Below are 230686 nucleotides of genomic sequence, written 5' to 3' on the forward strand. Positions count from 1 at the left end.
TGCTGTTCGGGTATTTTGCCGGGCCACTTCAATTTTATCGGCAGGTACATCGGCAGCTAAAAATTCCCGTTCAAACTGTTCACGTCGGGGTCTTGCTTTAATGATCGTGGCTGGAAGGTAAACAGTATCAACCACCATCAACTGAATAATACTGAAAGAATTTCCTTCGATGTTTGATGGTATCACCACTTCTTTTGGTTTGAAACCGACATAGGTGAAATCGATAATATCGCCTTTCAATACCACAATGCTGAATACACCTTGCTCGTTGGTGAACGTACCACGGTTCTGGTTACGCAGTTTCACGGTAACTCCGGGGAGGCCACGAAGGCTGTCGGCCGTCATCACCACACCATATAACTGAACAATGGAATCTTTAAAGGACTCGAACTGAGCTTTTACAGCAATAGGGGCAAGCAAACCAAGCAGCAGCGAAAGGAGTAGAAATTTCTTCATCTGCATCAAAAATAAGTGGAAAACATGATTTGCCTCACCAATCGGAAGCAATCTATGGTTAATTTTGCAGCCGGATCAGCTTTTTTAACAAATACTACAAACATGACAAAGGAACAAGTGCTGCAGGCATTGAGTAACGTACAGGAACCAGACTTGGGTAAAGACCTCGTTACGCTGAATATGATTAAAGACATTGAAATTGATGGTAATAAAGTCTCTTTTACGATCGTATTGACCACACCTGCCTGTCCCATGAAGGATATGATGGGACGTGCCGCCACCAATGCTATTGAATTACTGGTGAATAAAGATGCTGTGGTGATCGTGAATTTTACATCGAATACCAGCAGCAACAGGAAAGATCCAAGATCAGTACTGCCGAATGTAAAAAATATTATTGCAGTTGTGAGTGGTAAAGGCGGAGTGGGCAAAAGCACAGTTAGTGCTAACCTCGCTATTGCATTGGCACAAAGCGGTGCAAAAGTTGGTTTGATGGATGCTGATATTTACGGACCAAGTGTTCCGATGATGTTTGGTGTAAGAGGTGAACGTCCGAAAATGACAGAAGTGAATGGTAAAGGCATGATCGTTCCAATGGAGAAGTATGGTATCAAATTCATGAGCATTGGTTTATTGGTGAATGAAAAGGATGCGATTGTTTGGCGTGGACCAATGGCCAGCAGCGCTATTCGCCAGTTTGTAACAGATGTGTTGTGGGAAGAATTGGATTACCTTGTAATTGATATGCCGCCGGGTACTGGTGATATTCATTTAACGTTGGTGCAAACAGTTCCTGTTACAGGTGCAATTGTTGTAACAACTCCACAGGATATTGCATTAGCCGATGCGAAGAAAGCAGTGGCGATGTTTGGACAGGCGCAAATAAAAGTGCCGATCATTGGCTTGGTGGAGAATATGGCTTATTTCACACCGGCAGAGTTACCAAACAACAAGTATTACATTTTTGGAAAAGATGGTGGTAAACGTTTGGCCGATGAATTTGAATTGACATTCCTCGGACAAATTCCGTTGGTGCAAAGTATACGTGAAGGTGGAGATTATGGTAAGCCCATCATGGCAGGTGATGATGAAGTAACAAAAAAAGCATTTGAAGAATTTACAGATGCAGCTGTGCGGAGTATTTCTATGCGTAATGCAGAAATACCTGCAACCCAAACGCTTGAAATTGTCTCTTAAGAGTATACTGTTTTGATTTTTGTGATGGCGGGCCGAAGGCCCGCCATCTTTTTTGGCACGATAATTTTAGGGGCTGTAGTGCTAATCATTATTCATCATTTGCAAAAAATCAATTGTATGGAAATTATTGCAACATTATTGATTGGTGCCATTGCAGGATGGCTCGGCAGTCAATTATTCAAAGGAAGAGGCCTCGGTTTACTGGGTAATATTGTGGTGGGTATTCTTGGAAGTTTTGTTGGTTATTAGTTGCTCGGTAAAGTGGGTGTGAGTTTTGGTGCCGGGTGGATAGGTGCCATTTTAACCGGTGCACTTGGTGCCATTATTATTTTAGCAATTACGAATGCGTTGTTCAGAAGCAGCACATAAGTTGGCTGCATTTGTGTTAACGGCGGGCTGAAAGTCCGCCGTTAATTTTTATGTAACCTGGGTGTTTATAGTCTTCTTGTTTTTACAGAACCTTACCTTTGGCGCATGTATAACTTCAGTCATTTTAAAGAACCTGATGAACAGGTTGTTGTTGAATTTATGAAACAGCATCCTTTTGCGATGCTTATAGGTAATGCCGACGGACGTTCGGTTGCAACACAGTTGCCATTGATGATTGAAGAACGGGAAAGTAAATTGTTTTTACTTGGACATGTTACAAGGAAACAGGACCATCATCTTGTGTTTGAAAAAAATACAGAAGCGTTAGTGATCTTTACGGGAGCACATGCATACGTAAGTGCAACCTGGTACGAAAATCAGCAGAATGTAAGTACATGGAATTATAGCAGTGTACATGCACGTGGGCAACTTCGTTTTTTAGACGAAAATGGATTGGCTGATGCGTTGCGGAAACTGTCGCTGCACTACGAGCATAACAATGTGCACTCTGCTACAATATTTGATAACTTACCTGAAGAATATACTGCACGTTTAATGAAAGCCATTGCTGGGTTTGAAATTGAAGTGACATCATTGGAACATGTATTTAAACTGAGCCAGAACAGGGATGAGAAAAGTTATCATAACATCATTGACCATTTGAAGGCAGAAGGTAGCGAAGCTGCTGAAGTGGCGAAGGTGATGGAAGAGCGAAAAGATAAAGTGTTTCCGTCATGAAAAATTATTGCTGTTATACACTGATCATACTTTTAATAAGTTGCTCCAATATGAAAACTGTTACTGGCCCATCTGCAGATGATATGGGTTTTGATAAACAAGGCCATCGTGGCTGTAGGGGTTTAATGCCGGAGAATACAATTCCTGCAATGCTGCATGCATTGGATTTAAATGTAACAACACTCGAGCTTGATGTAGTGATCACAAAAGATAAACAGGTGATTGTTTCGCATGAGCCTTTTTTTAATCATGATATTACAACAAAGCCAAACGGGGAAGCAGTCTCTTTAGCAGAAGAAAGAGGGTTGAACATTTTTCAGATGATGTATGCGCAGGTGAAGACGTATGATGTGGGATTGAAATCTCACCCTAGGTTTCCGCAGCAGAAAAAAATCGCTGCTGTAAAACCTTTGTTGTGTGATCTGTTTGATAGTGTGGCAGTTTATATGCAATCGCACAGTCGTCCGCAACCTTATTTCAACATCGAAACAAAATGTTTACCCATTGGTGATGGTCTTTATCATCCCAAGCCCGATGAATTTGTTGAGTTGTTGATGACAGTGATCAAAGAAAAGAAACTGGAAGAGCGTGTGATCATCCAGTCATTCGATTTTCGCACATTGCAATACCTGCATCAACATTATCCCGCAATGAAAACAGCTATGCTCATTGAAGATGATGATAAACGTGGAATAGAAAAGCAAATTGAAGCATTAGGCTTTCAGCCAACGATATACAGTCCACATTATTCCTTGGTGAATGCTGAGTTGATCAGTTATTGCCATTCAAAAAAGATCAAAGTAATTCCGTGGACAGTAAATACAAAAGAAGAAATTGAACAATTGAAGAAAATGGGTGTTGATGGCATCATCAGCGATTACCCGAATTTATTTTAAACTCCGTTACAGTAGCTATAATTATGCAGTTTCAACCAACGCTTGCGTTTGCTCAACAACTCGACCAGCAGGATCCGTTAAGATCATTCCGTCAGCAATTTATTATTCCATCAGCCAATGAAACGGAGAAAGTTTATTTTCTGGGCAATTCACTTGGCTTGCAACCAAAGCGAACAAAAGATAAACTCCAAACCATTCTTGATGATTGGGGAAAGCTGGGTGTTGAATCATTCTTTCATGCAGAACAACCCTGGATGGATTATCACGACAGGTTGGTTGGTCCGTTAAGCAAGATCGTTGGTTGTTTACCACATGAAGTAACGGTGATGAACAACCTCAGCGTGAACCTGCATTTAATGCTGGTGAGTTTTTATCGTCCGCAAGGCAAACGAATTAAGATTCTTTGCGAAGCAAAAGCATTTCCCAGCGATCAATACATGATGGAAACACATGTAAGGCATCATGGGTTCGATCCTACAGATGCGATCATTGAAGTAAAACCAAGAGAAGGCGAACATACCATTCGTAATGAAGACCTGTTGCAGATTATTGTTCAACACAGAGAAGAATTGGCATTGGTATTATTCGGCGGCATCAATTATTACAGCGGACAGTTATTCGATATGCAAACCATTACGCAACTGGCAAAACAAGCCGGTGCCAAAGTTGGTTTCGACCTGGCGCATGCTGCCGGGAATATTGAACTGAACCTGCACGACTGGAATGTTGATTTTGCCTGCTGGTGTAATTACAAATATTTAAACTCCGGTCCCGGTGCCGTGGCAGCTGCCTATGTGCATGAGCGTTATCATACTGACCCGTCGATACAACGTTTTGCAGGTTGGTGGGGTTATGAAAAAGCCACCCGTTTTCAAATGGAAAAGGGATTCAAACCGGTTCAATCGGCCGAAGGTTGGCAATTGGGGACACCAGCTTTGTTGTTGTATGCATCACAACTGGCTGCATTGGAAATTGTGGAAGAGGCTGGCTGGGAAAATATCAACCGCAAACGAAAATTACTCACTGAATATTTGTGGTATATCCTCGATGAAGTAAATGCCTCGCAGAAAGAACCCATCATTGAATTTATTACTCCACGTAACGAAAGCGAACATGGTTGCCAGGTAAGCATGAACATGCTGCAACGGGGCAAAGAAATTTACAATGCGTTGATGGAGCAGGATTTTTTTGTTGATTGGCGGGAGCCATCAGTGATCCGTTTAGCGCCTGTGCCTTTGTATAATACATTTGAAGAAGTGTGGAAATTCGGTGAAGCGATGAGGAATATCTTAGAGGTTTAAAATTACGCAAGATTCATACCCCGTACTTCTTACATCATACATCTTTCTATATCTTCGCCGCATGACGAGGCAGCAACTTATTGAGCAGATCAATCAAAAGCAATCATACCTGTGTGTTGGCTTAGATACTGATCTTACCAAGATCCCAAAACATTTACAATCGCATCCCGATGCGATGTTTGAATTCAATAAAGCCATCATTGATGCTACGTTGCCGCATTGTGTGAGTTACAAGATCAACACTGCGTTTTATGAGGCCATGGGTGTGAAGGGATGGGAGGTGATGGAACGCACTGTAAATTATATTCCCGACACACATTTTAAAATTGCAGATGCCAAGCGTGGCGATATCGGCAATACATCTACACAATATGCACGTGCTTTTTTTGAAGCCATGAATTTTGATGCAGTTACTGTTGCGCCATACATGGGTGAAGACAGTGTGCGTCCCTTTTTGGAATACGAAGGAAAGTGGGCGATCGTTCTTGGACTGACTTCAAACAAAGGCGCCAATGATTTTGAATTGAAACAACTCCTCAGTGAAAATGGCGAAACACATCTCCGTGCTGAGTTTTTATATGAACGTGTATTACGCACTGTTGCTAAATGGGGTACGCCAGATAATTTAATGTTTGTAGTTGGTGCAACACAACCTGAAGAATTTGTCAACATCCGCAGCATTATTCCCGATCATTTTTTATTGGTGCCGGGTGTTGGTGCACAGGGTGGAAGTTTAAAAGATATTTCAGAAAAAGCCATGAACAATGATTGTGGGTTATTGGTAAATGCAAGCCGTGCAGTTATCTACGCTTCCGGTAAAGAAGATTTTGCAACAGAAGCAAAGGCAATTGCAGAGCAATATCAATTTGAAATGAAGAGTTATTTAAAGTAAGCTACTTAAGTTTTAAAGTTGGTGAATATGGCTTCAGCGTTTTGGACACTAGATGATGGAAGAGTGATTGCGAGAAGATGGACCGGGATGGCTGGCATGTTGGAACTGATAACTTGCGAGCTGAAAAATATTGAAGGCGCAGACGACTTTTATAAATATCTTGACGTATTTGTATATCGAGAAGAAAATGGAGACTACCCCAATGGATACGGAGGATTCATTCGAAAAGATGAGAGTATATTGTTCAACCTGGATTTGAGAACGTTTGCTCCTCAAAATCGTTTGTTTTTTTGGCAAGCAGCTCAAGGTGCTTTAGTAAAACTGAAAGTAAAGACTGGGGATAAGAATGAAGGTATTGAATCGCTCTTTATTCTTTTGTTAGATATGCATAAGCGATTTAAAAAAGGAGAGGACCCAATGTTATTGACTGACGTTAAAAGTATTCAACCTGAGCCATTAGAAAAATTAGGGCCTGGATGGTGAGACAATGTATAACCAGCGTAAATGAAATTTCTCTTCTTATTTTTTATCATTTAATTTCCTTTATCATCAGATCCGTCACCTTCTCAGCCCATCTTGCATAGTCTTTTGCTGATGGATGCAATCCATCTTCAGCAACCAATGATTTATCTGTTGCGGCTTCTCTTGTAAACGGAGTGATATTGATGTAATGAACATTATATTTCTTTGCTATCTTTTCATTGATGGCATTAAATGCATCGATCTCGTTAGCAATTTCAGCTCTATTTCGGTCTTTGGCAAATGGAGTTACACCCCAATCAGGAATACTCAAAACAATTACATGATTCGCTTTGTCAGCAGCATAGCCAAGTGCCTGTTGCAATAGTTCTTCAAACTGCTGTGCATATTCTTCTTTACTCCGGCCACGGTATTGATTGTTTACACCAATGAGTAGTGTTACAAAGTCAAACGGCACAGCTAAACGCACACGGCTTAACTGTTCCTGTAGCTCATCCGTTGTCCAGCCTGTTTTAGCAATGATTGCCGGTTCATCGATATTTATTTTTTCTTTACTTAAAAGTGAAACAACCTGGTGCGGAAAGTTTTTTTCTGAAGGAACACTTTCTCCGATAGTATAAGAATCGCCAAGGGCGAGATAAGTATATTTTTTTTGGGATGTGTTTGCTGGCATCTTACTGATGTTACATGAAATGTTTAAAATGAAAATAAGAATGATCGGGTAAAGGAATTGCATAATGCTTATTGATGTTTTATAGAAGTGCAAATTGAAAAAACGCTTTATGCATGTTGCTGTGAGTTTAATTTTCAGGAATGCCCGTTTTAAAACTACCACTTCCCATCGTCCACCATGGACGAATATCGTAGGTTAGTCGGCCTGCAATAATTGCAGGATCTGTTTTTACCAACAACTCGATCTCTTCTTTTGTTTTACAACCCGGTGCGTACGCATCAAAAATAAAAAGCCCAACCCAGTCTCCACCATCGCCAAAAGGTCCTGCAACTTTCAGTTTTCCTTCTTTATGCAGTCTCGCCATATTTGCCATATGGCCTTCCTGAATTTTTGCAGCAGTTGCAGAATCCTGCGAACGGTTAGTGCCTTTCAGCAACATCACAAACCAATATGGCTGAATTTTTTCTTTCGGTTTCTCGGCTTCCTGTTGGGCATAAACAGTGCATGTCGTAACCAGTAAAATGAAAAGAAGAAATTGTTTCATACATAAATCGTTTGATAGGCGAAAAAGTACAACTTTTTTGTGTGGATGCGCACACGTACATTTGTTATCTTTTAAAACGAACGTCTTTGCTATGTCAGTGAAACAAGACCTTTTTCAAAGCCCCGATTATTTTTTAGTAGATGAATTGTTAACCGAAGAACATAAGTTGATTCGTGATGCAGTTCGCAGCTACGTGAAGAAAGAAATTTCTCCAATCATTGAAGACTATGCACAGAAAGCAGAGTTTCCTCAACAGATCGTAAAACAAATGGGCGACTTAGGTTGCTTTGGTCCAACAGTACCCGTTGAATATGGCGGAGGCGGTTTGGATTATATCAGTTATGGATTGATGATGCAGGAATTGGAACGTGGCGATAGTGGAGTGCGTTCAACTGCAAGTGTGCAAGGGAGTTTAGTGATGTATCCAATCTATGCTTATGGTAACGAAGAGCAACGCAACAAATATTTACCCAAGCTTGCAAGTGGTGAATGGTTGGGTTGTTTTGGTTTAACAGAACCAAATCATGGTAGTGATCCCAGCAGTATGTTGACAAACATAAAAGATGCAGGTGATCATGTGATATTGAACGGTGCAAAAATGTGGATTAGCAATGCACCTTATTCACAGGTGGCTGTTGTTTGGGCAAAGGATGAAGAAGGAATTGTGCGTGGTGTAATTGTGGAAAGAGGAATGGAAGGTTTTTCTACGCCAACAACACATGGTAAGTGGAGTTTGCGTGCAAGCGCAACGGGTGAATTGGTTTTTGATAATGTAAAAGTGCCCAAAGAAAATATTTTGCCAAACGTAAAAGGATTGAAAGGTCCGTTGGGTTGTTTAACCAAAGCTCGTTACGGAATAGCATGGGGTGTGTTAGGTGCTGCAATGGATTGTTACGATACTGCTTTGCGTTACAGTAAAGAGCGTATTCAGTTCGACAGGCCTATCGCAGGATTTCAGTTGCAACAAAAAAAGTTGGCAGAAATGATCACCGAAATAACCAAAGCACAATTATTAAACTGGCGTCTTGGTGTATTGATGAGTGAAGGAAGAGCTACACCGCAACAGGTGAGCATGGCTAAGCGTAACAGTTGTGAAATTGCAACAAATATTTGCAGAGATGCAAGGCAGATGCTTGGGGGAATGGGTATAACAGGTGAATATTCTGTTATGCGTCACATGATGAACCTTGAAAGTGTGATCACTTATGAAGGCACACACGACATTCATTTACTCATCACAGGTATGGATGTTACGGGTATTAATGCGTTTAAATAAATATTATTTATTTTAAAAGGAAAGGATATCCCCAAAGGATATCCTTTTTTTATGTTTAACTTTCTATCGAAAATAATTTAAAACTGATTCTCAATAACAAATGGGAAAATTCTGTTTGTTTTTGATGCAACTATTTTTTTGTGGCATTCATCTTGCAATACACCCGGCGGAATTTCTCTTTTCTGTCTTCTATGTAGACTAACTGTAATTCACCCCGAATTCTAACCAAAAAAAATTGTATCTGTATGGTAACAGTAATTATTCCGGTATTGAATGAAGCTGAAACAGTTGAGAGCGTGATCAGGTTTGCCTTCAAAAATGCATATGTAAATGAAGTAATTGTGGTAGACGATAAGTCGTTTGATGATACGGTGAGCAGATCACTTGCAGCAGGCGCCAAAGTTATTACAAGTACAAAACTGGGCAAAGGTGCATCCATGAAAGAGGGCATGCTTTGTGCAACAAATGATATCCTCATTTTTCTTGATGGCGACATTGATCCATATCCGCCAAATACTATTTGTAATCTTGTTGATCCGATCATTAACGACACACATGATTTTGTAAAAGCAACCTTTGAGCGTAATGCAGGTCGTGTAACGGAACTTGTTGCAAAACCATTGCTCAACATTTTGTTTCCTGATCTCTCAGAATTTGACCAGCCTTTAAGTGGTATGATTGCAGGCCGTAAACAATTTTTTGAGAAGATCGATTTTTATGATGATTATGGAGTTGATATCGGTATACTCATCGATATGTATTTGCAGAAAGCACGAATTACAGAGGTGAACATTGGTTACCTCGATAATAAAAGTAAACCATGGCAGGCGTTGGGGAAGATGAGTAAAGAAGTGTCGAGAGCAATTATTCAAAAAGCCATGCAGGAAAATAAACCGAAAATAAATCTGGAGGAGTTACAATCTTATTCTGAGATAAGAGACCAGATGGATTTTGCCATTCGTGAAAGCTTAATGGGGCTAGATAAGATTGCCATTTTTGATATGGATAATACCGTTTTACGTGGACGTTTTATTGATACATGTGCCAAACTATACGGTTTTGAAAAAGAATTGCTAGATATACGCACCAGCGGAAGTGATGCAACAAGTGTTACAAAGAATGTAGCCAGGTTGTTGAAGGGATTAAATCTGTCGCAGATACTTGCAGTAGTTGAAAGCATTCCGGTTGTGAACAATACCCAACAAGTTGTGAAAGAATTGAAAAGAAGAGGTTATGTTGTTGGAATCATCAGCGATAGTTATGATGTGGTGGCCAATCACGTTAAAACAAAAATAGGAGCTGATTTTTCATTGGCTAATGAACTGGAGTTTTCAAAAAGTGTGGCAACTGGCGAAGTGAAACTGCCATCTTTCTTTTTTAATACACAACATTCACTTTGCAAACACACTATTTGTAAAACAAATGCAGTGCAGCATATTCTCAAGCATTACAATATAGATATCAACAATGCTATTGCAGTTGGTGATGGTGAAAATGATCTTTGCATGATCAAACATGTAGGAGTTGGAATTTCTTTCTGCTCATCAAACGAATTATTAAATTACCTTGCCGACAGGCAGATTACTGTTCCCTCATTTGATGAACTGCTTGAATTTGCCTGATCACTATGACTATAAGGTCGGTTGTAAAAAATATTAATCAATACAGGGTAGCACACATCAGCGACAGGAATTTTCTTTTGGTCGCAAGTGTTATAGTGGGTGTAGCAGTGGGGTTGGTTGCAGTGGCGTTGAAGAAATCAGTACATGCTGTTCAATATCTTTTACGTGAAGGATTCAAAGGCAACGACTGGCCATATCTATATTATCTTCTCCCGCTCATTGGTATTCTCGTCACTGTTTTTTTTGTGCAGAAGATCAGGAAGGGAAAAATAGGCAATGGCATCAGTAATATTATTCAATCGATCTCTAAACGGCACGGGAATATTTCACCAGATAACATGTACAGCCATATGGTGAGCAGTGCTGTTACCGTTGGCTTTGGTGGGTCAGTAGGTTTGGAAGCGCCGATCGTTATTACTGGTTCAGCTGTTGGTTCAAACATTGCACGTATTTTTTTATTGAGTCATAAAGAGCGTGTTGTATTACTTGCGTGTGGTGCAGCAGCCGGTATAGCTGCAGTGTTTAATACGCCGGTTGCAGGCGTGCTGTTTGCAATGGAAGTATTACTGGCTGAATTTTCTATTCCCACTTTCATTCCGGTATTGATCGCTTCTGCAAGTGGTGCAGTAGTATCCCGTTTACTTTACCAGGAGCATTTATTTTATTTACTTACGAAGGAATGGAGAACCGATGCAATTCCATTTTATCTTTTGCTTGGAGGTTTGTGCGGATTGGTATCAGTTTATTTCATGCGTGTTTATTTCTGGACCGAAAAGAAATTTGCATCGGCAACGAGGATCTTGCCAAAAGCAATTGGAGGAGGTTTATTGTTGGGTTTGTTGATCTTTTTATTCCCGGTTTTATATGGAGAAGGTTATTCAACCATTGCTGCATTGTTTAAAAGTGATACATCTAAATTAATAAGTAATACATTTTACGAAGAATGGGCAAGTAATCCTTATGTGTTACTGTTGATTGTTACAGGTATTGTATTGTTCAAGGTCATTGCGTCGGCAGTTACCATTCATGCGGGAGGTAATGGTGGCATTTTTGCTCCAACATTATTTACCGGTGCTGTCACGGGTTTTGCATTTGCTCATTTCTTCAATACAACAGGCTGGAAGGAGTTGCTCACTGTGAATTTTGTGGCGGCAGGCATGGCTGGTATTCTTAGTGGTGTAGTGCATGCGCCACTCACTGCTATATTTTTAATTGCAGAAGTGACGGGTGGTTACACACTGTTTGTTCCGTTGATGATCGTTGCAGCAGTAAGTTATTTTATTACCCGTGCGTTTGAACCGTATTCCATTTACACAGAGAAACTGGCGCAGAAAGGATTTAAAGTGGATGATAAAGAACTTGTGCTGTTGAATAATATTAAACCGGAAGCGATTGTGGAACGTAACTGTATTGCTTTGCGTTCGAGTGATCTTTTTCGTAAACTATCCGATGCGTTTTTAGTGACCGATCAAACAGTATTTCCGGTGCTCAATGATGAAAGGAAGCTCATCGGCCTTGTTTATATTGATGATGTGAAATCATTATTATTGAAAGAGGATATGTTGGATAAAAAACAGATCGCTGAAGTGATGGTAAAACCACAGTACACTATTTCTGTGAAAGATGATATTCAAAAGATCATGCGATTGTTTGATATCTCCGGCTTATGGTATATGCCGGTAATAAATACTGATGGGAGTTTTACTGGCTTTGCTGATAAACGTAAATTGCTGGCGCTCCTTCGTGAAACTCTCACCTCCCATCAATTGATGGAGCAATTATAAAAATAACCGCAATTTCTCTTCATCAAATTCAGTAAGTGAACGTAACTTAATATCCGCCGCATTCCATTTTGGGTGATCATGATCTTGCAGCGCAGGCACAATCACACATTTCATACGTGCAGCCTTTGCGGCGATCATCCCATTGAACGAATCTTCAAATGCAATACATTCCATTCCTGCCACACCTAGTTCAGCGGCGCAGTTGAGATACACTTCAGGATGTGGTTTACCGAATGGCAATTTTTCTGCCGATGTTATTGCATCGAAACTGTTTTGCAGGTCAAGTTTTTTCAGCACCACTTCAACTAAAGAAATGGGAGAGGATGTTGCAAGTCCAACCTTCAGCGAATGTGCTTTCATGAAAGGGATAATCTGATCAACTCCTGCAAAGGCAATTCCTTTTTCGTCTATTTTGGAAATGGCTTTACTGATGATGGTATCTATTGCAGTTGCAGAATGCTCCATCGAAATATCAAAATAATGGAACCAATGCTGGATCCATTCTTCCGTACGTAAACCTGTAGATGAATGATATTGTTCAAGTGTAAGTTCTTTGCCAAAGTCTGCAAGGGTTTCGCTGCCGGCTTCCTGCCATAAAGGCTCACTGTCAATGAGTAAACCATCCATATCGAAAATAACCGCCTTCAATTTCATGTGATTTCTTGCTAATGCGCCGCTCGGCGGCTGTTTTTATTTGCCACATAATTTGCCCAAATAATCCACTTTGACTGGTATATCTTTTATGGGCATTTCATGGCGCAAAAGTAGGGGCAATTAACGTTGTAGTAATAACCCGACAACCTAAAATTAATGATTGCCAATATTACCAAATTGTTATCTTGCACGTCCCTTCGGGGACGTCAATCAACTTTAACCATGTCAACTTTCTTCGAACGAATAAAGAATTTTAATTTATTGCGTCGTGTGGTGTACGGTGTTGTTGGAGCAATCACTTATCCGGGCATTGCCCTCATTAATAAGCTTCAGGTAAATGGCGCAGAACGGTTAAAAGATCTTCCCAAGCGAAATGTGTTGTTTGTAAGTAACCATCAGACTTATTTTGCTGATGTGATCACGTTTCTTCATATCTTTTTTGCTGCCAAATGGGGTAAGTATAAAGGTTTAGGCATTCCATATTACTTGCTGAATCCGATTACTAAAATTTACTATGTAGCCGCTGCAGAAACCATGAAAGATACATGGCTCACCCGTTTATTTGCCAAAGCAGGTGCACTAACGGTAAAGCGTACATGGCGTGCAGAAGGTAAAGAAGTGCAGCGTGGTCTCGATCCGGGTGATACAAGAAAAATTGCCAGAGCGTTGAATGATAGCTGGGTAATTACCTTCCCACAGGGAACAACAAAACCTTTTGCTCCCGGGCGTAAAGGAACGGCGTATATCATTAAACAGAACCAGCCAATTGTTGTACCGATAGTGATCAATGGATTTTGGCGTGCATTCAATAAAAAAGGGTTGAAGTTTAAAAAGAGAGGAAGTCTTCTTTCCGTTACAATTAAAGAACCCATGAACATTGATTACAATGCACCTGTTGAAGAAATTCTTGACCAGGTAATGGATGCAATTGAACAAAGTAAAAAATACATGCTCAAAGGTAAACACCACCTGATGAGTGTGATTGATAAATAATTCTGGAAGCAGACAAAACAAAAGGATGAATAACAATTCATCCTTTTGTTTTTTTAAGCTGTATGAGAACGGGTTGTAGTACTTGTATTATTCATTAACTTTAAAACTGCCAAAACCCGCTGCATGTATCACGCAACCAGGAAAAAAGTACATATTCTTCTTCATCCCGAACTGGGCGAAACCAAATGGGATAAGATCATTAACGCATTCATCATCTTTCTCATTATTTCAAACGTACTGGTTGTTATTCTTGAAACAGTGCCGTCGTTGCATGATGAATACGAGACATTTTTTTATTATTTTGATCTGATCTCCGTTATCATTTTTACGATCGAGTATTTGTTACGAGTTTGGAGTTGCGATCATGATCCACGATACAGACATAATTTTTTTGGACGGATCAAGTATATGTTCTCAGCTGAGGGTTTGATCGATCTGCTGGCCATTCTTCCCTTTTACGTGCATGTTGTTGTTGGGCTCGATCTGCGGATGCTTCGTATTCTTCGGCTGTTGCGATTTCTTCGTTTGTTCCGACTTACGGCTTACATGAAGTCGGCCAAAATGATCAGGAATGTATTTGTAAAGCGAGCCAACGATTTAAAACTGAGTGTGGTGCTCATTCTTATTCTAATCATTATCGCATCAAGTGTAATGTATTTTGCTGAGCACACCGCACAACCTGCTGTATTCTCCAGCATACCGGCAACATTATGGTATGCAATTGTGACTCTTACAACAGTTGGCTATGGTGATATGATACCCGTTACAATAGTCGGCAAAGTGATGACGGGTGTTATTATGCTGAGTGGCGTTGCCATTTTTGCTTTACCTGCCGGCATCATCACAGCGGGTTTCCTGGAGGAGGTGCAGCACCTTCGTGGAAAGAAAACAGTTAAATGTCCGCATTGCGGCGAGAGTTTTCACCCGGATGAACATGATCGTCATCATGCATAACTGACCAGTAATGTTTTCAATTTTTAAGCTTATCATCATTTGTCTGTTTGTACAGAGTAATTTAATTGCACAATCTCTTTATATCCGTGGTAAGGTTATAGATGCAGAAACAGGATTCCCACTTTCCAATGCAAGTATATTTATTAATAATTCCACCACAGGAACTGTCAGCAATGCAACAGGCGAATTTCAACTGGGACCCTTTGCTCCAGGCAGTTATGAAGTGATCGCCTCTTTTGTTGGTTATGGCAGATTGCTTTATGCGGCGGATCTGCAAACAACATCGCTTCGCATTACATTTCAAATGACAAAGAAAGATAGTGAGATGCGTGAGCTGCTCATCTTACCTGAAGAAACCCGTATGCAATATCTCGAAGCATTTAAAAGAAACCTTTTAGGAGAAACAAGCGCCGCAAAACGGGCAAGAATCCGGAACCTGAAAGATGTACAATTTGCAGCTACGCAGGATAAAAATGAAATTGTTGCTTATTGTGATACAACAATTGTAGTTGATAACCCTGAGCTGGGTTACGTGGTTCATTTTGACCTGGTTGATTTTTATTTGAATCGCCGTACCGGTGAATCGAGGTTCTATGGTTATACCCGCTTCCAGGAAAAAGATGAAGATGGAACTGTAAAACGAAGATGGTTGAAACGTCGACGAGAGGCTTACGAGGGTAGTAGTATGCATTTTTTCAGGAGCCTTGTGGCGTGCACCTTAAAACAGGAAGGGTTTGCTATGCAAAATGTCTATAAAAAAGAAATGAAGCCACAACCTGGTCAACCGGTAGTCATACAAGCATCGCCTGCAGGAATCAATAATAGTTTCAACATTGCAGTGCCGGTAACAGAAGACAGCGTCTTGCGTATTTATAAAGATTCGGGTTATAAAATCTATCAGTTAAACACTGCAGATTGGTTGAGGATAGTTTATAATAAAGACACAGAACTGAAAGAAGATATCATGCATAACAGGATTATTGGTGGCCAGCCACGAACAGGGACTGTTACAGGTCTTCGCCCTTTCCGTCCTCCAATACTTGTTGATAACCGTGGCAGGGTGCTTTCAGCAATGGGATTTTATTATGAAGGCATGTGGTCGTATGAACGGTTGGCTAATATGCTTCCGGAAGATTATGTGCCGGAATGAAATCTAAGAGCTAGCACTAAACGAAACAAAGGTTGTTTATGTTAAAAACAACCTTTGTCTCAAATACTGCTGCTGGTGAAATAGAGAATATATTTTATTCCTCCGCAAACAAAGCCTTCAATTCTGCTGCATCATTAGGCTTCATCTTACCACCAAGAATTAAACGCAATTGCCTGCGGCGCAATGCGCCTTCAAACAATTTTATTTCTTCTTCTGTTTCAGGAATCAGTTGTGCTACCGGTTTAGGCTTGCGATTAGGATCAAGTGCTACAAAGGTGTAATATGCTTCGTTGCTTTTGTAACGGTATTGTTGTACTGTATCTTCACCCCACACTTTCATATGTACTTCCATTGAGCTGTTGAATGCTCTAGAAACTTTTGCTTCAATATGCACTACATTCCCCAGCTTGATCGGGTTCTCAAACGAAATATTATCAACACTTGCCGTAACAACGGGTGAGTTGCAATGTTTACCTGCTGCAAGTGCAGAGGCAATATCCATCCAGTACATTAAACGTCCACCCATGAGGTTGCCAAATACATTGGTATCATTAGGAAGTACCAACTCTGTCATTACAATAAATGATTCTTTTGCTGTTTTACTATTCATTCAAATAAATTTTAATCACAATGACACTAAGGCGCAATTTACACTAAGAAAAATCCCTCTCGGTTGGGAGAGGGATTGTATAATTAGATTACCAACATCGCATCTCCATAACTGAAGAAACGGTATTTGTCTTTAATTGCTTTTTTATATGCTTCCATTGTAAGATCGTAACCGGCAAATGCACAGGTCATAATCAACAAACTTGTTTTTGGCAAGTGGAAGTTTGTAACTAATGAATCAGCAATATTAAAATTGTAAGGAGGGTGAATGAATATATTCGTCCAGCCTTCGCTTGGTTTTAATAACTGCTGTGCCGTAAATGACGTTTCCAAAGCACGCATAGTTGTTGTGCCAATGGAACAGATGCGGTTTTTGCCTTCTTTTGCTTTGTTTACGATCTTGCAAGAGAACTCATCGATCTTATAATACTCTGCATCCATTTTATGTTTGCTCAGGTCTTCCACTTCAATAGGGCGGAAGGTTCCTAAACCTGTATGCAATGTAACTTCTGCAAAACGCACACCTTGAATTTCCAAACGTTTGATCAACTCCTGGCTAAAGTGCATGCCGGCAGTTGGAGCTGCAACAGCACCTTCATGTTTTGCAAACACTGTTTGGTAACGCTCACGGTCCTCATCATCTGGCTTACGCTTAATGTATTTTGGAAGTGGCGTTTCGCCCATTGTATACAATACCGTGCGGAACTCTTCATCAGTACCATCAAATAAGAAACGAATGGTACGTCCACGTGAAGTGGTATTGTCAATTACTTCAGCAACCAAATCTTCGGTATCGCCGAAATACAGTTTATTACCAACACGAATCTTTCTTGCGGGATCAACGATCACATCCCACAAACGGTTTTGCTTGTTTAATTCACGGAGAAGAAAAACTTCGATCTTGGCACCTGTTTTTTCCTTGCGGCCATACATGCGGGCAGGAAATACTTTGGTGTTATTCACTACAAAAACATCCTTGTCATCGAAGTATTCCATGATATCACGGAACTGACGGTTTTCAATTTGGCCTGTTTTGCGGTGAACCACCATTAAACGGCTGTCTTCACGTTTCTTTGTAGGGTTTTGAGCAATGAGGTTGAGGGGTAGATCGAACGTAAACTGTGATAACTTCATACTGCGTTTTATAATTTTAGTAACGGGTGCAAACGCAGCGTTGAGGTGAGTATTCGGGAGTGACTCTCCAAACCCCGTCTTACGGCACCGGGTTTGAACCTGTTACTTTTTAATGCGTGCAAAGGTAAGGAATTCAGGCGAAAACCGGGGAAACTTATCCACGGTTAACTAACCTGTGCTATCCGGCCGGGAATAGCAGCGAGTAATTGGCGGGTGTAGGCAGTCTGGGGACGGGAATAAATATCTTCTGCGTTACCCATTTCTTCAATTTGGCCTTTGTTCATCACAACAATACGGTCGCAGATATAACGCACCACCGAAAGATCATGGGAAATGAAGATAGAGGTGAAGTTGAATTCCTTTTTCAGATCGTTGAGCAGATTGAGTACCTGGGCCTGCACACTAACATCCAGAGCTGAAACAGATTCATCCCACACAATAAAGGATGGATTCAAGGCCAAAGCTCTTGCTATTACGATCCGTTGCCGTTGACCACCACTGAATTCATGCGGATACCGATTGAAATGATCTGGAGTTAGATTTACTTTTTCCAACAACTCCATCACTTTTTCTTTCGCTTTCTTTTGGGTGGGTTGAAGTTGATGGACCAGCATTGGTTCCGCAATGGCATCGCCAATGGTTATACGTGGATTCAATGAAGAGTATGGATCCTGAAAAACGATCTGCAGGTCTTTGCGTTGTTGTTTGAATGCAGCAGAAGATTTACTGAGAATGTTTTCACCATTCAACAGAATACTGCCCGATGTTGCATCAACCAAACGAAGCAAGGCTCTGCCCAATGTTGTTTTACCGCAACCGCTTTCACCCACAAGCCCTAACGTTTCACCGTTGTACACATCAAAACTTACATTGTTTACTGCCTTGATAAAGGATGATGATTTGCCAAATAGTTTCTTTTGTTCAGGAAACCAAACGTTCAGGTTTTTAATTTGAAGAAGAGGAGTGGGGAATTGGGAATTGGGGATTGGGAATTGTGAATTTGGATTTTGGATTTTGGAATTTGGATTTTGTACTTGGGGATTTTCATTTTCCATTTCCAAGAAATCACTCACCACCGGTAACCGTTTTCCTTTTGGATGAAGTGCAGGCCGGCAAGCCAGCAATGCTTTGGTATAAGGATGTTGCGGATTGTTGAAAAGGTCTTTTACAGAACCTTGCTCCACAATTCGCCCTTTATACATCACCACAATCTTATCTGCAATATCATGCACCACACCAAGGTCATGGGTAATAAACAAAACGCCCATGCCCGTTTCCTGCTGCAATTCTTTTATAAGTTGAAGTATGGTATTCTGCACTGTTACATCCAACGCTGTTGTAGGTTCATCAGCAATTAATAGTGATGGGTTACAACTCATCGCCATTGCGATCATCACCCGTTGCTTTTGTCCGCCACTTAGCTGATGCGGATAACGGCTAAGCATAGCTGCCGGGTTAGGAAGCTTAACTTTTTCAAATAGTTGCAGAGTTCTTTTTTTAGCTTCTTTATGATTTACTTTTTGATGAAGCTGAATTGCTTCCATCACTTGCATACCACATGCAAAAACCGGGTTGAGTGATGTCATTGGCTCCTGGAAAATCATGGCAATTTCATTGCCACGTATGCCTTGTATTTCTTGTGCTGAAGCTTTCAGCAGATCAATAACAGAGCCGTCTTTTTTGGTGAAATGGATGCTGCCGTTGGGGTAAGAAACCGGAGGCTGTGGAATCAATTGCAGTGCAGAAAGTGCAGTAACAGATTTGCCAGAACCACTTTCACCCACCACTGCCACAGTTTCTCCTTTACCAACCGTGAATGAAATACCATGAATGGCTTTTACAATGCCTTCTTCTGTTTTGAAGTTTACGTCAAGGTTATTTATTTGAAGCAAATCTGTCATTACTCTTCAAACCTCAGATGTTTTACCGTGTTGCCGTTGTTGATGAGTTGTTTCAAAGAATCAATTCCGATTTTAATATGCTTCTCAACAAAATGACTGGTTACTTTTTTATCACTCTCCTCTGTCTTTACACCTTCGGGAGTCATTGGGCTATCACTCACTAGCAACAGAGCACCTGTTGGAATATGATTTGAGAAGCCTACCATAAAAATAGTAGCAGTTTCCATATCAATAGCCATGGCTCTTACTTTTTCCAGGTAGGCTTTAAATTCCTGATCGTGTTCCCATACACGTCGGTTAGTAGTGTAAACAGTTCCTGTCCAGTAATCACTGTCGAAATCACGTATGGTTGTTGATACTGCTTTTTGTAATGCGAAAGATGGTAGTGCCGGTACCTCTGGTGGAAAATAATCACGACTTGTACCTTCACCACGTATGGCAGCGATGGGAAGAATCAGATCACCTATTTTGTTTTTTGCTTTCAACCCGCCACACTTGCCTAAAAACAAAACTGCTTTTGGTTGAATGGCTGATAAAAGATCCATTACCGTAGCTGCGGTAGCACTTCCCATTCCGAAATTAATGATGGTGATACCATCTGCCGTTGCACATTGCATGGGTTTGTCCAGACCCGTTACTTCTACTTTGTTCCATTCTGCAAACATGTTTACATAATTGCTGAAATTTGTGAGCAGAATATATTCACCAAATTCTTTAAGTTGTTTACCAGTGTAGCGAGGCAGCCAGTTCTTAACAATGTCTTCTTTTGTTTTCATGCTTTCATCTTTTTGAATTCTGCTAAATTAATCATTTACTTTGGAGCATGATAAAGGTTGATTTTCCTGCGCCAACATTTCGAATTAAAGAAGAAGAGGGAAAAGAGCTGATCTTTGATGACCTGCGGAAGCAATGGTTGCGATTAACTCCTGAAGAATGGGTACGGCAAAATCTTATTCAATACATGTTACAGGTAAAACACTACCCGGCGGCGTTTATTGGTATTGAAAAAGAAATTGTATTGGGTGAGTTAAAGAAACGATTTGATGTGTTGGTCTATGATCGTAATCATCAACCCTGGATGATGATCGAATGCAAAGCAATGGATGTGGAGTTAACAGAAAAAGTATTGGAGCAGATCATACGTTATAATATGTCCGTTCCAGTAATTTATCTTGTGATCAGCAACGGAACATATACTTATGCATGGGTAAAAGAAAAAAACCGACTCATCAGTTTATCTGAGTTGCCGGTTTTTGATTAGCTTATGATCGATTCTACAAGTGTTTCAGGTGTTCCGTTTGAAAATAGCTGTGTCGATTCTCTTTCAGGTTAGCAACGGCTATTTGATAAAGCAAATCTACAGTTGCAGTAAAGCTTAAAAAAAGGTGTTTTAACGGATTCTTTGTCGAGTACAAACACCCGTATGTAAATCTCAAAAACATTTTTGAAGCAATTCTTGAATATGCTTTTGTTCCTCAGGTATCTTTGCTTTGCTGTTTAATTTAAGCAGTGTTACATCAATCGCCACGCTCATGGATGTAGAGATTCTTTCCCGCATACAATTCGCTTTTACCATTGCATTTCATTACATCTATCCTCCCATGAGTATTGGTTTGGGGCTGATTCTTGTGATCATGGAGGGAATGTATCTAAAAACCGGTCGTAAGATCTATGAAGACGCAACCCGTTTCTGGATTAAAATATTTGCGCTCATTTTTGGTATTGGCGTGGCAACAGGCATCATCATGGAATTTGAGTTTGGCACAAACTGGGCAACATATTCAAAATATGTAGGCGATATTTTCGGAAGTGCCCTTGCAGCGGAGGGCATTTTTGCCTTTGCACTTGAATCAGGTTTCCTCGGTATTCTCATCTTTGGTTGGAACAGGGTGAGCTCAAGAGTTCATTTCTTTTCCACCATCATGGTGTTTCTTGGTTCTTTGTTTTCTGCGATCTGGATCGTTGTTGCAAACTCCTGGCAGCAGACTCCCGCAGGTTATCATATTGTTGGCGATGGAATGAATGCAAGAGCAGAGATCACAGATTTCTGGGCAATGGTATTTAATCCATCTAGTGTTGATCGCTTAACACATGTGTGGATCGGAGCATTTCTTTCCGGTGCTTTTTTAGTGTTGAGCGTAAATGCCTATTACATTATCCGCAAACGTCATCTTGAAATCGCACGACCGTCTTTTAAAATAGCCTTGATTGTGGCTGCCGCCTGTTCCTTACTGCAATTAGTTGTTGGGCATCGAAGTGCAGATGGTGTAGCAAAAAATCAACCGGCTAAGCTTGCAGCAATTGAAGGGCATTACGATACGTTGGCGAAAGCTGATATGTTTCTGTTGGGATATGTGAACAACAAAACACAGGAGGTGAGTGGATTGAAAATTCCGGGTGGGCTTTCTTTTTTGCTGCACGGAAATTTTAATGAACCGGTAAAAGGGTTGAATGCGTTTCCTGAAGATGATCGTCCGAAACAGATCAATGCCATCTTCCAGTTCTATCATATGATGGTGGCATGTGGCATGAGTATGATTGCTCTGACATTGTTCGCCGTTTGGCAATGGAAGCGCAATCGTTTATTTGAAACAAAATGGTTGATGTGGATATTTGTGTTCAGTGTAATATTACCTCAAATTGCAAACCAGGCAGGATGGTTTGCAGCTGAAATGGGAAGGCAGCCATGGGTGGTGTATGGATTACTGCGCACTTCCGATGCATTGTCGAAAACAGTAACAGCTAACCAGGTATTATTTTCATTGATCATGTTTACAGTTGTGTACATATTGCTATTGTTTTTATTTCTATACCTGTTGAACAAGAAAATAAAGCACGGCCCTGTAAGCGATCATGCAAAAGAAGAACTTGAAGAAGGCAGTAAACGTAACAACCCAATCATGAAACAGTAAGTATGGAAACTTTTCTCGGATTAGATTACAATGTTTGGTGGTTCCTCGTATTCGGTGGTGTTATCAGCGGATATGCAATTCTCGATGGGTTCGATCTTGGTGCCGGAGCTCTTCATTTGCTACTTAACAAAGAGCAAAGCCGCCGTATTGCTATGAATGCCATTGGTCCTGTTTGGGATGGTAACGAAGTTTGGTTGGTAATTGGTGGTGGTGCTTTGTTTGCCGGCTTCCCGGTGGCGTATGCTGCAATATTCTCTGCCTTTTATGTTCCATTCATGATCTTCATGGTAGGTTTGATCTTTCGTGCCGTTGCCATCGAATTTCGAAGTAAAGAACCAATGCTTTGGTGGCGTAAAACATGGGATGTTGTTTATAATATTGCCTGCATCGTTATTTCACTTTCATTAGGATTGATGTTGGGAAACGTTGCATTTGGTATTCCATTAAATGCAGACAAAGAATTTGCAGGTAACTGGATGTCGTTCTTTCATCCGTTCCCGATCATGGTGTCGGTTACTACGTTGGCCCTCTTTCTGATGCATGGAGCTATTTATCTTACCATGAAAACCGAGAACCGGTTGTACACAAAAATGCATTTGCTGGCGAATAACTTCACCGTATTTTTTGTGTTGAGTTTTGTTATTACAACATTATACACGCTGCTTTATATTCCGCATTTGTGCGATCAGTTCAGGCAAAACCCAGGTTTGTTTTTATTGCCGGTATTGATGATACTTGCCATTGCAAATATCCCAAGGCAGATCAAGAAAGGATTGTACCGTTATGCATTTCTGAGTTCAGCAATAACGATAGCTTTATTGCTGATCATGGTGGCAGTAGAAATATTTCCCTACCTTCTTTATGCCAGCAACGACATCAATAACAGCATCACCATTCACAATGCAGCAGCCTCTGCAAAAACAATGAAGATATTGCTCATCATTGCGCTTATTGGTACGCCGTTAGTTGGATTGTACACCGCATTCGTATTCTGGACGTTTAAAGGAAAGGTTAAGCTGGATGAGATGAGTTACTAAAAGCAAACACACAACATTGTCACTTGCTGTTTGTTACAGAAAGAACATTTAATTCATGAAGCAGTTAGCGATGATTGTTTTTTAATCGTTATGATCGAAGTGGAGATGCTGTTTGTACGCCCCCGCAGCCACATGCAACGCAAACGCTGCAATCGCAGTATCCTTTAATAAATTGACGAGTGCCATTTGCCGCATTTCAGGTGCACCTGCATTCATCGAATTGGGGAAGTGGATAGTTAATACAAAAAAAAGCAGCATGCCTGCCAGCAGGTAACCGGCAACCTTCACAAATTTGTTTGTGAGAAAAGAAACACCTGCCAAAATAAAAGCAGTGCCCACAACATAAACCCAGATTACTCCGCCGGGTAAACCATCGGGAACAAATACCAATAAATCGTACGGATTCTTGTAGTGAAAAATACCAAATGCAATGAGGATTACGGACAGCAAATAAATAGCAATACGTGAGACGATGTGGTAATGTTTCATAACAGAAGGCTTTTGATGAAAAAATATATGTCTGTCGTTAACTTCTTCTCAGTCAATAATACTAGGTGCTGTAATGAAACCGTTTCTTACAGTAATTTAAGAAATAATTTGATGAATAAAAAAAGGAATTATTGGCAGGGATTAGAAGAATAAAAACTGCCGCCATTGATTTTTAGATCAGGTTTTTTGTTCAATGTTAATCGGAGCAATCATAACTCTGTAGCAATTGTGAGCTTGCAGTTTTATTTGCGGATGTAGATCTGTCTTGAAATAGTTCGGCTTTTTGTATGTGCCTGCACAATCAAATGGCCTTCGGGCAAACTGCTCGCAGGCAAGGTAAATTGCGTATTACTTCCCTGGTTAGGAATAAATGAAATGAGCTTCCCACTTGGTTTAAAAATATTGCAACGTAAAATTGGATCCGCTCCTTGAAACTCCACTGTTTTATTACTGCTATTTACTTTTATTAGCAGGTCTTCAGGCTCGTTTTGCAATTTTACCTGAATGATCTCCGAATAGGAGACAGCACCGCTTACATCAACTATTTTCAACCTGTAATTATTATTTCGGGATGGTTGCTGATCGTAGGCCAGGAATTTTTTCTTTTGTCCAGGCACATCAGATGCATAAATGCTTTGCAGGTTTATCCAGTCGGAATTGTCGATCTTTCGTTCTACGGCAAATTCTTTGATCGTGTGATCCTGTTTTGTTTCCCAAGTCAATTCAACCGTATTATTCTTTGCTGTGCAGCTAAAACCTGCAAGGCCAACAGGGAGAACAATGTGTTGGTAATAAACAACGATCCTCACATCATCAACATCGGCTGACAGGAACAGGCCCGCCAATCCGCTTTTTAATTCAGCTGTAAATGCAAGACCGAAATCTTCATCGTTCACATCTGCCGGTGTCCATGTTGTTCCCCATAGATCAGAGGAGCTGCCATAAGTAATGGTTGTAGCAGAACCTGTCCAGTTAGTTGAAGTGTTTGCTTTATTAGTGCCGACAATACTACCATTTTTTACAAGTCGTAATGTGTGATCACGAACAGAGGCACCAAGAAGGCCAAGACCACTTGCTTTTCGCTCAATAATCACTTCGATACCACAGATGGTTACTGCGCCCGGTATGCCAAGGTCAAAATCTTCCAACATCATGTAATTGGAATGAACGGTGGCAAGAATGCCTAACAAATACCCGGCACTTGCATATTGATTGTTGGAGGTATAAACATTTGTAGCATTTGACCAGGAAAATATGCCGGTGGAATTATTATTGCTTACTGATCCCGCAGATCTGTCATCAGAAGCGTCGCATTGAGTCATGCCAAGTTGTGATGAAAAAATAAAAACAAGCAGTAATAAGAAGGGAATCCTATGTATGCTTTTCATGGTTGGATGTTTTGGATTTTGGTTAGATCCTGGTTAGCAGGAATCATAGTTAAATTACCAAATACACCTGTTAAATGCAAGTAACGAATGGAGTAACCTCGTAAAATAAAAAAAAACCCTTAGTTAAACGATGGTTATATAAGGGTTTACATTTATGGATCCACGTTGGTTTATTATTGTAGGAGAACCTAAAATTACAGGCTCAGCAAAAATGCCATAACATCAATTCCATCTGCATAATCCATCAAACCCGGTTGTTGCGCCTCACCAAAGGGAAGAAAATCCTTCCCAACAATTGCCTGTACCTGTTCATTTCTTTTAAGACTGTTGATGACATCAGCTTGTTGCTCGTAATAGCTGTAGTGCAACGTGCCAATAGGAGAAAAAACCTGTTCATTCTCAATGAGCACAATACAATCGTTGGTCATGTAGTATATATTATTCATGAGGTAGATCGCCAACTGGTAGTCGTAATTATTGCGATACTTATGGTGATCAAACATCCAGCTGTATTTCCTGAGTGCATTTAGCAATGGCACAAAATCGTATCCGGTTGATACGTATAACTTGGTAATGTTGCGGCAACCAAGTCCAAAATATTGCATTATATCATCAGCTAACAACGATAATTCAGTCTCTGTTTCACTGCCGGTTAATATGGCAACAGAAGTTCTGTTTTTTCTTATGATGGAAGGATAACGCCCAAAATAATAGTCAAAATAACGGGCACTGTTATCACTACCTGTTGCAATGTAGGCATCACAATCTTTCAACATGCTGTTGAATTGCACACGCTCTGCAACAGCAGGATTCCACTCGGTCATCTTTGTTACAAGATGTTTCAGCAGCACATCATCTTTCGATGAAAGTTTACAAACCTGTTTATGACCGCTAACAAATACACATAGGAAATCGTGAAAGCCAACAAGAGGAATATTTCCGGCCATAACAATGCCAACAGTCTTTGGAATAATGTTATCATCGAGATGATAGTGATCAGCCCAGTTACGTAAAAGATCATTGTTTAAAAAATTGTCGGCAACAGCTTCAGCTGCTGTTTGTATGAACCTTTGTGTAAACCAATTGTTTAGTTGCTCAGCCTGCCTGCAGGCATTTTGCCATTCAGTTGGTTGTTCAGAAATATATTGTCTTAGTTGGTATAAAATTTCCAGTCTTTGTTGTAAATTCATTCAGAGCTTTGCTTTACATTTGAAATGCAAAAGTAATTCAAAACTAACCCTAAAATTTTCAAACAGTATGGCTATAAAAATTACAGAAGAATGTATTAACTGCGGAGCCTGTGAACCAGAGTGTCCAAATAATGCAATTTATGAAGGCGGTGTAGAATGGGCGATTGCAGACGGAACAACAGTAAAAGGATCTTATACCCTGATTGATGGTACCGTAGTAGATGCTGCTGCTAAAAATGCACCGGTAAGTATGGATACATATTATATCACACCGAATAAGTGTACAGAATGCCAGGGCTTTCATGAAGAGCCACAATGTGCTTCGGTTTGCCCGGTTGACTGCTGTGTCCCTGATGAAATGTATGTAGAAACCGTGGAAGATCTGTTGGCAAGAAAAGATCGTTTACACTTGGCATAATTTTTCTCTCAGATGGATGAGTTCCCGTAAGAACGATTCCGGAATACAGCGGGTGATATTTCCCGTTAAAAAAAGGTGAAGGCTTGAAAACCTTCACCTTGCTTTTTATATCTTGCACGCATGAAGAAGTTATCGTTTGTAGCATTGTTGGTTGTGATTTTGGTTTCGTGTCGCTGGGAATTCAACAAAAAAGATAAGCCTGAAAATACCGAAGCATCAGAGCAGCAACTGAAAGAAATGGTTGATACCGACAAAGCCTTTTCTGCCGCCAGCGAAAAAAACGGTATGAAAAAGGCCTTTCTTGAATACATTGCTGACGATGCGGTATTGCTTCGCCCGGGTCTTTTACCAATTGTAGAAGGAGATGTGATCAAATTCCTGAATGCGCAGGAAGATACTTCCTTTACTATGACATGGGATCCTAAAGGCGGAGACATTGCATCTTCAGGTGATATGGGTTACACCTACGGTGTATATAAAGTTGCAACAGCCGACACTACTTTAATGGGTACTTACTTAAATGTATGGCGCAAACAAGACGACGGGAAATGGAAATTTGTGATCGACACCGGCAACCCCGGCGTTGACAAAGAAGGCATCGAATAATCTAATTACTGGCAGGATTATTGACAAGAAAAGCCTGCCTGAAAATACAATACAAGCCCGGTTCATGAACAAAACCGACAGCAGCAATAAAACCATCCGGTAAATGAATCAACCATTGAACATTGCCCTTGTAACGGGCGGGTATAGCGGCGAAGCAGTGATCTCTTATAAAAGCGCCACTACTATTTATAATCATCTTGACAAATCGAAGTTTAATGTGTTTGTAATTGATGTTACAAACGAAGGCTGGTTTTATAAAGTGGGGGATAAGCATGTTTCAGCTGTAGATAAAAATGATTTTACCATTACAGTTGACGACAAAAAGATAAGTTTTGATTGTGTGTTCATCGGCATGCATGGCACACCGGGTGAAGACGGAAAACTGCAAGGTTATTTTGATGTATTAGGATTGCCGTATACTTCGTGTAGTTCTGCAACATCCGCCATTACATTCAATAAACGATATACTGTGGCTGTTGCTGCTTTTGCAGGGATCAATGTGGCGAAGAGTGTGCACCTGTTCAAACATCAACCAATTAATGCAAGCGATATCAAACTGAAACTACCTGTATTTGTAAAACCGAATAACGGTGGCAGCAGTATTGGTATGAGTAAAGTGAGCAAGCAGGAAGATCTGTCTGCAGCAATTGAAAAAGCATTTAATGAGGATAGCCAGGTATTGGTAGAGGAAATGATCACCGGTCGTGAATTCACTATTGGTGTGTTTAAACATAAAGGTGAAATAGTAGCAATGCCAATGACTGAAGTCAAGGCAGATGCAGATATGGAGTTCTTCGATTTCGTTGCGAAGTACCAAGGTAAGAGTACCGAAATAACGCCAGCTGAGGCAAGTGATGAGGTTTATCAGAAGGTAAGTGATACGGCAAAGAAAGTTTATGCTGTATTTAACTGTGCAGGTGTAATAAGAATCGACTTTATTTACAATGAAGAACGGAATGAACCGTTTATGCTTGAGATCAATACCATTCCAGGGCAAAGTGATGCGAGTATTGTGCCACAACAAGTGAAAGCAATGGGTTGGAAACTCGATGATTTTTATGCAGCTTTAATTGATCAGGCAATGGCCGATCACCAAATAAGATAGTATACATTAAATTCAATACCCGTGTTTCAATTCGTTACAAACCGTTCATTTTTTATCAACCTGCTTATCGCCATTGTACTTGGCTTTACAGTAGTGTTTATATTTTTTCAATTGCTTGATCGTATTACGCAGCATGGTAAATATGTGAAAGTGCCGGAGGTAAAAGGAAAGAGTATTGATGATGCACGTACATTATTGGAGCAACAGGGTTTCCAGGTGGAAGTACAGGATAGTATTTATTACGATAGCCTTCCACGCTTGTCAGTGGTAAAACAATCCCCGCTTCCGGAAGAATTGGTAAAAGTCAACCGCACCGTGTATCTCACAGTGAACAGAGCTCAACCACCGTTGGTTTCAATGCCCAACTTTGTTGGTCAAACATTCCGAAGTGTGCTGCTGCAATTAAATGCTCTTGGATTAAAACTTGGCGATACTTCACAACGACCCGATTTTGCTGTGGGTTCTATACTTGAACAAACCTATAACGGTAACCAGATTAGACAGGGAACTAAAATTCCAATGGGTAGCCGTATCAGTCTGGTTTTGGGAGGAGGTATTAAACAAACCGAAGTACCTGTTCCTGTATTATTGGGGCTTACCTTTGCGGAAGCAAAAGTATTACTTGAAAGTAACGATCTGTTGCTTGGTGCAGTGGTTGTTGATGGGGCAATAGCAGATAGTTCGGCTGCATATGTCATCAGGCAAAACCCGCCAGTACGTGATGATGAAGGCAGGCCGATTCGCATCAGGGGTGGACAGTTGATCGATCTCTGGATCAGTATGGATCGTTCAAAGATCGACAGCATTCAACGACCTAAACCCGTAGTTGAACAAAAAGAAGGAAACGAATATTAAAATAATAAAGAAATGAAGACTATTACTGCTGAAGAATTAAAAGCAAGAATTGATGCAGGTGAACAACTGAATATTGTTGATGTGCGTGAGCCACATGAGCATTCAGATTTTAATATCGGCGGAACCTTGTATCCGCTCGGCCGCATTTTGTCAATGGATGTGGATGAATTGGAAAGTTTAAAAGATCAGGAAGTGATCTTTTATTGCCGTAGCGGTAACCGCAGCGGACAAGCTTGCATGTTTGCAGAAACAATGGGCTTTACCAACGTAGTAAATCTTACTGGAGGAATGCTTAACTGGAGAGAAAAATTCAGCGTTTGATCTTATTGAATCGAAATAAAAAAGAAGGGCACTTTTTTAAGTGCCCTTCTTTCATTTATAACTTAATGTTGATTCCGGCCATGAAATTTCTTCCGGCCATTGGATAGTAATAATTTTCAGTAACGGTTTGTGCAGCATAAATATAGCTGAAGCTATAACCATTTGTTTCATATATTCTGTCGAATAAATTGCTTAGCTGGAATGTAAGATTGATCTCTTTCACGCCTTTGAAATGTACTACGTAATTCAAACGAAGATCACTTACAAAAAACGGATCAATGCTTCTTGCTTTATTGCCGGTATTGTCAAGATATTGACGTGATACATATTTATTCAGCAAACTGATCTCGCCATTTTTAACAGGAATAAAATTGACTGTAAAGCCTGCAACTGCTGTTGGAGAAAACGAGAGGGCAGGTTTTTTAAAGAAGTTCTCTTTTTGCCCGCCATTATCATAGTCATCCACATATTCGGTAAAGTTGAGAATACGGTTATCGCTTAATGTGAGATTACCTGCAAAGTTGAACCATGAAGCTGGCTTAACTCCTGCCTGCAATTCAACTCCTGCACGATAACTTTTAGCCACATTAATACGGTTGTAAGCACCAACATCGTTTACTTTTCCGGTAAGAACAAGCTGGTTGTTGTAATGCATGTAATAACCGGTAACACTCCAGTTATACAATGCTTTGCGTTGTTCAATATTTAATTCAAGATCATACAATGTTTCATGCTTTGGCTGTTGGTTTACACCAGCTTCAAAATCATCACGGTTGGGTTCTTTGTTGCCAATGCTGAATGATGCAAAACCAAGCCAGCCATTTCCATCAGCATACGAAATACCGATCTTTGGATTAACAAAGTTGAAGTTGCCTCCCGATTGCAAGGTTGGGTTTTTGCGGAAACCTTTGATCACATGATTTACATTTCGGTATTGCACATCAGCAAATGCTTCCCAACGCCTGTTGATTCGACGCTGGTACTTTGTATAAAAATTGAAGTCGGTTTTATAAGCAGTAAGCTCGTACCATTTATAATCCTTTGAAACAGGCTCTTCACTCCAAATGATCTTGCCGTAATGCTTTCCATCATAACGTGTGAAAGCGCCGCCGAAAGTCAACTGATCATTGTTGCGTTTGTATTGTGCCGAGAATGTTGATCCGTAAAACCAGTTGTCTAACCAAAGCTGACGAATGATATCCGATTCAACCGCAGCAAGTCCATAATCATCCAATGATTCATTGCGTTTGTATTCTTCGTAATAACCAAGTCCACGTGTGGCGAATAACGCTGCATTGATATTCCAGCTTTTATTCAGTTCGTGATTTAACAACAGTTGATAATGATCCTGGCGATAGTTATCAGTTTGATTATTATAACGGAAGTAGTTATAAGTACGATTATTGTCCTGTCTGAAAAGATTCAACGAATCTTCCGGCGTATCGTACAAATAATAGTTGTTGTAATAGTGCTCCAACAGTTTTGCTTCATCTCCTCTGAGTTTTGCTTCAGGGATACCATTCCACGATTGGTATGTTTTTTCTTTTCCCGTAAAAGCATTTAAGCGAAGAGAAGTTTTTTCATTAATGTAGGCTGCTGATAAATAAGCTGAACGCAGGTTTGAAGAACCTCTGTCAATGAAACCATCACTCTTAATTAATGATACACGACCATCGATGGTGAAATGTTTACCGATCAAACCAGAGCCAGCTTTGATTGTATGTCTCCAGCTGCTAAAAGTTCCGAAGCCATTGTTCAATTCAACATAAGGCTTTTCATTGAATTCATTTGTGCTCAAATTAAGTGTAGCACCAAAAGCACCTGCGCCATTCGATGAAGTGCCAACGCCACGCTGTATTTGAATAGAATTTACTGAAGAAGAAAAGTCGGGTAGGTTCACAAAAAACAAACCTTGACTTTCAGCATCATTATAAGGTATGCCGTTCAATGTCATATTGATTCTTGTTGCATCTGTACCACGTATGCGGATACCTGTGTACCCAATTCCATTGCCTGCATCAGAATTTATTACAACGGATGGAGTTTGATTAAGAATGAAGGGGAGGTCCTGTCCCAAATTCATCTTCTCAATTTCTTTTTTGTTCAGATTTGTTTTTGCAAACGGCATCCGATCGCCTGCACGAATGGCCGCAACTTCTACGGGTTTCAGGAACAAAGGCTGTGCTTCCAATGTTGCAGTGAGCCTGGTTTCTTTTTCCGTAATTGAAATTGTCTCTTCGAATTGTTTAAAGGCAACAGTGCTGATGCGTACGAGGTAGTTGCCTTTTTGCCTTAGTAAAATAGAGAATCTTCCTTCACTGTCGGTTTGTGTTGTTCCATTGCCTGCAACCTCAACAGTCGCACCTGAAACTACCTGGTCATTGTTTTTTTCTGTTACTTTTCCGCTCAGTTTATACTGAGCCATTGCGAGTTGTTGTGAAATAATCATCAACATTCCCAGCATCAATTTTTTCATTTCTGAATCACTTTAACGGTTAAAAAATTGAAATCGGAAATGCTGCGTAACGGAGAGAGGAATATGCATGAAGAACCTCCTTCCCTGCGCAGGCATTACCCTGATCAGGTTCTACGGGTTTAATCTCAGCCTCCGTACTGGTTCCGGGCCCTGGAACCGACGGGTAAGCACCCCGGGGAATCTGTGTCAAAAACCGGCTAACCGCTTTTTCGACGCTGCAAAGATAAATTCTTTCAGGTTTGCTGTAACATTTTCTTAAGATGTATCGTATCACATAAAACAGAAATTATGAAGAAGTGGATTTTCACCCTGTTTACCTTATCAATAGCCCTGTTTGCAACAGCACAGGAAACACAAATACAAGATGCCAACGCCGAAAAAAGAACCATTAAACCTTTTCATGCCATTAAAGTAGGAGATGGGATCGATCTTTTTTTATCACAGTCAACCGAAGAATCCGTGGCGGCAAGTGCTTCACGTGATGAATTTCTCGGCCGTTTAAAAACGGAAGTGGAAGATGGTGTACTGAAGATCTATTACGATCGTGAATCATTCGCCGACTGGACCAGCTCCGGAAAGAAACTGAAAGTGTACGTTTCGTTCAAAAGTCTTGATCAGTTAACTGCAACAGCAGGCAGCCACGTAAATGTGAATGGAAAGATCAAAGAAGAAACATTGCGGCTTTTCCTGAAATCCGGTGCTCAATTTAAGGGTACTGTTGAAGCAGGAAAACTAACTGTGGAAACAGAAAGCGGATCAAGTTCAACTCTTTCCGGTTCTGCTGGAACCTTGAATGTAAGTGCCAACAGCGGTGCAAGAATGAGAGCGTACGATCTGGCTGCCGGCAAAGCCGATATACGTTCAACCAGCGGTGCTAAAGTGGAAGTAACTGTGCAGGAAGAAATGAAATTGTATTCTTCAAGCGGTGGCAGTATCTATTACAAAGGCAAAGGAAAAATAAGCGAAGTGGGCACTCATATTGGTGCAATAATCCGCAGGGCAGATAGTTAATTCACATATAAAAAACCTTATTAAAAATGAAAAAGATTTTTTTATCGATGCTGTTATTTATTGCTGCAACTCCTTTTGTGTTTGCACAGGAAACAACTGTGATTAATGACAGGAATGCTGAGGCAAGAAAAGTAAGTGGCTTCCATGGCATCAAAATTTCCAATGCATTTGATGTGATCATTAAACAAGGAAATGAAGAAGCAGTAGTTGTAAGTGCAAGCGAAGAGAAATTCAGGGATCGTATTAAAGTAAATGTCGTGAACGGTATTTTGCAAATTTCTTACGACAATGAAAAAGTGTGGAAGTGGAGTAATGAAAACAGGAAACTGCGTGCTTATATTTCTGTAAAGAATATTGACAAGTTAGATGTTTCTGGTGCAACCGACATCAAAATTGATGGAGTATTGAAAGGATCGAACCTGAAAGTTGACTTAAGCGGTGCATCCAGTTTAAAAGGAGCGATCAGCTATGCAAGCGTAACTGTAGATCAGAGTGGTGCATCTAATTCAAAATTATCAGGTACTGTTACAAATCTTGATGTGGATGTGAGTGGAGCAAGTGATTTTACAGGGTTTGATCTTATTACAGAAAATTGCAGGGCAGAAGCATCGGGTGCATCTGATGTTAAGATCACTGTAAATAAAGATCTGAAAGTTGATGCAAGCGGCGCAAGTGATGTACAGTATAAAGGCACAGCCTCCATCAGCGATTTCAGAACAACCGGAGCTTCGAGTTTAAAGAAGCGATCAAAATAAGTTTTCGATAATTATTCCGATGATGAACAGAAAGGCAGAAAATATTTCTGCCTTTCTGTTTTTTCTTTTGGGAGCTAACCTTATAACCCTTAATTTTGCACTCCATTCCGCGAAGTAGAGCAGCGGTAGCTCGTCGGGCTCATAACCCGAAGGTCGGGAGTTCGATCCTCCCCTTCGCAACAAAAGTCCTCCGCCAAGCGGGGGATTTTCTTTTTATTTCATAGCTTGTAGCTTGCGGCTTTTAGCAGGCAGCGTTTTTTCATGAAAGTTGGATTTGTAAACATATTTGGTAAGCCTAACGCCGGGAAAAGCACGTTGATGAATGCTTTGCTTGGTGAGAAACTGGCTATTGTTTCATCAAAAGTGCAAACAACCAGGCATCGTATAAAAGGCATTCTCACAACTGCCGATTACCAGTTGGTATTTTCTGATACACCGGGCATCATTGATCCCAAATACAAGCTGCAGGAAAAAATGATGGCTAGTGTAAAAAGTGCATTGGAAGATGCAGATGTGGCATTGTTGCTGGTGGATGTGAAAGATAGCTGGCAAGAAAATGAAGACCTGTTTACATCTCTCAGATTAAAAGTTCCTTCCATTGTAGTATTAAATAAGCTCGATCTTGTTGATACAGCTAAACTGGAGGAAGCAAAAGCTTTCTTTGAAGGGAAACCTTACTGCAAAAAAGTAGTAACGATATCTGCTTTATCGGGAGTTAATAAAAAAACATTCATCAATCATATACTTGAGTTTGTTCCTGAAGGGGAGCCTTTCTTTGAAGAAGACCAGCTAACGGACCTCAGCACCCGCTTTTTTGTTGCGGAGCTTGTTCGTGAGAAGATATTTGATCTGTTCTCTGAAGAAATTCCCTACCACACAACTGTGGTTGTAACGGCTTTTGAGCAAAAGCAAACACTCATCAAAATTTCGGCCGATATCATTGTGCAGCGTGAAACCCAAAAAGGAATTTTGTTGGGTACTAAAGGTGAAATGATCAAGAAGCTGGGTTCTCTGGCCCGTGTGGACATTGAGAAATTTGTGGATTCAAAAGTATTCCTGGAGTTGTTTGTGAAAGTGCGTCCTAAATGGAGAGACAGTGATCTCTTTCTGAAAGAATACGGATACAATTAATCGTTTTTAATCTGTTGGCGAACGTGCTGAGGCAGGCAATGATTCCATTGCTTTCTGTTTAATTCAGTACTTTTGCCAACTTTATTTGTTTTATTATGGCTGGTTTTACTGTAGCAATTGTGGGCAGACCCAATGTGGGCAAGAGTACATTTTTCAATCGTTTATTGCAGGAGCGCAAAGCGATTGTTGATGATGTAAGCGGGGTTACCCGTGATCGTCAATATGGAGTGGCTGATTGGAATGGCAAATCGTTCAACCTGATCGATACAGGTGGTTTTGTGCCTGATAGTACCGATGTGTTTGAAACAGAGATTCGCAAGCAGGTAAAAATTGCATTGGATGAGGCAAATGCAGTCGTATTTATGTGCGATGCTGCAACAGGTATTACAGATCTGGATGAGGCAATGAGCGATGTATTACGTCGTACCACCAAGCCTGTTTTTCTTGCAGTAAACAAAGTTGACAATCACGAACGCTTGCTCGAAGCGAGTGAATTTTATGCATTAGGTATTGAAAAAATATTTTTCATCAGCAGTATGACTGGAAGTGGCACGGGTGAATTGCTTGATGCTGTTGCAGAAATTATTCCGGAAGACCAGGCTGAAGTTGAAGTATCTACTATTCCGAAGTTTGCGATCATTGGTCAACCCAATGTAGGTAAATCATCTTTGCTGAATGCATTGCTGGGTGAAGAGCGTACCATTGTAAGTGATATTGCAGGCACAACAAGAGATACCATTCATACGCACTACAATCTTTTCAATAAAGAATTTATATTGATCGATACTGCAGGTATCCGTCGCAAAACAAAAGTGAACGAAGACCTGGAATTCTATTCAGTAATCCGTGCCATCAGAGCATTGGATGAAGCCGATGTGTGTTTGTTGGTGCTTGATGCAGAGAAAGGAATTTCACAACAGGATCTCAATATTTATTCATTAGCAGTAAAGAAAGGTAAGGGCATAGTTGTGCTGGTGAACAAATGGGATCTTATTAAAAAGGAAACAAACACCGCACGTGATTATGAAAAGGAATTGAAGCAACGTTTGCTTCCTTTTAATGATGTACCTATCCTGTTTATATCTGCTGCTGAGAAAACACGCATTATGCAGGCTATTGAAATGGCGTTACAGGTTGTAGAAAACAGGCAACGTAAAATATCTACTTCCGAACTAAATGAAGCTATTCAGAAATCGCTCCAGGCATATCATCCACCAGTTGTAAGAGGTGTACCGGTAAGTATTAAATATGTAACACAATTACCAACACCCGTTCCGTCGTTTGCATTTTTCTGTAATCATCCGGATGATGTGAAGCAGCCTTACAAAAATTACCTGGAAAACCAGTTACGTAAAACATTTCAATTTACAGGAACCCCCATGCGTTTGTTCTTCCGTAAAAAATAAGAACGATTTTTGCTGACTATCAAAAAAATAAAATTACAGATATGAAAAAACTTTTGATCGTACTTTTTACAACAGCATTCGTAACTGCCTGCAATAACGAAGAACAAAAATCTGACAACGAAAAAACAGAAACAACTTCAGAAGCAGCTGAGGCTTCTGATACAGGCAACCTGGTTGATAAAGCGCAAGAAGGGATGAATGAAGTCATTGATACGCTTCAAAGTAAGGGTGGCAAGCTTGCTGACACTTTAAAGAAAAAAGTAGTTGAGCCGGTAAAAAATGAAGTTAAAAAAGCTGCAGAAAAAGTAAAAGAGAAAGTAAGTCAGGAATGATATATTGAGTTTTTGTAAGATGAGGGCTGCAAACAATGCAGCCCTTTTTATTTGGATGAAGTCCCCGCATTTTGTTAACTTAACAGGCTGGTTAAATTTTTTTGCAAGTGGTTTGGCATCGGGGATCTCTAGCTGCAAAATCGTTGGCAAATGGGATGCAATAATTAGTTATTTGGTATTACGAGATCTATTTACAGTCAGGTGCTTATTATTTAATTTTAATTTATGACTGCAAGGAACCAAAATCAACGTATATTTTTTTTTGCCGCCGTTTTTTTCATTTTTATCCTGGCTATTTTCTCTTTTCTAAAAATTAAAACACTCATTAAATCTGCCGATTTAGTACATAACACAACGCAGGTAACACTCCATCTCGAAAAATTAATTGGAACATTAAAGGATGCCGAAACAGCGCACCGAGGCTATCTGTTGACGCATGATACGCAATTTCTTGAGCCATTTAGTGCAGCAATAAAAGAATACCCAAAGAGCCTGAAGGCAGTAAAACAACTTACGGTTGGAAATGAAGTTCTGCAAAAAAAGATGTTTGGTGTGGAGAGGCTTGCAAGGCGGCGGCACGACTACTTGTATAAAATTATTGAAGTAGATAAGCAACATCCCCCTACAGTAACAGAGCTTTTGATAGGGAAGAATATTATGGACAGTTTGCGTGAAGAAGTAAATACTATGATTGCCTATGAAAACAACCTTGCAGGACAAAGGATTGAGGAATATGGCCGGCAAATAATGCTCGCTCCCACAACACTTTTATTCTTAAGCCTGATCTCACTATTTATCATAATAATTTCGTACACGAAGCTGAACAAATCATTATTACAGGCACAGCAGCTAAAAAATGAAACAGTAAGACAAGCGATAGAACTGGAGCAAATAAAAGCGCAAAAGAAAATTGAAGCCAGTGATTTCCGCTACCATTCTATGATCGCCAGTTCACCTTCCATGATTTGTATCCTGAAAGGTGAAGAGATGATCATTGAAACCGCAAACGACGCAATTATTGAAACATGGGGCAAAGGGAAGGATGTATTAGGTAAATCTCTTTTTGAAGTGCTGCCTGAAATTACCGCACAAGGCCTGAAAGATCGATTACAGAATGTTTTTAAAACAGGGATTCCGTTCCAGGCGAATGAATTTCCAATTCAATTTTCTAGAAAAGGTGAAATGCAAACTTCATTTCACACTTTTATTTATCAGCCGCAAAGAGATATTAATGATATTATTGAAGGGGTAGCAATAATTGCTACTGAAGTAACTCCACAGGCCGAACTGCATTTGAAAATAAAACAGAGGGAAGAAGAGTTCAGTACAATGGCCGACAACATTTCGCAGTTTGCCTGGATGGCCGACCATAAAGGATGGATCTACTGGTTCAATCAGCGATGGTATGATTACACAGGTACTACATTAGAAGAAATGCAAGGTTGGGGATGGAAAACTGCACTTCATCCTGATCACACCGACAGAGTTGTAAAACGTCTTCAGCATTCGTGGGATACAGGCGAGACCTGGGAAGATACTTTTCCGCTGAAAAGCAAAACGGGTGTATATCGCTGGTTTCTATCACGGGCCATTGCCATTAAAGATAATAACGGAAAAGTAATCCGTTGGTTCGGTACCAACACTGATATTACATCACTGAGAGAAGCAGAAGAATCATTGTTAAAACAGCAGCAATTTACCCAAAGCATTATCGAAGCGTCTCCCTCTCTCACTTATATATTTGATCTGGAGTATGGAAACAATATTTACATCTCTCCACAAACAATGCAAGTGCTCGGTTACACCGAAAAAGAAGTAATGGAAATGGGGCCATCGGTATTAAGTAACCTGTTGCATGAGGATGATAAAGACGTAGCAAAGGAACGATTTGAAAAATTATTAGCTGATACTGCTGACGAAATCTTGGAAGCCGAATACAGGATGAGAAAAAAAGATGGCAGCTACGTTTGGCTTTTTGACAGAGCAAGAGTGTTTAGCCGCAATGCCGAGGGTAAACCAACACAGTTAGTTGGTGTTACCACAGACATAAGTCAAAGAAAACAAACAGAAGAGTTATTAAAGAAAACTACCGATCAGCTGGAAATTACCTTTGCCCATGTTCCTGCAATCATTTATCTCTATGATAAAAATAAAGAAGTAATTTTTGCAAACGATAAAGCTGTTCAGGTAATTGGATTCGCATCGTCAAAGGAATTTAGAGCAAGTGGTAATAAATATCAGCACGTTGTTGATACAATAGGTTTGATGTTTGATGTTTTTGACGAAAAAGGGGGGCCGCTTAGAAGAGAAGAGTTTCCCACAAATATCACATTCAGTACAGGAAAGCCTAGTGAAATTACTCTTTTACTGGTGAACAGATCTACCGGCGTTAAAACCTGGTTTAATGCAAAATCATCACCGATTTTTAATGAGAATGGCGACATTGAAATGGTGCTTACTACATCAACCGATGTTACATTATCTAAATTGGCTGAAACATCTATCCGCAAAAGTGAAGAACGCTTCAGAACATTGGCTGATTTTATGCCACAAAAAATTTGGATGACAGATGATAAAGGAAATCTTACCTATCATAACCGCCAATATTTTGCATACACAGGATTAACATTGGAACAATTTAAAAAAGCAGGATGGGAAACATATATACATCCTGATGACCTGGAAGAAAGAAATAAACGCTGGCAACATTCGCTTGCAACTGGCGAAAGCTACGAGATGGAAGTAAGGATAAAAGACAAGAATGGCAATTATATATGGCATTTAAAAAGGGCGATGCCTTTCAAAGATGAGAACAACAAAATAATTATGTGGATCGGCTCTGATACTGAAATTCAAAAAACGAAGGAAGAACAACGTAAGAAAGATGATTTTGTAAAAATAGTAAGCCATGAATTAAAGACACCTGTTACATCTATTAAAGGGTATATACAATTAATGATGATGATGGTGGAAGAGGATAAAGAGAAATATCCTCTGCAGTTCAAATCATCTCTTTCAAGAATTGACAGCCAGATCATGCGGTTGACCAATCTTATTACTGAAATGCTCGATCTTTCCAGAATTGAAGCAGGACGAATTGACTACCAAATGGAAAATTTCCTCATCAACGAACTTGTTACCGAAGTAGTGCAAGACATCAGGCACACACACCCGGAACACATCATCATGCTGATGCATGATTATACAACCGAAGTGCATGGCGATCGTGACAGACTTGGGCAGGTATTGATAAATTTGATCAACAATGCTATTAAATATTCACCGGGGCAAGAAAAGCTGGAAGTTACCGTGACGAAAGGAACCAGTGGATTTGTAGCCGTGCAGGTGAAAGATTATGGGATCGGGATAAACAAAAACGAACATGAAAAAATATTTGAACGTTTTTACCGTGCAGAGGGTGATAAAGAGAATACTTTTGCCGGGTTTGGGATAGGGTTGTACATTGCTAATGATATTGTACAAAAACATGCCGGAAGGATAACGGTTGAAAGTGAACCTGGTAAAGGGTCTCTCTTTACGTTTCATTTACCAATTGTCAAATGAATATTGATATGATTAATTCAGGTTCGCAAATATTGGTCATAGATGATGATCCGGATATTGGTAACATCATCAGAATGACCCTGGAGTACAAAGGCTATGCAACCTCTATTCTAAAGAGTGCTGCAAACTGCGAAAATTTTATAAAGGCGAACAATATAAGTCTGATAATAATGGACTTACTGATTTCGGGCAATTACGGTGTTGATGTTTGCAGAGCACTTAAAGCAGACGCATCCCTTTCTTCCATACCCATAATAATGATGTCGGCCCACCCTGATGCACATAGACTTAGTGTTGAAGCCGGTGCTGATGATTTTATTGCGAAGCCTTTTGACATGACGGCAGTCATTAATAAAGTGAAAACTCATTTAGCTAACATAAACACTTTATGAGTGCGTATGTTGTATTGCCTGGTCTTCTGAACTTGAAATAGATATTTCGTTATTTCTTTTACATTTTAAGATTCGTTTTTGTTAGTGTTTAATTGTTGAACATTTGTTTTGGGCAAATGTAGTTGCTGCATTTTGTTTGGTTTTTTGTTTAACGTTTGTTGTCTGTATCCTGGTTATTTCGGTTTGAAACTAATCATGAATTTGCAGCACCTGACCAAAATCAGTTTGGCTGGTATTATAAAATAAAATTAATTTACGTTCAGATTGACTGCTGTGCCAAACAAGAAGCCACATAAAAGTATCAAAGATCTTCAGCGGCAAATTGCTGTTTATGAAGATGAAACTGCTTATAAAGAGTTGTTTTTTATATTATTCAATTCTCTCACACGCTTTTCTACCGGTATTGTGCAATCAAAAGAAATTGCTGAAGAAATTGTATCAGACGTATTCATAGGCATCTGGACCGATCGTGCCAAACTCAATGCAATTGACGATCTGCAGCTTTACATCTTTATCGCTGTAAAAAATAATTCCATCCGTAAAGCCAAACAACTACACAAACGGACAACAATTTCCATTGATGAAATTGATGTGGAAGTTGAATCAATTTATCAGAATCCTGAACAGAGATTAATTTCGGATGAAAGCGTACACAGAATTGAAACGGCAATAAATAGTTTGCCACAGAGGGCTCGGCTCATTTTTAAACTCGCTAAGGAAGATAAAATGCGGTATAAAGATATTGCCACCTTGCTCAATATTTCTGTAAAAACAGTTGACAATCAACTTGCAATTGCTCTCAAAAAAATAACCACCACCCTTGGTGCGACCTTCCGAAAAAAAAATTGAATTGTCTTTAGGGGATTTTCTTTGTTTGTGACTCCTTACAGTAACCAATCATGAGCAGAGATAAAATCTGGCATTTGTTTTCACGAAGACTGGCAAATGAAGCCAGCACCGAAGAATTGCTTGAATTGCAACAACTTCTCGATGAAAATCCCACCCTATTCCACGAAATAGAAGCAATAGAACAACTGTGGCATTCTGAGGCACAGGACGATACTGATTACCTTGAAGCAACCTATCATCTTCATTACGAAAAAATGAGAAAGCTCGGAATCGAGCCTAAACATATTGATGAGCCGGAGTTGCAGACAGCCCAAGGGGGAAAAGGTTTTTTTACTTCAAAAAGAAAAAAAACGATTGCAATGCTCAGCTTGTTTGCTGTTTCTGTGATTGCATTTTTCTTTATTATGAAACCGGCAGCAGAAATATCTTCGACATCAGCCGAGATTGCGACGGTTCCAAAAGAAGTTACAACAAAGAACGGTGTAAGTACTAAAACGGTATTGCCGGATGGATCCACTGTGTGGTTAAATGCAGGAAGTAAGCTTGATTATACCCAAATAGGAACTTCAAGAAACAGGGAAGTCCATTTAATTGGCGAAGCTTTCTTTGATATAGTGAAAAATCCGAAACGGCCATTTATCATTCACACTTCAAAAATTGATGTGAAGGTGTTGGGAACAAAATTTAATGTGAAGGCTTATCCCAATGATAAAACAGTTGAAACAAGCCTGGTACAGGGAAGTGTAGAAGTTTTTGTAAAAAACAGACCGGGTGAAAAGTATTTGTTGAAACCAAATCAGAAATTAGTGTTATTGAATAACGCTGAATCCGATGCATTAGCAAACACCACGTTAAGCAAAAGCCCAAAGTTGCCGATTATAGCAATTGATCATTTAACATACAGGAATGAGGATACCATAGCGGTAGAAACTTCATGGATGCAAAATAAATTAGTTTTCGAGAATGAGGCGTTTGCTGAAGTGGCACGGAAAATGGAGCGATGGTATGATGTACGGATCCACTTCAGAAACAGAGCACTTGAAGATGAATTGTTAAACGGGGATTTTCGAAAAGAAACATTAAAGCAGGCACTTGATGCCTTACGTATTACAACTGATTTTCGATACAAAATTGAAGATAAAACTGTCCTTATTTATTAACAACCCCCAAACTGCAACTGATTATGACCCAACATCAAAACTCTTCATAATAAGCGGAGAAAAAACGGGAAATGCGCCAACATTCCCCGTATAAGTAGTACAATTTTCTTTCATCTGGAAGCCGCTTGCTATATAAAAGAAACGGTTTCCTCTATTTATACTACCAAAGCTTAAAAGTATGAAAAAAAGGACTTCGATTGCTAAGGCCCTCTATGCCTTCAAAAAGCCGCTATTGATTATGAAACTAACGATTATGCTTGTTTTTTTGTGTACGTTTCATGCCTCGGCAGGCCTCACTGCACAAACAATAACACTCAAAATTCAAGACACAGAAATTTCACAGGTACTCAACAGTATTCAAAAACAGGGAGATTTCAGGTTTCTTTACAATTCCAAATTAAGTGACTTAAAACAGAAAGTATCTGTCGAGTTTGAAAATCTAAACATCAAGGAAGTAATGGATCGCCTGTTTGCGGGCACCAGTCTCACGTATGTTCAGTTGGATAACAACCTCGTCGCTATACGTTCATCAAACCCTGCAGAAAAAGATATTCGTGTTACGGGAAAAGTAACGAATGATGCGGGAGAAGGTATCGCTGCTGCTTCAGTTTCTATAAAAGGAACCAACAGAGGAACAATCACCGATATGAACGGAAATTTTGTAATTACAGCTCCTGAAAATGCTCTGTTGGTAATTTCAGCTATTGGTTATGAAGATGTAGAGGTAAATGTAAATAACCAACAGGTTGTAAATGTAAAAATGCAACAGGCAACTCGTAAAATGGATGAAGTTGTTGTGATTGGTTATGGTGCAGCCAGTAAGCGTGATTTAACGGGTTCAATTGTTAAAGTATCCGGTAAAGACATAGCCGATAAGCCGAACATCAATCCTATTTCTTCTTTACAAGGTCGTGTAGCTGGTTTATACATCGTAAATAGTGGTACTCCCGGCGCACAACCTGATATTCGTTTACGTGGTACTTCAAGCTTCGGGCAGGTTCGTCCGTTGTATGTTGTTGATGGTATCTTTAATGACAACATCGACTTCTTAAACCCGAATGATATTGAATCAATTGAAATACTAAAAGATCCGTCATCACTTGCCATCTTTGGTATTCGTGGTGCAACAGGGGCAATCGTAATTACAACAAAAAAAGCAAAAGCAGGACAGCTCAACATCAATTTCAGTTCAACTGCCGGTATTAAACGGTTGGTTGACAGGATTGACATGGTTGATGCAAATGGATTTAAAACATTGTATGATGAGGAACAAACAAACAATGGCGTTCCTTTAAATCAACGGTTCGATTATTCGCCATGGACTGGCAATACAGATTGGATTGAAGCAATGACACGTACTGCATTCTTCAACACCAACAACCTGAGTGTTACAGCAAGTACAGAGAAAAATAAGTTTTACATGGGCATTGGTTATGCCATTGATGAAGGTGTGGTGAAACATGAACGCTTAACTAAAATGTTCATCAGCATTAACGATGAATTGAAAATTTCCAAGAACATCAAAGTTGGTTTTACATTAAACAGCATGCGCCAGCGCCTTCCGTTTAGCCAGGCAAATGGTTTGCTGTTTGATGCAAGAAGAATATTGCCGATAACTCCGGTGAAAAATGATGAAGGAACTTTCTACGATCTTGCTGTGCAGGGCGGACAAATTTCGAACCCGGCGATGAACCTTGAAGAAAAATGGGATAAAGAGATACGTGTTGAGTATCGTAACGTTGGTAGTGCTTATACAGAAATCAATTTCCTGCGCAGCTTTACCTTTCGTTCTACATTCTATGCTGATATGTCGAACCTCGAATCAAGAACATACAATCCCCTGATCAGCCGTTACAATCCTGTTATCGACCAAACTTTTGTTCCCGCTAACTCTTTAACTTCTGTTAACCAGAACAATGAGCGCTGGAGCAAGTTTCAACAAGATCATGTCTTGACCTTCAAGAAAAATCTTGGGGAGCACGGTGTAACTGCTACTGTAGGTTATACTACATTAGAAGAAAAATACAGAGGTTTGTTTGGTACAGTTCGGCAATCACCAACCGGTGATCCTATTCCTGATGATCCTCGTTTCTGGTATATCAGTAATGGCTTTGGTGATCCTGCAACAATGCGTGCAACATCGGGTCAGTGGGATCGTGCTAATCAGGCCTTCCTTGGTCGTGTGTTGTATAACTATGGTGGAAAGTATTTGTTGAATGCATCTTTCCGTCGTGATGGTTCTTCTGCATTCCCAAATAATGAATGGAATAATTTCTATTCAGTGGGTATTGCGTGGGAAATGTCAAAAGAAAACTTCATGCAAAGCGTAGAGTTTATTGACTTCCTGAAAGTAAAGGCATCGCATGGTACATTAGGCGTGCAAAATACATTGGGCTTGGCCTATCCTGCATATCCTAATATTGTTGCTTCTAATTCTGCAGTATTTGGTAGTCTTCTTGTGCCTTCTTATACACGTAGCTATGAGCCTGATCGTGATCTTAACTGGGAACGTATCAACGCTAGTGAAGCAGGGTTTGAATTACATGCTCTCAACAACCGTTTATATGTAGAAGCTTCGTACTATGTACGTACCACAAACGATTTGCTTGCTTTTGAATTTTCAAGTTTAACAGGCAGCCGTTTAGGTAATATTGGAAAAGTAAGAAACAGAGGTTTTGAATTAACTTCCAGTTGGACTCAACAAATATCAAAAGATGCGAGCCTTGTAATAAGCGGAAATCTTACCACGTTCGATAACAATGTAATTGATCTGCCATCAGGTGGTAAATTGACATCAGGTGAGGAACGCCCTGCGGTAACAGAAAAAGGTTATCCTATCGGTTATTTCTATGGCTATGTAGTTGAAGGCATTTACCAGAGTTATGCTGATAAATTAGGTTCACCAACAGTTGTTGGATACGATTATCAACCCGGCGATTTGAAATACAAAGATGTAAATGGTGATGGTAAAATTGACGCAACAGACCGCACAATGATTGGTAATCCAACACCTGATTTCATGTATGGCTTATCAGTAAACTTTAAATACAAAGGCTTTGATGCAGGTATAGATTTCCAGGGCGTATATGGAAATGAAATATATCGCTACTGGGGTAGTTCAGAATTGCCATTTACACGTTTTAATTATCCAAGTTTCAGATTGGATCGCTGGACAGGAGCAGGTACTTCTAATTTTGAACCAGCTGTTTCGAGCCGTCCGATCAACCGTCTTCCATCTACGTATGGTATTGAAGATGGCAGTTTCTTTCGTATCAGAAACGCACAAATTGGTTACAACTTCAGTGCCGATAATTTACGCAGCATTAATATCAAGAGCTTCCGTGTTTTTGCCAATGCACAGAATCTGAAAACATTTAAACGTAATTCTGGTTATACACCCGAGTTCGGAGGTTCACCAACACAGTTTGGTATTGATAACGGTGATGGTCCAATCCCTGTTATTTTCACTGCAGGTATAAATGTTAATTTCTGATAAGTATTTATAACGATAAACTTTAATTATAAAAAAAATAGAACCGATGCGTACAATCAAACAATTTATGTGGATGCTGCTGTTAAGTGCATCTGCGCTATTGATGTTCTCAGGGTGTTCAAACTTTCTGGATCGCAAACCACTGCAGGCTACACTGGATGATTTGAACCAGGGGGGACTGGAAGGCCAGATATATGGCATGTATGGTGCAATCCGTAATGGCGATGTAGCCGGGCAGGCGTTTGGAGGCATTCCGTGGATGGCACTTCATAATTTCCGTTCAGATGACTCGGAAAAGGGAAGCAGCAATGCGGATGGTGCCGATTGGGAATTGATTCATGATAAGTTTCAATATGTAAAAGATCATTGGAGTGCTACTATCTATTGGGATCAGCATTATACTTTAATCGCATTAGCCAATACTGCTTTACAGGTTGCTGACTCGTTAAAGTTGAATTCACCTGCAGATCAGGTAAACATTGGCGAAGCCAAATTCTTCCGTGCAATGGCTTACTTCGATTTAGTGAGAACATACGGACAAGTACCGAAGATCGATTTCCGTATTTACAATCCTGCAGATGCAAGAAAACCAAAAGCAAGTGTTACTGAAATATATGCACTTATCGATGCTGATTTGCAGGCAGCTGTTGCCAGCTTACCACCAGATTGGAAAAATGCAAGTGGTAACAACCGTTTCCCCGGACGTTTAACCAATTACGCCGCAAAAGCATTGCGTGCTAAAACAATGCTGTATCGGGGCCGTTGGGCAGAAGCTTTGTCGCTTAGCCAGGACATTATTTCTTCAGGCAATTATGGATTGGCTGTAGATTATTTTAAAACATTTGGTGATGAGGGTGAGAATAACATTGAATCCATTTTTGAAATTCAGGCTGATCAGGGTCCTCAATATGCAGGAAGTGGCGAGCCTTTTTCATGGTTTGGTATTTGCCAGGGTGTGCGTGGCTCAGCCGAATGGGATCTTGGATGGGGATGGAATACACCCACAGCTAATCTTGTAAATGCATATGCAGCGGGTGATAAACGTAAAGATGGTACGATCTTGTTTTCCGGCCAACCAGATGGTGTTTACGGCCGCACATTGCCTGCATATCCTGCAGTGATACCTCGTGAATTCTGGAACAAAAAAGTATACCCAAATCCTGCAACGCAGTCTTCAAAAGGTCAGCGTCAGGCAGGTTGGGCAAATCAAAAAGTACTTCGATATGCCGATGTGTTATTAATGGCTGCCGAAGCTGCAAATGAAGTTGGCGGGGCAGCAAATCAAAATTTAGCAGTTACTTACATTAATCAGATAAGAAAAAGGGCAGGTTTGGGCGATATAGCCTTTACCACACAAGCGGCGATGAGAACTATCATACAAAATGAACGTCGTTTTGAAATGGCATTAGATGGTGAACGTTTCTTTGATCTTGTTCGCTGGAATCTTGCAACAACAGCATTGGGGGCTTTAGGTTACCAGGATAAACATAAGTATTATCCTATACCACAGGCTGCAATTGATGCTGCAAATGGTGTGTTGATTCAAAACCCCGACTATTAATCGTTGAATAATTAAATCATTATTCACTTTAAAAACTATTCTTATGTCGAAAAATAAATTTCAAATTCTTGTAACGAGCCTGCTTGCAGCGATGTTCTTATTCTCTGCATGCCAGAAAATGAACAAACCAGGGTTGGGCGATTATCCAAAAGATACAAACCCTCCGGGGGGGCCACTTAAATTCTACGTGGCATTTGATGGAACAACCAGCAATCCTTTAATGAATGCAGTGGACAGTATCCGAGCAAACTTTGCATCAGACAATCCACTCGCATCGGTTGATGGTGTAAGAGGTAAGGCAGTGAAAGGCGAAAACAAAAAATTCATAAAATACGCTAGGCCAAATGACTGGGCCGATGTTTCAAAAAGTTTCTCTATTTCATTCTGGTATAAGAGAGATGGGCAAACGAAAAACAATGCTGGTACAAATGGTCCGGAGTATATCATGAGTTTTAAATCAAGTAGTGGTCATTGGTCTGGTGCAAGTTTACTGGTATTTCTCGAAGGAAATAATGCGGCTTGTGCAGTAAAAATAATGATAGCAGATAAAAATAATGCTGACAACTGGTTTACATGGGAAGGGGGTAACACTATTCCTGGTATACTTGATAACAACTGGCACCATATCACTATTACATACAATAATGCAAATAGCACCATGATACTGTACAAGGATGGTGTTGCAAATGGCATTACCAAAACCTGGGGCACACATGGCGATATCAATTTCGATGCGAGTAAGATCACAGAAATGAGAGTTGGTTCAGGTCCTGGCACCAACTACGATACAGATGATTGGTTGTCGTCTTCTTTCAAAGGAAGCATTGATCAGATCAGAATGTACAGTTCAGTTCTTACTGCGGCAGAAGTTACTACTCTATTTACAGGTAAATTATAGACACAGCAGTCGTTTAGGTCATAATCAATAGACGGGGCTGCATGTTTATGCAGCCCCTTTTCAAACAGGGTAAATCTTCTTTTCATTCCGTTAGCCTATTCTTTGGTTTATGTATTTATCAAGAAGCGTATATTTTTTTATCACACTTTTTATCAGCAGTATATTGTTTTCCTGTAAGGAAGATGAAAAGTCATTGTTTAAACAAATGGATGCATCTGCAACCGGTATCAGTTTTGTAAATAATCTTACAAATAAAGAACACCTGAATATTCTTTATTATCTCTATTTCTATAACGGAGGAGGTGTGGCTGCAGGCGATATTAACAACGATGGTTTAACCGATCTGTATTTTACAGCCAACACAAAAGGCAATAACAAACTTTATCTCAACAAAGGCAATTTTCAATTTGAAGATATGACTGCTAAAGCCGGTGTAGCCGGCAACAGCGATTGGTGCAGCGGTGTAACTATGGCCGATGTAAATGGCGATGGCTATTTAGATATTTATGTATCGGCAGTTGCACAGTTCAACGATTTAAAAGGACATAACGAATTATTCATTAATAAAGGCAACGGAACATTTGCCGAACAATCGAAAGAATACGCACTTGATTTCTCCGGATTATCAACACAAGCTGCATTTTTCGATTATGATAAGGATGGGGATCTTGATTGCTTTCTTATTAACCATTCAAAACAACCTCATGCAAATATTGTTGACACGGTTAACCGCAACAAACGTGATGCTATTAGCGGCAGTCGTTTATTCAGGAATGAATTAAACAAAGGGCAACAAAAGTTTACCGATGTGTCAGCCGATGCAGGCATCTATCAATGCAATCTTTCTTATGGTCTTGGTTTAAGTGTGGCCGACATGAATAACGATGGATGGGAAGATGTATATGTGGGAAACGATTTTCATGAAAACGATTATTACTATATCAATAATAAAAACGGAACATTTACAGAGAGCGGAGCAAAACATTTTGCACATTACAGCCGCTTCAGTATGGGTAACGATATTGCAGATTACAATAACGATGGACAGCCCGATGTAATTACGGTTGACATGTTGCCGCCTGATGAAAAAACGTTGAAATCCTATGGCAGTGATGAGAATCCGGACATCTACAAAATGAAACTTGAGATGAATGGCTACCAACATCAGTACTCCCGCAATTGTTTGCAAAAAAACAATGGCAGTGGTATCAACTTTAGTGAAGTGGGCTTAATGGCAGGCATATCTGCAACCGACTGGAGTTGGGCACCTCTTTTTGCAGATTTTGATAATGATGGTAAGAAAGATATCTTCATCAGCAGCGGTATTGTAAAAAGACCGGTTGATCTGGATTATATCCGCTTTGTATCAAGTATGCAAGTGAACAAAGGGCTTGATAAAACAGATAAATACGATGATGAAACCATCGGTAAAATGCCCGATGGCAGCAGCCATCCTTTCTTTTTCAAAAATAAAAATGGACATGTATTTGCGGATGTAAGTAAAGAGTGGGGCACAGCAAACATGAAAGGTTATTTCAATGGGGCTGCTTATGCTGATCTTGATAATGATGGCGACCTCGATATTGTCACCAACAACATCAACGCATCTGCAACAGTTTTGAAAAATGAAACAGTCGGCAAAAATTCCCTTACTGTTAAACTGAGTGCTGATAGTTTAAATCGTTTTGGCATCGGAGCGAAAGCATACCTGTTTACAAAAAATGGAATGCAGTATCAGCAATTGATGTTAACTAGAGGGTTTCAATCGGCAGTAGATACACGTTTACATTTCGGATTGGATTCTCTAACAACAGTTGACTCCTTACTAATAATTTGGCCCGATCAATCTTGCCAAACCGTAAAGGAACCCGTCATTAATCAACAACTGAATATTGAAAAAAAGAATGCTGCAGGAGAATTTGTTTACAATCATTATTTTGGTGTACCTGCGCCTTACTTCACTGATGTTACCAATGAGATCAACTGCAATTGGAAACACAATGAGAATGATTTTTTTGATTTTAATGTACAGTATCTCATCCCTCATGCACAAAGTACAAGAGGACCTAAACTTGCTGTTGCAGATGTAAACGGCGATGGACTTGATGATGTTTATGCTTGTGGTGCAAAAGATCAACCCGGCACATTATTGGTGCAACAGGCGAATGGAAATTTTCAATCGACCAACCTTACATTGTTTGCAAAAGATGCCGGGTGCGAAGATGTGGATGCTGTTTTTTTAGATGCAGATGGAAATAAAACGATCGATCTGTTGGTAATAAGTGGAGGAAACCAGCTCCCACATCAGGCGGGTGATTTGGCCGATCGTTTATACCTCAATGATGGCAAAGGAAATTTCACCAGAAAAAATGATGCGTTTACTATTCAATACGAAAACAAATCCTGCGTAGCTGTCGCTGATGTAGATCATGATGGCGATATGGATTTCTTTGTTGGTAATCTTGCCAGCCCAACAGGTTATGGATTACTGAAGCCTTCTTATTTGTACTTGAATGAAGGCAAAGGAAAATTCACGCTGGCTTCTATGCAAATGGCCGATCTCACAAACCTTGGCATTGTTACTGCTGCTGATTTTGCAGATATAAACAACGATGGGTGGGATGATCTGTTGGTTACAGGTGAGTGGATGCCGTTGAAAGTATTCATCAACAACAAAGGGAAATTTATTGCGACCGATGTGCCCGCATCAACAGGTTGGTGGCAAACAATAATGGTTACAGATGTAAATGCTGATGGGCACAAAGACGTACTGGCGGGTAACTGGGGACATAATTCAAAATTATGGGAACGTAAGAACGGTCCATTGAAATTATATGTAAAGGATTTCGACAACAATGGTAAAACAGAACAAATACTTGCTTATACCATTAATGGAGAAGAGTTTCCTTTTCTTGCAAAAGATGAACTGGAACGTGCATTGCCTTTATTGAAAAAAGCTTATCTCACTTATAGTGAAGTGGCAGGTAAAACGGTATCGTATATTTTTTACGATCTGTTTAAAGATTACAAAGAATTGAAAGCGGAAACACTCAGCAGCTCTGTTTTTATCAATGATGGAAAGGGAGGATTTAAACGTTACGATCTTACTGATGAACTGCAACTCGCCCCGGTTATGAGTTTTGCATCTGTAGGTGAAAAAGCTGGTTACGTTGCGGGTGGTAACTTTTACGGTGTTGTTCCTCACGAAGGCCGTTACGATGCTTTGCACCCTTCATTATTCTCATTTAGTGAAACTGCTACAACATTGTATGGAACAATGCCCGCTATCAATGGAGAAGTAAGAGATATGAAATGGATAAATACAACCGGTGGAAATAAACTAATGGTTGTAGCAAGAAATAATCAGCCGTTACTTTTTTTAAAAAGCATCGGTCAATTGCAAACAATGAAATAATAACTATTGAACAATGAAAAAGCGCATACTAAAAGGTGGTTTAATTTTATTTGCAATACTTTCTCTCAATTTTAATTGCAAGAAAAAAGGAGGCGGCAACACGCCCAACACCCCAGGTGCAGAAGTAAATTGGTGGATGACAAAAGGTGATCAGTCTGCTTTGTTGCAAAAACAACCCCCCTTTGCATTTAATAATGGCGGAACGGCTGTGTTAACCATTGATGTAGATAGCGCACAAACTTATCAAACCATCGATGGCTTTGGTTATACGTTTACAGAAGGCAGTGCATTCCTCATTAACAAACTAAGTGCTTCAGCAAAAACCAATCTGTTGCAGGAGTTGTTTGGCACAGCAGATAATGCAGTTGCTGTAAACTATTTGCGTATTGGTATGGGTGCCACAGATCTCAGCACAAAAGTGTATAGCTATAATGATCTGCCAAACGGAGAAACAGATGTTGCACTTACCAAATTTTCGCTTGCACAAGATACTGTTGATGTGATTCCTTTATTACAGCAGATCATAGCCATCAATCCCAACATCAAAATAATGGCAACTCCGTGGAGTCCGCCTGTGTGGATGAAGGATAATAACAGCAGTATTGGCGGACGATTGAAAACACAGTATTACGGTGTATATGCACAATACTTTGTAAAGTATATCCAGGCCATGAAAGCGAAAGGAATAACGATCGATGCATTAACAATACAGAACGAACCGCTGCACGGTGGTAACAACCCAAGCATGTTGATGAACGCAGCAGAGCAGACGGATTTTATTAAAAATCATTTAGGCCCTGCGTTTCAAACAGCAGGCATCATAACAAAAATTGTATTGTACGATCATAATTGCGATCGCCCCGATTATCCTATTGCTGTGTTGAACGATGCTGCGGCAAAACAGTTTGTTGATGGTTCGGCTTTTCATTTGTATGCAGGTGATATTGCAGCTTTGTCAACTGTACATGATGCACACCCCACTAAAAATTTATATTTCACTGAACAGTGGACAGGTGCCAGCGGAAGTTTCGATGGTGATTTAAAATGGCATATCCGCAATGTAATTATTGGTTCAGTTCGCAACTGGAGTAAAGTTGCATTGAACTGGAACCTTGCAAATGATGGAAGTTACAATCCACATACACCCGGCGGTTGCGATCAGTGTAAAGGAGCCCTTACGTTAGACGGGAGCATCACCCGTAATGTATCTTATTATGTAATTGGGCATGCATCCAAGTTTGTGCCAACCGGATCAAAGCGTATTGCCAGTTCTATATCGGGCAATCTTTATACTGTTGGTTTTTTGCGTAATGATGGAAAGAAAGTGTTGATTGCTTTGAACGATGGCTCAACTACTCTTCGGTTCAATATTAAATTTAAAGGAAGTAATGCTAACACCAGCTTGCCGGCAGGTGCGGTAGCAACTTATGTATGGTGAATTTAAAACTACGACTATGAACAGATTATTCTTTATTGCTGCAAGTTGTTTGTTTGCAGCATGCACATCATCCACTCAAAAAGAAAAGGAAACTGTATCAACGGTTGGTACGGGTTTCTCAGTGGAAGGAAAGAAAGTACTTGTGTATTCAACTGCAGACAGTACTGATCTTCGATTATCACTCAACGATACTCTAACCTTTGTTGAAAAAGGTCAGCCGTTCGAAAATGAGATCATGGTATTGTTTGATCCCGGAAAAACTTTTCAATCTTACATGGGAGTTGGTGCAGCATTGACTGATGCATCTGCAGAAGTGTTTGCTAAACTACCGAAAGAAAAGCAACAGGAATTTCTTACTGCACATTTTGACAAAGACAAAGGCATTGGTTATACCATTGCCCGTACCAATATCAACAGTTGCGATTTCAGCAGCGATATGTACACTTATGTGCAGGATGGAGATAAAGAATTAAAATCTTTCAATATCGAACACGATAAGAAATTTAAAATTCCATTGATCAAAGCAGCTATGCAGGCTGCAGGTGGAAGGCTGACTTTGTTTGCAAGTCCGTGGAGTCCGCCATCCTGGATGAAGGATAACAATGATATGCTGCATGGCGGAAAACTGAAAGCCGAGTTCGCTGACAGCTGGGCCATGTATTATACCAAGTTTATTAAAGCATATGAAGCCGATGGTGTTCCTGTATGGGGCATCAGTATTCAGAACGAACCAATGGCAAAACAAATTTGGGAGAGTTGTATTTATACTGCTGAGGAAGAAAAAGATTTCTTGGTGAAACATCTTGGCCCAACAATGGAGAAAGAAGGATTGAAGGACAAGAAGATCATTATGTGGGATCATAACCGTGATTTAATCTATCAACGTGCAACAACTTACTTTAGCGATCCTGAGGTAAAAAAATATGCATGGGGTATTGGATTGCATTGGTATGAAGACTGGAGTGGTGGTGATCAGATGTTTGACAATGTGCGTCGTGTATATGAATCATTTCCCGACGTGCCGATCTTATTTACTGAAGGATGTAATGGCCCGTATAAAACAGAAAATGTTTACCAATGGAAATGGGGCGAACGCTATGGCCGCAGCATGATCAATGATTTTAATAATGGCATGACTGGCTTTACAGATTGGAATATACTGCTCGATGAAACAGGCGGCCCCAATCATGTAAAGAATTTCTGTTTTGCACCAATGCATGCTGATACACGCACCGGTGAGTTGATCTATACCAATGCATATTATTACATCGGTCACTTTTCAAAATTTATACAACCGGGAGCGAAACGCATAAGTGCAGCAGCAAGCAGAAGCCAGTTGTTAACAACTGCGTTTCAAAATCCTGACGGAAGCATTGCTGTTGTAGTGATGAACCAAGGCAGTAAGCCAACTGATTTTCTGTTATGGATCAATGGTAAGGCTGCAACAACAAAAGCACTGCCACATTCTATTAACACGTATGTGATTCAATAAAAGAACGGTTTTTGCTATAACCACAATATGAAGAATGTATTACAATATGGGTTGCTTGTTTGCTTGCTGGTTATAACAGCTTGTAAGAAAAAATCATCTCCGCCTGTGCCGGAGCTGCCAAAGCAGGTAACATTGAAATCGATTAAACTGAATAGTGTTGATTTCAATGATATGCTGTATGGAATTAATCTGCAGCCATCCATCCGTTTACAATTTTCTCAACCAATAAAACAAAGTACGATTGCTGCTGCAGTAAAGCTTTACACAGCAAGTGGTGTTGAAACCGCAGTTACAGCAACACTGCAAAACAATGATTCGGTTTTACTGCTGCAACCAACTTCATTATTAACAAGCATTTCGAAATACCAGTTTAAAATACTTGACGGATTAAAATCTGCATCAGGTGGAAATTTCATTGGTACGGTTGATAATAGTTTTGTTACACAAATTGATTCATCAAGAAAATTTCCTGCTATTACAGATGCTGAGCTGTTAACCAAAGTGCAACAGCAAACCTTCAAATACTTCTGGGATTTTGGTCATCCTACAAGCGGATTGGCAAGAGAGCGAAATACATCGGGCGACCTGGTTACATCAGGTGGTTCGGGTTTTGGAGCGATGGCCATTGTAACGGGTATCAACCGCAATTTTATTACAAGAGCACAAGGCTTGCAACGGATGCAAACCATTGTAGGCTTCTTAAAAAATACTGCACAGAAATTTCATGGCGCTTTTCCTCATTGGTTAAATGGCAATACAGGTAATGTAATTGCTTTTAGCGCAAAAGATGATGGAGCTGATCTTGTAGAAACTTCATTACTGATGATGGGTTTGTTAACTGCCCGGCAATATTTCAATGGCGGAGATGTAGCAGAAACGAATTTGCGTAATGATATTACTGCATTGTACAATGCAGTTGAATGGAGCTGGTTCAGAAAAAGTAATGAACAACAATTGTATTGGCACTGGAGTCCCAATTTCGGTTGGGATATGAACTTGCAAATTCGGGGATGGAACGAATGTTTAATTACGTATGTGTTGGCTGCTTCGTCAACAACTTTTGGTATTCCTAAAACAGTATATGATAACGGCTGGGCAAGAAATGGTGCTGCTGGTTTTGTAAATGGCAATCAATATTTTAATATCACATTGCCGTTGGGCAGTGCATTTGGCGGACCATTATTTCTTTCTCACTATTCATTCCTTGGCATCAACCCAAATGGATTGAGTGATGCTTATGCGAATTATGAAACACAAACAAGAAATCATACACGTATCAACTACCAGCATTGTGTCGCAAACCCAAATGGCCAATATGGATACAGTGATTCTGTATGGGGTTTAACAGCGAGTGATATTCCAAACGGTTATACAGCAAGTTCACCAACGAATGACGTAAGTGTAATTGCACCAACAGCGGCCATATCATCAATGCCATATACGCCAACAGAAAGTATGAAGGCGCTTAAATTTTTTTACTACACGTTAGGAGATAAGTTATTTAAAGAATATGGATTTATAGATGCCTTCTCGTTAAAGCAAACCTGGTTTGCATCTTCATTTCTTGCAATAGATCAGGGACCAATTATTGTGATGATCGAAAACCATAGAAGCGGTTTGTTGTGGAATCTGTTTACAAGTTGTCCTGAAGTTAAAGCGGGGATGTTGTCACTTGGATTTACTGCACCTTATTTATAAAATATGAAGAAAAGTATATTCATAGTATTTGCAGCATTATTTAGTATGCATACTGTTTCAGCACAGAAACAACATGTAAAATTCGATCCGCTGAGCAGGCAAAAGAATTTATCAGACTCCGCATTGCTTGATCTTGTACAGAAACAAACCTTTCGTTATTTCTGGGATTTTGCTCATCCCGTAAGTGGTTTATCAAGAGAGCGTAGTAACGTAGCGTATGAGTATGGTGATGAAGTAGTAACAACAGGAGGAACAGGTTTTGGCATTATGAGTGTGCTCGTGGCAGCAGAACGCAAATGGATCAGCAGAGATACAGCAGCGAAATTTTTATTACGCATGGTGAAATTTCTCAGCAAAGCCGATGCTTATCATGGTGTATTTCCTCATTGGTTAAATGGTGCAACAGGTAAAACAATTCCTTTCAGCCGAAAAGACGATGGAGCAGATCTTGTAGAAACTTCTTATCTAATGCAAGGATTATTATGTGCACGTCAATATTTTAATGGAGATGAAAGAACAGAGAGAGAACTACGTAACCGCATCAACTGGATGTGGAATGATATTGAATGGAACTGGTTTACGAATGGTGGTCAGAATGTATTGTACTGGCACTGGAGCCCCAACAACGGTTGGGCAATGGATTTCCCTGTGCGTGGCTTTAATGAATGCCTGATCATGTATGTATTGGCGGCATCATGCCCCAATGAAAAATACAAAGTAAGCCCGGCAGTGTATCACCGTGGCTGGGCCGAAAGTAATTTCTTTAAAAACGGTAAAGAGTTTTATGGCATTAAACTGCCACTAGGTTTTGACTATGGAGGACCGCTTTTCTTTTCACAGTATTCATTTCTTGGATTAGACCCGAGGGGACTGAAAGATCGTTATGCAGATTATTGGGAGCAAAATAAAAATCACACACTCATCAATCGTGAACATTGTGTTCGGAATCCCAATAAGTTTAAAGGGTATAGTGCAGATAACTGGGGCTTAACAGCAAGTGATACTTACAATGGATATGCGGCACATTCCCCAACTGAAGATCTCGGTACTATTTCGCCGACCGCTGCATTAAGTGCATTCCCATACACACCTGAATATTCAATGCAGGCATTAAAACATTTTTATTTTAAACTCGGCGATAATATATGGAGCGAGTATGGTTTTCTAGATGCATTCAATGAATCAAAGAACTGGGTAGCAAAAAGTCATCTTGCAATTGACCAGGGGCCCATCATTGTCATGATAGAGAATTACCGCAGCGGCTTGTTATGGAAATTATTTATGAGTTGTCCCGAAGTGCAGAATGGGTTGAAACGGTTAGGCTTTGCAAGTCCTGCAATAAAATAAAACGAACGCTTAAAATATATAATGATGTTTCGATTCATTGCCATATTGTTCTTCGTTCAATCAATTGCGTTTGCACAAACACGTTCATTAGGTAAAGGAAAATATGCTGATGGTCCCGATAGTATAGCACCGGTTGGCATCATCAAAGGTTTAACCGATGAACAGTTATTAGAGTCTGTACAAAAACAAACCTTCCGTTTCTTCTGGCATGGTGCACATCCTTACAGCGGATTGGCACTGGAACGAAGCAATACTGTTAAAGCAGAACATTATTGGGATTACATCAATGAAGCATGGGATGAACCGAATTTCAGTAAAACTGAATTTGGAAAAGATGCAGGAGCTATCGGCGGTACAGGCTTTGGTATCATGAGTACGATCGTTGCTGTAGAGCGTGGATGGATCGGCAGAGATACTGCTGTACGTCGTTTGATACAGATCGCTGACTTTCTCATCAATGCCGATTGTTATCATGGCATCTATCCACATTTCATGAATGGGCGCACTGGCAAAACAATCAAGTTCGATCGACTGGATGATGGTGCCGATATTGTTGAGACTTCTTATTTGATGATGGGATTTCTCTGTGCAAGAGAATATTTTGCCAAAGACACACCAAGAGAAATTTACCTGCGGAAACGCATTAACCAGATGTGGGGTGCTGCCAACTGGAACTGGCATACCAACGGTGAAAATAAATTGTACTGGCATTGGAGCCCGAACAATGGCTTTGATATGAACTTTCCTGTCTGGGGTTATAATGAATGTTTGATTACCTACATTATGGCAGCATCATCACCTTATAAAGGCATTAAAAAATCGGTGTATGATGGAACATGGGCGGGCAGCACAGGATTTAAAAACGGTAAAGAATATTACGGCTATGTTTTGCCGTTAGGTAACTACGATAAAGACAAAGGTGGTCCGTTGTTCTTTGAGCAATATACATTCCAGGGAATAGATCCCAATGGTTTAAAAGATTCATTAGGGAACGATTATTTTCTGCAAGGAAAAAATCACACACTCATTAACCGTGCATACTGTATTGAAAATCCAAACAAGTTCAAAGGTTACTCCAATAAATGCTGGGGCTTAACAGCAGGCGATAGTTACAAAGGTTATGTGGCACATAGTCCGGAAAATGATCGTGGAGTTATTCAACCAACTGCTGCCATTTCATCAATGCCCTATACGCCAAAAGAAAGTTTGGAAGCGTTGCGTTATTTCTATTACGAACTCGGGAATAAGATCTGGAGTAAATATGGTTTTACAGATGGCTTTAGTATTCATCATAACTGGTATGCAAAAAGTCATCTCGCAATTGACCAGGGTCCAATTGTTGTGATGATTGAAAATTACCGAAGCGGTTTATTATGGAAATTGTTTATGAATATTCCTGATGTACAGAACGGATTGAAGAAGCTTGGTTTTACATCGCCGTACATAAAGGGATAAAAATTTTTTCGGAAATGAACTTCAAACGTTTGCCATGAACGAACTACAATCACGTGAACAGTTTTTAAAATCAACCGCAATGGCTGCAGCAGCTTTGCTTGTTTCTTCATTAGAAGGTTGGGCGTCTGCGTTACCTGAAAAGAAATTACGTGTAGCAGTCATTGGTTGCGGTAGCGTAAGCAATCGATACATCCCTCAACTTTTATCATCGAAACTAATTGAAGTAGTAAGTCTGTGCGATATAAAATACGAACGTGCTGTTGCGCAGAATAAAGAATACAAAGTAAATGCGGCAACTTATCGAACTATTGATGAGCAATTAAACGGAGTTTCGTTTGATATGCTTGTGACACTCACCGATATGCAGGTGCATGGCGAACTAAATAAAAAAGCGTTGCTTTCCGGCAAACATGTGTGGAGCGAAAAGCCAATGGCAAATACGTACAATGAAGGCAAAGCGTTGCTTCTTCTAGCAAAAAGCAAAAAGCTTCGTATTTGGGGTGCGCCTGCGGTTGTAAATAGTCCTCAGTTTGCTTTTATGAGCAAGATGATACAGGAAGGAAAGCTAGGACGCATTGCAAGTGCACACGGACAGTACGGGCACACGGGTCCAACATGGAGTGCTTTTTTTTACGAAAAAGATGGTGGCAGCATGCCCGACCTTGGTGTGTATAATATGGCAACGCTTACAGGTTTGCTTGGGCCTGCAAAAGCTGTAATGGCTATGACGAGTATTGTGAAACCTGACCGAACTGTTGATGATAAAGGAAAAATAAAAGTGCAGGCAGAAGATAATGCGCATGTGTTGTTAGAACATGATAAAGGCGTCATCAGTCATATCATGTGTGGGTTTAATTATTTCGATCCACATGGACATGAAGCAGGTAATCAAACATTGCACTCCATACAGATTTACGGCGATTATGGTAATATGCGTTTGATTGGTTACGATTGGGAAACGAATGGTGTAATGCTCGATACATCGTGGGATAAACCTGCAGTGCTGATGTGCACAGACAAAGGCGGTTATGAATGGCAGGAAGGCGCACGGGTAACAGGCGAAAGTATAGTGAACGGAACGGAGCCACGTATTAATGTGGAGCATGCTTTGCATGTATTGGAAATTATTGAAGCAGCACGAAAGTCATCTGCAACAGGAATGAAAGTAAAACTGAAAAGTTCGTTCCCATGGCCAATGGTGAAATAGAGAATAAAAACAAAAACAATGGCAGCATATTCATTAACGCCTGAACAAATTGCATCTTATCAAAAAGATGGATACTTGATTGTTCGAAATTTTTTGCAACATGTTGAAGTGGAAAAATTGCAAAATGTGGCCTTTGATGATGCAGTGATACGGAAACATGCGTTTGATCTAAACGATCAGGTAGGCAAAAAAACAAAACTTACTTTGTGGTATAAACCGGGTAATGATGCTTACGGGTTACTTACAAGAAGTGAACGTATGATTACAGTAGCTAATCAACTGATGGAAGGCGATAGTGCGGTGTGTCATTTTCATAGTAAGCTCATGCAGAAAGAACCACGTGTTGGCGGTGCATGGGAATGGCACCAGGATTATGGTTATTGGTACAAAAATGAATTTTTATTTCCTGAACAAATGCTCTCGATCATGGTTGCTATAACTGATGCAAATAAAGCCAATGGCTGTTTGCAAATAATAAAAGGCTCGCATAAAATGGGCAGAGTAGAACATGGTTTTGCAGGCGAGCAGGTTGGTGCAGCACAACGATATGTTGATCTTGCTTTGCAGACAATGGAATTGCTGTATGTAGAATTGAAAGCAGGCGACGCATTGTTTTTTCACCCGAACTTGTTACATCGTTCTGAAGCAAATTTATCTGAGAAGGCCAGGTGGTCGCTGATTTCTGTTTATAACAGAAGCGCCAACGTGCCGTATAACGAACCATCGCAATCATCTACCATACCGGTACAAGTGGTGCCCGATGCAGCATTACTCCATAGGGATACTACTGCCATGGAAGACACGGCCGATTTTCTGACCAAAGAAAAAGACGAAGCATTAAAATAATTGCTATGAAGAAATTCTTTTCAGCAGAACCCTTTGCACCCAACGTTGGTTTAATGTTGGTTCGCATTGTTGTTGGCTTGTTTCTCATCTATCACGGTTGGGAAGTATTTGATGCAGCGAAGATGAATGAATATCTTACCTGGGACAGTTTTAAGCAATCTTCGAATGGAATGCTGTTGGTATATGCAGGAAAGTCAGCAGAATTAATAGCCGGTGTATTGTTTATGTTGGGTTTGTTTACACGTGTTGCTGCAGTACTTACAATCGGCACTCTTGGTTACATTGCATTCGGATTAGGCAACGGTGTTGTTTGGTACAACGATCAGCATCCGTTTATGTTTGTACTCATTGCATTCCTGTTTTTGTTTACAGGCCCGGGAACAATCAGCCTAGATCATTACTTATTTAAACGAAGTTAAAATGAAGAACGGTGTAATGCTTATAATACTGTTTGTAACAGTTTGCAGTAGTCATGCGCAGAAAAAAACCTATTGCAACCCAATCAATATTGATTATGGCTATACACCTATTCCAAATTTCAGCGAATGGGGCAGGCACCGTGCAACAGCCGATCCTGTGATCGTTACATACAAAGGCGATTATTATCTCTTCAGCACAAACCAATGGGGTTATTGGCACAGCAGCGATATGCTCAACTGGAAATTTGTATCAAGGAAATTTTTGCGACCATGGAATAAAGCATATGATGAACTCTGTGCACCTGCTGTTGGTATCATAGGAGATACGATGATCGTTTTTGGTTCAACTTACACACGCAACTTCAGCATTTGGATGAGTACAAACCCAAAAGCAAATGAATGGAAACCGTTAGTTGATTCATTTGATATTGGTGGTTGGGATCCTTCTTTCTTTACGGATGATGATGGCAGACTGTATATGTACAATGGCAGCAGCAATAAATTTCCCATGTATGGCATTGAATTGAACCGAAAGACATTTCAGCCAATTGGCACAAGAAAAGAAATGTATTTGCTTGAGCCCTGGCGTTTTGGCTGGCAACGTTTTGGTGAGCACATGGATAATACATTTCTTGATCCGTTTATTGAAGGCAGTCACATGACAAAGTATAAAGGAAAATATTATTTGCAATATGGTGCACCAGGCACAGAGTTCAGTGGTTATGCAGATGGTTTATTAGTAGGCAATGGACCGTTGGATTTTTTTGAAGCACAAAGTGATCCGTTAAGTATTAAGTTAGGAGGTTTTGTTAGAGGGGCAGGACATGGTGCAACATTTACTGATAAGTTCAATCAATACTGGCACGTATCAACAACAGTTCTGTCGGTGAAGAATACTTTTGAACGCAGGCTTGGTATATGGCCAACCGGTTTTGATAAAGATGGCAACATGTTTTGCAATACAACATTTGGCGATTATCCGCATTATATTCCTGCCGATAAAATTGACGGATCAACTTATGGAAAAGATGGCAAGTCGCCTTATTTCACAGGCTGGATGTTACTCAATTATAATAAACCTGTGCAGGTTTCTTCAACACTCGGTGGTTACCTCCCCAACAATGCAGTGGATGAGTTGATCAAAACATACTGGAGCGCAACAACAGGAAATAAAGACGAGTGGATACAAACCGATCTTGGAAATGTTTCAACTGTTAACGCTGTGCAGATCAATTATGCCGACCAGGATGTTGAGCAAAACCGTTTAGGTAAATGGAATGATCAATATCACCAATACAAATTGTACTATTCAGTTGATGGGAAAAAGTGGAATATGTTAGTTGATAAAAGCAATAACAAAACTGATCTTCCTCATGAATATGTTGAATTGGAAAAACCAGTACAAGCACGTTATATCAAACTGGAAAATATTCATATGCCAACCGGCAAGTTTGCAATCAGTGGCTTTCGGGTATTTGGAAATGGTAATGGTGCAAAACCTGAAGCCGTGAAAGGTTTTATCGTATTACGTACAGAAAAAGATAAACGAAGTGCCTTCATAAAATGGAAACCGGTTGACAATGCTTTTGCTTATAACATCTACTACGGCACGCATCCTGATAAACTGTACACAAGTATCATGATCCATTCCAACAATGAGTACTGGATGAAAGCAATGGATTCTCAAAAGACATATTATTATTCCATAGAATCGATAAATGAAAATGGAGTAAGTGAACGTTCACCTGTTATTAAAGTTGAATAAAATGGGGAAGCAAATTTTCATTGGTATTTTTTCCTTGTTATTTTTTGTTGCAGTGAATGCACAAAGTAATGAACCATATCCATTTTGGAACGAAGTGCAGGAATTTAAAACAGCCGACAGTATTTCGTTCCCTGCATCTAACCAAATTCTGTTGATCGGTAGTTCTTCCTTTACGTTATGGAAAGATGTTCAGAGTTATTTCCCCGATCGTAAAATATTGAACCGTGCATTTGGCGGCAGCACTTTGATTGATGTGATCCGTTACCGCTATGATGTTGTTTATCCATATCAACCGAAACAGATCGTTATCTACTGCGGAGAGAATGATTTTGCCAGCAGTGATACGGTAACAATTGAAATGGTCGTAAAACGTTTTACTACATTATTCAATTATATCCGTGCAAAGTATAGGAACGTACCCCTGGCTTATGTGTCAATGAAGCCAAGCCCAAGTCGTGTAAACCTGATGCCGAAATATGTGGAAGCGAATAAGCGCATTCGAAATTTTCTGGCAACAAAACCCAACACAAAGTTTGTAGACGTTTACAGCGCAATGCTTACTTCAACCGGCGAACCAATGCCTCATATTTTTCAAGAAGACAGGTTGCACATGAATGAAAAAGGTTATGCTATCTGGAAAAAGAAACTGCAGAATGTTTTACTTAAATAATAAATGTTGTTTTATGAAAGTCTTAAAAGGATTGCTCATCGGATCTTTCGTTTTGTTTACTGTTCAGTTACAGGCTCAGCAAACAAGCGAAGCAAAAATGAAAATATTCATTGATGCACTAATGAAGAAGATGACAGTAGATGAAAAGATCGGTCAGTTAAATTTGCCTGGCTCTGGTGATATTGTAACCGGGCAAGCCGGCAATTCTGATATTGGCAAAAAGATCAAAGAAGGAAAAGTGGGCGGACTGTTCAATATTAAATCTGTTGCAAAGATCAAAGCGGTGCAAAAAGTTGCAGTAGAAGAAACACGGTTAAAAATTCCATTGCTATTTGGAATGGATGTAATTCATGGCTATCAAACTGTGTTTCCTATTCCGTTGGGATTAAGCTGCAGTTGGGATATGCAACTCATTGAACAAAGTGCACGCATCGCAGCAATTGAAGCAAGTGCAGATGGGATCAACTGGACGTTCTCGCCTATGGTTGATCTTACACGTGATCCTCGTTGGGGCCGTGTATCAGAAGGTAATGGTGAAGATCCGTATCTCGGCGGACAAATTGCAAAAGCAATGGTGCGTGGTTACCAGGGAAAAGATCTGTCGTTGAATAATACCATCATGAGTTGTGTAAAACACTTCGCATTGTATGGTGCTGCAGAAGCCGGTCGTGATTATAATACTACTGACATGAGCCGCTATCGTATGTACAATGAATATTTTTATCCGTACAAGGCAGCGGTTGAAGCAGGTGTTGGAAGCGTAATGGCTTCGTTTAACGATATTGATGGAATACCTGCAACAGGAAATAAATGGTTACTCACAGATGTGTTGCGCAGGCAATGGGGCTTTAAAGGATTTCTCGTTACTGATTATACAGGCATCAATGAAATGATGGATCATGGTATTGGTGATCTTAAAACTGTTTCAGCAAGAGCATTGGGTGCGGGTATTGATATGGATATGGTGGGCGAAGGATTTCTGACAACACTCAAGCAATCATTGAGCAGCGGGAAAGTAACCATGCAAATGATCGATGCAGCTTGCAGAAGAATCCTTGAAGCAAAATATAAGCTCGGGTTGTTCGATGATCCTTATCGTTATTGTAACGAGGAGCGTGCAAAGACAGAAATATTTACCTCGGCTCATCGTAAGATCGCAAGAGAAACAGCAGCACAAAGCTTTGTGTTGTTAAAAAATCAAAACAATGTATTGCCACTGAAGAAAAGCGGAACAGTTGCAGTGATCGGGCCATTGGCAAATGATAAACGTAATATGCCCGGCACATGGAGTGTAGCTGCAGAGTTTGATAAAGCAACAGCTGTATTAACCGGTTTGAATGAAGTGGCTGGTAATAAAGTAAAGTTCCTCTATGCAAAAGGAAGTAATCTTGATTATGATGAAGCATTTGAAGATCGGGCTACCATGTTTGGTAAAGGAATCGGTCGTGACAAACGTACACCTGAAGAAATGATCAACGAGGCGATAGCGATCGCAAATCAAAGTGATGTAGTGTTAGCCGTGTTGGGTGAAAGTGCAGAGATGAGTGGTGAATCATCAAGCAGAACTAACATTGAAATGCCACAGGCTCAAAAAGAATTGTTGAAGGCCTTATTGAAAACGGGTAAGCCTGTTGTACTGGTATTATTTACCGGTCGGCCATTGGCATTAACATGGGAACAGCAGAATGTACCGGCTATTCTCAATGTTTGGTTTGGCGGTAGTGAAGCTGGTTATGCAGTTGCTGATGTATTGTTTGGCGATGTAAATCCTTCAGGCAAATTAACCATGACGTTTCCGCAGAATGTTGGACAGGTGCCTTTGTTTTACAATCACAAGAATACCGGCCGTCCATTGGCAGATGGAAAGTGGTTTGAAAAATTCCGCAGCAATTATTTAGATGTAAGTAATGATCCGTTGTATCCTTTTGGTTATGGACTGAGTTATACAAACTTTAGTTATAGTGATGTAAAGATCAGCAATGGATCACCCAAGGGTAATCAAACTATTACAGCAAGTGTAACATTGACCAATACAGGCTCTGTTACAGGAAAAGAAGTGGTGCAGTTATACATCCGTGATGTGGTTGGTTCAGTAACACGCCCGGTAAAAGAATTGAAAGGTTTCCAGAAAATTGAATTAAAAGCAGGAGAAAGTAAAACCGTTACATTCAATATCTCACCCAATGATCTGAAGTTTTACAATTACGATTTGAAACATGATTGGGAAGCAGGCGAGTTTCAGATCATGATCGGCGGAAATTCAAGAGATGTGAAAATGGCAAAAGTAAATTGGAGTAAATAAAAAAGTCCAATTGTTGAGAATCGTGACAGTTTTCTGATAACAAAGAAAATTGTCACGATTTTTTTGCATTTAAAGGTTGCTTTAAAACTGAACAAACCAATCGCAGAAATTGTGCCAGAACTCAAACCTGTAAAACGTAAATACGGAGATATGATAGAGCAGGAGTATGAGTAAAGCCACAGGAAATACATTCCATCGTTTATGCGATCGCCAATCCCAGATGCAAAGACCGATCAACATCAGGTCGGCTAAGAGGAACCCTGCGAACGGTGCAATCGGGTTGCCTTCGATCGTTGGCATATAATCCAGGATACTTCTGAAGTGAATATGGATCAAACGATCTGTTACAGGTGTAAACATGGTAAACGCAGTGCAGATCATATAACGGGCATGAATAGTTGATTTCTTACGATGATAAATTGCAAGACCGTAAAGAATGGCAAATGCAACAAGTGCATTTGCCGCCAGTGCGACAAAGAAATAGTCCATCGTGCCCAGTTGCGGCACAAATTGCAACTGGTATTTTAATAAGTCAAGTGTGGTAAAGATCATCAGCGGCACCAAAACGTACGATCCTTTGCCAATGGTCCTGTGCAGCTTTGTTCGTTTTATACGGATGAGATATGGCTGCACAATCAGCATCAGGCACCAGAGCGTTAATGCAATGCCATGCAGATGCATCCTGTAATTCTTCTGTTCAAGTAATTTGGTAAAATAAGTAACCCAGAAACCGGCTACTACAAAAAGGAAGAAAGCAATGAAATAAAAATGACTCTTTTGAAAAATAGTTTTCTCAAGCTTCATAGCAATTAGTTGGTTAATACCCAATATACAAATCTGTACGGATTAGCTAACCAATTCTTTCATCAAATCTATAAGTGGAAATGAGATCAGCTCTGCTCCATATATTCTTGCAGTAATGCTTCGTTCAGAATTTGTGTTTTCTTGCCGTCGGTATTAATGGCTTTTTCACTGCTTAATTCATTCATGATCCTGAACAGTGATTCATACGTAGTGCCAGTATACGATGCAAGATCCTGGCGGCTGATAGAAAGATTAATGTAACCATGTGCATCTTTCCCAAACTTATTCTGTAAATAAAGCAATGCATTTGCAATACGTCCCTTTACATTCATGTGTGCAAGGTTACGCATGCGTTTCTCCGATTCTTTCAACTCGGCAGCAAAGAACATTAATAAATTGTATTGAAAATCGGGATTGGTACGAAGTGTACTGTTAAAGAAAGAAAGATCAATGTAGCAAACATCAGTAGGTTCCATTGCTGTACCTGAAACAGGATAAACAGTATCGGCACCAAGACCACGATGTCCTACAATATCACCATCTCTTGCAATTCGTAGGATCAGTTCTTTTTCATCGCTCCAGCGTTTATGCACTTTTACCAACCCTTTGCTGATAAAATACATGCCTGTTACTTCCTCGCCTTCAATAAACAGTTGCTCACCCTTTTTGAAATGAAAGCTTTTACGGTTGGCATCAAGTGCAGGCAACCAATCGTGCTGGCATTGTTTGCACATGGTACAGCTTTTCAGGTCGCAGTTCTTTTTGTTTTGCTTCATTGCGGATTTTCGTGTTTGCTGCTGCAAAGTAACAGCAAACGGTGTTTGGGTTCATTACAAAGATTTCTTCTGAAAGATACCATCTCTTGTTTGTTCGTTGATAGCCGATTTTATAAGTGAAGGATGCAGTTTCACTACTTCGCCCACAATAATAATAGCAGGGTTGCCAATACCTTCGTAGGATGCTTTAAAGAAAATATCTTTCACTGTGCCGATTATCATCTTCTCATCTTTGGTAGTTCCATTCTGAATAATAGCAACCGGTGTATCACTTTTGCCATGTGTTCTGAAAATATCCATAATACCTTCAAGCTTACTCATGGCCATTAATATAATAACAGTAGCGCTCGATTGTGCGGCTAATTGTATGTCAGTCGATATCTCACCTGAACGGGTGGTGCCTGTTGTTACCCAAAAGCTTTCATTAATACCACGACAGGTGAGGGGGATCATTTGAGAAGCCGGTACAGCAATGGCACTGGAGATACCCGGCACTAACTCAACTTCCATTCCGGCCAGTCTTGCAGTTTCAATTTCTTCCTGCGCACGGCCAAAAACAAAAGGATCACCACCTTTTAAACGAACCACCATCTTGTGATTCTGACCATATTCTACTATTAATGTATTGATCTCTTCCTGCGAAAGGGCATGGCAACCATAACGTTTGCCCACAAAACGCTTGATACAGCCAGGCGAGGCATATTGCAGAAGTTCATCGTTGGCGAGGGCATCATATAAGATGACATCGGCCTGCTCCAGCATACGTATAGCTTTTATTGTAATAAGTTCCGGATCGCCTGGTCCGGCCCCAATAAGTATCAATTTCCCCAGTTTCATACAAATTAAATTAAAATATATGTGATTGAAATCATGTTTCGTTGAATGAAATTACAAAAAATCGTCTTAATTTCATGACAGAAATCATTTAATACTCTGTTGAAACTTGAATTTGCCATAAAAAATATTAAATGATTTTAAATTATAATACGATTGTTTGCTACCATTATTGTTTACACTTAAAACAGTAACAACATGAAAGTGGTAGTAATAGGAAATGGCATGGTGGGTTACAAGTTCTGCGAAAAGCTTGTAAAAAAGAACAGTGCCGGTAATATCTCCATCGTGGTTTTTGGAGAAGAAGTAAGACCTGCTTACGACAGGGTTCATTTAAGTGAGTATTTCGCCGGTAAGTCTGCCGACGATCTTTCCCTCGCCCCAAAAGAATGGTATACTGATAATGGTATCGTGCTGCATCTTTCAGATCCTGTGGTTTCAATAGACCGGGAAAACAAAACTGTGCACTCACACGCAGGTGTAACCGAAACTTACGATTACCTGATCCTTGCCACCGGTTCGGCAGCTTTTGTGCCGCCAATTCCGGGTGTTGAAAAAGAAGGTGTATTCATTTACAGAACTATTGAAGACCTGGAGTTGATGACCAACTGGGCAAAGAAGTCGAAGAAAGGTGCAGTCATCGGTGGCGGTTTGTTGGGATTAGAAGCAGCCAAAGCAATGCTCGATCTTGGTGTTACCGATACACAAGTGATTGAATTTGCTCCACGCCTCATGCCTCGTCAAATTGACGATGCAGGTTCAAGATTATTACAATCGAAATTACAAGACCTCGGTCTTACAATTCATACATCAAAAAACACAACGGCTATTAATGGTGATGATGCCATCAGCAGCATGAGTTTTTCTGATGATAGTTCTTTTGATGTTGATATGCTCGTGATCTCTGCAGGTATTAAACCAAGAGATGAACTGGCGAGAAACGCAGCCATTGAAGTTGGTCCACGTGGAGGAATAACCGTTAACGACAACTTGCAAACATCCGACCCTTTTATTTTTGCTATTGGCGAATGTGCTTTACATAAGGGAATGATCTACGGTCTTGTTGCTCCCGGTTATGAAATGGCCGAAGTGGTGGTAACGAATTTAACTGGTGGCGAAAAATCATTTACCGGTTTTGATATGAGCACCAAACTCAAATTGATCGGTGTAGATGTTGCAAGCTTCGGTGATCCGTTTGTGAGCGGTGAAGGCATCAGAAGTATTGTATTTGATGATAGTGTGAAAGGTGTTTACAAACGTATTAATGTAAGTGCTGATGGTAAAGAATTGTTGGGTGGAATTTTAGTGGGTGATGCAGAGCAATACAATATGTTATTGCAAACCTGCAAGAATAAAGTGGTGTTGCCTCCTAATACAGAAGATGTAATTCTTGGAGCAAGAGGTGGTGAAGGTGATGGTGGCGCAGGCGTTACAAGTTTGCCTGATGATGCAGTGATCTGCAGTTGCGAAGCGGTTACAAAAGGTGCTATTTGCGAATCTGTAAAACTCGGTTACGAAACTGTTGATGGTATTAAGAAGTGTACAAAAGCAGGAACGGGTTGTGGTGGTTGTGTGCCAATGGTGAAAGACCTGATGGTGCATACCATGAAAACACAAGGCAAGGTTGTTCGCAATGTATTGTGTGAACACTTTGATTACAGTCGCCAAGAATTATTTGATCTCATCAAAATAAATGATCTGCGTACATACGATGCAGTGCTGGATAAGTTTGGTAAAGGTGATGGTTGTGAATTATGTAAACCTCCTGTTGCATCTATTCTCGCAAGTTTGTGGAATGAAGTAATCCTTAAAAAAGGAAATGATACAGCACAGGATAGTAATGATCGATTCTTAGCGAATATTCAAAAAGGTGGAACGTATTCGGTAGTTCCCCGTATTCCCGGTGGAGAAATTACACCCGATAAATTAATTGTAATTGGTCAGGTTGCGAAGAAGTATAATCTCTATACAAAGATTACCGGCGGTCAGCGTATCGATTTGTTTGGCGCACACTTAAGTGATCTGCCAAATATCTGGGAAGAATTAATTGACGCTGGTTTTGAAAGCGGACATGCTTACGGTAAAAGTTTACGTACAGTAAAAAGTTGCGTAGGTAGCACCTGGTGTCGCTTCGGTTTACATGATAGTGTAAGTTTTGCAATACGAGTTGAAGAACGTTATCGTGGTCTTCGTTCACCACATAAATTAAAAGGTGGTGTGAGTGGATGTATCCGTGAGTGTGCAGAAGCACAGAGTAAAGACTTTGGTATCATCGCTACTGAAAAAGGCTGGAACCTCTATGTATGTGGCAACGGTGGTAGTAAACCTCAACATGCTTTATTGCTCGCATCTGATATTGATGAAGAAACATGTGTGAAGTATCTCGATCGTTTCTTAATGTTCTATGTAAAAACTGCTGATCCATTAACACGTACAGCTACATGGTTGAATAAGATGGAAGGTGGAATTGATTACCTGCGTTCAGTTGTTGTGCATGATGCATTGGGTATGAATGCAGAGTGGGAAGCGGCCATGGAAAGCCATGTAAACACTTACGAGTGCGAATGGAAAGCTGCTATTGAAACACCTGAATTAAGAAAACGTTTCAATCACTTTGTCAATGCACCGGAAGAAAAAGATCCAACAGTTGTGTTTGATCCGATGCGTGAACAGAAGCGTGCTAAAGAATGGAAATAAGAATTTTTGGTTTTGAATAATACGATTGCCGCCATATAGAAAATTGCATTATAACCTCCGAATAATACTTCAAACGAATTTTTGATGATTGATTGCTAAGGCCCCAATGGCCACTTTTCTGCGATTGCCTGCATATAAAAAAAGGAAACTCTGTTCTGTTGTGTAAACACTTGTTTCGTCAACAGGTATTCAATTAAGTCCTTTAAGTACTAAAAATATGATCGCAGAAAAAACAATTACCTGGTTTGCCGCCTGCAGAGCTGAAGATGTTCCTGCTAACGGTGGCGTGTGTGTGAAATACAACGACACACAAATTGCACTTTTCCATTTTACAAGGAGAGATGAGTGGTATGCCACCCAAAACGAATGCCCACATCGTCAGCAAATGGCGTTGAGCCGTGGTATGATCGGTACACAAAACGAAGAACCGAAGGTTGCCTGTCCGTTTCACAAAAAAACATTCTCGTTGGTTACAGGCGAATGCCTGAGTGGTGATGAATGCGCCATTAAAACCTATGAGGTGAAAGTAGAGAACGGTACGGTATATATCGGCATTGAAGATTAATAAAACAACTATTTCAAAACCAAAACTTACAGACTACATGAAGAGAAAGTAAACGAAATACTCAGCATAGCTGAAAAAATAGCCCGGCAGATGGCAGTCTAACCGGGCCGTATGATTCCAGGATTTATCACCTTAAAATCGACCAAAATTAACATGAAAAATTTTAAAACAACACGAATAATCTTTTTGAGCTTGATGCTACTCGCTTATTGTACAACAAAAGCACAGTTTACATTATCAGGCCAGCTCCGCACACGTACTGAAGTGCGTAACGGTTTGGGCAACCTCGTATTGAAAGGTTCAAAGCCCGCTGTGTTCACTTCACAACGTACAAGATTGAATTTTGGCTATAAATGGGACAGGTTAACTTTTGGTGTAGCAGTGCAAGATGTTCGTGTTTGGGGACAGGATGCATCATCTATTTCAAATGCAGATGGTAATCGTTTTATGTTGCATGAAGGTTGGGCAGATCTTACATTGTTCAACAGTGCAGATACTACTATCAAAGCAAAAGGTATTGACCTGATGAGCCTGAAAGTAGGCCGCCAGGAATTAATTTATGACGATGTTCGTTTGATCGGCAATTTAGATTGGTTACAGCAGGCACGCCGTCATGATATGGCTTTGCTGAAAACCGTACACAAAGGATGGCAGATCGATATCGGCTATGCTTTTAATCAAAACACAGATGCATTTGGTTATACCGGAACAGGTTATGTTCCATCCAATGTACCTGCGTATGTAAAAAACTCATTGGGTACATTAGTGCCAACACCTGCTGGTATGTTGCCAATGGCAACAGCAGGTAATGCTGCGAACAACAGCAGCAAAACAGGTGCTCCTGTTTTTATGAATCCTCCCACAACAAACGGTGGTAACCAGGATTACAAATCATTTGCAAGTTTGTACATCAGTAAGAAAATTAAGCAGACTAAATTTTCTGCACTCTTCTTCAACGACAATTTTGGTAAATACAAACTTGATTCAGCAGGCAGCGATGCAACAGGATATGTGTATGGCCGTCGCTTCGTTTCATCAGGCGCATCAGATGCGTTCAATTATAAAGGAACCAATCAACGTTACACATATGGTTTAATGCTTAATCAAACCATTGGTAACGCTTCTGGCTTTGGTAAGATCGCTTTCCAGGGTGCGTTCTATGCACAAAGTGGTAAGAACCGTGATGGGGTGAAAATGAAAGATGCATATCACTATGCAATTTCTGCAACCTATCAAAAAGGAAAGATCAGTATTACACCCGGTTATGAGTTTTTAAGTGGTAACGATGCAACAACAGCAACAGATGAAAAATTTGATCCGTTGTATGGTACACCACACCGTCACTGGGGTTACATGGATTACTTCTATGTAGGAACAGGTTCGCCCGCAGGCGGATTGAAAAATCCTTATTTCAAAGTGAAGTACACAGGTACTGCTTTAACTGCTGGTGTTGATTTTCATTTGTTCTCCATTGATAAGGACATGAAGAAAGCTGATGGATCTTTCATTGGTAAAAATCTGGGTAATGAACTTGATTTCCTGTTGAACTACAACATGAACAAGTTTACAAATATTGAGTTGGGTTATTCAATCATGAATGCAACCGGCAATATGGCGATAGCAAAAGCACAGGCAACAACTGATGCAGCAGCTGCTAATTACAGGAAAACAGGAAACTGGTTTTACGCCATGATCCGTTTTACGCCTGATTTCTTTTACACAAAGCCGGTAGCAATTAAACAGTGATGAATGATGATGTGATGAACAATGATTATTAACACTTAAAACATTAAACATGAAACTTTCGATAAAAAATTTGGTGCTGTTCTCGGCAATGGCGCTTTTACTCACAGGTATTTTCGCCTTTAAAATAAATACGCCATCACGTAAGATCAAGCTGGGGTTTATTCCTCTTACCGATTGCGCACCACTGGTAGTGGCAAAAGAACTCGGACTCTTTGCGAAGTATGGAGTGGATGTGGAACTTGAAAAACAAGCATCATGGGCTGTAGTGCGTGATAAAATATTGAATGGTGAATTAGATGGTGCACATTGTTTATTCTCGATGCCGCTTTCAGTTTATACAGGTGTTGGTGGTAAAGCAGGTTCGGAAATGAAGATCGCAATGGTGCTGAATAATAATGGACAGGCCATCACCTTATCAAAAGATTTTTGCGGACAGGTTGGTTTTAAGCAAGTGAATAAAGCAGCAGCAGCTGTTAAAACAATACAGGGAAGAAAGGAAGTAACCTTCGCTCAAACATTCCCTGGTGGTACACATGATATCTGGTTGCGTTACTGGATGAGTGCTGCAGGCATCAATCAAAAATCAGTTGGTATCATTACCATTCCTCCTCCGCAAATGGTAGCCAACATGCGTGTTGATAACATGGAAGGTTATTGCGTTGGTGAACCATGGAATGGTGTAGCTGCTGCACAAAACATCGGCTTCACTCATATTTCAACACAGGATCTCTGGAAGAATCATCCTGAAAAAGCACTGGTGGTTAATTCAGCTTTTGCTTCTGCAAGCAGGGAAGATCTGAAGAAAGTAATGAAAGCAATTATTGAAGCATGTAAATGGCTCGATGTAATGAGTAACAGATCTAAAGCAGCTTCATGGCTTTCAAAACCAAATTATGTAAATGCTCCGTTGCAGGTAATTGAAGCAAGATTAAAAGGATCCTATGATCTCGGTTGCGAATTAGGTGTACAGAAATACAAAGATGATTACATGACCTTTTATAACAACGGCATTGTAAATACACCAAAGAAATCATACACTGCCTGGTTCCTTGCACAGTATGTACGCTTTGGTTATTTAAAAGCTGAACCGAATTACAAAGCCATTGCTGAGAAATTAGTGTTGGATGATCTGTTTGCCGAAGTGGCAAAAGAAATGGGTGTGCCGGTGCAACCGGATATGCAGGTGATCAAAACAAATTTTGATGTAGCCTTCGATCCAAACAATGTGTCGGCGTATTTGAAAACAACAAAACATTAAATGGTGAGTGGTGAATGGTGAATTGTGAATGAGAGTTTGTAATCAGAAACAGATTTATTCACCATTGACCATTCACAATTCACAAAAAATAATTACGATGAAAAATTTCTTCTCACTTAAAACGCTCCAGTCGCTGCTCTACTTTTTGGGTGGACTTGCGCTGATGGGTGGTGTATGGGAATTAATTGCAGCGATCACTAAACATGAAATTCCTACGCCTGCAATGACATGGGAAGTGTTTAAGGAAGTAATGCAAAATCCCATGCAGAACGATCCTGACTATAAAGGCATCGGTACAAAACTGATCAGTTCACTCAGTCGTGTTGGTATCGGTTTTGGGTTTGGTAGTTTGATTGCCATTCCAATTGGTTTAATCATGGGTTCCAATAAAATTACCATGAACATCATTAACCCAATGGTGCAGATCCTTCGCCCGGTTTCTCCATTGGCATGGTTTCCTTTAGGTCTTGCCATTTTCCAGGATTCACCACAGGCAAGCATCTTCATGATCTTTATTTGTTCATTATGGCCAACGCTCATCAACACAGCATTTGGTGTTTCACATATTCCGCAGGATCATAAAAATGTTGGAAAAGCATTTGGCTTCTCCCGTTGGAAATACATTACAAAAATTGTGTTGCCTTATACATTCCCACACATCTTAACCGGTTTGCGTTTGTCGATTGGTGTTGCATGGATGGTAATTGTAGCAGGAGAGATGTTATCGGGTGGTATGGGGCTTGGTTATTTTGTTTGGGAAGAAGGATTTAACGGCGGAAGCATTGCGAAGATCCTGGTGGCTATCATTATCATTGGTATTGTCGGTTTGTTACTCGACAGAATTTTCATGGCGCTTCAAAAGCGTTTCAGTTTCGCAGCATAAAACGTAAAACAAATGTTTATGAATAAGAAAAATATAACAACAGCTTTACTGGTAGCAGTGATCGTTGGAACTGTTTTGAATATCATAAACAGTTACGATGTGTTTGTAGAGAGAACATTTACCGGTAAGAACCTGATAAGGATCATGCTTACCTACATTACTCCGTTTTGTGTATCGCTTTATTCGTCAATAAAAGCGACAAAGCAAAAAGCATGAACGGGGCGATAACAGAAAACGAAATTTTAAATTCTTAACTGAAAAGTTATGGCAACAACATTAGAATTAAGTCCACGGGTGGTAGAAATAAATTCAGCGGTTGATACTGCAGAGCAACCGAGCATTGAAATAAACAATGTATCAGTAAGCTTCAAAACACCTACTGGTGTTTATACAGCGGTGAAAGAAATTTCATTGAATGTAAAGAAAGGAGAGATCGTTGCTCTCATTGGTCACTCCGGTTGTGGTAAATCAACGTTGATGGGTACCATCAGCGGTATGGTGAAACCAACATCAGGTGAAGTGATCGCCAATGGAAATGTAGTATCAAAGCCCGGCCCCGACAGAGGTATTGTTTTTCAAAACTATTCTTTGCTTCCCTGGTTGAGTGTGTACAGCAATATTTACGAAGCAGTTGACGCTGCTTTGAAAGATAAAACAGCAGCAGAGAAAAAAGCATTGGTGGAAAAGAATCTGAAGATGGTTAATCTCTGGTCGCACAAAGACAAATTGCCCGGTCATCTTTCGGGTGGTATGAAGCAACGTGTGGCTATTGCAAGAGCATTCGCCATTAATCCAAGTATTCTGTTGCTTGATGAGCCATTTGGTGCATTGGATGCATTGACCAAAAGCAATATGCATGTTGAACTCTTGAAATTGTGGAATCTTGATAACAGGGAAAAAACAATTGTGATCGTTACACATGATGTGGAAGAAGCGATCTTCTTAAGCGATCGTGTCGTGGTAATGAACAATGGCCCTGCTGCAACCATCAAAGAAATTGTGGATGTGCCTTTGCCTCGACCAAGAAATAAAAAAGAGATCGTTCATGATGAATGTTATATGGCGATCCACGATAAGTTATTAAGTCTCCTGATCGATAAATTTTCAATCAACGATATACATTAATTTATTCTAACACTTAAACAACAGCTGATGTCGCAAGCAACATTACAACAACCACTAAGCAAACTCAATATCTTTTCATTGAGTGGTGTGCAAATGAGAACCTTCCATATTACATGGCTTACATTCTTTGTTTGCTTTTTTGGATGGTTTGGTTTGGCTCCATTGATGCCAACCATAAAAGAAGACCTGCATTTAGATAAATCACAGATCGGAAATATTGTGATCGCATCTGTATCAGGTACTATCATTGCACGTTTGTTGATAGGTCGCTTGTGCGATACCTGGGGTCCACGTAAAACATACACTGTGTTATTGTTGCTTGGTGCAATACCGGTAATGGGTGTTGGTCTTGCACAATCGTACACTTCGTTTTTGTTGTTCCGGTTAGCGATCAGTGTTATTGGTGCATCATTTGTGATCACACAGTTTCACACTTCGATGATGTTTGCAGCAAACATTAAAGGAACAGCTAATGCAGTTGCAGGCGGTTGGGGTAATCTTGGTGGAGGTATCACCAACATGGTTATGCCGTTAATCTTTGCAGCGATTGTTGGTTTTGGTTATACAAAAGGGGAAGCATGGCGTTATGCAATGATCGTTCCCGGTGTAATGATGTTGGTTGTTGCATTCCTTTATTTCCGTTATACAAAAGATACACCTGCCGGTAACTACGATGAAATTCAACGTGAAGCAAAAGTAAAAACGAAAACAGATTACAGTGTACTGAAAGACTGGAGAGTTTGGTCGCTTGCACTGGCATATGGTGTTTGCTTTGGTATGGAAATTACATTCGACAATATTGCTGCTTTGCATTTTGTACAGGAGTTTAAATTATCACAAAGCAGTGCAGGTTTCTGGGCCGGTGTATTTGGTTTCATGAACATTTTTGCACGTGCACTCGGTGGCATCTTTGCTGATAGAGTTGGTAAAAAATATGGTATGCGTGGTAAAGGTTTATTACTTGCTGCAGTATTGTTGCTCGAAGGTGCAGGTTTGATGCTCTTTGCACAAGCCGGTTCATTCACGATGGCTATTATTTCCATGATCTCTTTTGCATTGTTTTTGAAAATGGCGAATGGTGCAACTTACGCCATCACTCCATTTGTAAATGAAAAGAATGTGGGATTAGTGAGTGGTATTGTTGGCGCAGGAGGTAATGTGGGTGGTATGTTGTTTGGGTTTCTGTTTAAAAGTAAAAGCATTACATACGTTGATGCGTTCGGATATATCGGTATGATCGTTATGGCTGTATCATTACTGGTATTGGTAACAAGATTTACAAAGAAAGAAAAAGTAGCAGAGCTTAATGTGGCGTTGGAAAACGCAGCCTGATGATTTAGCGATTGCTTCCAATATAAAAAGCATATAGTGAAGGAAACGAATGAACATACTATGGATTTAAACAGCTCAGGAAATGCTGCAGCTAACCTTACCACCTGTTGTTACTGTGGTGTGGGTTGCGGTATTGTTACCAGCAAGGATAAGCTCGGACGTTTGCATGTGGAAGGCGATAAGAATCATCCTGTAAACAAAGGGATGCTTTGCAGTAAAGGAATGAATCTTCATTACACAGTGAATGATCGCTCTGATCGTTTGCTTTATCCGGAGATGCGTTACAATCGTAACCAGCCCCGTCAACGGGTTACATGGGATACGGCTTTGGAACGTACTGCAAAAGTGTTTGCAACGTTGATCGAAAAGTATGGTTCTGATTCTGTTGCATTCTATGCGTCGGGTCAATGTTTAACAGAAGAGTATTATGTCATCAATAAACTCATTAAAGGATTTATTGGTAGTAATAATATCGATACTAACTCCCGTCTTTGCATGAGCAGTGCGGTGGTTGGTTATAAAATGAGTTTGGGCGAAGACAGTGTGCCGGTGAGTTACGATGATCTCGAATTAGCAGATGTGATCTTTGTTGCCGGTGCAAATCCTGCGTGGTGTCATCCCATCCTTTGGAGAAGAGTAGAAGCAGCACGTGAAAAAAATCCTGATCTTAAAATTATTGTCAGCGATCCACGTAAAACACAAACCTGTTCTATTGCAAATGTTCACTTGCAATTAAATCCCGGTACCGATGTTACACTTCATCATGCTATAGGGAGAGTGCTGATCGAGAATGGAGATATTGATCTCGACTTTATCGCCAATCATGCAGAAGGGTTTGAAAAATACCGTGATACCGTATTTGAACGCACAATTGCAGAAGCTGCCATCATTTGTGGTGTTGCTGAAAAAGATATTCGTTTAGCTGCTTCTTATATTGGTAAAGCGAAAGGTTTTATTACCATGTGGACGATGGGCTTAAACCAAAGCGTCATTGGTGTAAACAAAAACCTTTCACTCATCAACTTAAATTTAATTACTGGTCATATTGGAAAACCAGGCTCCGGTCCGTTATCATTAACCGGTCAGCCAAATGCAATGGGAGGAAGAGAAGTTGGAGGTTTATCAAACTTATTACCTGCTCATCGTGATCTGCTGAACCCTGAACACCGTGCTGCAGTAGAAAATTTCTGGGGTGTTGCTCCGGGAACGATCGCTGCAAAACCTGGCCTTACTGCTACAGAAATGTTTGAAGCGTTGAATGATGGACGATTAAAAGCCATCTGGATACTTTGTACCAATCCACTCATCAGTTTGCCTGATGTGAGAATTGCAGAAGAGGGGTTGAAGAAAGCAAAGTTTGTAGTAGTACAGGAAGTAAGTAATCGCCCCGAGACACTCAGGTATGCCGATGTGGTGTTACCTGCTGCATCATGGACCGAAAAAGAAGGCACCATGACGAATGCAGAGCGCCGCATCAGCTACTTGAATAAAATTATAGATGCACCGGGTGAAGCCTTGCCCGATGCAGAGATCATTTGCCGCTTTGCAAAAAAGATGGGCTTCAATGGTTTTGATTACAACAGCTTCTCCGAAATTTTTGCAGAACATGTAGCACTCACTGCCGGTACAAATATTGACATGAGCGGATTGAGTTATGAAATTCTGAAAGAGAAACGTTCGGTGCAATGGCCTTACACTTCTTCATCGGAGGGTTATGGAACAAAAAGATTGTTCACCGATCGTAAGTTTCATACGCCTTCGAAAAAAGCCATCATTCACTCATTTAATGACGAGAACCAATCAGAAAAATTAAGTCCTGATTTTCCATTGGTGTTAACCACCGGCCGCATCCGTGATCAGTGGCATACCATGAGTAAAACAGGAAAAGTAAATAAACTCAGGCAGCATATTTCAGAATCATTTTTAGAAATACATCCTGATGATGCGGCTGAACGTTCCATTAAAGAAAACGATCTTGTTGAAATTTTTAATGGGAGAGGTAATGTGCGGGTGAAAGCTAGATTTTCAACCGACATTAAAAAAGGTGTTGTGTTTTTGCCGATGCATTGGGGCAAAGTGTTGAACAGCGATTTGAACAGGGCGAATAATCTTACTAATAATTTAGTTGATCCGAAAAGTAAGGAACCTGATTTCAAGTTCTCGGCTGTTGAAGTAAAACTTCATAAGAAAGCCAAACAAAAGATAATTGTAGTTGGTGCAGGAGCAGGTGCCTGTGGTTTTGTACGCAGCTACCGCATGATCAATACAGATGATGAAATTGAAATTTTCAGCAAAGAAGATTTTCCGTTTTACAACCGTGTATTATTGCCCGATTATATCAGTGGTACGCTGCAATGGCAGAACCTCATTAAAATGAGTGACGCAGAAGAATATGATTACAATATCAAACTGCATCGTGGAGTAAGCATCACCGAAATAAACCGTGAACAAAAAACGGTGATAGACAGCAAAGGCAATACTCATCAGTACGATGTGTTGTTATTGGCAACCGGTAGTCGTGCAGCTATGTTGCGTGATGTGCCAGCCATGCAGGGCATCTTTACCATGCGCAGCAGAACTGATGCAGATAACTTCAAGTATCATGTTGATCCGGCGAAAGGAAAAGTAGTGATTGTTGGTGGTGGTTTGTTGGGTATAGAATTAGCAGCATCACTGCGTGAAGTAGGAGTTGAAGTAACTATTGTGCAACGTATCTCCCGTTTAATGGATCGTCAGCTTGATCCGTTGGGCAGCCAGTTGTTGCACGAAGAGTTAACAGATAAAGGCGTTGATATTTATTATAACGATGAGATCGAACGTTTCCTTGGCGATACAACTGTTACAGGCATTCGTTTAAAGAGTGGTTTGATGATCGATTGCCAGGCGATTGTAATCGCCATCGGCACTGTGCCGAATATCGAAATTGCGAAAGCCGCAGGTATCGATTGTAAACGTGGTGTTGTGGTGGACGAATACCTGCAAACAAATGATCCTTCTGTATTTGCCATTGGTGAAATTGCAGAGTTCAAAGGATTTCTCTATGGCATTACTGCCGCTGCAGAACAACAGGCAGAAGTTGTCGCAAGATATTTAGGTGGCGATATTTCCAACTACTATTCCGGTTCATTGCTCATGAACATTTTGAAAATGCATGGCACAGAACTTTGTTCATTGGGTGAAGTGGAATGTCCTGATGATCCTGCTTATGAAGAAGTGGTGTTTATTGATAAAGCAAAACGTTACTACAAGAAATGTATCATCCATAATGATCGTTTGATCGGTGCTATTTTAATTGGTGATAAGAGTGAGTTCCTTGAATACCGCAACCTCATTGAGCAAAAAATGGAGTTGAGCGAAAAACGTTTACAATTATTACGTTCAGGCAAAGCACCTGAGCCTGTGATTGGTAAACTGGTGTGCAGTTGTAATAATGTGGGCGAAGGAAATCTCATCAACAGAATAAAAGAAGGTTGTAAAGATCATTTGCAGTTATGTCAGCTTACAGGTGCAGGTATGGGTTGCGGCAGTTGCAGGCCCGAAGTGAAAACGATCCTGGAAAATAATCTTCATTCAAACGTAAAAGAAACAGTACTCGCAGAAAAATAAAGTGTGTATGAACAGCAGTACAACCATAAAGATCAATTTTCGTGGTGGAATTATTTCACCCGGCGATCTGTATAATATTTTAGTGGCTGCTACAAAAGCAGGTATTAAACATGTGAGTTTTGGTTTGCGTCAGCAATTGCTCATTAGTGTAAGTGTTGAAAACAGGCAATCGTTGCTGAGCGAACTGGACCTGATCGATATTGCATACGAAACAGGCAACGAGCAGTATCCAAACATTGTGAGTTCTTATCCTGCTGAAGAGATCTTTATCAACAATACTTGGTTGAGTGAAGGTGTGTACAAAGATATTTTTGATGGCATCGATTATCAGCCAACATTAAAAATAAATGTAAGCGACAGTAACCAGAGTTTCACACCAATGCTTACAGGTAATATCAACTGGGTGGCTGCAAGTGAAGCTGCACATTTCTGGCATCTCTTTATTCGTTTTCCGAAAACAAATACTATTTATGAATGGAACCAGTTGGTGTACACGAATGATGTAGCAAAAGTGTCAAAAGAAATTGAAGAGATCATCGCCAATCATCGTGACCGCTTTTTTGATAATGCAGAAGCGCAAGGTGAAACATTGATGAAGCTGGTACATACAGATCGTTACATTACCAAGCCTGTTGAAAAAGCTGTACAATTGCCGGCATTTAATCTGCCTTATTACGAAGGGTTCAATAAATATAACAACAGTAAATACTGGATGGGTGTGTACCGCAGAGATGAATTGTTTAGTGTTGATTTTCTGAAAGAAGTATGCAAGCTTTGTTTGGAAACCAAGATCGGTCAGTTATGCTCCACTCCATGGAAGAGCATTATTGTAAAAGGGATTGATGAAAAAGATAAACGTAAATGGAGTTTGTTGCTGGATAAATTTCATCTCAATGTGCGACATGCAGCCAACGAATTAAATTTCCAGGTAGAAGATGATTGCAGCGAAGGATTAGCGTTGAAAAACTATCTTGTTAAGCAATTGAATAATGATGATACCCGCACATTCGGTCTTTGTATTGGTATTAAAACAAGAAGCAAGAGCGAAGTGTTCAGTAGCATACTGGTAAAACGTAAACCCCTATTGAAATTATTCGGTTGGGAGTTATTGTATGTGTACGATATTCTTTGTGCCAATGATTTCAACCCCAATGCACGTACAGGTTTTGTATTCAGCAGCAACAATCCAAAGTTTTTACTCTCTGAACAGTTGCGTCGTTCGGTAAATGCATTTTACCAGAACCGTGAAGGAAAGATGGCTATTGTTGAGAAAGTATTACCTGCGAAAAAGGAAGTAGAGAAGAAGCCCGTTGCACAATATGTTCATCAATGCACGGACTGTTTAACGGTATATGATGAAACGGTGGGCGAACCTGAAAGTAATATTGCAGCAGGAGTGAAGTTCGAATCGTTACCTGCAGATTATTGTTGCCCTTTATGCGATGCAGGTAAAGAAAGTTTTACAAAAATTGAAAAATCGAAACTGGGTTTACAAACCGTTTAATTCAGCATGTGCATTAAAGTTGCGGAAGCAGGTTTTTTGTGCATCGTTTAATTGAATGCTGAATACAGTTAAATGATCCAACATAAACTTCATGCTGTGTCTTGTTAACGAACCGTTTTGCAGCATGTCGAAAATTGTTGCAAGTCCTTTTGCAGTATAAATCGCACACAATGGCTCTGGTTCATGATCGTTCATAAACACATAGGCGTCATAGCCGGGGTTTTGTTTATAAGCAGCAGAAAGTTCTTTGATCAATATTGGTTCCATCAGCGGCATATCACACGCAAACACAAACAGGTCTTCAGTGTTGAATTGGAGATGAGCGCTCAACACACCCAGCAATGGCCCGTGCAATTTTAAAGAAGCAGCATCAACAAACAGATCATCGGCAGCAAATACTTCTGCATAATCATTCAGCTGTTGCCTGTTCACAGAAAGTTTTACAGGAATACCGAGAATACTGAGTTTGTCAACAGCAGTTTGCGCCCATGTATTTGCTTCAAGTTTCAGCAAGCCTTTGTCGCTGCCCATTCTTGTGCTTTGTCCGCCGCATAAAATTATTCCGATCATAACACTAAAGTGAACTTTGATGATGTGGTTTAGTATCAGCATGTCCAAGGCTTTTACCCGGACTTACAATATCTCTCACCACCTGTTTCAGTTCTTTGATCTCAGGAAAGCCGCCATAGGTTTTACGGTTGAAAATTTCTTTACCATCAATAGAAATATGAAAATCGCCGCTTACTTCACTTGGTTGCAGTGTAACAGCTTTTAATTCGTTTTCGAACGTAGTGAGTAACTCCTGTGCGATGTAGGCAGAACGCAAGAGCCAATGACATTTGGGGCAGTATTCAATGGTAATAACGGGTTTCATGTGTTGAACTTAATTGTTAAGGATAAAAGAGCGTTATAAAATTACTGTTATTTTAGTCTGTTAAAAATTATTCTTTGCATCAAAAAGCAAAGCTGGCAGACGTTTGCAAATACTGTAATTTTAGGCATGCTTTCGATCAGTCGTTTATATGTATATCCCATTAAATCGCTTGGAGGGATTGAACTCAGTTCGGCAGAGTTGACCGACCGTGGTATTGAGCACGACCGCCGATGGATGCTTGTAGGAGATGACAACCGGTTTTTAACGCAACGGGAGTTTCCACGAATGGCTTTGCTGCGCACTGCTATTCATGCAAATGAATTGATCGTATCTGAAAAAGGAAATGATGCAGAAAGGATCCATCTTAATTTAAATCCAACAGGAAGTGATTTAATAAGTGTACAGATATGGGATGATGTGTGTGATGCAATTGAAATAAGCAAAGAAATCAACGAATGGTTTTCGCAAAAGTTGAATATGCACTGTAAGTTGGTGTATATGCCAGAGGTGAGCAAACGAAGAGTGGATGTTGATTATGCGTTGAATAAAGAGATCACCGGTTTCTCTGATGCATTTCCGCTGTTGATGATCGGGCAGGCATCGTTGGATGATTTGAACAGCCGCTTGGAAATACCTGTGCCGATGAATCGTTTCCGGCCAAATATCGTTTTCACCGGTGGCGATCCCTATAAAGAAGATACGATGCAACATTTCCAGATCAACGGCATTGATCTGTATGCAGTAAAGCCTTGTGCAAGATGTGCCATAACAACTACCGACCAGGAAACAGCAGCAACTGCAAAAGAACCGTTGAAAACGTTAGCATCATACAGAACAGGAAATAACAAAGTGTATTTCGGACAGAATATTTTATATAAACAACAAGGAACAATTACAGTAGGAGATGAGTTGAAGGTTGTGCAGGTAAAAGAAGCATTGCAGTTGAATGCCTGATCATCTCTCAAATAAAAAGAAGAACATGTTGATCGACAAATATAATCGTGTACATAATTATTTGCGGATATCGTTAACAGATAACTGTAACCTGCGTTGCTTTTATTGTATGCCTGAAGAAGAGTACGAGTTTACGAAGCAGGCTAACCTTATGCAGGCCGATGAAATTGAATCGCTGGCAAAAACATTTGTACAACTCGGCGTAAACAAGATCCGCTTAACAGGTGGCGAACCATTGGTACGTAAAGATGCCGCTGATATTATACTTCGCTTGGCAAAGTTGCCGGTTAAACTTACGCTCACCACCAACGGTACAAGACTGCATGAGTTTGTAGATGTGCTGGAAGAAGCAGGTGTACGTTCGCTCAATATAAGTCTTGACACTTTACAAGCCGCCACGTTTCAGCATCTCACCAGAAGAGATCAGTTTCAGCGAGTGATGGAAAATATTCAACTGCTCATCAACCGCAATTTTCATGTAAAAGTAAATGTGGTTGTGATGAAAGGTTTGAACGATGGAGAGATCAATGATTTTATTGCATGGACAAAAGATACACCGGTGCATGTGCGTTTTATTGAGTTTATGCCATTCAGCGGTAATCAATGGACAAGCAACCAGGTATTTACCTGGCAAGAGATATTACAGGTAGTGGATCAACAATATTCTTTCCTTCCACTAAAGAATGAAGAGCATGATACAGCGAAAGGTTATATTGTTCCCGGTCATGCAGGAACATTTTCTGTCATCAGTACTATGAGTGCACCTTTCTGCAGCAGTTGTAACCGGATGCGTTTAACTGCAGATGGTAAAATGAAAAACTGTTTGTTTGCTGAAAAGGAAATGGACTTATTAACAGCATTTCGAAGCGGACACAATGTAACTGAACTCATCACACAAAACATAGCAGAGAAGGCAAAAGAACTCGGCGGACAATTCACTGCCGACTTTGAACACATCAATGCAGAAACCATTCATAACAGAAGTATGATTGGCATTGGAGGATAGAAGAAACCTGGAAACAAAAGTCGCTTTAGATACAGCAAAAGCTGACGTATAAACGCAGATTTCAAAAGTACATAGTCGTTTTGCTTCATGCCATGAACTTTAAAACTTCGGGGAATTTTTTACTCACCTTTCATCGTGATCCGTAATTGAAAGCTGTCCTTCCAGTTACCTGTCTCCTTCGGTAACGCCACATATGTTTAACAATGGTTGTTGTTATTACTGAACTCATCCCTGCAATCGCATTCAAAACCGTTATTGGCACAATCTTTTAAGTAATAAGATGCTGATTTATTTTCATCAGCAACCAAATAATCATCATGCATTGGGTTTATATTATCGGCGGGGTTTATCTCCTTATACTTATGGCTGTTTGCCTTCGCATTATTTATGAAACAAGAAGTGCCACAAAAACGATGGCCTACCTGCTTTTGGCAGTTTTCATACCTGTGGGTGGCATTGTCTTTTACTTATTATTCGGTGTCAACTTTTGGAAAACAAAAGCGTACAGTAATAAATCTGACGAAGATGAAAAGCTATTGGAACATTTGAAGAAGGAAATGAAGATATATGGAACTGAAACCGTTCTTCCTCCAGAATTGCCGGCTGAAAACAGGGAGCTTGCAGTGATGCTGCAAAAGGTACTTAGCAGTCCGCTTACCCGGAGAAACAAATTGCAACTTTTAATAAACGGCGAAGAAAAATTTCCTGAAGTACTGGAAGCCATCCGCAATGCGAAACACCATATACATATTCAGTATTACATTTTTGCACAGGATAATATTGGTGAACAAATTGAAGAGCTCCTGATAAAAAAAGCGACTGAAGGTGTACGGGTACGTTTTATCTATGACGATTTTGGAAGCCCGAATATTAAAAAAAGCATAGAAGATAGAATGAGAAAAGCCGGCATTGAGATCTATCCTTTTCAAAAAGTGATGTTTTATCTGTTAGCAAACCGGTTGAATTACAGAAATCATAGAAAGACGTTGATCATAGACGGACAAACTGCTTTTACAGGCGGAATAAATGTTTGCGATAAATATATCAACAACGGAACGCATAAGTTATTTTGGCGGGATACTCATCTTCGAATTGACGGCCCCGGTGTTTTTTATTTGCAATATCTTTTTTTAACTGATTGGAAATTTTGTTGCGATGAGGATGTAGAATTGGACGAATTCCAATTCCCGGTTCCCGCAACACACAAGGAAGATAGTTTTCTGCAAGTAGCAGCCAGTGGTCCGGAGTCGAAACAACCTTCTGTTCTGTTTTCGTTATTGCAATCGATCTTCCTGGCAAAAAAGGAAATCCTTATTACAACACCTTATTTTATTCCCGGCGATAGCATTTTGGAAGCATTAAAAATTGCAGCCTTAAGTGGGCTTTCCGTAAAATTATTGGCACCGGGTATCTGTGATTCTAAACTGGTGAATGCAGCTTCAAAATCTTATTATGAAGATTTGCTTTGCGCTGGTGTTGAAGTATACGTTTACAAAAAAGGATTTGTACATGCCAAAACATTGGTTGCTGATGGTAACCTTTCTATTATTGGAACAGCAAATATGGATTATAGAAGCTTTGAATTAAATTTTGAAGCAAATGTTTTGGTATATGACAGAACATTTGCAGAAGAGTTAAGATCAGTTTTTTATAAAGACCTTGAGGAAGCTGAGAAAATAGATAAAGAAGAATGGTGCAAGCGATCGGCCTTTGAACAATTGCCTGAAAGGTTAGCCAGGTTGTTTTCACATGTTTTGTAATTTTACGTTCTGCATCTTTTGCTCTTAATTCAGATTTCTAAACATATTCGGCGATTTGGTACAAGAAAGCAGAAGTGTAGTCAGTATCAGTTAACATCAACGGCAATACAGCCATCCTGTTAAACGATATCCCCTAAGTGGCGGTTGTTGGCAGAAAGGAAATCATCAATCCCTTTATGGTAGGGAAGTAAATATCAATGAAAAAGGTAAATGGAAGATGGGTTCACTTGCCTTCTCAAAATTGTTGAGGATTGTTAAAATGAACGTAGATAATAGGTAAACGTTCTGCGATTCAATTTCCGTTAATCTTCCCAAAACAGTCATTCATATAATTGTCGTTGATTTTGCGTTTTTGTTCTTCGGGAATAACTAACTTCCCTAAAAGTATTCCTCATGGCAGCAATCAATTTGAATGTAAATGGTAAAACGCTATCGGTTGATGTAGATCCGGCAACACCTTTGTTATGGGTGCTGAGAGATCATTTAAACCTTGTTGGTACAAAATTTGGCTGTGGCATGGCACAATGCGGTGCATGCACTGTACACCTGAATGGTAATGCCATACGTTCCTGCACATTGCCCGTTTCATCCGTAAAAAATAATGCGATTGTTACCATTGAAGGGTTAAGCGAAAAAGGCGATCATCCTTTGCAACAGGCATGGGAAGAACTCGATGTGTCACAATGTGGTTATTGCCAGGCGGGCCAGATCATGAGTGCAGCTGCCTTATTAAAACGCAATGCAAAACCAACCGATCAGGATATTGATAATGCGATGTCTGGAAATATCTGCAGATGCGGAACACATGTCCGCATTCGCAAAGCAATTCATTTAGCAGCCAAAACACAAAGCAAAAAATAATTATGGCAACAACACACTCAAGAAGAAATTTTCTGAAGGTATCTGCTTTATCAGGTGGTGGTATGCTCATCAGTTTTAGTTTGCTCAACCTGCCTGCAGAAGCCAAAGCATTGGAAGAAATGATCTTTACCCCGAATGCTTATATCACCATTGCTGCTGATGGTTCCATTGTGTTATTAGCACCAAATCCGGAAATTGGTCAGGGTGTAAAAACATCGTTGCCAATGATCATTGCAGAAGAGCTGGGTGTTGATTGGAAAAAAATAAAAGTTGAATTGGCGCCATTACACATTAAAATGGGCAGACAAACTGCCGGTGGCAGCGGATCAGTAAGAGGACGATTTACAGAGTTGCGTACGGTTGGTGCAACTGCACGTGAAATGTTAACGACTGCTGCGGCGCAACAATGGAACGTTCCTGTAACGGAGTGTACTGTTGAAAACGGAGAAGTGATCCATAAAGCAACTGGCAAGAAATTGAGTTATGCCTCGTTGGCATCTGCAGCGGCAAAACTGGAAGTGCCCTCTAAACCAACTTTAAAGGATCCGAAAGAATTTAAATTGATCGGCACAAGAGTAAAAGATGTCGATGCACATAAAATTGTAACCGGTCAGCCGTTGTTTGGCATTGATACAAGAAGAGAAGGAATGCTGTTCGCCATGGTAAGCCGTGCTCCTGCTTATGGAAAAACATTGGGCGACGTAAACGATGCAGCTGCATTGAAAATTGAAGGTGTAAAAAAAGTAGTGAAGATCAAGAACGCAGTTGCTGTGCTTGCAACATCTACATGGGCGGCAAAAAAAGGAAGGGATGCATTGGTGATCCAATGGAATGCAAGTGAAAAACTGGAGAATACGGCCGAACATTTTGCAACCTTTAAAGAAATGCTTGATAAACCTACAGCAACTCCTCAACGAAACGATGGAGATGTAGATGCAGCAAAACAAGGTGCTACAAAATTTCTTGATGTAACATATGAAATACCTGCACTTTCGCACGGGCAAATGGAGCCGCTTAATTTTTATGCAAATGTGAAAGATGGAAAAGTGGAATTGTTTGGTCCAACACAGGTACCCGGTGCTGTAAGAACTGAAGTATCAAAACAACTAGGAATAGCGGAAGAAAATATTACCATATCATCGCCCCGACAAGGCGGTGGTTTTGGCAGAAAGTTAATGACCGATAATGGAGTGGAAGCTGCGTTGATCTCGGCAGCAGCACAAAGTCCGGTGCAGGTGCAATGGACTCGTGAGGATGATATGCAGAATGATTTTTACCGTCCTGCAGAAATGTGGAGATACCGTGCAGCACTTTCAGCTGACAATTTATTATCATGGCATCAATCAGGAATTGGTATTGGTCGTGGTGTGCGTGGCGATAGTTATGTTGCAGGTGCAATTGCAAATTACCGTGCCGAAGGACAAGGCTTTACCAGCAATACACCAACGGGTTGGTGGAGAGCACCTGGTGCAAACACATTGGCCTATGTTGCTGAAAGTTTCATGGATGAAGTATGCACGGCATTGAAAAAAGATCCGATAGCATTTCGTCTGGAGTTATTGAAAAAAGCAAAAGAACAAACGGTTGGAAAAATTAATTACGATCCGGAGAAATATAAAAGTGTGATTGAACTTGTGGCGAAGATGAGTAAGTGGGGTTCAAAAACACCCGGCGTATTCAGAGGTTTTTCTACCTGGTTCTCGTTTGGTTCGTATGTAGCGCAGGTAGTGGATTTGCAAATGGTGGACGGACAACCGAAGGTGAAGAAAGTGTATTGTGCCGTAAACTGTGGCCGTGTCATTAATTTGAGTGGCGCAGAAAACCAGGTGCAGGGGTCCATTGTGGATGGCATCAGCCATGCCATGTTCCCGAAAGTAACCTTTGTGAATGGTGCAGTAGCCGAAACAAATTTTCATACTTATAAGTTCTTACGCATGAGAGATGCACCAACGGAAGTTGATGTGCAATTTGTTGAAAGCGATGAAGCGCCAACGGGTTTAGGTGAACCTGCATTGCCGCCAATAGCAGCAGCACTTGCCAATGCAATTTTTGCAGCCACCGGTAAACGATTACGCAAGCTGCCATTTGCCGAACAGTTGGGTTAGTTCAGTGTTACATGACGAAAGAGATCAATGAAATAATTGCAGCATACAAAAAAGCAACGCAGAAGGGAATGAAGACTGCGTTGGCAACGGTTGTGTATGTGGAAGGTTCTTCTTACCGCCGACCCGGCGCCCGCATGTTGGTGGAAGAAGATGGACGGATGACCGGTGCAATCAGCGGTGGATGTTTAGAAGGCGATGCATTGCGAAAAGCATTGCTTGCTATTCATCAAAACCAAAACAAACTTGTTACATATAATTCGATGGATGAAGAAGATGTTGAGTTTGGTGTGCAGTTGGGTTGCAATGGTATTGTGCATATTTTATTTGAACCGATTAATGCGGAAGATGAGAATAACCCCATTGCATTACTGGAACGATCCCAGTTATACAGAAGAGAAACGGTCTTGGTCACTTTGTTTTCACTGCACAACTTCCATGGTCATCAACCCGGCACTTGTTTTTTTCTTGATAAGGAAACAAAGTACAGCACCATTGATGATGATGCTTTGCAAGCCATCGTTCAAACCGATGCATCATCAATACTTGCAACAGGATCATCTGTTATTAAAGAATACGAATCGTTTGAATTGACAGCCTTTGTTGAATTGTTGCAGCCATCTGTTTCACTGATTATTGTTGGTGCAGGCAATGATGCATTTCCGTTAGTGGAAATGACGAAGGTGCTGGGTTGGCAGATAACTGTTGCTGATGGACGATCCACACATGCCAATGCACAACGTTTTCCTGACGTGCATCAATTGATCACGGGAAAGCCTGCTGATATTATCAATCAACTTGTGCCAGATGAATGGACGGTATTTCTGTTGATGACACATAATTACAAGTATGATCTGGCAATGATGAAACTGTTATTGCAGATCAACTGCAGATACATAGGTACACTCGGGCCAAAGAAACGTTTGGAACGTATGTTTGATGAATTAAGAGATGAAGGCGTTACTGTAACAGATGAACAACGTGCAATGATCCATGGGCCGATCGGTCTTGACATCGGAGCTGAAGCTGCAGAAGAAATTGCATTGTCTGTATTGGCAGAAATAAAAGCTGTGTTTGCAGCACGTACAGGGGGCTTTTTAAAAAACCGCTCTGTTAGTATTCATACACGCAATGAATTGGAATTACAGAAATTAAGCAGCAATGGCAGATGAGCAAATAAATCAAAATACTACCGGAGTTATAATACTCGCTGCAGGTGCATCGTCACGCTTAGGCTCCCCCAAACAATTATTAGTTTATTCAGGTGTTACATTATTGCAACATTCAATTGAAGCGGCACAGACAGCTGATGCTGCTTCTGTGGTTGTTGTTTTGGGTGCAAATGCTGATGTGATTAAAACTGAATTAAACATTGAAACAGTTGAGTTAGTTGTCAATCCTGAATGGAAAGAAGGAATGGCTTCAACAATTCGCTTCGGTTTACAAACGTTGTTGAAATTGAATCCGCAAGTTGAAGCCGTGGTATTCATGGTAGCTGATCAGCCGTTTGTAACAGCAGGGTTATTAAATGATTTGATGGAGTTGAACAAAAAAGAACAGCGCAGCATTGTTGCAAGTAAATATGGAACTACTTTTGGAACACCTGTTTTATTTACCAAACGTTTCTTTCCGGAGCTTTTGGAATTAGCAGGCGATGTTGGAGCAAAAAGCCTGGTTCGAAAGTATCAGAACGAAGCAGCATTTGTTCATTTTCCGAAAGGAGAGATAGATATTGACACATTGGAGGATTATCAGAATCTTTCAAAAGATGAATGAAGTTATGTATCGTCTGACGCACTCGTCAGACAGGAAATTCAGCAAACAATGATTACTGTAGCAGAAGCAAAACATATTATTTCAACAAACGTAACAGCATTAAATCCTGTTACTCTTTCCTTATTACAGGCAAGAGGAAAAGTATTGGCTGCAGATGTATTTGCAACAATTGATATTCCTGCATTTCCACAATCTGCCATGGATGGCTATGCATTTGCATTTGATGATCTGCAAAAAGAATTGATCATTGATGGAGAGATGCCTGCAGGAAGTTCATCTGCAATAGAAGTTGCAGATGGTAAAGCAATCCGCATCTTTACAGGTGCACCTGTACCTGCAGGAGCAGATACTGTGGTGATGCAGGAAAAAGTAAAAACAGAAAATAGCATCTTAATTATTGACGATGAAAAGCTGCAACGTAACAGCAATGTTCGTCCCATTGGTTCTGAAATAAAAGCAGGCGAATTGGCTTTACCCAAAGAAAGTTTACTCACTGCAGCTGCTATTGGATTTTTAGCAGGGATTGGTGTTACTGAAATATCCGTTATTCCCGATCCTGTGATCAGCATCATCCTTACCGGCAACGAATTACAGGAGCCGGGCAAGCCATTGTCGTACGGACAAGTGTATGAATCCAACTCATTTGGTTTAACAGCAGCATTGGAATCGCTGCATCTTCCTGTTCATCATATTTACAAAGCAGAAGATGATCCGGAGGTATTAACGGCGATCTTACAACAGGCGTTGAATGAAAGTGATCTTATATTATTAACAGGTGGTGTAAGTGTTGGTGATTATGATTTTGTATTGCAGGCTGCAAATACATGTGGCGTTGTGCAACAGTTTCACAAAATAAAACAACGGCCGGGTAAACCTTTGTTCTTTGGAACGAAAGGAGATAAACTTGTTTTTGGCTTACCGGGTAATCCATCATCAGTGCTTACCTGTTTTTATGAATATGTAACAGAAGCATTGTCGCTGCAAACAAAACGCCCTTTGCAATTAAAGACTGTGCAAACTGTATTGGCGAAGGGTTGTAAAAAAGCTCCGGGATTGACACATTTTCAAAAAGCATATTACGATGGGCAAACGGTGTTGCCTTTAACAGCACAGGAATCATACAAATTAAATTCGTTTGCAACGGCCAACTGTTTGCTGCAACTGGATGGCGAGAAAGAAGAGTATAAAGCAAATGATACCGTAACCATTCATCTTTTACCTGTTTAACTGCAATGGATTTTATTTACTTGTTTTATATTCTTTTATTCCTTGTTGCACTTTTATATGCATCAGTAGGGCATGGCGGTGCAAGTGGTTACCTGGCATTGATGGCCATCTTCAGCATTGCACCTGATGTAATGAAACCAACAGCCTTGTTGCTGAATTTATTTGTATCACTTACATCATTCATCCAGTTTTATCGTGGTGGTTATTTTAAATGGAATGTGTTTTGGCCATTTGCTTTATTGTCGGTTCCAATGGCCTATTTTGGCGGGAAGGTTGGTATTGATGCGGATGTTTATAAGAAAATTCTTGGCCTGCTTTTATTGATACCGGTTGCAAGATTTCTTTTCTTCAGCAATATCCAGGTAGATGAACCGAAGAAAGTAAACTCAGGGGCAGCTGTTGTAATTGGAGCTGTCATTGGTTTTCTTTCCGGGCTTATCGGTATTGGAGGAGGGATTATTCTTTCTCCAGTCCTTTTAATGCTGAAGTGGGCAAACATGAAACAAGCGGCAGCAATAAGCGCTTTGTTCATTTTCGTCAATTCGCTTTCAGGTTTGGCAGGACAACTGACCAAGGGCATTCAGTTTACAACGGACATGTACCTATTTGTAGTCACTGCTTTTGCAGGAGGATTGGCAGGCGCTTATTTCGGCTCAGTCAAGTTGAAACAGGGTATGTTGAAATATATGCTGGCAACGGTATTATTAATTGCTGCTGTAAAACTATTGGTAACCTGAGTTGGGTTATTTTTGCTGCTTAAACAACAATGATGCGTGTGGAGGTTTTGTTTTTTGGAAAGCTGGTTGACATTGCAGGTGCTTCGCTTGTACTGAATGATATAACATCAACTGATGAACTGCTGGAGCAACTTCGTTTGCAGTACCCGGCACTTGCAACTGAAAAATTTATTATGGCAGTTGACAAAAAAACGATTTCAACCAATACTTCTTTAACGGATAACAGCACAGTTGCTTTATTACCTCCTTTCTCCGGTGGATAAAATATGAACAACGACAGACTATATGAACGTTACCAACGCCAACTGATCCTGAAAGGATTTGGTGCAGAGGCGCAACAGAAACTGTTGGCTGCATCTGTATTGGTGATCGGCGCAGGTGGTTTGGGTTGTCCGCTGCTGCAATATCTCGTTGCAGCAGGTGTTGGTTCAATTGGTATTGTGGATGATGATGTGGTATCACTTTCAAACCTGCATCGGCAGGTGTTGTATAATGTGCAGATGATCGGTCGGTCAAAAACAGAATGTGCTGTTGAAGTTTTGCAGCAGTTGAATCCGCAGGTAAGGTTTACTGTTTACAATGAACGTTTGAAAAATAAAAATGCTTCAATTATTCTCTCCGCATTTGATGTAATAGTTGATGGCTCTGATAATTTCGCTACACGTTATTTAGTGAACGATGCCTGTGTGTTGTTGAATAAGCCCATGGTCTACGGTGCTATTTCGCAATACGAGGGACAGGTTGCTGTATTCAATGTGCAACAAAACAATGAACACTCAGCTAATTACCGTGATCTGTTTCCACATCCCCCAAAAGAAGGGGAAGTGTTGAACTGTGCTGAAGCGGGCGTGTTGGGGGTGTTGCCCGGTATCATCGGCAGTATGATGGCGAATGAAACCATTAAGCTGATTACCGGAACTGGTGTGTTGTTGTCGAACAAACTTTTTACCTATAACACACTCAATAATCAGACTTATGAATTTGAATTGAGCAAGCGAATAGAAACAGCATCACTCATTCCTGCAACCATAGAAGCATTGCAAGAAACCGATTATGAATGGTTATGCAGTACTGCTACACTTGTAAATGAGATTGATGCAGCCGCCTTTAATGATATTGTTGCTGATGGCAAAGCTGCTATTGTTGATGTGCGGGAAAAAGATGAAGTACCTGTTGTAACAGATTTCAGTCATATGCAGATTCCGTTGAACAGTTTACTGCAACATACTGCATGGTTAACAGAAGATACCATTGTGGTATTTTGTTTATCAGGCAAACGAAGTGCAGCTGCAGCAAAGCAGTTGAACGAATTATTCGGCAGCTCAAAAAAAATCTATAGTTTAAAGGGTGGTATTCAGCAATGGATGCAGCAACAAAAACAAACCGTGTAATGGAACGTAAACCCAAGAATATATTTACGCAAGGAGCTATTGCACCCACATTTATTGCAGATAGTATTGCTAAGCACAGTTCAAAAACGAATATTGGCGGACATAGCATTTTCTTGGGACAGGTGAGGGCAGATGTAATTGACGAGAAGAAAGTAGCAGCAATTGATTACACTACTTACGAAGAACTGGCATTGGAAAAAATGCATTTCATCCGTGAAGAGACGTTTGCTAAATATGAACTCACCTGTATGCATGTGCATCACAGTTTGGGCACAGTAGCTGCAGGTGAAATTTGTCTATTTGTATTTACTTCGTCCGTACATCGCCGTGCAGCAATTGATGCATGCAATGAAGTAGTGGAACGCATTAAAACAGAATTGCCTGTTTGGGGCAAGGAATTATTTGAAGATGAAACACATCAATGGAAAGTAAATCAATAAGCAATGGTCGACATCACACATAAATCAACAACATTACGCCAGGCAATTGCTACAGCATTACTCACAGTTTCTAAGCAGGAAACTATTGATGCGATTCAAAACAAAACTGTTCCTAAAGGGGATGTGTTTGAATTCTCCCGTGCAGCCGGTTTACTGGCAATCAAAAAAACAAGTGATGTTATTCCTGATTGTCATCCGTTACCGGTTGAGTTTGCTGCCATCAAACATACCATTGAAGGATTAAGCATTCTCATTTCAGTTGAAGTTCATACGATCTATAAAACAGGAGTGGAAGTAGAAGCTATGCATGGTGCAGCGATCACTGCACTAACGATGTATGACATGTTGAAGCCTCTGGATAAAGGCGTAGAAATTTCATCCATCAAACTCGAAAGCAAGAAAGGTGGTAAAACAGATTTTAAAGATGAGTTGAAAGAAAGCATCCGCACAGCAGTAATTGTTTGTTCCGATTCTGTTGCGGCAGGTACAAAGGAAGACGGTAGCGGTAAAGCAATTCTGCAAAAACTGGAACAACATCAACTCAAAGCATCAGTGTATGAAATTATTCCCGATGAGTTTGATGCTATTCAAGCAAAAGCCAAACAATACAGCGAAGAAGGATATCATTTAATTCTCTTCACTGGGGGCACAGGTTTGTCGCCACGAGATATTACACCTGAAGCAATTCAACCATTACTCGACAGGGAAATTCCCGGTATGATGGAAGCTGCACGCAACTATGGTCAGCAACGTACACCGTATGCTATGTTATCAAGAGGTGTTGCAGGCTTCATTAACAATTCACTTGTTATTACTTTGCCCGGTTCAAAAAAAGGTGCAGAAGAAACAATGGATGCTTTGTTTCCTTATGTGCTGCATCTGTTTCGTGTGGCAAAGGGTATGCGACATGATGCATAAATAAAATACATCAACGTATAAAAACTGAACTGTCTTTGTTCAGCGCATCTGAAAGCCAGTAGGGATTTATGTTTGCAAGTTCACCTGGCAGTTGATCAGGAGAAAAGAATTTCAATTCCTGCGTTTCATTATTCGAAAAACCATCTGCTAAATCTGTTGTAAGCTTCGCTTCAAAGTACGAAGTAACATACTGTATTGTTCGGTCAGGGTAGTTGTATGTTTGAGACGCAGGTGAAGAATAAACGCCGATAAACCGAATAAGATCTGCTGTGCTGTTTGTTTCTTCTTCTATTTCACGTAACATGGCCTGTTCAATTGTTTCACCAAATTCTACGTGGCCCGATATAATGCACCATTGATTTACATCTTTTCTTCTTTGCAGTAGTATCTCGCCTTTCTCATTAAAAATAGCTGCTGCAACTGCAGGTAGTATTTGCTTATTCATGCTTACGGTTTATAAGCTAAGATACAAATGAGTCTTTAGCTTGCCTGCTGCGGCCATATTACAACGTTGTCGTTAGAATAATTGTCGTTTTAACTAATAAAAAACGCCGTTGGGTATAAGCGCTTTTTTTCGGTGAAAGCCTTGCCAGGTAAGCATTCTGGAAATCAGGATAGCATTTGGCGTCATAAAAACAACCTTATCTTGGTTTGATGGCTAAACACAGGTTCAATAGTTTTACATCATCAAATCAGGGGTTAAGAACTAAAAAGAAATAACTCTAAGATTTGAAAGCTCTACAACCAGATATTTAGAACTCTTTTTTTATATGGCAAGCAATCGTTAACGGTCACCTGTTTCTACAGATGACCTTTTTCTTTTATACCCTTTTCCAGGCAACTATTCTTGATCATTTTTTATTGTTAGTAAACCATCTGCTTAACCTTTTGCAGATAAACTCAGTGCAGAATAAGATATGTTTGCAAAACGATCTCTTCAGAAAAAAGGATTATTTGTAACGCAAAACATGAACTGGAAATATATCGTTGCCGGAGTATTCTTTGCACTGTTATGGTCATCGGCAGCAACTGCTACAAAAATATCATTGCAATCTGCACAACCATTTGTGATAGCCGTAGCACGTTTCTTTATCGGGGGAGTGGGCATGTTGGTTTTTGCGCATCTTATCTGGCGTAAACGTTTACCACAAAAGAAAGAGTGGCTATTTATTTCTGTGTATGGATTACTCAACATCAGTTTATACCTGGGCTTGTATGTAGTGGCAATGCAGGAAGTATCGGCAGGTTTGGGAAGCATGGCTGTGGCTGTGAACCCGGTACTCATCAGTATTCTTTCTGCCGCTTTGTTTGATCATAAGATGGGAATAAAACATTGGCTGAGTTTATTGCTTTGCAGTGCCGGGGTGGTTGTTGCAGCATGGCCATTGTTACAAAATAGTTTTGCAACAGTAAATGGTATTCTTATTATGTTAGGCAGTATGCTTGCTTATTCAGCTGGCGCAATTTATTTTGCCCGCACTAAGTGGAGCGATCTGCATATACTTACCATTAACGGTTGGCAAACTTTAATCGGTGGTATAATACTATTTCCTGTGTTATTGATGACTTATAAAAGTGAGCTCAACCGTTTCGATCTTAATTTCTACAGTGGTGTATTGTGGCTGGCAATTCCGGTTTCCATAGCTGCTGTACAGCTATGGTTATGGCTGTTAAAGCGAAATGCAGTCACGGCATCGTATTGGTTATTCCTTTGCCCGGTGTTCGGGTTCATCATAGCGGCAGTAAGCCTGAACGAACCGATCACTTTGTTTACTATTGCCGGTGTGCTGCTTGTAACCGCTGGTTTATATATGGTACAGCTGAATTTTGCCGGCAGAAGCAAAAATTGATAAAGGCTGCTGGCTTTTGGTCAGCTACCGCAACTCCATCACAATCCTTCAAATTTTCAGCAACGTGGCCGTAACTCTTCCACTTTAATCTTCAAAAGTGACTCAATCCTAAACCCAATTCAATCGTCTCGACAGTTCGGGTTCCTGAAAACTAGAGCCAAATTGCCCCAAAAAGTCAATTTTTTACAGGATGATAGCCATTGTTAATAAAATTTTATAAAACTTTTATTAATTTTTTAAGAAGTTTCAAAAGTTTATTTATTTTAGATCTGCTGTTTAAATTGATTGCCACCCATGCTGCTAAAGAACAACCGTTATAAAAGACAGATTCAAAAGCATCTCTATTTTGAGAAGGAGCTTTCCTGCGCTGATTTGAGTTTGTTAACCGATAAAAGCCTTCCGCTTACAAACCGTGTATTAAACGAGTTGATCGAAGATGGGTTGGTGGTAGAATCCGGTTACGCTAATTCTACAGGTGGTCGGCGGCCTTTGGTTTATTCACTCAAGGCTGATGTGCTTTACATAGTTTCAGTGGCGATGGATCAGTTGGTAACACGCATTGCTATTCTGGATATGCAGAATAATTACGTGTTGGAACCGCTGCGTATTGAACTTCCGTTGAGCAATAACCACAACGCATTAGCAGAACTCACACAGCATATCAATAGTTATATACTTTCTTCGGGTGTTTCCAAGCAAAATATAGCGGGTATTGGTATAGGTATGCCTGGTTTTATAGATGTAACAAAAGGCATTAATCATTCATTTCTTAAAACAGAGAGCGGAAACAGCATTGTAAGTATTGTTGAGGCGGCTGTTGGTGTACCGGTATTTATAGATAACGATTCCAGTTTAATTGCATTAGCTGAATTGAAATTTGGTGCGGCCCGCAATAAGCAAACTGTAATGGTAATAAATGTTGGTTGGGGTATTGGTTTGGGTATGATCGTTAAGGGTGAATTGTTTCGTGGCAACAATGGTTTTGCAGGCGAGTTCAGTCATATTCCTCTTTTCACCAATAACAAGATGTGCTCTTGCGGTAAGAGCGGTTGCTTAGAAACAGAATCATCTTTGTTTATTGTTACAGAAAAAGCCATACAAGGATTGAAACAGGGAAAAGTTTCAATGCTCAGGAACTTAACATTGGAAAACGCAGAAGATTCATCAAGGGCAATTATGGATGCAGCCATTAAAGGTGATAAATATGCCATTGAATTGTTGTCTGAATCCGCTTACAATATTGGCCGTGGTATTGCCATCCTTATTCACCTGCTCAACCCAGAGTTGATCATATTAAGCGGCCGGGGTTCTGTTGGTGGAAAGGTATGGTTGGCGCCAATACAGCAAGCAATCAATGAACATTGCATTCCTAAAATTGCCGAGAATACAGAATTGGAAATATCATCATTAGGATTTCAGGCCGAACTGATTGGAGCAGCTGCATTAGTTATGGATCATTTTGACTCGCTAGACAGGCGCAAAACCAAAAGTACCGGTAATGAAGTAGAACTATAAAACACACCTCATACTGCTTACCCCATTATTCACTTGTTTCTTTATTTTTTAAACCCATAAACAAACTGCAATGAAAATGTTGCTAAAACGTTTGCTGCTTTATGCAATAACAGCAATGTGCTTTATCGAGGTAAATGCACAGGAAAAAAGACAGGTTACGGGAACGGTCAGGGATACGGATGGCAATCCTGTAGTGGCCGCAACTGTTACAGAAAAGGGAACCACCAATTCGGTTACCACCGATTTTAAAGGTTTGTTCTCGATCAACGTTGCACCTTCTGCGACATTGTTAATTACTTCAGTTGGTTATAATGATCTGGAAATAAAAGCCGGATCAACCAGCATTAATGTTGAACTGCAATCTGTATCGAAAGAACTACAGGGTGTAGTTGTAACAGCACTTGGTATTAAGCGTCAGAAAAAATCGCTTGGTTATGCTGTGCAGGAAGTAAAAGGCAGCACACTTGTTGATGCACGTGAACCAAATCTTGCCAACACACTTACCGGTGTGGTTGCTGGTTTACAGGTTGTGCGTTCAAGCAATGGTCCTGCCGGCTCATCAAAAATTATCCTGCGTGGTAGTAACTCCCTTACAGGTTCAAACCAACCATTAATAGTGGTTGATGGCGTACCAGTTGACAACTTCACCGGTGGTAGTAATACCGATTACTGGAATCCTTCTTTGGATTATGGTAATGGTCTTGCCGATCTTAACCCAAGTGATATCGAATCAATTACTGTTTTGAAAGGACAAACAGCAGCTGCCTTGTACGGCTCACGTGCAGGTAACGGTGCTATTCTTGTTACAACTAAAACAGGTAAGAAACAGGCTGGTCTCGGTATGTCGTTCGCTACTACATTTGGTTTTGAAAGTGTGTTCACAAATCCTGAAATGCAAAATGTATTCGGACAGGGGAGCAATGGAACATTCGATGCTACATCAGGGTTAAGCTGGGGCCCAAAAATTACAGGACAACAAGTAACAAACTGGAATGGTAAACCTGAAAATCTAACTTATTACAATAATGTAAAGAATTTTTACGACAAAGGTTTCAACCAAAACTACAACCTTACGTTCCAGCAACAATTCAACAATATTTCGGTGTACAGCTCTTTCAACCGTTATGAAGATAAGAGTATGATACCCGGTGCAAAACTGTTACGTCACAACTTTACTACACGCAGTGTAGCGAAATTCGGCAGAGGCGATAAGTGGACAGCGGATATGAAAGTGCAATACTCAAACACAATGGCTCAAAATAGACCATTGGCAGGTAACAACAATAATAACGTTGCAAGGTTGTTGTACACATTCCCGCAGTCACTTGATATTACACAGTTCAAAGCAGGTACTGATCAATATGATAACATGATCTGGTGGAATAGTGCCGGTTCAACAGTCAATCCATATTGGAGGAGCAAGAATGCGTTGAACCAGGATAGCCGTGATCGTTTTATCTTGACAGGTTCTTTGAAGTATGATATTGCCAAGTGGTTAACTGCTGAAGTGAAAACCGGTGTGGATATGTACACAAACAATTATACAACGAAAGTTAGAGCAGGAAGTCCTATTGCAACCAATGGCCGTTATGGTACAGGTAAATCTGTTTTCTCTGAAGCAAACTACAGCGGTATGTTGTCAGCTAAAAAAGATAATCTTATTTCGAAGCTGAGTGCAAATGCAATGGTTGGTGGTAACCTGATGTTACGTAAAGGTTCTGGTATTGATGGTTCTGCAAACCTTGTTGTGCCAAATCTTTTCTCACTTGGTAATGCAGTTGGTAATCCTTCTATTTCAGAATGGATCAGTGAAAAGCGTATTAACTCAGTATTTGGAACGGCTGGCGTTAACTGGGATGAATATCTCTACCTCGACGCAACCTTCCGTAACGATTGGTCTTCGGCCTTAGCAAAGGCAAACCGTTCTTATTTCTATCCTTCAATAAGTGCAGCAGTTGTTGTATCTGAAATGCTTGACAGAAGTAATTTAAAAATGCCGTCATGGTTCAACTATGCAAAAATCAGGGCATCATACGCTTCAGTAGGTAACGATATGGATCCTTACCAATTGTATAATTCTTATTGGATCGGTCGTGATCCGAATAATGCAACTACTGCCGGACGCAACAGTACTTTGTTTGATGAAAACGTAGTGAATGAGCTCATTAAATCAAAAGAAATCGGTGCTGAATTGAAATTCCTCAGCAACCGTGTTACAGTTGATTTCTCGTTGTATAAAAACAATGCTACAAACCAGTTGATCAATCTGCCGCTCGATGCAACAAGTGGATATACTTCTAAGAAGATTAATGCAGGTAACATTCAAAACAAAGGTTATGAGGTCATGGTTGATGCACGTGTGATCAATAAATCAGATTTCATTTGGAATGTTTCTGCAAACTTCTCTCATAACGATAACTCTATCATCGATATACTGAAAGATTCTGGTGTTACTAAATATGCGTTAGGTGGTTTCGATAACCTGGCTATTACTGCCACTGCAGGTGAAAAGTATGGTGCTATATATGGTACAACATTCAAACGTGTAACCGATGACAAGAGCCCTTACTATGGTCAGCTTATTCTGAATGGTACAACAGGTTTACCACAGGTGGGCGAATCAAATGTATTTCTTGGCAATCAGCAGGCTTATGGTTTGTTAGGTGTTACCAATACGTTCGGTTTTAAAGGAATTACACTTTCGTTCCTTGTTGATGCACGCTTTGGAGGTAAAATGTTCTCATCAACATTAGCTGCTATGCAGGCGAGTGGAACTGCTGCTGAAACAGTAGTGAACGGCGCAAGAGAAAATTTTGTGGTAGAAGGTGTGGTGCCAGATGGGTCCGGTTATAAAAAGAACACTGTTTCGGTTACTCCGCAAAACTATTGGACGACAGTTGCAACAACAGGTAACCTTGGTATTATTGAAGCAAATATGTACGATGCTAGCAATGTGCGTTTAAGAAATGTTCAGCTTTCGTATCAATTGCCAAAATCGTTCTTGTCAAAAGCACGCATTCAAAAAGCTACCGTTGGTGTGTCTTGCAATAACGTATGGCTCATTTCAAGCCATATGAAAGGACTGGATCCTGAATCTGTGTTTGCAACAGGTACCAATGCATTGGGTTTTGAAAATGCAAGTCCTCCAACATCAAGAACAATCTTGTTTAACCTAACTCTCAATTTCTAATTTGATTAATTGATCTATATGAAAAAAATATTCATAACAACAGGAATGATGCTGGCAATGGCAGCAATGATCCCTTCCTGTAAAAAATTCGATAGTCTGACAGTAAGCCCTACCGCAGCTACATCCGACCAGGTGCAGGTAGAATACTTACTCACCAACTCAATAGTGGGTGCACAAATGGATCCGCATATTGCAGAACGTGTATTTGTGCTTTACTGGCGCAATGCATCTCACCAGCAGTTAGGCAGTACTGTTGCCATTGGTAATGATGATGATGGATGGACGAGCGATTACTACCGCTATATTTCAGAGTGGTTGAACAATGCAAACGCAGCTATCCAGGTAGCAAACGAAAAAATTGCAGCGGGCAACATCAAGCCTTATACAAATAACCTGCTTCAGATGTCAAGGATCTGGAGAGCTTACCTGATGAGTGAAATGTCCGACAACTTCGGTCCTATTCCGATCAATGGTTTCCAAGGTGTAAATCCAACTTTCTCTGATGTGAAATCAGTTTATTATTATCTGTTGGATGAGTTGAAAGACGCATCAGCAAAATTGGAAACAGCTGTTACAGCAAAACCTGCAGATGCAAACGGTGATCCTGCTTATGCATATAATTATGCAAAGTGGAAAAAGTATGCAAATTCAATGCGTATGCGTTTGGCCATGCGTTTAAGTGAAGTAGATGCAGGAAAAGCAAAAACTGAATTTGAAGCTGCCGTTGCAGGTAGCGACTTTATTGCATCTTCAGCTGATTTCTTCCAGGTACAGGAGAAAGATGGTTGGGATCCTTTAACAGGTGTAATGAGTCGTGAATGGAACCCACAGATACTTTCTGCTTCTTTAAATAACTTGTACACCGGATTAGGCGGCATTCAAACAACAGCCCAATTACCTGCTTCGTTTCATGCTTCAGTAAAGCCTTCAGATTATGTTGGTTTAAGATTGGTTGATCATTTTCCGACAACTACTAATAATCCCGTTGCTCCTTATTGGATGGATGGTTTGCCAAACAAAATCGACCCAAGGGCATACAAAGCTTTCGCAATTCCAGGGGACTTTACTGACGCTGGTTTTTGCTTCTATCCTTCATGGGATAATAGTGCAAGAACTACTGCCCGTACATTAACTGCAGGCGGAGCATCGAATGTTGCCGTAAATGTCAATGCCACCAATACATTCAATGGCTACAATGGTGGCGATTGGGGTGCAAAGGGTGGCAGAAATACAGTGAGAGCGTGGGGCGGTTCAATGCCACGTTTGAAACTTAATTTCAGAAACAGCAAAAATAAACGCATCTTCTTTGCTTCATGGGAAACTTACTTTCTCATTGCAGAAGCAGCAGTACGTGGCTGGACAGTTCCGATGGGCGGACAAGCTGCTTACGAAAAAGGTATTGAAGAAAGCTTCAGCTACTGGGGTGTAAGTTCTCACCTTGCTTCATATAAAGCATCAACTGATTATAACCGTTGTGGTACATCTGTAAGCTGGACACACGTTGCAGAACCACCTGCCAGCTATTCAGCAAACTATGTTGATGGTTATACAAATACTCCAGGTTCAACAACCATTCTTTATCCTGTAAATACTATTTATAAAAATGGTGTGGTAAAGAATGATCTGTTGAACAAGATCATTACACAAAAATATATTGCACAAAGTCCATGGTTGCCATTGGAAGCATGGAGCGATCACAGAAGACTTGGACTTCCTTTCCTGGAGAATCCTTGTGTTGAGAGTGGTTCGTTGCCGAATAACCCCGCTTTAACATCGGCTACTTATATGACCAATGCTGCAAACTTCTTCCCGCAACGATTAAAATATCCTTCGGGTTTAAAGAACAGCAATGCAAAAGGATATACGCAAGCTGTTGCTGCACTGGGTGGTGCCGACAACTTGTTTACATCTTTATGGTGGGCTAAAAAGTAAACAGCACTGTTTTTCATAATCAGTAGTTTTAGCATACAAAACTATCGGGCCGGCCATTCCTGGCTGGCCCTTTTTTTAACTACAGTGAGTATTTGGTCAATGGTTATTTTATGAACAAAGGATTTCTGTTTTTACTATTACTTGTTTTTACAGCTGCAACAGCAACTTCACAATCTACTGTTCAGAGAGTACAACTGCATCAAAACTGGAAATTCAGTAAACAACATACAAATAAATGGTATGCTGCTAAAGTTCCCGGAACGGTTCATACCGATCTGTTTAACAACAAACTTATTCCCGATCCATATTATCGTGACAACGAAAAAAAACTTCAATGGATCGGACAAACAAACTGGGATTATCAAACAACATTTAAAACAGATGCTTCTGTTTTACAGAAGAAACAAATAGAACTTGTATTTGATGGATTGGATACTTATGCTGAAGTATATCTAAATGGTCAGCTTCTTTTTTCTGCTGATAATATGTTCCGTCAGTGGAAGGCGGATGTGAAGCAACTGCTCAAGCCAAACAATACACTATTGATCCGTTTTGCATCAGCAAAAAATAAAGTAGACTCCATTGCAAAATCGAAATTGCCCTTTGTGTTGCCCGACAATGCAAGAGCTTATGCACGCAAAGCACAATATCATTTTGGTTGGGATTGGGGGCCGACTTTTATTACCTGCGGCATCTGGAAAAGCCTGTACCTCGAAGCCTTTAATGAACGACCTGCAGAAGAAAAGTTTACTGCGGTTAATAAAGTTGAATTAGTGCAGCAGCCCGATGAATACGGTAAAACATTTTATTTTAAGATAGATGGTAAGACGGTGTACATGAAGGGGGCGAACTACATTCCTTCCGATATGTTCACCACACGTTTAACAAAAGAAGATTATCGTAAAATATTGATGCTTGCTAAAGATGCAAACATGAATATGCTGCGCATATGGGGTGGTGGTATTTATGAAGATGATGTGTTTTACGATCTCTGTGATGAATTGGGTATTTACATTTGGCAGGATTTTATGTTTGCGGGTGCAATGTTTCCTGGAGATGAAACATTTTTTAAAAATGTAAAAGAAGAAATCAAATATCAAATTAAGCGACTTCGACATCATAAATCAATTGTGGTGTGGTGTGGAAATAATGAAGTGGATGAAGCATGGCATCAGTGGGGATGGCAAATACAATTCAACCTGCACGGTAATGATTCTGCAAGAGTTTGGAATGATTATGTGCGTTTGTTCCGTGACAGTATTGCTGCATGGGTAAACGAGTATGATGGTACTCGTCCATATGTAAGCACATCGCCCACTAACGGATGGGGACGTGCAAAAAGTATTACCGAAGGCGATAGCCATTACTGGGGTGTTTGGTGGGGATTAGAGCCTGTGGAAGTATTTGAGCAAAAGACCGGACGTTTTGTAAGTGAGTATGGTATGCAGGCAATGCCCAACTATTCCAGCATTGAAAAAATTACATTGCCGCAGGATCGTTTTCTTTTTTCCGATGTCGTCAATCATCACCAGAAAGCAGGCAACGGATTTGCAAAAATTCAATCGTACCTGCATCGCTATTTCCTCGACTCTGCAAAAGTGAAACAGCTTTCGTTGCAGGATTATACTTACCTCACACAATGTTTGCAGTATTATAGTTTTAAAAATGCCATTGCTATTCATCGCAGTAAAGAGCCTTATAATATGGGTACCTTGTTGTGGCAGTTGAATGATTGTTGGCCTGTTGCCAGCTGGAGTATTACCGATTACAGCCGTGAACCCAAAGCTGCATGGTATGCCGTAAAAGAAGCGTATCGTGATGATGTGAAACCCGTAAGAGACAGTGTGTATCCGAAAAATCTTGCGTTGAAAAAGCCTTCATTTGTAATGAAACATGAAGGAGAGAACCTGTTCAGTATTGTAAGTAATGTAGATGCGAAATATGTGTACTTGTATAAACAGCAATCGTTTTTTGATATCGACGATAATTATTTTGATTTGAAAGCAGGGCAAAAGAAATACCTGCATGTAAAGAACAGGTATTTCAACACAGCTGAAATCAGCAGTATCCGCATCAAATCATTATTCGATATTATCGGAAAATAAATATTCATAGATCAATATAAAATGAAACAAATGTGTAAGCGGTTTTTCTTTTTTACAGTGTTAAGTATTGTGTTTGGTTTAAGTGCGTTGGCACAAACAAATTATGCTAAGCTTGTAAATCCTTTTATTGGCACAGGTGGCCATGGTCATACTTATCCTGGTGCAAGCATGCCGTTTGGTATGATGCAGTTAAGTCCTGATACAAGATTGGAAGGTTGGGATGGTTGTGGTGGCTATCATTACAGCGACAGTATTATGTATGGATTTTCACACACACATTTAAGCGGTACGGGTATTGCCGATTACTGCGATTTGTTGCTGATGCCTTTTGCAGGTGAAGTAAAATGGAAGAACAGTGAATATGCTTCTCCCTTCTCACACAAAAATGAAAAAGCACATGCAGGTTATTACGAAGTGTTGCTCAAGAAACATAATATTCATGCAGCACTTACTACCTCTTTCCGTTCGGGTATACATCAATATACGTTTGATGCGGCTGCAACTGAAGGAAAGGTATTGCTCGATCTGAAACACAGGGATGAAGTGTTGGAATCATCTTTAGAAATAATCAATGAATACGAAGTAAGAGGCATGCGCCGCAGCAAAAGCTGGGCAAGCAATCAAATCCTCTACTTCCATATGAAATTTGAAAAACCGATCAAAGAGTTTGGCATTGCGTTGAACGATGTGTTACAAAACAACATACGTTCTGCCAGCGGTAAAAACATCAAAGCCTATTTCAGTTTTGATGTAAGCGGCACTAAAACCGTACAGGTTAAAGTGGGTATTTCAGGCGTAAGTATGGAAAACGCAAAGCTTAATCTCGAAACAGAAATTCCGCATTGGAATTTTACAACGGTAAAACAACATGCGGAAGAAGCGTGGAACAAAGAGCTGGGAAAGATCGAGGTGAGAGGCGGTACACAGGATCAGCAGGTGGCATTTTATACGGCTTTGTATCATGCATCGTTGGCACCGAATATTTATACAGATATAAATGGTGAATACCGTGGTACTGATTTGAAGGTGCACAAAGCGGAAGGCTTTACCAATTATTCTGTGTTTTCATTATGGGATACGCACAGAGCGCTGCATCCGTTGATGTCGATCATCAATCAAAAAAGAACAGGCGACTGGATCAATACGTTTTTAGCACAATATAAAAATGGTGGTATGTTGCCGGTGTGGGAGTTAAGTGGTAACGAAACCTTTTGTATGATCGGTTATCATTCGGTGCCTGTAATTGTAGATGCCTATCAGAAAGGAATTAAAGGGTTTGATACGAAGCTGGCGTTGGAAGCAATGACGAGTTATGCAGAAAGCAGTCGCTATGGTTTAACGCAATACGGCAGACAGGGTTTTGTAAGCAACGATTACGATCATGAAAGTTCATCGAAGACTGTTGAATATGCGTATGATGATTGGTGTATTGCTGAATTTGCAAAATGGATCGGTAACGAAGCAGTCTACAAGAAATATGCTGCACGTTCATTGAACTATCGCAACCTTTTTGATCCGACAACTTATCATATTCGTGGTAAAGTGCAGAGCTTTTGGTTTTCACCTTTCAATGCAACAGAAGTCAATAACTTTTTCACCGAAGGTAATTCCTGGCATTATTCATTTTCTGCACAACAGGATATTGATGGGTTGATCAAATTATATGGCGGCAAAGAAAATTTCTTACGCAAACTCGAAGAACTGTTTACCACCAACCAAACACTGAGTGGTCGTGATCAGGCCGATGTAACAGGATTGATCGGTCAGTATGCACATGGCAATGAACCAAGTCATCACATGGCTTATTTGTTCAACTATGCAGGCAAGCCCTGGCGTGCACAGGAACTCATCCATAAAATTTGCACAGAGTTTTATCCCAATAATCCCGATGGTTTGATTGGTAATGAAGATTGCGGACAGATGAGTGCATGGTTTGTATTGAGTGCGATGGGTATTTATCAGCCAACACCCGGCAGTGGAGTATATGCATTAGGTACACCTTTGTTTGATGAAGTAAAGATTCATTTAGAGAATGGTAAAACGTTTTTCATTACAGCAAAGAACCGAACAGAAAAAAACTTTTATGTAAACAATGTGCTGTTGAATGGGAAAGCACATGCAGCTACATTTATCAAGAATACCGATGTGGAGAATGGTGGTGAACTGATTTTTGAAATGAGTGCAACACCCAACAAAACACGTGGCACCAACAAAGCAGATATGCCATCATCTAAAGTGGATGATGAGCAGTTTGTCGCTGTTCCGTTATTTAACATGAGCACGAATAAATTTAAAAACAGTTTGCCGGTTACATTAAAACATCTTGATCCGCAGGCTGAGATTTATTATGCAATTGTAAATGGCGAAGCAAAGCCGAGATATATCCGTTATGAAAAACCTTTTGCTTTAACTTCAAGTGCAAGGGTAGAGTTGTTTGCAAGTAAGAATGGCAAACAGAGTGCAAGAATTGCACAGCAATTCTACAAAGTACCCGGCGACAGAAGTATTACTGTGCTTAGTGCAGTGCATCCGATGTACACTGCCGGTGGTAAGGATGCATTGATTGATGGAATTATTGGTGATGCTAACTGGAAAACGGGCGACTGGCAAAGCTATTATGCAAAAGATTTTGTAGCGATTATCGATCTGCAGAAGGTACGGCCGGTAAAATATGTTGGCGTACATGTACTGCAGGAAGTTAGTCCGTGGATTGTTTATCCGAAAGAAGTAGTGTTTGAAATCAGTAACGATGGTAAAACATTCAAGCCCTTAACAACAGTTGAAAATAAAATTATAGCAGAATTAAGAGAGCCGGAAGTGCAGACTCTCGGCGCCGATGTTACTGCAACTGCACGTTATATTCGTGTGCGGGCAAAAACAGGCGGACAATTACCTGCATGGCATGAAAGTGCAGGCTCGCCATCACATATATTCATTGATGAAGTAATTGTAAAGTAGATTCCAAAATCCAATAATAAAAACACAAGTCAGAAATCATACATCCTAAATTTCTTGCCATGATCAAAATAAGCGTGCGCTTTTATTTTTTACTGAGTCTTGTGCTGATGAGTAATATCTTATTCGCACAATATCAACCCACCTGGGAGTCGTTGGATCAACGGCCGGTGCCGCAGTGGTTCAAAGATTCCAAGTTTGGCATCTTTATTCATTGGGGTGTATATGCAGTGCCCGGCTATTGCACCAAGGGAAATTATGCAGAATGGTATCAGCAGGGTTTGATGAATGGCGATACTGCTCGCATTAACTTTCATAAAAAGAAATTCGGCGACAGAACATATTACGATCTGGCAAATGATTTTAAAGCCGAATTATTTCAACCCGATGAATGGGCGAAACTGTTTGAGCAATCCGGCGCAAAGTATATTGTATTAACATCAAAGCATCACGATGGGTATTCGTTGTGGCCCGATGCAACGGCCAACAAAACATGGGGCTTTCCGTGGAATGCAAAAGATATTGGTCCGAAGCGTGATCTCTTAGGCGATCTGTTTACTGCAGTGCGTAAAACTTCAGTTCGTGCAGGCATGTATTATTCATTATACGAATGGTTCAATCCGCTGTGGAAGGCTGATCAGAAAAAATATGCTATAGAACACATGTGGCCGCAGGCGCAATATCTCATCAACACGTATCAGCCCGATGTATTCTGGACTGATGGTGATTGGGATGCAAGCGCAGAAACATGGAAGAGCAAAGAACTGCTTGCATGGATGTATAATGAAAGCCCGGTGAAAGATAAAGTGGTGACGTATGATCGCTGGGGTAGTGGCATTCGTTTTAAACATGGAAGTGTTTACACGCCCGAGTACCAGCCCGATCTTGATTTTGAAGATCATGCATGGGAAGAAAGTCGTGGCATGGGTTTCAGTTATGGTTACAACCGTGAAGAAGATGCGTGGGATTATAACTCAACACAAAGTTTGGTGTTGCAGTTGATTGATAAAGTGAGCAGAGGTGGAAACTTTTTGCTGGATATTGGTCCGGATGAACATGGGAAAATTCCACCCATTATGCAGGAACGTTTGTTGCAGATTGGTGATTGGTTGAATGTAAACGGTGAAGCCATCTATAATACCGTTCGTTGGAAAACTACCTCGCAATGGAGCGAAGGGAGAAGAGATTATACCAGCAAGAGTGGTGATATGTTATTGAAAATAACAATCGATCCCGATCCCGGCTATGCGGTAAAGGAAGTATTTTATGCTTACAACCCAACCAATAACGATCTGTATGCATTGTTGCCAAAGTTCCCCGATAATAGAAAGATCGTATTAAAAGACATACAGTTGCCTGCAGGAACAGCCATCCGTTTCTTGTCAACCAAAGAACAATTGAAATGGAAACAGGTGGGCAACAATGTGGAAGTTGAATTTCCGGAATACAATCCCAATAAGATCAAAGCACCGTATGCATATGCCATCAAGATCAGTGGATTTGGAAAGTTTACAGCAAAACCAAAGATCAATCCAACTTATGCGAATGGATCCTTGCAGCCAACAGTGAGTATAGCATCTGCTGCAGATGAATTGGTATATTATACACTTGATGGTACAGAACCAACTGAGCAATCTACACTCTACAGCAAGTCATTTGTGTTAAACAAAACAGCAACCGTAAAAGCAAAAGCATTTAAGAAAGGTTTTATTGCCGGTGCTGTAGCTGAAGAAAAAATTACCCGTTACGAATGGCACAAAGCCCTTGCGGTTGCTAATGCTAAGCCGGGAATTGTTTACAACTATTTTGAGCCAGCTGGTAAGATAGATCTCAATGCGGTGAATGCAACTGCAACTAAGTCGGGTGTTGCTTCAGTTATTTCCGAAGAAGTGAAACAACGAAAAGAAAAATATGCGTTGTCGTTTGAAGGGTATGTGAAAGTAAATAAAGATGGCGTGTATCATTTTTATACCTTATCTGATGATGGCAGTAAGTTGTTTATTGATGATATAGAAGTAGTGAACAACGATGGTGAGCACGGTTCTGTTGAGAAAGAAGGTAAAGCGGTGTTGAAGAAAGGCTATCACAAAATAAAAGTTGTTTATTTCGATGGAGGTGGCGGTAATGAACTGAAAGTTTATTGGCAACCTGAAGGCGGAAAGAAAGAATTGATTCCTGCAACATTATTGTTTCATTAAATGGAAATCCGTTCAAACGGTTGCACGTTTAAAAAACTAATAAAGGAAGTAAGTTTTGTCAGCATCATTCCGATTGTCAACTAACTCTCAATTTAAAGCTATGCGTATTGTTTTCAGTTTCCTGTTTGTTCTCGTAATGTTTACAGGTTTTGCACAAAAGGCAGAAAACATTATCATTATTACAACGGATGGATTAAGATGGCAGGAGTTGTACAAAGGCATGGATTCTGCCATTGCAAACAATAAGAAATTTCACAAAGGCGATAGTGCATACATCTATCAACATTATTGGGCTGCAACGCCTGAAGAAAGACGGAAAAAGTTAATGCCGTTCATTTGGTCAATTGTTGCAGCGAAAGGTCAATTGTATGGCAACAGAACGTATAACAATAAAGTGAACAACGCCAATCCATACTGGTTCAGTTATCCCGGCTATAGTGAGATCATGACGGGTTATGCAGATACAGCGATCAATTCAAATTCATACATGCCGAACCCACATGTAACCTTGCTTGAGTTTTTACATGAGCAACCAAAATATAAAAACAAAGTGGCTGCTTTTGGAGCATGGGAAGCATTCGATCGTATATTAAACGAGGAGCGTAGTGGTTTTCCGGTTGTATCGGCTTTTGATGTCGGAGGTACAGCAACAGCAGAGCAACGTCTTATAAATTCAATGCTGAAAGATTCTTACAAGCCTTGGCACGAAGATGAATGTCTTGATGTGTTTACGCATTATGGAGCTATGGCACATCTCAAAACAAACAAACCAAACGTTTTGTATATCGCTTATGGCGAAACAGATGAATGGGCACATGCAGGTGAGTATCGTTCTTATCTTGATGCAACTCACCAGGTAGATGCATGGATTAAACAGTTATGGGATTATTTACAGAGCGATCCTGTTTATCGTAATAAGACGGCTATCTTTTTCACAACCGATCATGGTAGGGGTGACGCTGTAAAAGCTGAATGGACAAGCCATGGTAATTCTATTAAAGATGCTTCTGAAATATGGTTTGCAGCAGTAGGAGCCGGCGTTCCTGCAAAAGGAGAAATAAGAGCAGATCAGCAACTTTATCAGCAACAGTTTGCACAAACCATTGCGAAGTTGATAGGCGTCACTTATAAAGCGAAACATCCGATAGCAGATGCAATTAAGGAAGTGCAGCAATGAAACTTTTTGCTATTCAAATATTCGTCCAAAATGATTTTCTAAGTGGTTACGCATACCATGCCTGAATTGTTCAGGCGTACCATTCTCTAAAGTCTCAACCAGCTCTTTGTGTGATACGAATGTTTTCAGTGTCATTTACTTTTTAAGTAATCCGCTGTTGTTTACATAGTCAAACACGGGTAATAACATCATCTGGAGCGTTACTCAAACGGATAAAGGAGATTTATTCAAAGGCCCTTTTCATTTGCCAAGGCAGGAATGGTATTGTATGCAGTTATTAAATGAACATTCGTAATCTATTTCGAATCTTGCGCATACGGTTGAGCACTTGCCGAACAGTTTTAATTTATAGTTTCAATCAACAATTTTTTAATTGCTCTCATCAATGAAAAGATTGTCATTCAGTTTACTTTTTAATTCCCTATGTTGCCATCGGACAAGTGTCGATGGCAATATTTTTTTAAGCACCAGTGTTTGGCCTTCAATGAAAAAGAAATAAGTGAATCAATTATTCACAATAAACAGGTGTTAGTGAAATTGAAACAAAAGCCTGCCTATATTTAATATGGCCGACAGACGTTCAATAAGTTAAACCCGGTAAACGGAGAACAACTGCCGGTATCAACTTTTAAATTACTAGTCAAGTGAAGAAGATCAACATTGCATGTCTGCTTTTATTGATGCAGCAATTTCTGTTTGCACAACGTAACGACGTAACCATTCGTTTTAATACCCCTGCTACACATTTCACCGAAAGTCTTCCATTAGGAAATGGACGTTTAGGCGCCATGATGTTTGGCGGCACAAAGAAAGAACGAATAGCACTTAATGAAATCTCATTGTGGAGTGGTGGCCCGCAGGATGCAGATATTGAAAATGCGTATCAATATCTAAAACCTATACAGGATCATTTGCTTGCAGGAAATAATAAAGCTGCACAGAGTCTTTTGCAGAAACATTTTATTTCCAAGGGAAGAGGTTCGGGTGGTGGAAGTGGAGCTAATGATAAGTATGGTTCTTATCAAACCATGGGCGACCTGTTCATTAGCTGGAAGGACAGTGCGGCATCAGTAACGAATTACAAGCGTTGGCTTGATATTGAGCAAGCAAAAGCCATCACGCAGTTTACACGAAACGGCGTGATATATACAGAAGAATGCTTTGTTGATTTTGTGAATGATATCACGTGGGTGAAACTTTCTTCTTCAAAAAAACAATCACTTAATGTGGTGCTTTCATTGTACAGGAAAGAAAACGCAACCTTCAAAACAAAAAAGAATACACTTGGAATGGTAGGTCAGTTACCTTCCGGAAGTGACAAGGGAATGCAGTTTGCAACCTTTGCTCAACCTGTGGTGAAAGATGGTAAAATAAAACAGGAAGGTAATGATCTTGTGATTGAAAATGCAACAGAATGCTGGATCAAAATTACTTCGGCTACGAACTATAATGATGCAACAGGTGATCTTTCTTCAACAGATGTAGTTGAAAAAGCATTTCAATATCTTGACAAAACAAAGCCGTTGAATTTTGTAACAGCACAACTGAAAAGTACGGCTGCCTATCAAAAATGGTTCAATCGTTGTCGCTGGAAAATGCAGGATAGTAAAGCAGCGGCTGCACTTACAACTAATCAGCGTTTGATCAATTACAACAAAGGAGAAGAAGATCTGCAATTGCCTGTGTTGTATTTTAATTTCGGCAGATATTTGCTCATCAGTTCTTCACGTTCTGGTTTATTGCCTGCAAACCTGCAAGGACTGTGGGCTGTTGAATATCAAACACCTTGGAATGGCGATTATCATCTCAATATTAATATACAGATGAATTACTGGCCATCTGAATTAACAAACTTAGGTGCATTGGCCGAGCCGATTCATCGTTTCACTTCTTCATTGGTAACGAACGGAAAAAAAACTGCAAAGGCATATTATAATGCAAATGGCTGGGTGGCGCATGTCATCAGCAATCCATGGTTCTTTACTTCACCAGGTGAAGGCGCTGCCTGGGGATCAACGTTGACAGGTGGTGCATGGTTGGTTGAACATATCTGGGAACATTATCGTTTTACAAAAGATACTTCGTTCCTAAAAAAATATTATCCTGTAATAAAAGGTGCTGCACAGTTTTTACAATCGATCTTAATTAAAGAACCAACACATGGCTGGTTGGTAACAGCACCATCTAACTCGCCGGAACATGCATATAAAATGCCGGATGGTTTTGTTGGTAATACATGTATGGGGCCAACAATGGATATGCAGATATGCAGGGAATTATTCAATGCATGTATCACTGCGTCGTCAGTTTTAGGTGTTGATGAAAAATGGCGTGCCGAGTTAAACACTACAGTAAAACAATTAGCGCCCAATCAAATTGGTGCCAAAGGCGATCTCGACGAATGGGTGAATGATTGGGAAGATGGCGAACCGCATCATCGTCATGTATCGCATTTGTATGGCTTACATCCTTACGATGAAATTTCAGTGAACAAAACACCTGCTCTTGCTGAAGCGGCAAAACAGACATTAATACAACGTGGCGATGCAGGTACCGGTTGGAGTATGGCATGGAAAATAAATTTCTGGGCACGCTTACATGATGGTGAGCATGCATTGCAATTGTTTAAGCAATTACTGAAACCTGTTGCTGGCGCCGATGGAATTAAAATGAGTGGAGGTGGAACTTATCCGAATTTGTTTTGTGCCCATCCACCATTCCAGATCGATGGAAACTTTGGTGCAACATCCGGTATTACAGAAATGCTTTTGCAAAGCAATGACGAAGAAATTGAATTGTTACCTGCTTTGCCTGCAGCATGGGGCACAGGGGGCATCAAAGGTTTGTGTGCAAGAGGTGGGTTTGATATAGGCATGGAATGGAAAGAAGGTAAACTTGTTTCTTTCACCGTTCTCTCAAAGAATGGAGGCAATTGTAATCTTCGTTATGGAAGCAAACAACTACATGTGAAAACCAGTAAAGGAAAGGTATATACGTATACTGTAAACAATTTTAAATAAAAGGGAAATATTGTATGAGTAAAAGATTTTTATTGCCGGTATTGGTCATGCTGTTGTTTTCAACTGTAGCTGCACAGGTAAAACTTCCGGTTTTGCACGACAGCTTGTTCTCCACCTACTATCATCAACGGGTTTCTTTTTTTAAGGAGATGCCTGTAACAAAGGGGGAGATAATATTTCTTGGCAATAGCATAACTGATGGAGCGGAATGGGCACAACTCTTCAACGATTTGCGTATGAAGAATCAAGGCATTAGTGGCGACGTCACAGCAGGTTTGTTACATCGGTTGGATGTTGTAACAGATCGTAAACCAGCAAAGATTTTTTTATTGATAGGGACAAATGATTTGGCAAGAGGTATCAGTGCCGATACGGTATTGCATAACATTTACCTTCTTGCTGATTATGTGAAACAACAATCTCCCAAAACTAAGCTGTATGTGCAAAGTATTCTGCCTGTAAATGATGTGTATGGCAAATTTGCAGGGCATACAAAGAACGGAGAGAAAATTAAAGCTGCAAATGAGTTGTTGAAATCAAATGCAACAGCACATAACTATCAGTATATCGATCTGTACAGTGCTTTTGTTGATGAAAATGGAAAGCTGAAAAAAGAGTTAAGCAACGACGGCTTGCATTTGATGGGTAATGCTTACCTGTTGTGGAAACAGATTGTTTATCCTTACATATATAAGCGAAAGCTAAAAGTAAGTAATTGAAGGTAAGAAGTAGAGGATCCTGCGAAATGGATATCTGCATTTGTGCATCTTTAATTATAATTAAACGATAAATCGTAATCGATCATGCCTTTAAGATTTGTAAAATCCCTGTTGTTGTTTGTTTGCCCTTTTTTCGTAAATGCACAGCTACAGAATCTCATTATTCCACAGCCTGTTCAATTGAAAATCAAGGAAGGATTTTTTGCAATCGATAAAAGTGCTTCGGTTCAGTATAACACATCGCAAACTGCATTAAAACCAGCTGTTGATTTTTTTCTGAATGCTGTTAAAGAAGTTTCAGGCGTTTCGTTGCCAGTGAATAAAACAGCAGCTAAAAAAATTGAATTCATTCTTGTAAATGATAAGCAACTTAACAACGAGGCTTACACGGTAAATGTATCTTCCTCTTATATTAAGATCAAGGGCAATAGCTATGCCGGTATTTTTTACGGCATCCAATCAATACTGCAAACATTACCACAGGTACGCACTAATGCAGCGTTGCAGGTGCCTTGCATACAGGTGATAGATGAGCCACGTTTTAAATGGAGAGGCATGCATCTCGATGTGAGCCGTCATTTCTTTTCTGCAGATGTGGTGAAACAATACATCAACCTGATGGCGATGTATAAGATGAACACATTTCATTGGCATTTGGTTGATGACCAGGGCTGGCGTATTGAAATAAAAAAATATCCAAAGCTTACTTCAACAGGTGCATGGCGTGTTGATCAGAATGATAAAGTGTGGGGTAGTCGTCCGCAGGCACAACCCGGCGAAGCTGCTACTTACGGTGGCTATTACACGCAGGAACAGGTAAAAGAAATTGTTGCATACGCTAAAGCAAGAAACGTAACGGTGGTTCCTGAAATTGAAATGCCCGGTCATGTTGCGTCGGCCATTGCAGCATATCCGCAGTTGAGTTGTACGCAGCAACCGCAATTACCTTTGACTGGCGGCAACTATAATAATGTTTCTTCCAATTATTGCGCAGGTAAAGAAGAAGTGTTTTCATTTTTGCAGGATGTGTTAACAGAGGTAATTGCATTGTTTCCGTCAAAATACATTCATATTGGTGGCGATGAAGTGGATAAAGGTCCATGGAAAAAATGTGAGCGTTGCCAGGCACGTATGAAAAAAGAAGGATTAAAGAACGAAGAAGAGCTACAGAGTTATTTTATTAAACGCATGGAGAAATTCATCGTCAGCAAAAAAAGAAAGATGATCGGTTGGGATGAAATACTCGAAGGAGGACTTGCTCCCGAAGCAACCGTAATGAGCTGGCGTGGTGAAGCCGGTGGCATTGAAGCTGCAAAAATGAATCATGATGTGGTGATGACACCCGGTTCTCCTTGCTACTTCGATCATTACCAGGCAGGGCCGGAAGGTGAGCCACTTGCTATTGGTGGTTTTAATACGGTAAAGAAAGTGTACGACTACGAACCCATTCCAAAAGAATTAAGTGCAGAGCAACATAAATATGTATTAGGTGCACAAGGCAATGTGTGGACAGAATATATTTCTACAGCCGAACATCTCGAATACATGGTGCTGCCACGGATGCTGGCTTTGGCAGAAACAGTTTGGTCACCTGCTGTAAAAAAGGACTGGAATGATTTCAACAGACGATTACAGTTTCATTTTAAAGCATTTGAAGCAAAAGGTTTACATTATTCGCCTGGCAATTTCACCGTAGATATTAAGCCTGCGTCTAAGAATGGTAAACTGGAAGTGGTGTTGTTTTCTGAAGTACCTACTGCTTCTATTCTTTATACAACTGATGGAACAGTGCCAACTGTATCAAGTACTGTATTTACTCAACCCATTGCTGTTGCAAATTCACAAACCATTCGTGCAGTAACAATGCAGAACGGAAAGATCATGAACCTGCAGCCTGTTGAACAACGTTTTGTGATGCATAAAGCAGTTGGCGCTAATGTGCAGTATGCGTTTGCTCCATCACGTTCATACATGGCCGATGGAATTAACTCCCTAACAGACGGCGTGCGTGGAAAATCAGCAGTAAATAAATTCTGGCATGGCTTTAATAAAAATAATCTCGTTGCAACAGTTGATCTGGGTACAGAAAAAACGATTAGCCAAATTACACTCGGCTGTTTGCAGCATTACCGTGACTGGATCTTTTTACCAACTGCTGTAAAATTTGAAGTTTCGGCCGATGGGAAAACTTTTACTGAAGTAGCATACATCAACAACGATTTATCGGCCAATACACTTGCGCTCACCATCAAAGATTTTACGGCAAAGTTTGCTGCAGCAACAGTACGTTATGTTCGTGTAACTGCATTTACACTGGAAGCCTGTCCCAAAGGTCATCCGGGAGAAGGTAAACCAGCATGGACCTTTGCAGATGAGTTGATTGTAGAGTAAACAATCAACCAGAAAAAACATATGAATGATCACTAGTAAATTTTCAAAACAACTGATCTGTAATGACAAATCCAATAAGTGAAACGGGAGATACTATTAAAATTGTTTTCATGACATTTCTACATCAGTAATTACATACTTTTGGTGCAATTACAGATATGTGAAGCGACTGTCGAACATTTATAGTTACTCTTTTCTATTGCTTGCTTTTCTGCTGATAGCAGGAAACGCAGCAGCTCTTCCACCCATTACCCGTTTAGGTATTGAAAAGGGACTTTCGAATAATTCTGTACGTGTCGTGTACCAGGATAAAAAAGGATTTATTTGGTTGGGTACGTATGACGGGTTGAATCGGTACGACGGAAACGAGTTCAAAGTTTTTAGGAATAAACTGAACGATAGTACATCTCTTCCACACAACTATATTTATTCAATACACGAGGATGCCGATAATAATTTATGGGTAGGGACCGGCCAGGGTGTGGTAAAGTACGATCATACATATTCAAACTTCTCCGCATTATACGGTTATCCTTACCAGGCAAAGCAACCTGTAAAAATAACCATCAATGCAACTTCAATTAGGTCGGGTAATGATGGCTCGTTGCTGGTTGCAACGAATGGTTGGGGATTGATGGTAAAGAAAAAGAACGATGAGTATGCAAGAGAAGTGCCACTGCTAATTGGTAATCAGAAACTCACTGGATATAATGTAAGAGATATTGTTATTGATAAAAACATTGCTTGGCTATTTATTTCAGGAAGAGGGTTGTGCCTGTATGATGCAAAACTTGGTAATGTAACATTAGTAAATGCAGATGTTAAACAAGCCAACTGTATGTTGCAAAACAAAGCGGGCCAAATATGGATCGGTGGAGAAAGCGGTTTGCATTTATATGATCCAGGTGCAAATAAATATATCAAAACATATACTGCCGGGAACGGACAGCTGAGTGCACATGATGTAATTACCATTTGCTTCGATAAACAAGACCAGCTTTGGGTAGGTACTGATGGTGGTGCCATCAGTATTCTCAATACCACAACAGATGTTTTCTCCTATATTAATTCGGGAGATGAAAAAGACCAGGTTTCAAGTGAAGCAGTTTATTCCATTATTCGTGATAAGGAAAACCGTATGTGGATCGGCACCATTAAAGGAGGTTGCAACGTGTTTGATGAACAGAAAAATAATTTTGTTACGATAGCGAGTGATCCGCACAAATCAAACACCCTTTCGATCAATTTTATTTATTCTTTTTTTGAAGATAAGGCGGGAGATATTTTTATTGGAACAGAAGGTGGAGGACTCAGCATCTGGAATCGTTCAAGCAATACATTTAAAAATTATCGTCATCAGTCAACGAATCCGTCTTCTATCAGCCACAACATTGTTTCGAGTATTCTGCAGGATCATACTGGAACATTGTGGATGGCAACCTATGGCGGCGGTATCAATCGTTTTAATAAAACAACGGGTAGCTTCGAACGTTTTCGTTGTATCAATGATATAACAGGAGAAGAAAACCGTAATGCATGGTTGATGTACGAAGACAAAGCCAAAACACTTTGGGCAACAACTTTTATAAATGGCCCGTTGTACTTCTTCGATCGTACTGCAAACCGTTTTGTTGTATTTGATCATGAGGTGAATGATCTTGTGTCAATATTAGAAGACAGTAAAGGGCAGATGTGGGGTGGCAACACTGTTTCGTTTATTCGTATCGACCGAAAAAATAAGCAACATAAATTTTATGACCTGGGCAAACCCGTTCGGGCAATTTTCGAAGACAGTAAAAAGAATTTATGGATCGGTCTTGAAGGTGGAGGCTTGGTTTTGTTTGATGTAGCGAAGGGGGCGATCAAAAAACGTTACTCTTCAGCTGATGGGTTATGTAACAATGCTGTATTAAATATTGAAGAAGATGCAAAAGGCTTTCTGTGGCTTAGTACGTTTAATGGTCTTTCAAAATTCGATCCGGCAACGGGCAGCTTTAAAAACTTTTACGAAAGTGATGGGTTGCAGAGTAGCCAGTTTTCGTACAATGCTTCTTACAAGCTGCGTTCAGGCGAAATGCTTTTTGGTGGTATAAGCGGTTTCAATGTATTTGTCCCCGAAAAAATCAACAGCCGCACTTTTACACCTCCGCTGCAGATCACGAATATTCTTATCAATAATAAAACGGTTTCAGAAGTAACTAAATATATAAAAGAGAAAAACGCAGGTATCTCAGAATTACGAATACCATTTAAAGAAGCAGTTCTGTTGTTTGAGTTTACAGCATTGGAATATACTTCTCCCGAGAAAATTTCTTACGCTTATTACATGGAAGGATGGGATAAAGGCTGGAACTATTCCGGGAACATCCGCAACATCAACTACAATAATATCAGCGAAGGGAATTACAAGCTGCATATAAAAAATACAAATGCTAATGGCGATTGGAATACTGACGAAGCTGTGTTGGCTATCACTATTCTTCCACCTTGGTACAGAAGCATTCTTGCGTATTTCATCTATGTGTTGCTCGCCGTGTCAATTGTTTATTTATCGTATCGCTACAGGATTCAGCAGACAGACCTCAAGTATAAAGTAAAACTCGCCCAGGTAAATGCAGAAAAAGAAAAGGAGGTGAATGAAAAGCGCCAATCTTTCTTTACAAATATTACGCACGAATTTCGAACGCCGTTAACACTTATCATCAACCCGTTAAAAGACCTGCTTAAGCGTGATGATAATAAAGAAGAGAAAGATGAACTGAACGCCGTGTATCGTAATGCCCGCCGTTTATTAAGTTTGGTCGATCAGTTGTTGTTATTCCGGAAAACAGAGAGTGAAACAGGGAAACTGCAAGTAACTGCTATCAACCTTTTTGATCTTACACACGATACTTTCCTTTATTTCAAACAACAGGCGAAAGCGAGGCAAATTGATTATACGTTTGAATGTGAGAACAAATCATTAGAGTTGTTTGCAGATAAAGCAAAACTGGAGATTGTGTTTTATAATCTTTTGTCGAATGCGTTTAAATACACACCTGATAAAGGCAAGATCGTTTTCAACATACAAGAAGAGAGCAATCTGGTCTTGATAAAAATTTCAGATAGTGGTCAGGGCATTCCTGCGCATGTTGGCAATAAGATATTCGATAAGTTTTACCAGGTAAGTGAAGACAATGTGCCTACAAAGCCGGGCTTTGGAATTGGCCTGTACCTGGTTAAGCAATTGGTAGAAGATCATCACGGTTCTATTCAATACAATAGTAAGGAAGGAGAGGGTACGAGTTTTATCGTTGAGTTGAAAAAAGGAAAAGAGCATTTTGGTAAAGTAACTATTCAGGAATTTGCTTCGTTACAGGAAAACCTGTTGCTTGAAGAGATCAGTGCAGGAATGGAACCGATGGTTGCTGCAAAGAAATTGGGTACTGATGGCTTAGAGTCGATTGTAAGTGAAAATCTATCGATACTGGTTACGGATGATAATGAACAGTTGCGTAGTTACCTGGTGCAGGTATTTAAAGGTGCCTTTATAGTTTACGAAGCCAAAAGTGCAGAAGAAGGATTAAAAATGGCAAAGCAGATTTTACCGGATGTGATCATCAGTGATATGGTGATGGGCGAAATGTCGGGCATCGATTTTTGTAAGATCGTAAAAGAAACCCCCTCGCTGAATCATATACCTTTTATATTAATAACAGGAAGCTTCTCGCCTGAATCGAAATTGAAAGGGATTGAAGTGGGGGCGGATGATTATATTACCAAGCCTTTTGAAAAGGATATGCTCGTGGCCAGGGTGCAAAGCCTCATCAAAAAACAGGAAAACCTCCAGAAATATTTTTATAACGAGATCACCCATCAGCAAAATACACTCAACATTTCAGGTGAGTACAAAGAATTCCTGGAAGCATGTATTGCCGCAGTTGAAAAAAATCTAGACCGTGATGAATTCAATATCCAAACCCTGGCTTCAGAAATGGGCATGAGCCATAGCAAGCTCTACAAGAAGATCAAAACCATTTCGGGACAAAGTGCCAACGCATTTATCCGGTTTATCAGGTTACGGAAAGCAGCCGAGTTGTTCATTAACTCCGATTATAACGTGAACGAAACCGCATTTTATGTGGGCATTAAAGACATCAAATACTTCCGTGAGCAGTTTGCCAAAACCTTCGGGATGAAGCCATCCGAGTACATTGAAAAGTACCGGAAGAACCTGGGAAAAAATTACAAACTCAACGAAAAAGTAAAAAAGGACTAGTGTAACCTCACATCGTTCCCTGTTTAATTTTCTGACTGCCACACACTCATTTTCTTGCCATTACCCGTGCTTTTAGGTTTAATATCCGAATTTACCCCCTTTTTGTACCAAGAATCCCCCATTTACGCCCTCATAAAAAGATAATTTTAGCTCAGAATTTCTAAAAATTTCGATTGCTAATTAAATAACTGCTGTATGAGATTGTTCAATGCTTTATTCCCGGGCCTTTTCAGGATAACACAAAAGCGATACTCTGTCGCTCTCCCAATCAACCCTCCGTTACTTTTTTATAAGCCCATATACCCGTCGATTATGACAATGTTACCAAAACGGTCGACACAGGTGCCAATTAAAGCCGTACTGAATCGGCTTAGATGATCATCGTTGGCATAATCTCCGAAGCAGGAAGATTACGCTGGTAACGAGTAACAAATTTGATAACGTGATGAAAATTATAAAAAACTCAAATGCCACATATACTTACAAACGACGATCATCAATTCGTCGTCATAACTTCCGTCCCGAAATGTATTTGATTCCTTTGCCTGATGCAGGGATCAATAAAATGCCGGCCATGTTACAAAACCCGGGTTGGTAAACATTAAATAAATTTGCGTTTATGTTGAGTAAAAACTGTGGTTTGATTTTATCGTTGCTTGTACTATTACAATGTTTAGCAACAGCACAAACATCTTTTAATACTGCTGTAACTGTTACTGAAGTTGGTAAAGGGTGGTCTGGTAATTCTGTTAACACAGTTGTATTTCGAAAAAACTCATTGGCATCTTACAAAAACGTACAGTTTACCAGCTACTACGATGCCGATGGTTTTGTAGTGCTTGGTAAACGAAACATTGGTGAAAATAACTGGATTTTAAAACGTACAGTTTACAAAGGCAATATTAAAGATGCACATAACAGCATCAGTATTGCAATTGATGGAGATGGTTACCTGCATATTGCATGGGATCATCATGCCAATCCTTTACGTTATGCAAAAAGTAAAGAACCATTGTCACTGGAGTTGACAGAAAAGATGCCGATGATGAACAAAGATGAACAGAAAGTAACGTATCCTGAATTCTATAAAATGCCCAATGGCAATCTCCTGTTCTTTTACAGAGATGGTGCTTCCGGTAATGGCAACATGGTATTGAATAAATACGATGTACAACAAAAGCAATGGAGCCGTTTACAAACCAATTTAATTGATGGTGAAAACAAACGCAATGCATATTGGCAGGCATGTGTTGATGCAAAAGGTGCTATCCATATTTCATGGGTTTGGCGTGAGAGCCCTGATGTAGCAAGTAACCATGACATGAGCTATGCTGTATCAAAAGACGGCGGTGTTACATGGCAAAGATCAAACGGCCAGAAATATGTACTGCCAATTACAATGGCAACTGCAGAAAAAGTATTGACCATACCACAGAAAAGTGAGTTGATCAATCAAACATCAATGAGTACCGATACAAAGGGAAATCCGATAATAGCAGGTTACTGGAACGATGGAAATGGAATACCGCAGTATCATGTTATTTATAAAACAACGAAGAGTTGGGCAGTAAAAGATCTTGCGTTCCGCACAACTGATTTTAGTTTAAGTGGAGCAGGTACAAAGAAAATCCCCATCTCTCGCCCACAGGTCATTTGTATCGAATCAGGCAAAATCAAAAGCGCTGCTGTTATTTTTCGTGATGAAGAGCGTGGCAATAAAGTATCTGTTGCCTATGGCGGGCTCAATAGCAAATCAAAATGGAAACTTGCGGATCTGTTACAAACAAATACGGGTTCATGGGAGCCAACTTATGATATAGAATTATGGAAGCAACAAAAGCAATTGCATCTGTTTGTGCAGGATGTGCAGCAGGGCGATGGCGAAGGGGTATTAAAAGTTGAACCTCAACCTGTGCGTGTAATAGAGTGGTTGCCGATAGCTACAAAAAAACAAGCTGAACAAATTGTGAAGAAGAATGAACTGTTGCAGGTTATTCAAACAGTAAATAATTACTGGCAAAAAACAAATCCTGTTCATGGCCGGGCCTTCTGGGATAATGCAGCTTATCATACCGGTAATATGGAGGCGTATGCGCTCACAAAAAATGAAACGTATAAAGATTATTCCGAAGCATGGGCCATCAAAAATGAATGGAAAGGAGCGAAGAGTACAAACAAAGCTGAATGGAAATTCAATTATGGTGAGAATGATGATTATGTATTGTTTGGTGATTGGCAGATATGTTTTCAAACCTATATTGATCTCTACAACCTGCAACCTGAAGAATTAAAAATTGCCCGTGCGAAAGAAGTGATGAGCTACCAGGTAAGTACAGCAGAAAATAAATACTGGTGGTGGGCTGATGGTCTTTATATGGTGATGCCGGTAATGACGAAGATGTATAAACTCACCGGTGACAAAATTTATCTTGATAAACTCTACGAGTATTACACTTATGCCAACAGCATTATGTACGATGCAGACGAAAAGATCTACTACCGTGATGCCAAGTATGTATATCCCAACCACAAAAGTGTAAATGGGAAAAAAGATTTCTGGGCAAGGGGGAACGGATGGGTGTTTGCCGGCCTGGCAAAAGTGTTGCAGGATCTGCCGAAGAATGATGCTCATTACAATGAGTATGTAGAAAAATTCAAAGGCATGGCTGCAGCATTGAAAAAGCAGCAACAGTCAGAAGGGTATTGGACAAGAAGTTTACTCGATACTGCACATGCACCCGGTTATGAAACAAGCGGCACAGCATTTTTTACCTATTCTTATTTGTGGGGAATGAACAACGGTTATTTGGATAAAGCAGAATACACACCAGTTGCAGTAAAAGGCTGGAACTACTTAAAAAATATCGCCATGCAGCCCAACGGGAAAATTGGTTATGTGCAGCCTATTGGTGAACGTGCAATTCCCGGGCAAGTGGTTGATAAAAACTCAACTTCCAATTTCGGCGTAGGTGCTTTCTTATTGGCAGCCTGCGAAATGGTTCGTTTCGCTGAAGTAGGAAAATAATTAAAGGAGCAATGTTATATCAGCAGTTAATCAATAACCGGCTGTTTCTACAGCCGGTTTCTTTCATGGCCGGCTGAATGAATTTGCTTTCATGCAAAAGTATCACACCGGGAAAATATAAGCCAAGAGTAATACACTGGTTTGGCAAGTCAATTAATTTAAATCAGGGGAAAAAAGCTTGCAAATATGAATTTGTCCCCTTCTTTCTATCATTTATCCCCCCCGTAAAGCTGCAAACAGCTCCCAAATTTGGGCGTTAATTTTTTAATAACAGAGAAACAGTGATTTCGCTGTTCCTTTTTAACCTTTAAAACTGCTGTCATATGACTAAAAAGTACTGCTGCTTTTTTCGGGCTGCCTCCCGTAAGAAAGATACAAGGCAAAACAGCCTCAGGCATTTCATTGCAATTCTTTTGTTCTTCACACTTCCTTTTTGTTTATCGGCTCAGGATAAAACTGTGAGCGGTGTTATCACTGATTCTGAAAGCAACGAACCGGTTGTTGGTGCAACTGTAACCGTAAAAGGCAGAAATGCTTCTGTTATTACAGATGTGCTGGGGTCATTCAAACTAAAAGCCGAAACAGGCGAAGTACTCCAGGTGTCGTATGTCGGTTACAGCCCTGTTGAAATAACCATTCAATCGCAGGACGAGTTAGTACAGGTAAAGCTTACTGCAACCAATAAACAACTGAATGAAGTTGTAGTGGTGGGTTATGGTACAAAGAAGCGATCAGATGTAACAGGTTCGGTAGTGTCAGTTCCTAAATCCAGGCTGGAAAGATTGCCAGTGACAAACATACTCCATGCAATAGAAGGCTCTGTAGCAGGTGTGAATATCAGCCAGGGATCATCAGTTCCCGGTAGTTCAGCAGGTATATTGGTGCGTGGACAAAATTCCATTTCAGCCAACACAAGTCCTCTTATTGTTGTGGATGGAATTCCGTTTAACAAATCGGGTGGCATTACCAATGATATCAATCCAAACGATATTGCTTCAATTGAAGTATTGAAAGATGCTTCTGCTACGGCAATCTATGGTATGAACGGTTCAAACGGTGTAATCCTCATCACAACAAAAAGAGGTACCACAGGAAAACCTGTTATTCGTTATAGTGGCTACACAGGGGTTGATAATGTCGTACAAACACTTACTCCACTAAGCCCCGAGCAATATGTACAGAAGTATACCGATTATAAAACACAAGTGCCAACTGCACCACAAACAGTATTATGGAATGCATATGAAATTGCAAACTACAATGCAGGTAAAACCGTTGACTGGTTAAACGAAGTGAAGCGGCAGGGTGTTATTCAGGATCATAACATAAGTATTTCAGGTGGTACTAAGGAGTTCAAATATTTCCTTTCAGGTGAATATTTAAAACAGTTGGGTGCCGTAAAAGGATACCAGTATCACAGGGCAAGTGTTCGTTCAAATATGGACATCAATCTTACTGATTATTTATCTGTGGGTACATCGTTGTTTTATGCAAATAACAACTACGATGGTGGCAGGGCCAACTTTTATCTTGCAGCAGCAATGAGTCCTTATGGAACATTGCGCAATGCAGCAGGTAACTATGAAATTTTTCCAATGAATCCTGAATTGCTTTATGAAAACCCATTGCTGGGTTTAAATACAGACAGGGTTGACAGAAGCAATAACCTTAATGGCAATGCATATGCTGAATTAAAGTTCAATGGTGTATTAAAAGGATTGAAGTACAGGCTTAATGTGGGTACAAATTACATTACAACACGTGCCGGCTCATATAGAGGACGAAATGCAAACAATACCATTGGTAGTGCAAGTACATCAAGTTCTGAAACAAACAGCTGGGTAGTTGAAAACATTCTGACTTATGCCAAAAGCTTTGGTGCACATCACTTCGACTTTACCGGTTTGTATAGTGCACAGCAAAGAAGGTATTTCACTTCAAGCGCAGGTGCAAGCAATTTCATTAATGATGAATTGTCATTCTACAATCTTGGAGCGGGTGCAACTCAAACAGCAGGTTCTTATCAGGACAGGTACAATATTGCTTCGCAAATGGCAAGGATCAACTATTCATACAACAGTAAATACCTGTTAACAGTAACTGCCCGTCGTGATGGCTCATCAGTAATGGGTGCAAATACCAGCAAGTATGGTGTGTTCCCTTCTGTTGCTCTTGCATGGAATATCAGCAATGAAGATTTTATGGGTAAAGCAAAGTTTGTCAACAACCTGAAGCTACGTACATCTTATGGTCACACAGGTAACGAAGCAATTGGTGTGTATGGAACTGTTACAACAGATGCATCCGTTCGTTATCCGTTCTCAGGTGTGAGTACTATTGGTGTATTAGCAAGTAACCTTGGTAATGCAAACCTGCATTGGGAAACTTCGAAAACATTCAATATAGGTGTTGATTTTGCGGTTCTGAATAGCAGAATATCAGGTTCGGTAGATTTTTACAATACCAGGACAACGGATATCATTCTTCGTCGTAACCTTCCTATTATTACCGGTTACAGTAATATTTTCGATAACCTCGGTATAACACAGAACAGGGGTGTTGATATTGTGATCAACTCTGATAATATCTCGACTAAAGATTTCAAATGGCAAACAACTGCAAACTTTGCCGCCAACAAAAATAAACTCATCGATCTCTATGGCGACAGGAAAGATGACTTGGGAAACAGGTGGTTCATTGGTAAGCCAATTGGAGTGATCTATGATTATAAGATGGTAGGAGTATGGCAGGTTGGTGAAGATCCAACAGGTTGGGATGCCGGGGCCAAACCAGGCGACCTGAAGTTTGCTGATACCAACGGCGATAAAAAAGTGGATGGTAACGATCGCATTATTCTTGGACAAACTGCTCCTAAATGGACAGGTGGCCTGATCAACACATTCTCGTATAAAAATTTAAGTCTTACTGTTTTCATACAAACTGTTCAGGGTGCAATTAAAAACAACGTTACACTTACTTATGCAGATGAAGCAGGACGTATGAATATTCCTGTTGAAACAGGTTACTGGACCGCTGCGAACAAAAGCAACTCGAGACCTTCATTGGGTTATACCAATACAAAAGGCTATGGTTATGCTTCTGATAACAGTTTTACAAGGATCAAAGACGTATCTCTCAGTTACACTTTCGGAAAAAATGTATTGGATAAGATCAAACTGGGAAGTTTAACTGCTTACGTAAGTGGCAGAAACCTGCACACGTTTACAAACTGGATTGGTTGGGATCCCGAACATAACTATTCGTTCAGAGGTTCGGGCGACTGGACAAACAACTATCCCATTACAAGACAATTTGTGTTTGGTTTAAATGTAACACTCCGTTAATTGACTATTAAAAAATTACTACGATGAAGAAAACAAACTTAATTATATCGTCTGTTATTGCGGGTTGTTTGCTGATGTTCAGCGCCTGCAAAAAAACATACCTCGATGAGGAAGTGTACTCAGCTTATTCACCGCAAACGCTGAATGATTCATTGGGTTTTGAGGCATCTATTATAGGAATGCACAACCACTTGAGCACATTCTTCAGCTACAGCGATCCGCAAGGTTGGCCAAGTGTATGGCATGCAGGAACAGATATTGCATTGGTTCCTCCAACACAACGCCAGGGAATTGAAATTCCTTACTATGATTACACACAGCTTATTGCAACCGATGGTGCTGCTTCATTTACATGGGGCTGGGCATACCGCATGATCAATAATGCCAATATTATAATCAAGACCATTGAAAGCGGAAACACAGGTGCTATGACGGCTGCAAATAAGAACAGCATCAATGGTGAAGCAAAATTCTTCAGAGCTTATGCTTATAATATTCTTGCAACTTGTTTTGGCAGAGTGCCATTGGTGAAAGATCCATTGACAGCTCCCAAAACAGATTTTGTTCGAGCACCACTTGATAGTGTTAATACACTCATTATTGATGATCTTACGTTTGCTGCAGCAAATCTTCCCGAGCCAGGTGGCTTTGGCTCAAGAACAAATACAAACGGTAAACCTACTGCACGTGCCAATAAATACCAGGCCATGCAGTTGCTTGCTGAAGTTTACCTGCGTGCGGGCAAACCTGCTTTGGCTGAAGCACAGTGTGATGCTATCATCAACAGTGGCAAGTTTGCATTAACAACGGCACGTTATGGAATTAAAGCATCTCAAGCCGGTGATGCATTCAACGATATGTTCTGGTATGGTAACCAGCGTCGTTATCAAGGCAACAGGGAAGCTATTTGGGTAATGGAATTTGAACATCCTTCAACAGTAGTTGGCGGTATTACAAACAACCCACAACAACGCCGTAACTGGGGTGCGGCTTATTATCAGATTGCCGGTATGATCATTTGCGATTCATTAGGTGGTCGTGGTATTGCACGTATGCGTTTAACAAACTGGGTGGTGTATGATCTGTATGAAACAAACGATATGCGTAACTCACAATATAACCTGCGCAGAAAATTCTATTACAACGATCCTACTAAAGCAAACTATGGTCAGCAGATACCTTATGTTGGTGCTGATACAGTATTTAAGATATGTCCGCATACAACAAAATGGTTTCAGTATGATCCGAATGATGTATTTGGTTTTGCAATGATCAAAGATTTTATGTTGATGCGTTTAGGCGAAACTTATTTGTTGAAAGCAGAAGCACAGTTTAAACAAGGAAATACAGGAGGTGCTGCAACAACTATCAACGTCATCAGGGCAAGAGCAAATGCAACACCGGTTACTGGTGGTCAAATCACAATGGATTTTATTCTGGATGAACGTGCAAGAGAATTGCTTGCAGAAGAAAACAGGAGAATGACCTTGATGCGTACCGGGACGTTGGTTGAAAGAACAACAAGATTAAATGTACAAACTATAAATCCTGTAGTAGGTCTTGCTGCAAAACATTTGCTGATGCCGATACCACAAACAGAGATCAATTTGAATAAAGATGCTATTCTGGAGCAAAATACAGGATACAATTAGCAGTAGTTTTTGAGGGTCATGGCCGGGGAACATACCGTTCCCTGGCTTTTTCCCTATTACAGACGCTCTTGTTTAATCCTATTCTTACGATATACACGGTTGATAAAATCCATAGAGCAACAAAACTTTTTTGAAATACCGATAATTTTTAAAGATGAAAATTGGAATGAGCCAGATAGTATTTAATGTGTTTTTTTGTTTTTGCATTTCGCTGGCAAATGTTTTTGCGCAAACACTTGAGAAGAACGATTGGGAAAATCAACAGTTGATCGACATTAACAAAGAAGCATCTCATGCTTCGTTTATGTTATTTGATTCGCAAAATGATGTTGTTGCAGATGATTATAGTAAGTCAGGGTTTCATCAGTCGTTAAACGGCAAATGGAAATTCACCTATGTAGATAAACATGCAGACCGTATTAAAGATTTTTATCGTGCTGATCTCAATACTTCAGCATGGAAAGAAATTGCTGTTCCTTCTAACTGGGAGTTGCAGGGCTTTGGTATTCCTATCTACACAAACATTGTTTATCCGCATCCGAAAAATCCTCCTTACATCGGAGAGAATAACCCGGTTGGAACTTATAGAAAAGAATTTACAGTTGCAGATAGCTGGAACGATAAAGAAGTGATCCTTCATTTCGGTTCCATCAGCGGTTGTGCGTTTATTTATGTGAATGGTCAGAAAGTTGGTATGACCAAAGCGTCGAAAACAGCTGCTGAATTTAACATCACAAAATATTTACAGAAAGGAAAAAACCTGCTGGCCGTGCAAGTGTTTCGCTGGCACGATGGCAGCTATCTGGAAGATCAGGATTTTTGGCGTTTAAGCGGTATTGAGCGTGTTGTGTTTTTATTTGCTATGCCCAAAACAACTGTATGGGATTTTTTTCTGAAAGCAGATTTAGACGCTCAATACAAAAATGGATTATTTAGTGCAGATGTTGATGTGCGCCGTTTTGCAAGAAATAATCAAACCAACGGAACGCTTACAGTAGAGCTGTTTGATAAACGGGGAAAGAAAGTTTTTACACAAAAGAAAACATATATTTCTGGTGCAACAGATGTGCAGAAAGTTTCATTTACAGGAACAATTAAGAATGTATTGAAATGGAGTGGAGAAGCACCGAATCTTTACAACTGTGTAATAACACATACAAACGGTACAGAAACAACGTATACCGGTGCAAGAGTTGGCTTTCGTAAAGTAGAAATTAAAAATGCACAATTGCTTGTTAATGGTGTGGCAATTGAAGTGCATGGTGTAAACAGACATGAACATGATGATGTAAACGGACATGTGCCTTCAAAAGAGTTGATTTTGAAAGATATTGAACTGATGAAAAAATTCAACGTAAATGCTGTTCGTTTATCTCATTATCCAAACGATCCGTTGATGTATAAATTATGTGATGAGTATGGATTGTATTTGGTTGATGAAGCAAATATTGAAACACATGGTATGGGTGCAGAATGGCAAGGTGGTTTCGATAAATCGAAGCATCCTGCTTATTTGCCCGAGTGGGCACCTGCGCATCTCGACAGAATGAAACGGATGGTAGAACGTGATAAAAACCATGCTTCGGTTATAATTTGGAGTTTAGGGAATGAATGTGGTAATGGTCCTGTTTTTCATGATGGTTATAAATGGATGAAAGAAAGAGATAACTCACGCCCCGTGCAATTTGAGCAGGCTGGTGAAGACTGGAATACAGATATTGTTTGTCCGATGTATCCTCGGGTTAACGACATGAAGCGTTATGCTGAAAACAAAAGCAAAACCCGCCCCTACATTATGTGCGAATATTCGCATGCAATGGGCAACAGTAACGGAAACTTTCAGGAGTACTTCTATATCATACGTAGCAGTGCACATATGCAAGGCGGTTTTATTTGGGATTGGGTAGACCAGGGATACAAACAACAAGACAAAAATGGTAATACCTATTGGGCTTATGGAGGCGATATGGGCAGTTATAATTTGCATAATGATGAGAACTTCTGTTCAAATGGTTTAATAGCTGCAAACAGAACGCCACATCCCGGTTTGTATGAAGTGAAAAAAGTTTATCAGGATATTTTGTTTACGACAACAGATATTAAAACCGGCGTAGTGACAATTTATAACGGTTTCAATTTTACGAATCTAAATCAATACAATTTCAACTGGGTCTTACTAAAAAATGGTGAGGAAATTCATAAAGGTGAGTTTAATGCAACTGCAGCGCCACATTCAAAAGTAGATGTGAAATTGCAAGTGCCACAAGGTAAAATGAATGATGTTGCAGAATATTATATCAATGTTTTTGCAACAATTTCTAAAACCAGTGAAACAGTACTGTTGCCGGAAGGGCATGAAATTGCACGTGAACAGTTTAAACTCAGTGGCGATTATTTTACAAACAAGCAAGCAGCATCAGGCAGTTTACAGATTAAAAAAGAAGAGGCTAGAATATCTTTTACATCTGGAGATGTTTCAGGTGAAATAGATTTAAAAACAGGTGTTGTAAGAAACTATCGCATTAAAGATGGTATGCAATTGAACCGTATGCCCGAGCCTTATTTCTGGCGTGCACCAACCGATAATGACTTTGGCAGTGGTATGCCGGCTAATCTTGGTATCTGGCGTTCGGCACATCAAACAAAGAAAGTAAAATCAGTAGTTGCCGGCGAACAAACCAAAGATGGTATTGCTGTAAAAGTTGAATATGAGTTAACCGGCATTGCAGTTCCGTATATACTCGAATATTTTATTCAAAATGATGGAAGTATTAAAATAACAGCCAGTATTGATATGACCGGCAGAGACTTACCTGAACTTCCTCGTTTTGGTATGCGTATGCAATTGCCTCCAATGTTTGATCAGTTGAAGTTCTATGGTCGTGGACCTTGGGAAAATTATAGTGATCGTAATACTTCTTCTTTCGTTGGTAATTACAGCAGCGATGTGAAAAATCAGTTTACTGCAAATTATATCCGTCCACAGGAAAATGGTTATAAAACAGATGTAAGATGGTTAACACTTACAACAAAAGCCGGCAGAGGATTACAGGTAGAAGGTTTGCAACCTATTTGCTTTAGTGCATTACCCTATACAACTGAAAGTATGGATCCGGGTATGACTAAAAAACAACAACATCCAACAGATATTCGTCCGGATAATAATGTTTATCTGCAAATAGACTTAAAACAACGTGGTGTTGGGGGCGATGACAGCTGGGGTGCATTACCACACGATGAGTATCGTTTACTCGATAAAAAATACAACTACAGTTATATTATCCGTTTGTTGAATTAGTTTTAGTACATACTTCTAATATTTGTGTCTTTTATGTATGATCTGTTTTATTTGTGTAACAGGGATGCATAAAAGACACAGTGTTAAGGGCTATTTATAAATCGGCTTCAATCATGATCATCCGTTACAGCATTTATTTAGGTTTCATTCTGCTTGCTTTTGCCTGCAACAGGCACAAAGCAGTCAAAACGATACAAACAACTGTTACGCAAGATGGTTATACTTTAGTGTGGGCTGATGAGTTTAACAACAAAGGAAGACCTGATTCAGCAAACTGGAATTACGAATATGGTTTTGTGCGCAATGAAGAGTTACAATGGTACCAACCGGAGAATGTAAGTGTTGGTAATGGTTTGTTGTTGATCGAAGCAAGGAAAGAAGAAAAACCAAATCCTGCTTATAAAGAAAACAGTAAAAGCTGGCGAACAAACCGGTCAACAATTCAATACACATCATCTTGTTTGCTCACAAGAGGTAAGCAAAGCTGGTTGTATGGCCGTTTTGAATTGCGTGCAAAGATTGACATCAGTAATGGTATGTGGCCTGCATGGTGGACATTGGGTGTTGATAAAGGTTGGCCGGGCAATGGCGAGATCGATATTATGGAATATTACCGGGGGATGTTGTTGGCAAATATTGCCTGCTTAGGAAGTGATCGTAAAGCGCAATGGTTCAGCAATACATTTAAAACTGATTCATTGGGTGGAGAAGCATGGGCGAGTAAATTTCATATTTGGCGGATGGATTGGACAGAAGAGTTTATTGCGTTGTATTGTGATGATCAGTTGTTGAATGAAGTAAGTTTGGATAAGTTGGTGAATAAGGATGGGAGTAATTTTAATCCCTTCAAACAAAAACATTACATGTTGCTCAATCTTGCAATGGGCGGTATGAATGGCGGTGATATTACAGGAACAACCTTTCCTCAGAAATTTGAAATAGATTACGTTAGGGTATACCAGAAGAAATAATCAAGTATGAATGTGAAGTACAGTAAGAGAATGTTAGCGATGCTTTGTGCCGTGGTTTTGTTTTCAGGCATTGCATCTGCACAATATAAAGCGTACCTGTTCACTTATTTTACAGGTAACGCAAAAGCTGATGAACAGATAAAATTTGCCATTAGTACCGATGGATATAATTTTCGTGCATTGAACGGTAATAAACCTGTTATTCAATCGTCTGCAATCAGTGAAACAGGTGGTGTGCGTGATCCGCATATTCTGCGTGGTGCTGATGGTAAAACATTTTACATGGTGGTAACCGATATGGTTTCTGCCAATGGCTGGAATTCAAACAGGGCAATGGTATTGCTCAAATCAACGGATCTTATTAACTGGTCGTCCAGCATCATCAATATGCAGAAACGTTTTGCAGGTAATGATAGCTTGTTACGTGTATGGGCGCCGCAAACCATTTATGATACTAAGGCGAAGAAGTATATGATCTATTGGTCGATGAAGCATGGCAAAGGTGCCGACATCATTTACTATGCATATGCCAATGCTGCGTTCACCGATCTGGAAACAGAGCCTAAACAATTATTCTATAGCCCAACAAACGGATCATGCATTGATGGTGATATTGTTTTTAAAGATGGCAAGTATCATCTCTTCTTTAAAACAGAAGGTGAGGGGGCGGGTATTAAAATTGCAGTGTCAGATAAATTAACCGAAGGATATGTGTTGCAGGATAAATATGTGCAGCAAACAAAAGATCCGGTTGAAGGTGCGGGTGTGTTTAAACTGAACAATGGGGAAGGATACATTTTGATGTATGATGTGTATACCAAGGGCAGGTATCAATTCACAAAAACAAAAGACCTGAAAACATTTACAGTGATTGATGAGGAAGTGAATATGAACTTTCATCCACGTCATGGAACAGTAATGCCCATTACTGCAGCAGAAGCAGAACGTTTGATGAAGAAATGGGGAGCAGCTGAAGATGTGCTGGGTAACGCTACATCAAAACAAATTAAAAAGATCAACACAAGAGTTGATACCGTTAATAAAACTGTTTATCTCTCGGTGAAACCCGGCACAAATCTCAAAGCATTCAATCCTGCTTTCCGTTTATTGCCTGCAACAACAGTATCGCCTTCAACGCCACAGGATTTTACAAATGCTGCTGTGAAATATGTACTGAACATTAAAGGACAGCAGCCACAAACATGGAAAGTAATTGCACAGGAAAATCATAACCCTGTATTGGAAGGTTTTTATGCTGATCCGGATGTGCTGTATTCAGAAAAAACAAAAAAGTATTATATCTATCCAACCAGTGATGGGTTTGATGGTTGGTCTGGAACTTATTTCAAAGCTTTTTCATCAACTGATCTGGTAAGCTGGAAAGATGAAGGCATTATACTTGATCTCAATAAAGACGTAAGCTGGGCCAAACGCAATGCATGGGCGCCTTGCATTATTGAAAAGAAAGTAAATGGTCAGTACAAATACTTTTACTATTTCACGGCAGCGCAAAAAATTGGTGTTGCGGTTGCGGATGATCCTGCTGGTCCCTTTACAGATATGGGTAAGGCATTGATTGATAAAAAACCTGAAGGCGTTAGAGGCGGTCAGGAAATTGATCCCGAAGTGTTTACTGATCCGCAAACAGGAAAAAGTTATTTGTATTGGGGCAATGGCTACATGGCAGTTGCAGAGTTGAATGATGATATGATCTCGTTGAAAGAGGAAACGTTGAAGACGATCAAGGTTGACAGAACATTCCGAGAAGGAACAACCGTTTTCTTTCGCAATGGTATTTATTATTTCTTGTGGAGTGAGGATGATACAAGAAGTGAAAACTATCGGGTGCGTTACGGAACTTCAACATCACCACTGGGCCCAATTACTATTCCAACAGAAAATTTAGTAATAGCAAAAGATCCTTCAACAGGTATTTACGGCACAGGACATAATTCAGTTTTACAACTTCCCGGTAAAGATGAATGGTATATCGTTTATCATCGTTTCAATTATCCAAAAGGAATTACGATGGGTGGTGCTGCCGGCTTCAACCGTGAAGTATGTATTGATAAAATGGAGTTCAATGTTGATGGAAGCATTAAGCTGGTAACACCAACACATAAAGGAATTAAACCACTATCTGTAACTTCAGGTAAATAAATGCGATTGTTTTATGCAGAAAGTTTTTCTCAGCACTATTGTTTTATTCTTGCTAAGTGTTAATTGCTTTGCACAGAAAAGTAAACTAAAAATATTTCCACTTTCAGATGTACGCTTGTTAAACAGTCCCTTTAAACAAGCGCAGGAAACGGATAAGAAATATATACTGTCGCTCGATGTTGATCGATTACTTGCACCTTTCTTAAAAGAAGCTGGAATTGAAACGAAAGCGATCAGTTATCCCAATTGGGAAAATTCCGGATTAGATGGACATATCGGCGGGCATTATATTTCTGCATTGGCAAACATGTACGCTGCAACAGGTGATACAGAAGTATTGAGACGACTTACCTACATGATCGATCTGCTGGAGAAATGTCAGCAGAAAGATGCAGATGGCTATGTTGGCGGTATACCCGGCGGTAAAAAAATGTGGCAGGATGTTGCTGCCGGAAAGATCAATGCGGGTGGATTTTCACTCAATGATAAATGGGTGCCGCTGTATAATATTCACAAACTGTATGCAGGACTAATAGATGCATATACAATTGCAGGCAATCAAAAAGCAAAAACAATTCTTATAAAATTATCTGATTGGTTTTATACGATTACATCAAAGCTGAGTGATGAGCAACTGCAAACGATACTCCGTAGCGAACATGGTGGCATGAATGAAGCCTTTGCAGATGTGGCAGCGATAACAGGTGAGAAAAAATATTTAGAACTTGCAAAACGCTTATCGCATCAGTTTATACTGAATCCATTGCTGCAACAAAAAGATGCACTCAATGGTTTGCATGCAAATACACAGATACCCAAAGTGATCGGCTTTGTGCGCATTGCAGAAATAGGAGGGGATAGCAGCTGGGCAAATGCAGCCAACTTCTTCTGGAATACAGTTGTAAACCACAGAACAATTTCGATCGGCGGCAACAGTGTGCGTGAACATTTTCATCCTGCCAACGATTTTTCTTCGATGATCGATACCAAAGAAGGTCCTGAAACCTGCAACAGTTACAACATGCTTAAATTGTCGAAGCAGTTGTTTCTGGCGCATCCTTCTGCTTCATACATGGATTATTATGAACGAACCATGTACAATCATATTCTTTCATCACAACATCCTGATGGCGGCTTTGTTTATTTCACACCCATCCGTCCACGGCATTACCGTGTGTATTCGCAACCACAAAAGGGTATGTGGTGTTGCGTAGGTACAGGTATGGAAAATCATGGTAAGTATGGCGAGTTGATCTATGCACATAATGCGAATGATCTGTACGTCAACTTCTTTATTCCTTCAAAACTCAACTGGAAAGAAAAAGGTTTGCAGGTTGAACAGCAGACCACTTTTCCCAATAGTGAAACAACGAACTTAACGATCACTATTAAAAGGCCACATCAGTTTGCGATTCTATTCCGTTATCCATCATGGGTGAAGGACGGTGAGTTAAAAGCATTTGTAAATAAGAAGGCAGTGCAGGTGAAGCGCAATGAAAATTCGTATGCTTCAATAACACGGATTTGGAAAACAGGTGATGTGTTGTCGATTCAATTGCCGATGGAAATAAAAGCAGAGTTTTTGCCCGACAGTTCATCGTGGGTTAGTTTTGTTCGTGGCCCTATTGTATTGGCTGCTGCAACAGATTCTACCAATACAACTGGATTAAAAGCTGATGACAGCCGTATGGGCCATATTGCTAATGGTGCGCTGTATCCGATCGAAGATGCACCTATGATTGTAACGGCTGATAAGAAAAACATTACTTCGTTGCAACCAGTAAAAGGTAAAATGTTTACCTATACTGCATCTTCCCTCGTATATCCGGCAAAGTATAAGAATCTGCAACTGGTTCCTTTTTATACAATTCATGACAGTCGTTACATGTTGTACTGGCGCTATGCAACACCCGCACAACTGGAAACAATTAAAGAAGAGATAAGAAAGAAAGAAGAAGTAAGGCTGGCGTTAGAAAAAATAACTGTCGACCAGGTTGCGCCGGGTGAACAGCAACCGGAATCAGATCATGCTTTCAAAGGAGAACAGACAGAAGCAGGTGTGAATAAAGATCGACACTGGCGTACAGCAAAGAAATGGTTCAGCTATGAGTTGAAAAATGCCGATGCTGCTGCACGCACATTGCGTATTACTTATTTCGGGCAGGATCGTAACCGTTTGTTTGATATTTATGTGAATGATGTGTTGTTGCAAACAGTGGAGTTGAATGGTGCAAAAGGCGATCAGTTTTTTGATGTGAATTATGCATTGCCTGCAGAAGTAGCAAAAGAAAAAATAATCACCGTAAAGTTTGTGGCGAAAGAAAAGTCAACTGCGGGTGGTATTTATTATGTGCGGTTATTGAAATAAAATCATTTAAAAACCGATAGATGAAAAAAAAGTTATTACTGGCTCTGTTTTTAATGGTGGGGTACTGCTGCGCTTTTGCACACGAGCCCGATTCAGTTTTGGTAAAAGGTTATACTACGGGCAAGAACGATAATAAAAACGGACTTCACATTGCTTATAGCTTTGATGGCAAAACGTGGATAAGCATCGGCAATGAGTTTTCTTTTTTAAGAAGTGATTACGGCAGATGGGGGTCAAGTAAAAAAATGTACGATCCTGTTTTGGTAAAGAACAGCAGCACAGAATGGGCCTGTTATTTTTTTACAGAAGCTGAACACAAAGTGGTAGGCGTTGCAACTACCAGCGATCTTGTTTTGTGGAAACCCCAGGATTATTTCCTGTATGATGAAGTAAAAATAAAATTTCCTGCAATTAATAAAGCATTGAGCAATGCTGCAGTCATTTATAAACAACCGTGGAGTTTTGTACAGGCGTTGATCAACCATGCCGACCTTGAAGCATATCGAAATATGCTATACAGTGTAACTGCGCAAAGTTTTGCAGAGAAGAATGCGTCACTAAAACCGTTTAATGTTTCATTATCCATCAATATGGAGAACAAAAAAAAGATCAGCGATAAACTGATTGGTGTTTTTTTTGAAGATCTGAATTATGCTGCTGATGGCGGTTTGTATGGAGAGCTGATCCAGAACAGGGATTTTGAATATACTTCAAAAGATAGACGAGAATGGAACAGCACAACCAACTGGAAAAGCAAAAATGGAAAGCTTGTTATTGAAAGTATACAACCCATTACTAAAAACAATCTTCACTATGCAGTATTGCAAAGCGGTGATGAAATAAGTAATAATGGATTTGATGGTATTGCTGTTACAGCAGGAGAGAAGTATGATCTTTCCTTTTTTGCACGTTCGGCAAACAAAGGCAGTTTAGCCATTGTGTTGACTGACAGTAATGGCGCTAAAGTTTCAAACGAAATTACAATTGCAGTCAATGCATCAAACTGGAAACAATATCAAAGCGTATTCACTGCAAAGACTTCTGTAAAACATGCAAAGCTTTCGATCACCGCAAAAAAGCAGGAGACAGCAATTGATCTTATCTCTCTCTTTCCACAAAAGACATTTAAGAACAGGAAGAATGGTTTAAGAGCTGATCTTGCACAAGCCATTGCCGATCTCAAACCACGCTTTATGCGTTTCCCCGGCGGTTGTTTGGCGCATGGTAATGGTCTTGATAATATTTATCAATGGAAAAATTCAATTGGGAAATTGGAAGAGCGTAAACCCGATTTTAATTTATGGGGCTATCATCAAACAATGGGACTTGGTTATTACGAGTACTTTCAGTTTTGTGAAGACATCGGCGCAGAACCATTGCCTGTACTTGCTGCAGGTGTTCCCTGTCAGAATTCAAGTCATCATCATCAGACAGGCATTGCAGGTCAGCAAGGTGGTATTCCACTCAATGAAATGGATGAGTATATTCAGGACATTCTCGATTTGATAGAATGGGCCAATGCTGATAAAAATACAACATGGGGCAAACTTCGTGCAGCAGCAGGACATCCGACGCCTTTCAATTTAAAATACATTGGTATCGGTAACGAAGACCTGATATCGGAAGTGTTTAAAGAACGCTTTGCGATGATCTATAAAGCCATTAAAGCAAAATATCCTGCAATCATAGTAATAGGAACAGTAGGTCCTTTTTACGAAGGAAGCGATTATAGTTTCGGTTGGGACTTCGCTTCCGAAATGGGTGTGCCGATGGTTGATGAACATTATTATGTGCCACCTGCATGGTTGATCAATAACCAGGATTACTATGATAAGTATGATCGCAAAAAGCCGAAAGTGTATCTCGGTGAATATGCGGCGCATGTGAAAGGGCGACCTAACAACATAGAAACTGCATTGGCAGAAGCATTGTATTTGTGCAGTGTTGAACGAAACGGTGATGTAGTTGAAATGACCTCTTACGCACCATTGCTGGCAAGAGAGGGTAATACACAATGGAATCCTGATATGATTTACTTTAATAACAGCGATGTGAAACTCACGCCGGGTTATGAAGTGCAGAAAATGTTTGGCAACAACGCCGGTGATGAATACATCGAAAGCAGCTTTACCCTTGATAACACGAATGCTGATATACAAAAGCGTATTGCAAAGTCGGTTGTAAGAGATGCAAAAACAGGTGATTTGATTATTAAACTCGTTAATCTTTTACCGGTTGAAGCAACTGTTGATTTTAAAGATCTGAACTTTAGTAATTACAGCATAGCGAAAATAGTCTTACAGGGAAATCCTGATGAGAAGAATGTAAAACCTGTAACCACAACTGATGTTGTGCTCAACAATAAACTGGTTTTGCCAAAATACTCTTTTACTGTTTTAAGAATAAAAGCGAAGTAAACAATTGAATGAAAAATAGCTTCATACTTTTTCTGCTTTTAGCTATAAGCTTTAATACAATTGCGCAGAATAAAGTACATAATCCGGCTTACTCAACACAGGTAAATGGCAAAACAGTTTTTAAGTTAGATAAGCCTGATTTTAAGAAGAGTCCGCTTACTGGTATGACGAGAAAGCATTGGAAAGATGCAGCAATGTATTTGCTGGAAGGTGCGTTCAGTTATATCCATTCGCTGGACGATCCGATGAAATTTCCCAAACAGCCGGGCAAAAGTTACCCAAGAAGTGAAGCACAGGTGCCAACTGAAAAACTGGAAGGTTTGGTGCGCACTTTATTCATTGCTGCTCCGTTGCTGAAAGAAGATTCGAATCTCGTTATCAGCAATATTAAAGTGGCTGATTATTATCGTCACCAGATATTGAATTTGCTTGATCCGAAACATCCATCTTATATTAAACCGCAGGCAAAGGGCGGGGGGCCAAGCCAGATATTGGTTGAGTTTGGTGCATTATCTGTATCGATGTTTTATGCGCCGGAAGTATTGTTCGATCCGTTGACAAAAAAACAGAAAGATGCATTGGCTGCAACCATGTTGAGTTATGGTGATGGAAAAACTGTTGCATCGAACTGGAAGTTCTTCAACATTTTCGTATTGAGTTTTTTCAAGAGTAGAGGTTATGAGATCAATGAAAAATTGTTGATCGAATATCTTGATAAATCATTAGCGCATTATCATGGTAGTGGATGGTATAACGATGCGCCTGCATACGATTACTACAGTATGTGGGCTTTTCAGATGTATGGCCCGGTATGGAGTGAATACTTTGGAAAGAAATATTATCCCGAGTATGCTAAGAAGTTCATGAATAATTTTAATGATGTAAAGAACAACTATCCTTATCTCTTTAGTCGTGATGGAAAGATGCTGATGTGGGGCAGGAGTATGAGTTACCGTATCGGTTCCATAGCACCATTTCCGTTAATGGGTTATGAAAATGATCCTACGATCAATTATGGTTGGATGCGCAGAATATCTTCTTCTGTTATGTTACAGTTCTTACAGCATCCGGAATTTATGCAGGACAATGTGCCGACGCTTGGTTTTTACGGAGCATTTGAACCGGCTGTACAACCATACAGTTGCAGAGGTTCGGCTTACTGGATGGGTAAAGCATTTGTAGCGTTGATGATTCCTGAAGACAATCCATTCTGGACAGCAACTGAAAACGAAGGTGCATGGGAAAAAGAATTAAAGAAAGGAAACGTGTATAACAAATACCAAGACAGTTCGCATATCCTCATCACCGATTATCCAAACATCGGCGCATCGGAAATAAGAGCATGGTGTAAAGTAAAAGCTATTGGTGCAAACGAACCTTTCCGTGCAAGTGAAAATTATAATCGTCTTTCGTATAACAGTGCTTTTCCCTGGCAGGCTGATAGTGTGGCAGGTGTTGTAGCCATGAACTATATCGTACTCAATAAAAAGAATGAATGGGAGCCGCTGCGCTTGTATGATTTTAAAAAGTTTGAGAATGGAATCTATTATCGTGATGTCGTTCTTGAAACAAACAACAATATCAAATTTCAACTTGCTGACATGCCTTTACCCAACGGTATTCTCCGTGTTGATAAAGTAACGAGCGATACAATAACAGAAATTCGTTTGGGGCATTATGCTTTGCCAAAGTTGAACACGCCCATTAAAACTACTTTACGAAAAGTAAAAAACTATACTGCAACCATTATCGACAATGGTGAGTACCAGTTGGCATTAGTACCAGTGCAAGAATGGAAGTCTGCAAAAGCAATAGCAACAACCAATGTGCATCCGCAGAGTAAAGAAAGCATGGTAATTAATGCATCGCAGCAATTGAATCCAAAGAAAGGTTCTGTTTTTATAACACTGATGTTGTGGAAAAAGAGTGGTGACAAATGGACGGATGATGAGTTGGTGCCTGTAACGAATGTGAATGTAACAGCGGGAAAGGTAGAAGTGAAAATGAGAAACGGGAGTACATTGTTTGATGTGAATTGATAGATCTGATTATTGAAAAGGGCGATTCGATTCGAAGTGCCCTTATTTTTTAAATGCATTGTCCTCAGCATGCTGATGTGATATTTTATGCTTGGAACTTGGTCGGGTTGCAAACTTATAAATCACACAATCTTTTTTCATTGCCCTCTTTGAGCATTTGTTTCTCATTCCGGTTTGCCTTTTTTTCTCATCTTAGTCATATACTCCGACGGCAGCATGTTGAATTTTGCTTTGAATGATTTTGCAAAATAGGTAGGCGTTGAGAATCCAACAGAGTATGCTACTTCCGCAATAGTCAACTCAGTTTTCTCCAGCAACTGTGCTGCTTTGTCAAGTTTAACAGAACGTATAAATTCAACCGGCGTTTGTCCCGTTAGCTCGAGCAATTTGCTATAGAGAGTACTTCTGCTCATGCCAACATGTCGACTTAGTGTTTCAACAGATAGTTGGGTGTCGGTGAGGTTATCTTCAATATAGAAAACGATTTTTTGAATTAGCTTATCAGTTGATGATTCTACTTCAACTTTTGGCGTAAGCACTTCAATTCTTTTTGTATAAGTATTCTTTAATGAATCATTTAAAGCCAACAGGTTTTTGATCTTGGCATTCAACACTTCAAAATTAAATGGCTTTGTGATATAGTCGCTTGCCCCTGTTTTCAAACCTTTGATTTGATTTTTTTCTTCCGTTAAGGCCGTCAAAAGTATTACAGGTATATGGCTGGTTCTTTTGTCTGCTTTAATTTTATTACACAATTGAATGCCATCCATGTGTGGCATGCTGATGTCGCTAACAATAAGACTTGGATGTATGGATAATGCTTTCTGCCAGCCTTCTAACCCGTTTGTAGCTTCAATAACTTTGTATTTTAAGCGCAGGTTTTCTTTAAGATAAAATCGGAAATCATCGTTATCTTCTACAAGCAGTATAGATGGTATAATTGATCCGTCATACGCTAATGCTTCTTCAACTCTCTCTTCATCTGGTTCTGGAGTATCTGATGCGGGTTCAACAGATGAAGCCTGTTCTTGCTGTTCTTCGACTTGGTCAGGTACTATTAACTCTGTATATGGAATCCGAATGATGAATGTACTTCCTTTCTCGGGCACGCTTTCTACAGCTATTGTGCCGCCATGCATTCTTACAAATTCTTTAGTGATAGATAGCCCGATCCCTGAGCCTTGGTTAAGAATAGAAGCGGCTGTAGTATTCTGAAAAAAGCGTTCGAAAATTACTTCTTGTTTATCGTATGGTATTCCAATTCCGGTGTCGTGAACCTTCATTGAAATAAGTGCGTCGGAATTGTTGTGGTTGCTTTCATGCTTTTCTATTTCAAGCTTGATAGTTCCTCCTTCAAGTGTAAATTTGAATGCATTTGATAGGAGATTGAATAATATACGTTCTGTTTTATCATGATCAAAAACCGTATAAAACTTTTCAACATTCGTTGAGAAAGAGAAATTGATTTTCTTTCTTTCAGACAGATCAAGGAAAGAGTCAAATACTTCTTTTAAAAAGAAAATCAGATCGCCTTCTTTTGTCTGCAATTTCAATTCCTGTTCTTCCATCTTACGGAAGTCGAGCAGTTGGTTTACCAGGTTCAACAATCGTTTGCCATTGCGTTTGATCATATTCAACTGTACCTGGAAAGCATTATTCTTTTCCTGCGCAATAAGATTATCTACAGGACCAAGTATCAGAGAGATTGGCGTACGGAATTCATGGCTGAGGTTTGTCAGGAACTTTAACTTTAATTGATCCAGTTCATGAATTCGTTCCGCTTCTTTGCGTTCCTGCTCTGCATGGAAGCTTTCCTGCTCAAGTATATACTTACGTCTGATTTTTTCAATACCTCTGTGCCGGAAATAGATAAGCCCTCCCACAACGATCAGCGTATATAATATGTACGCATAAATTGTTCGCCAAAATGGGGGATGTACATTTATCTTAATAGATGTTCCTTCTTTATTCCATACGCCATTATTGTTACTTGCCCTTACCCGGAAAATGTATTGTCCGGGAGATATATTTGTATACGATACTGTTGATGCATTGCCGATATTGATCCAGTCCTTATCAAACCCCTCCAGCTTGTATTCATATTGATTTTGTTCAGGAGCTGTATAATTTAAACCCACAAAACTTAAAGCAAAGTTTTGTTTGTGATCAAGATTTATTTCATTGGCAGTAATAATATTTTCTTTTATGGGGCCGTGTTCAGAAGGAACTACCGACCTGTTAGAAATTTTAAGGTCAGTAATTATTACAGGTGGTACAGTTTTATTCTTTTGCAGATTTGAAGGATTGAAATAGTTGAAGCCTTCGAGTCCTCCAAAAAACAAATCCCCGTTTCTTAACCTCAACCCTGATCCAAGAATAAACGTATTATGCTGAATGCCGTTGTGATAACTGTAATTGTTGATTTTTTTTGTTTGTGTATCAAAGCTGGTCAGCCCTTTATTTGTGCTGATCCAAAGAAGACCATTACTATCTTCAATTATTTTGTAAATATTATTATTGTTTAGTCCGTCTTTTTCTGAATAGGAAATAAACTGATTAGTCTTCCCGTTAAATAATCCCAAGCCCCCGCCAAACGTACCAGCCCATACATTTCCATGCATGTCTTCTAATAATGTAAGAACTTTATCGTTGGGTAATTTGCTGTTATAAGTTGTGTAGATTGTAAATTTTCTTGAAGAAGGATTATAAACCGCAATTCCTCCACCGTGGGTGGCAATCCAGATGTCGCCATTTTTAGTTTCTACAATATCACGTATGTATCCATTGATGGGTAGGCTGATGTCATTTGATAACGTTGGGTTGGGTGTTAGTTTAAATAGTACTCTATTGTCACTACTTAAAACAATAATGCCATCCCCATTGGTGCCTATCCATCGGTTGCCTTTTCTATCTTCTTTAATGCAATAGATATGGTTTGAATTAATATCGGTAGTTTTTGTTCCCTGCAACAGCTGTTCATATCTACCGGAAGATTGATCATAAACAAAATATCCATCACCAAAAGTGCCAATCAATAATTGATCATTCCTCGCCATTGTTAACGTTATGATCGAAAGCCGTTTTCCCTCCGGACGCCTTGACTTGATATTGATTTGCTGAAATAATTTTGTTTCAGGATCAAACAAACTAAGGCCACCATCATCTGTACCCACAAAAACTTTTCCGTCTTTTGTTTCTGCAAAAGATGTAACGATAGGAGAATTCAACCCTTGTTTGTCAAATGGGTTGCTCTGTACTAAATTAAAAAGCGTAAGATTCTTATCATACTTGCTCACCCCGCCCAGAAAAGTACCGATCCAACAAATACCTTCTTTGGCAACATAAGCACAACGAATACTGTTGCTTGAAAGGCCATTTTTATTTCGGGGGTCAAAAGTGTAGCCAGTAAAATGTTTTGTTTTGGTATCAAGTATATTCAGGCCTTTTGATGTACCGATCCACAGTTTACTTGACTCGTCAGTAACTAATGAATAAATGACGTTGCTGTTGATTGTTTGCCGGGTTCCTTCGATATGTTTAAACCTCGTAAATTCTTTTCCATTCCCGTTCAGGATATTCAATCCATCGTTTGTGCCGATCCATATATTGCCGGCTTTGTCTTCCGTAATTGAAAGCACATGATTGTTGCTTAAACTTGCCGGATCATTTGCGGAATAAAGAAATGGCGTGAGGGTGTTTGTTTCTCTTATATATTGGAACAAGCCTGCAGAAGTTCCAATCCACATCCTGTGTTTGCTGTCTTCAAAAAGAATATTACAATGTTGTTTAAAACGAGACCGGTTACCGGTAGTAAAATCAGAGATGCGCTGAGTTTTTTTATCCATAATACTTATGCCATCATAATGACCGATCCATAAATTCCCCTGGAAGTCGGTGCAGAGGCTCAGTATTACATTATTTCGAATGGCATTTTCAGCAGGTTTAGACGGAAAGTTGAAGAAGGCATCTTTTTTTCGGTTGTATAAACTAAGGGAGCCGCTGCTTGTACCAACCCATAAATCACCCTCCTTATCCTCATGAAGCGATAAAATTTCGTTGGCTTGGAGGCTTGTAGAATCAGTTTGCTTGTTTCTATAAACTTTAATGTTGGCTCCGTCGAACCTGTTTAAACCATCGTCGGTGGCAAACCACATAAACCCATACCTGTCTTTTATTATCGCATTTACATTATTTGAAGACAGACCATCTTTGGTAGTCAGGGTGGTAAAATTAATATCCTCTTGTGCTGTGGCAATTGACAGCCAGGTAAACAAACATATGCAGGAAAGTAAGAGAGCCTTATTTTTTGACATTTGGAAGCAGCAAGCAATTGATTTAATGGTTACACAAAAAAGCAGTAATGCTACTGCAACTCACGGTTTTTCTAATATACGATCATTTCTTTCGTAAGACATCTTTGACGTTCGTTCCTTGTAATCCTTTTGCTTGAATTGAAAGAAGATTTCTGTTCTGTCAAAATGCTGCTTGGTAGTAGAATTTTGAATACCTGCACTTATAATCTGAAACAAAACCTTCTCCAAATCTGAATGCAAAACGCATCCTGAAATAGCACTATTAAATTCAATTCAAATAAGTGATTACAACTGCTAATGTAAAACTAGTTTTTAGAATAATCATCAATCCTTAAAAATAGTCAAAAATGCAACTAATTGATAATCAATCAATCTAATCGGTTGCATAAAATCACAATTGAACATTTGTTCTATAAGTTTCAACAAATGAGCCAGCTCAGGATATATTCAAAAATTAGCTTTGATTCATTAGAAATTTTTTATGCAATGATGACAAGCTTGAACATTCGCTGTTGAATTGCTTGAAGAATTTTTGAAAATGTATGATGGTAGGTAACGCAAAAACAAAGGAGCAAAACAAAATATTTGAATTCATTGTAAAAGCCAGATTTTGACCGCATTCATACGATTGTTTAGTTAACCCATATACCAAATATGAATTAACTGCTTTGGAATTAACATAGAATTTCTGTGTGGTGCCATTGTATGTAATTCAGGATTACCACTACTGATTGCCATATGGAAGAGATAAAAGATTTGCAACGCCAGTTTGCCGTGCATGAGGACATGAAGGCATATAAAGAACTATATATGCTCCTGTTTGATGGCCTTCATCGATTTTCATATTCCCTCGTTAAGTCCCGTGAAGGTGCAGAAGAGATTGTTTCCGATTCATTTATTAAGTTATGGCAGATAAGGGGCCAGCTGCATTGCATTGATAATCTCAAGGGTTATCTCTATACTACTACACGAAATCTTTCGCTTAATTACCTGGCAAAAAAATTAAGAGACCCTCTTTACTATTTAAACGATATAGACTTAGAAACGGTTATTGAATTCAATACCCCGGAAGATCTGTTTATTTCAAATGAAACAATAAAAGGAATCGAGCAGGCCGTACATGGGCTTCCTCCACAATGCAAAATGGTTTTTCAGCTTGTAAGAGAGCAAGGATTAAAATACAAAGAAGTAGCCACTGAATTGAATATTTCTGTTTTCACAGTACGCAATCAAATGACCATTGCTAATAAAAAAATTGGAGATGCACTGTCGTACGGTGCTACTCGCCGGTTTGGAATAGCGGTTACTACTTAGAGGCAGGTGTCCATCACAAAGGCTAACAGAGTTTAGTATAAGTGGTTGTAGTGCCGTTCATTCATCAGTTTTTGCTCTTTGTAATAGTAAAAGTTCTTTTAATAATGTTTAAAACGTCTTTGGTACATTTTCAAATCTCTGTTGTCTATTCTAACAGGGGGCTCCTACTGTTTTGAAATCAACGACTTTGATAATAGTTCGGCCAAAGAAACAAAGCAAAACAGGTAAAAAAATGAGACTCAATACATCTTCTGAATTACAATTCTGATTTTTTAAATCGCATGATGATGATAGAAAAGTTAGATAACGAGCAAGAAGAGGGTTCAGATCAAAGAAAAGAACAGGCTTACAAAAAACACCTTAAACGATTGATCAACCATATATCCATCGCTCCGGATCAATCTGACACAGAGAACGAAAAAGTTGAACCGGGAAGGGGTGAAAAGAAAACGGCAACACAAGAAGATAATAAGCCTGGATCAAATGGATCTATCGCAATGTTCGTCTTTTTATGTTTTTGGTTATAACGAATTTAAAACAAGAGAGAGAAAAATAACATCGATTGCAACTACTTCCTAAATAAAAAACCATTGAGCATTCAGCAAAGAATGTTTGATTATTAATGAAATCAAAGCTTTCTATAAATTAAAAAAATCAAGTATGAAATGCGTGGCCAAAAACTCGCTGCAAAAGCTAATAATTGCTCTTTTCTGCATTTTATTGACGGGAGTACCGGTGACGGCACAAGAAAATTCCCGAACGGTTTCAGGCTCAATTAAAGATTCATCTGGTGTTGTTCTTTCCGGTGCTACCGTAAAGGTAAAAGGCACAGCTATTGCAACCACTTCAGATGCGTCAGGCAATTTCAAAATAACTGTTCCCACAAAAAGTAGAACGCTTGTGATAAGTTATGTTGGAATGGAAGAAATGGAAATTACTGTAGCTGAACAAAGTATTATAGAAGTAAGGTTGGGCGTTGCCCGATCTACCTTGGAAGACGTTGTTGTGGTGGGTTACGGAAGGCAGAAGAAAGAGAGTGTGGTGGCAGCCATCAGTCAAACTACCGGCAAGGTGCTGCAACGGGCGGGAGGTGTGTCAAATATTGGTGCTGCACTCACCGGCAATGTGCCTGGCGTTATAACCGTACAGGGAACAGGTGTACCAGGTGGCGAGGATCCCACCATTTATATCAGGGGGCAGGGTACGTGGAATAGTTCAAGTCCTTTGGTGTTAGTAGATGGAATCGAACGTCCGATGAATGGTGTTGATATTGGCTCTGTTGAAAGTGTTTCTATTTTAAAAGATGCATCGGCCACTGCGGTGTTTGGTGTAAAGGGCGCCAATGGTGTTATTCTTATTACTACTAAAAGAGGTGTTGAAGGTAAGGCGAACATAAATTTCACCTATAACTCTACAATGAAGATGCCTTCCCGTCTTCCGCAGAAATATGATGCTTACGATGCGTTACAAATTCGCAATATGGCGATCGAGCGGGAATTAGCAATCAGTCCCGCATCATGGGCGGACTACACCCCCCAGGCAATAATTAATAAATATCGTTTTCCCGCAAATGAGCAGGAGGCACAACGGTATCCCAATATTGACTGGCAAGAGGAGTCGCTAAAAAAACTGGCCTGGGCTCAAAATGCTAACGTCAATATTTCAGGCGGATCCGGGTTTGTAAAATATTTTACTTCAGTTGATGTGCTTCACGAAGGCGACATTATGAAAATACCGGACAATGGTAAAGGTTATAAGACGGGATTTTTTTATGACAGGTTAAACATTCGTGCAAATCTCGATTTCAAATTAACAAAGACCACGAACCTTTCAGTAAACCTGGCCGGGCTACACGGAAACAAACAGAATTCACGTAGCGGTTTTGAGTATTCGTGGTACCAGGGCATATATGGGAATGCACCTGATCTTTTTTATCCTAAATACAGCGACGGTTCTTACGGTTATTATCCGCTCGACCCGGTTTCAACCAATAACCCTGCCCTGATACTTGGAAACAATGGTGTTTTGAATACCAAGACCACCCAAATGTCAACCGATTTTGTGCTTAACCAGGACCTAAGCTTTTTGATCAAAAACCTTAGCTTCAGAGGCTCTTATTCGCTTGATAATACTTTTGTTGCAAACGGGGGAATAACTGACCCTGCAGCTCCAAATGCGGTTACTAAATGGATCAACCCAGTTACCGGGGAAGTTTTATATGGAAATACGGCAGGAGCAAACCAGTTTGACTTTGTACTACCGCAGTGGGCAGGAGCATCTGATGTATTTAACAATGGGGGAACAAGGAGACAGAAGGTGTATCAACTGCAACTAAACCATTCCGCTAAAATAGGCAGGCACAATATTACAGCAATGGGCTTATTCATGCGTAACGAAAATGCTACAGGTAGCAATTTCGCAAATTATCGTGAGGATTGGGTCGGCAGGGTTACTTACAATTTTGCCAGCAGGTATTTTGCTGAATTTAACGGAGCATACAATGGCTCACAAAAGTTTGGCCCCGATTACAGGTTCGACTTTTTTCCTTCGGCAGCAATTGGATGGACAATAACGAATGAAAAATTCATGAACAAACTTCCATGGGTATCGTCTCTTAAACTCCGTGGTTCTTATGGTTTGGTAGGAAATGATAATGTAGGTGATAATTTTCTGTATGTGACGCAGTGGGGCTATGGAGGACAAACCCGCATGGGTGATAACAATGCCGCCAGCCCGTATGTAAATTACAGAGAGAGGACGATCGGCAACCCAAATGTACATTGGGAAACAGTGGCTAAGACAAATATCGGTTTAGACTTTTCAATATTCAGAGGACTTTTTGAAGGTACTGTTGAACTGTATAAAGATCATCGCACAGACGTTCTAATAAATGGTAACCAACGGGCAGTACCTGCCTATTACGGAGGTACTCCGCCAATTTCCAATCTTGGTGAGACAGTGGTAAAGGGATATGAAGTGGAACTCAAGTTTAATAAAAGGTTTAAAAGGAATATGCGCATATGGGTGAACACCGCAATGACCTACGCCAAGGATGAGGTAATTGATCGGGACGATCCCCAATTGCTGGATGCATATCGTAAACAGGCGGGATACCAGATCGGGCAGGCGAGGTCTTATATTCGTACAGGGTACTATAATACATGGGATGAAGTGTACGGCAGCGGTATTTTAAATGAAAACGACAATAACAAAATGCCCGGGAACTTCAACCTCGTTGACTTTAATGGCGATGGAAGAATTGATGAGGCGGATATTGTGCCATTCGCATACCCGGCGAGACCTCAAAATACATATACCGCTACTTTAGGTTTCGACTACAAGCGTTTAACCGTGATGATTCAATTCTATGCGGTAAATAATGTAACACGGGAACTCACTCAAACGAATTTCAATGCAAAGCTGAATTCTGTTTACAAGCAGGGAGATTATTGGTCAAAAGATAATACCGATGCTCAATCTCCTTTACCCAGATGGAAATCGTTACGATCTAACAGCGCTTATGGAGATTTTTTCCTATATGATGGTTCTTATGTACGTTTAAAGACAGCAGAAGTAGCTTATACTGTTGATCCGTTATGGTTAAAAAAGACAGGAATTCAATCGATGCGATTATTTATTAACGGAAACAATCTTTTTTTCTGGAGTAAAATGCCTGACGATCGTGAAGCAAACATCGGCAACGGCAATACTTCGGGACAGGGCGCTTATCCAACTGTTCGCCGCATCAATTTTGGTTTCAATCTTAGTTTATAAACGATTAAAAGTTGAATATGAAAAAGTCAATAAAAATAACTTTATCTGTGGCTGTACTGTTCGCAGTTTTAGCAACAGTATCTTGTAAGCGATATCTCGACAGGCCATTGGAAGCCACAATCACGGAAAAAGATGTTTTTCTGAATTTCCGGAGTTTCCAGGGGTTTACCGAAGAGTTACACAATTGCCTTCCTGATATGTCAAAGGCTACCTGGAACAGTGAGTGGAATACGGGAGATGATGTACTGTCAACTACGAATGCAAACTACAGGCTGAACGCTGAATTTGATAATGGTAATTACAGGGCCTGGCAAACCGGTGGTGGTGGCTGGGACAATAGCTGGCTCGACGATAATGGCGCCGGTGCCGATAATCTTGGGAATAACCATCAACGTAAGGGACTATGGCCTTTAGCGTGGTATGGAATTCGAAAAGCAAACCTTGGCCTGGCTAATATCGATAAAATGGTGAATGCCACACAGGAAGAACGAGATGTTATTAAAGGACAGCTGTTGTTTTTCCGTGGGTTTTTCCATTTCCAGTTAATGAGCTTTTGGGGAGGGCTTCCTTATATTGATACAGTGCTGTCAAGCAGTGCAAAATTAGAGTTGCCAAGGCTCAACTATCGCCAGACATCTCTTAAGGCTGCGAAAGATTTCGAGGATGCTGCGGCCTTACTGCCCTCTAATTGGGACAATACGGCCGTTGGACAGTTGACCCTCGGAAATAACCAGCAGCGTATAACCAAAGTTGCGGCGCTTGGATTCAAGGGTAAAACTTTGTTGTATGCAGCGAGCCCTATGATGAATGAACAATCAACCGGTTCGGCCAGTTATGACCAGGCATTGTGCAAAGACGCTGCTGATGCTTTTGCCCGTGCTCTGAAAATTTCATCAGAACCTGGCGGTAGTGGAGAAGCTTATTATAAGTTAATACCATGGGCCAATTATACCGACATTCTTTTTACAATATCATCTTATGGAAAATACCCCGGTTATCCGGAGGTTATTGTTAGCCCGCCTGCTTATAGTCCGGGACCGGGCGGAGCATCCAGATGGTCACTAGTTAACATGTTTATACCCCCACCACTGGGCGGTGAAGCCGGTATATCATCACCTGCAGCTAACTATGTTAACTATTTTGGAATGGCGAACGGACTTCCCCTTGATGCAGCAGGGTCGGGCTACAATCCTGCAGATCCATGGACAGGCAGAGACCCTCGTTTTTATAAAGACATTACTTATGATGGTGTGCAAATGATCCGTGGTACCGGGAATGCCGCTTATAAATATGCCAATCTGTTTAATGGCGGCAACTTACGCATTGATGCCAGTGCAAGTCGCTCCGGATATCTCATTCGTCGATTTGTAACAGATGGCTGTAATAATACCGACAATGAATGGAACAATCTCAACATTATAATTCCCTATCTCCGTTTAGGAGATGTTTACCTCATGTATTCTGAGGCAGTATTGCATGGCTATGGCACCCCTCAAAGCAGTGCTCCGGGTTATCTAACTGCAATAGAGGCTGTAAATAAAATCAGAACACGGGCAGGAGTTCCCGGGGTAGATGCGAGATACACCGGCACTAAAGATGCTTTTATGGAAGAGCTTATGCGGGAACGGGCTGTTGAACTTGCTTTTGAAGGTTTGCGCTGGCATGATCTGCGCAGATGGAAGGTAGCCGATCAGAAAAAATATACTGAAAAAACTGTCATCGACTTTGACCGTGGACCAAACGGCAAGCCCATCAACCTTAGAGAAAGGGTGGTAGTTACACGAGTGTTTGAAAAGAAACATAACTGGCTTCCATTACCAACTAACCAGGTAAATATTTATCCGGCCTTCGGGCAAAATCCGGGCTGGTAAAGCGGTTGGTGGTACTACTGTCTGGATGAGCGAGTATTGAAATAAAAATTTCTAAGCCTTTAAAACGAAAGAAGTGAATTGTAAAACGAAATTAATGAAGTGTATAAAAATATGCATGGCATACTGTGCTATTTTCCTGTGCTTTTCAACGGTATTAAAAGCACAGGAGGTGAGCCAGGTTACCGTCACGTCAATTGTGCACGATGAAAAAGGGGCGCCTGTTTCGGGGGTTCTTGTGGCGGGTAACGGAGGCAAAACCACAGCTTATACTGATAACACCGGTAAATTTTCAATCACGGTTCCGGCAAACTCTGTTGTGATACTAAACGCTAAAGGCTATAAAATGCTGACGTTGCGGGCTGCGGCAATACCTCCGAGAATCGGGATGGCGGCGGAGAGTGGAGAGAAAGAAGTTTACATGCCTTTTGGACAAATAGACAAACAGGATCTTCCCGGGGCCATAAGCGTACTTAACCCAGGAACCTATATCGACCGTGATTTTAGTCTTTCAGTTGAAGGCGGAATGAATGGCAGGGTAGCAGGTCTGTTATGGAGCAACAATATCTGGGGCATGGAAAATGCCATGGTTATGATCGATGGAGTTCGCCGTGAATTTTCGGATATCACTTTTAACGAAATACAACAGATATCTGTTTTAAAAGGAGTAAATGCTGCTGCCCTCTATGGTAGCCAGGCGGCCAAAGGCATTATTTTCATTACCACAAAGAAAGGTGAAGCGAATACACCTAAAATAGGATTAAGAATTAATTCCGGAGTTGCATTGCCCAGTGATCTTCCCAGCTATCTGAATTCGGCTGATTATATGAATTTATATAATGAAGCACGCCGTAATGATGGCCTCGCAGATTTTTTTACACAAGCTACTATTCAAAATCATCGCACTGGTAATTCATTTCGTTTCCCTAGTGTGGATTATTACTCATCACAATACCTGAAAAGATACCAGAATGCTACAAATGCGAACGCTGAATTTTCGGGTGGAAATAATAATGCACGATTCTATTCAAACGTCGGTTTTGCAAACAGTTCAACGTTATTGAATTTAGGTGAGGGTAAAAATGAAAACGACAACCGTTTAAATGTAAGGGGTAATATTGACCTTAAACTCAATGATAAGATTTCAAGCTCGGTGTATGTTTCTGCCGTTTTTAGCGAAAGCCGCAGGGCACGTGGCAACTATTGGAGCAATGCGGCTACATTGTTGCCCAACAGGTTTAGCCCTCTAATTCCTATAGATTTAATATCTCCAAACGACAAAACTTCTCTTGGTTTAGTGGCTGCAAGCCGTAACCTGATTGATGGTAGATACTTATTAGGCGGGTTACAAAGTTTTCAAACAAATCCGATAGCTGACTTGTATGTTGGCGGATATGATAAGAACATCAGGCGTATATTCCAGGTAACCAATGAAATTAATGCCGATCTCAACTCGGTGTTACGGGGATTGTCTTTTCACACATTATTCAATTTAGATTATTCCAATTCCTACCTGCAGTCAATCAGCAACACTTATGCTGTGTACGATCCTATCTGGAGCGCTACTTCCGATTCTTTGTCTCTGACCACGGCTCGTAAATATGGAGAGGATGCCCGCCCAGGTACGCAAAATATCAATAATACGGCGCAAAGGCAGAACGTTGCTTTCTCCTCCTGGTTTGGTTATGACAGGACCATAAACAATGTTCATAATGTTTCAGCTAAGTTGTTAGGTTATATGTCGAAAATTACGGTGAATGATATCTACCAGCAAATTACTAACTCCCATTTAGGATTACAGGTTGGCTACAACTACAAACACAAGTATTGGGCCGACTTTACCGGCACTTATGCCAACTCAACACGGTTGCCGGAAGGTAACCGCACAGGTTTCTCTCCAAGCGGAAGCCTTGGATGGTTACTTAGTTCGGAGAATTTCCTGGCGCATTCCAAGGTGGTCAATTATTTAAAGCTATCAGCATCTGCAGGTATTCTAAATACTGATCTTGATATGACCAGAAACAACCTCGATGCTTTCTTTATTTATGATAATACGTACAACAGGGGCGCAGGTTATACATGGAATGATGGTTTAACGGGTTCTTCTAATCAGGCTACTACCGCTGCTTGGGGACCTAATCCTAACCTGTCATTTCCAAAGAGAAAAGAGGTGAATCTAAGTTTAGAAGGGTCTTTTTTCAATAATCTTATTTCGCTTCAGACTACTGTATTCAAAATGCAGATGGCAGGTCTTCCCACACAGCGTTTTTCACAGTATCCAAATTATCTCAGCACGTTCGTCCCCTACACAAACTACAACACAAATCAGCGTAGCGGGTTCGACCTTATGTTGAATGTAAACAAGAAGGTTGGAAATGTAGAATTCAGCTTGGGAACAAATCTTACCTATGCTAATTCAAAGGTTACAAAACGTGATGAACTTTTTCTCGATCCTTATCAAAACCGGGCAGGTAAACCTGTAGATGCAATCTTTGGGCTTGTAAGCAATGGCTTTTTCATGGATCAAAATGATATAAGCACCAGCCCCAGACAATTATTCGGTACAGCATTAACACCAGGGGATATTAAGTACAAAGATCAAAACGGAGATAACATTATTGATAGCCGGGATGAAGTGATGATCGGTCGTTTTATTGCGCCGTTCAGTTATGGAATTAACTTAAATATCACTTACAACGCTTTTAATTTGTTTGTACTTGGTACCGGAAATAATGGAGGATACGGTTTAACAAATAACAACTACTATTGGGTAAGCGGCGATCTCAAGTATTCGGAGGTTGTACTTAACAGGTGGACACAAGCCACAAAAACCACTGCCACATATCCACGCTTAAGTTCGCAGCAAAGCGCCAATAATTTCCGCAGTTCTGATTTTTGGTTGTACAACACAAACCGTTTTAATCTCAGCAAGGTGCAGTTGACTTACAATCTTCCGAAAAAGGTATCGGCTAAATTATTTGTCAAAGATTTACTGGTCTATGTTTCCGGGGCCAACTTGTACACGTTCGCTCAAAATCGTAAAATTTTGGAGTTGTCAATTGCCAGCACCCCTCAATTCAGAAATTATAACATAGGAATCAGGGCCAATTTTTAAAGTATGATCTCCCATAAAAAAATGATAAACATGTGTAAAAAATTAATGCTACTTGTTATACTATGCATAGCGTTTGCGGGGTGTAAAAAAATACTTAACCCCAATGACGATAATCACCGTTTGTTCGGAGAAATTTATGGTGACCCTTTTTTTGCAGAGGGGATACTGATGAATGCTTACACAAGGCTCCCCACGAATGGTTATTCTTTTAACGAAGTAGCTACTGACGATGCGGTAACGAATGATAAATTCAGTCCATTACTTAATATGGCAACCGGATCGTGGTCGGCAGCCAACAACCCGGTTGATCAATGGAACAACTCATTTACAGCCATTCTGTATTTGAATCTTTTTCTTCGTGAGGTTGACAGTGTGAACTGGGCTCCTTCGAGTAAGAATGTGCGCACTTTGTTTACAGACCGTTTGAAAGGAGAAAGTTATGGTTTACGGGCACTGTTTATGCTCAATCTTCTGCAGGCTCATGCAGGATACGCAGCAGGCGGAGAACTACTTGGCGTACCTATTATTACCGAAGCGCTTGATGCTAATTCTGATTTTAAAAAACCACGTAATACATTTGACCAGTGCATGCAGCAGATAGCGGCTGATCTTGCTGAGGCAGACAAATATTTGCCTCTCGATTATGTCAACATTAGTTCCAATGCACAACTCCCGGCAAAGTACAGCAGCATGGTATTTGGAGACTATAACCGTGTGTTCGGCAATTTTAACAGGCAACGTATCTCCGGCCGGATTTTAAAAGCAATAAGAGCTAAAGCTGCACTACTTGCGGCAAGTCCGGCATATAATCCACAGTCTACTTCAACCAAATGGGAAAGTGCAGCAAATTTTGCGGGTGAAGTTCTTACGTTAAATGGAGGCATTTCCGGGTTAGATCCTCAGGGGGCAGTGTTTTACAGCCAAACTGCTGCTGTTCCCGGTAATACAACTGTTAATACAATTAATCTTGCGAATGGTATCGACCAAAAAGAAATGTTATGGAGAGGTAATATTGTCAATACAAACAATTTAGAAAGAGACAATTTTCCACCTACTCTTTTTGGAAACGGCAGGGTAAACCCAACACAAAATCTTGTGGATGCATTCCCCATGGCAAATGGTTATCCAATCACCGATCCTGCCAGCGGCTATGTTGCAACAAACCCTTATGCTAATCGTGATCCACGTTTGAGGAATTATATTGTGTTTAATGGTAGTACGATGAAAAATTCTTCTACTTTCATTTGGACAAAAACTGATAATCCAACCAATGACGCTGTCAACTTTATTCCTACGTCAACCAGAACAGGTTATTACATGAGAAAGCTGTTAAGGGAAGACGTCAATGCAAACCCTTCATCCCTTTCAACGCAGAAGCACTATCCTGTGCATATCAGGTATACGGAGATGTTTTTAATTTATGCAGAAGCAGCAAACGAAGCATGGGGACCAGACGGGATGGGTACTTTCGGATTCTCGCCCCGAACTGTAATTGCTGCTATTCGTAAAAGAGCAGGAATTGCGCAGCCGGATAACTACCTGGCATCAATCTCCACCAAGGAAGACATGCGTAAATTAATTCGAAATGAAAGAAGACTTGAATTAAGTTTCGAAGGTTTCCGTTTCTGGGATCTGCGTCGCTGGAAAGAAAACCTCACTGAGCCGGCAAAAGGTGTAACGATCAATAATAATTTGTTTACCATACAGGCTGTCGAAAACAGACAGTATACAGATAACATGTATCATGGACCTATTCCGTTAACCGAGGCTTTGAAAGCCAACCTTCAACAAAACAAAGGGTGGTAACACCGATCTATCATTATTAATGCATAATAAATATGAAACGAGTTATTGTACTATCCTTTAGTTTATTTCTGGTACTTGCTGCCTGTAATAAAAAATGGGAGTTCCCGGATTATAAGTATACAACAGTGTATTTTCCCTATCAATCACCGGTAAGAACGATTGTGTTTGGAGAGGATATCATTGACAATACATTGGATAACCAACGCAAATGTTTAATCATGGCTGCGATGGGTGGTGTGTATGAAAACAAAAAAGACATCACTATAAATGTAGCGGTAGATAACACCTTAGCACAAAGGCTTCGGTTTGGTTCTGCAAGCGGAAGTGATGTTATTGCCATGCCGGATAATTATTACGTATTGCCGCAAGAAAAAAAGATTTTTATCCCATCAGGTAAAGTAATGGGCGGCATTGAAGTGCAGTTAACAGATGCGTTTTTTGCAGATCCACGTGCAATAAGAAATACATTTGTTATTCCTTTGAAAATTCTTTCTGTTACCAATGCAGATTCTGTTTTGAGAGGCTCTTCCACAAAGACAACTCCTGATCCACGCTTTGCAGGCGATTGGGCTGTTGTTCCAAAAGATTATGTTCTGTATGCTGTTAAATACGTGAATCCTTTTCATGGTGCTTACTTACGCAGAGGTGTTGATGAAGTAAAGGGAAATAATGGCAATACAGCATTAGATACTACGGTAGTCTATCACAAAACTTATGTTGAGCAAGACGAAGTGTGCAACCTCTTTACTAAGTCAATGACGCAAGACTCTATTTCCCTGAACGCTAAGAATAAAGGTAATATCAATGCGCCTTTTCAGTTAGTACTGAATTTTGATAATACCGGCAAGTGTACAGTTGCAGGACCGGCTTCAGCCAGCTACACGGTTTCCGGCAATGGCACATTTGTTAAAAAGGGCGATATGTGGGGTAATCAAAAACGAGATGTATTGCATCTGAAATATCAAGTCGATTTTGGAACAACAGTACACAACTTTACAGATACGTTGGTGCTGCGTGACAGGGGAGTAAAATTTGAAACGTTCGCTCCTGTCGTGTACTAAAAAATATTCGAAAGCAGAATTAACAGATCCTTGTTTCTATTGCAAGGGGCAATAGAGCGGTTGGCATTTTGCATATAAATTCTATTCAGAACAAAACAATTTCACAAAAAAGCATGCGCACAAAGTATTTAAATATTCTCTTCGTTGTTTTCGGCGGCATTACATTCTTGAATTGCAGCAGTGTTCAGAAAACAACAGGCGCATCAGGCACACCTTCGCTGAAAGCAGCTTTTAAAGATGATTTCTTCATCGGCACTGCATTGAATAATGCACAGATTGAAGAGAAAATTCCCGGTGCAGCTGTTTTAGTTCCCCAACAGTTTAATGCAGTTACACCTGAGAATATCATGAAAGCTGAGGTGATGCACCCGGAATGGAACAGATATAATTTTGACCTTTCTGACAAACTGGTTGCTTATGCTAAAAAGCACAATATTATTGTGAATGCGCATACGTTGATCTGGCATAGTCAATTGCCGCAATTTGTCCGTCGCATAAAAGATGCAGATTCAGTTCGTCTTTTTTTGAAAGAACATATCAACACAATTGCTGGCAGGTACGAGGGTCAGGTGTATTCATGGGATGTAGTGAATGAAGCGTTGAATGAAGATGGCACCATGCGTAAATCTATTTTCCTTGACAAGTTGGGAGATGATTTTGTAACAGAAGCTTTTCGCCTGGCGCAAAATGCCGCACCCAAAACAAAGCTTTATTACAACGATTATAATATTGAACAACCTAAAAAAAGAGCAGGTGCTATAGCGCTCATTAAAAAAATACAAGCTGCAGGTGTACGCATCGATGGTGTGGGTATTCAAGGGCACTGGCATGTCAAAAACATTCCGTTGAAAGATATTGAGGAAAGTATTCTTGAGTTTTCTGCTTTGGGCATTGATGTCATGTTCACGGAACTTGATGTAAGTGTATTACCCAATCCACGTGATATAGTTGGTGCAGATGTTAATCAACGTGCCGAATACGAAGCAAAACTGAACCCGTATACTGCGGGGTTGCCAGATTCTGTGCAGACATCGCTAGCCAAAGGGTATGAAGATATTTTCCGTTTGTTTTTAAAACACAAGAATAAGATCGGTCGTGTTACTTTTTGGGGTGTAGATGACGGGCAATCATGGCTGAATGGTTTTCCTATTCGTGGCAGAACCAATTATCCGCTACTCTTCGACAAAGAGTTTAAACCTAAGCCAGCTTACTATAAGGTGATGGAATTAAAAAACAAGAATAAATAAATCATTCGATATTTTATAGATCAGTGAGAGATGAACTCGACTATAAAGAAATATCTTTTCTCATATAGCAAATAGTAATCGTTAAACAACGTCCGCCGTTTCCACAGCGGACTTTCCATTGGTTACATTCTGATGGTGATTGTGTGAGTCGTTCGTTATCAAAATTGAAAAAAGCATAAACAGAACAGTATGAAATTGAGCGAATGTCGTGTTATAGGATTAATCAGTTTGTTTTTATTACATGTTGTGTTTGTATGTGGTCAGAAAGATGATCGTGATTCATCTGTTTATTACGATCAGGTTAAAACTTACGTTAATCCTGTATTACCCGGCGATCATCCCGATCCTACAATGTTGAAAGTAGGCGATGATTTTTATCATTGTGGTTCCAGTTTTCATTTTACGCCATACTTGCCCATCTATCATTCAAAAGACATGGTGCATTGGCAGGTCATCAGCAGGGTAGTTCCACCATCGAAAGGAACATGGGTAACAGATCGTCCGTCGGCAGGTATTTGGCAAGGTGCTATCACTTATTTCTATGGTTCTTACTGGATTTATTTTTCTGCAAACGGACAGTGGTTCAGTAAAGCTGATTCACCCGTTGGTCCATGGAGTGATGCTGTTGAAGTAAAAACAAACCCTGTTACAGGACCGTTGGGTTATGATAATTCCATTTTCGTTGATGATGACGGCAAACCTTACATGGTAATTAAAAACGGGCAAAAGGTAAACCGCATTCAGGCGCTTGGCCGAGACGGGCAGTTAACCGACACCGTTATTAATCTTGATTGGGTAAATGCAAAGTTGCAATACAGTTGGGCAGAAGGGCCTGTGATGTGCAAGCGCAATGGGTATTATTATTATTTCCCTGCAGGTGATGTTTCAGGGGGACAATATGTAATGAGAGGAAAATCATTAACAAGTGATTCAACACAATGGGAGCGGCTTGGCGAATTCTTTAAACCAATCAGTGATCCGAATGTCGGCTTTCGTCGTCCCAATCATATTTCTGCTCCAATACAATTAGCAGATGGAACATGGTGGACCATTGGACAGAGTTATGAAAGATATGGGAATGATGATTGGTCTGGCAAGGGTCGGCAAAGTTCACTTTATCCTGTTATTTGGGAAGGTGATCGTCCATGGGGTATGGCACCAACAACACAACCAGTTGCAAAACCAAACCTTCCAAAATCAGGTATTGCATGGAGAAGTGTACACAGCGATTATTTTGAAAAAGATACACTTGGTTTATGGTGGCATTTCTTAACGAAGAACGATGCGGCAAATTTCTCGTTAAATACTAGAAAAGATTGGTTGCGTCTTACTCCTGATAGTGGCAGAACAAGTTTAGTGCAAAAGGAAACTGATCACTATTATTCGGCTGTAACAAAAGTTGATTTAAATGCATCTGCTACTGAGAATAAAGCTGGCCTTTTTTTATCAAACGGAAATCAAAAAGTATTTGTGCGGTTGTATACCGGCTATGATAATGGTAAACAGATCATTTTTGAATTTGATTCGGCAGTTCGCAAATTGCCAAATACGATTGGCAATACAGTTTGGTTAAAAGTTGAACGCAACCTGCATAAGTTAAAAGGATATTTCAGCAGCAATGGGAAAGATTGGATTGCTGTTGGAGAACCAATCAGTACTGTTAATCTTGATAAAGTACAACCAAATTATAACTCATGGGTGGGTACAAGTGTAGGTTTGTTTGCAGAGGGAAAGCCCGCCGATTTTGATTTCTTTATTTGTAAAGATGGTTTTTCAAAATTACCTGCTGTTGGTTACAGCAACTATTTTGGAACTGAGAAAACCGGAACAGTAACTGACGCTGCTGTTACAAATACGTCAACTAATGGCGGTTGGTTTATGCTGTCGGGAATTGAGTTAGGTAATGGAACAAACCAGGCAGCACAAATTGAGATCGTGGCATCGGCCATAAAAAATGGTAGTGTGGAAGTTTGGATCGATGATTTAAAGACAGGTAAATTAATAGCTACAGTGCCTGTTGCTTCAACCGGTAATAAAACCAATTGGAAAGCGTTTACGAAGTCACTTAAAAATATAAAAGGTAAACACGATCTGTTTATCAAATTTCAAGCGGGAAGTGATCATTCTATTTTTATTAATAGTATTCGTTTCCTGAGCAGGTAAGTTTTAGAGTAATTGAGTAGATTAGATCATTCGCAGTTCTGCTCAATTTCATTTAAAAAAACAGTTGGTCATGAAGAATTTTCTGGCAGTCATTTTATTAGTGGTTTCTTCTGTTTGCTCAGCACAAAACAAAAATGATTTAAAACTTTGGTATAATACACCGGCAGGTAAAACATGGGAGAATGCTTTGCCAATAGGTAATGGAATATTAGGTGCCATGGTTTATGGCAATGTAACTACTGAAACAATTCAGTTGAATGAGCATACACTATGGAGCGGAGGCCCGAACAGGAATGATAATCCGCTTGCAAAGGATTCGTTAGCTGAAATACGCAGACTAATCTTTGAAGGCAAACAAAAAGAAGCAGAACGTTTAGCCAATAAAGTTATCATCAGTAAAAAATCGCATGGACAGATGTTTTTGCCTGCTGGTGAATTACAGCTTCGGTTTGAAGGTCACGATAACTACAGTAACTATTACCGTGAACTTGATATTGAAAAAGCAATTGCAAAAACAACTTACAGTGTAAACGGGATCAACTATACACGAGAAGTAATAGCTTCTTTTCCTGATCGTGTCATAGTAATGCATCTAACCGCCAGTAAACCCAGCAGTATTTCATTCACCGCTTTTTATTCATCTGTTCTTCCATATGCACAACGAAAGATCAATGCCGGAAAACAATTGACCATCGCCGGAACAACGGTTGATCATGAAGGTGTAAAAGGAATGCTTCGATACAAAGGCATTTCAGAAATAAAAACAGAGGGCGGTACTTCTACCGCAACAGATACATCCATCAATATCAAAAATGCAACAGCCGTTACCATCTATATTTCCATTGCTACCAGTTTTAATAACTATAATGATGTAAGCGGAAATGAAAACGAACGTGCGGCTACTTATCTCAACAAAGCAGTTGCAAAATCATTCTTACAGATCAAGCCATTGCATGTTGCAGCGTATAAAAAATATTTCAATCGTGTAAAGATCGATCTTGGAACAACGGATGCAGCAACTCATCCAACCAATGAACGGTTGAAGAATTTTAATATCGCCAACGATCCGCAGTTTGTTGCATTGTATTATCAGTTTGGTCGTTACTTACTGATCTCTTCTTCGCAACCCGGCGGACAGCCTGCTAACCTGCAAGGTATCTGGAATAACAAAATCCGTCCACCATGGGACAGTAAGTATACCATTAACATCAATACTGAGATGAATTATTGGCCGGCAGAAAAAACAAATCTATCGGAGTTGCATGAGCCGTTGTTGCAGATGGTGAAAGAGTTATCAGTAACAGGTGTGCAAACAGCAAAAGACATGTATGGTGCAAGAGGCTGGATGGCGCATCACAACACCGATATCTGGCGAGCAACAGGTGCAGTAGATGGCGCTTTCTGGGGCGCATGGGCCAATGGTGGAGGTTGGCTTAGTTTACATTTGTGGGAACATTATTTGTACAATGGGAATAGAACATTTCTGGCAACTGCATATCCAGTGTTAAAAGGAGCTGCGTTGTTTTATATTGATTTTTTAGTTGAGCATCCAACAAAAAAGTGGTTAGTGATGAACCCGGATATGTCGCCGGAGAATGCACCCAAAGCACATCAGGGTTCTTCGCTTGATGCAGGAACAACCATGACGAATCAGATTGTGTTTGATGTGTTCAGTTCAACGATACGTGCTGCAGAAATTTTAAAGAAGGACAACGCATTTGTTGATACGCTGAAAAAAATGCGAGCCCGTTTGGCGCCAATGCATATTGGTCAGCATGGACAGTTGCAGGAATGGCTGGATGATATTGATGATCCCAACGATAAGCATCGGCATATTTCTCACCTGTATGGTTTGTTTCCATCGAACCAGATCTCAGCATACCGCACTCCGGAATTACATCATGCAGCAAAAATTACTTTGTTACATCGTGGTGATATTTCAACAGGATGGAGTATGGGTTGGAAAGTAAACTGGTGGGCAAAAATGCTTGATGGAGATCATGCGTTTCAACTCATCAAAAATCAACTCACACCGGTTGGTACCAATGAAGGTGGCGGTGGTACATACAATAATCTGTTTGATGCGCATGCACCTTTCCAGATCGATGGAAATTTTGGCTGCACATCAGGTATTACGGAAATGCTGATGCAAAGTGATGACGGTGCTATTCATTTGCTTCCAGCTTTACCCACCGTTTGGAAAAATGGCGGAAGCATTACCGGTTTACGTGCAAGAGGTGGTTTTGAAATTGTGCGGATGGAATGGAAAAACGGAAAGGTTGTAAAAGCAGTGATCAAATCAACCTTGGGTGGTAATTTGAGAGTGCGTGTACCTAATCAACTAAAAGCAGCCTGGGGTGCAGCATTCAAAAATGCTGTTGGCGAAAACAGCAATCCTTTTTATGCAACAGAACTAAGCAAAGAACCTGTAGTTTCTGAAAATGCAACTCTTGCACCAGTTGTGTTAAGTAAAACATTTTTATATGATATCACTACAAAACCAGGACAAATTGTAACAATGACAACCGAATGAATTTAGAACCTGAAAGACTGTGTTGTGTAATATTTTCCGCTGTGGTTTTTTGGAAGTTTAAGATGGGTGGGCAGGGTAACTTGTAGCAGTTTAACAAACTTCAACCACCAACGAAAATTGCTTGACTTCTTCATAAACTGCCGCAACTGTTGCTGGCAAGCTTGCCACCTGACACAGTCTGTAAAGTCGAAAATTCATAACCGGCAGTCAAGCCGAGTGAAAACCTCCGGTATTGATCTATACGTGTTGATACTTACTCTGAATTTAAAACAAAGCAACATATAAAAATGTCAATTAAATCAATTCGGCTGCTTGTTTTTTTTGCGGCAATTATTTCGGGTGTCTTCTATGCAACAGCACAACCACCACGTGGTCCTTTTGTAATTTCACCACAGGTACATGCCGATAACACTGTAACATTCCGCTATCTGGCTCCTTCAGCTAAAGAAGTAAGATTGGGAGGTGGGCAGTTTGGTGCAGCTCAAGTACCAATGATAAAAGATTCTATTGGCATCTGGAGTATAAAAGTAGGGCCAATAAAACCTGATATCTATCCTTACAGTTTTGTTGTTGATGGCGTAACAGTAATGGATCCTGCCAATGTTTCTTTTTTTCCAAATGAACGGTTTAAAGCAAGTTTGGTTGATATTCCCGGCGAAACGCCATTGATTCATTCAATGAAAAATGTGCCGCATGGTACAGTAAGCTATGAGTATTATCCATCTGTTGAAGGTTCCACAGGATCGGTAGTAGTATACACACCACCGGGTTATGATCAAGCTGCCGGCAAAACATATCCTGTTTTTTATCTCATCAGCGGAACAACCGACACAGAAGAAACATTTTTTAAAGTAGGTAAAACAAATTTCATTCTCGATAACCTCATTGCAGAAGGAAAAGCTACGCCGATGATCGTTGTTATGCCTTATGGTAATCCTATGGCTCGTATTGCAGAACAAAAGAAACAGTCAAAGCCGGGCGATATTGTTGGAAGAGACAGTGAAGATGCGGTTACACGTGCAAAGCTGTTTGAAACAGATCTTGTAAGTAACCTTATTCCTTACATCGAAAAAAATTACCGCACCATCAGTAACAGGAACAGCAGAGCGATTGGTGGTTTTTCAAGAGGTGGCGGACAAACCTTACGAACAGCTTTCAGTAACACCGATAAGTTTTCATGGATCTGTTGTTACAGTGCTTACCTCTCTCCGCAAGAAATGGACAGCAGGTATAAAAGCCTGGTTGATAATCCGGCAAAAACAAATAAAGATTTGAAACTGCTTTGGGTAAGCGTTGGTAACGAAGATTTTTTATACAAATCAACTGTTGAGTTTATCGATTATTTAAAAGCAAAAAACATCAATCATAAAAGTCTAATCACTGGTGGAGGACATACGTGGATGAATGTGAAAGATTATGTGGCGCAAACAGTACCGTTACTTTTTAAATAAGACAATATGAAATCATTCTTTATAGCAACTTTATATTTATTCATTGGCTGTATTGTGTTTGCACAACAACGGCCACCTTCTATCAGTTCGCCTGATGTAAATGCAGATGGCAGCGTTACTTTCAGATATTATTCACGAACGGCACAAACAGTAATACTGAAAGGAGAATTTCTTTCCGCTCCGCTTCCGTTTGTAAAAGACACATCGGGTATTTGGTCGTTGACGGTGAAAGATATTAAGCCCGACATTTATCCTTACAGTTTTAACGTAGACAATGTTGAAATAGCCGATCCAAACAATACCTACATCTTCGCCAACGAACGTTTCAAGAGAAGTATTGTGGATATTCCCGGAAAGACACCATTAATTCATTCATTGCAAAATGTACCACATGGAAAAGTCAGCTATCGCTATTACAACTCTGCAACATTAGGTACCGCAAGGCAGTTGCTGGTGTACACACCACCGGGATTTAATGCCAACAGCAAAACAAAATATCCTGTCTTGTATCTCATTCACGGCGGATCGGATACCGAAGAAACATGGACAAAAGTTGGAAACGCAAATTTCATTGCAGATAATTTGATCGCACAAGGGAAAGCCGTACCCATGATCATTGTGATGCCTTATGGAAATGTTCGTCCAAAACCAATGCCCGATTTTACAAAAGATGTGATGAATGATATCATCCCTTTTATTGAAGCAAATTATCCTGTTCATACCGATAGTAAACATCGTGCAGTGGCCGGCTTCTCTGTTGGTGGCGGACAAACACTCAATATTGGTTTAACCAACACCGACAAATTTGCTTATATCAGTTCTTATGCTCCCTTTACAGCAACCGAAGAGTTTCAGAAAAACTTTGCAAACTACGCACCTGATGCGGATAAGATCAATCAGCAGTTAAAACTGTTTACCATCAGCGTTGGCACAGAAGATTTTTTATACGAACCAGTAAAGAAGAACATTGCCATGTTTGAAGAAAAGAAGATCAAACTAAAAAGTTACATCGTACCCGGCGGACATACATGGATGAACTGCAAATTGTTTTTAGCAACCACACTTCAGGAAATATTTAGATAAATCATAGCAAATACATTTAACCACTTTAAAACAGGTAGTATGAAATTTAGATCAGTAGTTCTGTTGGCAGCTATACTCGTAGCCGGCAGTACAGGTTTTGCACAAACAACCATTATTGAAGATTTTAAACCATCCCCATTTAATCAACCTTTTCAGGCATACCCACAGGTAAACTCACAAGGTTATGCAAGATTTAGAATTCATGCACCCAATGCAGATAGTGTAAGAGTTAGTCTTGGTCTTGGTGGGCAAGGAGGAACAAAATTAGTAAAGGCAGACAGTGGCTATTTTATTGGAACTACTGCAGGCCCAATGGATGAAGGTTTTCATTATTACAGAGTAAACGTTGATGGAGCTACGTTTAATGATCCTGGTACCGGATTCTTTTATGGATCGCAACGCTGGGAAAGCGGCATTGAAATTCCTGCTAAAGACCAGGACATTTATGCATTGAAAGATGTACCGCATGGCAATATGCAGCACATCATTTTTCCATCGAAAAGTACTAACACGCAAAGAGCTGCAGTGGTATATACTCCTCCAGGCTATGAAAAGGATAATTCAAAATACCCTGTACTATACCTGCAACATGGCTGGGGCGAAAATGAAACTTCATGGGCTGTACAAGGAAAAACAAACCTCATCATGGATAACATGATCGCATCAGGAAGAATAAAACCTTTCATTATTGTAATGACTTATGGTATGACGAATACCGGGATGCCAATAGGCCGCAGACCAACGCCACCACCTGCTCCGGCTGGTACAACAACAACTACTACTAATAATCCTGCGCCTCCCGCCGGAGGTGGAATGGGTGCACCAGGTAGGGTAGCTACAGGAATTACTGCTGGTGAAATAACAGGTGTAGGTGCATTTCAAACTGTATTACTCGATGAATTAATTCCGTATGTCGATGCACACTTCCGCACAAAAGCCAACAGAGATAACAGGGCTATGGCGGGTTTATCGATGGGTGGTTTTGAAACACATACTATCACATTGGCCAAGCCGGAAGTATTTGGTTATTGGGGATTGTTAAGTGGTGGCAATTATACACCTGCGCAACTGGAAGGTAAAATGAAACCAAAATATATTTTCATTTCATACGGAAGTAAAGAAACCCGTGGTGCTGAAGCATTACCTAAAGTAGAAGCAGATTTAAAAGCTGCTGGCTACAAAGTGGCCACTTATGTTTCGCCGGGCACAGCACATGAATTTCAAAGCTGGCGGAGAAGTTTATACGAAATGGCACCATCTCTTTTTAAATAAGATAATAAGCTTCCTGTAAATGAATATCATTCGTATATCAACCCAATGCCAACGCTTCGTGCTGATGTTATTTATAGCTGCATTGGCATTGGTATGTTCGTCTCCACATGCAAATGCCCAGTCCAAAAAGAGTAAACAAAAGGTTACTGCAACTGCGTATAGAAATGTTTTTAAAGAAGCCGGTTATAAGCAGGCAGATATTGATGCAAAGATTGAGAAGGCATACCATGATCTTTTTGAAAGTCCGCAAGGGATTTATTTCAACGTAGGTGATACGATGGGTTATGTATCTGATTTAAAAAATCATGATGCAAGAAGTGAAGGACTTTCATATGGCATGATGGTAGCTGTGCAGATGAATAAAAAAGATGTGTTCGACAGGATCTGGCGCTGGACAAAAAAATATACACAGCACCAGGAAGGTCCGAGAGAAGCATACTTTGCATGGAGCATCAATCCGCAAACACTCAAACGAAATTCACAAGGCTCAGCTTCTGATGGTGAATTGTATTTTGTTACGGATTTACTCTTTGCGTCTAATAAATGGGGTAACAATACCGGAATCAATTATTATGGCGAAGCACGCCGGATTTTAGATGCCATGTGGAAGAAAGATGGTACCGGAAATATCTTTCATGTGATCAATAAGGAACATAAGCAAATCAGTTTTGTTCCGGAGGGTAATGGCTATACCTGGACAGATCCTTCGTATCACCTTCCCGCATTTATGGAAGTATGGGCCATGTATGCAAAAGATGGGCACGAGGAATTTTACAAAGAATGTGCAGATACATCAAGAGCTTATTTGCACAGAGCCTGTCATCCGGTTACAGGATTAAATCCTGACTATAGCGAATTCAGCGGAGCTCCACACAATACAAGATGGATACCGGTTGCATTCCGTTACGATTCATGGAGAGTTCCAATGAATATTTCGATGGACTATGCGTGGTTCAGAAAAGATGCAGCATGGCAACTTGATTATGCTAAACGTATTCAGCAGTTTTTCCGTTCAAAAGGTATTAACAGTTTTGATGATCAGTTTAACATGGATGGCACACGGCCTGATTCTATTTTGCAGGCAGGAGGTTTTAAAAAATTACGGCATTCACTTGGGCTTGTTTCTACACTGGCAACTACAGAGATGATCTATTCAGAAAAAAACCGTTACGATTTTGTTCATGCTTTGTGGAATGCAAAACTTGAACCATATGGCGACGGTTACTTCGATCCTTACTATGATGGCTTATTGTATTTATTCAGCTTGTTGCAGTTGAGCGGCAAGTATCAAATTATAAAACCGGTTTAATCAAACGCAGACAAATTTCGTTCACGATGAAAAAAATATTCACTGCAGTTGTTCTTCTTTTTTTGCTCTTGCAAATACAGGCACAGGAAATACTCAAGCAAATGCCCAAAGGTTTTGATGAAGTGCGTACTGAAAGTGCAAAAGGAAAAATTGATACGATCACCTACAGTTCAAAAACAGTAGGTGTAAACAGAAGAGCGCTTGTGTACACTCCACCCGGCTTTTCCAAAAAGAAAAAATATCCTGTACTGTATTTATTACATGGAATTGGTGGCGATGAAAAAGAATGGCTCATTGGCGGCAAGCCACAGGTCATTCTTGATAATCTGTATGCGGAAGGAAAGCTGCAGCCAATGATCGTTGTAATGCCCAACGGCAGGGCAATGAAAGATGACCGTGCAACCGGCAACATCATGGCGCCGGATAAAGTGCAGGCCTTTGCAACATTTGAACAAGACTTATTAAATGATCTGATTCCTTTTATTGAAAAGAAATTTCCTGTTCACAAGGATCGTGAAAACAGAGCGATCGCAGGTCTATCTATGGGTGGCGGACAATCATTGAATTTCGGATTAGGTAATCTCGACAGATTTGCATGGGTAGGTGGTTTTTCTTCAGCCCCCAATACGAAGTTGCCGAATGAATTAGTACCTGATCCTGCAAAAGCAAAACAACAACTGAAATTATTATTTATCTCTTGTGGTGATAACGATGGATTGCTTTCGTTCAGCAAACGCACACATGATTATCTGCGTCAAAACGAAGTGCCTCATATCTATTACTTAGAACCGGGCGGTCATGATTTCAAAGTTTGGAAGAATGGCTTGTATATGTTTTCTCAATTCTTATTTAAACCGGTAGATGCATCACAGTTTTCGAAGTACACTGTATTGGGAACTGCTGCAGCAACCAATATCCGTTCAGCAAAATATCCGCAAGTGTTACCCGATAGTCGTGTGATGTTTCGCATCAAAGCACCCGATGCACAAAAAGTGCAGATCGATTTAGGAAAGAAATACGATATGCAGAAAGATACAGGTGGTTACTGGATCGTTACCACCGATTCAATCAGTGAAGGCTTTCACTATTATTCATTGTTGATTGATGGTGTTGCAGTTGCTGATCCTGCAAGCGAAACGTTTTATGGTATGGGGCGCATGGCAAGTGGTATAGAAATTCCGTTTAAAGGCGATGGCTACTATGCGTTGAAAGATGTGCCGCATGGTGACATCCGCATCAAAAAATATTATTCAGCAGTAACACGTTCATGGCGCCAATGTTATATCTACACACCTCCGGGTTATGATGCCAGTACAGCAACAAAATATCCGGTGCTCTATTTATTACATGGTGGTGGTGAAGATGAACGGGGCTGGGCAATGCAAGGCAAAACAGATATCATCCTTGATAATTTAATTGCTGAGCAAAAAGCAAAGCCTATGATTATTGTCATGATGGATGGTAATGTTTCCGCTGGCGGACCTGGTGGATTTGGTGAGCAGGCCTTGCGTGCTTTTGAAAATGAGTTAAAGCAGACATTGATTCCTTTCATTGAAAAAAATTACCGTGTGGCAACCGATGCCAACAGCAGAGCATTGGCCGGTTTGTCAATGGGTGGTTTACAAACATTGCATGCAGGTGTACGAAATACAAACATGTTTTCTTATCTCGGAGTGTTCAGTTCAGGATGGTGGAGTAATCAACCTGCACTTTCCAACCCGCAATATGAGTTCATGAAAACAAATGCAAGTACCATCAATACCAACCTGAAACAATTCTGGATTGCCATGGGTGGTAAACAAGATATTGCCTGGCAGAATTGCCAAACGATGATGGCACGGTTTGATGAAATGAAAATCAAGTACACATACAGTGAGTATCCCGGCGGACATACATGGCCGGTATGGAGAAACAACCTGTACAATTTTGCGCAACTTCTGTTCAGGTAATTATCAGTACGAGGTGAAGTTTAAAAGTAGAAGCAGATAGATATTGTATTATTTCAGAATAAAGCAGAGCTGTCATTACCGTATCGTCCAACGGTATTGTTAACTAAAAACCATTGCTTACAACCTGAGATCAAACAATATAAAGTTGCAGGTTAATTATCTGTTCAGGCAAAAGAAATAATACTCATTGCCGTACATGTTGACTCTCCCGTGCAGAGGATTTATGTGAGGTAGAGCCCATCGGAAAAAAATAGAATTGCAGCATCTTATAATTAAAAGCAAAAGAGTGATACCTGTATTGTCAAATTTTCAAATTGTAAAAATGAAAGCAAGCAAAACCTGTTTGATGATATGCCTGCTCTTTTCATTCACAGTGCGTGCACAGGAAATTGTTGAACTGTATCCCGGTTCAATCCCCAATGCAAAGAAATCTGAAAAGAAAGAAACCTTCAACGGAGGAATGTTTCGTGCTGTGACAAAGCCAACACTGGAAATCTATCTGCCAGAAAAAGAGAAAGCAACAGGAACGGCTTTAATTATCATTCCAGGTGGTGGATACAGTGTGGTTGTTTACCAGGGAGAAGGAATTGCTACAGCAAAACAATTTGCAAGTAAAGGCATCGCTGCTTTTGTATTGAAATACCGATTGCCGGATGACTCCATGATGTTGAATAAAACAATTGGTCCCTTGCAGGATGCACAGCAAGCCATCAAATTCGTTCGGGAAAACGCATCGAAGTGGGGAGTTGACACAAACAAAGTGGGTGTTATTGGGTTTTCTGCGGGTGGTCATTTGGCTTCCACGGCAGCAACTCATTTCCAAAAACCGGTGATTGAAAACATAAGCAATACTAATCTGCGGCCCGACTTTCAGATTGTTGTTTATCCGGTCATCAGTATGCAGGACAGCTTAACGCATCGAGACTCCAGAAACAAATTGCTTGGAAATAATCCATCGAAAGAACTTATCAACCAATATTCAAATGAATGGCAGGTTACCAGCAAAACACCACCCGCTTACATCACTCACGCAGCCGACGATAAAGTAGTGGATGTAGATAACAGCATTGCCTATTTTGAAAGTTTAAGACATCAGAATGTTGCTGTTGAAATGCACGTTTATCCAAAAGGCGGGCATGGCTTTATCTTCCGGCAACCGGATTGGATAGAGCCTTTACTTCTGTGGATGAAGAAAAATAATTGGATAAATTAAAACAAGCACCCGAGCACTTTTCACTAAAATGGAAAAAATGTCTATAAACAAAATCACAAGTATTCTTTTTGCTGTTTCTATCGTCGTCATTTTTAGCTATTGCAGCAGCAAATTGAGCCAGTCATCGCCAAACCAGGTAAAAGGATTAAAGGATTATTACAAAGATTATTTTTTGATGGGTGTTGCTGTTACTCCCCGTCAGTTGCAGGGCGAAGACTCGGCTTTAATCGTTAATCATTTCAATAGTGTAACAGCCGAAAACGCTATGAAGATGGGGCCAATTCATCCAGGCGAAAACGAATACTATTGGAAAGATGCCGATGCCATCGCTGATTTTGCTAAAAAACATGGATTGAAGATGCGTGGTCATACCTTATTGTGGCATGCCCAGGCTCCCGCATGGATGTTTAAAGATGCGGATGGTAAAGAAGTATCGAAGGAAGTTTTATCACAGCGGTTAAAAGAACACATAACCACGGTAGTTAACCGGTATAAAGACCGCATTTATGGTTGGGATGTAGTTAACGAAGCAATTGATGATAATGATACAGTTTTCTACCGCAAAACACAATGGCTAAAAATATTTGGTAGCGAAGAGTTTATTGCCAAAGCATTTGAGTATGCGCATGCTGCCGACCCTAAGGCCGTTCTCTTTTACAATGACTACAACACAGAAAATCCAAAGAAGAGAGAGAAGATTTATCAGATGGTTAAAAAACTAAAAGAGTCTGGTATTCCAATTCATGGTGTGGGTTTGCAGGGGCATTGGTCTATCAATAATCCGTCAAGAGAAGAATTGGAAAAATCAATACAGATGTTTTCTTCACTGGGCTTGCAAGTACAAGTAACCGAGCTGGATGTGTCGGTGTATGGAGGCAGGCAAGGCGGACAATTAATTCAGGGTCAGCGTAGAGATACCACCACCAGCTTTACTCCTGAAATGGAAGAACCACAACGGGAAAAATACAAAATGGTGTTTGATGTTTTTCGCCAGTACAAAGAAAAGTTAACCGGTATAACCTTTTGGAATTTAAGCGACCGTTATACCTGGCTGGATGGCAGGGGAAGGAAAAATTATCCCTTGTTATTTGATATAAACCGTCAACCCAAAAAAGTGTATTGGGATGTGGTGAATTTCACGCAGGAAAAAAGCAAGTAATGAACCAATGATTGTATCAGGAAAGTAAATTGAAACTCTTCTTGCAATAAATGCAAAAACTTTTTAAGGAAGACAAACAGGAATTATATGCATAAACCACTAGTTGCCCGGCTATTATTTGTTTGCATCATACTCTGCAGCACAGAATTTGCAATAAGTCAGCCGTTGCGTGAGCCACTTTTTGTTTCTACGCAAATCAATAGCGACAACACCGTTAGCTTTCGCTATTTCGCACCCATAGCAAAAGATGTGAAGTTGAACGTGCAATTTGAGAAAGCAAACGTTCCGATGACAAAGGATAGTTCCGGTGTATGGCATGTCAAAGTAGGCCCGGTAAAACCTGATATGTATCCTTATCATTTTGTGGTGGATGGTATACACGTAGCTGACCCAAAGAACAGCGCCATCTTTCCAAATGAAGGATTTCAAAACAGCATTGTCGAAATTACTGGTAACACGCCGCTGGTTCATACCCTTCAGGATGTGCCTCACGGAACCGTTGCATACCGTTATTATACCTCACCGGAATTGGGCATGCGTCCTGTTGTGATTTATACACCTCCCGGTTATGAAAAAGACGCTGCTAAAAAATATCCTGTGCTTTATCTTCTTCACGGCACAACAGATGTGGAAGAAACATGGACAAAAGTGGGAAGGGCCAACATCATTCTTGATAACCTGATTGCCCAAGGCAAAGCACAACCGATGATAATCGTGATGCCATATGGCCGTGCTTATCCTAAAATCAGCAAAGAATCCGGCAGTCTTCGCAACTGGGAAAATTTGCAGGAGTTCAAAAAAGATTTTTTGAATAACCTGCTTCCTTTTGTAGAACAAAACTACCGGGTAAAAAAAGAGAAGGATGGCCGTGCCATTGCCGGCTTTTCCGGCGGAGGTGGTGAGACACTTTATCTCGGGTTAAATAATCCGCAACTTTTCAGTTGGGTTTGTGGTTTTGCACCCGGCATGCTGAAAGAAGAATTTAACCGCAACAATGAAGTTGCTTTTGCCAATCCTTCACTTACCAATCAGCAATTAAAGTTATTTTGGATAGGAGTGGGTAAAGAAGATATGTTGTATCCCGTTATTTCGGATTACCTGAAAGTGCTGGATGAAAAAGAAATCAAACATGAAATATTTATTTCGGATGGCGGGCATACGTGGATGAATTGTAAACTTTTTCTTTCCATCATCGCACAAAAACTTTTCAAGTAAGAACAATGCAAGTCTTTCTTACCATACCCACCTGAATCTCTAATTGATAAACCATAAAACAACGATTGCTTTATGATCCTGAAACGATTGTCAGCCAAACTCAGCATTGCAGTTGTTGCATTGCTGTTGTTGTCTTTTTATATCGGTTGTAATTCGGGGGCATCCACGTATAACCATACTACATGGTCGCAATATGGTGGCGGTCCCGATCAGTCGAAATATTTCGATGCATCTGAAATTACGAAAGATAATGTGGGGCAGTTGCAGATTGCGTGGATGTATAACTCTCAGGACAGTATGTCTTACTTTTTCAGTCCTGTTGTTGTGGACAGCATGATGTATTTGATGGCGAAAAATTTTTCACTGGTTGCAGTGAATGTGCATACGGGTAAAGAAGTTTGGATCCACACGAAGCTGATGGGTTTATCAAGAAGAGGCATCAACTACTGGGAGAGTAGTGATAAAAAAGACAAACGACTCGTCTTTACATTGAATAATTCGTTGCAGGCGATCGATGCGGTTACAGGAAAAAGTATTCTGAGTTTTGGCGATAGTGGTTATGTTGATCTGCGGCAGGGCCTTGATCGTGATCCTTCTTCCATCAGGCGAATGCAATCCATGATGCCCGGCATTATTTACAACGATCTTGTTATACTTGGCTCTGCTCCCGGCGAAAATTATTTTTCACCACCGGGTCATATAAGAGCTTACAACGTAGTTACAGGAAAATTAGAATGGACCTTTCATACCATCCCCCATCCCGGTGAATTTGGATACGATACCTGGCCAAAAGATGCTTACAAATATGCAGGTGCTGTAAATGTGTGGAGTGAAATGTCAGTAGATGAAAAAAGAGGCATTGTGTATCTCCCGCTGGGTTCTCCCACGTATGATTATTATGGTGCCGATCGCATTGGTGCCAATCTGTTCGGCAATAGTTTAGTGGCACTTGATGCAAAAACAGGAAAACGCATCTGGCACTACCAAACGGTGCATCACGATCTGTGGGATTATGATCTTGCTTCCGCACCGCAGTTGCTAACGGTAAAGAACAATGGCAAAGAGGTCGATGCAGTTGCGGTGGCTACCAAGCATGGTTTTATGTTTGTGTTCGACAGAGTAACAGGTGATCCATTTTTCCCAATCGATGAAAAACCATTCCCTGCCAGTGAAATGCCGGGCGAACAGGCATGGCCCACACAACCCATTTCTTCACTACCGGATTTTACAAGGCACACTGTAACAAAGGAAACACTCAATCCATTTTTTCCTGACAGTATTAAACAGCAATGGCACAAGCGTCTTGATTCGTCAAAGTCCGGTTTGTATCTTCCTCCATCAGACAAATATGAAACGGTAATGATGCCGGGTGCATTGGGAGGTGCCAACTATGGTAATACAGGTTCCAATCCCGGCAAAGGAATCATGTATGTGATGACACAGGAATATGCTTCCACTTACAAACTCAAAAAAGTGCTCCCTCCTTCAGCGAATTTGTCGAACGATGAGGTAAAACGTGTGAAAGCATTTTACACTGCTACTTGTAAAACCTGTCATGGTGCCAATATGGAAGGAGGTCTTGCACCATCATTGGTAAACGCAGGCCAGCGTATTTTTTATGATGAGTTTAAAGGTATTGTGCTGAATGGTCGTGGACAGATGCCGGGATTTGTGCATGTAGATGAGCAAACAATTACTGCCTTGTATCGCTATCTCGGAGGAAACCCTGCACGACCAAATTTCTTCAGAAGAATGGATACCACTTCAAAAGTAAGTGGACCAGTAGTTGCATCAGGTGGTGCTAAAATAAAACCAGATGCAAACCGTAGTGCTCCCATGTTTGATTATCCGGAAGGAGTAGATCATCCGGTTGATCGCTATACAACTGATTATGGGTTAGACTGGATGGGATTGTTATCACCTCCCTGGTCATCATTGGTTGCTTATGATCTCAATACCGGCACCATCAAATGGAGAAAACCTATTGGTGAAGATTCACTTTACAGCAAAGGCGATAAAACAACCGGCGCACCTAGTGGTGTTTTACGAAAAGGAATGGTAGTTACATCAACAGGAATTGTATTCGCTACTGCAAAAGGTGGTAAGCTCTACGCATTTGATGCAGACAATGGAACTGTTTTATGGGAAACAACATTGAGTCATGAAACCAATGGACAACCGATCATGTTTACAAAAAATGGTAAGCAATATTTAGTCGTAAATGCAACGGGCACATTTGCGAAAGACAGCTATAATCATGCTGCCAAACCCGGTGCTATTCCAAGAGGTTATCTGGTTTATGCATTACCCGACATGAAAAAATAAAAAAACTGTTCTGCATATTATGAACTGTTAAACAAGCAAGCAACATGAAAAAATTATTCATCCCTTTCGTTATACTCGCAGCACTTCACACAGTTGCGCAACCACTTCAGCAACGAATTGTTTTGAATGATCCGGCAAAATACAGGATGTTATCTGCCGTGCATGCCGGTGCAGGTGAAATGGGATTTACACAATTGATCGGTCGTACAGAACTGTCAACAAATTTTCTTTATCTGCATGCAGGTACTATAAAAGCGAAATCTGGGATCGGCCACCATTTTCATCACGGTATAGAAGAAATGTATGTACTGCTTAATGGCGAAGCACAATTCACCATCAATGGCCGTACATCAAAAATAAAAGCTCCTGCTGTAGTGCCCTGCAAAGCAGGCGATTCACATGCGATTTACAACGCATCAAACGAACCTGTGCGTTGGTTGAATTTTGCAGTGAGTCAACAAAAAGGAAAATCGGATGCATTTGATTTGGGAGATAGCCGTGTTGGCGCATCACTTGATCCCATACCTGTTTTTGTTTCGGGTAAGCTGGAAAAGCAGCCAACCAATAATCAGAATGTGCCGCCCGGTTTTAAACCTTCCATGAGCAGACGGGTTTTTGGTCCGGATATTTTTTCAACCAACTGGAACCATGTTGATCACATTATAATTCCGGCCGACAGTTCAGTAACTCGTCAACTCAACGGCATTGAAGAAGTGTATTATGTAATAAAAGGAAAAGGAACTGTTAGTTTGAATAGTCAAAATGCAACAGTAAAACAAGATGATTCGTTCTTCGGCTCTCTTGGTGAAAAAACAATCATTACAAACAATAATAAAGAAGACCTTGAAATATTGGTGATTGGAATTGCTGCATCTAAGCAGGATCATTTGACTATCAATAATCCATTGATCAAACCCAAAGCAATGGCTTTGCAAATGGAATTTGTTGTGCCGAAAGAAAATGCAGAAGCGTTTGAAAAAATGTACTACTCCATTTATGTTCCTGCGATGAAAGTTCAAACCGGTTATCTCGGATCAAAATTGCTTCGGCTGTTTCCTGAAAACAGATCAAAGGAAATCCAAGCTGAACCTACAACCTACAATTACCAGATACAAATTTCATTTGATACAGAAGAGAACCGCAGAAAATGGGTGGCAAGTAAACAACACGATATTGCCTGGCCTGCAGCATCCGGTTTGGCCACACAATTCAAGTGGAAAGGTTATGATGTAATGGGCGATGATGAGCAACGATAAATAATGTAAATGTTTTTTCGATCACCTGTCATATTAATCAGTGTGCATTTGTGTGTTGCTGTGATCAGCAGTAACGCACAGGACATGCAACCAACTTCATCACTCGTTTATCCGGGTGTTGATGGTAAGCTGTTGTATGTGGCTGATAGTATCGGAAATGTGATACCAGATTTTTCCAACGCAGGTTACAAAGGCGGAGGTGTTCGTATTCCGTATGTGGCAGTGAAAGTAACTGTGTGGCCCGTGCAAGGTGATAATTCAGAATTGATACAAGCAGCAATTGATCGTGTTGCTGCAATGCCGGTTGATGCAAGTGGTTTCAGAGGAGCAGTGCTGCTGAAGATGGGCATTTATCATCTTGCAAAACCCATTTACATCCGTGCATCGGGCATTGTACTTCGTGGAGAAGGAATGAGTGATCTTGGTACAATCCTCATTGGTAAAACAAGTGAACAAACGCAGGGGCCTGGTTTTCGTCAACCCGCACTCATTAATGTAACAGGTACTGCAGGTGCTGTGGAAGCAGGTGAACCAAAACAACTGATCTCTGATCAGTATGTTCCGGTTGGTGCAAAAACGTTCAATGTTGGTTCAGCAAAAGGATTCAAGGTGGGCAACAAAATTCTTGTTCGCAGATATGGTAACGAAGAATGGATCAAAGAACTTGGACAGGATACATTATCTGTTGGGCGATTCCGTTGGAAACCTTTCACCATAACATACGATCGGGTGATCACTGCCATCAATGGAAATACAATAACAATTGATGCACCTGTTTTTTGTGCTATCGAAACAAAGTGGGGCGGTGGTGATATTGTGAAGTATATCGATACCGGTCGCATTGAACAGGTTGGCATTGAAAACTTGAGAGCTATCTCTGAATACAATCCATCAGTTAGAAGAAAAGATTACGGGAATATGGATCGAGGATCATATGACGGGCCTGGTTCAAAATATGAAGGTGATGAATACTACGCAGACGAAAATCACTATTTCAATTGTATCAATTTCAGCAATACAAAAAATGCATGGGTGCGAAATATCAGTGCCTTACATTTTGGCAGCAGCGTTGTACTTACAACAGCAGGTACCAAATGGATCACGGTGCAGGATTGTGAATCAAGAGAACCCGTTTCCATGCGTGCAGGTGCAAGAAGGTTTACCTATCAACTTAATGGGCAGTTGAGTTTGGTACAGCGATGTTATTCGCAAAAAGGGCGTCACTCGTTTGTAATGCAAACATCTTCGTCCAGTGGTAATGTATTCTTCAATTGCGAAGCAACACAACCCTACTCTTCCAGTGAGCCGCATGCAAACTGGGTAAATGGTGCATTGTATGATAATGTAAAAGCTCCGCTTACTGCAAGGTTCTGGAAAGATATCAGCATTGGTTGGGCAGGTGCAAATATTGTATTCTGGAATTGCGAAGGCGATTTTTTGATTCAACAACCACCAACAGCACAGAATTATTCCATTGGTCACAAAGGTGTTGCATCTGTAATTTTTAACAGGTCACTGCAGGATCTTTCCAAACCAAATGGTTATGTGGAATGGATGGATCAACATGTAGCACCACGGAGTCTTTACTTAACACAACTCAAAGAACGGCTGGGCGCAACTGCTGTAAAAAATATCGGGAAAGATGAAGAAAGCTTTGACTAGAAAACGAAACAGACAATCATAAAAAAAAATAAACGAACGAATCATGCTGTTAAACTCATTCAAATCGATTTTACATATAAGCGCATTGTTGCTTTTTTCCTTTAGTTTTTCCAACTGCAACTCTGTACCCGAAGCAGCCTGGGAAAAAACAAACAATGAACTGATCAAACAGCATCAACTCAAGAGACGTACAATAGACGGCTTACCTGCTTCAATAGTTGAATCGAATATTGAACCTGCGAAAGTGGCCAGCCTCGATAAGTTAGACAGTATAGTGTTGCATACAGGTGTATCTGCAAAAATTTTCTGGGGTGCAGGAAATATGGTGAGTGTGTTGCAGCTTCAACCACATGCAGTCATCCCTGAAGAGGTGTTAACTGCCGACCGGTTTTTATTTATCCTGGAAGGATCTGCTGGTTATGTTGTCAATGGCACTGCGCTGTCGATGTTTTCACAAAAAAGGGAAAGCCCCGATGGCACACATAGCGGCACGCCGAGAACAGATTTTGTGTATTCAGAAAAAGGAACAAAATCTGCAATTAAAGCAGGTTCTTCAGGAGCAAGGCTGTTGGAAGTGTACAGCCCGTTGCGTGCCGACTATCTGAAAAAAGCGGGTGTTACAAATGCACCCACAGAAATTCCTGATATAAAAAATGTGATGCAGCCGAATATTACTGCTAACCAAGTCTATGATCTGTATAATCTGCAACTCACCACACTTACAGCCGATGCACATTCACGGATATTATCAGGCAGAAATATGCAGTTAAGTTTTATATCGATGGATCCGGGTTCTGTGTTTCCGCATCATATACATCCTGAAGAACAATTGATGTTTGTACTGAGAGGCGAATGCCGTGAAATCTTATTGGATGGCGAACAGGAAATGAAAACAAATAACATGGTGCGCATTCCAGGTAACATGGTGCACGGTGCGAAGATTAGCGAATTGGGTTGCGATGCATTGGATATATTCTGGCCTGCGAGAGAAGATTATCTTGAAAAAGAAAAAGCAAGAATTACAGCTTATCATGAAATTATTCCTGCTGATGCAAAGCCGGAGTTACTGGTTGATGGTAAAAATACAAAGCCTGAATTATTTTTTACTGAAGGACCGAAATGGATGAACGGAAAGGTTTATCTATCCAATATGTTCTTTGATCAAAATTGGGGTGCAAATCCTAAGAAAAGTTCAACAGTTGAACTCGATCCCAACGGAACTTACCGGAATATTTCGGAAGGAAAAATGCAAACAAACGGATTGTATCCTTACAAAAACGGTAACCTCATTGTTTGTGATATGATGGGCCACCGGGTTGTGGAAATGACCACGAAGGGCGAAGTGGTAAGAGTATTGGCAGATAAATATGAAGGCAAATCAATTGACGGACCCAATGATGTGATCACCGATGCAAAAGGCGGCTTTTATTTTACCGATCCGCAGTTTACCATGGAGCCAACAAAATTTCAACCCGGCCGTGCAGTGTATTATGTTTCTAATGAAGGAAAAATAACAAGGCTTGTGCAGCCAAATGAATTTGCTATGCCCAATGGAATACTGTTATCACCCGATGGCAAAACACTTTACATCAACAACTGCTATGATAATGAATCGTGGTATCCTGTTAACAGCGAAAAGGATAATCATATCTGGGCATATGATGTGAATGCCGACGGCAGCATCAGTAACGGAAGAAAATTTGCCACGTTATTCCTTACCGAAAATGTATTGGATCGAAAAGGAAAATCATCCAGTGCTGATGGTATGGCCATTGATACAGATGGAAATCTTTATGTGGCTACTTACTACGGTGTACAGATTTTTAATAAAAGAGGAGAGTTCGTTGGCATGATCAATCTTCCTTCCTTCCCGGTGAGTTTATGTTTTGGAGATGCCGATCTCAAAACGTTGTACATAGTCAGCTACAGTAAAGTGTACAAGATTAAAACAAACAAAAAAGGATTTGTTCAGTATTTATAAACTATAAAATAAATAACAAGTAAACCAGTCATGAAGATCAAAAAAATAATACTCAGCACTTTTATCTTTCTTTCAACATATACATCAGCTGTTGCACAGGATCCCAACTTTTATATTTTCCTCAGCTTTGGTCAGTCGAACATGGAAGGTTATGCAAGGATTGAATCACAGGATACGTTGAATGTAGATCCACGCTTTAAAGTTTTGGAAGCGGTTGATTGTCCGGCAATCGGCAGAGAAAAAGGCAAGTGGTATTCAGCAGTTCCTCCATTGTGCCGTTGCAGAACCGGTTTAACACCTGTTGATTATTTTGGAAGAACATTGTTGGCAAACCTGCCTGCCAATGTAAAAATTGGGGTCATCAATGTTTCGGTTGGTGGTTGTAAGATTGAATTGTTTGATCGGGATAATTATCAGACATACACTGCAAAAGCACCCGGCTGGATGATGAATGCATTGAAAGAATATGAAGGCAATCCTTATGGGCGTTTGGTTGAAATGGCAAAGCTTGCACAAAAAGAAGGCATCGTTAAAGGAATACTGTTGCACCAGGGTGAATCAAATACAGGTGATACAACATGGCCGCAGAAAGTAAGTATGGTCTATAAAAATCTGCTCAGCGATCTTCAGCTTAATTCACAAAACGTTCCGTTGCTTGCGGGCGAAGTGGTGCATGCAGAACAAGGTGGTGTTTGTGCTGGTATGAACGCCATCATCAATCAATTGCCTTCTATCATTCCAACTGCACATGTTATATCGTCGAAAGGTTGTGCTGATTCGCCGGATAATCTTCATTTCAATGCTGAAGGTTACCGTGAGTTTGGAAAGAGATATGCAGAAAAAATGCTGGCCATACTTGGCAATCAACTCAACAAGTAAACACATCCTTCGGGTTTGTACAATGTAAACAAACAAATTAAATGTAAAATCAAAAAAATGAAAAAGCTACTTACACTTGCAATAGCAGCAATAGGGTCAACAACTGCCTTTGCACAAAATCCCATCATCAAACACATTTTTACTGCAGATCCTTCGCCCATTGTGCACAAGGGTACTTTGTATTTATACACAGGTCATGATACAGCATCTGTAACTGCTACCAATTATAAAATGCCTGATTGGCATGTGTTTTCTACAACAGACATGAAGAACTGGAAAGATCATGGTGTACAGCTTTCGCCACATACTTTTTCATGGGCTACCGGCGATGCCTATGCAGCACAGTGTATTGAGCGTGATGGCAAATTTTATTGGTTTGTTTCAACTTTTCATAAAAAAGACAGTGTAAGTAACGGTGGTGCAGCAATTGGTGTTGCTGTATCCGATAAACCAACAGGACCATTTAAAGATGCAATTGGAAAAGCACTCGTGATCAACGAAATGACGACGGATAAGAAACATTCATGGGATGATATTGATCCTACTGTAATGATTGATGATGATGGGCAGGCTTATATGTATTGGGGTAACGGAAGTTGTAAATGGGTAAAGCTGAAAAAAAATATGATTGAGATCGATGGACCAATTAATATAGTTGCTATTAAAAATTTCATCGAAGGCCCATGGGTATACAAACGTAAAGGGTTTTATTATTTGGTATATGCAAGTGCGGGCACCAAACCTGAAATGATCGAATACTGTATGGCCCCTAGTCCAACAGGGCCTTGGGAATACAAAGGTATTATACAGGAAAATGTACCGAACAGTTTTACTACACATCCTGGTATCATTGATTACAAAGGCAAGTCGTATTTCTTTTATCACAATGGCACATTGCCTACCGGGGGCAGTTACAGGCGCTCCATTTGTGTAGACTATATGTATTACAATGAAGATGGAACCATTCAGAAGATCATTCAAACAACAGAAGGGGTGAAGCCAATCAAGTAATATAATTCGTTATTTAAAAATATCTTTCGGAACAAATTACCAGTTTAAATGATCAAGAAATTCATTTTTGTTTTTGGAATTATCAGTTGCCTCAGTCAGAATAATGTTGCACAAACAAAACTGGCTGCCAATCCAGTCATCCATGCTGATGTTCCTGATTTGTCAATGATACGAGTAGGCAATAACTATTACATGAGCAGCACCACCATGCACATGAGTCCTGGAGTGCCGATTATGAAATCTACTGATCTCATCAACTGGAAACTCATTGGCTATGCGTATGATACCTTGGTGAATAATGATGAAATGAATCTTGTAAACGGAAAATCTACTTATGGTCGTGGTTCATGGGCCAGCAGCATCCGCTATCACAAGGGTACATACTATGTTTCAACCTTTGCTGCTACAAGCGGCAAAACACATATCTACAGTACAAAGAATATTGAGAAAGGTCCGTGGAAAGAAATTACGTTCCGTCCTGATCTTCACGATCATTCCTTGTACTTCGATGATGATGGTAAAGCGTACATGATCTATGGCAACAGAAAATTAACACTCGTTGAATTAAAAGATGATCTGACTGGCCTGAAAGAAAACGGCATCAAACAGGTGATCATTGAAGATGCAACACAACCCAGTCAAAGCGTTGGACAAAGTGGTTTAGGCGAAGGTTCGCAACTCTTCAAAGCAAATGGTATGTACTATCTGTTCAACATTACTTGGCCAAGGGGCGGCATGCGTACAGTAGTGATTCATCGTGCAAAAAGACTTACCGGTCCATGGGAAGGCAGAATTGCATTACAGGATCTGGGAGTTGCGCAGGGTGGATTAATCGATATGCCTGATGGCCGATGGTTTTCTTATCTGTTTCGTGATAACGGAGCAGTAGGTCGTATTCCATATTTAGTCCCTGTCAAGTGGGAAGATGGCTGGCCGGTGTTAGGAGAAAACGGAAAGGTACCGGCAACACTTAACCTACCGGCAAGCAAAGGTTTGATTCCGGGTATTGTTGTTTCTGATGAGTTCACTCGCAAAAAAGGTGACGCTGCTTTGCCACTCGCCTGGCAATGGAATCATAATCCTGACAATCGTTTTTGGTCGGTTACTGCACGCAAAGGTTTTCTTCGTCTTACAACCGGCAGAGTTGACAGCAGCTTTCTTTCAGCAAGAAATTCGCTAACGCAACGTACCATCGGTCCTTTTTGTACTGGTGTTACCGCTTTAGATGTATCAAACATGAAAGATGGTGATGTTGCAGGCTTTGCTTTGTTGCAAAAAAATTATGGATTGGTTGCTGTGCGTGTAACAGGTACTGCTAAAGAGCTGGTGATGATCAACGCAAGCTCAGGCAAAGCAGAAGAAGTACAACGTATTACTTTTACACAAGCAACTGTCTACTTTAAAGCAGAATGCAATTTTACCAACCGCAAAGATGTTGCTGATTTCTTTTACAGTACAGATGGAAAGAACTGGATAAAGTTTGGTACAACGTTAAAGATGTCGTACACGCTTCCGCATTTTATGGGTTACCGTTTCACGTTGTTCAATTACGCAACCAAAGAAAAGGGAGGCTTTGTAGATTTTGATTATTTCAGAATCAATGATACGATTTCCAAACCGAAATAATCATGAATCCAAATGGATCATCATAGTTAAAATTAATAATACTGAAATGAAAAAATTAAAGAAAGCGATTTTTGTTTGTGTGATTTTATTAATTGCTGCAAACGGACTGTTTGCCCAAAATCCTTTTATCAGAGATCAATTTACTGCAGACCCATCTGCCAGGGTTTTTGGTAACAGAGTGTATGTCTATCCGTCGCACGACATACTTGCAAAGGAAGGTAAAGGACGTGTTGGGTGGTTTTGTATGGAAGATTACCATGTGTTTTCATCGGATAATCTTACAGATTGGACTGATCATGGTATGATCGTAACACAAAATAAAGTGCCGTGGGTTCGTCCGGATAGTTACAGCATGTGGGCGCCGGATTGCATTGAGCGGAATGGCAAGTACTACTTCTATTTTCCAACAGCGGCAAAAGATACGGTGGCACATGGCAGAGGATTTACAATAGGTGTTGCTGTTGCTGATAAGCCCGAAGGACCCTATGTTCCGCAAGCAACACCTATTGCAGGCGTAAGAGGAATTGATCCGAATGTTTTTATTGATAAAGACGGGCAGGCTTATCTCTACTGGTCGGCAGGAAATATTTATGGCGCCAAATTAAAATCAAATATGCTGGAGCTGGATTCGGAAGTGAAAATATTAGGTGAACTGCCAACAAAAGGTTTGAAAGAAGGTCCGTATGTATTTGAACGGAATGGTATTTACTATATGACCTATCCGCATGTTGAAAATAAAACCGAACGACTGGAGTATGCAATTGGCAATAATCCCTTAGGACCCTTTAAAATAGTTGGTGCTATCATGGATGAATCGCCAAGCGGTTGCTGGACAAATCATCATTCGATTATCCAGTTTAAAAATCAATGGTATCTTTTTTATCATGATAAAGATTATTCACCAAGGTTTGATAAAGCACGTTCAATCAGAATAGATAGTCTTTCATTTAATGCCGATGGAACAATCAGGAAAGTAATACCAACTTTGCGAGGTGTAGGAATAACAAAAGCAACCTCTCAAATTCAAATCGACAGGTTTACGCAGTTAAGTACAGATGGAGCATCCATTACGTTTCTTGATTCGATGAATACATTTAAGGGATGGGAAACAGTTTTTGCTAAACCGGGGGCATGGTCGCAATACAATAGTGTTGACTTTGGGAAAAAACAATTAAAAACAGTAACTGTAAATGCAAGATCTGAAGAAGACGGCATATTGCAGATACGCATTAATAGTGTAAACGGACCTGTAATTGCAGAAATAGCAATACCCAAAAGTAACGAGTGGAAATTGATACAGGCGCCGGTATTGAAGTATCAATCAGGAATTAAAAATCTGTTTGTGACATTAAAGAGTGGTACACATACAGGAATAGACTGGATAAGTTTTAAATAGATCAAAAAACGCACTATCGCTGTTAACTGCGTGCGATGGCGCTAAAAAATATTGCGGGTTTTTAGTTTGATCCCGCAACGAGATCAGTCTGAATTGACTGAGTTTTGAAACAGTACGAAGGCCGCTTTTAAGCGGCTTTCTTTTTTAAAGTTAGTTTTTTCAACTATTGACCGTATGACAACACAAGAGAAAATTAATTGTTCCCTCCTTCAAGTTTAGGTAATGATGGATTATCTTATGTTTCTTAACTTGCTCCAGAGATGGCAACAAGGCAACAAGTTAAAAAACAGGAAGGCTTCGAAGGGCAACGGATGATCGTACTACCAAGAAAGATCGAAAAGGATTTTCTGTTACGTGATGCGGTTACCCGTCAGGTATTTATTACAGATATTGGTTATTACCCAAAGGCCCGTTATCACTATGTACATCGAAAAAACGGAGCCGATCAGCACATCTTCATTTATTGTACGCAAGGTAAAGGCTGGGTCGAATTCAACAGGAAGCGTGTCATCCTTTCGCCTTCGCAATTTGTTATTATTCCTGCTAACGCAGCACATAAATATGGAGCCGATGAAAAAGATCCCTGGTCGATCTACTGGTTTCATTTCAAAGGAAAATTAGCCACGGAATTTGTAGATCTTATTTTTCAAAAAGTAAAAACACAGCATTCTCATATTGTTCATGCAGAAAACAAGATCAGGCTATTTGAGGCAATGTACAGCAATCTTGAAAAAGGCTATAGTGCCGTTAATCTGCGTTTTGTTAATATGACGCTCTATCATTTTCTCTCATCACTGTTGTACGAAGATAAATTCAGTTATGAAACGCCGAAAAGGGAAAATGATTTAATCGCAGCGGTAGTTGCACATATGCAGCAAAACATCGACAGCATTTTTACACTGAATGAATTTGCTGCTTTTGCAAACCTTTCTTCATCGCATTTTTCCGCTTTGTTCAAAACGGGGACGGGGTATCCGCCGATGGAATACTTTAATCAATTAAAGATTCAGAAAGCCTGTCAGTTATTATTGTTCTCCGATAAGTCGGTAAAGGAAATTGCACATGAATTGGGTATTGCTGATCCCTATTACTTTTCAAGATTGTTTACCAAGCTGATGGAGGTGTCACCTTCGGAATACAGGAGCAGGAAAAGACAATTGGAGGTTTTCTCCCACAAAAAGTAAATGTTGTGGTTTGGAGAGAATCAGAAGATTGTCCATCATAATCAGCAATAAATACATGGTATCTCTGGTTGAAATCAGGATATTTGAATACAGGACGAACCTGTATTTGTGTGGCCGGTTCAGTTTTTAAGTTCAATCAACGTTTGCTTTCGTCACCATGTCAAATCTTTTTCGTAAAAAATACTTACTTATTACAACTTCATTGGTTGTATTGATCGCTGTTGTTGCGTTCATGTTTAAAGACAATCGGCACATTGATTACAATACTGATGTAAAACCCATCCTCAATAAAAAATGTATTTCCTGCCACGGTGGTGTAAAGAAGCAGGGCGGTTTCAGTTTACTCTTCAGAGAAGAAGCATTGGCCGAAACAAAAAGCGGTAAGCCTGCTATTATTCCCGGTGATCCTGATGCAAGTGAAATGATCAGAAGGTTGACGCTGAAAGATGAAGAAGAGCGCATGCCTTATAAAGAACATCCTCTTGCTGAAGAAGAAATCAATGTGCTGCGTACATGGATTAAACAGGGAGCCAAGTGGGGAACACATTGGGCATATGCAACAGTGGAAGAACAGGAAGTGCCCAAAGGCAAACGTCGCTTCTTTCGTTTGCTGCCTGCAAAGAAAAACGAATGGGTGCTGAATGATGTTGACTATTTCGTATATGATAAACTGAACGAACAAAAACTGACTCCTTCAGCAGAAGCAGATAAAGCAACATTATTACGTCGTGTAAGTTTGGATATAACAGGTCTTCCTCCATCAGAAAAAATCGCACAGCAGTTTTTGAATGATTCCACTGCAGGTTCGTATGAACACTTAGTAGATAGTTTATTGGCTTCGCCGCAATACGGCGAACGCTGGACATCGATGTGGCTGGACATGGCCCGTTATGCCGATACAAAAGGTTATGAGCGTGATGGCTATCGCTCCATCTGGCGTTACCGTGATTGGTTGATACAATCTTTCAATGAAGACAAGCCGTACAATACATTTTTAATTGAGCAAGTGGCAGGCGATCTGCTGCCCAACCCAACAGATGCACAGTATATTGCCACTGCCTTTCACCGTAACACCATGACGAATGATGAAGGAGGTACAGATAATGAAGAGTATCGAACAGCTGCTGTAATGGATCGGGTGAACACTACCTGGGAAACGCTGATGGGTACAACATTCGCCTGTGTGCAATGCCACAGTCATCCGTATGATCCGTTTAAGCATGAAGAGTATTACCAGTTTCTTGCGTTCTTCAATAACACACGTGATGAGGACACGTACGAAGAGTATCCTGTGTTGCGTGAATATAAAAATGCAGACAGTTTAAAGTTTGAAAAGCTGAGTGCATGGCTGCAGCAACATGTATCGAAAGAAAAAAAAGCAGAGATCATCCGTTTTCTTAAAACAGGACAACCGGTTATTAACTCTGTGGTGTGCGATGCATTTACCAACAGTGCGTTGGCCGATACCAAATGGTTGTCGCTAAGAAATAACGGAAGTACTCGCATTAAAAAAGTTGATCTGCATACAAAAGATCAATTGCTGTTTCGTTATGCAACCGGTGTTGAAGGGGGTGTGTGGACGATTCATCTTGATAGTGCGAATGGTAAAGTGATTGCAAGTGTTCCATTGAAAACAACAAAAGGTTGGGCTGTTGCAAATACATCATTACCCGTTACCGAAGGCGTGCATGATATTTGGTTGACTTATAAAAATCCCAACCTGAAGAAGCCTGAAGATAACGGTGCCAACTTTAGCTGGTTTTATTTCACACAAACATTTCCCGGTAAAGAACAACCCGGCTACGATTCTGCTAAACAGCATTACATCGATCTCATCAGTTCGACACAATACACTTCTACACCCATCATGGTTGATGGCGCAAACAGTTTTGCACGAACAACACATGTATTTGAACGTGGCAACTGGATGGTGAAAGGAGCTGAAGTAAAACCCGGCGTACCGCACACGTTGAATGCAATGCCTGCCAATTCACCTGCAAACCGTTTAGGATTGGCTATGTGGTTAACAGATAAAAAGAATCCGTTGGTTTCACGCACCGTTGTAAACCGCATATGGGAACAATTGTTTGGTCATGGTCTTGCAGAAACATTGGAAGACATGGGTACACAAGGCATTCCGCCAACACACCAACAATTGCTCGATCATTTATCGTGGCAGCTGATGCATAAGTATAACTGGAGTTTAAAAATACTCATTAAGGAAATTGTATTATCAGCAACATATCGTCAAAGTTCCATTGCATCAAAAGAGTTGATTGAAAAAGATCCAACCAATAAATGGTATGCAAGAGGTCCACGTGTGCGACTCTCCGCAGAACAATTACGAGACCAGGCGTTGGCAGTAAGTGGCTTGCTGAGTTCAAAAATGTTTGGCAACAGTGTTATGCCTTACCAGCCACAAGGCATCTGGCTCACACCGTATAACGGAGAGAAATGGAAAATGAGCGATGGTGAAGATAAATACCGCCGTGCCGTATACACCTTCTGGAAACGCAGTGCTCCTTATCCGTTTATGATGATGTTTGATGGCGCTGCACGCAATGTTTGTGTGGCACGACGCATTAATACCAACACACCGTTGCAGGCCTTGGTTACATTGAACGATTCTTCTTATATCGATATGGCCAGAAACTTTGCATACGAATTAAAACGTGACGGATTAAAGGATGCAACACTGCAGATCAGTAAAGGATATGAACGAATGATGTACAAACCCATCAGCAAAGAAAAATTAAAAGCGCTGGCCGATCTGTACACACAATCATTGCAAACATTCAATAAAGATAAACTGAAGGCATGTGAAGTAATTGGCATGGACAGTAAACACAATAATCCTGAAACAGCAGCATTGGTAGTGGTAATGAACGCCATGCTTAACCTGGACGAATGGATCACAAAAAATTAATTCTGTAAACGTATACTATGACACGTAACGAATTAAATAACGAACGTCTTGCTGCAGAAGCAAAACAAAAAGAACTGCAGTTCTTTACCCGTCGGCATTTCTTAAAAGAAAGCGCCATGGGTTTTGGTGCATTGGCGTTGGGATCACTGCTGGGCAGTTGCGGCAACAATATGGGTATGGCTTCATCGCCTGTATTTGATGCGGCACATCCATTGGCTCCACGCATGCCGTTCTTTCCTGCAAAAGCAAGATCGGTTATTTACCTGCACATGGCAGGTGCACCATCGCAACTGGAATTATTTGATTATAAACCTGAGCTGGCGAAACTGAACGGACAGGATTGTCCGCCTTCTTTACTCGAAGGAAAAAAGTTTGCCTTCATTCGTGGTGTGCCGAAAATGTTAGGGCCGCAGGCAAACTTTAAACAGCATGGCAAGAGTGGTTTGTGGGTGAGCGATTACCTGCCGCATTTTTCTACGATTGTTGATGATGTGTCGATCATTAAATCAGTTACAACCGATCAGTTTAATCATGCACCTGCACAATTGCTGATGCATACGGGTAGTGCACGGTTAGGCCGGCCAAGTATTGGCAGTTGGGTGACGTATGGTTTAGGAACAGAAAATCAAAATCTGCCCGGCTTTGTGGTGTTAACATCGGGTGGTAATAATCCCGATGCTGGCAAGAGTGTTTGGGGCAGTGGATTTTTACCAAGTGTCTACCAAGGTGTGCAATGCAGAAGCGAAGGTGATCCTGTTTTGTTCATCAACGATCCGCAAGGTGTTGATCGTGATTTACGCAAAGCTTCGATCGATGCTATTAATAAAGTGAACCAGGAACAATACAAGGAGTTCAATGATCCTGAAATTCTTTCACGCATTTCGCAATACGAGATGGCGTACAAGATGCAGATCTCAGTTCCGGAAGTGATGAATATTAATGATGAGCCAGAATACATTCGTGAAATGTATGGCGCACAACCGGGTAAAGGAAGTTTTGCCAACAATGTGTTGCTTGCACGTAAGCTGGTAGAGAAAGGTGTACGCTTTGTTCAGTTGTTCGATTGGGGATGGGATACACATGGTACCAGTGCAGATGGTGCCGTTGATATTGGCCTAATCAATAAATGCAGACAAGTTGATAAAGCAATGACAGCTTTGATACTTGATTTGAAACAACGTGGACTGTTAGACGAAACGCTGGTAGTTTGGGGAGGTGAATTTGGCCGCACACCGATGCAGGAAAACCGTGATGGAAAAGAAATGCCGTTCAAAGGAAGAGATCATCATGCAGAAGCATTCAGTATGTGGATGGCCGGTGGTGGTATTAAAGGTGGTACAACTTATGGCGAAACAGATGAGATTGGTTACACTATTACAAGTGGTAAAACAGAAGCATTCGATATACAGGCAACTATTTTAAATCAACTTGGTTTTGACCATGAAAAATTTACGTACGATTTCCAGGGCCGACCATTCCGCTTAACAGATGTGAGCGGAAAAGTGATCACCGATATTCTTGCTTAATCACATTCAAGACAACCAATCATTACAATGAATCAAGACCGTCGCAACTTTCTTAAATCAACTTCATCTGCAACAGCTGCAGCAATGCTGGCACCTTTTGCAGCAATGGCTGAAACAGAAAAACCATTATTCCCTTCAAATGATCAATTCAAATTACTGTTCATGCAAACAAGCTGGGGCTTTGCAGGTAACATTGAAGCTTTTTGTGCAGCTACAAAAAAAGAAGGGTATGATGGCATTGAAGTTTGGTGGCCTGCTGATGATAAAAAAGCACAGGATGAATTGTTTGCTGCATTAAAGAAACACAATTTGCAAGTTGGATTTTTATGTGGTGGTTCGCAAAGCAACTGGCAGGAACATTTGGCAACATTCAAAAAAAATCTGGATGCTGCAACAAGTAACAGCATTCAAAAACCGGTGTATATCAATTGTCATTCGGGTAGAGATTATTTTACGTTCGATCAGAACCAGCAATTCATCAGCTACAGCACGCAAAAGAATAAAGAAACAGGTATTCCTATATATCATGAAACACATCGTGGAAGGATGTTGTTTGCTGCACACATCACAAGGCAGTTCATTGAAAAAAATCCTGCGTTGCGTTTAACACTTGATATATCGCATTGGTGTAATGTGCATGAAAGTTTATTGGCCGATCAGAAAGAGACAGTTGATCTGGCGTTGACAAGAGTGGGACATATTCATTCACGTGTTGGTCACCAGGAAGGGCCACAGGTAAACGATCCACGTGCGCCTGAATGGGAAGCAACCGTAAAGCAACATCTTGCGTGGTGGGATAAAGTGATTGAACGTAAAAAAGCAAACGGCGAACAGATGACGATCTTAACAGAGTTTGGTCCGCCGAATTACATGCCAACATTGCCTTACACAAGACAGCCGCTGGCAGATCAATGGGCGATCAATGTGTACATGATGCAGATGTTGAAGAAAAGATATGAATGAGATGATTAGTGCGGTTTCGTCTGACGAGCAACCTTTGAAGAATAAATTAATAAACAGATTTAGTTAAAGTAAAATACTCGCAGCTTTCTATCATGCTTTTAACTGTATCAGAATTTCTTGGTCGTTTTCATCCGGTGCTGGTGCATTTGCCAATCGGTATTTTATTGATTGCAGCTGTATTTTATGTACTGTCGATGCGTGAACAATACAAGGCTTTGCAACAGGCAACAACAGTTGCGTTGTTGCTGGGCATGTTGAGTGCTGTCGGCTCCTGCATCAGCGGTTACTTGTTATCCATCAGCGGCGATTATGAAGCCGATATAGTTAGTACACATAAATGGATGGGCTTTGCTGTTGCTGCTGTTGCCATTGTATCATACTTTCTGCATACAAGAAAAAACAATGCTGTAAAGTGGATGATCGGGTTAATGACGTTGCTTATTTTTATTACAGGGCATTCAGGTGGTTCACTTACACATGGTTCCGATTATCTTACTAAATCAATCACTACTCCTGCAGCAAAAACAGAACTTAAACCTATAGGCAATGTGCAGGAAGCTGTAATGTACAAAGATGTAGTGCAGCCTATTTTGGAAGAAAAATGTTACAGCTGCCACAATGAAACTAAACAAAAAGGAAAACTCCGGCTCGATGGCCCTGAATGGATCAGCAAAGGTGGGAAGCAGGGTGAAGTAGTGATTACCGGCAATGCTGATGAAAGCGAACTCATCAAACGACTCCTGTTACCCAAGCAGCATGAAGACCACATGCCGCCGAAAGAAAAACCACAATTAAAAGAAAAAGAAATAGCATTGCTGCATTGGTGGATCAACTCTGGTTTATCATTCGATAAAAAAGTAAAAGACCTTGCACAAACAGAAAAAATAAAACCATTGCTGTTGAGTTTGCAATCTGCAGTAAATAATGAAATAAAAGCAAAACCACAAATCCCAGAGGCCCCGGTTGAAAAAGCCGATGCTGCTGCCATAAAAAAACTGGCGGAAAGGGGAGTGGTAGTGTTGCCTGTTGCACAAAACAGTAATTATCTGCTGGCAAATTTTGTAACACTACAGAATTTAAAAGAAGAAGACATCAAACTCTTATTGTCAGTAAAAGAACAACTTGTTTGGGTAAAGTTCGCTAACCAACCGATAAATGATGCAATGCTTTCTATCATTGCAGAATGCAAAGCGATTACCCGATTAGATATCAGTTATACAAAAATCACTGACAAAGGATTTACGTATCTGCAAGAATTGACCAACCTGCAATCACTTAACCTGGTTGGCACAGCCGTTACAACAAACGGATTGATGCAATTAAAGAATAATAAAGAGTTACAGGCGGTTTACATCTATCAATCATCGGTTGACAAAAAAACAGTAGTCTCTTTAAAAACAAGTCTTCCTAACGTAACCATTGATACAGGCGGCTATAGTGTGCCAACACTGGCAGGCGATACGACGGTATTTACTAAGCCCAAATAATGATCTTGTGTAACTGGAGTACATAAAAAAGAAAAGCCACCCGAAGGCGACTTTTAAAGCTGTGGAGAATACCGGAGTCGAACCGGTGACCTCTTGCATGCCATGCAAGCGCTCTAGCCAACTGAGCTAATTCCCCGATGGGCAGCAAATATAGCAGTTTTTGTAAAAGAAAATCATTCGCTGTTTTGCGCTTATCTTGCGCTAACGATTGTATTTTTCTAAAATTTTAGCTGTATGGATATTCAGTTCAATAAGAATGATGATGTGATGAAATTGTCGCTCACCGAAATGCGGAAACGTCTGCAAAAGATTTATGAAGGCGGCGGTAAAAAATCAATAGAAAAACAAAGGGAGCGAAATAAACTCACTGCACGTGAACGTATCGACTATTTAAAGGACGCTGATAAACCATTTATTGAAATCGGTGCTTTTGCCGGTTATGAAATGTATGCTGAGCAAGGTGGCTGTCCCGCAGGTGGTACTGTAGCCGGTATTGGTTATGTAAGCGGACGGCAATGTGTGATCGTAGCAAATGATCAAACTGTAAAAGCAGGGGCATGGTTTCCTATCAGCGGAAAAAAGAATTTACGATTGCAGGAAATAGCAATGGATAATCGTTTACCAGTAATTTATTTGGTTGATAGTGCTGGTGTCTTTCTGCCCATGCAGGATGAAATTTTTCCCGATAAAGAACATTTTGGACGCATCTTCCGCAATAATGCAAGGATGAGTGCAATGGGAATTACACAGATTGCTGCGGTGATGGGTGCATGTGTTGCAGGTGGTGCTTACTTACCTATTATGAGCGATGAAACGTTAATGGTGGAGGGTAACGGTTCTATCTTTTTAGCTGGCCCTTATTTGGTGAAAGCTGCCATTGGTGAAGATATTGATGCCGAAACACTCGGTGGTGCTGCAACTCATACCGAGATATCAGGCATCGCTGATTACAAATTCAAAACAGAAGAAGAATGTTTGGATGAAGTAAAGAAGCTGATGAACAAGTTGGGTGCAAAAAAGAAAGCAGGATTCGATCGGATTGCTTCGAAACCACCAAAAAAAGATCCACAGCAGTTGTATGGTTTGTTTCCCGCCGATGGTAAAACCTATGATATGCTGGAAATTATTGAACGCATTGTTGACGACAGCGACTTTGACCAGTTTAAACAGGATTACGGTAAAACCATTCTCTGCGGTTATGCACGCATTGATGGCTGGGCAGTTGGTATTGTCGCTAATCAACGCACCATTGTAAAGAATAAGAAAAACGAAATGCAGTTAGGTGGCGTGATCTATAATGACAGTGCTGATAAAGCTGCCCGATTTATTCTCAACTGTAATCAAAAGAAAATACCATTGGTGTTTTTGCAGGATGTAACCGGCTTTATGGTGGGGAGCAGAAGTGAACATAGCGGTATTATAAAAGACGGTGCAAAAATGGTAAATGCCGTGGCGAACAGTGTTGTGCCGAAGATCACCATTGTTATTGGCAACTCGTATGGAGCCGGTAATTATGCAATGTGCGGCAAGGCATATGATCCCCGATTTATTTATGCATGGCCAACTGCAAAAATTGCTGTGATGGGTGGAGACCAGGCAGCAAAAACTTTATTGCAGATACAGGTGGCGGCTATGAAAGCAAAAGGTAAAGAAGTAACCGCAGAGGAAGAAAAGAAATTGCTGGATGAAATAAAAGGCAGGTACGAAACACAAACAACGCCTTATTATGCAGCCGCACGTTTATGGGTTGATGAAATTATTGATCCGGTTGAAACAAGGAAAGTGATCAGTGAAGGAATTCATGCAGCCAATCATAATCCTGATATGGATGATTTGAGGGTGGGTGTGTTCCAGGTGTGATGACTTCGTCGGTACGGCCCTTAGGCCGTCGGACGTATGTATAAGGATAATGCGAACTAAGGCATTGACAAAATAAAAAGCTCCATCTTATGATGGAGCTTTTCTTATAAGATCAATAGCTGTTGCTTACGCCTTCGCCGTTTTCAATTCGTTTGAATTCAACAATGCATAACCACCAAAGAACATGGTGCAGAATACAACTGTCGCATAAATGCTGCCAGTGTAAAATGGAATACCATCAGTCAATGTAAGCATCAATCCTTCCATTGTTTTCGGATGACGGAGCCCGCCACCACCAAGCCACACAAGGGAATTACTTACAAAGAAATAAACAGTAGGTCCGGCTAAAGCGCCCAAACCAATTTGCCATACCTTCTTTTGGTTAATGAAGAAACCAATTACAGTTAATCCTGCAAATAAAATATAGTTCGTGAGCTGGCCGCCATAAAAACCTTTGATGGACGAAAGACCTGCGCTGTACAAAACCTGGTACAACGCATCGCTGATAAACATGCTGAGGATAGGTAATGCAAATGCATATTTTTTATCCTTGATCATTGAACCCGCAAACAATGCAATGGCGATTTGCGGTGCAAAACCCAACGGACGGTTTGGCAAAATGCGGTAAAGAGCAGCAACAACAACCAGTGCTAATAATGTAAAAACGAATGTTTTATTCAACTTCATAATAACCAATATTGAACAGCAAAAGTAACTAAAAACAACTCCCGACCGTTCATTTTTTCTTGGGCTTTTTCCCAATATGTGGATAAGCCATAAACCTTAATTTTAGCTTATGGCAAAACACCTTGAAACGGGCAGGCAGGGAGAGGAGTTAGCAGCCGAATGGTTGCTGGCACAGGGTTTTGTGATAATGCACAGGAACTGGAAGCACTCTTATTTTGAATTAGATGTTGTTGCCTCGAAAGATAATATCCTGCACTTTATTGAGGTAAAAACGAGAACAACTGATACATACGGCCACCCGGAAGAAGGCGTTACGGCCAAAAAACTGGAGCGACTAATGAATGCGGGTGAAGAATTTCTACATCAATATCCTGAATGGAAAAGGATACAATACAACATACTGAGCATTCGTCTGCATAGATATAAAGCGCCGGAGTATTTCTTTTTGGAAGATATTAGTTGAGAAAGGCTCAAGAAACAGAGAAAAGGTACAAGGCGTAAGAAATAAACAAGGCACAAGGTTCAAGTTTTACTCTTGTGCCTTGTGCCCTGTACCTTGAAACTTCGTTTAATATTTTGGATTAACTCCGGTATAATTATAAGGGGTAATTGCACTCAATTCTTTCTTCACCTCAGCGCTTACTTTCAAACCTTTGATAAACGCCTGCATTGATTTTTGGGTAATAGCAGCATTACCTCTTGTTAATTCTTTCAATGCTTCGTATGGGTTTGGATAATTCTCCCGACGGAGAATTGTTTGTATTGCTTCGGCAACTACAGCCCAGTTATTTTCAAGGTCAAGTTTGATCTTATCTTCATTCAACAAGAGTTTATTTAACCCTTTATCAATTGATTTCAGTGAAAGGATGGAATGTGCAAACGGAACACCGAGGTTACGTAACACTGTTGAATCGGTAAGGTCACGTTGCAATCTTGATACAGGAAGTTTGGCTGATAAATGTTCGAACAAGGCATTGGCGATACCAAGATTACCTTCAGCATTTTCAAAATCGATTGGGTTTACCTTATGTGGCATAGCGCTGCTGCCAACTTCGCCTTTTTTGATCTTTTGTTTGAAGTAATCCATAGACACATAGGTCCAGATATCTCTGCAAAGATCAATGAGAATGGTGTTGATGCGTTTGATGCTGTCCATCTGCGCAGCAAGATTATCGTAATGTTCAATCTGTGTAGTGTATTGCTGACGTTGCAGTCCAAGTTTTGTTTCAACAAATTCGTTACCGAATTTCACCCAGTCTTTCTTTGGGAAGGCAACATAATGTGCATTGAAGTTGCCGGTAGCACCGCCAAACTTTGCTGATGTGGGCAAGGCAGATAATTGTTGCAATTGATTTTCGAGGCGCTCAACAAATACCATGATCTCTTTTCCGAGTTTGGTAGGCGATGCAGCTTGGCCGTGTGTTCGTGCAAGCAATGGAATGTTCTTCCATTCTTTTGCAAAACCTTTCAACTTTAAGATCAATGTTGATATTGATGGTAACAGCTCATTTTCCAATGCTTCTTTCCATGATAATGGAATGGAGGTATTGTTGATGTCTTGCGACGTAAGACCAAAATGGATCCACTCTTTCAGGTCATTTAAGTTGAGCGATTCGAGTTCACGTTTCAGAAAATATTCAACTGCTTTTACATCGTGGTTGGTAATGCTTTCAAGATTCTTGATCTCTTGCGCCTGAGCCACGGTAAAATTCGTCACCACATCTTTTAATGCCTGTTGCTGTTTTGGCGTGAGTTTAAAGAATTTCTTTTCAGACAGAAACAGGAAGTATTCGATCTCTACCAGTACACGGTAACGGATAAGTGCAAATTCTGAGAAATAAGCATCGAGTTGATGCAATTGATTACGATAACGTCCGTCGACCGGGGAAATAGCTGTGAGATTTTGAAGTTCCATGAAATTGATTACAGTTTGTAGTTAATTAGTTGGCTGAAGTATTGCTGCGTATTGTTGTTGCCGTACAAGTGAGTGACACAACCAAAGTTCAATAGCAGCAAACAGCCTGCCCACCAAAAAATCCTTTTCTTTGCAGCGCAAAAGTAAATGAATTGAAGAAGATAAAAGTTGGTGCTGTCAGTTATTTAAACACAAAACCCATGATGTATGGTATGCAGAACGATGCGTTTCTGCAGGATCATGAACTGGTGCCCGATTATCCGTCGAAAGTGGCTGATATGTTGAAGTCTGGTGTGGTGGATGTGGCGTTGGTACCGGTTGCGTTATTACACGAATTGCCCGAATATCATATTGTGAGTGATTATTGTATCGCTTCTGACTTTGAAGTGGCTTCGGTTTGTTTGTTCAGCGAAGTGCCGGTGCATGAACTAACTACTGTTTATCTCGATTACCAAAGCCGCACTTCGGTGGCATTGGCCAAATTGCTGATGAAAGAATTTTGGGGTATTTCTCCACAATTGATCGATGCAAAAGATGAAAGTTATCGTACAAAAATAGAAGGCACAACAGGTGCTGTGGTTATTGGCGACAGGGCTTTGGAACAACGGCGGCTTTCTACCTATATCTATGACCTTGCTGCGGAATGGCAAGCGATGACACATCTGCCTTTTGTGTTTGCGGTGTGGGTTAGTCTGAAACCGATGAGTAAAGAATGGATCGATCGTTTTAACGCCGCCAATGCAGTTGGTTTTACTGTGATCGATGAAATTGCTGAACAGCAGAAATATCCTGCGTACGATCTGCGTAAATATTATACACATAACATCAGTTATTTACTGGATGACGAGAAGCGGAAGGGGATGCAAAAATTCCTCGAGTTTTTAAATGCGTAAAGTTTTATTTTTAAGTATGCCTGTTAACCGGATGCATTACATTCTCCGTTTTTGTTTCGTATTCCTGTTCATTTGCTTAACAGTGCTTCTTCATGCACAGCAGTTACGGTACCAGTTTAAGAATTACACACCTTCGGATGGATTGCCCAGTTCGGAAACGTACCAGGTTATGCAGGATGCAAATCATTACATGTGGTTTGCCACCGATCACGGTGTGTGCAGGTATAATGGGTATGAATTTGAAACGTTCAACTTGCCTGATAATTCTATTATGGGTTTGTATGAAGACTGGAAGAGGCGAATATGGGCATTCACATTCTCGGGTCGTTTGTTTTATTATGAGAATGGGAGGTTTGAGGATTACAAGTGGAACAATAAGTTGGTTACAGCAATAAGGCCGGGAGTTATTCAAGCTTTATATGTTGATAGTAGTGACAGGGTGCATATTTCATCTTCCGGGCCTTACTATGTAACTATTGATAAAAATGGCATATTGACCAGGGAAATCGAACTAAGCTCGGTTGGGAAATTTGAGGTTTTTGAAACTAAAGAACCGGATTTTTTTGTAAGAGTTGTTGCTTACCCAGAAAAGCTTCAAAGTTTACTTTATCTTAAAAGTGACTCAAAAAGTGAGTTTAAGATTGTGCTTAAAGAAAAAAATCTAGTTCTTAAAATTCCTCACCTAATACAGCATGAACGATGTCGTTTAAAACGTCTCTCTGATGGCCGGTTAATTTTGTACACAAAGGACAGTTATACAATCATTAGAGCTGCTAATGATTATAATTATGTAAAAACCACATATACTATTGATGACATCGAAGAAATTGATGGCAGTCTTTTTCAGGCAACTGAGGAAGGGGTGCATGTTTTAAACAGAAAAGGTGAAGTGGTTGAGAAGTATCTTGAAGGGATGCATGTCACTTCGCTGGAACGTGATTATGAAGGAGGTGTTTGGGCTACGACACTAACTAACGGCGTTTTTTATCTTAACCATTTCCGAATTAAGCATCTTGCGTATGATAGTGTTATTGTAAATAAAAGAATCAATATATTATACCGATTAAGTGATGCGTCAATATTGGCTGGAGTTCATGGTAATGAGGTAATTAGATTTAAACCGAGTTATTTTTTCAGAAGTACCAGAGTTGAACTAAAGGACGTAGTTTCATTTTACGAATTGAACCCATCATTGGTTTTGGTTGGAGGTCCGGTTGGCTGGTATAATTCAAAATTATGGACCATAACCAAGCCTGATAAAGGCGACTCTATCACCTACCTGCAAATACCCAACAACTCAAATTTCACCATTAAGGATAGTTTTTTATATAGCGGACTCGCAACGTCGGTATATGAATATAAGATTGGGGATTTTAAGGAACCTGTCAATTTCTATTCTTTGAAAGAGGTATTCAGGGCTTCCAAGATGTTTCTGGAAAACGATGGAAACATACTTGTTGGTAATCACTTTGGGCTTTGGCGTTATCGTTCAGGATTTATATCAGCTTACGATTCAACGAAGAAAATACTTAGTTCCCGAATTACAGATATTGCATACTATCAAAATAAGTTCCTGTGTCTTTCCACAAGGGGGAATGGAATGTTACTGATGGTGAATGACAGTATTTACCAGGTAAAGCATGCTGACGGGTTAGTAAGTGATAACATCAGAAGGATATATATTGATTCAAATGATATTTGGCTTGCTTCAAACAATGGGGTGTCAATTGTATCGATCAATTCTTTGCGGCCATTTCGATATACTGTCAGAAATATCACCGTTCAGGATGGGCTCCTCTCTAATGAGATTAATTCAATTATTAAAGATGGTAAAAATGTAGTACTTGCATCAAATAACGGCATTTCATTTATAAATAGAGAAGCAGTTATGTCAAAGAAAGTACTCGGGCTTCCTTTGTATATCGAAGAAATTAAAGTGAATAATTTATTAGCGGCTGCTGATGAACTGATGAAGCTGAGCTTTCGTAAGAGAAGTCTCTATATCAGCTATGAGGCATTGAACTACAGTGCCAACGGGAAAAATAATTATCGGTACAGATTATTAGGGTACGATACTAACTGGATAAATACAAATAATCGTGAGATCCAGTTCAATCCTTTGCCATATGGTGAATATCGCCTGCAGATTCAGGCAAAACGTGAATACGATCAATGGGATAATGCTGTAAGCTCTCTTGAACTCGCCATTAGTTGCAAGCCGCCTTTTTGGGCGAGTGGTTGGTTTTGGATTTTAGTTTTTGTATTTACGTTACTCTCTGTTTTTCTTTTTTTTCGACACAGGATCGCTTTAATTAAAAAACGGCAAGCAGAGAATGAAGCATTACAACGTAAGATCAGCGAATCGGAACAGATGGCGCTACGAGCTCAAATGAACCCTCATTTCATTTTCAATAGTCTTAATTCTATCCAGCAATATGTTATTGATAGCGATGTGAAAGGAGCTAATAACTTTATCTCTGGCTTTTCAAAACTGATCCGTCAAACACTTGAATTTTCATCGAAGGAATACGTCACATTGGATGAGGAAATAAGCTATCTCTCAACTTATCTTGATCTAGAGAAAGCAAGGATGGAAGGAGGATTTGTCTATAACGTAAACGTGCAAACGCAGAATCCGGCGTCTCAGCTTGAGATACCTCCATTGCTGTTACAGCCATATGTGGAAAATGCGCTACGGCATGGTATCAGGTATCTTAAGGGAGTTGATGGCGTAATTTTGCTATCATTTATTGAGCATCCCGAGTTACTTGAATGTATCATTGAAGATAATGGCATTGGCAGGGTAAAGGCTATGGAGTTAAAAGCAGTTAACCCAATCGAGTACCAATCACGTGGAATGTCATTAACCGCTGAGCGTATAGCTCTCTTAAATGAGGGGCTGACAAGAAAAATTGAAGTTATTATTGAAGACCTGAAAGACAGTGAAGGAAAAGCGTCAGGCACCAGGATAAGAGTGTTGTTTCCAGTTTAATATAGTTTAAGAGATCTTTATAAAGCTAAGAGTGCAATTATTCATTAGATTTACTCTTGGCAAATTTTTGGGTATGGAAAAAGCCATTTTCCCGCATCAAACAAAAAATTAGTTGCAAATGGTGAAAGTATTAACGGTTGATGATGAACCAAAGAATTTAAGGATCATTAAAGAGTTGCTGCGAGTATATTGCCCCAATGCTGCACATGTAGGCGAAGCGGATAATATTGAAACTGCACGTCAGCTCATCAACGAATTACAGCCTGACCTTGTTTTGCTTGATATTGAAATGCCACATGGTAATGCATTCGACCTGCTTAATAAAATAATGCCCGTAAATTTCGAAATTGTATTTGTTACAGCATTTGATTCTTATACACTCAAAGCTTTCAAATATTCAGCACTTGATTATATTCTCAAGCCTGTTAATATTGATGAACTAAAAGCCGTAATAGCGAAAGCTGACCAAAGGGTTCACGAAAAAAATATAAATCAGCAACTAAGTTTTTTACTTCAGAATATGAGGCAGCCTTCTGCATCATTACATAAAATTGCGATACCGACTTTTAAAGATCAGTTGGAATTTATAGAAACAGATTCAATTCTTTATTGTGAGGCAAGCGGAGCTTATACCTTCATTTTCACCGAAGGAGGGCATAAGCTGGTTTCGGCTAAAAGCCTGAAAGAATACGAAGAAATGTTGCCTGAAAGTGTCTTCTTCCGGCTCCACCATTCGCACCTCATTAATCTTAATAAAGTAAAGAAATACCACAAGGGACGTGGAGGTGAGGTGGAAATGGACAATGGCGTTTTCCTGGAGGTGGCTACCCGCCGCAAAGATGAATTTCTGAAGCGGATAGGCTATTAAATCAACATATTTACACAGTTATTTAGGTATCTGCACGTGTACCAAGTAAACGCTGTTTGTTCCACATTTTCATAAGATTAGGTTTAGCTTCGCATTACCTATAACTTAATGGCCGTTGTTTAACCTCCTGTGAAAAACCCTATACTTTTCACCTTACAAGCGTTACAATTCCGCTTCTTTTAATTAATCCGCAGGCATTTTTTGCGTTGATGGTATAGGTATAAACTCCCGGAGTTTGCGCTACAGCTTTGAAATTTCCATTCCAGCAACTAGCAGGATCAGTGGTGTAAAAGACCCTTTCGCCCCACCTGTTATAAATGCTGAATGCAAGTTCAGTTACAGTCCCCCAGTTTTTTATGCCGAAGCAATCATTTATACCATCATTGTTTGGTGTAAATGCATTTGGCATTAAATAGTTTCCGGAATTAGAAGCCGTTACTAAAACGGTGACACTATCAATATTGCTGCAGCCATTTATATCTTTTCCTGTTACAACGTAGTTCGTTGTTATTATTGGTGAGGCAATGGGATTTTGAATCAATGCATTGTTCAATGTGCCGGAAGGCATCCATGCATATTGAATAGCTCCGGTAACATTCAACTGGCAGCTGGCATTGCTGCAATCAACATCGTTCGATTTTGATGTTGTGAGTACTGGCAATGGGTTAACGGCAACTGTTGTAGTTAATGTTTCAGATATATTACATAGCGTATCCCTGATAGTAACATTATAGTCGGTTGTGCTTATTGGATGGGCAATTGTATTAGCAAGATTGCTGTTAGATAGTGAAGATGATGGGCTCCAGCTATAAATATCTCCACCTGTTGCTATTAGTTGCACACTATCTCCTATACAAACTGATGTGGTTGGGCTAATGCTGAAGGTATTTGGTTGTCTTACATCTACATGCACTGAATCAGTGTTGCTGCAATTGTCGGCATTCATTACAGTCACATTGTAAGTTGTGCCAACTGATGGTGTGGCAACAGGATTAGCAATGGCGGGATTGTTTAATGTGTTGCCGGGCAACCAAACATAAGAAGAACCACCGCCAGCGGTTAATTGTATGCTACTGCCACTGCAGATCAATGTATCGTTCGGAATAGTTATAGTTGGTTTAGGTTTAACGGTAACTGTAATACTGTCTTTAGCTGTGCAGCCAAAACTGTTTGTTCCTGTAACAATATATTCTGTGGTTGCAGAAGGAGAAGCAACAGGATTTGAAATAACTGTATTAGAAAGTCCTGTTGCAGGCGACCATTGGTAATTTAAAGCACCTGAAGTATTTATTTGTATGGTTGAACCAATACAAATAGCAGAGTCAGAACTGGTGTTAATCAGCGGAGTGTCAACAGTGATTTTTACACTGTCTCTTGAAATGATTACAGGAGAGAATGAGATATCATCTAAAGCAAAATCATTACCATTTGAATTTGTATTTTTATTAATTATTGAAATAGTAGCAGATGTTGAATTGCCTGAATTCCAGGTTGTGTAAAACTGATTCCAAGTACAGGGAGGTAGGCTTGCATTAATAAGTTTGCCAATGCTGTTACCGTTAATAGCAAATGACAGCTGTGCTGGATTGGGAGTTGATAAGGAAGAAATCCAAGTTGAAAACACATAGTTTGTATTAGGGGTCACATTTACAGTTGTTTTCCAGACTTCTGCCTTAGAAGTTGGAGAACCATTTACTAATAACATATTCCCATTGCCTGTTGTATTGTCTGTACACGGAAAATGTGCAAAGTACCATGTAGCAGGATTGTTACCAACATAGTACTCGCCCTCTTTTGTGTTGTTTTGGGTGAATTGGTACTGAGAAGTGAAGCCGTTGTTGCCTGAACTAAAATTTCCGTTTGTAACTAAATTGATACCACCTCTCTCTGTTGTTAAGTAGTAGGTTATGTTTTGCGTTGTTGAACTTATAGGGTTCTGATCGCTTGAATTACTTAAGAAATTTGTAGGCGACCAACAATAAGAAAGGGCAGGAGATGCAAGCAGTCGTTTAGTGTTGCCAAGACAGATTGTTGTGTCGCTAGTAAGTATTAACTGATGATCGCTCTTGATTGACACATTAATTGTTTTGGTGATAGTATCGTAGCAGGTTTGATACTTACGAATCAATAAAACAGTATAATTCCCGGCTGTTGTATATGTGTGAGATATTAATGGGGAGTTTTTTATGATTGTACCATCACCAAGATTCCATGCAATACTGTCATATGAAGTAAGGGAAGTTTCATATTGTATTGTATATGGAGAACACGGATTTCGTATAATTGAGAAATCGAAGCCTTCTAGTCCGCAACTATTCAAATTGCAACTGTCGGTACTAAACATACAAGAGTCGTTGCTAGAATTGATTGCTGCATTGCCAATAAGTGAGCCATTCCAACTGTTGTTTCCTTGTTTATTTAATAAATTTTCAAATGTATAATAGGCAAGTAGGCCAGTTTGTGTTGTTGGATTTGGAATTGGCGAATTCATATATGCTTTTATTTCTGTCTGCGTCCGTGCTACATTCCAGATACGTACTTCGTTAATAAATCCATTCATATTCTCAGGTGTTCCCGTTGTGCTGGGCGCATAATCACCAATAGTCGTTATCCAATTATTAAGTATTAAATTCCCTGTAGCTGGTATTTCTTTCAACAGAAAGCCATTTCTGTAAAATTTCAATGAACTGCCGTTGTAAGTCATTGCCACGTGATAGGTCTTGTTAAGTTCAATTTCACAAACAGGGGGTGTTTGAAAAAAACCATTGGTTGTAGTGATCTCTGCATTATTTGGTCGTAATAAATAATTACAGTCACTTGGTTTGTCATGTTTCGAAACTAAATCACCAGCATACAGATAGCCGCCGGTATATGGTGAAATTCTGTTAAAGCTTGCTTCGATTGTCAATTGGCTGCCGCTAATATCCAGATCGCCGATTTTTACCGCATCACCTGGATTAGTTGTTTTGAGCCAATTATTACATGGTATTTGACAGGTGCCGGCAATAGCCATTGCCTCGTCGGCATTTAAAACACGGTTGTAAATTCTTACCTCATCCATCTTGCCTTTATACCAGTCTCCAAATGAATCTCCTTTTTTCCCAAATGAAATTTTTGAACTTCCATCTTTTAAAATAAATTTTGTTTGCGACAGGTCAGATGATTCAAGAATGCCATTTACATATAGTTTCCATACTCCATTTTTGTAAGTGGATATGATGTTATACCAACATGGGTTATAGGAAAGTGTTGTGTTGCTATTAAGAATATGATTGTATGCATACCCACTCATAGCCTTATAGTTAAATAGATATACGCCATAGTTCCACAACGATAGAGTAAAATCCGGGTGTGCCGGTGCTTTAACTACTAATGCTTCTGCTGGCCATGTATAACCTTGATCAGGTAACACCCAAACAGAAATAGAAAAAGAATCTTGTGGAGCAAAATTATACAGACTAGAGAAAGGTAATTGTATATATGAATTTGTTCCGTTGAAATAATAAGCGCTATTTACATTGCCATTTTTGTCCGTTGTAATAGTCGCATTATTCACAGTGCCGTTTATATTATTGCCACTTATGTCATTTGCGTTTCCGGAAAAAGGGTAGTGTGCAATAAGTCCCTGCGTAAGATTTATCTGCGATAAAGCAGTATTGGAAAACAACAGGAAGAAGATCAGATAGGACTTCATTAAAAAATCATTTTAAAATTTTGCGAGGTTGACACCAATGGAATTGATTGGCTTAGAGATTATTTTCAGTCTAAAATAGTAATTAATTAATGCAAATAGGTTGCAATTAGGTAAGTTAAATGCAAAACACAGTTATTGTAATTATTGCACAGTTATTAAACAAGTATTAACGTAAGTGCATTAATATTCTATATTTAGCTTGCTCTTTAATACAGAAATTTAAAGTATGCAATTACAAAAAATTTAATTAAACCAATTGTTTATGAAAAAAAATGTTTTCTTTCTTTTTAGTATTTGTCTGTTGTCGTTTCTAATTTCAAGTTGTAAAGGTGATACAGGGCCTATCGGTCCAGCCGGACCAATAGGCCCAACTGGAGCTCCTGGTGCTACCGGCGCTACCGGTGCAACGGGCGCAACAGGATCTGCAAATGTTATTTATTCAAATTGGATTAACGTGACATTTTCAAATACAGGACCTTTTTGGGAAGGCACTTTAAATGCCGCAGGAATTACACAAACTGTAATGGACAGAGGTGTTGTGAATGTATATCTTAAAAATCAGGATGGGTTAGTTTTTCAATTAAATTATGTAACATCCGGAGGTAACTATATTCATTACTTTTTAACACCTGGCTTAATTACGATACGCTCAAATTACAATGCTACTTATCCCTATCGTTATATAATTATTCCTGGTAGTGTGTCAGGTGGTAGATTTACAAGCGGCCCAGCTGTAGGTTATTCTCTAGATCAAATCAAACGAATGACTTACGAACAGATATCTAATCTGTTTAGTATCCCAGCCGAAGGATCTAGCGATAAAAAGTAAATTTTGATTAGTTGTTGTTATAAAAAAAGCAATAAGTCTGTCTCTGGCTCATTGCTTTTTCTATTTAATAATCTTATTTGAATGCATAAAGCATACCTGCTTCTGAAATAATAGTTCCGTCTACTGTGGTAATTGGGGATAACAGTACTTTAAAATTGTGTTCTTTTAAATTTTTCACTAGTGAATCAGGCCCTTTATGATGCCACTCCATTAAAAAAGCAGAAACTTTATTAAGATATCCGCATTCTTTCAGTCTGTCCACAATATTGTATTCCTCTCCTTCGCAGTCTACTTTCAAAACCAACATATCATTATCTGTGATTTGTTCTTTTTCGATTACTTCTTTTAGGATATCCTTGATGTCTTTAAGTTCAATTTCGATACTTTGCTCTTTTTTAGTTTGAAATTGATGAAGCTCAATAAACTCCTGGTTTGTACTTGCTTCCATTGATCCACCCTCAAATAACGGGACAGTTAATAATGTGTTTTTATTACTGACACCGTAATTTGCTATTTGTATTTTGTCCTTAATCAGGGGATTAATTCTGAAGTTTTGTTTTGCTTCTTCAATTGTTGACGTAAATGGCTCAAAAGAATAAACTTTGGCTACATTCTGCTTTGATGCAAAAAACAGACTTGCAAGACCTGCATTCATCCCTATATCCAGGACTACATTTCTTCTATTTGACGTATGATAGTCATACATTTTTCTGCATATTATTTCATAGAAATTGCCAGCGTTTGATTCGCTGTTAATGTGAAAGGATACTCCCTCGGCAGTAAGTATTATGCCTTTTTCAGTTTTTTGAATATCATCAGCATGCGAATTATTAAATATCTCAATTATATAGTGTAGCGAAGTCTTAAAACAGCTGTTAATAGTAGCTATCTCAATTCTCGAATTTGACCTCGTAAAAATCAGGTGATTACCCTCTCTTCTTACTTGTGTGCATCTTTTTGGCGGCACATTATTATTTGAAAGGTTAAATGCTAATGCGGCATTTTTATATTTCGTCAGGTAGTAAAAAAAGAAAATCAACTTGCTACAAATTCTGGCTATTTTCATCTTGTATTTTTATAAAATTGTTTTAAAGGATTGATGATTTAGTGTTTTCACAATTTTCTCAAACGGCCCCTGGTAAACAAAATCATACGCATCTTTTCCTTCAGGAATCACATTCGGGCATTCGAAACAAACTTCTAACACACGTTTTACTTTCAAAGCTTCGGCTAACGAAAAAGGAGCTGATTGATTACCGATAAAGAATTTGCATCCGGCAATTACCTGTGCAAGTTCAAGAAAGTTTTGAACGGGTTTGTATTTCAATGTTGGGATCGATTGTTTCAGATCTTCATATTCTTCTTTCAATCCAACAAAAGTAAGGTTAGGGTAGTTGTTGAGAAATTGATAACTGATACCCGGTGCCCTGTAACGAAAACTGCGGGCAATCACGATCTCATCAGAAAATGATCTGTCCGGCTCAACTGTTAACCAGGGTTTTCCAAGATCGGCAGTAATACCATACATATGAAAATACCAGCGGCAGATATGATTGGTATTATAATCAAACGGGAAGTTTCTGAATTCATCGAGGTCGTAATCGATCTTTTGATCAGTCAATACATCACAAACAGCAAACTCCGGTTGTGAAAGCAAAAGCGGAGCAATCATCTCCACACTTTTCTCCGTAAGGATCTTTCCTTCATTTGCATGCTTCATGCTTTTCTTGTACAGCGATTTCTGATTGATCTGTAAATGAAGATGGATCTTTTTATCGCCAGCCAATGCCTTCATGGCGGGGATGGCATAAATGATATCTCCTACTAATCCAAAATGTTTGAAGTGAACAGCGGTTGGCTCAGTTGCAGGATACAGATCGGGCTGTTTTACATTGGAAATCGCTTTTGTAAATAGTTTTCGTTTTGCCTCCTGTTTAAATACCGCAATGTAGAGCCGCTCTAAAATATTCATACGCTGTTTTCTGTGCGCCTCAAAAGTAGCTATTTTACGGCATTGTAATCAGCAGTCCTCCATGTGATTAATGGGAAATGTATTACCTTGCCAGCCTGTGAATCGGCCAATAATCAGGCTTTTGCAGATAACACAATCAAGAAACGACCGTCTTCTATGCTCAGGAAAATAGGCTTATTATTTTACTACCTGTTTCGCTATCCTGTTTACAAATTGATGCTGGGCAAGATCGGTTCTTCATCTCGTATGATAGCTCCGACAATTACAGGTCACAGTCGCATTTTTATTGGTTCAAAAGTTTACATCAACGATAAAGCATGGCTTGCCTGTGAGCCATTAACAGGCGATGCAAATGCTGCACTTAAAATTGGAGATGGAACATACATCGGCCGCTTCAGTCATATTTACGCCACTTCAAAAATTGAAATAGGCCGGAAGGTGCTGATGGCGGATAAGGTTTATCTCAGTGATAATTTGCATGGTTATGAAAATGTAGAGTTGCCTGTTATTGATCAGCAAATTCGTCAAACAAACCCTGTGATCATAAAAGATGGTGCATGGTTGGGCGAAAATGTTTGTGTGATTGGGGCAAGTGTTGGCAAGAACAGCGTGATTGGTTCTAATTCAGTTGTAACAAAAGACATTCCTGATTATTGTGTGGCGGTTGGCAGCCCTGCTGTTGTCATCAAGCGCTATAATTTTGATACGAAACAGTGGTGCAAAACAGATAAAGAAGGACAATTTATTTAAATGAGTAAACGTAAAGTTTTAATTACCGGAGGCGCCGGTTTCATTGGGTCGAACCTTGCATTGCAATTACTGCAGCATGGGTATGAAGTAACGGTGCTGGATAACCTCTCCGAACAGATACACGGTGCAGATGCTGAAACCACTTCTCCTTTATGCCGGTCGATAAAAAATAAGGTTCACTTCATTAAAGGAACAGTTACCTCTGTTGATGATTGGAATAAAGCAATTGCTGATAATGAAGTAATAGTACACCTGGCTGCTGAAACAGGTACCGGTCAATCGATGTACCAGGTAAGCAAGTATGTGGATGTAAATATTGGTGGCACAGCTATTATGCTCGATCTGCTGGCCAATAACAAAACCAACGTAAAGAAAGTAGTGATCGCTTCTTCACGTGCTATTTATGGTGAGGGAAAATATATCTCGAAAGAGCTGGGTGTTGTTTATCCTGAACATCGTACAGCTGCGTTGATGGATGCAGGTAATTTTGACGTAACCTATCCGGGGGCAACAAGCCCGTTACAATTAACAGCTACTGATGAAGAATCAAAAATTCACCCTTCATCAGTGTATGGAATTACAAAGTATAACCAGGAGCAAATGGTGATGACGGTTTGTTCATCTATTGGTATTGCAGCTGTTGCTTTCCGCTACCAGAATGTTTATGGTCCGGGGCAATCATTAAGCAATCCATACACAGGCATCCTTTCTATATTTTCTACTTTGATCAAGAATAACAAGCCCATCAATATTTTCGAAGACGGGAAAGAGAGTCGTGATTTCGTATTTATTGATGATGTAGTGAAAGCAACCTTTCTTGGTATTGAAAAAGACGAAGCAAACGGCCAGGTATTCAATGTAGGAACAGGCGTTGCTACAACAGTTGAGGAAGTGGCTTCTTTGTTGGTTGAATATTACAATGTGCAGGTTCCGCTGCAGGTAAGTGGTAATTATCGTTTAGGCGATATTCGCCATAACTATGCTGACATCAGTAAGATCGAACGTTCACTTGGTTTTAAACCTTCCGTTGATTTTAAAACCGGCTTAAAGAAATTTACTGACTGGGTGAATGGGCAAGAGGTACAAAGCAGCAAGTACGAAGAGTCGATACGTGAGATGAAATCAAAAGGATTAATGAAATGAGCCATAAAAATTAACGAGCAAATTATATAAACCTGCGAAGTTCATTTTTATGGCGAATAACATGCGGCCAAAAAATAATTTTAAAAAAAACGCATGAAATAATGGCTATGGCGAAGATTGGTTTAGTTACAGTGCTGTTCAAAAGTGATGAAGTGCTCGATGGATTTTTTAAAAGTGTTTCAAAGCAAACGCATAAAGATTACATCCTGTATCTCGTTGATAATTCTGTGAATGATCAATCGAACAAAGTTATTGCTGATTGTCTTGCGGCATATCCCATCTCTGCTTATAAGCACATTAAGAATACAGACAATGTTGGTGTTGCCAAAGGAAATAATATTGGTATTGAAGCTGCATTAAAGGATGGCTGTACACATGTTCTCATCCTGAATAATGATATTGAAATAGAACAGGAAACAGCTTTTGCTTCACAATTGGAGATGATTGACAAAGGGGAGAAGATCATCGTTCCCAAAATATATTACCCCGACAGAACTATCTGGATGGCTGGAGGGGAAATGGTGAAATGGCGGGCTTTGGGTATTCATTATGGGTATAACAAAGCCGATAGCGAAGAGTATAATTTACCAAAATATATCACCTATGCACCCACCTGTTATATGCTGGTCGATGCAACAGTTTTTAAAAAGGTTGGGATGATGGATGAAAAATATTTCGCTTATTATGATGATACCGATTTTGTGTATCGCTCATGTGAAGCTGGCTACAAACTTTATTACGATCCATCGGTGACCATTATTCATAAAGTATCACATTCGTCAGGTGGCGATTCTTCGTTCTACATTTTTTACTCCAACAGAAATAAGCTTTATTTTATCCGTAAGAATTTCTCCGGCTTCCTGAAATACTTTGCAATTGGGTACACCTTCTTTACACGTATATTTTACTGGCTTCGCTTCAATAAAGATCAACGGAAGAAATTAGTGCAGGCGTTGAAAGAGGGCATGGTTTATCCCGTATAATTTCCGTCAGACGGAGCTTACTACCTGTTCGGCAATATGTTGCCAGTTGTAATACTGATAATAATCGGCAGGAGTATTACTTTGTTGTTGTGCGTGTTTCAGTATTTCTTTCGCAAAGCTATTCCAGTCATTATCTGCAACGATGATCAATTTTTCTCCTGTTACAGAAGGTTCAATGCCAATCGCACCGGTTTTAGTTGAGATCACAGTTGTACCGCAGGCAATAGCTTCGATCATTTTTGTTTTTACACCACCACCACTTTGCACAGGATTCAAAAAAAGATCTGCTGCTTTAAAATAAAGATCAATATCATCAACGAATCCTGCGTAGTGAATGTGATGTTGATTCCATGCTTTCAGTTCGTTTAACTCAGCAGGCAAACGCTTGCCTGTAATAATAATGTTATACTGCAGATTTGTTTTCAGCAGAAGCGGATTGATTTGCTCAAGAATTGCAGTTAATGCATCAAGATTTGGTTTGTAGTCGAGCAGGCCATTGAAGAGAAACAATGCGTGCTTTGGATCGAAGTGATGCCTTTTTGCTAATGCATTTTTACAGTGCTGCTTATCATCAGGCATTTGTTTTTGTGTGATGCCATAAGGAACAACAATACACTTATCTGCTTGCAACTTCATGTTGTTGATCATCCATTGCCGGTCATCTTCTGTAATGCAGAAAACTTTGTCGGCCATACGTAAGACGATACTTTCATAAGATTTCAACACCGGCCACCAGCTTTTCCCAAAATTGCGGAATCGTTCGTATTCGATGTTATGCGTATGAATAATCAGTTTGATCTTGCAGGTAATTTTCAAAAGCCACCCAAGCCAGCCAAGATAAGGATGCTCGATAATAACAGTATCTATCTGCTCTTTTTTAATCAACTTCTGTAATGGAAAAAAAGAACTGATATCCGCATACCGAAAACGCCCCTTCCTTAAAATTGGATGAAAGTTGTATGTGTTTGCAAGTGCTGCATTATTGTCTGCTGTGCCTGCAACATGTAAAACGCATTGCTCACCCAAATAATGATTGAAATGAGCAATGAGTTTTTGTCCGCCGGAGAAATAAGGAAGATATGGGTAGGGGACAATATTCAATACCTTCTTCATCTTATGCCTGCTTGCTTGTTTTCCAGGCCATGAATAAACCGCCAAGTACGATCAGGTAAACAAGCAGTGAAGAAATGAGTGCCAATGTATCGCCTATCGCATATGATTTTGGCTCAAAGCGGAATTCAATTTTATGTTTGCCTGCAGGAACAGCCAATCCACGTAGAGCATAGTTTGTTTTAACGATCTCTGCTTTCTTGCCATCAATGAATGCATTCCATCCTGCGGTATAATAAATTTCACTGAATACTGCAAACTGGTTTGTTGCAGCGTTTGATTCATAGTTAATGATATCGTTTTTATTTTCGATCAATTGAATGCTTGCTGTTGAATCTGCAACAGGTTGGTTTGCGATCAATGATTTGAATTTTGTTTGCACAACAGCTGTATCACGCAGGTTGGTGCTGTCCAATGCTTTCATTTCTTCCTTACCATCAGCTACATATTTAATTCCTTTTACAAACCATGCTGGTCCAAATGCACCTGGGTTTTGTTGTGCAATTGGTTGTCCGTTCTGCGGATTCTGCACAATAAAATACTTTGTATTGAGCATGTTCAACACCTGCATATTGTTTTTACCGATCTGGTTTTCGATCAGATCCTGGTATATCTGCAATTTAGCCGGGTGATAACCTCCAATAGAATTATGATGATAGGCTGTAATAGATTCGTTCGTGAAATCAACAGTTGTATTTAATACCCGGTAATAACCTTTGTCCTGTTTGATCATCTTATCCGCCTCGGTCATGGCAAATGCATTGTCAAAATCAGATGGATCAACAAAGGTGCTATCATTCAAATAGCGTTTACCAACTGTCAACAGATCAAACGAACTCAATACAAGCAATATGATCATAACTGGTAATGGCTGAAGTTTTTTTCTGCTCGCCAACCATAAAACAACTAAAGCAAGTGCCAATAAAACAACTGTACGTGTTAGGTCGCCTGCAAATAATCCTTTACGGTCGGTTTGAATGGCAGTTACAAACCCTTTTCCGAATTGTTCAGCCTGTTGTTGCATTTCAGCCGTTGGTTGTTGTCCCTGTTGAGTGGCTTGTTGCAACATGGCTGTACTCATGTTTTCTTTTAAACGTGCATCACCAGGTGATGAATAATCGAACGAGAAATACAGAACGCCAAGAATGGCTACAATGGCTGCAGTAGCAATAGCTGTTTGCTTAAATGCTTTCTTGATCTTTTCGGTGCTGTTATCACCAAACAATAAATTGTTCACTGCAACAACTGCAAGTATCACAAAACATAGCTGCGGCATCACAAGACCCATCGAAGGCGCACGGAATTTTTTATACAAAGGAAGATAGTCGAACAGGAAGTAATTGATGCCCTCTACATTTTTGCCCCATGCAAGAATGATCCCGAACATACCTGCTGCAAACAGACTCCATTTCAACCAACCCTTTTCAAAGAACATCGCAAATATGAACAGCAACATAATAACAGCTCCAAAATAGACAGGACCTGATGTTGGTTGCTGTTGTCCCCAATACGAAATGCCATTTGCAAATTGCAGGGCCTGGTCTTCAGGATAACCTACTTTCTGCATTTCATCAGCAAACTGAGAAGTCTTGTATTCGTTACCACCATTACTGCCTCCATATATACCCGGCACAAGCAAGGTGAACGTCTCTGTTATCCCAACACTGTATTTAAATGCGTAGTCTTTATCCAATCCACCACTGGTGGTATTCTTATCTTTTGTTTCTTTCAATTCACTCACTCCCCCACGCATACTTTCTTTAGCATATTCCCATGTAGTAAGTGTGCCTATGGCATTTGTACCTAAAGTGATAATGCCAATGATTGCAGCAAGAGCTGTTGCCTTTAATGCAGATACAATTTCTTTTTTCTTAAAGCTGTCAATGAAATAACCAACAGTAACAGCGCCTAAAATGAGTAATGTGTAATAAACGATTTGTAAATGGTTCGTGCCAAGTTGCAATGCAAGCCCTGTTGCCAATGCTGCACTTCCCAGCCACCATTTTTTCTGAAACAGGAGTAACAAACCTGCAACTACCAGCGGTGCATAACCGATGGCCAGCATTTTTGTGTCATGCCCTGCACCAACGATAACTGGATCGTAGGTTGAATAAGCATAAGCCAATGCGCCCATAATACCGATCCATGGATTTATCCGCAGTACCAATGCCAGCAGGTAAAAACATAAGCAGGCAAGAAAAAAGAAATTGATCGGTTTCGGTAAGCCGAGTGTTAAGATATAACTCACGTAATGAAACGAAATGTTGTGTGTGCCTTCCAAAGCGATCTGGTAAGTAGGCATACCGCCAAACATGCTGTTCGTCCATTTGGGGAAATGGCCAAGCTGTTCCTTTTTTTCAAACGACTGTTGTGCCATTCCTTTCCAGCCAATATTATCATGTGCATTCAATACCTGTCCTTCGAGTGCAGGTTTGCAATAGGCAATTGCAACAATAACGAAAACGATCACTGCTATGGCGTGTGGAATCAGTTTTTTGAAATCAAAGTTCATGAGGAAAATTTTTCAGTTTCAGTGAGGCAAAATAATGGTATTTTGGGGGATTGACAGCATTTTTAACGGTATGAAAGGATTTTTGTTTTTCAGCAAGGTGGCGTTTATTCTGAATGGGTTATTCTTTATTGCTTTAGGATTTCAATATGTGCGTGTTGACCTGCCACAATCAGCTGCGTCAATACTTGTTGTAGGCGGATTATTCCTTAGCTTGATCGTGAACCTTTTCATCAACAGTTGGTTTGTAGTTCTGTTGGTACGAAAGAGAATTGAACTGAAGATCAACAGTATTTTCTTTTTGAATCTAGTGGTACTCATTATTCAACTATTCATCTATCTTATATGATCAGACAGATACTTTCTGATAAGTCCACCAAATTGTTTCTTGTGTTGGGCGGTTTCTTTATCGCTAACGCCCTGATTGCGGAAATCATCGGTGTAAAAATATTCTCGTTGGAAAAAACATTGGGGTTTACGCCAATGGAGATCAATCTTTTTGGGAATGCTTTGTCGGTAAATCTTACAGCTGGTGTTTTATTATGGCCGGTTGTATTTATCATGACCGATATTATTAATGAGTATTATGGTATGAAAGGAGTACGTTTTCTTTCCTACCTCACAGCCGGCTTAATTACGTTTGCATTTATCATTTTCTTTTTTGCCATGAAATTAACTCCTGCAGATTTTTTTATTACCAGCAAGCAGGGGAGTGGCGTGCCGGATATGGAAAAAGCATATAACAGTGTGCTGGGGCAAGGTGGTTTTATTATCATTGGTTCATTAACTGCATTTATACTTGGTCAGTTGATCGACGTGTTTGTTTTTCATCGTATTAAAAAAGCAACAGGTGAAAAAAGTATTTGGTTACGTGCAACAGGATCAACACTTGTATCGCAATTCATCGACAGTTTTGTTGTGCTGTTCATTGCATTTTACATTGGTACAAGGGTAAATCAGCAAGGCAATGATTTTGTGTGGCCGATGAGTTTATTCCTTGCGGTTGGCTTGGTGAACTATATCTACAAATTTGTTGTGGCAATTTGTTTAACTCCGGTGATCTATCTGATTCACTATTTAATTGAACGATACCTGGGAGTAGAAAAAGCAGCTGAAATGAAAAAAGCTGCAATGCTGGATTAGGAAAGGAGAATGGACGATAGACCACTGACGACAGAAGGAGATATGGCTATTTACTTCTAATCACTCACTTTTCTCTAATGCTTTTCTTTCAGCATTCGTGCAACCAACTTGTCAATAGGGAGTGTAACTGTTTCTTCGTTGAAATGTTCCCAATCAATTAACCGAATTACTTCCGATTCACCTTTGGGGTCGCTCACCTGGTGCGGTTCAAAATCGAAAGCTGTTGTTTTGAAAGGCAGTAAGATAGGCTCAAGCGGTTTTACATAATAGTAAATGGAGAGGATCTGGTGTGCTGTATTAAAAGCGCTTTGCTGGTAAAAATCGGTTGTATATAAATGGTCTCCAATTTCTGAATCGATGAACAGTTCTTCTTTTATTTCACGCCTTAAACAATCTCTTGTGCCTTCACCAATTTCCAAACCACCACCGGGGAATTTGGTGATGTAAGCTCCACGTATATATTCATCACTTACCAATACTTTTTTATCGTCAGTTATAATAATGCCGTAAACACGAACCGTCAGTGTCATAAATGTTCAGCTATTTAAAATAATTTCTTTCGAAGAAAATAGATGCCAAGTAAAAGTGATAACCCAAGCGATATCAGGATCGGGAAATAAAATGCAAAGGCAGAATGGGAACCAGGTATCGGCACATTCATTCCATAAATACTTGCCACCAATGTTGGCAATTGCAGCATTACTGTCACCGAAGTTAAACGCTTCATCACTTGGTTCTGGTTATTGCTGATGATGCTGGCAAATGCATCCATGGTTGAGCTGAGGATGTTGGTATAGATATTCGCCATCTCCAATGCCTGGCTGGTATCAACGATAAGATCCTGCAAAAATTCATCTTCCTCATCATTCAACGCAAGGAAGTTGGTGCGTTGCAGTTTCATCAACAGCATTTCATTACTGCGCAGGGCAGTAACAAAGTATACCAGACTTTTCTGGATACGCATCAGGTCCAGCAGCTCTTCATTCCTGTTAGCATCATATAACTTTTGCTCTAACAGGTTTCGACGGTGATTGATCTCTTTCAAAAATTCCATGTAAGCCTGCACCACTTTTTCAAAGATCTTCAACACCATCATATTCCGTTTGTCGGGGTGACGGTTTTGAAATGTGTTCAGGAATTTTTTAATCGCACCATTATCGAACGAGTTTACCGTTACAATCTGGTTATGCGTAAGAATAATACAAATAGGAATGGTGATGTAAAAGGCATCACTATCATTGAACGAATTGTTCTCGGCAGGTGTTTTGATGACGATGAGCTTTACATTATCTTCCAGCTCATAACGTGAACGCTCATCAATGTCCAACGAATCCGTTAAAAAGTCGAGTGGAATATCTAAGGCATCTGCAATCTCTGTAAACTCTTCCTGCTTCAGTGGGGGTACAATATTTACCCACGCACCTGATTCAGGTTTTTCGATGGCAAGTGTTTTGCCGTTCTCGTTTTTAAAAAATTGCAGCATAGCGGCGCAAAGGTAAGTGCCCCTTGTTAATCTGCGGTTGAAAATTCGATGGCTTCGTTTTTCCTGTTGCGGATGGTTTTGTAATGGTGAGTATTATGAAACAGGTTAAAATAAAGTAGCTCCCGAATGGTGATCAGTCCAAGTACTGGATGCTGCACCTGGTATTCATCCATGGAATCATCTTCCCAATAATATCTTATCTGGTCGAGGAATTTTGTACATATATGTTCAAACCTGAAAATGAGTTTTTCTTTGGCACCTTTTTCCTCTTTCACATTTGGGATGTAACGCTTATCCTGCTCATAACCTGCATCAAGCTTTTGATAATAGTCTTGTAACAGTTCTTCGTATGAACGTGATGCATGATCGGGTTTGCCGTATTTCCATTTCAGAAAAAACTTAGGAGCAAACAAACCAAGCCAGCTTTTATGAAGACTTAAAGAAAGATGTTCAAGATTTTCTGCAATCGACCATTGCTCTGATTTATAAAAAAACAGGGACTCATCCATTTGCCGGCACTGCTTGACGATGTCGTCAATTGTGTTCTCAGCATGGCTGATGATCTGAAATTTGTTTAAATGATACCGTTTGGCAATCATCGGGTGTTGGGGGTTAGGGTTTAGGATTTGGATTAAAGTTCGATCGTACCCGAGAAGACAAATGTGGCAGGGCCACAGAGCCATATGTTTTCAAAGGACGAGTCGGATTTCTTTTCAAACTTCACTTTCAACTCTCCGCCCGGCGTCAGGATCTTTTTCTCCTGTTGCCCGATGGTGCTGCTGCTTGCAGCAATTGCTGCGGCTGTAACACCTGTACCACAACTCAGGGTTTCGGCTTCTACACCCCGTTCATAAGTACGTACACTGATAGCATCGTCATGAAGCTGAACAAAATTAACATTGATACCCACATCTGAAAAAGGGGGTGAGTAGCGAATGCGCTTGCCCTCTTCAAAAACTGCGGTTTTTGCTATATCCTTTTCCCAGCGGATATAATGGGGTGAACCGGTATTTAAAATGGCATGGTCTGCAAATTTCTCCACTTTATCAACGTCTTTCATCTTCAGTTCCACCCAGCCGTTTTCTTTTACCAAAGCCTCATGAAAACCGTCTGTAGCAAGGAATGCAGCGGTTTTGTCGATCACACCAAGGTCCCTCGCAAAGGCCACTAAACAGCGGCCACCGTTACCACACATACTGCCTTCATTCCCATCGGCATTATAGTAAACCATCTCAAAATCATAGCCTTCTTTTAGCTGCAACATCATCAAACCATCGGCACCGATGCCGAATCTTCTATCACATAAATTGGCTATTTCTACGCTGGTTAATTGCGTAAAATTACCCGATCGATTATCCAGAATAACGAAATCGTTGCCAGTGCCTTGGTATTTATAAAAAGGAATGGTCATGAATTGGCTTAAAGTTGAAGGTCTGATGTTTCAAATTGAAGATTAAAATTACGACTTATTAAACTGATGCCCGTTCGTTGCAATGCGTAGGAACGTTAAACCTTAAACGTTCGACTTTGAGCTAAATAGTGGCAATGATTTCCAAGGACTTTTTAATCAAATTCTCCACGGCCGCCCCGCCATCTTTACTGAATTCCTTCTTTACCCGGTTGGCAACAATGGCGCTGATGGAAAGGCATTGATGCCCCATCATTTTGCCCAAACCGTAAATGGCAGAGGTTTCCATTTCAAAATTGGTAATGCGGTGTTGACCGAATTGAAATTGCGTTAATTGATCAATAAGTGCCGGGTTGGAGAGACCCAAACGCAATACTCGTCCCTGTGGGCCATAAAACCCGGGACAGGTAACAGTAATACCATGATGATAGCCTTCTACAAAATGTTTCAGCAGTTGAGAACCGGCTCCTGTTATATAGGGATGCGAATGGCTATCCTGCGCTTGTGTATGGGTGATGAATGCGTGTAGTAATTGTTTCTCTTCTTCATTATTATCATGACGATAGAAATGAAGCAAATTGTCAATACCCAAACCATGCGTTGATACCACAAATCCATCTACTGGAATGTTGGCCTGCAAAGCACCGGAAGTACCCAGCCTGATGATATGAAGCGAAGTTAAATTGGGTTTGATAGTTCTTGTTTCAAAATCAATATTTACCAACGCATCAAGTTCGTTTATTACAATGTCAATATTGTCGGGACCGATGCCTGTTGATACTACGGAGATGCGCTTATTGCCGATATAACCTGTATGCGTAATAAATTCACGGTGTTGTAGTGTGTGCTCAACCTTGTCAAAATGTTTTGAAACTTCCTTTACACGATCCGGGTCGCCCACGGTAACGATGGTGCTGGCTAATTCATCGGGTCTTACATTCAGGTGGTAAACTGCGCCTCTGTTATTGATGATCAGTTCACTTTCTGCAATTCTTTGCATAGTTCTTTGGGAGTATTTACCCGAATATACTACATTTGCACCTCACAAATTGGTCCTGTGGCCGAGTGGCTAGGCAGAGCTCTGCAAAAGCTCGTACAGCGGTTCGAATCCGCTCGGGACCTCAAAAAAAATGAAAAGCGTTGGAAACCATCCTGCGCTTTTTCTGTTTGTAAACTATGCGTAATTCAAACTATATAGGAATTTTTGCTGGATTGCTTATGATCATAGCAGCCATATTTCCCTGGATATCTATCACCTCAATTGATGCTGTAGTCACAGGTTTCGGTTCTGAAAAAGTAACAAGATTTGGAATGCCGGTTTTAATGAATCTGTTCATGATTGGGTTATCAACGATTTTTTTTCTTGTACCGAAATTATGGGCCAAGCGGGCAAACCCTTTTGCTGCCGCAATCAACTTTGCCTGGGCATTACGTAATCTATTACTACTTTCTACCTGCCGAAACGGCGAATGCCCGCAAACCACTGTTTGGCTGTATGTTTATTTCGCTGCTTCCTTGATTTTATTGGTAATGTCGGTGTTACCCGATATGAAAGTGATTGAAAAGAAATAAGGTACAATGAGCAAGGTTCAAGAAGAAAAATCCAAAATCCAGAAAACAAAATCCAATGTCGAGTGTCCAACCTAGAACTTAAGAACTCAGAACTAGCAACGCTTAACTGTTTTATGCTGCGTTAATAACAAGAGGCTCAGGTTCATACTCACGACCAACTTCATCTTCTGTATTCAATTCCACACGATGCAGAATATCTTTCAATGTTGCAAAACGTTGGATCATGTACGGCACCGTATCTAACCCGCTTACAAATTTCAGAATATAAGTATAGATGCCGATCATATCACCCGCCTGTAATGTTTTTCCATTTACAGACGAAACAGTTAATAGCGACGCAGTGATGATCAACATCACCAGTAATTCCATAACACCAAAATTCCATGCTTCCTGATCGCTGATCTTGATCTGCCATTTACGTAGTTTGTTATAATGTTCGTTGATGCGTAAGGGATTTCTTGTTGCAAGTACATTGATCTGTTGCTCCAGTTCATCGTTCTTTAATTTATTCAAACGACGCATGCGTTTGCCATAGATATAACTGGTAATGGTAACGGGCACCAACATCAATAAACAAAGCAACACTACTTGTGTATCATAAAAGAATAAGAGTATCATGGATCCTGCAATATTGTAGACTGCTTCAATAATATAGTTGAGATCAAACTCAAGGAAATCAATAAACTCTCTTGACAATGTTGAGTGAGCACTGAGTTTTGACAGATCTTTTTGTTTGTGTTTGCTCATCAGCTTTACCACAAGTGACGTATAGATCTCAGAATAGGTGCGTGAATCGTAACGGTGGCGGATAGTGCCTGTCATCACCCATAACAAATGAGCGCCGGCTAAGTAAAATAAACCAAAGTATGAGCCTTTGACGAGGTCGTTCACGGCTTCTCCTAAAAAGTAAGGACGCATCAATAAACCAAGCATCTCTACTGCAAAAAGCGAATAGGTAAGCAGCAGCTTATACTTATACTGTTTTACAATTGTTTGGATAACCCATTTACCAGGCATACTTTCCTTCCTTTTAAAAATCCTCAAAATAGACTGTGCAGAATTGCCGGAGTTTAGTGAAAGAAAAGATTTCTTTTTCCCGGCATTTGGATTAGTAGAGAAGGCAAAGTTAGGTTGATGGGCTGTCAGTGAGGTCTGCTAATTTGCTCCTTTTGTGTGACAGAATTGCCTTGTGCGCCTGAAATAATTTTCCGGCAGTCGGGTGTACCGCACTGGCATTCAAATGTTTCGGCGCTTTCATTGAGCAGATCGGCATAGTCTAATGTGAGCTCCTGCCCGGGTAAAATGGGGTGAAGCGCCACCAGGTTAAGGCCTTTATAAGCAGTGTTCGGTCGGCATGAATGATTCTGCGGTGCCCATTCCGATGGGTTGTTGTCCCATAATATATATACCTCGGTGCTCAAAGGCACAGCATAATGCCTGAACAAAAGCTTCTCTTCGGGCAGCCAGTTCTCTTCCACATATCGTTTGGTTACGATCCGTTGCGGACGTTCTTCGCCTTTAAAGATCACTTCGCCTTCGGTAATATGTGTGGTGGCATAAATTCCAAAGCCGGCAATCGAATTGCCTTTCATCATGTACTTTTTCTGCTTGCGTTTGTGGCGTGCAATGCCTTCTTCAATAATGTGCTGCAGAAAACCGGCCTGGCCAATACCATCGGCTTTAATAATATAATCGGCGCTGCCTTCATACCCATCAGTATAAAAAACAGAACATGTAAAATTGACTTCAAGGAAAAATATCTTACCGGCATCATTCATACGAAAATCCATACGGGCATAACCAACACCCCCAAAACTTCTGAAAATGCGTTGGGCCGCTTCCGTTAGTTGTTGCCTGATGCCTGCATCGGTAACAGGTATATTGCTTTCAGGATGAAGCTCTGATGTTTTAAGTGCGTATGTTTTAAAAGTTCTTCCTTCAGGAAAAATAAATTCAATGGGTTGAAACACTTTGCACTTCTTTTCATCTTTTGCATCAGCTGCAACAAGCACAGTAAACTCT

Annotated in this window: 166 protein-coding genes, 3 tRNA genes and 1 riboswitch (2 of these 170 cut by a window edge); of the genes, 135 read left to right on the top strand and 34 right to left on the bottom strand. The window is 40.2% G+C overall.

Annotated features, from left to right (window positions below; translation table 11 throughout):
- Window positions 1–456 carry the 5' portion of a carboxypeptidase-like regulatory domain-containing protein gene (locus WG954_RS12645; RefSeq protein WP_324228730.1) on the bottom strand. Its footprint begins 186 nt before the window's first position, so only the first 456 of its 642 coding nucleotides appear in the window; its start codon is at window positions 454–456; its stop codon lies off the left edge, out of view.
- 102 nt (window positions 457–558) lie between these two features.
- On the opposite strand from WG954_RS12645, the gene WG954_RS12650 reads away from it, so the two are divergent.
- From WG954_RS12650 to WG954_RS12680, 7 genes are all read left to right on the top strand, one after another.
- Window positions 559–1653, top strand: a complete 1095-nt coding sequence (locus WG954_RS12650) for an Mrp/NBP35 family ATP-binding protein (protein ID WP_340436954.1) — start codon at window positions 559–561, stop codon at window positions 1651–1653.
- A 117-nt stretch (window positions 1654–1770) separates the two neighbouring features.
- Window positions 1771–1902, top strand: a complete 132-nt coding sequence (locus WG954_RS12655) for a GlsB/YeaQ/YmgE family stress response membrane protein (protein ID WP_340436955.1) — start codon at window positions 1771–1773, stop codon at window positions 1900–1902.
- Window positions 1903–2127: 225 nt separating this feature from the next.
- Complete coding sequence (locus WG954_RS12660; protein ID WP_340436956.1) at window positions 2128–2760, top strand: FMN-binding negative transcriptional regulator; 633 nt, start codon at window positions 2128–2130, stop codon at window positions 2758–2760.
- 50 nt (window positions 2761–2810) lie between these two features.
- The gene (locus WG954_RS12665) at window positions 2811–3656 is read left to right on the top strand and encodes a glycerophosphodiester phosphodiesterase (RefSeq protein ID WP_340436957.1); all 846 of its coding nucleotides are present in this window, start codon (window positions 2811–2813) and stop codon (window positions 3654–3656) included.
- Between the two features lie 23 nt (window positions 3657–3679).
- On the top strand, window positions 3680–4957 hold the full coding sequence (gene kynU, locus WG954_RS12670) for a kynureninase (RefSeq protein WP_340436958.1): 1278 nt from the start codon (window positions 3680–3682) through the stop codon (window positions 4955–4957).
- A gap of 61 nt (window positions 4958–5018) precedes the next feature.
- Window positions 5019–5849, top strand: a complete 831-nt coding sequence (gene pyrF, locus WG954_RS12675; protein WP_340436959.1) for an orotidine-5'-phosphate decarboxylase — start codon at window positions 5019–5021, stop codon at window positions 5847–5849.
- Window positions 5850–5876: 27 nt separating this feature from the next.
- On the top strand, window positions 5877–6332 hold the full coding sequence (locus tag WG954_RS12680; protein ID WP_340436960.1) for a hypothetical protein: 456 nt from the start codon (window positions 5877–5879) through the stop codon (window positions 6330–6332).
- Between the two features lie 46 nt (window positions 6333–6378).
- Here the strand turns inward: WG954_RS12680 and WG954_RS12685 are convergent, their stop codons facing one another.
- Both WG954_RS12685 and WG954_RS12690 read right to left on the bottom strand, forming a co-directional pair.
- Window positions 6379–7002, bottom strand: coding sequence for an SGNH/GDSL hydrolase family protein (locus tag WG954_RS12685; protein ID WP_340436961.1), 624 nt, complete (start codon window positions 7000–7002; stop codon window positions 6379–6381).
- 127 nt (window positions 7003–7129) lie between these two features.
- On the bottom strand, window positions 7130–7546 hold the full coding sequence (locus tag WG954_RS12690; RefSeq protein WP_340436962.1) for a YciI family protein: 417 nt from the start codon (window positions 7544–7546) through the stop codon (window positions 7130–7132).
- A gap of 91 nt (window positions 7547–7637) precedes the next feature.
- On the opposite strand from WG954_RS12690, the gene WG954_RS12695 reads away from it, so the two are divergent.
- The 3 genes from WG954_RS12695 (at window position 7638) to WG954_RS12705 (ending at window position 12228) form a co-directional block, all read left to right on the top strand.
- Window positions 7638–8822, top strand: coding sequence for an acyl-CoA dehydrogenase family protein (locus WG954_RS12695; RefSeq protein WP_340436963.1), 1185 nt, complete (start codon window positions 7638–7640; stop codon window positions 8820–8822).
- A gap of 245 nt (window positions 8823–9067) precedes the next feature.
- Window positions 9068–10444 (top strand): HAD-IB family phosphatase, encoded by a 1377-nt coding sequence (locus WG954_RS12700; RefSeq protein ID WP_340436964.1) that lies wholly within the window; start codon window positions 9068–9070, stop codon window positions 10442–10444.
- Between the two features lie 5 nt (window positions 10445–10449).
- Window positions 10450–12228, top strand: a complete 1779-nt coding sequence (locus WG954_RS12705; RefSeq protein ID WP_340436965.1) for a chloride channel protein — start codon at window positions 10450–10452, stop codon at window positions 12226–12228.
- Here the strand turns inward: WG954_RS12705 and hxpB are convergent.
- Window positions 12223–12882: a hexitol phosphatase HxpB gene (gene hxpB / locus WG954_RS12710; RefSeq protein ID WP_340436966.1), complete on the bottom strand. Its 660-nt coding sequence runs from the start codon at window positions 12880–12882 to the stop codon at window positions 12223–12225. The two genes, WG954_RS12705 and hxpB, sit on opposite strands and share 6 nt — an antisense overlap.
- A 222-nt stretch (window positions 12883–13104) precedes the next feature.
- Here hxpB and WG954_RS12715 point away from each other — a divergent pair, with 222 nt between their 5' ends.
- From WG954_RS12715 to WG954_RS12725, 3 genes are all read left to right on the top strand, one after another.
- Window positions 13105–13875 (top strand): lysophospholipid acyltransferase family protein, encoded by a 771-nt coding sequence (locus WG954_RS12715; protein ID WP_340436967.1) that lies wholly within the window; start codon window positions 13105–13107, stop codon window positions 13873–13875.
- 123 nt (window positions 13876–13998) lie between these two features.
- Complete coding sequence (locus WG954_RS12720) at window positions 13999–14829, top strand: ion transporter (protein ID WP_340436968.1); 831 nt, start codon at window positions 13999–14001, stop codon at window positions 14827–14829.
- Between the two features lie 10 nt (window positions 14830–14839).
- Window positions 14840–15979, top strand: coding sequence for a carboxypeptidase-like regulatory domain-containing protein (locus tag WG954_RS12725; RefSeq protein ID WP_340436969.1), 1140 nt, complete (start codon window positions 14840–14842; stop codon window positions 15977–15979).
- Window positions 15980–16073: 94 nt separating this feature from the next.
- On the opposite strand, the gene WG954_RS12730 is transcribed toward WG954_RS12725, so the two are convergent.
- The 4 genes from WG954_RS12730 to WG954_RS12745 form a co-directional block, all read right to left on the bottom strand.
- On the bottom strand, window positions 16074–16589 hold the full coding sequence (locus WG954_RS12730) for an acyl-CoA thioesterase (RefSeq protein WP_340436970.1): 516 nt from the start codon (window positions 16587–16589) through the stop codon (window positions 16074–16076).
- An 83-nt stretch (window positions 16590–16672) separates the two neighbouring features.
- The gene (queA, locus tag WG954_RS12735; RefSeq protein WP_340436971.1) at window positions 16673–17722 is read right to left on the bottom strand and encodes a tRNA preQ1(34) S-adenosylmethionine ribosyltransferase-isomerase QueA; all 1050 of its coding nucleotides are present in this window, start codon (window positions 17720–17722) and stop codon (window positions 16673–16675) included.
- 164 nt (window positions 17723–17886) lie between these two features.
- Window positions 17887–19623 (bottom strand): ABC transporter ATP-binding protein, encoded by a 1737-nt coding sequence (locus WG954_RS12740; RefSeq protein WP_340436972.1) that lies wholly within the window; start codon window positions 19621–19623, stop codon window positions 17887–17889.
- Window positions 19623–20399, bottom strand: a complete 777-nt coding sequence (locus tag WG954_RS12745) for an AMP nucleosidase (protein WP_340436973.1) — start codon at window positions 20397–20399, stop codon at window positions 19623–19625. Before WG954_RS12745 ends, WG954_RS12740 begins: the two co-directional genes overlap by 1 nt.
- A 47-nt stretch (window positions 20400–20446) precedes the next feature.
- Between WG954_RS12745 and WG954_RS12750 the strand changes: the two genes are divergently transcribed.
- From WG954_RS12750 to cydB, 3 genes are all read left to right on the top strand, one after another.
- Window positions 20447–20884, top strand: a complete 438-nt coding sequence (locus WG954_RS12750; protein WP_340436974.1) for a type I restriction enzyme HsdR N-terminal domain-containing protein — start codon at window positions 20447–20449, stop codon at window positions 20882–20884.
- Window positions 20885–21155: 271 nt separating this feature from the next.
- On the top strand, window positions 21156–22535 hold the full coding sequence (locus WG954_RS12755; protein ID WP_340436975.1) for a cytochrome ubiquinol oxidase subunit I: 1380 nt from the start codon (window positions 21156–21158) through the stop codon (window positions 22533–22535).
- 2 nt (window positions 22536–22537) lie between these two features.
- Window positions 22538–23572, top strand: a complete 1035-nt coding sequence (gene cydB / locus WG954_RS12760) for a cytochrome d ubiquinol oxidase subunit II (RefSeq protein WP_340436976.1) — start codon at window positions 22538–22540, stop codon at window positions 23570–23572.
- A gap of 81 nt (window positions 23573–23653) precedes the next feature.
- On the opposite strand, the gene WG954_RS12765 is transcribed toward cydB, so the two are convergent.
- The 3 genes from WG954_RS12765 to WG954_RS12775 all read right to left on the bottom strand — a co-directional run bounded on the left by WG954_RS12765 (window position 23654) and on the right by WG954_RS12775 (window position 26639).
- Window positions 23654–24061: a hypothetical protein gene (locus WG954_RS12765; RefSeq protein WP_340436977.1), complete on the bottom strand. Its 408-nt coding sequence runs from the start codon at window positions 24059–24061 to the stop codon at window positions 23654–23656.
- Between the two features lie 242 nt (window positions 24062–24303).
- Window positions 24304–25449 (bottom strand): hypothetical protein, encoded by a 1146-nt coding sequence (locus tag WG954_RS12770; protein WP_340436978.1) that lies wholly within the window; start codon window positions 25447–25449, stop codon window positions 24304–24306.
- A gap of 194 nt (window positions 25450–25643) precedes the next feature.
- Window positions 25644–26639 (bottom strand): acyl-CoA reductase, encoded by a 996-nt coding sequence (locus tag WG954_RS12775; RefSeq protein ID WP_340436979.1) that lies wholly within the window; start codon window positions 26637–26639, stop codon window positions 25644–25646.
- A 67-nt stretch (window positions 26640–26706) separates the two neighbouring features.
- Here WG954_RS12775 and WG954_RS12780 point away from each other — a divergent pair, with 67 nt between their 5' ends.
- From WG954_RS12780 to WG954_RS12800, 5 genes are all read left to right on the top strand, one after another.
- Entirely contained in the window at window positions 26707–27057 is a 351-nt protein-coding gene (locus WG954_RS12780) for a 4Fe-4S dicluster domain-containing protein (RefSeq protein WP_340436981.1), read from the top strand.
- 120 nt (window positions 27058–27177) lie between these two features.
- The gene (locus WG954_RS12785) at window positions 27178–27663 is read left to right on the top strand and encodes a YybH family protein (RefSeq protein ID WP_340436983.1); all 486 of its coding nucleotides are present in this window, start codon (window positions 27178–27180) and stop codon (window positions 27661–27663) included.
- Window positions 27664–27766: 103 nt separating this feature from the next.
- On the top strand, window positions 27767–28768 hold the full coding sequence (locus WG954_RS12790; RefSeq protein ID WP_340436985.1) for a D-alanine--D-alanine ligase: 1002 nt from the start codon (window positions 27767–27769) through the stop codon (window positions 28766–28768).
- Window positions 28769–28789: 21 nt separating this feature from the next.
- Window positions 28790–29623, top strand: a complete 834-nt coding sequence (locus WG954_RS12795) for a PASTA domain-containing protein (protein WP_340436986.1) — start codon at window positions 28790–28792, stop codon at window positions 29621–29623.
- A 12-nt stretch (window positions 29624–29635) separates the two neighbouring features.
- Entirely contained in the window at window positions 29636–29944 is a 309-nt protein-coding gene (locus tag WG954_RS12800) for a rhodanese-like domain-containing protein (protein ID WP_340436987.1), read from the top strand.
- A 55-nt stretch (window positions 29945–29999) separates the two neighbouring features.
- On the opposite strand, the gene WG954_RS12805 is transcribed toward WG954_RS12800, so the two are convergent.
- Window positions 30000–32420 (bottom strand): TonB-dependent receptor, encoded by a 2421-nt coding sequence (locus tag WG954_RS12805; protein ID WP_340436989.1) that lies wholly within the window; start codon window positions 32418–32420, stop codon window positions 30000–30002.
- Between the two features lie 64 nt (window positions 32421–32484).
- A riboswitch (TPP riboswitch) is annotated at window positions 32485–32605 on the bottom strand.
- A 103-nt stretch (window positions 32606–32708) separates the two neighbouring features.
- On the opposite strand from WG954_RS12805, the gene WG954_RS12810 reads away from it, so the two are divergent.
- The 25 genes from WG954_RS12810 (at window position 32709) to bglX (ending at window position 67026) form a co-directional block, all read left to right on the top strand.
- The gene (locus WG954_RS12810; RefSeq protein WP_340436991.1) at window positions 32709–33431 is read left to right on the top strand and encodes a head GIN domain-containing protein; all 723 of its coding nucleotides are present in this window, start codon (window positions 32709–32711) and stop codon (window positions 33429–33431) included.
- 26 nt (window positions 33432–33457) lie between these two features.
- Window positions 33458–34186 carry a head GIN domain-containing protein gene (locus WG954_RS12815; RefSeq protein WP_340436993.1) on the top strand — a complete coding sequence of 243 codons (729 nt, stop codon included), beginning with the start codon at window positions 33458–33460 and terminating at the stop codon, window positions 34184–34186.
- 108 nt (window positions 34187–34294) lie between these two features.
- Window positions 34295–34366: transfer RNA gene (locus WG954_RS12820), tRNA-Met, on the top strand.
- Window positions 34367–34447: 81 nt separating this feature from the next.
- Window positions 34448–35317 (top strand): GTPase Era, encoded by an 870-nt coding sequence (era, locus tag WG954_RS12825; protein WP_340436995.1) that lies wholly within the window; start codon window positions 34448–34450, stop codon window positions 35315–35317.
- A gap of 95 nt (window positions 35318–35412) precedes the next feature.
- Window positions 35413–36723 (top strand): ribosome biogenesis GTPase Der, encoded by a 1311-nt coding sequence (gene der / locus WG954_RS12830; protein ID WP_340436996.1) that lies wholly within the window; start codon window positions 35413–35415, stop codon window positions 36721–36723.
- A gap of 41 nt (window positions 36724–36764) precedes the next feature.
- A complete protein-coding gene (locus WG954_RS12835; protein ID WP_340436997.1) occupies window positions 36765–37055 on the top strand; it encodes a hypothetical protein in 291 nt (96 codons plus the stop codon).
- 225 nt (window positions 37056–37280) lie between these two features.
- The gene (locus WG954_RS12840) at window positions 37281–40619 is read left to right on the top strand and encodes a PAS domain S-box protein (RefSeq protein WP_340436998.1); all 3339 of its coding nucleotides are present in this window, start codon (window positions 37281–37283) and stop codon (window positions 40617–40619) included.
- The gene (locus WG954_RS12845; RefSeq protein WP_340436999.1) at window positions 40616–41011 is read left to right on the top strand and encodes a response regulator transcription factor; all 396 of its coding nucleotides are present in this window, start codon (window positions 40616–40618) and stop codon (window positions 41009–41011) included. Before WG954_RS12840 ends, WG954_RS12845 begins: the two co-directional genes overlap by 4 nt.
- A gap of 273 nt (window positions 41012–41284) precedes the next feature.
- A complete protein-coding gene (locus WG954_RS12850) occupies window positions 41285–41860 on the top strand; it encodes an RNA polymerase sigma-70 factor (RefSeq protein WP_340437000.1) in 576 nt (191 codons plus the stop codon).
- Window positions 41861–41910: 50 nt separating this feature from the next.
- Complete coding sequence (locus tag WG954_RS12855; RefSeq protein WP_340437002.1) at window positions 41911–43020, top strand: FecR family protein; 1110 nt, start codon at window positions 41911–41913, stop codon at window positions 43018–43020.
- Window positions 43021–43258: 238 nt separating this feature from the next.
- Window positions 43259–46513, top strand: a complete 3255-nt coding sequence (locus WG954_RS12860) for a TonB-dependent receptor (RefSeq protein ID WP_340437004.1) — start codon at window positions 43259–43261, stop codon at window positions 46511–46513.
- Window positions 46514–46559: 46 nt separating this feature from the next.
- Entirely contained in the window at window positions 46560–48074 is a 1515-nt protein-coding gene (locus WG954_RS12865; protein ID WP_340437005.1) for a RagB/SusD family nutrient uptake outer membrane protein, read from the top strand.
- A gap of 43 nt (window positions 48075–48117) precedes the next feature.
- On the top strand, window positions 48118–48972 hold the full coding sequence (locus WG954_RS12870) for a LamG domain-containing protein (RefSeq protein WP_340437006.1): 855 nt from the start codon (window positions 48118–48120) through the stop codon (window positions 48970–48972).
- Between the two features lie 109 nt (window positions 48973–49081).
- On the top strand, window positions 49082–52387 hold the full coding sequence (locus WG954_RS12875) for a VCBS repeat-containing protein (protein ID WP_340437007.1): 3306 nt from the start codon (window positions 49082–49084) through the stop codon (window positions 52385–52387).
- A 13-nt stretch (window positions 52388–52400) separates the two neighbouring features.
- Window positions 52401–53825, top strand: coding sequence for a glycoside hydrolase family 30 protein (locus tag WG954_RS12880; RefSeq protein WP_340437008.1), 1425 nt, complete (start codon window positions 52401–52403; stop codon window positions 53823–53825).
- 16 nt (window positions 53826–53841) lie between these two features.
- Window positions 53842–55317 (top strand): glycoside hydrolase family 30 protein, encoded by a 1476-nt coding sequence (locus tag WG954_RS12885; protein ID WP_340437009.1) that lies wholly within the window; start codon window positions 53842–53844, stop codon window positions 55315–55317.
- Between the two features lie 27 nt (window positions 55318–55344).
- Window positions 55345–57015, top strand: a complete 1671-nt coding sequence (locus WG954_RS12890; RefSeq protein ID WP_340437010.1) for a glucoamylase family protein — start codon at window positions 55345–55347, stop codon at window positions 57013–57015.
- Between the two features lie 3 nt (window positions 57016–57018).
- Window positions 57019–58362 carry a glucoamylase family protein gene (locus WG954_RS12895; RefSeq protein WP_340437012.1) on the top strand — a complete coding sequence of 448 codons (1344 nt, stop codon included), beginning with the start codon at window positions 57019–57021 and terminating at the stop codon, window positions 58360–58362.
- Between the two features lie 21 nt (window positions 58363–58383).
- Window positions 58384–59817, top strand: coding sequence for a glucoamylase family protein (locus WG954_RS12900; RefSeq protein WP_340437014.1), 1434 nt, complete (start codon window positions 58384–58386; stop codon window positions 59815–59817).
- Window positions 59818–59851: 34 nt separating this feature from the next.
- Window positions 59852–61024, top strand: coding sequence for a Gfo/Idh/MocA family protein (locus WG954_RS12905; RefSeq protein WP_340437016.1), 1173 nt, complete (start codon window positions 59852–59854; stop codon window positions 61022–61024).
- Between the two features lie 18 nt (window positions 61025–61042).
- Window positions 61043–61870, top strand: coding sequence for a phytanoyl-CoA dioxygenase family protein (locus WG954_RS12910; protein ID WP_340437017.1), 828 nt, complete (start codon window positions 61043–61045; stop codon window positions 61868–61870).
- Between the two features lie 5 nt (window positions 61871–61875).
- The gene (locus WG954_RS12915) at window positions 61876–62289 is read left to right on the top strand and encodes a DoxX family protein (protein ID WP_340437018.1); all 414 of its coding nucleotides are present in this window, start codon (window positions 61876–61878) and stop codon (window positions 62287–62289) included.
- A 1-nt stretch (window position 62290) separates the two neighbouring features.
- Complete coding sequence (locus tag WG954_RS12920; protein WP_340437019.1) at window positions 62291–64054, top strand: discoidin domain-containing protein; 1764 nt, start codon at window positions 62291–62293, stop codon at window positions 64052–64054.
- Between the two features lies 1 nt (window position 64055).
- Entirely contained in the window at window positions 64056–64724 is a 669-nt protein-coding gene (locus WG954_RS12925) for a GDSL-type esterase/lipase family protein (RefSeq protein ID WP_340437020.1), read from the top strand.
- A gap of 13 nt (window positions 64725–64737) precedes the next feature.
- Window positions 64738–67026, top strand: coding sequence for a beta-glucosidase BglX (gene bglX / locus WG954_RS12930; protein ID WP_340437021.1), 2289 nt, complete (start codon window positions 64738–64740; stop codon window positions 67024–67026).
- 81 nt (window positions 67027–67107) lie between these two features.
- Here bglX and WG954_RS12935 read toward each other — a convergent pair whose 3' ends face one another.
- The 3 genes from WG954_RS12935 to cobA all read right to left on the bottom strand — a co-directional run bounded on the left by WG954_RS12935 (window position 67108) and on the right by cobA (window position 69443).
- Window positions 67108–67830 carry a hypothetical protein gene (locus tag WG954_RS12935; RefSeq protein ID WP_340437022.1) on the bottom strand — a complete coding sequence of 241 codons (723 nt, stop codon included), beginning with the start codon at window positions 67828–67830 and terminating at the stop codon, window positions 67108–67110.
- Window positions 67831–67916: 86 nt separating this feature from the next.
- The gene (locus WG954_RS12940; RefSeq protein WP_340437024.1) at window positions 67917–68606 is read right to left on the bottom strand and encodes a Crp/Fnr family transcriptional regulator; all 690 of its coding nucleotides are present in this window, start codon (window positions 68604–68606) and stop codon (window positions 67917–67919) included.
- Between the two features lie 54 nt (window positions 68607–68660).
- Entirely contained in the window at window positions 68661–69443 is a 783-nt protein-coding gene (cobA, locus tag WG954_RS12945; RefSeq protein ID WP_340437025.1) for a uroporphyrinogen-III C-methyltransferase, read from the bottom strand.
- 195 nt (window positions 69444–69638) lie between these two features.
- On the opposite strand from cobA, the gene nirB reads away from it, so the two are divergent.
- The 10 genes from nirB (at window position 69639) to WG954_RS12995 (ending at window position 84156) form a co-directional block, all read left to right on the top strand.
- On the top strand, window positions 69639–72137 hold the full coding sequence (gene nirB / locus WG954_RS12950; protein ID WP_340437026.1) for a nitrite reductase large subunit NirB: 2499 nt from the start codon (window positions 69639–69641) through the stop codon (window positions 72135–72137).
- A gap of 217 nt (window positions 72138–72354) precedes the next feature.
- A complete protein-coding gene (gene nirD, locus WG954_RS12955; protein ID WP_340437028.1) occupies window positions 72355–72702 on the top strand; it encodes a nitrite reductase small subunit NirD in 348 nt (115 codons plus the stop codon).
- A 195-nt stretch (window positions 72703–72897) separates the two neighbouring features.
- Window positions 72898–74448 (top strand): alginate export family protein, encoded by a 1551-nt coding sequence (locus tag WG954_RS12960; RefSeq protein WP_340438917.1) that lies wholly within the window; start codon window positions 72898–72900, stop codon window positions 74446–74448.
- A gap of 49 nt (window positions 74449–74497) precedes the next feature.
- Window positions 74498–75706, top strand: a complete 1209-nt coding sequence (locus WG954_RS12965; protein ID WP_340437029.1) for a CmpA/NrtA family ABC transporter substrate-binding protein — start codon at window positions 74498–74500, stop codon at window positions 75704–75706.
- 97 nt (window positions 75707–75803) lie between these two features.
- A complete protein-coding gene (ntrB, locus tag WG954_RS12970) occupies window positions 75804–76589 on the top strand; it encodes a nitrate ABC transporter permease (protein ID WP_340437030.1) in 786 nt (261 codons plus the stop codon).
- 18 nt (window positions 76590–76607) lie between these two features.
- Window positions 76608–76805, top strand: a complete 198-nt coding sequence (gene nrtS / locus WG954_RS12975) for a nitrate/nitrite transporter NrtS (RefSeq protein WP_340437031.1) — start codon at window positions 76608–76610, stop codon at window positions 76803–76805.
- A 48-nt stretch (window positions 76806–76853) separates the two neighbouring features.
- Window positions 76854–77714 (top strand): ABC transporter ATP-binding protein, encoded by an 861-nt coding sequence (locus WG954_RS12980; RefSeq protein WP_340437032.1) that lies wholly within the window; start codon window positions 76854–76856, stop codon window positions 77712–77714.
- Between the two features lie 27 nt (window positions 77715–77741).
- On the top strand, window positions 77742–79046 hold the full coding sequence (locus WG954_RS12985; RefSeq protein WP_340437033.1) for a NarK family nitrate/nitrite MFS transporter: 1305 nt from the start codon (window positions 77742–77744) through the stop codon (window positions 79044–79046).
- A 60-nt stretch (window positions 79047–79106) separates the two neighbouring features.
- A complete protein-coding gene (locus tag WG954_RS12990; protein ID WP_340437034.1) occupies window positions 79107–82652 on the top strand; it encodes a molybdopterin-dependent oxidoreductase in 3546 nt (1181 codons plus the stop codon).
- A 7-nt stretch (window positions 82653–82659) separates the two neighbouring features.
- Entirely contained in the window at window positions 82660–84156 is a 1497-nt protein-coding gene (locus WG954_RS12995) for a rubredoxin (RefSeq protein ID WP_340437035.1), read from the top strand.
- Here WG954_RS12995 and mobA read toward each other — a convergent pair.
- Both mobA and WG954_RS13005 read right to left on the bottom strand, forming a co-directional pair.
- Window positions 84142–84726: a molybdenum cofactor guanylyltransferase gene (gene mobA, locus WG954_RS13000; RefSeq protein WP_340437036.1), complete on the bottom strand. Its 585-nt coding sequence runs from the start codon at window positions 84724–84726 to the stop codon at window positions 84142–84144. The two genes, WG954_RS12995 and mobA, sit on opposite strands and share 15 nt — an antisense overlap.
- Before the next feature lie 4 nt (window positions 84727–84730).
- Complete coding sequence (locus WG954_RS13005) at window positions 84731–85030, bottom strand: Rdx family protein (protein ID WP_340437037.1); 300 nt, start codon at window positions 85028–85030, stop codon at window positions 84731–84733.
- A gap of 126 nt (window positions 85031–85156) precedes the next feature.
- On the opposite strand from WG954_RS13005, the gene WG954_RS13010 reads away from it, so the two are divergent.
- The 13 genes from WG954_RS13010 to moaCB all read left to right on the top strand — a co-directional run bounded on the left by WG954_RS13010 (window position 85157) and on the right by moaCB (window position 98202).
- A complete protein-coding gene (locus WG954_RS13010) occupies window positions 85157–85984 on the top strand; it encodes an MOSC domain-containing protein (protein ID WP_340437038.1) in 828 nt (275 codons plus the stop codon).
- A gap of 25 nt (window positions 85985–86009) precedes the next feature.
- Window positions 86010–86990 (top strand): GTP 3',8-cyclase MoaA, encoded by a 981-nt coding sequence (gene moaA, locus WG954_RS13015; RefSeq protein ID WP_340437039.1) that lies wholly within the window; start codon window positions 86010–86012, stop codon window positions 86988–86990.
- A gap of 317 nt (window positions 86991–87307) precedes the next feature.
- Window positions 87308–88750, top strand: a complete 1443-nt coding sequence (gene cls / locus WG954_RS13020; protein ID WP_340437040.1) for a cardiolipin synthase — start codon at window positions 87308–87310, stop codon at window positions 88748–88750.
- A gap of 393 nt (window positions 88751–89143) precedes the next feature.
- Window positions 89144–89611 carry a (2Fe-2S)-binding protein gene (locus WG954_RS13025; RefSeq protein ID WP_340437042.1) on the top strand — a complete coding sequence of 156 codons (468 nt, stop codon included), beginning with the start codon at window positions 89144–89146 and terminating at the stop codon, window positions 89609–89611.
- Between the two features lie 2 nt (window positions 89612–89613).
- Window positions 89614–91716 carry a xanthine dehydrogenase family protein molybdopterin-binding subunit gene (locus tag WG954_RS13030; protein WP_340437044.1) on the top strand — a complete coding sequence of 701 codons (2103 nt, stop codon included), beginning with the start codon at window positions 89614–89616 and terminating at the stop codon, window positions 91714–91716.
- 11 nt (window positions 91717–91727) lie between these two features.
- Window positions 91728–92885, top strand: coding sequence for an XdhC family protein (locus WG954_RS13035; RefSeq protein ID WP_340437045.1), 1158 nt, complete (start codon window positions 91728–91730; stop codon window positions 92883–92885).
- On the top strand, window positions 92875–93489 hold the full coding sequence (locus tag WG954_RS13040) for a nucleotidyltransferase family protein (protein WP_340437046.1): 615 nt from the start codon (window positions 92875–92877) through the stop codon (window positions 93487–93489). The genes WG954_RS13035 and WG954_RS13040 overlap by 11 nt, the downstream gene beginning before the upstream one ends.
- 48 nt (window positions 93490–93537) lie before the next feature.
- Window positions 93538–94716, top strand: coding sequence for a molybdopterin molybdotransferase MoeA (locus tag WG954_RS13045; RefSeq protein WP_340437047.1), 1179 nt, complete (start codon window positions 93538–93540; stop codon window positions 94714–94716).
- Between the two features lie 5 nt (window positions 94717–94721).
- Entirely contained in the window at window positions 94722–95453 is a 732-nt protein-coding gene (locus WG954_RS13050; protein WP_340437048.1) for a sulfite exporter TauE/SafE family protein, read from the top strand.
- 29 nt (window positions 95454–95482) lie between these two features.
- Window positions 95483–95716, top strand: a complete 234-nt coding sequence (locus WG954_RS13055) for a MoaD/ThiS family protein (RefSeq protein ID WP_340437049.1) — start codon at window positions 95483–95485, stop codon at window positions 95714–95716.
- Between the two features lie 3 nt (window positions 95717–95719).
- Window positions 95720–96844: a molybdopterin-synthase adenylyltransferase MoeB gene (gene moeB, locus WG954_RS13060; protein WP_340437050.1), complete on the top strand. Its 1125-nt coding sequence runs from the start codon at window positions 95720–95722 to the stop codon at window positions 96842–96844.
- Window positions 96844–97284, top strand: coding sequence for a molybdenum cofactor biosynthesis protein MoaE (locus tag WG954_RS13065; RefSeq protein ID WP_340437052.1), 441 nt, complete (start codon window positions 96844–96846; stop codon window positions 97282–97284). The genes moeB and WG954_RS13065 overlap by 1 nt, the downstream gene beginning before the upstream one ends.
- Window positions 97285–97287: 3 nt before the next feature.
- Window positions 97288–98202, top strand: a complete 915-nt coding sequence (moaCB, locus tag WG954_RS13070) for a bifunctional molybdenum cofactor biosynthesis protein MoaC/MoaB (protein WP_340437053.1) — start codon at window positions 97288–97290, stop codon at window positions 98200–98202.
- A 10-nt stretch (window positions 98203–98212) separates the two neighbouring features.
- On the opposite strand, the gene WG954_RS13075 is transcribed toward moaCB, so the two are convergent.
- Entirely contained in the window at window positions 98213–98647 is a 435-nt protein-coding gene (locus WG954_RS13075; protein ID WP_340437054.1) for an NUDIX domain-containing protein, read from the bottom strand.
- Window positions 98648–99170: 523 nt separating this feature from the next.
- On the opposite strand from WG954_RS13075, the gene WG954_RS13080 reads away from it, so the two are divergent.
- From WG954_RS13080 to WG954_RS13185, 22 genes are all read left to right on the top strand, one after another.
- The gene (locus WG954_RS13080; protein ID WP_340437055.1) at window positions 99171–100052 is read left to right on the top strand and encodes a DMT family transporter; all 882 of its coding nucleotides are present in this window, start codon (window positions 99171–99173) and stop codon (window positions 100050–100052) included.
- A gap of 294 nt (window positions 100053–100346) precedes the next feature.
- Window positions 100347–101567: an ROK family protein gene (locus tag WG954_RS13085; protein WP_340437056.1), complete on the top strand. Its 1221-nt coding sequence runs from the start codon at window positions 100347–100349 to the stop codon at window positions 101565–101567.
- A gap of 70 nt (window positions 101568–101637) precedes the next feature.
- Window positions 101638–104757 carry a SusC/RagA family TonB-linked outer membrane protein gene (locus WG954_RS13090; protein ID WP_340437057.1) on the top strand — a complete coding sequence of 1040 codons (3120 nt, stop codon included), beginning with the start codon at window positions 101638–101640 and terminating at the stop codon, window positions 104755–104757.
- An 18-nt stretch (window positions 104758–104775) separates the two neighbouring features.
- Window positions 104776–106689 carry a SusD/RagB family nutrient-binding outer membrane lipoprotein gene (locus WG954_RS13095; RefSeq protein WP_340437058.1) on the top strand — a complete coding sequence of 638 codons (1914 nt, stop codon included), beginning with the start codon at window positions 104776–104778 and terminating at the stop codon, window positions 106687–106689.
- Window positions 106690–106799: 110 nt separating this feature from the next.
- Window positions 106800–108794, top strand: a complete 1995-nt coding sequence (locus WG954_RS13100; RefSeq protein ID WP_340437060.1) for a glycoside hydrolase family 2 protein — start codon at window positions 106800–106802, stop codon at window positions 108792–108794.
- 30 nt (window positions 108795–108824) lie between these two features.
- A complete protein-coding gene (locus WG954_RS13105) occupies window positions 108825–111752 on the top strand; it encodes a GH92 family glycosyl hydrolase (protein ID WP_340437061.1) in 2928 nt (975 codons plus the stop codon).
- 59 nt (window positions 111753–111811) lie between these two features.
- On the top strand, window positions 111812–113947 hold the full coding sequence (locus WG954_RS13110; RefSeq protein ID WP_340437062.1) for an alpha-L-fucosidase: 2136 nt from the start codon (window positions 111812–111814) through the stop codon (window positions 113945–113947).
- 100 nt (window positions 113948–114047) lie between these two features.
- Complete coding sequence (locus WG954_RS13115) at window positions 114048–115124, top strand: hypothetical protein (RefSeq protein WP_340437063.1); 1077 nt, start codon at window positions 114048–114050, stop codon at window positions 115122–115124.
- A 644-nt stretch (window positions 115125–115768) separates the two neighbouring features.
- Complete coding sequence (locus tag WG954_RS13120) at window positions 115769–118144, top strand: glycosyl hydrolase family 95 catalytic domain-containing protein (protein WP_340437064.1); 2376 nt, start codon at window positions 115769–115771, stop codon at window positions 118142–118144.
- A gap of 14 nt (window positions 118145–118158) precedes the next feature.
- A complete protein-coding gene (locus tag WG954_RS13125) occupies window positions 118159–118863 on the top strand; it encodes a GDSL-type esterase/lipase family protein (RefSeq protein ID WP_340437065.1) in 705 nt (234 codons plus the stop codon).
- 84 nt (window positions 118864–118947) lie between these two features.
- Complete coding sequence (locus WG954_RS13130; RefSeq protein WP_340437066.1) at window positions 118948–121254, top strand: glycoside hydrolase family 20 protein; 2307 nt, start codon at window positions 118948–118950, stop codon at window positions 121252–121254.
- A 160-nt stretch (window positions 121255–121414) separates the two neighbouring features.
- Window positions 121415–125512, top strand: coding sequence for a hybrid sensor histidine kinase/response regulator transcription factor (locus WG954_RS13135; RefSeq protein ID WP_340437067.1), 4098 nt, complete (start codon window positions 121415–121417; stop codon window positions 125510–125512).
- A 364-nt stretch (window positions 125513–125876) separates the two neighbouring features.
- Window positions 125877–126110, top strand: a complete 234-nt coding sequence (locus WG954_RS13140) for a RagB/SusD family nutrient uptake outer membrane protein (RefSeq protein WP_340438918.1) — start codon at window positions 125877–125879, stop codon at window positions 126108–126110.
- A 21-nt stretch (window positions 126111–126131) separates the two neighbouring features.
- Complete coding sequence (locus WG954_RS13145) at window positions 126132–128537, top strand: BNR-4 repeat-containing protein (protein ID WP_340437068.1); 2406 nt, start codon at window positions 126132–126134, stop codon at window positions 128535–128537.
- Between the two features lie 323 nt (window positions 128538–128860).
- Entirely contained in the window at window positions 128861–131881 is a 3021-nt protein-coding gene (locus tag WG954_RS13150; RefSeq protein WP_340437069.1) for a SusC/RagA family TonB-linked outer membrane protein, read from the top strand.
- A 23-nt stretch (window positions 131882–131904) separates the two neighbouring features.
- A complete protein-coding gene (locus WG954_RS13155; RefSeq protein WP_340437070.1) occupies window positions 131905–133533 on the top strand; it encodes a RagB/SusD family nutrient uptake outer membrane protein in 1629 nt (542 codons plus the stop codon).
- Window positions 133534–133687: 154 nt separating this feature from the next.
- A complete protein-coding gene (gene lacZ, locus WG954_RS13160; protein ID WP_340437071.1) occupies window positions 133688–136831 on the top strand; it encodes a beta-galactosidase, LacZ type in 3144 nt (1047 codons plus the stop codon).
- 113 nt (window positions 136832–136944) lie between these two features.
- Window positions 136945–137802: a glycoside hydrolase family 16 protein gene (locus WG954_RS13165; protein WP_340437072.1), complete on the top strand. Its 858-nt coding sequence runs from the start codon at window positions 136945–136947 to the stop codon at window positions 137800–137802.
- 6 nt (window positions 137803–137808) lie between these two features.
- The gene (locus tag WG954_RS13170; protein ID WP_340437073.1) at window positions 137809–139962 is read left to right on the top strand and encodes a glycoside hydrolase family 43 protein; all 2154 of its coding nucleotides are present in this window, start codon (window positions 137809–137811) and stop codon (window positions 139960–139962) included.
- A gap of 13 nt (window positions 139963–139975) precedes the next feature.
- On the top strand, window positions 139976–142330 hold the full coding sequence (locus WG954_RS13175) for a beta-L-arabinofuranosidase domain-containing protein (protein WP_340437074.1): 2355 nt from the start codon (window positions 139976–139978) through the stop codon (window positions 142328–142330).
- Window positions 142331–142350: 20 nt separating this feature from the next.
- Complete coding sequence (locus WG954_RS13180) at window positions 142351–144747, top strand: alpha-L-arabinofuranosidase family protein (protein ID WP_340437075.1); 2397 nt, start codon at window positions 142351–142353, stop codon at window positions 144745–144747.
- Window positions 144748–144755: 8 nt separating this feature from the next.
- Window positions 144756–146786: a DUF2264 domain-containing protein gene (locus WG954_RS13185; RefSeq protein ID WP_340437076.1), complete on the top strand. Its 2031-nt coding sequence runs from the start codon at window positions 144756–144758 to the stop codon at window positions 146784–146786.
- Between the two features lie 164 nt (window positions 146787–146950).
- Here WG954_RS13185 and WG954_RS13190 read toward each other — a convergent pair whose 3' ends face one another.
- Window positions 146951–151099 (bottom strand): hybrid sensor histidine kinase/response regulator transcription factor, encoded by a 4149-nt coding sequence (locus tag WG954_RS13190; RefSeq protein WP_340437078.1) that lies wholly within the window; start codon window positions 151097–151099, stop codon window positions 146951–146953.
- A gap of 738 nt (window positions 151100–151837) precedes the next feature.
- On the opposite strand from WG954_RS13190, the gene WG954_RS13195 reads away from it, so the two are divergent.
- The 31 genes from WG954_RS13195 (at window position 151838) to WG954_RS13345 (ending at window position 200853) form a co-directional block, all read left to right on the top strand.
- Complete coding sequence (locus WG954_RS13195; protein WP_340437079.1) at window positions 151838–152413, top strand: RNA polymerase sigma-70 factor; 576 nt, start codon at window positions 151838–151840, stop codon at window positions 152411–152413.
- Between the two features lie 281 nt (window positions 152414–152694).
- On the top strand, window positions 152695–152940 hold the full coding sequence (locus WG954_RS13200) for a hypothetical protein (protein WP_340437080.1): 246 nt from the start codon (window positions 152695–152697) through the stop codon (window positions 152938–152940).
- A gap of 133 nt (window positions 152941–153073) precedes the next feature.
- Entirely contained in the window at window positions 153074–156187 is a 3114-nt protein-coding gene (locus WG954_RS13205) for a SusC/RagA family TonB-linked outer membrane protein (RefSeq protein WP_340437081.1), read from the top strand.
- 17 nt (window positions 156188–156204) lie between these two features.
- On the top strand, window positions 156205–158058 hold the full coding sequence (locus tag WG954_RS13210) for a RagB/SusD family nutrient uptake outer membrane protein (RefSeq protein WP_340437082.1): 1854 nt from the start codon (window positions 156205–156207) through the stop codon (window positions 158056–158058).
- A gap of 115 nt (window positions 158059–158173) precedes the next feature.
- On the top strand, window positions 158174–161170 hold the full coding sequence (locus WG954_RS13215; protein ID WP_340437083.1) for a SusC/RagA family TonB-linked outer membrane protein: 2997 nt from the start codon (window positions 158174–158176) through the stop codon (window positions 161168–161170).
- Between the two features lie 30 nt (window positions 161171–161200).
- Window positions 161201–162976 carry a RagB/SusD family nutrient uptake outer membrane protein gene (locus WG954_RS13220; protein WP_340437084.1) on the top strand — a complete coding sequence of 592 codons (1776 nt, stop codon included), beginning with the start codon at window positions 161201–161203 and terminating at the stop codon, window positions 162974–162976.
- A gap of 32 nt (window positions 162977–163008) precedes the next feature.
- Entirely contained in the window at window positions 163009–164037 is a 1029-nt protein-coding gene (locus tag WG954_RS13225; protein ID WP_340437085.1) for a DUF5627 domain-containing protein, read from the top strand.
- A gap of 113 nt (window positions 164038–164150) precedes the next feature.
- On the top strand, window positions 164151–165284 hold the full coding sequence (locus WG954_RS13230; RefSeq protein WP_340437086.1) for an endo-1,4-beta-xylanase: 1134 nt from the start codon (window positions 164151–164153) through the stop codon (window positions 165282–165284).
- Window positions 165285–165473: 189 nt separating this feature from the next.
- Window positions 165474–167447 carry a family 43 glycosylhydrolase gene (locus WG954_RS13235; protein ID WP_340437087.1) on the top strand — a complete coding sequence of 658 codons (1974 nt, stop codon included), beginning with the start codon at window positions 165474–165476 and terminating at the stop codon, window positions 167445–167447.
- A 70-nt stretch (window positions 167448–167517) separates the two neighbouring features.
- Window positions 167518–169980: a glycoside hydrolase family 95 protein gene (locus WG954_RS13240; protein WP_340437088.1), complete on the top strand. Its 2463-nt coding sequence runs from the start codon at window positions 167518–167520 to the stop codon at window positions 169978–169980.
- 287 nt (window positions 169981–170267) lie between these two features.
- Window positions 170268–171431 (top strand): alpha/beta hydrolase, encoded by a 1164-nt coding sequence (locus tag WG954_RS13245; RefSeq protein WP_340437089.1) that lies wholly within the window; start codon window positions 170268–170270, stop codon window positions 171429–171431.
- 6 nt (window positions 171432–171437) lie between these two features.
- Window positions 171438–172514, top strand: coding sequence for an esterase (locus tag WG954_RS13250; protein ID WP_340437090.1), 1077 nt, complete (start codon window positions 171438–171440; stop codon window positions 172512–172514).
- A 39-nt stretch (window positions 172515–172553) separates the two neighbouring features.
- Complete coding sequence (locus WG954_RS13255) at window positions 172554–173786, top strand: alpha/beta hydrolase-fold protein (protein WP_340437091.1); 1233 nt, start codon at window positions 172554–172556, stop codon at window positions 173784–173786.
- Between the two features lie 19 nt (window positions 173787–173805).
- Window positions 173806–175095: a family 8 glycosyl hydrolase gene (locus tag WG954_RS13260; protein ID WP_340437092.1), complete on the top strand. Its 1290-nt coding sequence runs from the start codon at window positions 173806–173808 to the stop codon at window positions 175093–175095.
- Window positions 175096–175121: 26 nt separating this feature from the next.
- The gene (locus WG954_RS13265; RefSeq protein WP_340437094.1) at window positions 175122–177044 is read left to right on the top strand and encodes an alpha/beta hydrolase-fold protein; all 1923 of its coding nucleotides are present in this window, start codon (window positions 175122–175124) and stop codon (window positions 177042–177044) included.
- Between the two features lie 322 nt (window positions 177045–177366).
- Window positions 177367–178257, top strand: a complete 891-nt coding sequence (locus WG954_RS13270) for an alpha/beta hydrolase (RefSeq protein ID WP_340437095.1) — start codon at window positions 177367–177369, stop codon at window positions 178255–178257.
- A 37-nt stretch (window positions 178258–178294) separates the two neighbouring features.
- Complete coding sequence (locus WG954_RS13275) at window positions 178295–179416, top strand: endo-1,4-beta-xylanase (RefSeq protein WP_340437096.1); 1122 nt, start codon at window positions 178295–178297, stop codon at window positions 179414–179416.
- Between the two features lie 87 nt (window positions 179417–179503).
- The gene (locus WG954_RS13280) at window positions 179504–180631 is read left to right on the top strand and encodes an esterase (protein WP_340437097.1); all 1128 of its coding nucleotides are present in this window, start codon (window positions 179504–179506) and stop codon (window positions 180629–180631) included.
- Between the two features lie 72 nt (window positions 180632–180703).
- Window positions 180704–182956: an outer membrane protein assembly factor BamB family protein gene (locus WG954_RS13285; protein WP_340437098.1), complete on the top strand. Its 2253-nt coding sequence runs from the start codon at window positions 180704–180706 to the stop codon at window positions 182954–182956.
- 44 nt (window positions 182957–183000) lie between these two features.
- Window positions 183001–184212, top strand: coding sequence for a cupin domain-containing protein (locus WG954_RS13290; RefSeq protein WP_340437099.1), 1212 nt, complete (start codon window positions 183001–183003; stop codon window positions 184210–184212).
- Between the two features lie 9 nt (window positions 184213–184221).
- Window positions 184222–185874, top strand: coding sequence for a hypothetical protein (locus WG954_RS13295; protein ID WP_340437100.1), 1653 nt, complete (start codon window positions 184222–184224; stop codon window positions 185872–185874).
- Window positions 185875–185917: 43 nt separating this feature from the next.
- Window positions 185918–187855 carry an SMP-30/gluconolactonase/LRE family protein gene (locus WG954_RS13300; RefSeq protein ID WP_340437101.1) on the top strand — a complete coding sequence of 646 codons (1938 nt, stop codon included), beginning with the start codon at window positions 185918–185920 and terminating at the stop codon, window positions 187853–187855.
- Window positions 187856–187885: 30 nt separating this feature from the next.
- Window positions 187886–188734, top strand: a complete 849-nt coding sequence (locus WG954_RS13305; protein WP_340437103.1) for a sialate O-acetylesterase — start codon at window positions 187886–187888, stop codon at window positions 188732–188734.
- Between the two features lie 57 nt (window positions 188735–188791).
- Window positions 188792–189745, top strand: a complete 954-nt coding sequence (locus WG954_RS13310; protein WP_340437105.1) for a glycoside hydrolase family 43 protein — start codon at window positions 188792–188794, stop codon at window positions 189743–189745.
- 48 nt (window positions 189746–189793) lie between these two features.
- Window positions 189794–191371, top strand: a complete 1578-nt coding sequence (locus tag WG954_RS13315) for a glycoside hydrolase family 43 protein (protein WP_340437107.1) — start codon at window positions 189794–189796, stop codon at window positions 191369–191371.
- 46 nt (window positions 191372–191417) lie between these two features.
- Window positions 191418–192767: a family 43 glycosylhydrolase gene (locus WG954_RS13320; protein ID WP_340437108.1), complete on the top strand. Its 1350-nt coding sequence runs from the start codon at window positions 191418–191420 to the stop codon at window positions 192765–192767.
- Between the two features lie 260 nt (window positions 192768–193027).
- Complete coding sequence (locus tag WG954_RS13325) at window positions 193028–193951, top strand: AraC family transcriptional regulator (RefSeq protein WP_340437110.1); 924 nt, start codon at window positions 193028–193030, stop codon at window positions 193949–193951.
- A 157-nt stretch (window positions 193952–194108) separates the two neighbouring features.
- Window positions 194109–196877 (top strand): DUF1553 domain-containing protein, encoded by a 2769-nt coding sequence (locus tag WG954_RS13330; protein WP_340437111.1) that lies wholly within the window; start codon window positions 194109–194111, stop codon window positions 196875–196877.
- 17 nt (window positions 196878–196894) lie between these two features.
- On the top strand, window positions 196895–198403 hold the full coding sequence (locus tag WG954_RS13335; RefSeq protein ID WP_340437112.1) for a DUF1501 domain-containing protein: 1509 nt from the start codon (window positions 196895–196897) through the stop codon (window positions 198401–198403).
- 27 nt (window positions 198404–198430) lie between these two features.
- Window positions 198431–199366 carry a sugar phosphate isomerase/epimerase family protein gene (locus WG954_RS13340; RefSeq protein WP_340437113.1) on the top strand — a complete coding sequence of 312 codons (936 nt, stop codon included), beginning with the start codon at window positions 198431–198433 and terminating at the stop codon, window positions 199364–199366.
- A 92-nt stretch (window positions 199367–199458) separates the two neighbouring features.
- Window positions 199459–200853 carry a c-type cytochrome domain-containing protein gene (locus WG954_RS13345; protein ID WP_340437114.1) on the top strand — a complete coding sequence of 465 codons (1395 nt, stop codon included), beginning with the start codon at window positions 199459–199461 and terminating at the stop codon, window positions 200851–200853.
- A 62-nt stretch (window positions 200854–200915) separates the two neighbouring features.
- On the opposite strand, the gene WG954_RS13350 is transcribed toward WG954_RS13345, so the two are convergent.
- A tRNA-Ala gene (locus WG954_RS13350) sits at window positions 200916–200989 on the bottom strand.
- Window positions 200990–201087: 98 nt separating this feature from the next.
- Here WG954_RS13350 and WG954_RS13355 point away from each other — a divergent pair.
- Window positions 201088–202713 carry an acyl-CoA carboxylase subunit beta gene (locus tag WG954_RS13355; RefSeq protein ID WP_340437115.1) on the top strand — a complete coding sequence of 542 codons (1626 nt, stop codon included), beginning with the start codon at window positions 201088–201090 and terminating at the stop codon, window positions 202711–202713.
- Window positions 202714–202839: 126 nt separating this feature from the next.
- Here WG954_RS13355 and WG954_RS13360 read toward each other — a convergent pair whose 3' ends face one another.
- The gene (locus WG954_RS13360) at window positions 202840–203400 is read right to left on the bottom strand and encodes a DUF6580 family putative transport protein (RefSeq protein WP_340437116.1); all 561 of its coding nucleotides are present in this window, start codon (window positions 203398–203400) and stop codon (window positions 202840–202842) included.
- A 109-nt stretch (window positions 203401–203509) separates the two neighbouring features.
- Here WG954_RS13360 and WG954_RS13365 point away from each other — a divergent pair, with 109 nt between their 5' ends.
- On the top strand, window positions 203510–203863 hold the full coding sequence (locus WG954_RS13365; protein WP_340437117.1) for a YraN family protein: 354 nt from the start codon (window positions 203510–203512) through the stop codon (window positions 203861–203863).
- A 105-nt stretch (window positions 203864–203968) separates the two neighbouring features.
- Here the strand turns inward: WG954_RS13365 and purB are convergent, their stop codons facing one another.
- Window positions 203969–205315 carry an adenylosuccinate lyase gene (gene purB / locus WG954_RS13370; RefSeq protein WP_340437118.1) on the bottom strand — a complete coding sequence of 449 codons (1347 nt, stop codon included), beginning with the start codon at window positions 205313–205315 and terminating at the stop codon, window positions 203969–203971.
- Window positions 205316–205467: 152 nt separating this feature from the next.
- Between purB and WG954_RS13375 the strand changes: the two genes are divergently transcribed.
- The 3 genes from WG954_RS13375 (at window position 205468) to WG954_RS13385 (ending at window position 210068) form a co-directional block, all read left to right on the top strand.
- Window positions 205468–206208: a menaquinone biosynthetic enzyme MqnA/MqnD family protein gene (locus tag WG954_RS13375; protein WP_340437120.1), complete on the top strand. Its 741-nt coding sequence runs from the start codon at window positions 205468–205470 to the stop codon at window positions 206206–206208.
- Between the two features lie 169 nt (window positions 206209–206377).
- Window positions 206378–209200, top strand: coding sequence for a sensor histidine kinase (locus WG954_RS13380; RefSeq protein WP_340437121.1), 2823 nt, complete (start codon window positions 206378–206380; stop codon window positions 209198–209200).
- Window positions 209201–209318: 118 nt separating this feature from the next.
- Window positions 209319–210068, top strand: coding sequence for a LytR/AlgR family response regulator transcription factor (locus WG954_RS13385; protein ID WP_340437123.1), 750 nt, complete (start codon window positions 209319–209321; stop codon window positions 210066–210068).
- Window positions 210069–210216: 148 nt separating this feature from the next.
- Here the strand turns inward: WG954_RS13385 and WG954_RS13390 are convergent, their stop codons facing one another.
- On the bottom strand, window positions 210217–213762 hold the full coding sequence (locus tag WG954_RS13390; RefSeq protein WP_340437124.1) for a LamG-like jellyroll fold domain-containing protein: 3546 nt from the start codon (window positions 213760–213762) through the stop codon (window positions 210217–210219).
- Window positions 213763–214024: 262 nt separating this feature from the next.
- On the opposite strand from WG954_RS13390, the gene WG954_RS13395 reads away from it, so the two are divergent.
- A complete protein-coding gene (locus tag WG954_RS13395; protein WP_340437125.1) occupies window positions 214025–214591 on the top strand; it encodes a hypothetical protein in 567 nt (188 codons plus the stop codon).
- 73 nt (window positions 214592–214664) lie between these two features.
- On the opposite strand, the gene WG954_RS13400 is transcribed toward WG954_RS13395, so the two are convergent.
- Complete coding sequence (locus WG954_RS13400; protein WP_340437127.1) at window positions 214665–215657, bottom strand: FkbM family methyltransferase; 993 nt, start codon at window positions 215655–215657, stop codon at window positions 214665–214667.
- 9 nt (window positions 215658–215666) lie between these two features.
- A complete protein-coding gene (locus tag WG954_RS13405) occupies window positions 215667–216563 on the bottom strand; it encodes a glycosyltransferase family protein (RefSeq protein ID WP_340437128.1) in 897 nt (298 codons plus the stop codon).
- 156 nt (window positions 216564–216719) lie between these two features.
- On the opposite strand from WG954_RS13405, the gene WG954_RS13410 reads away from it, so the two are divergent.
- The 3 genes from WG954_RS13410 to WG954_RS13420 all read left to right on the top strand — a co-directional run bounded on the left by WG954_RS13410 (window position 216720) and on the right by WG954_RS13420 (window position 219439).
- The gene (locus tag WG954_RS13410; RefSeq protein ID WP_340437129.1) at window positions 216720–217313 is read left to right on the top strand and encodes an acyltransferase; all 594 of its coding nucleotides are present in this window, start codon (window positions 216720–216722) and stop codon (window positions 217311–217313) included.
- Window positions 217314–218456: an NAD-dependent epimerase/dehydratase family protein gene (locus WG954_RS13415; RefSeq protein ID WP_340437130.1), complete on the top strand. Its 1143-nt coding sequence runs from the start codon at window positions 217314–217316 to the stop codon at window positions 218454–218456.
- Window positions 218457–218563: 107 nt separating this feature from the next.
- Entirely contained in the window at window positions 218564–219439 is an 876-nt protein-coding gene (locus WG954_RS13420; RefSeq protein WP_340437131.1) for a glycosyltransferase family 2 protein, read from the top strand.
- 6 nt (window positions 219440–219445) lie between these two features.
- On the opposite strand, the gene WG954_RS13425 is transcribed toward WG954_RS13420, so the two are convergent.
- Entirely contained in the window at window positions 219446–220552 is a 1107-nt protein-coding gene (locus WG954_RS13425; RefSeq protein WP_340437132.1) for a glycosyltransferase family 4 protein, read from the bottom strand.
- A 1-nt stretch (window position 220553) separates the two neighbouring features.
- Entirely contained in the window at window positions 220554–223061 is a 2508-nt protein-coding gene (locus WG954_RS13430) for a YfhO family protein (RefSeq protein ID WP_340437133.1), read from the bottom strand.
- Between the two features lie 70 nt (window positions 223062–223131).
- Here WG954_RS13430 and WG954_RS13435 point away from each other — a divergent pair, with 70 nt between their 5' ends.
- Window positions 223132–223407 (top strand): hypothetical protein, encoded by a 276-nt coding sequence (locus WG954_RS13435; RefSeq protein ID WP_340437134.1) that lies wholly within the window; start codon window positions 223132–223134, stop codon window positions 223405–223407.
- Window positions 223404–224201 (top strand): queuosine precursor transporter, encoded by a 798-nt coding sequence (locus WG954_RS13440; protein ID WP_340437136.1) that lies wholly within the window; start codon window positions 223404–223406, stop codon window positions 224199–224201. Before WG954_RS13435 ends, WG954_RS13440 begins: the two co-directional genes overlap by 4 nt.
- Window positions 224202–224275: 74 nt before the next feature.
- On the opposite strand, the gene WG954_RS13445 is transcribed toward WG954_RS13440, so the two are convergent.
- From WG954_RS13445 to WG954_RS13465, 5 genes are all read right to left on the bottom strand, one after another.
- Complete coding sequence (locus WG954_RS13445; RefSeq protein WP_340437137.1) at window positions 224276–224731, bottom strand: NUDIX hydrolase; 456 nt, start codon at window positions 224729–224731, stop codon at window positions 224276–224278.
- Between the two features lie 14 nt (window positions 224732–224745).
- A complete protein-coding gene (locus WG954_RS13450) occupies window positions 224746–225684 on the bottom strand; it encodes a magnesium transporter CorA family protein (protein ID WP_340437139.1) in 939 nt (312 codons plus the stop codon).
- 26 nt (window positions 225685–225710) lie between these two features.
- Complete coding sequence (locus WG954_RS13455; protein WP_340437140.1) at window positions 225711–226283, bottom strand: DinB family protein; 573 nt, start codon at window positions 226281–226283, stop codon at window positions 225711–225713.
- Window positions 226284–226315: 32 nt separating this feature from the next.
- The gene (gene dapF, locus WG954_RS13460) at window positions 226316–227095 is read right to left on the bottom strand and encodes a diaminopimelate epimerase (protein ID WP_340437141.1); all 780 of its coding nucleotides are present in this window, start codon (window positions 227093–227095) and stop codon (window positions 226316–226318) included.
- Between the two features lie 121 nt (window positions 227096–227216).
- On the bottom strand, window positions 227217–228092 hold the full coding sequence (locus WG954_RS13465) for a nucleoside phosphorylase (protein WP_340437142.1): 876 nt from the start codon (window positions 228090–228092) through the stop codon (window positions 227217–227219).
- 51 nt (window positions 228093–228143) lie between these two features.
- Here WG954_RS13465 and WG954_RS13470 point away from each other — a divergent pair.
- Window positions 228144–228214 (top strand) — tRNA-Cys (locus WG954_RS13470).
- A 54-nt stretch (window positions 228215–228268) separates the two neighbouring features.
- Complete coding sequence (locus WG954_RS13475; protein WP_340437143.1) at window positions 228269–228664, top strand: hypothetical protein; 396 nt, start codon at window positions 228269–228271, stop codon at window positions 228662–228664.
- A gap of 111 nt (window positions 228665–228775) precedes the next feature.
- Here the strand turns inward: WG954_RS13475 and WG954_RS13480 are convergent, their stop codons facing one another.
- Both WG954_RS13480 and WG954_RS13485 read right to left on the bottom strand, forming a co-directional pair.
- A complete protein-coding gene (locus WG954_RS13480) occupies window positions 228776–229681 on the bottom strand; it encodes an ABC transporter six-transmembrane domain-containing protein (protein WP_340437144.1) in 906 nt (301 codons plus the stop codon).
- A 125-nt stretch (window positions 229682–229806) separates the two neighbouring features.
- On the bottom strand, window positions 229807–230686 hold the 3' portion of the coding sequence (locus tag WG954_RS13485) for an SET domain-containing protein-lysine N-methyltransferase (protein WP_340437145.1). The gene runs 554 nt beyond the window's last position; the window shows 880 of its 1434 coding nt (coding positions 555–1434); its start codon lies beyond the right edge, outside the window — the gene reads right to left on this strand; the stop codon is at window positions 229807–229809.

Origin of the sequence: Lacibacter sp. H375, from assembly GCF_037892425.1 — a bacterium.
In the GTDB taxonomy this organism is placed as follows: domain Bacteria; phylum Bacteroidota; class Bacteroidia; order Chitinophagales; family Chitinophagaceae; genus Lacibacter.

Excerpts from the sequence above, each read along its gene's own strand:
- WG954_RS13170 (WP_340437073.1), top strand. The coding sequence starts at position 137,809 with ATGAATGTGAAGTACAGTAAGAGAATGTTAGCGATGCTTTGTGCCGTG.
- WG954_RS13400 (WP_340437127.1), bottom strand. The coding sequence starts at position 215,657 with ATGAAAATAGCCAGAATTTGTAGCAAGTTGATTTTCTTTTTTTACTAC.
- WG954_RS12885 (WP_340437009.1), top strand. The coding sequence starts at position 53,842 with ATGAACAGATTATTCTTTATTGCTGCAAGTTGTTTGTTTGCAGCATGC.
- WG954_RS12835 (WP_340436997.1), top strand. The coding sequence starts at position 36,765 with ATGAAAAAACTTTTGATCGTACTTTTTACAACAGCATTCGTAACTGCC.
- WG954_RS13220 (WP_340437084.1), top strand. The coding sequence starts at position 161,201 with ATGTGTAAAAAATTAATGCTACTTGTTATACTATGCATAGCGTTTGCG.
- WG954_RS13175 (WP_340437074.1), top strand. The coding sequence starts at position 139,976 with ATGCAGAAAGTTTTTCTCAGCACTATTGTTTTATTCTTGCTAAGTGTT.
- WG954_RS13255 (WP_340437091.1), top strand. The coding sequence starts at position 172,554 with ATGAAATTTAGATCAGTAGTTCTGTTGGCAGCTATACTCGTAGCCGGC.
- pyrF (WP_340436959.1), top strand. The coding sequence starts at position 5,019 with ATGACGAGGCAGCAACTTATTGAGCAGATCAATCAAAAGCAATCATAC.
- WG954_RS13260 (WP_340437092.1), top strand. The coding sequence starts at position 173,806 with ATGAATATCATTCGTATATCAACCCAATGCCAACGCTTCGTGCTGATG.
- WG954_RS12665 (WP_340436957.1), top strand. The coding sequence starts at position 2,811 with ATGAAAACTGTTACTGGCCCATCTGCAGATGATATGGGTTTTGATAAA.
- WG954_RS13410 (WP_340437129.1), top strand. The coding sequence starts at position 216,720 with ATGCTCAGGAAAATAGGCTTATTATTTTACTACCTGTTTCGCTATCCT.
- WG954_RS13045 (WP_340437047.1), top strand. The coding sequence starts at position 93,538 with ATGATTACTGTAGCAGAAGCAAAACATATTATTTCAACAAACGTAACA.
- WG954_RS13105 (WP_340437061.1), top strand. The coding sequence starts at position 108,825 with ATGTGTAAGCGGTTTTTCTTTTTTACAGTGTTAAGTATTGTGTTTGGT.
- WG954_RS12775 (WP_340436979.1), bottom strand. The coding sequence starts at position 26,639 with ATGAATTTACAACAAAGACTGGAAATTTTATACCAACTAAGACAATAT.
- WG954_RS13280 (WP_340437097.1), top strand. The coding sequence starts at position 179,504 with ATGCATAAACCACTAGTTGCCCGGCTATTATTTGTTTGCATCATACTC.
- WG954_RS13025 (WP_340437042.1), top strand. The coding sequence starts at position 89,144 with ATGGCAGCAATCAATTTGAATGTAAATGGTAAAACGCTATCGGTTGAT.
- WG954_RS13310 (WP_340437105.1), top strand. The coding sequence starts at position 188,792 with ATGAAAAAGCTACTTACACTTGCAATAGCAGCAATAGGGTCAACAACT.
- bglX (WP_340437021.1), top strand. The coding sequence starts at position 64,738 with ATGAAAGTCTTAAAAGGATTGCTCATCGGATCTTTCGTTTTGTTTACT.
- WG954_RS13265 (WP_340437094.1), top strand. The coding sequence starts at position 175,122 with ATGAAAAAAATATTCACTGCAGTTGTTCTTCTTTTTTTGCTCTTGCAA.
- lacZ (WP_340437071.1), top strand. The coding sequence starts at position 133,688 with ATGAAAATTGGAATGAGCCAGATAGTATTTAATGTGTTTTTTTGTTTT.
- WG954_RS13235 (WP_340437087.1), top strand. The coding sequence starts at position 165,474 with ATGAAATTGAGCGAATGTCGTGTTATAGGATTAATCAGTTTGTTTTTA.
- moaA (WP_340437039.1), top strand. The coding sequence starts at position 86,010 with ATGTTGATCGACAAATATAATCGTGTACATAATTATTTGCGGATATCG.
- WG954_RS12770 (WP_340436978.1), bottom strand. The coding sequence starts at position 25,449 with ATGAAAAGCATACATAGGATTCCCTTCTTATTACTGCTTGTTTTTATT.
- WG954_RS12840 (WP_340436998.1), top strand. The coding sequence starts at position 37,281 with ATGACTGCAAGGAACCAAAATCAACGTATATTTTTTTTTGCCGCCGTT.
- WG954_RS13405 (WP_340437128.1), bottom strand. The coding sequence starts at position 216,563 with ATGAATATTTTAGAGCGGCTCTACATTGCGGTATTTAAACAGGAGGCA.
- WG954_RS13325 (WP_340437110.1), top strand. The coding sequence starts at position 193,028 with ATGGCAACAAGGCAACAAGTTAAAAAACAGGAAGGCTTCGAAGGGCAA.
- WG954_RS13420 (WP_340437131.1), top strand. The coding sequence starts at position 218,564 with ATGGCGAAGATTGGTTTAGTTACAGTGCTGTTCAAAAGTGATGAAGTG.
- WG954_RS13150 (WP_340437069.1), top strand. The coding sequence starts at position 128,861 with ATGACTAAAAAGTACTGCTGCTTTTTTCGGGCTGCCTCCCGTAAGAAA.
- WG954_RS12935 (WP_340437022.1), bottom strand. The coding sequence starts at position 67,830 with ATGAAGCTTGAGAAAACTATTTTTCAAAAGAGTCATTTTTATTTCATT.
- WG954_RS13360 (WP_340437116.1), bottom strand. The coding sequence starts at position 203,400 with ATGAAGTTGAATAAAACATTCGTTTTTACATTATTAGCACTGGTTGTT.
- WG954_RS13320 (WP_340437108.1), top strand. The coding sequence starts at position 191,418 with ATGAAAAAATTAAAGAAAGCGATTTTTGTTTGTGTGATTTTATTAATT.
- WG954_RS13050 (WP_340437048.1), top strand. The coding sequence starts at position 94,722 with ATGGATTTTATTTACTTGTTTTATATTCTTTTATTCCTTGTTGCACTT.
- WG954_RS13475 (WP_340437143.1), top strand. The coding sequence starts at position 228,269 with ATGCGTAATTCAAACTATATAGGAATTTTTGCTGGATTGCTTATGATC.
- WG954_RS13110 (WP_340437062.1), top strand. The coding sequence starts at position 111,812 with ATGATCAAAATAAGCGTGCGCTTTTATTTTTTACTGAGTCTTGTGCTG.
- der (WP_340436996.1), top strand. The coding sequence starts at position 35,413 with ATGGCTGGTTTTACTGTAGCAATTGTGGGCAGACCCAATGTGGGCAAG.
- ntrB (WP_340437030.1), top strand. The coding sequence starts at position 75,804 with ATGAAAAATTTCTTCTCACTTAAAACGCTCCAGTCGCTGCTCTACTTT.
- WG954_RS13435 (WP_340437134.1), top strand. The coding sequence starts at position 223,132 with ATGAAAGGATTTTTGTTTTTCAGCAAGGTGGCGTTTATTCTGAATGGG.
- WG954_RS12845 (WP_340436999.1), top strand. The coding sequence starts at position 40,616 with ATGAATATTGATATGATTAATTCAGGTTCGCAAATATTGGTCATAGAT.
- WG954_RS12730 (WP_340436970.1), bottom strand. The coding sequence starts at position 16,589 with ATGAATAGTAAAACAGCAAAAGAATCATTTATTGTAATGACAGAGTTG.
- WG954_RS13305 (WP_340437103.1), top strand. The coding sequence starts at position 187,886 with ATGAAGATCAAAAAAATAATACTCAGCACTTTTATCTTTCTTTCAACA.
- WG954_RS12940 (WP_340437024.1), bottom strand. The coding sequence starts at position 68,606 with ATGAAGCAAAACAAAAAGAACTGCGACCTGAAAAGCTGTACCATGTGC.
- WG954_RS13440 (WP_340437136.1), top strand. The coding sequence starts at position 223,404 with ATGATCAGACAGATACTTTCTGATAAGTCCACCAAATTGTTTCTTGTG.
- hxpB (WP_340436966.1), bottom strand. The coding sequence starts at position 12,882 with ATGAAATTGAAGGCGGTTATTTTCGATATGGATGGTTTACTCATTGAC.
- WG954_RS12865 (WP_340437005.1), top strand. The coding sequence starts at position 46,560 with ATGCGTACAATCAAACAATTTATGTGGATGCTGCTGTTAAGTGCATCT.
- WG954_RS12755 (WP_340436975.1), top strand. The coding sequence starts at position 21,156 with ATGGATGTAGAGATTCTTTCCCGCATACAATTCGCTTTTACCATTGCA.
- WG954_RS12895 (WP_340437012.1), top strand. The coding sequence starts at position 57,019 with ATGAAGAAAAGTATATTCATAGTATTTGCAGCATTATTTAGTATGCAT.
- WG954_RS13245 (WP_340437089.1), top strand. The coding sequence starts at position 170,268 with ATGTCAATTAAATCAATTCGGCTGCTTGTTTTTTTTGCGGCAATTATT.
- WG954_RS13165 (WP_340437072.1), top strand. The coding sequence starts at position 136,945 with ATGATCATCCGTTACAGCATTTATTTAGGTTTCATTCTGCTTGCTTTT.
- WG954_RS13445 (WP_340437137.1), bottom strand. The coding sequence starts at position 224,731 with ATGACACTGACGGTTCGTGTTTACGGCATTATTATAACTGACGATAAA.
- WG954_RS12725 (WP_340436969.1), top strand. The coding sequence starts at position 14,840 with ATGTTTTCAATTTTTAAGCTTATCATCATTTGTCTGTTTGTACAGAGT.
- WG954_RS12920 (WP_340437019.1), top strand. The coding sequence starts at position 62,291 with ATGAAGAACGGTGTAATGCTTATAATACTGTTTGTAACAGTTTGCAGT.
- dapF (WP_340437141.1), bottom strand. The coding sequence starts at position 227,095 with ATGACCATTCCTTTTTATAAATACCAAGGCACTGGCAACGATTTCGTT.
- WG954_RS13005 (WP_340437037.1), bottom strand. The coding sequence starts at position 85,030 with ATGAAACCCGTTATTACCATTGAATACTGCCCCAAATGTCATTGGCTC.
- WG954_RS12690 (WP_340436962.1), bottom strand. The coding sequence starts at position 7,546 with ATGAAACAATTTCTTCTTTTCATTTTACTGGTTACGACATGCACTGTT.
- moeB (WP_340437050.1), top strand. The coding sequence starts at position 95,720 with ATGAACAACGACAGACTATATGAACGTTACCAACGCCAACTGATCCTG.
- WG954_RS13010 (WP_340437038.1), top strand. The coding sequence starts at position 85,157 with ATGCTTTCGATCAGTCGTTTATATGTATATCCCATTAAATCGCTTGGA.
- WG954_RS12805 (WP_340436989.1), bottom strand. The coding sequence starts at position 32,420 with ATGAAAAAATTGATGCTGGGAATGTTGATGATTATTTCACAACAACTC.
- WG954_RS12780 (WP_340436981.1), top strand. The coding sequence starts at position 26,707 with ATGGCTATAAAAATTACAGAAGAATGTATTAACTGCGGAGCCTGTGAA.
- WG954_RS13395 (WP_340437125.1), top strand. The coding sequence starts at position 214,025 with ATGAAAAAAAATGTTTTCTTTCTTTTTAGTATTTGTCTGTTGTCGTTT.
- WG954_RS13075 (WP_340437054.1), bottom strand. The coding sequence starts at position 98,647 with ATGAATAAGCAAATACTACCTGCAGTTGCAGCAGCTATTTTTAATGAG.
- WG954_RS12650 (WP_340436954.1), top strand. The coding sequence starts at position 559 with ATGACAAAGGAACAAGTGCTGCAGGCATTGAGTAACGTACAGGAACCA.
- WG954_RS12890 (WP_340437010.1), top strand. The coding sequence starts at position 55,345 with ATGAAGAATGTATTACAATATGGGTTGCTTGTTTGCTTGCTGGTTATA.
- WG954_RS13480 (WP_340437144.1), bottom strand. The coding sequence starts at position 229,681 with ATGCCTGGTAAATGGGTTATCCAAACAATTGTAAAACAGTATAAGTAT.
- WG954_RS13230 (WP_340437086.1), top strand. The coding sequence starts at position 164,151 with ATGCGCACAAAGTATTTAAATATTCTCTTCGTTGTTTTCGGCGGCATT.
- WG954_RS13215 (WP_340437083.1), top strand. The coding sequence starts at position 158,174 with ATGGCATACTGTGCTATTTTCCTGTGCTTTTCAACGGTATTAAAAGCA.
- WG954_RS12855 (WP_340437002.1), top strand. The coding sequence starts at position 41,911 with ATGAGCAGAGATAAAATCTGGCATTTGTTTTCACGAAGACTGGCAAAT.
- WG954_RS13085 (WP_340437056.1), top strand. The coding sequence starts at position 100,347 with ATGCTGCTAAAGAACAACCGTTATAAAAGACAGATTCAAAAGCATCTC.
- mobA (WP_340437036.1), bottom strand. The coding sequence starts at position 84,726 with ATGATCGGAATAATTTTATGCGGCGGACAAAGCACAAGAATGGGCAGC.
- cls (WP_340437040.1), top strand. The coding sequence starts at position 87,308 with ATGCATTGGGTTTATATTATCGGCGGGGTTTATCTCCTTATACTTATG.
- WG954_RS13130 (WP_340437066.1), top strand. The coding sequence starts at position 118,948 with ATGCCTTTAAGATTTGTAAAATCCCTGTTGTTGTTTGTTTGCCCTTTT.
- WG954_RS12740 (WP_340436972.1), bottom strand. The coding sequence starts at position 19,623 with ATGACAGATTTGCTTCAAATAAATAACCTTGACGTAAACTTCAAAACA.
- WG954_RS13115 (WP_340437063.1), top strand. The coding sequence starts at position 114,048 with ATGCGTATTGTTTTCAGTTTCCTGTTTGTTCTCGTAATGTTTACAGGT.
- WG954_RS13055 (WP_340437049.1), top strand. The coding sequence starts at position 95,483 with ATGATGCGTGTGGAGGTTTTGTTTTTTGGAAAGCTGGTTGACATTGCA.
- WG954_RS13300 (WP_340437101.1), top strand. The coding sequence starts at position 185,918 with ATGCTGTTAAACTCATTCAAATCGATTTTACATATAAGCGCATTGTTG.
- WG954_RS13030 (WP_340437044.1), top strand. The coding sequence starts at position 89,614 with ATGGCAACAACACACTCAAGAAGAAATTTTCTGAAGGTATCTGCTTTA.
- WG954_RS13450 (WP_340437139.1), bottom strand. The coding sequence starts at position 225,684 with ATGCTGCAATTTTTTAAAAACGAGAACGGCAAAACACTTGCCATCGAA.
- WG954_RS12685 (WP_340436961.1), bottom strand. The coding sequence starts at position 7,002 with ATGCCAGCAAACACATCCCAAAAAAAATATACTTATCTCGCCCTTGGC.
- WG954_RS12810 (WP_340436991.1), top strand. The coding sequence starts at position 32,709 with ATGAAGAAGTGGATTTTCACCCTGTTTACCTTATCAATAGCCCTGTTT.
- WG954_RS12960 (WP_340438917.1), top strand. The coding sequence starts at position 72,898 with ATGCTACTCGCTTATTGTACAACAAAAGCACAGTTTACATTATCAGGC.
- WG954_RS13290 (WP_340437099.1), top strand. The coding sequence starts at position 183,001 with ATGAAAAAATTATTCATCCCTTTCGTTATACTCGCAGCACTTCACACA.
- WG954_RS12700 (WP_340436964.1), top strand. The coding sequence starts at position 9,068 with ATGGTAACAGTAATTATTCCGGTATTGAATGAAGCTGAAACAGTTGAG.
- WG954_RS13455 (WP_340437140.1), bottom strand. The coding sequence starts at position 226,283 with ATGATTGCCAAACGGTATCATTTAAACAAATTTCAGATCATCAGCCAT.
- purB (WP_340437118.1), bottom strand. The coding sequence starts at position 205,315 with ATGGAACTTCAAAATCTCACAGCTATTTCCCCGGTCGACGGACGTTAT.
- nrtS (WP_340437031.1), top strand. The coding sequence starts at position 76,608 with ATGAATAAGAAAAATATAACAACAGCTTTACTGGTAGCAGTGATCGTT.
- WG954_RS13330 (WP_340437111.1), top strand. The coding sequence starts at position 194,109 with ATGTCAAATCTTTTTCGTAAAAAATACTTACTTATTACAACTTCATTG.
- WG954_RS13065 (WP_340437052.1), top strand. The coding sequence starts at position 96,844 with ATGGAACGTAAACCCAAGAATATATTTACGCAAGGAGCTATTGCACCC.
- WG954_RS13270 (WP_340437095.1), top strand. The coding sequence starts at position 177,367 with ATGAAAGCAAGCAAAACCTGTTTGATGATATGCCTGCTCTTTTCATTC.
- WG954_RS13385 (WP_340437123.1), top strand. The coding sequence starts at position 209,319 with ATGGTGAAAGTATTAACGGTTGATGATGAACCAAAGAATTTAAGGATC.
- WG954_RS13345 (WP_340437114.1), top strand. The coding sequence starts at position 199,459 with ATGCTTTTAACTGTATCAGAATTTCTTGGTCGTTTTCATCCGGTGCTG.
- WG954_RS12965 (WP_340437029.1), top strand. The coding sequence starts at position 74,498 with ATGAAACTTTCGATAAAAAATTTGGTGCTGTTCTCGGCAATGGCGCTT.
- WG954_RS13180 (WP_340437075.1), top strand. The coding sequence starts at position 142,351 with ATGAAAAAAAAGTTATTACTGGCTCTGTTTTTAATGGTGGGGTACTGC.
- WG954_RS13205 (WP_340437081.1), top strand. The coding sequence starts at position 153,074 with ATGAAATGCGTGGCCAAAAACTCGCTGCAAAAGCTAATAATTGCTCTT.
- WG954_RS13200 (WP_340437080.1), top strand. The coding sequence starts at position 152,695 with ATGATGATGATAGAAAAGTTAGATAACGAGCAAGAAGAGGGTTCAGAT.
- WG954_RS12980 (WP_340437032.1), top strand. The coding sequence starts at position 76,854 with ATGGCAACAACATTAGAATTAAGTCCACGGGTGGTAGAAATAAATTCA.
- nirD (WP_340437028.1), top strand. The coding sequence starts at position 72,355 with ATGATCGCAGAAAAAACAATTACCTGGTTTGCCGCCTGCAGAGCTGAA.
- WG954_RS13195 (WP_340437079.1), top strand. The coding sequence starts at position 151,838 with ATGGAAGAGATAAAAGATTTGCAACGCCAGTTTGCCGTGCATGAGGAC.
- WG954_RS12870 (WP_340437006.1), top strand. The coding sequence starts at position 48,118 with ATGTCGAAAAATAAATTTCAAATTCTTGTAACGAGCCTGCTTGCAGCG.
- WG954_RS13315 (WP_340437107.1), top strand. The coding sequence starts at position 189,794 with ATGATCAAGAAATTCATTTTTGTTTTTGGAATTATCAGTTGCCTCAGT.
- WG954_RS12910 (WP_340437017.1), top strand. The coding sequence starts at position 61,043 with ATGGCAGCATATTCATTAACGCCTGAACAAATTGCATCTTATCAAAAA.
- WG954_RS12800 (WP_340436987.1), top strand. The coding sequence starts at position 29,636 with ATGAAGACTATTACTGCTGAAGAATTAAAAGCAAGAATTGATGCAGGT.
- cydB (WP_340436976.1), top strand. The coding sequence starts at position 22,538 with ATGGAAACTTTTCTCGGATTAGATTACAATGTTTGGTGGTTCCTCGTA.
- cobA (WP_340437025.1), bottom strand. The coding sequence starts at position 69,443 with ATGAAACTGGGGAAATTGATACTTATTGGGGCCGGACCAGGCGATCCG.
- WG954_RS12815 (WP_340436993.1), top strand. The coding sequence starts at position 33,458 with ATGAAAAAGATTTTTTTATCGATGCTGTTATTTATTGCTGCAACTCCT.
- WG954_RS12790 (WP_340436985.1), top strand. The coding sequence starts at position 27,767 with ATGAATCAACCATTGAACATTGCCCTTGTAACGGGCGGGTATAGCGGC.
- WG954_RS12715 (WP_340436967.1), top strand. The coding sequence starts at position 13,105 with ATGTCAACTTTCTTCGAACGAATAAAGAATTTTAATTTATTGCGTCGT.
- WG954_RS12785 (WP_340436983.1), top strand. The coding sequence starts at position 27,178 with ATGAAGAAGTTATCGTTTGTAGCATTGTTGGTTGTGATTTTGGTTTCG.
- WG954_RS13185 (WP_340437076.1), top strand. The coding sequence starts at position 144,756 with ATGAAAAATAGCTTCATACTTTTTCTGCTTTTAGCTATAAGCTTTAAT.
- WG954_RS13080 (WP_340437055.1), top strand. The coding sequence starts at position 99,171 with ATGAACTGGAAATATATCGTTGCCGGAGTATTCTTTGCACTGTTATGG.
- WG954_RS13155 (WP_340437070.1), top strand. The coding sequence starts at position 131,905 with ATGAAGAAAACAAACTTAATTATATCGTCTGTTATTGCGGGTTGTTTG.
- WG954_RS13430 (WP_340437133.1), bottom strand. The coding sequence starts at position 223,061 with ATGAACTTTGATTTCAAAAAACTGATTCCACACGCCATAGCAGTGATC.
- queA (WP_340436971.1), bottom strand. The coding sequence starts at position 17,722 with ATGAAGTTATCACAGTTTACGTTCGATCTACCCCTCAACCTCATTGCT.
- WG954_RS12905 (WP_340437016.1), top strand. The coding sequence starts at position 59,852 with ATGAACGAACTACAATCACGTGAACAGTTTTTAAAATCAACCGCAATG.
- WG954_RS12720 (WP_340436968.1), top strand. The coding sequence starts at position 13,999 with ATGTATCACGCAACCAGGAAAAAAGTACATATTCTTCTTCATCCCGAA.
- WG954_RS13355 (WP_340437115.1), top strand. The coding sequence starts at position 201,088 with ATGGATATTCAGTTCAATAAGAATGATGATGTGATGAAATTGTCGCTC.
- WG954_RS13090 (WP_340437057.1), top strand. The coding sequence starts at position 101,638 with ATGAAAATGTTGCTAAAACGTTTGCTGCTTTATGCAATAACAGCAATG.
- moaCB (WP_340437053.1), top strand. The coding sequence starts at position 97,288 with ATGGTCGACATCACACATAAATCAACAACATTACGCCAGGCAATTGCT.
- WG954_RS12765 (WP_340436977.1), bottom strand. The coding sequence starts at position 24,061 with ATGAAACATTACCACATCGTCTCACGTATTGCTATTTATTTGCTGTCC.
- nirB (WP_340437026.1), top strand. The coding sequence starts at position 69,639 with ATGAAAGTGGTAGTAATAGGAAATGGCATGGTGGGTTACAAGTTCTGC.
- WG954_RS13210 (WP_340437082.1), top strand. The coding sequence starts at position 156,205 with ATGAAAAAGTCAATAAAAATAACTTTATCTGTGGCTGTACTGTTCGCA.
- WG954_RS13415 (WP_340437130.1), top strand. The coding sequence starts at position 217,314 with ATGAGTAAACGTAAAGTTTTAATTACCGGAGGCGCCGGTTTCATTGGG.
- WG954_RS12880 (WP_340437008.1), top strand. The coding sequence starts at position 52,401 with ATGAAAAAGCGCATACTAAAAGGTGGTTTAATTTTATTTGCAATACTT.
- WG954_RS12660 (WP_340436956.1), top strand. The coding sequence starts at position 2,128 with ATGTATAACTTCAGTCATTTTAAAGAACCTGATGAACAGGTTGTTGTT.
- WG954_RS12875 (WP_340437007.1), top strand. The coding sequence starts at position 49,082 with ATGTATTTATCAAGAAGCGTATATTTTTTTATCACACTTTTTATCAGC.
- WG954_RS12750 (WP_340436974.1), top strand. The coding sequence starts at position 20,447 with ATGATAAAGGTTGATTTTCCTGCGCCAACATTTCGAATTAAAGAAGAA.
- WG954_RS13145 (WP_340437068.1), top strand. The coding sequence starts at position 126,132 with ATGTTGAGTAAAAACTGTGGTTTGATTTTATCGTTGCTTGTACTATTA.
- WG954_RS12695 (WP_340436963.1), top strand. The coding sequence starts at position 7,638 with ATGTCAGTGAAACAAGACCTTTTTCAAAGCCCCGATTATTTTTTAGTA.
- WG954_RS13250 (WP_340437090.1), top strand. The coding sequence starts at position 171,438 with ATGAAATCATTCTTTATAGCAACTTTATATTTATTCATTGGCTGTATT.
- WG954_RS13125 (WP_340437065.1), top strand. The coding sequence starts at position 118,159 with ATGAGTAAAAGATTTTTATTGCCGGTATTGGTCATGCTGTTGTTTTCA.
- WG954_RS12680 (WP_340436960.1), top strand. The coding sequence starts at position 5,877 with ATGGCTTCAGCGTTTTGGACACTAGATGATGGAAGAGTGATTGCGAGA.
- WG954_RS13465 (WP_340437142.1), bottom strand. The coding sequence starts at position 228,092 with ATGCAAAGAATTGCAGAAAGTGAACTGATCATCAATAACAGAGGCGCA.
- WG954_RS12705 (WP_340436965.1), top strand. The coding sequence starts at position 10,450 with ATGACTATAAGGTCGGTTGTAAAAAATATTAATCAATACAGGGTAGCA.
- WG954_RS12990 (WP_340437034.1), top strand. The coding sequence starts at position 79,107 with ATGGATTTAAACAGCTCAGGAAATGCTGCAGCTAACCTTACCACCTGT.
- WG954_RS13390 (WP_340437124.1), bottom strand. The coding sequence starts at position 213,762 with ATGAAGTCCTATCTGATCTTCTTCCTGTTGTTTTCCAATACTGCTTTA.
- WG954_RS12860 (WP_340437004.1), top strand. The coding sequence starts at position 43,259 with ATGAAACTAACGATTATGCTTGTTTTTTTGTGTACGTTTCATGCCTCG.
- WG954_RS12655 (WP_340436955.1), top strand. The coding sequence starts at position 1,771 with ATGGAAATTATTGCAACATTATTGATTGGTGCCATTGCAGGATGGCTC.
- WG954_RS13095 (WP_340437058.1), top strand. The coding sequence starts at position 104,776 with ATGAAAAAAATATTCATAACAACAGGAATGATGCTGGCAATGGCAGCA.
- WG954_RS13190 (WP_340437078.1), bottom strand. The coding sequence starts at position 151,099 with ATGTCAAAAAATAAGGCTCTCTTACTTTCCTGCATATGTTTGTTTACC.
- WG954_RS12925 (WP_340437020.1), top strand. The coding sequence starts at position 64,056 with ATGGGGAAGCAAATTTTCATTGGTATTTTTTCCTTGTTATTTTTTGTT.
- WG954_RS13340 (WP_340437113.1), top strand. The coding sequence starts at position 198,431 with ATGAATCAAGACCGTCGCAACTTTCTTAAATCAACTTCATCTGCAACA.
- WG954_RS13100 (WP_340437060.1), top strand. The coding sequence starts at position 106,800 with ATGAACAAAGGATTTCTGTTTTTACTATTACTTGTTTTTACAGCTGCA.
- WG954_RS13275 (WP_340437096.1), top strand. The coding sequence starts at position 178,295 with ATGTCTATAAACAAAATCACAAGTATTCTTTTTGCTGTTTCTATCGTC.
- era (WP_340436995.1), top strand. The coding sequence starts at position 34,448 with ATGAAAGTTGGATTTGTAAACATATTTGGTAAGCCTAACGCCGGGAAA.
- WG954_RS12915 (WP_340437018.1), top strand. The coding sequence starts at position 61,876 with ATGAAGAAATTCTTTTCAGCAGAACCCTTTGCACCCAACGTTGGTTTA.
- WG954_RS13425 (WP_340437132.1), bottom strand. The coding sequence starts at position 220,552 with ATGAAGAAGGTATTGAATATTGTCCCCTACCCATATCTTCCTTATTTC.
- WG954_RS13240 (WP_340437088.1), top strand. The coding sequence starts at position 167,518 with ATGAAGAATTTTCTGGCAGTCATTTTATTAGTGGTTTCTTCTGTTTGC.
- WG954_RS13365 (WP_340437117.1), top strand. The coding sequence starts at position 203,510 with ATGGCAAAACACCTTGAAACGGGCAGGCAGGGAGAGGAGTTAGCAGCC.
- WG954_RS13035 (WP_340437045.1), top strand. The coding sequence starts at position 91,728 with ATGACGAAAGAGATCAATGAAATAATTGCAGCATACAAAAAAGCAACG.
- WG954_RS13335 (WP_340437112.1), top strand. The coding sequence starts at position 196,895 with ATGACACGTAACGAATTAAATAACGAACGTCTTGCTGCAGAAGCAAAA.
- WG954_RS13040 (WP_340437046.1), top strand. The coding sequence starts at position 92,875 with ATGGCAGATGAGCAAATAAATCAAAATACTACCGGAGTTATAATACTC.
- kynU (WP_340436958.1), top strand. The coding sequence starts at position 3,680 with ATGCAGTTTCAACCAACGCTTGCGTTTGCTCAACAACTCGACCAGCAG.
- WG954_RS12995 (WP_340437035.1), top strand. The coding sequence starts at position 82,660 with ATGAACAGCAGTACAACCATAAAGATCAATTTTCGTGGTGGAATTATT.
- WG954_RS13295 (WP_340437100.1), top strand. The coding sequence starts at position 184,222 with ATGTTTTTTCGATCACCTGTCATATTAATCAGTGTGCATTTGTGTGTT.
- WG954_RS12900 (WP_340437014.1), top strand. The coding sequence starts at position 58,384 with ATGATGTTTCGATTCATTGCCATATTGTTCTTCGTTCAATCAATTGCG.
- WG954_RS12745 (WP_340436973.1), bottom strand. The coding sequence starts at position 20,399 with ATGAAAACAAAAGAAGACATTGTTAAGAACTGGCTGCCTCGCTACACT.
- WG954_RS13380 (WP_340437121.1), top strand. The coding sequence starts at position 206,378 with ATGCAGGATGCAAATCATTACATGTGGTTTGCCACCGATCACGGTGTG.
- WG954_RS13285 (WP_340437098.1), top strand. The coding sequence starts at position 180,704 with ATGATCCTGAAACGATTGTCAGCCAAACTCAGCATTGCAGTTGTTGCA.
- WG954_RS12985 (WP_340437033.1), top strand. The coding sequence starts at position 77,742 with ATGTCGCAAGCAACATTACAACAACCACTAAGCAAACTCAATATCTTT.
- WG954_RS13225 (WP_340437085.1), top strand. The coding sequence starts at position 163,009 with ATGAAACGAGTTATTGTACTATCCTTTAGTTTATTTCTGGTACTTGCT.